This is a genomic window from Ensifer sp. (assembly GCF_031989085.1).
In the GTDB taxonomy this organism is placed as follows: domain Bacteria; phylum Pseudomonadota; class Alphaproteobacteria; order Rhizobiales; family Rhizobiaceae; genus Ensifer.
Window position 1 is genome coordinate 1462516 of sequence record NZ_DALZXU010000001.1, and the last position, 228395, is coordinate 1690910.

The 228395-nt window shown below is 61.5% G+C and carries 216 protein-coding genes and 9 tRNA genes (2 of these 225 only partly in view); 146 read left to right on the plus strand and 79 right to left on the minus strand.

What is annotated here, in order from left to right; translation table 11 throughout:
* Positions 1 to 54, plus strand: the 3' end of a protein-coding gene (locus tag RTP54_RS07120; RefSeq protein WP_312361688.1) for a DMT family transporter. Its footprint begins 891 nt before the window's first position; only the last 54 of its 945 coding nucleotides appear in the window; the start codon falls outside the window, past its left edge; the stop codon is at positions 52 to 54.
* 19 nt (positions 55 to 73) lie between these two features.
* On the opposite strand, the gene lipB is transcribed toward RTP54_RS07120, so the two are convergent.
* Positions 74 to 793: a lipoyl(octanoyl) transferase LipB gene (lipB, locus tag RTP54_RS07125; protein WP_312361689.1), complete on the minus strand. Its 720-nt coding sequence runs from the start codon at positions 791 to 793 to the stop codon at positions 74 to 76.
* Positions 794 to 987: 194 nt separating this feature from the next.
* Here lipB and RTP54_RS07130 point away from each other — a divergent pair.
* From RTP54_RS07130 to RTP54_RS07140, 3 genes are all read left to right on the plus strand, one after another.
* Positions 988 to 1072 (plus strand) — tRNA-Leu (locus tag RTP54_RS07130).
* 161 nt (positions 1073 to 1233) lie between these two features.
* Positions 1234 to 1318: transfer RNA gene (locus RTP54_RS07135), tRNA-Leu, on the plus strand.
* 175 nt (positions 1319 to 1493) lie between these two features.
* Positions 1494 to 2051 carry an AAA family ATPase gene (locus RTP54_RS07140; protein ID WP_312361690.1) on the plus strand — a complete coding sequence of 186 codons (558 nt, stop codon included), beginning with the start codon at positions 1494 to 1496 and terminating at the stop codon, positions 2049 to 2051.
* Positions 2052 to 2072: 21 nt separating this feature from the next.
* Here the strand turns inward: RTP54_RS07140 and RTP54_RS07145 are convergent, their stop codons facing one another.
* The 4 genes from RTP54_RS07145 to RTP54_RS07160 form a co-directional block, all read right to left on the minus strand.
* Positions 2073 to 2840, minus strand: coding sequence for an adenylate/guanylate cyclase domain-containing protein (locus RTP54_RS07145; RefSeq protein WP_312361691.1), 768 nt, complete (start codon positions 2838 to 2840; stop codon positions 2073 to 2075).
* Between the two features lie 304 nt (positions 2841 to 3144).
* On the minus strand, positions 3145 to 3615 hold the full coding sequence (locus RTP54_RS07150) for a hypothetical protein (RefSeq protein WP_312361692.1): 471 nt from the start codon (positions 3613 to 3615) through the stop codon (positions 3145 to 3147).
* 41 nt (positions 3616 to 3656) lie between these two features.
* Entirely contained in the window at positions 3657 to 3920 is a 264-nt protein-coding gene (locus RTP54_RS07155) for a hypothetical protein (protein ID WP_312361693.1), read from the minus strand.
* 106 nt (positions 3921 to 4026) lie between these two features.
* Positions 4027 to 4536, minus strand: coding sequence for a peptide deformylase (locus tag RTP54_RS07160; RefSeq protein WP_312361694.1), 510 nt, complete (start codon positions 4534 to 4536; stop codon positions 4027 to 4029).
* Positions 4537 to 4822: 286 nt separating this feature from the next.
* Here RTP54_RS07160 and mgtE point away from each other — a divergent pair, with 286 nt between their 5' ends.
* Together mgtE and RTP54_RS07170 are read left to right on the plus strand one after the other, a co-directional pair.
* Complete coding sequence (gene mgtE / locus RTP54_RS07165; protein WP_112809877.1) at positions 4823 to 6244, plus strand: magnesium transporter; 1422 nt, start codon at positions 4823 to 4825, stop codon at positions 6242 to 6244.
* A 70-nt stretch (positions 6245 to 6314) separates the two neighbouring features.
* On the plus strand, positions 6315 to 6701 hold the full coding sequence (locus RTP54_RS07170; RefSeq protein ID WP_025426710.1) for a MerR family transcriptional regulator: 387 nt from the start codon (positions 6315 to 6317) through the stop codon (positions 6699 to 6701).
* A 74-nt stretch (positions 6702 to 6775) separates the two neighbouring features.
* On the opposite strand, the gene RTP54_RS07175 is transcribed toward RTP54_RS07170, so the two are convergent.
* The 3 genes from RTP54_RS07175 to RTP54_RS07185 form a co-directional block, all read right to left on the minus strand.
* Entirely contained in the window at positions 6776 to 7249 is a 474-nt protein-coding gene (locus RTP54_RS07175; RefSeq protein WP_112809876.1) for a methyltransferase family protein, read from the minus strand.
* 3 nt (positions 7250 to 7252) lie between these two features.
* Complete coding sequence (locus RTP54_RS07180) at positions 7253 to 8260, minus strand: DUF1624 domain-containing protein (RefSeq protein WP_312361698.1); 1008 nt, start codon at positions 8258 to 8260, stop codon at positions 7253 to 7255.
* A gap of 134 nt (positions 8261 to 8394) precedes the next feature.
* A complete protein-coding gene (locus RTP54_RS07185) occupies positions 8395 to 9087 on the minus strand; it encodes a DUF599 domain-containing protein (RefSeq protein ID WP_112809874.1) in 693 nt (230 codons plus the stop codon).
* 694 nt (positions 9088 to 9781) lie between these two features.
* Between RTP54_RS07185 and RTP54_RS07190 the strand changes: the two genes are divergently transcribed.
* Together RTP54_RS07190 and RTP54_RS07195 are read left to right on the plus strand one after the other, a co-directional pair.
* Positions 9782 to 11182 carry an L-serine ammonia-lyase gene (locus RTP54_RS07190; protein WP_312361699.1) on the plus strand — a complete coding sequence of 467 codons (1401 nt, stop codon included), beginning with the start codon at positions 9782 to 9784 and terminating at the stop codon, positions 11180 to 11182.
* 77 nt (positions 11183 to 11259) lie between these two features.
* Entirely contained in the window at positions 11260 to 11697 is a 438-nt protein-coding gene (locus RTP54_RS07195) for a DUF1489 family protein (protein ID WP_112809872.1), read from the plus strand.
* A gap of 47 nt (positions 11698 to 11744) precedes the next feature.
* On the opposite strand, the gene RTP54_RS07200 is transcribed toward RTP54_RS07195, so the two are convergent.
* The 6 genes from RTP54_RS07200 to RTP54_RS07225 all read right to left on the minus strand — a co-directional run bounded on the left by RTP54_RS07200 (position 11745) and on the right by RTP54_RS07225 (position 17504).
* Positions 11745 to 12014 carry a hypothetical protein gene (locus RTP54_RS07200; RefSeq protein ID WP_112809871.1) on the minus strand — a complete coding sequence of 90 codons (270 nt, stop codon included), beginning with the start codon at positions 12012 to 12014 and terminating at the stop codon, positions 11745 to 11747.
* A gap of 75 nt (positions 12015 to 12089) precedes the next feature.
* Entirely contained in the window at positions 12090 to 13607 is a 1518-nt protein-coding gene (locus RTP54_RS07205; RefSeq protein WP_312361700.1) for a D-alanyl-D-alanine carboxypeptidase, read from the minus strand.
* A 184-nt stretch (positions 13608 to 13791) separates the two neighbouring features.
* Entirely contained in the window at positions 13792 to 14526 is a 735-nt protein-coding gene (locus RTP54_RS07210; RefSeq protein WP_312361701.1) for a hypothetical protein, read from the minus strand.
* A 319-nt stretch (positions 14527 to 14845) separates the two neighbouring features.
* On the minus strand, positions 14846 to 15454 hold the full coding sequence (locus tag RTP54_RS07215; protein ID WP_112809868.1) for a transglutaminase-like cysteine peptidase: 609 nt from the start codon (positions 15452 to 15454) through the stop codon (positions 14846 to 14848).
* Positions 15455 to 16187: 733 nt separating this feature from the next.
* Positions 16188 to 16796 carry a PilZ domain-containing protein gene (locus tag RTP54_RS07220; RefSeq protein ID WP_312361702.1) on the minus strand — a complete coding sequence of 203 codons (609 nt, stop codon included), beginning with the start codon at positions 16794 to 16796 and terminating at the stop codon, positions 16188 to 16190.
* 111 nt (positions 16797 to 16907) lie between these two features.
* Positions 16908 to 17504, minus strand: a complete 597-nt coding sequence (locus RTP54_RS07225; RefSeq protein ID WP_312361703.1) for a PAS domain-containing protein — start codon at positions 17502 to 17504, stop codon at positions 16908 to 16910.
* A 356-nt stretch (positions 17505 to 17860) separates the two neighbouring features.
* Between RTP54_RS07225 and RTP54_RS07230 the strand changes: the two genes are divergently transcribed.
* Positions 17861 to 18592 carry a rhomboid family intramembrane serine protease gene (locus RTP54_RS07230; RefSeq protein WP_112809865.1) on the plus strand — a complete coding sequence of 244 codons (732 nt, stop codon included), beginning with the start codon at positions 17861 to 17863 and terminating at the stop codon, positions 18590 to 18592.
* A 264-nt stretch (positions 18593 to 18856) separates the two neighbouring features.
* Positions 18857 to 19285: a CBS domain-containing protein gene (locus RTP54_RS07235; protein ID WP_112809864.1), complete on the plus strand. Its 429-nt coding sequence runs from the start codon at positions 18857 to 18859 to the stop codon at positions 19283 to 19285.
* Between the two features lie 163 nt (positions 19286 to 19448).
* Here RTP54_RS07235 and RTP54_RS07240 read toward each other — a convergent pair whose 3' ends face one another.
* The 3 genes from RTP54_RS07240 to folE form a co-directional block, all read right to left on the minus strand.
* On the minus strand, positions 19449 to 20414 hold the full coding sequence (locus RTP54_RS07240; protein ID WP_112809863.1) for a patatin-like phospholipase family protein: 966 nt from the start codon (positions 20412 to 20414) through the stop codon (positions 19449 to 19451).
* Between the two features lie 408 nt (positions 20415 to 20822).
* Entirely contained in the window at positions 20823 to 21275 is a 453-nt protein-coding gene (hisI, locus tag RTP54_RS07245) for a phosphoribosyl-AMP cyclohydrolase (protein WP_312361706.1), read from the minus strand.
* A gap of 23 nt (positions 21276 to 21298) precedes the next feature.
* On the minus strand, positions 21299 to 21916 hold the full coding sequence (gene folE / locus RTP54_RS07250) for a GTP cyclohydrolase I FolE (protein ID WP_077498381.1): 618 nt from the start codon (positions 21914 to 21916) through the stop codon (positions 21299 to 21301).
* A gap of 342 nt (positions 21917 to 22258) precedes the next feature.
* Here folE and RTP54_RS07255 point away from each other — a divergent pair, with 342 nt between their 5' ends.
* The 5 genes from RTP54_RS07255 to RTP54_RS07275 all read left to right on the plus strand — a co-directional run bounded on the left by RTP54_RS07255 (position 22259) and on the right by RTP54_RS07275 (position 26765).
* Positions 22259 to 22705: an iron-sulfur cluster assembly scaffold protein gene (locus RTP54_RS07255; protein ID WP_312361708.1), complete on the plus strand. Its 447-nt coding sequence runs from the start codon at positions 22259 to 22261 to the stop codon at positions 22703 to 22705.
* Between the two features lie 3 nt (positions 22706 to 22708).
* Complete coding sequence (yidD, locus tag RTP54_RS07260; protein WP_312361709.1) at positions 22709 to 23083, plus strand: membrane protein insertion efficiency factor YidD; 375 nt, start codon at positions 22709 to 22711, stop codon at positions 23081 to 23083.
* A 96-nt stretch (positions 23084 to 23179) separates the two neighbouring features.
* On the plus strand, positions 23180 to 23719 hold the full coding sequence (locus RTP54_RS07265; RefSeq protein WP_312361711.1) for a DUF1697 domain-containing protein: 540 nt from the start codon (positions 23180 to 23182) through the stop codon (positions 23717 to 23719).
* A 128-nt stretch (positions 23720 to 23847) separates the two neighbouring features.
* Entirely contained in the window at positions 23848 to 25830 is a 1983-nt protein-coding gene (thrS, locus tag RTP54_RS07270) for a threonine--tRNA ligase (RefSeq protein ID WP_312361713.1), read from the plus strand.
* Between the two features lie 95 nt (positions 25831 to 25925).
* Positions 25926 to 26765 (plus strand): lysophospholipid acyltransferase family protein, encoded by an 840-nt coding sequence (locus RTP54_RS07275; protein WP_112816740.1) that lies wholly within the window; start codon positions 25926 to 25928, stop codon positions 26763 to 26765.
* 45 nt (positions 26766 to 26810) lie between these two features.
* Here RTP54_RS07275 and RTP54_RS07280 read toward each other — a convergent pair whose 3' ends face one another.
* On the minus strand, positions 26811 to 27815 hold the full coding sequence (locus RTP54_RS07280; protein ID WP_112816739.1) for a hypothetical protein: 1005 nt from the start codon (positions 27813 to 27815) through the stop codon (positions 26811 to 26813).
* A gap of 99 nt (positions 27816 to 27914) precedes the next feature.
* Here RTP54_RS07280 and RTP54_RS07285 point away from each other — a divergent pair, with 99 nt between their 5' ends.
* The gene (locus RTP54_RS07285; RefSeq protein WP_112809855.1) at positions 27915 to 28499 is read left to right on the plus strand and encodes a nitroreductase; all 585 of its coding nucleotides are present in this window, start codon (positions 27915 to 27917) and stop codon (positions 28497 to 28499) included.
* Positions 28499 to 29101 (plus strand): flavin reductase family protein, encoded by a 603-nt coding sequence (locus tag RTP54_RS07290; protein ID WP_312361718.1) that lies wholly within the window; start codon positions 28499 to 28501, stop codon positions 29099 to 29101. The genes RTP54_RS07285 and RTP54_RS07290 overlap by 1 nt, the downstream gene beginning before the upstream one ends.
* A gap of 16 nt (positions 29102 to 29117) precedes the next feature.
* Here the strand turns inward: RTP54_RS07290 and RTP54_RS07295 are convergent, their stop codons facing one another.
* Positions 29118 to 29822 (minus strand): aldolase, encoded by a 705-nt coding sequence (locus RTP54_RS07295; RefSeq protein WP_312361720.1) that lies wholly within the window; start codon positions 29820 to 29822, stop codon positions 29118 to 29120.
* A 73-nt stretch (positions 29823 to 29895) separates the two neighbouring features.
* On the opposite strand from RTP54_RS07295, the gene RTP54_RS07300 reads away from it, so the two are divergent.
* Positions 29896 to 31035, plus strand: a complete 1140-nt coding sequence (locus RTP54_RS07300; protein ID WP_312361722.1) for a DUF2336 domain-containing protein — start codon at positions 29896 to 29898, stop codon at positions 31033 to 31035.
* Between the two features lie 77 nt (positions 31036 to 31112).
* On the opposite strand, the gene RTP54_RS07305 is transcribed toward RTP54_RS07300, so the two are convergent.
* Positions 31113 to 31529, minus strand: coding sequence for a hypothetical protein (locus tag RTP54_RS07305; RefSeq protein ID WP_312361724.1), 417 nt, complete (start codon positions 31527 to 31529; stop codon positions 31113 to 31115).
* 301 nt (positions 31530 to 31830) lie between these two features.
* On the opposite strand from RTP54_RS07305, the gene RTP54_RS07310 reads away from it, so the two are divergent.
* Entirely contained in the window at positions 31831 to 32238 is a 408-nt protein-coding gene (locus RTP54_RS07310) for a GNAT family N-acetyltransferase (protein ID WP_409517117.1), read from the plus strand.
* Between the two features lie 76 nt (positions 32239 to 32314).
* Here the strand turns inward: RTP54_RS07310 and parE are convergent, their stop codons facing one another.
* A complete protein-coding gene (gene parE / locus RTP54_RS07315; RefSeq protein WP_312361728.1) occupies positions 32315 to 34378 on the minus strand; it encodes a DNA topoisomerase IV subunit B in 2064 nt (687 codons plus the stop codon).
* 211 nt (positions 34379 to 34589) lie between these two features.
* Between parE and RTP54_RS07320 the strand changes: the two genes are divergently transcribed.
* The 6 genes from RTP54_RS07320 (at position 34590) to RTP54_RS07345 (ending at position 41416) form a co-directional block, all read left to right on the plus strand.
* Positions 34590 to 35522, plus strand: a complete 933-nt coding sequence (locus RTP54_RS07320; protein WP_312361731.1) for a hypothetical protein — start codon at positions 34590 to 34592, stop codon at positions 35520 to 35522.
* A gap of 123 nt (positions 35523 to 35645) precedes the next feature.
* A complete protein-coding gene (locus tag RTP54_RS07325; protein ID WP_312361733.1) occupies positions 35646 to 37088 on the plus strand; it encodes a UbiA family prenyltransferase in 1443 nt (480 codons plus the stop codon).
* The gene (locus tag RTP54_RS07330; protein WP_312361735.1) at positions 37085 to 38407 is read left to right on the plus strand and encodes an FAD-binding oxidoreductase; all 1323 of its coding nucleotides are present in this window, start codon (positions 37085 to 37087) and stop codon (positions 38405 to 38407) included. The genes RTP54_RS07325 and RTP54_RS07330 overlap by 4 nt, the downstream gene beginning before the upstream one ends.
* Before the next feature lie 93 nt (positions 38408 to 38500).
* Positions 38501 to 38941, plus strand: a complete 441-nt coding sequence (locus RTP54_RS07335) for an EamA family transporter (protein WP_112809846.1) — start codon at positions 38501 to 38503, stop codon at positions 38939 to 38941.
* Positions 38938 to 39948 carry an NAD-dependent epimerase/dehydratase family protein gene (locus RTP54_RS07340; protein WP_112809845.1) on the plus strand — a complete coding sequence of 337 codons (1011 nt, stop codon included), beginning with the start codon at positions 38938 to 38940 and terminating at the stop codon, positions 39946 to 39948. The genes RTP54_RS07335 and RTP54_RS07340 overlap by 4 nt, the downstream gene beginning before the upstream one ends.
* A gap of 13 nt (positions 39949 to 39961) precedes the next feature.
* Entirely contained in the window at positions 39962 to 41416 is a 1455-nt protein-coding gene (locus RTP54_RS07345) for an aspartate aminotransferase family protein (protein ID WP_312361739.1), read from the plus strand.
* A 36-nt stretch (positions 41417 to 41452) separates the two neighbouring features.
* Here RTP54_RS07345 and RTP54_RS07350 read toward each other — a convergent pair whose 3' ends face one another.
* Positions 41453 to 42061 carry a YceI family protein gene (locus tag RTP54_RS07350; RefSeq protein WP_112816728.1) on the minus strand — a complete coding sequence of 203 codons (609 nt, stop codon included), beginning with the start codon at positions 42059 to 42061 and terminating at the stop codon, positions 41453 to 41455.
* 3 nt (positions 42062 to 42064) lie between these two features.
* Complete coding sequence (locus tag RTP54_RS07355; protein ID WP_312361741.1) at positions 42065 to 42673, minus strand: cytochrome b; 609 nt, start codon at positions 42671 to 42673, stop codon at positions 42065 to 42067.
* A gap of 205 nt (positions 42674 to 42878) precedes the next feature.
* Between RTP54_RS07355 and RTP54_RS07360 the strand changes: the two genes are divergently transcribed.
* Positions 42879 to 43319: a hypothetical protein gene (locus tag RTP54_RS07360; protein WP_112809841.1), complete on the plus strand. Its 441-nt coding sequence runs from the start codon at positions 42879 to 42881 to the stop codon at positions 43317 to 43319.
* A gap of 8 nt (positions 43320 to 43327) precedes the next feature.
* On the opposite strand, the gene RTP54_RS07365 is transcribed toward RTP54_RS07360, so the two are convergent.
* Positions 43328 to 43939 carry a TetR family transcriptional regulator C-terminal domain-containing protein gene (locus RTP54_RS07365; protein WP_312361743.1) on the minus strand — a complete coding sequence of 204 codons (612 nt, stop codon included), beginning with the start codon at positions 43937 to 43939 and terminating at the stop codon, positions 43328 to 43330.
* A gap of 155 nt (positions 43940 to 44094) precedes the next feature.
* On the opposite strand from RTP54_RS07365, the gene RTP54_RS07370 reads away from it, so the two are divergent.
* The 5 genes from RTP54_RS07370 (at position 44095) to RTP54_RS07390 (ending at position 49242) form a co-directional block, all read left to right on the plus strand.
* Positions 44095 to 44586 carry a GNAT family N-acetyltransferase gene (locus tag RTP54_RS07370; RefSeq protein WP_112809839.1) on the plus strand — a complete coding sequence of 164 codons (492 nt, stop codon included), beginning with the start codon at positions 44095 to 44097 and terminating at the stop codon, positions 44584 to 44586.
* 59 nt (positions 44587 to 44645) lie between these two features.
* Positions 44646 to 45959 carry a bifunctional class I SAM-dependent methyltransferase/GNAT family N-acetyltransferase gene (locus RTP54_RS07375; RefSeq protein ID WP_312361744.1) on the plus strand — a complete coding sequence of 438 codons (1314 nt, stop codon included), beginning with the start codon at positions 44646 to 44648 and terminating at the stop codon, positions 45957 to 45959.
* Between the two features lie 128 nt (positions 45960 to 46087).
* Entirely contained in the window at positions 46088 to 46858 is a 771-nt protein-coding gene (gene tpiA / locus RTP54_RS07380; RefSeq protein ID WP_312361745.1) for a triose-phosphate isomerase, read from the plus strand.
* A gap of 134 nt (positions 46859 to 46992) precedes the next feature.
* A complete protein-coding gene (gene secG, locus RTP54_RS07385) occupies positions 46993 to 47463 on the plus strand; it encodes a preprotein translocase subunit SecG (protein ID WP_112809893.1) in 471 nt (156 codons plus the stop codon).
* A 141-nt stretch (positions 47464 to 47604) separates the two neighbouring features.
* Positions 47605 to 49242 (plus strand): CTP synthase, encoded by a 1638-nt coding sequence (locus RTP54_RS07390; protein WP_162703545.1) that lies wholly within the window; start codon positions 47605 to 47607, stop codon positions 49240 to 49242.
* Positions 49243 to 49320: 78 nt separating this feature from the next.
* Here the strand turns inward: RTP54_RS07390 and RTP54_RS07395 are convergent, their stop codons facing one another.
* The 7 genes from RTP54_RS07395 to RTP54_RS07425 all read right to left on the minus strand — a co-directional run bounded on the left by RTP54_RS07395 (position 49321) and on the right by RTP54_RS07425 (position 53461).
* Entirely contained in the window at positions 49321 to 49980 is a 660-nt protein-coding gene (locus tag RTP54_RS07395; protein ID WP_312361746.1) for an SdpI family protein, read from the minus strand.
* Positions 49977 to 50246: an autorepressor SdpR family transcription factor gene (locus RTP54_RS07400; protein ID WP_312361747.1), complete on the minus strand. Its 270-nt coding sequence runs from the start codon at positions 50244 to 50246 to the stop codon at positions 49977 to 49979. Before RTP54_RS07400 ends, RTP54_RS07395 begins: the two co-directional genes overlap by 4 nt.
* A 146-nt stretch (positions 50247 to 50392) precedes the next feature.
* The gene (locus RTP54_RS07405) at positions 50393 to 51046 is read right to left on the minus strand and encodes a CDP-alcohol phosphatidyltransferase family protein (protein WP_112816722.1); all 654 of its coding nucleotides are present in this window, start codon (positions 51044 to 51046) and stop codon (positions 50393 to 50395) included.
* Positions 51043 to 51435 (minus strand): hypothetical protein, encoded by a 393-nt coding sequence (locus tag RTP54_RS07410; protein WP_112832680.1) that lies wholly within the window; start codon positions 51433 to 51435, stop codon positions 51043 to 51045. The genes RTP54_RS07405 and RTP54_RS07410 overlap by 4 nt, the downstream gene beginning before the upstream one ends.
* Entirely contained in the window at positions 51432 to 52382 is a 951-nt protein-coding gene (locus tag RTP54_RS07415) for a phosphatidate cytidylyltransferase (RefSeq protein WP_112809833.1), read from the minus strand. The genes RTP54_RS07410 and RTP54_RS07415 overlap by 4 nt, the downstream gene beginning before the upstream one ends.
* Positions 52379 to 53023: a lysophospholipid acyltransferase family protein gene (locus RTP54_RS07420; RefSeq protein ID WP_409517118.1), complete on the minus strand. Its 645-nt coding sequence runs from the start codon at positions 53021 to 53023 to the stop codon at positions 52379 to 52381. Before RTP54_RS07420 ends, RTP54_RS07415 begins: the two co-directional genes overlap by 4 nt.
* Before the next feature lie 168 nt (positions 53024 to 53191).
* The gene (locus tag RTP54_RS07425) at positions 53192 to 53461 is read right to left on the minus strand and encodes a hypothetical protein (protein WP_312361750.1); all 270 of its coding nucleotides are present in this window, start codon (positions 53459 to 53461) and stop codon (positions 53192 to 53194) included.
* 104 nt (positions 53462 to 53565) lie between these two features.
* Between RTP54_RS07425 and RTP54_RS07430 the strand changes: the two genes are divergently transcribed.
* From RTP54_RS07430 to RTP54_RS07500, 15 genes are all read left to right on the plus strand, one after another.
* The gene (locus RTP54_RS07430; RefSeq protein WP_312361751.1) at positions 53566 to 54375 is read left to right on the plus strand and encodes a class I SAM-dependent methyltransferase; all 810 of its coding nucleotides are present in this window, start codon (positions 53566 to 53568) and stop codon (positions 54373 to 54375) included.
* Positions 54376 to 54923: 548 nt separating this feature from the next.
* Entirely contained in the window at positions 54924 to 55814 is an 891-nt protein-coding gene (locus RTP54_RS07435; protein WP_312361753.1) for a VOC family protein, read from the plus strand.
* Positions 55814 to 56656 carry a 3-deoxy-8-phosphooctulonate synthase gene (gene kdsA, locus RTP54_RS07440; RefSeq protein ID WP_162703544.1) on the plus strand — a complete coding sequence of 281 codons (843 nt, stop codon included), beginning with the start codon at positions 55814 to 55816 and terminating at the stop codon, positions 56654 to 56656. The genes RTP54_RS07435 and kdsA overlap by 1 nt, the downstream gene beginning before the upstream one ends.
* 129 nt (positions 56657 to 56785) lie before the next feature.
* Positions 56786 to 58060: a phosphopyruvate hydratase gene (gene eno / locus RTP54_RS07445; protein WP_112809829.1), complete on the plus strand. Its 1275-nt coding sequence runs from the start codon at positions 56786 to 56788 to the stop codon at positions 58058 to 58060.
* Between the two features lie 142 nt (positions 58061 to 58202).
* Entirely contained in the window at positions 58203 to 58523 is a 321-nt protein-coding gene (locus RTP54_RS07450) for an FtsB family cell division protein (RefSeq protein WP_112809828.1), read from the plus strand.
* 136 nt (positions 58524 to 58659) lie between these two features.
* Positions 58660 to 59706 carry a pyruvate dehydrogenase (acetyl-transferring) E1 component subunit alpha gene (pdhA, locus tag RTP54_RS07455; protein ID WP_112809827.1) on the plus strand — a complete coding sequence of 349 codons (1047 nt, stop codon included), beginning with the start codon at positions 58660 to 58662 and terminating at the stop codon, positions 59704 to 59706.
* Between the two features lie 17 nt (positions 59707 to 59723).
* Positions 59724 to 61097, plus strand: coding sequence for a pyruvate dehydrogenase complex E1 component subunit beta (locus tag RTP54_RS07460; protein ID WP_312361755.1), 1374 nt, complete (start codon positions 59724 to 59726; stop codon positions 61095 to 61097).
* Positions 61098 to 61112: 15 nt separating this feature from the next.
* The gene (locus tag RTP54_RS07465; RefSeq protein WP_312361757.1) at positions 61113 to 62468 is read left to right on the plus strand and encodes a pyruvate dehydrogenase complex dihydrolipoamide acetyltransferase; all 1356 of its coding nucleotides are present in this window, start codon (positions 61113 to 61115) and stop codon (positions 62466 to 62468) included.
* Positions 62469 to 62535: 67 nt separating this feature from the next.
* A complete protein-coding gene (locus RTP54_RS07470; protein WP_112809824.1) occupies positions 62536 to 63177 on the plus strand; it encodes an SGNH/GDSL hydrolase family protein in 642 nt (213 codons plus the stop codon).
* 1 nt (position 63178) lies between these two features.
* Positions 63179 to 63760, plus strand: a complete 582-nt coding sequence (locus tag RTP54_RS07475) for a GNAT family N-acetyltransferase (RefSeq protein ID WP_312361760.1) — start codon at positions 63179 to 63181, stop codon at positions 63758 to 63760.
* Between the two features lie 18 nt (positions 63761 to 63778).
* A complete protein-coding gene (gene lpdA, locus RTP54_RS07480) occupies positions 63779 to 65224 on the plus strand; it encodes a dihydrolipoyl dehydrogenase (protein ID WP_312361761.1) in 1446 nt (481 codons plus the stop codon).
* Between the two features lie 74 nt (positions 65225 to 65298).
* Positions 65299 to 65550: a GlsB/YeaQ/YmgE family stress response membrane protein gene (locus RTP54_RS07485; protein ID WP_112809821.1), complete on the plus strand. Its 252-nt coding sequence runs from the start codon at positions 65299 to 65301 to the stop codon at positions 65548 to 65550.
* 135 nt (positions 65551 to 65685) lie between these two features.
* Positions 65686 to 66657, plus strand: coding sequence for a lipoyl synthase (lipA, locus tag RTP54_RS07490; protein ID WP_112809820.1), 972 nt, complete (start codon positions 65686 to 65688; stop codon positions 66655 to 66657).
* An 89-nt stretch (positions 66658 to 66746) separates the two neighbouring features.
* Entirely contained in the window at positions 66747 to 67337 is a 591-nt protein-coding gene (locus RTP54_RS07495; protein WP_112809819.1) for an AAA family ATPase, read from the plus strand.
* A gap of 9 nt (positions 67338 to 67346) precedes the next feature.
* Positions 67347 to 67796 (plus strand): type II toxin-antitoxin system RatA family toxin, encoded by a 450-nt coding sequence (locus tag RTP54_RS07500; protein WP_112809818.1) that lies wholly within the window; start codon positions 67347 to 67349, stop codon positions 67794 to 67796.
* On the opposite strand, the gene RTP54_RS07505 is transcribed toward RTP54_RS07500, so the two are convergent.
* A complete protein-coding gene (locus RTP54_RS07505) occupies positions 67784 to 68281 on the minus strand; it encodes a CinA family protein (RefSeq protein WP_112809817.1) in 498 nt (165 codons plus the stop codon). The genes RTP54_RS07500 and RTP54_RS07505 overlap by 13 nt on opposite strands.
* On the minus strand, positions 68271 to 69491 hold the full coding sequence (locus tag RTP54_RS07510; RefSeq protein WP_312361763.1) for a bifunctional 2-C-methyl-D-erythritol 4-phosphate cytidylyltransferase/2-C-methyl-D-erythritol 2,4-cyclodiphosphate synthase: 1221 nt from the start codon (positions 69489 to 69491) through the stop codon (positions 68271 to 68273). Before RTP54_RS07510 ends, RTP54_RS07505 begins: the two co-directional genes overlap by 11 nt.
* A gap of 149 nt (positions 69492 to 69640) precedes the next feature.
* Between RTP54_RS07510 and dusB the strand changes: the two genes are divergently transcribed.
* The 9 genes from dusB (at position 69641) to hflX (ending at position 81169) form a co-directional block, all read left to right on the plus strand.
* Entirely contained in the window at positions 69641 to 70669 is a 1029-nt protein-coding gene (gene dusB / locus RTP54_RS07515; protein WP_312361765.1) for a tRNA dihydrouridine synthase DusB, read from the plus strand.
* Complete coding sequence (locus tag RTP54_RS07520) at positions 70666 to 71823, plus strand: nitrogen regulation protein NR(II) (RefSeq protein ID WP_312361767.1); 1158 nt, start codon at positions 70666 to 70668, stop codon at positions 71821 to 71823. The genes dusB and RTP54_RS07520 overlap by 4 nt, the downstream gene beginning before the upstream one ends.
* A complete protein-coding gene (gene ntrC, locus RTP54_RS07525) occupies positions 71820 to 73274 on the plus strand; it encodes a nitrogen regulation protein NR(I) (RefSeq protein ID WP_112809813.1) in 1455 nt (484 codons plus the stop codon). Before RTP54_RS07520 ends, ntrC begins: the two co-directional genes overlap by 4 nt.
* 211 nt (positions 73275 to 73485) lie before the next feature.
* Positions 73486 to 75756 (plus strand): PAS domain-containing sensor histidine kinase, encoded by a 2271-nt coding sequence (locus tag RTP54_RS07530; protein ID WP_312361769.1) that lies wholly within the window; start codon positions 73486 to 73488, stop codon positions 75754 to 75756.
* Positions 75746 to 77110: a two-component system response regulator NtrX gene (ntrX, locus tag RTP54_RS07535; RefSeq protein WP_112809811.1), complete on the plus strand. Its 1365-nt coding sequence runs from the start codon at positions 75746 to 75748 to the stop codon at positions 77108 to 77110. The genes RTP54_RS07530 and ntrX overlap by 11 nt, the downstream gene beginning before the upstream one ends.
* A gap of 47 nt (positions 77111 to 77157) precedes the next feature.
* The gene (gene trkA, locus RTP54_RS07540) at positions 77158 to 78534 is read left to right on the plus strand and encodes a Trk system potassium transporter TrkA (protein ID WP_112809810.1); all 1377 of its coding nucleotides are present in this window, start codon (positions 77158 to 77160) and stop codon (positions 78532 to 78534) included.
* A 14-nt stretch (positions 78535 to 78548) separates the two neighbouring features.
* Positions 78549 to 79412, plus strand: a complete 864-nt coding sequence (locus RTP54_RS07545) for a D-amino-acid transaminase (RefSeq protein WP_112809809.1) — start codon at positions 78549 to 78551, stop codon at positions 79410 to 79412.
* A gap of 110 nt (positions 79413 to 79522) precedes the next feature.
* Positions 79523 to 79765, plus strand: coding sequence for an RNA chaperone Hfq (gene hfq / locus RTP54_RS07550; RefSeq protein WP_003535434.1), 243 nt, complete (start codon positions 79523 to 79525; stop codon positions 79763 to 79765).
* A 78-nt stretch (positions 79766 to 79843) separates the two neighbouring features.
* Entirely contained in the window at positions 79844 to 81169 is a 1326-nt protein-coding gene (hflX, locus tag RTP54_RS07555) for a GTPase HflX (RefSeq protein ID WP_112809808.1), read from the plus strand.
* Positions 81170 to 81198: 29 nt separating this feature from the next.
* Here hflX and mazG read toward each other — a convergent pair whose 3' ends face one another.
* Together mazG and RTP54_RS07565 are read right to left on the minus strand one after the other, a co-directional pair.
* Complete coding sequence (gene mazG / locus RTP54_RS07560) at positions 81199 to 82032, minus strand: nucleoside triphosphate pyrophosphohydrolase (RefSeq protein ID WP_112832672.1); 834 nt, start codon at positions 82030 to 82032, stop codon at positions 81199 to 81201.
* A gap of 3 nt (positions 82033 to 82035) precedes the next feature.
* The gene (locus RTP54_RS07565; RefSeq protein ID WP_312361774.1) at positions 82036 to 82623 is read right to left on the minus strand and encodes a nucleoside deaminase; all 588 of its coding nucleotides are present in this window, start codon (positions 82621 to 82623) and stop codon (positions 82036 to 82038) included.
* Between the two features lie 231 nt (positions 82624 to 82854).
* Here RTP54_RS07565 and cysG point away from each other — a divergent pair, with 231 nt between their 5' ends.
* The 6 genes from cysG to RTP54_RS07595 all read left to right on the plus strand — a co-directional run bounded on the left by cysG (position 82855) and on the right by RTP54_RS07595 (position 89538).
* Entirely contained in the window at positions 82855 to 84309 is a 1455-nt protein-coding gene (gene cysG / locus RTP54_RS07570; RefSeq protein ID WP_312361775.1) for a siroheme synthase CysG, read from the plus strand.
* Positions 84310 to 84319: 10 nt separating this feature from the next.
* Positions 84320 to 84634, plus strand: a complete 315-nt coding sequence (locus tag RTP54_RS07575; RefSeq protein ID WP_312361777.1) for a DUF2849 domain-containing protein — start codon at positions 84320 to 84322, stop codon at positions 84632 to 84634.
* 14 nt (positions 84635 to 84648) lie between these two features.
* Positions 84649 to 86322, plus strand: a complete 1674-nt coding sequence (locus RTP54_RS07580) for a nitrite/sulfite reductase (protein ID WP_312361778.1) — start codon at positions 84649 to 84651, stop codon at positions 86320 to 86322.
* A 17-nt stretch (positions 86323 to 86339) separates the two neighbouring features.
* Complete coding sequence (locus tag RTP54_RS07585; protein WP_112809803.1) at positions 86340 to 86840, plus strand: DUF934 domain-containing protein; 501 nt, start codon at positions 86340 to 86342, stop codon at positions 86838 to 86840.
* Positions 86841 to 86987: 147 nt separating this feature from the next.
* Positions 86988 to 87800, plus strand: coding sequence for a ferredoxin--NADP reductase (locus tag RTP54_RS07590; RefSeq protein ID WP_112809802.1), 813 nt, complete (start codon positions 86988 to 86990; stop codon positions 87798 to 87800).
* 235 nt (positions 87801 to 88035) lie between these two features.
* Positions 88036 to 89538 carry an acetyl-CoA hydrolase/transferase family protein gene (locus tag RTP54_RS07595; protein ID WP_112816705.1) on the plus strand — a complete coding sequence of 501 codons (1503 nt, stop codon included), beginning with the start codon at positions 88036 to 88038 and terminating at the stop codon, positions 89536 to 89538.
* Between the two features lie 11 nt (positions 89539 to 89549).
* Here RTP54_RS07595 and RTP54_RS07600 read toward each other — a convergent pair whose 3' ends face one another.
* A complete protein-coding gene (locus tag RTP54_RS07600; protein WP_312361782.1) occupies positions 89550 to 90167 on the minus strand; it encodes a GntR family transcriptional regulator in 618 nt (205 codons plus the stop codon).
* Positions 90168 to 90427: 260 nt separating this feature from the next.
* On the opposite strand from RTP54_RS07600, the gene RTP54_RS07605 reads away from it, so the two are divergent.
* From RTP54_RS07605 to RTP54_RS07625, 5 genes are read left to right on the plus strand one after another with little or no spacing between them, the layout of a single operon-like run.
* Complete coding sequence (locus tag RTP54_RS07605) at positions 90428 to 91681, plus strand: ferredoxin reductase family protein (protein ID WP_312361783.1); 1254 nt, start codon at positions 90428 to 90430, stop codon at positions 91679 to 91681.
* A gap of 38 nt (positions 91682 to 91719) precedes the next feature.
* Positions 91720 to 94947 (plus strand): c-type cytochrome, encoded by a 3228-nt coding sequence (locus tag RTP54_RS07610; RefSeq protein WP_312361784.1) that lies wholly within the window; start codon positions 91720 to 91722, stop codon positions 94945 to 94947.
* Between the two features lie 9 nt (positions 94948 to 94956).
* On the plus strand, positions 94957 to 95859 hold the full coding sequence (locus tag RTP54_RS07615) for an OmpA family protein (protein WP_312361785.1): 903 nt from the start codon (positions 94957 to 94959) through the stop codon (positions 95857 to 95859).
* A 3-nt stretch (positions 95860 to 95862) separates the two neighbouring features.
* On the plus strand, positions 95863 to 97416 hold the full coding sequence (locus RTP54_RS07620) for a caspase family protein (RefSeq protein WP_312361786.1): 1554 nt from the start codon (positions 95863 to 95865) through the stop codon (positions 97414 to 97416).
* Positions 97413 to 98933, plus strand: a complete 1521-nt coding sequence (locus RTP54_RS07625) for a caspase family protein (RefSeq protein WP_312361787.1) — start codon at positions 97413 to 97415, stop codon at positions 98931 to 98933. The genes RTP54_RS07620 and RTP54_RS07625 overlap by 4 nt, the downstream gene beginning before the upstream one ends.
* A 93-nt stretch (positions 98934 to 99026) precedes the next feature.
* Here RTP54_RS07625 and RTP54_RS07630 read toward each other — a convergent pair whose 3' ends face one another.
* The 4 genes from RTP54_RS07630 to RTP54_RS07645 all read right to left on the minus strand — a co-directional run bounded on the left by RTP54_RS07630 (position 99027) and on the right by RTP54_RS07645 (position 103295).
* Positions 99027 to 99803, minus strand: coding sequence for an amino acid ABC transporter ATP-binding protein (locus RTP54_RS07630; RefSeq protein ID WP_112809794.1), 777 nt, complete (start codon positions 99801 to 99803; stop codon positions 99027 to 99029).
* 14 nt (positions 99804 to 99817) lie between these two features.
* The gene (locus RTP54_RS07635) at positions 99818 to 100975 is read right to left on the minus strand and encodes an amino acid ABC transporter permease (protein ID WP_312361788.1); all 1158 of its coding nucleotides are present in this window, start codon (positions 100973 to 100975) and stop codon (positions 99818 to 99820) included.
* Between the two features lie 4 nt (positions 100976 to 100979).
* A complete protein-coding gene (locus RTP54_RS07640) occupies positions 100980 to 102176 on the minus strand; it encodes an amino acid ABC transporter permease (protein WP_112809792.1) in 1197 nt (398 codons plus the stop codon).
* Positions 102177 to 102269: 93 nt separating this feature from the next.
* Entirely contained in the window at positions 102270 to 103295 is a 1026-nt protein-coding gene (locus RTP54_RS07645; protein ID WP_112809791.1) for an amino acid ABC transporter substrate-binding protein, read from the minus strand.
* Between the two features lie 341 nt (positions 103296 to 103636).
* Here RTP54_RS07645 and RTP54_RS07650 point away from each other — a divergent pair, with 341 nt between their 5' ends.
* Positions 103637 to 104827, plus strand: a complete 1191-nt coding sequence (locus RTP54_RS07650; protein ID WP_112816698.1) for a cystathionine beta-lyase — start codon at positions 103637 to 103639, stop codon at positions 104825 to 104827.
* A gap of 5 nt (positions 104828 to 104832) precedes the next feature.
* Here the strand turns inward: RTP54_RS07650 and RTP54_RS07655 are convergent, their stop codons facing one another.
* Both RTP54_RS07655 and RTP54_RS07660 read right to left on the minus strand, forming a co-directional pair.
* Positions 104833 to 105999: an FAD-dependent monooxygenase gene (locus tag RTP54_RS07655; protein WP_312361792.1), complete on the minus strand. Its 1167-nt coding sequence runs from the start codon at positions 105997 to 105999 to the stop codon at positions 104833 to 104835.
* A gap of 9 nt (positions 106000 to 106008) precedes the next feature.
* On the minus strand, positions 106009 to 106254 hold the full coding sequence (locus RTP54_RS07660; RefSeq protein ID WP_112809889.1) for a zinc-finger domain-containing protein: 246 nt from the start codon (positions 106252 to 106254) through the stop codon (positions 106009 to 106011).
* A gap of 178 nt (positions 106255 to 106432) precedes the next feature.
* On the opposite strand from RTP54_RS07660, the gene RTP54_RS07665 reads away from it, so the two are divergent.
* From RTP54_RS07665 to RTP54_RS07710, 10 genes are all read left to right on the plus strand, one after another.
* A complete protein-coding gene (locus RTP54_RS07665; RefSeq protein WP_112809788.1) occupies positions 106433 to 107218 on the plus strand; it encodes an alpha/beta fold hydrolase in 786 nt (261 codons plus the stop codon).
* 100 nt (positions 107219 to 107318) lie between these two features.
* Positions 107319 to 108146 (plus strand): serine O-acetyltransferase, encoded by an 828-nt coding sequence (cysE, locus tag RTP54_RS07670; RefSeq protein ID WP_112809787.1) that lies wholly within the window; start codon positions 107319 to 107321, stop codon positions 108144 to 108146.
* Positions 108147 to 108246: 100 nt separating this feature from the next.
* Positions 108247 to 108450: a DUF3126 family protein gene (locus RTP54_RS07675; protein WP_003535016.1), complete on the plus strand. Its 204-nt coding sequence runs from the start codon at positions 108247 to 108249 to the stop codon at positions 108448 to 108450.
* Between the two features lie 234 nt (positions 108451 to 108684).
* Positions 108685 to 109038, plus strand: coding sequence for a phasin family protein (locus tag RTP54_RS07680; protein ID WP_025426808.1), 354 nt, complete (start codon positions 108685 to 108687; stop codon positions 109036 to 109038).
* A gap of 240 nt (positions 109039 to 109278) precedes the next feature.
* Positions 109279 to 109632, plus strand: coding sequence for an ATP-dependent Clp protease adapter ClpS (clpS, locus tag RTP54_RS07685; protein ID WP_025426809.1), 354 nt, complete (start codon positions 109279 to 109281; stop codon positions 109630 to 109632).
* 9 nt (positions 109633 to 109641) lie between these two features.
* Positions 109642 to 112161 carry an ATP-dependent Clp protease ATP-binding subunit ClpA gene (gene clpA, locus RTP54_RS07690; protein ID WP_312361837.1) on the plus strand — a complete coding sequence of 840 codons (2520 nt, stop codon included), beginning with the start codon at positions 109642 to 109644 and terminating at the stop codon, positions 112159 to 112161.
* Positions 112162 to 112244: 83 nt separating this feature from the next.
* On the plus strand, positions 112245 to 112982 hold the full coding sequence (locus RTP54_RS07695) for an AzlC family ABC transporter permease (protein WP_112809785.1): 738 nt from the start codon (positions 112245 to 112247) through the stop codon (positions 112980 to 112982).
* Positions 112979 to 113323 carry an AzlD domain-containing protein gene (locus RTP54_RS07700; RefSeq protein WP_112809784.1) on the plus strand — a complete coding sequence of 115 codons (345 nt, stop codon included), beginning with the start codon at positions 112979 to 112981 and terminating at the stop codon, positions 113321 to 113323. The genes RTP54_RS07695 and RTP54_RS07700 overlap by 4 nt, the downstream gene beginning before the upstream one ends.
* 85 nt (positions 113324 to 113408) lie before the next feature.
* Entirely contained in the window at positions 113409 to 114347 is a 939-nt protein-coding gene (locus RTP54_RS07705; RefSeq protein ID WP_312361841.1) for a phosphatase PAP2 family protein, read from the plus strand.
* 235 nt (positions 114348 to 114582) lie between these two features.
* Positions 114583 to 115542, plus strand: a complete 960-nt coding sequence (locus RTP54_RS07710; protein ID WP_312361842.1) for a phosphatase PAP2 family protein — start codon at positions 114583 to 114585, stop codon at positions 115540 to 115542.
* 6 nt (positions 115543 to 115548) lie between these two features.
* Here RTP54_RS07710 and RTP54_RS07715 read toward each other — a convergent pair whose 3' ends face one another.
* Genes RTP54_RS07715 through RTP54_RS07730 form a run of 4 tightly spaced genes read right to left on the minus strand, consistent with a single transcriptional unit; the run spans position 115549 to position 118410 of the window.
* Positions 115549 to 115968: an HIT family protein gene (locus RTP54_RS07715; protein ID WP_112809782.1), complete on the minus strand. Its 420-nt coding sequence runs from the start codon at positions 115966 to 115968 to the stop codon at positions 115549 to 115551.
* A 43-nt stretch (positions 115969 to 116011) separates the two neighbouring features.
* Entirely contained in the window at positions 116012 to 117199 is a 1188-nt protein-coding gene (locus RTP54_RS07720) for a GNAT family N-acetyltransferase (RefSeq protein WP_312361844.1), read from the minus strand.
* A gap of 4 nt (positions 117200 to 117203) precedes the next feature.
* Complete coding sequence (locus tag RTP54_RS07725) at positions 117204 to 117929, minus strand: glycerophosphodiester phosphodiesterase (protein ID WP_112816690.1); 726 nt, start codon at positions 117927 to 117929, stop codon at positions 117204 to 117206.
* A gap of 13 nt (positions 117930 to 117942) precedes the next feature.
* The gene (locus RTP54_RS07730; protein ID WP_112809779.1) at positions 117943 to 118410 is read right to left on the minus strand and encodes a RidA family protein; all 468 of its coding nucleotides are present in this window, start codon (positions 118408 to 118410) and stop codon (positions 117943 to 117945) included.
* Positions 118411 to 118555: 145 nt separating this feature from the next.
* Here RTP54_RS07730 and RTP54_RS07735 point away from each other — a divergent pair, with 145 nt between their 5' ends.
* From RTP54_RS07735 to lpxB, 14 genes are all read left to right on the plus strand, one after another.
* On the plus strand, positions 118556 to 119383 hold the full coding sequence (locus RTP54_RS07735; RefSeq protein ID WP_112809778.1) for a cell envelope integrity EipB family protein: 828 nt from the start codon (positions 118556 to 118558) through the stop codon (positions 119381 to 119383).
* 180 nt (positions 119384 to 119563) lie between these two features.
* The gene (gene rpsB, locus RTP54_RS07740; protein ID WP_112809777.1) at positions 119564 to 120331 is read left to right on the plus strand and encodes a 30S ribosomal protein S2; all 768 of its coding nucleotides are present in this window, start codon (positions 119564 to 119566) and stop codon (positions 120329 to 120331) included.
* A gap of 257 nt (positions 120332 to 120588) precedes the next feature.
* Positions 120589 to 121512, plus strand: a complete 924-nt coding sequence (gene tsf / locus RTP54_RS07745; RefSeq protein ID WP_112809776.1) for a translation elongation factor Ts — start codon at positions 120589 to 120591, stop codon at positions 121510 to 121512.
* Positions 121513 to 121703: 191 nt separating this feature from the next.
* Complete coding sequence (gene pyrH / locus RTP54_RS07750) at positions 121704 to 122426, plus strand: UMP kinase (RefSeq protein WP_053247657.1); 723 nt, start codon at positions 121704 to 121706, stop codon at positions 122424 to 122426.
* 53 nt (positions 122427 to 122479) lie between these two features.
* On the plus strand, positions 122480 to 123040 hold the full coding sequence (gene frr / locus RTP54_RS07755) for a ribosome recycling factor (RefSeq protein ID WP_112809775.1): 561 nt from the start codon (positions 122480 to 122482) through the stop codon (positions 123038 to 123040).
* A 40-nt stretch (positions 123041 to 123080) separates the two neighbouring features.
* On the plus strand, positions 123081 to 123824 hold the full coding sequence (locus RTP54_RS07760; RefSeq protein WP_112809774.1) for an isoprenyl transferase: 744 nt from the start codon (positions 123081 to 123083) through the stop codon (positions 123822 to 123824).
* Positions 123824 to 124657, plus strand: a complete 834-nt coding sequence (locus RTP54_RS07765; RefSeq protein ID WP_312361850.1) for a phosphatidate cytidylyltransferase — start codon at positions 123824 to 123826, stop codon at positions 124655 to 124657. The genes RTP54_RS07760 and RTP54_RS07765 overlap by 1 nt, the downstream gene beginning before the upstream one ends.
* A gap of 29 nt (positions 124658 to 124686) precedes the next feature.
* Positions 124687 to 125820: an RIP metalloprotease RseP gene (rseP, locus tag RTP54_RS07770; RefSeq protein WP_112816687.1), complete on the plus strand. Its 1134-nt coding sequence runs from the start codon at positions 124687 to 124689 to the stop codon at positions 125818 to 125820.
* A gap of 250 nt (positions 125821 to 126070) precedes the next feature.
* The gene (gene bamA, locus RTP54_RS07775; RefSeq protein ID WP_112809888.1) at positions 126071 to 128404 is read left to right on the plus strand and encodes an outer membrane protein assembly factor BamA; all 2334 of its coding nucleotides are present in this window, start codon (positions 126071 to 126073) and stop codon (positions 128402 to 128404) included.
* A gap of 48 nt (positions 128405 to 128452) precedes the next feature.
* Positions 128453 to 129517, plus strand: a complete 1065-nt coding sequence (lpxD, locus tag RTP54_RS07780; protein WP_112809771.1) for a UDP-3-O-(3-hydroxymyristoyl)glucosamine N-acyltransferase — start codon at positions 128453 to 128455, stop codon at positions 129515 to 129517.
* Positions 129510 to 129974, plus strand: a complete 465-nt coding sequence (gene fabZ, locus RTP54_RS07785; protein ID WP_025426827.1) for a 3-hydroxyacyl-ACP dehydratase FabZ — start codon at positions 129510 to 129512, stop codon at positions 129972 to 129974. Before lpxD ends, fabZ begins: the two co-directional genes overlap by 8 nt.
* 2 nt (positions 129975 to 129976) lie before the next feature.
* Positions 129977 to 130786: an acyl-ACP--UDP-N-acetylglucosamine O-acyltransferase gene (gene lpxA, locus RTP54_RS07790; RefSeq protein ID WP_112809770.1), complete on the plus strand. Its 810-nt coding sequence runs from the start codon at positions 129977 to 129979 to the stop codon at positions 130784 to 130786.
* Between the two features lie 5 nt (positions 130787 to 130791).
* Positions 130792 to 131679 carry an LpxI family protein gene (locus tag RTP54_RS07795; protein ID WP_312361853.1) on the plus strand — a complete coding sequence of 296 codons (888 nt, stop codon included), beginning with the start codon at positions 130792 to 130794 and terminating at the stop codon, positions 131677 to 131679.
* Complete coding sequence (gene lpxB / locus RTP54_RS07800) at positions 131676 to 132854, plus strand: lipid-A-disaccharide synthase (protein ID WP_312361854.1); 1179 nt, start codon at positions 131676 to 131678, stop codon at positions 132852 to 132854. The genes RTP54_RS07795 and lpxB overlap by 4 nt, the downstream gene beginning before the upstream one ends.
* 124 nt (positions 132855 to 132978) lie before the next feature.
* Here lpxB and gltA read toward each other — a convergent pair whose 3' ends face one another.
* Complete coding sequence (gene gltA / locus RTP54_RS07805) at positions 132979 to 134268, minus strand: citrate synthase (RefSeq protein WP_112809767.1); 1290 nt, start codon at positions 134266 to 134268, stop codon at positions 132979 to 132981.
* 316 nt (positions 134269 to 134584) lie between these two features.
* Between gltA and RTP54_RS07810 the strand changes: the two genes are divergently transcribed.
* From RTP54_RS07810 to exoR, 9 genes are all read left to right on the plus strand, one after another.
* Complete coding sequence (locus tag RTP54_RS07810) at positions 134585 to 137077, plus strand: ComEC/Rec2 family competence protein (RefSeq protein WP_312363202.1); 2493 nt, start codon at positions 134585 to 134587, stop codon at positions 137075 to 137077.
* A 159-nt stretch (positions 137078 to 137236) separates the two neighbouring features.
* A complete protein-coding gene (exbB, locus tag RTP54_RS07815; protein ID WP_312361855.1) occupies positions 137237 to 138361 on the plus strand; it encodes a tonB-system energizer ExbB in 1125 nt (374 codons plus the stop codon).
* Positions 138362 to 138364: 3 nt separating this feature from the next.
* Complete coding sequence (exbD, locus tag RTP54_RS07820; RefSeq protein ID WP_312361856.1) at positions 138365 to 138790, plus strand: TonB system transport protein ExbD; 426 nt, start codon at positions 138365 to 138367, stop codon at positions 138788 to 138790.
* A 237-nt stretch (positions 138791 to 139027) separates the two neighbouring features.
* Entirely contained in the window at positions 139028 to 139693 is a 666-nt protein-coding gene (locus tag RTP54_RS07825; RefSeq protein ID WP_312363203.1) for a protein-L-isoaspartate O-methyltransferase, read from the plus strand.
* Between the two features lie 287 nt (positions 139694 to 139980).
* Positions 139981 to 141351 carry a TolC family outer membrane protein gene (locus tag RTP54_RS07830; RefSeq protein WP_112809764.1) on the plus strand — a complete coding sequence of 457 codons (1371 nt, stop codon included), beginning with the start codon at positions 139981 to 139983 and terminating at the stop codon, positions 141349 to 141351.
* Positions 141352 to 141535: 184 nt separating this feature from the next.
* The gene (locus RTP54_RS07835) at positions 141536 to 142360 is read left to right on the plus strand and encodes a PopZ family protein (RefSeq protein WP_112816681.1); all 825 of its coding nucleotides are present in this window, start codon (positions 141536 to 141538) and stop codon (positions 142358 to 142360) included.
* A gap of 123 nt (positions 142361 to 142483) precedes the next feature.
* The gene (locus tag RTP54_RS07840) at positions 142484 to 145324 is read left to right on the plus strand and encodes a valine--tRNA ligase (protein WP_112816680.1); all 2841 of its coding nucleotides are present in this window, start codon (positions 142484 to 142486) and stop codon (positions 145322 to 145324) included.
* 453 nt (positions 145325 to 145777) lie between these two features.
* Positions 145778 to 147046 carry an OmpP1/FadL family transporter gene (locus RTP54_RS07845; RefSeq protein ID WP_112809761.1) on the plus strand — a complete coding sequence of 423 codons (1269 nt, stop codon included), beginning with the start codon at positions 145778 to 145780 and terminating at the stop codon, positions 147044 to 147046.
* Positions 147047 to 147499: 453 nt separating this feature from the next.
* Positions 147500 to 148306, plus strand: coding sequence for an exopolysaccharide production regulator ExoR (gene exoR / locus RTP54_RS07850; protein WP_112809760.1), 807 nt, complete (start codon positions 147500 to 147502; stop codon positions 148304 to 148306).
* A gap of 218 nt (positions 148307 to 148524) precedes the next feature.
* On the opposite strand, the gene xth is transcribed toward exoR, so the two are convergent.
* Complete coding sequence (gene xth / locus RTP54_RS07855) at positions 148525 to 149319, minus strand: exodeoxyribonuclease III (RefSeq protein WP_112809759.1); 795 nt, start codon at positions 149317 to 149319, stop codon at positions 148525 to 148527.
* A 206-nt stretch (positions 149320 to 149525) separates the two neighbouring features.
* Here xth and RTP54_RS07860 point away from each other — a divergent pair, with 206 nt between their 5' ends.
* Positions 149526 to 150989, plus strand: a complete 1464-nt coding sequence (locus RTP54_RS07860; protein ID WP_312361860.1) for a phospholipase D-like domain-containing protein — start codon at positions 149526 to 149528, stop codon at positions 150987 to 150989.
* A gap of 30 nt (positions 150990 to 151019) precedes the next feature.
* Here the strand turns inward: RTP54_RS07860 and erpA are convergent, their stop codons facing one another.
* Positions 151020 to 151352, minus strand: coding sequence for an iron-sulfur cluster insertion protein ErpA (erpA, locus tag RTP54_RS07865; RefSeq protein ID WP_312361861.1), 333 nt, complete (start codon positions 151350 to 151352; stop codon positions 151020 to 151022).
* Between the two features lie 213 nt (positions 151353 to 151565).
* Between erpA and RTP54_RS07870 the strand changes: the two genes are divergently transcribed.
* Together RTP54_RS07870 and argS are read left to right on the plus strand one after the other, a co-directional pair.
* The gene (locus RTP54_RS07870; RefSeq protein WP_312361863.1) at positions 151566 to 152783 is read left to right on the plus strand and encodes a deoxyguanosinetriphosphate triphosphohydrolase; all 1218 of its coding nucleotides are present in this window, start codon (positions 151566 to 151568) and stop codon (positions 152781 to 152783) included.
* A gap of 95 nt (positions 152784 to 152878) precedes the next feature.
* Positions 152879 to 154639, plus strand: a complete 1761-nt coding sequence (gene argS, locus RTP54_RS07875) for an arginine--tRNA ligase (protein ID WP_112816677.1) — start codon at positions 152879 to 152881, stop codon at positions 154637 to 154639.
* A gap of 6 nt (positions 154640 to 154645) precedes the next feature.
* Here the strand turns inward: argS and RTP54_RS07880 are convergent, their stop codons facing one another.
* Entirely contained in the window at positions 154646 to 155449 is an 804-nt protein-coding gene (locus RTP54_RS07880) for a hypothetical protein (protein ID WP_312361864.1), read from the minus strand.
* Between RTP54_RS07880 and RTP54_RS07885 the strand changes: the two genes are divergently transcribed.
* The 13 genes from RTP54_RS07885 (at position 155426) to RTP54_RS07945 (ending at position 168918) form a co-directional block, all read left to right on the plus strand.
* Positions 155426 to 157654 carry an SPOR domain-containing protein gene (locus RTP54_RS07885; protein ID WP_312361865.1) on the plus strand — a complete coding sequence of 743 codons (2229 nt, stop codon included), beginning with the start codon at positions 155426 to 155428 and terminating at the stop codon, positions 157652 to 157654. The genes RTP54_RS07880 and RTP54_RS07885 overlap by 24 nt on opposite strands.
* A 140-nt stretch (positions 157655 to 157794) precedes the next feature.
* Positions 157795 to 158811 (plus strand): beta-N-acetylhexosaminidase, encoded by a 1017-nt coding sequence (gene nagZ / locus RTP54_RS07890; RefSeq protein WP_312361866.1) that lies wholly within the window; start codon positions 157795 to 157797, stop codon positions 158809 to 158811.
* A gap of 85 nt (positions 158812 to 158896) precedes the next feature.
* Complete coding sequence (locus RTP54_RS07895; protein ID WP_312361867.1) at positions 158897 to 159715, plus strand: ScpA family protein; 819 nt, start codon at positions 158897 to 158899, stop codon at positions 159713 to 159715.
* Positions 159708 to 160436 (plus strand): SMC-Scp complex subunit ScpB, encoded by a 729-nt coding sequence (scpB, locus tag RTP54_RS07900; RefSeq protein WP_112816674.1) that lies wholly within the window; start codon positions 159708 to 159710, stop codon positions 160434 to 160436. The genes RTP54_RS07895 and scpB overlap by 8 nt, the downstream gene beginning before the upstream one ends.
* An 88-nt stretch (positions 160437 to 160524) precedes the next feature.
* A complete protein-coding gene (locus tag RTP54_RS07905) occupies positions 160525 to 161637 on the plus strand; it encodes an ABC transporter ATP-binding protein (RefSeq protein WP_312361868.1) in 1113 nt (370 codons plus the stop codon).
* Positions 161638 to 161731: 94 nt separating this feature from the next.
* On the plus strand, positions 161732 to 161938 hold the full coding sequence (locus RTP54_RS07910) for a twin-arginine translocase TatA/TatE family subunit (protein ID WP_025426854.1): 207 nt from the start codon (positions 161732 to 161734) through the stop codon (positions 161936 to 161938).
* Between the two features lie 74 nt (positions 161939 to 162012).
* Positions 162013 to 162696 carry a Sec-independent protein translocase protein TatB gene (gene tatB, locus RTP54_RS07915; protein WP_312361871.1) on the plus strand — a complete coding sequence of 228 codons (684 nt, stop codon included), beginning with the start codon at positions 162013 to 162015 and terminating at the stop codon, positions 162694 to 162696.
* Positions 162693 to 163535: a twin-arginine translocase subunit TatC gene (gene tatC / locus RTP54_RS07920; protein WP_112832663.1), complete on the plus strand. Its 843-nt coding sequence runs from the start codon at positions 162693 to 162695 to the stop codon at positions 163533 to 163535. Before tatB ends, tatC begins: the two co-directional genes overlap by 4 nt.
* 47 nt (positions 163536 to 163582) lie before the next feature.
* Positions 163583 to 164866: a serine--tRNA ligase gene (serS, locus tag RTP54_RS07925; protein ID WP_312361873.1), complete on the plus strand. Its 1284-nt coding sequence runs from the start codon at positions 163583 to 163585 to the stop codon at positions 164864 to 164866.
* 16 nt (positions 164867 to 164882) lie between these two features.
* Positions 164883 to 165653 (plus strand): 5'/3'-nucleotidase SurE, encoded by a 771-nt coding sequence (gene surE, locus RTP54_RS07930; protein WP_312361875.1) that lies wholly within the window; start codon positions 164883 to 164885, stop codon positions 165651 to 165653.
* Positions 165650 to 166303 carry a protein-L-isoaspartate(D-aspartate) O-methyltransferase gene (locus tag RTP54_RS07935; RefSeq protein ID WP_112809745.1) on the plus strand — a complete coding sequence of 218 codons (654 nt, stop codon included), beginning with the start codon at positions 165650 to 165652 and terminating at the stop codon, positions 166301 to 166303. The genes surE and RTP54_RS07935 overlap by 4 nt, the downstream gene beginning before the upstream one ends.
* A gap of 255 nt (positions 166304 to 166558) precedes the next feature.
* Positions 166559 to 167203 (plus strand): biotin biosynthesis protein BioC, encoded by a 645-nt coding sequence (locus tag RTP54_RS07940; RefSeq protein ID WP_312361877.1) that lies wholly within the window; start codon positions 166559 to 166561, stop codon positions 167201 to 167203.
* A gap of 152 nt (positions 167204 to 167355) precedes the next feature.
* Positions 167356 to 168918, plus strand: a complete 1563-nt coding sequence (locus RTP54_RS07945) for a peptidoglycan DD-metalloendopeptidase family protein (protein WP_312361878.1) — start codon at positions 167356 to 167358, stop codon at positions 168916 to 168918.
* A 23-nt stretch (positions 168919 to 168941) separates the two neighbouring features.
* Here the strand turns inward: RTP54_RS07945 and RTP54_RS07950 are convergent, their stop codons facing one another.
* A complete protein-coding gene (locus RTP54_RS07950; RefSeq protein WP_112809742.1) occupies positions 168942 to 169811 on the minus strand; it encodes an ATP-binding protein in 870 nt (289 codons plus the stop codon).
* Between the two features lie 239 nt (positions 169812 to 170050).
* Here RTP54_RS07950 and yajC point away from each other — a divergent pair, with 239 nt between their 5' ends.
* The 5 genes from yajC to RTP54_RS07975 all read left to right on the plus strand — a co-directional run bounded on the left by yajC (position 170051) and on the right by RTP54_RS07975 (position 174841).
* Positions 170051 to 170386, plus strand: a complete 336-nt coding sequence (gene yajC / locus RTP54_RS07955; protein WP_112809741.1) for a preprotein translocase subunit YajC — start codon at positions 170051 to 170053, stop codon at positions 170384 to 170386.
* Positions 170387 to 170436: 50 nt separating this feature from the next.
* The gene (secDF, locus tag RTP54_RS07960) at positions 170437 to 173007 is read left to right on the plus strand and encodes a protein translocase subunit SecDF (protein WP_312361879.1); all 2571 of its coding nucleotides are present in this window, start codon (positions 170437 to 170439) and stop codon (positions 173005 to 173007) included.
* 1 nt (position 173008) lies between these two features.
* Positions 173009 to 173395: an Mth938-like domain-containing protein gene (locus RTP54_RS07965; RefSeq protein ID WP_112809739.1), complete on the plus strand. Its 387-nt coding sequence runs from the start codon at positions 173009 to 173011 to the stop codon at positions 173393 to 173395.
* A 21-nt stretch (positions 173396 to 173416) separates the two neighbouring features.
* A complete protein-coding gene (locus tag RTP54_RS07970; protein ID WP_112809738.1) occupies positions 173417 to 174259 on the plus strand; it encodes a phytoene/squalene synthase family protein in 843 nt (280 codons plus the stop codon).
* Positions 174260 to 174373: 114 nt separating this feature from the next.
* A complete protein-coding gene (locus RTP54_RS07975) occupies positions 174374 to 174841 on the plus strand; it encodes a hypothetical protein (protein ID WP_112809737.1) in 468 nt (155 codons plus the stop codon).
* A gap of 218 nt (positions 174842 to 175059) precedes the next feature.
* On the opposite strand, the gene trmFO is transcribed toward RTP54_RS07975, so the two are convergent.
* The 3 genes from trmFO to RTP54_RS07990 form a co-directional block, all read right to left on the minus strand.
* The gene (gene trmFO / locus RTP54_RS07980) at positions 175060 to 176472 is read right to left on the minus strand and encodes a methylenetetrahydrofolate--tRNA-(uracil(54)-C(5))-methyltransferase (FADH(2)-oxidizing) TrmFO (protein WP_112809736.1); all 1413 of its coding nucleotides are present in this window, start codon (positions 176470 to 176472) and stop codon (positions 175060 to 175062) included.
* A 110-nt stretch (positions 176473 to 176582) separates the two neighbouring features.
* Complete coding sequence (locus RTP54_RS31060) at positions 176583 to 176726, minus strand: DUF1127 domain-containing protein (RefSeq protein ID WP_065781539.1); 144 nt, start codon at positions 176724 to 176726, stop codon at positions 176583 to 176585.
* Positions 176727 to 177155: 429 nt separating this feature from the next.
* Positions 177156 to 177299, minus strand: coding sequence for a DUF1127 domain-containing protein (locus RTP54_RS07990; protein WP_065376908.1), 144 nt, complete (start codon positions 177297 to 177299; stop codon positions 177156 to 177158).
* Positions 177300 to 178234: 935 nt separating this feature from the next.
* Here RTP54_RS07990 and RTP54_RS07995 point away from each other — a divergent pair.
* The 4 genes from RTP54_RS07995 (at position 178235) to tig (ending at position 181854) form a co-directional block, all read left to right on the plus strand.
* A complete protein-coding gene (locus RTP54_RS07995; RefSeq protein WP_112809735.1) occupies positions 178235 to 179344 on the plus strand; it encodes a DUF2157 domain-containing protein in 1110 nt (369 codons plus the stop codon).
* Positions 179341 to 179934: a GDYXXLXY domain-containing protein gene (locus RTP54_RS08000; RefSeq protein ID WP_312361882.1), complete on the plus strand. Its 594-nt coding sequence runs from the start codon at positions 179341 to 179343 to the stop codon at positions 179932 to 179934. The genes RTP54_RS07995 and RTP54_RS08000 overlap by 4 nt, the downstream gene beginning before the upstream one ends.
* A 176-nt stretch (positions 179935 to 180110) precedes the next feature.
* Positions 180111 to 180195: transfer RNA gene (locus RTP54_RS08005), tRNA-Leu, on the plus strand.
* 180 nt (positions 180196 to 180375) lie between these two features.
* Positions 180376 to 181854, plus strand: a complete 1479-nt coding sequence (gene tig / locus RTP54_RS08010) for a trigger factor (protein WP_312361883.1) — start codon at positions 180376 to 180378, stop codon at positions 181852 to 181854.
* 101 nt (positions 181855 to 181955) lie between these two features.
* Here the strand turns inward: tig and RTP54_RS08015 are convergent, their stop codons facing one another.
* Entirely contained in the window at positions 181956 to 182765 is an 810-nt protein-coding gene (locus tag RTP54_RS08015; protein WP_312361885.1) for an endonuclease/exonuclease/phosphatase family protein, read from the minus strand.
* 184 nt (positions 182766 to 182949) lie between these two features.
* Entirely contained in the window at positions 182950 to 184356 is a 1407-nt protein-coding gene (sthA, locus tag RTP54_RS08020; RefSeq protein ID WP_112809731.1) for a Si-specific NAD(P)(+) transhydrogenase, read from the minus strand.
* 200 nt (positions 184357 to 184556) lie between these two features.
* On the opposite strand from sthA, the gene RTP54_RS08025 reads away from it, so the two are divergent.
* Positions 184557 to 185597, plus strand: a complete 1041-nt coding sequence (locus tag RTP54_RS08025; RefSeq protein ID WP_112809730.1) for a magnesium and cobalt transport protein CorA — start codon at positions 184557 to 184559, stop codon at positions 185595 to 185597.
* A gap of 15 nt (positions 185598 to 185612) precedes the next feature.
* On the opposite strand, the gene radC is transcribed toward RTP54_RS08025, so the two are convergent.
* From radC to phaC, 4 genes are all read right to left on the minus strand, one after another.
* Positions 185613 to 186404, minus strand: a complete 792-nt coding sequence (radC, locus tag RTP54_RS08030; protein ID WP_312361888.1) for a RadC family protein — start codon at positions 186402 to 186404, stop codon at positions 185613 to 185615.
* A complete protein-coding gene (gene map / locus RTP54_RS08035; protein ID WP_112809728.1) occupies positions 186401 to 187240 on the minus strand; it encodes a type I methionyl aminopeptidase in 840 nt (279 codons plus the stop codon). The genes radC and map overlap by 4 nt, the downstream gene beginning before the upstream one ends.
* 204 nt (positions 187241 to 187444) lie before the next feature.
* Complete coding sequence (gene sfsA, locus RTP54_RS08040; protein ID WP_312361891.1) at positions 187445 to 188176, minus strand: DNA/RNA nuclease SfsA; 732 nt, start codon at positions 188174 to 188176, stop codon at positions 187445 to 187447.
* Between the two features lie 32 nt (positions 188177 to 188208).
* Positions 188209 to 190059, minus strand: a complete 1851-nt coding sequence (gene phaC, locus RTP54_RS08045) for a poly(3-hydroxyalkanoate) polymerase subunit PhaC (protein WP_312361892.1) — start codon at positions 190057 to 190059, stop codon at positions 188209 to 188211.
* A 109-nt stretch (positions 190060 to 190168) separates the two neighbouring features.
* On the opposite strand from phaC, the gene RTP54_RS08050 reads away from it, so the two are divergent.
* The 4 genes from RTP54_RS08050 (at position 190169) to recJ (ending at position 195156) form a co-directional block, all read left to right on the plus strand.
* A complete protein-coding gene (locus RTP54_RS08050) occupies positions 190169 to 190477 on the plus strand; it encodes an SHOCT domain-containing protein (protein ID WP_112809885.1) in 309 nt (102 codons plus the stop codon).
* Between the two features lie 124 nt (positions 190478 to 190601).
* On the plus strand, positions 190602 to 191819 hold the full coding sequence (locus RTP54_RS08055) for an LL-diaminopimelate aminotransferase (RefSeq protein WP_077498242.1): 1218 nt from the start codon (positions 190602 to 190604) through the stop codon (positions 191817 to 191819).
* Positions 191820 to 191903: 84 nt separating this feature from the next.
* A complete protein-coding gene (locus RTP54_RS08060; protein ID WP_312361893.1) occupies positions 191904 to 193226 on the plus strand; it encodes a homoserine dehydrogenase in 1323 nt (440 codons plus the stop codon).
* A 127-nt stretch (positions 193227 to 193353) separates the two neighbouring features.
* Entirely contained in the window at positions 193354 to 195156 is a 1803-nt protein-coding gene (gene recJ / locus RTP54_RS08065; protein WP_312361895.1) for a single-stranded-DNA-specific exonuclease RecJ, read from the plus strand.
* A 174-nt stretch (positions 195157 to 195330) separates the two neighbouring features.
* Here the strand turns inward: recJ and RTP54_RS08070 are convergent.
* From RTP54_RS08070 to RTP54_RS08090, 5 genes are all read right to left on the minus strand, one after another.
* Positions 195331 to 195405 (minus strand) — tRNA-Glu (locus RTP54_RS08070).
* 197 nt (positions 195406 to 195602) lie between these two features.
* A tRNA-Glu gene (locus tag RTP54_RS08075) sits at positions 195603 to 195677 on the minus strand.
* A gap of 208 nt (positions 195678 to 195885) precedes the next feature.
* Positions 195886 to 195960: transfer RNA gene (locus tag RTP54_RS08080), tRNA-Glu, on the minus strand.
* 136 nt (positions 195961 to 196096) lie between these two features.
* Positions 196097 to 197470: a YcbK family protein gene (locus RTP54_RS08085; RefSeq protein WP_312361896.1), complete on the minus strand. Its 1374-nt coding sequence runs from the start codon at positions 197468 to 197470 to the stop codon at positions 196097 to 196099.
* A gap of 403 nt (positions 197471 to 197873) precedes the next feature.
* On the minus strand, positions 197874 to 198314 hold the full coding sequence (locus RTP54_RS08090; protein ID WP_112805318.1) for a VOC family protein: 441 nt from the start codon (positions 198312 to 198314) through the stop codon (positions 197874 to 197876).
* 197 nt (positions 198315 to 198511) lie between these two features.
* Between RTP54_RS08090 and RTP54_RS08095 the strand changes: the two genes are divergently transcribed.
* The 3 genes from RTP54_RS08095 (at position 198512) to RTP54_RS08105 (ending at position 200381) form a co-directional block, all read left to right on the plus strand.
* Positions 198512 to 199090: a cold-shock protein gene (locus RTP54_RS08095; protein WP_025426885.1), complete on the plus strand. Its 579-nt coding sequence runs from the start codon at positions 198512 to 198514 to the stop codon at positions 199088 to 199090.
* The gene (locus tag RTP54_RS08100; protein WP_312361901.1) at positions 199090 to 199572 is read left to right on the plus strand and encodes a DUF192 domain-containing protein; all 483 of its coding nucleotides are present in this window, start codon (positions 199090 to 199092) and stop codon (positions 199570 to 199572) included. Before RTP54_RS08095 ends, RTP54_RS08100 begins: the two co-directional genes overlap by 1 nt.
* A 161-nt stretch (positions 199573 to 199733) precedes the next feature.
* Positions 199734 to 200381 carry an outer membrane protein gene (locus RTP54_RS08105; RefSeq protein ID WP_112816653.1) on the plus strand — a complete coding sequence of 216 codons (648 nt, stop codon included), beginning with the start codon at positions 199734 to 199736 and terminating at the stop codon, positions 200379 to 200381.
* Positions 200382 to 200488: 107 nt separating this feature from the next.
* On the opposite strand, the gene RTP54_RS08110 is transcribed toward RTP54_RS08105, so the two are convergent.
* From RTP54_RS08110 to RTP54_RS08140, 7 genes are all read right to left on the minus strand, one after another.
* Entirely contained in the window at positions 200489 to 201115 is a 627-nt protein-coding gene (locus RTP54_RS08110) for a DUF1062 domain-containing protein (RefSeq protein WP_312361902.1), read from the minus strand.
* 400 nt (positions 201116 to 201515) lie between these two features.
* The gene (locus RTP54_RS08115; protein ID WP_312361904.1) at positions 201516 to 202589 is read right to left on the minus strand and encodes a D-alanine--D-alanine ligase family protein; all 1074 of its coding nucleotides are present in this window, start codon (positions 202587 to 202589) and stop codon (positions 201516 to 201518) included.
* Between the two features lie 180 nt (positions 202590 to 202769).
* The gene (locus RTP54_RS08120; RefSeq protein WP_312361906.1) at positions 202770 to 203363 is read right to left on the minus strand and encodes a histidine phosphatase family protein; all 594 of its coding nucleotides are present in this window, start codon (positions 203361 to 203363) and stop codon (positions 202770 to 202772) included.
* Between the two features lie 258 nt (positions 203364 to 203621).
* A complete protein-coding gene (locus tag RTP54_RS08125) occupies positions 203622 to 204638 on the minus strand; it encodes a glycosyltransferase family 10 domain-containing protein (RefSeq protein WP_312361907.1) in 1017 nt (338 codons plus the stop codon).
* Positions 204639 to 205942: 1304 nt separating this feature from the next.
* Positions 205943 to 206019 (minus strand) — tRNA-Arg (locus RTP54_RS08130).
* 43 nt (positions 206020 to 206062) lie between these two features.
* Positions 206063 to 206368 carry an ETC complex I subunit gene (locus RTP54_RS08135; RefSeq protein ID WP_025426983.1) on the minus strand — a complete coding sequence of 102 codons (306 nt, stop codon included), beginning with the start codon at positions 206366 to 206368 and terminating at the stop codon, positions 206063 to 206065.
* A gap of 490 nt (positions 206369 to 206858) precedes the next feature.
* Positions 206859 to 206935 (minus strand) — tRNA-Pro (locus RTP54_RS08140).
* A gap of 217 nt (positions 206936 to 207152) precedes the next feature.
* Here RTP54_RS08140 and RTP54_RS08145 point away from each other — a divergent pair.
* Together RTP54_RS08145 and RTP54_RS08150 are read left to right on the plus strand one after the other, a co-directional pair.
* The gene (locus tag RTP54_RS08145; protein ID WP_312361909.1) at positions 207153 to 208331 is read left to right on the plus strand and encodes a GGDEF domain-containing protein; all 1179 of its coding nucleotides are present in this window, start codon (positions 207153 to 207155) and stop codon (positions 208329 to 208331) included.
* Between the two features lie 245 nt (positions 208332 to 208576).
* Positions 208577 to 209581 carry a GlxA family transcriptional regulator gene (locus RTP54_RS08150; RefSeq protein WP_312361910.1) on the plus strand — a complete coding sequence of 335 codons (1005 nt, stop codon included), beginning with the start codon at positions 208577 to 208579 and terminating at the stop codon, positions 209579 to 209581.
* 3 nt (positions 209582 to 209584) lie between these two features.
* Here the strand turns inward: RTP54_RS08150 and RTP54_RS08155 are convergent.
* Positions 209585 to 209660, minus strand: a tRNA-Lys gene (locus RTP54_RS08155).
* 191 nt (positions 209661 to 209851) lie between these two features.
* On the opposite strand from RTP54_RS08155, the gene RTP54_RS08160 reads away from it, so the two are divergent.
* Positions 209852 to 210598: a cytochrome c biogenesis CcdA family protein gene (locus RTP54_RS08160; RefSeq protein ID WP_112816656.1), complete on the plus strand. Its 747-nt coding sequence runs from the start codon at positions 209852 to 209854 to the stop codon at positions 210596 to 210598.
* A 179-nt stretch (positions 210599 to 210777) separates the two neighbouring features.
* Positions 210778 to 211740 carry an AEC family transporter gene (locus tag RTP54_RS08165; protein WP_312361911.1) on the plus strand — a complete coding sequence of 321 codons (963 nt, stop codon included), beginning with the start codon at positions 210778 to 210780 and terminating at the stop codon, positions 211738 to 211740.
* Here the strand turns inward: RTP54_RS08165 and RTP54_RS08170 are convergent.
* Positions 211708 to 212919, minus strand: coding sequence for a UbiH/UbiF family hydroxylase (locus RTP54_RS08170; protein ID WP_312361912.1), 1212 nt, complete (start codon positions 212917 to 212919; stop codon positions 211708 to 211710). The genes RTP54_RS08165 and RTP54_RS08170 overlap by 33 nt on opposite strands.
* 277 nt (positions 212920 to 213196) lie before the next feature.
* Between RTP54_RS08170 and pcsA the strand changes: the two genes are divergently transcribed.
* The 8 genes from pcsA to RTP54_RS08210 all read left to right on the plus strand — a co-directional run bounded on the left by pcsA (position 213197) and on the right by RTP54_RS08210 (position 222201).
* Positions 213197 to 213922, plus strand: coding sequence for a phosphatidylcholine synthase (pcsA, locus tag RTP54_RS08175; RefSeq protein ID WP_112805241.1), 726 nt, complete (start codon positions 213197 to 213199; stop codon positions 213920 to 213922).
* A 10-nt stretch (positions 213923 to 213932) separates the two neighbouring features.
* Positions 213933 to 214910 carry a quinone oxidoreductase gene (locus RTP54_RS08180; protein WP_312361913.1) on the plus strand — a complete coding sequence of 326 codons (978 nt, stop codon included), beginning with the start codon at positions 213933 to 213935 and terminating at the stop codon, positions 214908 to 214910.
* 49 nt (positions 214911 to 214959) lie between these two features.
* On the plus strand, positions 214960 to 216534 hold the full coding sequence (locus RTP54_RS08185; RefSeq protein ID WP_312361914.1) for an ABC transporter ATP-binding protein: 1575 nt from the start codon (positions 214960 to 214962) through the stop codon (positions 216532 to 216534).
* Positions 216524 to 217618 (plus strand): ABC transporter permease, encoded by a 1095-nt coding sequence (locus tag RTP54_RS08190; RefSeq protein ID WP_112816644.1) that lies wholly within the window; start codon positions 216524 to 216526, stop codon positions 217616 to 217618. The genes RTP54_RS08185 and RTP54_RS08190 overlap by 11 nt, the downstream gene beginning before the upstream one ends.
* Positions 217618 to 218538, plus strand: coding sequence for an ABC transporter permease (locus tag RTP54_RS08195; RefSeq protein WP_112805233.1), 921 nt, complete (start codon positions 217618 to 217620; stop codon positions 218536 to 218538). The genes RTP54_RS08190 and RTP54_RS08195 overlap by 1 nt, the downstream gene beginning before the upstream one ends.
* Before the next feature lie 47 nt (positions 218539 to 218585).
* Positions 218586 to 219656: a BMP family ABC transporter substrate-binding protein gene (locus RTP54_RS08200; RefSeq protein WP_112816643.1), complete on the plus strand. Its 1071-nt coding sequence runs from the start codon at positions 218586 to 218588 to the stop codon at positions 219654 to 219656.
* 329 nt (positions 219657 to 219985) lie between these two features.
* A complete protein-coding gene (locus RTP54_RS08205; protein ID WP_112805229.1) occupies positions 219986 to 220732 on the plus strand; it encodes a FadR/GntR family transcriptional regulator in 747 nt (248 codons plus the stop codon).
* Between the two features lie 176 nt (positions 220733 to 220908).
* A complete protein-coding gene (locus tag RTP54_RS08210) occupies positions 220909 to 222201 on the plus strand; it encodes a hemolysin family protein (protein WP_312361919.1) in 1293 nt (430 codons plus the stop codon).
* 288 nt (positions 222202 to 222489) lie between these two features.
* On the opposite strand, the gene glp is transcribed toward RTP54_RS08210, so the two are convergent.
* The 5 genes from glp to RTP54_RS08235 are packed head-to-tail and all read right to left on the minus strand — an operon-like array spanning position 222490 to position 227954.
* Positions 222490 to 223701: a gephyrin-like molybdotransferase Glp gene (gene glp / locus RTP54_RS08215; protein ID WP_312361920.1), complete on the minus strand. Its 1212-nt coding sequence runs from the start codon at positions 223699 to 223701 to the stop codon at positions 222490 to 222492.
* Between the two features lie 6 nt (positions 223702 to 223707).
* Positions 223708 to 224196: a cyclic pyranopterin monophosphate synthase MoaC gene (gene moaC, locus RTP54_RS08220; RefSeq protein ID WP_312361921.1), complete on the minus strand. Its 489-nt coding sequence runs from the start codon at positions 224194 to 224196 to the stop codon at positions 223708 to 223710.
* Positions 224196 to 225011: an indole-3-glycerol phosphate synthase TrpC gene (gene trpC / locus RTP54_RS08225; protein WP_112805221.1), complete on the minus strand. Its 816-nt coding sequence runs from the start codon at positions 225009 to 225011 to the stop codon at positions 224196 to 224198. Before trpC ends, moaC begins: the two co-directional genes overlap by 1 nt.
* A 15-nt stretch (positions 225012 to 225026) precedes the next feature.
* Complete coding sequence (gene trpD, locus RTP54_RS08230) at positions 225027 to 226040, minus strand: anthranilate phosphoribosyltransferase (RefSeq protein ID WP_112816639.1); 1014 nt, start codon at positions 226038 to 226040, stop codon at positions 225027 to 225029.
* 21 nt (positions 226041 to 226061) lie between these two features.
* A complete protein-coding gene (locus tag RTP54_RS08235; protein ID WP_312361922.1) occupies positions 226062 to 227954 on the minus strand; it encodes a SurA N-terminal domain-containing protein in 1893 nt (630 codons plus the stop codon).
* Between the two features lie 372 nt (positions 227955 to 228326).
* On the opposite strand from RTP54_RS08235, the gene RTP54_RS08240 reads away from it, so the two are divergent.
* Positions 228327 to 228395, plus strand: the 5' portion of a protein-coding gene (locus RTP54_RS08240) for a Na/Pi cotransporter family protein (protein WP_312361923.1). The gene runs 1578 nt beyond the window's last position; only the first 69 of its 1647 coding nucleotides appear in the window; its start codon is at positions 228327 to 228329; its stop codon lies beyond the right edge, outside the window.

Consider the following 228395-nt stretch of genomic DNA (forward strand, 5'->3'; position numbering starts at 1 on the left):
TTCATGATCTGGCGGGAGCGTCAGGCGGGTGAGTGCGTCAGCGAAGCGCCCTGATTCCCTCACAGCGGTGCGCTCAGGCCTCGTCGTTGCGGGTCGGACCGAACACGGTCTCGAATGCTTCGCGCAGGCGCATGTCCACATCCGGCACCATGACCGGCAGGCCGAGGTCGACGAGGCTGGTCACGCCATAGCCGCGGATGCCGCAAGGCACGATGCCGCCGAAATGATCGAGATCCGGGTCGACGTTGAGCGAGAAGCCGTGAAAGCTCACCCAGCGACGAAGGCGGATGCCGATCGCCGCGATCTTGTCTTCGGCCGGCGATCCGTCGGGAAGCGATGGCTTCTCCGGCCGGCGCACCCAGACGCCGACGCGATCTTCCCGGCGTTCGCCCTTCACGTTCATCGAACAGAGCGTCGAGATGATGACGCTTTCGAGTGCGGCGACGAAGGCGCGCACATCCTGCTTTCGGCGTTTGAGATCCAGCATGACGTAGACGACCCGCTGGCCGGGACCGTGATAGGTGTATTCGCCACCGCGGCCGGTCGCAAACACCGGGAAGCGATCGGGCATGACCAGGTCGGCTGCGTCGGCGCTGGTGCCCGCAGTATAAAGTGGCGGATGCTCCACCAGCCAGACAAGTTCGTCGGCGGTGCCGGCTGCAATGGCCGCCGCTTCACGCTCCATTGTCTCGATTGCCTGTGGATAATCGACGAGGTGAGGGGCGATCCGCCACCGAACCGGGTGTGATTCTGGCGGGGCAAACATGTCCTGGGTCAGATTTTCGCGCTGCATTTCCGTCTGCATTCCTATTTTGACGCTCTGTACATGGGGCGGCACACGACAAGAGTCCAGCGTTTGCAGGGTGTCGCTAGGAGCCTGTTGAAATAGTTTCTTTTCGCGTCAAATTTCTGTCGCCTTGCCCTTGTGCACCCCAGGGGCTTTTGCTACATGCAGCCCCGCCGGAGCAATTCGGCGCCTACCACGATGCGGTCGTGGCGGAATTGGTAGACGCGCAGCGTTGAGGTCGCTGTGGGGCAACCCGTGGAAGTTCGAGTCTTCTCGACCGCACCAAAGAAAACCTGCTTCGGCAGGTTTTTTTGTTTTTATCCTTATAGTTAGCTTCGAGCGCGTCGCGGTCTGTCGTTATGGCGCTTTGCGTTTCTTGCCCTTGTGTACCTCAGGGGCTTTTGCTACATGCAGCCGCGCCGGAGCAATTCGGTGCCTACCACGATGCGGTCGTGGCGGAATTGGTAGACGCGCAGCGTTGAGGTCGCTGTGGGGCAACCCGTGGAAGTTCGAGTCTTCTCGACCGCACCAAAGAAAACCTGCTTCGGCAGGTTTTTTTGTTTTTATCCATATAGTTGCCTCTGGAAGAGCGTTACCTGCGGGTGATGCGCGCTTCCCTGATCGCGCCTTTCGGGCAAGCGCTCACCTTGCCAACGCCCCCCGGCTTGGGCAATTTCCACATGTCCAATTGGATGATCGAGGTGATATGGAGCTTTTGCTGATCACGGGGCCGGCAGGCGTGGGAAAATCCACGCTATCATGGGAGCTGAGCGCGCAACTCGCCGCGGCAAACGTCGCCCATGCTGTGGTCGAAAGCGACGAACTCGACCGGGTGTTCCCAAAGCCCACCTTGGATGAACTGGATCGAATCCAGCCGGGGACTGTCGATGTGAGCAGCCTCAACCTCGCCGCCATCTGGTCGGTCTACCGGAGGCTGGGGCATTCGCGGCTGATCATGTCCGGCGTGATGATGCATCATCGCCACGATCGTCGGTGGATCCTTGCGGCCATACCAGACGCCCAAATCACCGTTGTCCGCCTGAGGGCGAGCGAAACAGCCCTGTTCGAACGTCTGGCGCAACGCGAGATCGGTGCGGGCGCAAAGGCGCAGGCGGAACGATCGCTTCATCAGGCGCGCCGCATGGCCGCCGAGGATACCGACGGCCTGATCGTCGTGCCGACCGACGGCAAGCGCCCGTCGGAGTTGGTGGAAAACAACCTCGCCGGGATCGGCTGGCTGCCTGCCCATGTGCAGCCGGGTTAACCGGTTCTCTGCCGCCAAGGCTCAATTCACCCTGAGGACGTTGGCGCGCACAGTGTGCTCGATGCCTTTCAGCGAAAGCAGGCGAGCTTCCGCGTCACCCAGAATTTCCGGCACTTGGTCGGCGGTCTCCGCCGACACAAGGATCTCGCCGGCAGCTGCCTGGGATTCGAGCCGCGCTGCCAGATTGACGGTGCCGCCGATCGCGGTGAAGTCACTGCGGAAGCTCGAGAATTCGCCAACCTCCACATCTCCGCTGTGGATGCCGATGCCCACGCCGAGTGTATGATCGGCCACGCCATCTTCGCCCAGTTTTGCCCCCAGAGCGCTTGCGTGAGCGCGCTGCATGTCCATCGCTGCGCTGACGGCCGCGCGTGCATGGTCCTTTATCGCGATCGGAAAATTGAAAATCGCCATCAGCCCATCGCCCATCTGCTTGTTGACGATGCCGTCATGTGCCCAGACAGCCTGAGCGCAGCGATCCTGGAACAGGCTGACGATGTCGCTGAGTTCAAGCGCCCCGATTCGTCCCGACAGCTGCGTGAACCCGCGCATGTCGGCAAACAGGATGGTGGCTCGGGTGGTGATGTGGCGCTGCTTCTTGACGTAGCGAAAGGAGCGCTCGCAGATCGTGCAGATGTTCGGGTTCATCTTGCTGCGTGTAATCCCGAAGGCGCGAAAGGGCAGGGCCAGTGCACCGCGGATCGGGATTGGCACACGCATCTGATCCCAGCAACCCCGACAGATGCTGGCGCCGTGTTGGGTTGGCACGAGGGATGTGGCTGTCGTCATGCCCTGCAATCCCGTCCGGCGGGCGAGACCCTATTGTCGCGCGCCGGCAATTGTCCAACAATCGGGCGCTGTTGGCAACGCATGGGATGGGCCGAACGATAGTGCAAACTGTGTATCGCCGGGCTCCCGATTGTCGAGAGGGAAGCCGCTCACCGACCTGAGGCCTGCAGCCGCTCGCATCGCAACGATGTAGGGCAATTGTCGATCAACGTCAGATCCATCCACAGCACAGGCAATGCGCCTCACCGGCCCGTGCGAACGCGCACGCGCTGTTCAGACAGAAAATTGCGCTGCCAGGCGGCGATTACTTCACGGTTCCGTCCGGTGAGACCTGCTGCGTCGGCACACCGACGCCAGAGCCTGCGACCGGATCGATATCTTTCGGTGCCGATACGCGACCCTGCTTGCCCTCAATGCTGCCGGTCTGTTCCGGCGACGGCTGCGGGTCGACCTGATCGACGGCCGTTGTGCGCTCCGTATCATTGCGCCCGCCCCAGATTTCCGCGCCACCCCAGGCCAGCAATGTCAGAAACAATCCGGCGCCGAGAATAGCCAGCACACGCACCCCAAGAGACCCCTGGCGGCTTTCGTTCGCCGAGAAATGGTGCCGGTCCGCATCATGGGTTTCCGAGATGGGATCGCCGCGTTCATCCACAACCTTGTTCATTGGATGACCTCCGTTGTTGTCTTCATCATAAACGGGGTTTGATCTGCAATGTTCCGTCGTTTGACGTGGTGGTCCGCGGGATAGCAAAAAGCCGAAGCGCTGCCGCACAGGCGCTCCGGCTTTCCTATCACTGTCGTCGCAAGCGGTGTTCAGTTTGGCGGCCAGGTATCGACCACGTCGCGGCGCACAAGCTTGTAGGTGTGGTCCGGTTGGACTTCGTAGGCTTCCGAGACCATGGCGCCTTCGTGCCGGAAGCGATTCTGGATCATCGTTCCCGGCGCTGCGATCGTCTTTCGGGTGGCGCCGGTTTCGCCATAGGTGAGGCTGCCCGGCAGCGGTTCAAGGTTGGGCGTCGTGCTGCTGCACCCTGAAAGCGCGAGAAGGGCGATGATGGCGACATGTGTCGGTCTCATGAAGTTTTCCTTGTTTGCAAACCTGCGTTCGAATTTCATTCGCTGCGCGATAGCGAGGTCGGGCGGCTCTGGAGGTTGATCCTGAGGCGCATGACCGCCAGCCGGTTCAGTCTCGCGCTGCTTCTCGCCATACCTTTTCGAATTTCTTGACGGCGCGATCGCGCTTCAGGCGCGACAGGCGCTGCGTCCAGAAGATGCCGTCGAGCTGGTCGATCTCGTGCTGAAGGCACACCGCCATCAAACCTTCGGCATCCTCCTCGACGGTGGTGCCGTCGAGCGTCTGGTAGCGAACGCGGATGGTGGCCGGGCGCTCGACCTCTTCAGAGATCCCGGGCATCGAAACGCTGCCCTCCGCGTGCCTGATCATCTCATTCGAACGGGAAAGGATCACCGGATTGACGAAGATGCGCACCCCGCTTTCCCGGTCGAGCTCGATCACCGTCAGCCGTTGCAACACGCCGATATGCGGCGCGGTGATGCCGATGCCCGGGGCGGCGCGCATTGTATCGAGAAGGTCGTCTGCAAGGGCCTGCAGGGCATCGTCGAACCGGTCGATCGGATCGGTCCGTCGGCTCAGCACAGGATCGGGAAAACGAACAATGGGTCGGATCGCCATCTGAAGCTCCTCGGCTGCGGCCGCATAGTGCTATCCGATCGCGCCGATGATGTCGACTGTGGGGGGATATCTGCGTTTCCCATGTATTTGCAACAGCTTGAATAAATCTGTTGCCACATCGCCGATGCGGGTGTCTGCGATGTGGACCTTGGCAAATCTTTGCGCTAGCAGGGCTGTAAGGCCCAATTCCCCGAAGAAAATGGGTCACACTACACCGTCAGTGATGTACGCTTTCCCAGGCCGCACTGGCCACCGGAAGGTTGGCAATCGTTTCGAGGGCGCGCTCATGAGCAATACCGGCGACGACGACCGCGGTTCCGACGATATCCCCGCCTATGACGGGGCCGACATCTATGCAGACGATGGCTCGGTGCGGTCCGATTTCCTGATGCATGTCGGCGCAGCCGTCGCCGACCGCGATACGATTTATCTGCGCCAGCACGTGGCCGGCTTGCACGCGTCGGAAATGGGCGACCTGCTCGAGGCGATCCAGCCGGATCAGCGACTGGCACTCGTCTCGCTGCTCGGCAAGGATTTCGACCTGTCGTCGCTGACCGAGGTCGATGAGGCGATCCGTCTCGACATCGTTGAACATTTGCCCAACGAGCAGATCGCCGAGGCGCTCGGCGAGATGGATTCGGACGACGCGGTCTACATCCTGGAGGATCTCGACCAGGAGGATCAGGACGAGATCCTGGCGAAATTGCCTTTTACCGAACGCGTCCGCTTACGCCGTTCGCTCGATTACCCCGAAAGCACAGCCGGCCGCCGCATGCAGACGGAGTTTGTCGCGGTGCCGCCCTTCTGGACCATTGGCCAGACGATCGACTACCTGCGCGAGGACGCCGAGCTTCCCGAAAGCTTCACGCAGATCTTCGTTATCGACCCGACGTTCAAGCTCGTGGGCGCGGTGGATCTCGACCAGGTGCTGCGCTCCAAGCGCTCCGTCAAGGTCGACGCCATCATGCGCGATACCAGCCATGCCATCCCAGCCGAAATGGACCAGGAAGAGGCGGCGCAACTCTTCGAACAATATGACCTTCTTTCCGCAGCCGTGGTCGACGATAACGGCCGGCTGGTCGGGGTGCTGACCATCGACGATGTCGTCGACGTCATCCAGGAGGAAGCGGAGGAAGACCTGCTGCGTCTGAGCGGCGTCGGCGACGAAGAGTTGTCGGACTCCGTCGCGGAAGCGTCCCGTTCACGCGTGCCGTGGCTGTTCATCAATTCGATGACGGCGTGCATCTCCGCCTCGGTCATCGGCATTTTCGACGCGACGATCCAGCAGATCGTCGCACTCGCCATTCTGATGCCGATCGTTGCGGGAATGGGGGGCAATGCCGGTTCGCAGACGATGACCGTGACCGTGCGGGCGCTTGCGACCCGCGGCCTCGATATTCACAACGCGCCGCGAATCATCCGGCGCGAAGCGGGCGTCGGCCTGCTCAACGGCATGATCTTCGGCACGCTGATCGGTCTCTTGGCCGGCCTCTGGTTTCAGGATCCGAATATCGGCGGGATCATCGCCACTGCGATGCTCATCAACATGATGGCCGCAGCCCTTGCCGGCATCATGGTTCCCTTGCTTCTGGAACGTTTTGGCGCAGATCCCGCGGTGTCGTCGGCCGTCTTCGTGACGGCGATTACCGACATTACCGGCTTCTCCAGCTTTCTCGGCATTGCCACCTGGTGGTTCCACGTTACCTGATGCCATCGGTTGTTTGACTTTTACGTCAAGGTCAACGATAGTGACTGTCAAGAAATCATGGAATGGCAGCGTGAATAAGTACTATAGCATTACCGAATTGACGCGGGAATTCGGGATCTCGACCCGGACGCTGCGGTTTTATGAGGACGAGGGCCTCATCCACCCGGAGCGTCGCGGTCGAACCCGGATGTTTCGGCCCGCCGACCGCCGCCTGATCCAGGAAATTCTCCGGGGCCGGCGCATCGGCTTCACCATCGCCGAGATCCGCGAAATCATCCAGGTCTACAAGGATCCGCCAGGCGAACTCGGCCAGCTGCAATTGCTGATGAGCCGTGTCGAGGCCAAGCGCGAAGAGTTGCGCCAGAAGCGCAAGGACATCGAGGACACGCTGACTGAACTCGACAATGTCGAGGAGGCGTGCCTGACGCGTCTCGCCGAGATCGGCGTCGGCACCTGACGCTGTTTAAGCACAGGCAAGGATTGAGAAAGGCGGCTTGGCCGCCTTTTTTGTTGCCGTCTTCTAGACGGCGATCAGATCCAGCGGCTCGTGTGCCGGCAATAGCGCTCGAACTCGAAGCCGAAGCGCGATAGCAGGTGCCGCTCCTCGTTGCGGACGGCAAGGATGGTGGTCAAAATGACTGCGGCAACAGCCATGATGAAGAACCATGGATTGAGCGCGATGAGGCCGAAGCCGATCATCATCAGCGTGTAGCCAAGGTAGATCGGGTTGCGGGTAAAGCGGAACGGCCCGTAGGTCACGAGGCAGGTGGCGCATCGATAAGGCATCACTGCCGTATGCCTGTCCAGGAGCGTCTTGACCGCCCAAAGATCGAGCCAGATGGCGGCCGTGACCAGAACGCCTCCTGAAATCCAGGGGAACCAGCCATGGCTATGCGCGACGGGAATGGGCGAGTGGCGCGCCAGCAGCACGGCTGCAAGCGTGGCGGCGGCGTAGAGCAGGGCCGGCCATGGGAAACTCAGCGGCTTGGCACGGTAGGCATTCATGTCCTAGTCCCCTGGTTGCACGTCCATTGTGCATTGGCCGGCGATTCGCGCAATGCGTTCATCCGTGTTCACGTTGATCTTTCCGCTGTTCAGATCGTCGAACAGGTTCTGTTGCACCAGACGGTCGAGCGTGCAGCCGCAGAAGGCGTCGCACGGCACGGCGGGATTGCCACGGCTGCAGGCCTCCACGCAGTTGGTCCTGTAGGCTTGCTTTGGATCCGGCAGTGTCGGCGGTGAGATCAGCGAGAAGAGATAGACCAGTCCGATGAGCAGCGGCTGGTGGAGGAGGTATATGGCCAGACTGTGACGGCCGCCGAAGACGAGCGCCTTCGTCCACAGGCGTGTCTTTCCGTCTCCATCCGGACGCCGTGAAAGCGCCGCGACAAGCCGGTTGTGCAGCAGTTTCGCGGTGCCGAGACCAAGCAGGAAGGGCGCGAGCCAGGGCAGCAGGGGCACATAGTCGTTCGATCGCGGGATCGTTTCGGAAAGGCCGACCCACCATAGTGCAGGCATGTCGAAAACGGCCGAGCGCAGATATAGCGGAGCGGCGAAGGCGGCGGCGGCGGCGATGAACGAGACGATCGCCGGAAGCGGCAGGAACAGAAGGCCGACCAGGCTGGCCGCTGCAATCGAATGCAGGATCCCGAAGAAGATGAACGTGTTCGGGAAGGCGAACCAGGTGGCGACACTGATCAATGCGGCCGCGCCGGCGATCTTGGCGAAGCGACGCAGGAAGGCGTCGAAACGAACCTTCGGGCGTTGTCCGAGCACGAGGCTGTAGCCGGCGAGAAACAGGAAGCTGCTGGCGATCAGCCGGGCAAACATCTTCCACCCACCGGTTCCGGCGGTTCCGGCTGCAACGTAGCCGAAGAACTCCAGATCCCAGACGAAATGGTAAAGTGCCATGGCGACGAGTGCCAGGCCGCGCAGCACATCGATGAAGACGAGCCGGCGACGGGTGCCTGTCGTGGGCTGCGGTTCAGCGGTCGAGGTGATGTTGGTATCGGACATGGTGTTCGCCATCCTGTTGGCGCGAATGAGACTGGCAGATCAGGCTTGCGCCAGACCGGCCTTGATTTCGCTGGAAGCGCGAGTGCTGCGCCGAGCCTCGCTCATCAAAAGAGGAGGGGGCGTCGCAGTGGCCGTTATCGGGCGCTGTCTTCCAGAAGCGCTGCCCGTGCCTCGGAAAAAAACTGCCGTCGGGTCAGAACGAAGATGACGAAGATTGTCAGGCCGACGAAGGCATAGGGGCTGATGAACCAGCCGAGGTAGCCGATCGACAGGAAGATTGCCCTGAGGCCGGCATTGAAGTGCTTGGCTGCAAGGACGTTCATGCGCACGGCCCGCTCGGCCGCAACCTCTGCACCGTGCCGGTCGCGGACCATGTCCGCCGTCATCGGGATGCCGCCCATGAGAATGGAGCAGTAGTTGAACAGGCGATAGGACCAGCCGAACTTGAAGAACGAATAGCCGAACAGGCAGGTCAGCCCGGCGACCTTCAGCTCGAAGGCGGTTCGCCCGCCGTGAAAGACATAGGGCATGTCGGCGAAAATCATCTGCGCCTGCTCGGTTGCACCCAGGAGCGCAAAACACCCGCCGAGCGCGAAGATCGTCGTCGAGGCGAAGAACGCCGTGCCGGCCTGCAGCCCGGCAATGATCTGCGTGTCGATCATCTTCAGGTCGCGGTTGAGCGAATTGCGAATCCACCGGCCGCGATGTTCGTTCATCAGCCGCGTGAGACTGATGCGTTTGAAGCCGCGAGTCCCGTCGGTCGCCCAGCTGAAGCCCGCCCAAAGCAGGATGAACACGAAAAGTGCTATGTAATCTTCGAAGGTCATACACGTGTTTTTGGCATGGCTTTTGGAAATTGCAAGGTCGCGGCACCTGTGAAGAATCGGGCCTACATCAACTAGTGTGATGAAAATGCGGCGAAATTTCTTGCTACAAAAAGCGCTGAACGTCAGCGTTTGCAGCATCGGGCAGTCGGCCGAAATGGGTCTGACACCTTTCTGCCATATTTGACCGTTGCGTCTTTACACTTTCTTCAGTATGGAATGCGCCATGCACGGGCCCTTGATGTGTGGCCCGCAGCCGTTGAGAGTTTTTCGGAGACATCATGGACAACACAATACAGAAGTCTTGCTGGGGCGTGACTGCTCGCGCCGTGGCCGGTTTCGCTGGCGTTCTTGTTCTTGCTTATCTTTTCGGCGGCCTTTGATACCAAAAGTCCTCTGATTGACAGCGCGGCTTCCCGGAAGCCGCGCTGTTTTGATTCAGGCCGATGTTTCGACAGTTGATCGGCCGCCGGTTTGCCTCCTGCCAGCGCAATGTCGCAGCAACGGGATCGGATGTCGGTCGATCACCTGATCGACTGGCATAGGATGGCTTAGGGTTTGATCCTATATCTCTCAATGAGACGACGGCTTCGGTCCTAAGCAGAGATCGAGGTTGGTTTCGATCGCGCAATCATGCATATGTCGGCATCCGGCAATGGGCCGGGCGGCAGATGTTCAGGCTCCGGGCAGGCAATCCATGTTTCTATCCGTCTTTGACGTTTTCAAGATCGGTATTGGTCCTTCAAGTTCGCATACGATGGGCCCGATGTCGGCCGCCAACCGCTTCCTTGAACTTATCCTGTCGGACGAATGGCCCAGGCCGTCGCACGCGGCGGTCGCCGCCATCAAGGTCAGCCTGCACGGCTCGCTTGCCCATACGGGTATTGGTCATGGTTCGGGCAGGGCCGTGGTGCTTGGCCTTGTCGGCGAACGTCCCGATCGCGTCGATCCGGATCGCATGGATGCACTGATCGACGAGGTCGAGCGCACCGGTCGCATCACGCCGCCGGGACATACCTCTTACGAATTCCAGCCGAAGACCGATCTTGTCTTCGACAAGAAGGTGCCTTTGCCCGGCCATGCCAACGGCATGTCCTTTTCGGCCTTCGACAAGGACGGCCGTCTTCTGCTCAAGCGCATCTACTACTCGATCGGCGGCGGCTTTGTGGTGACCGACACAGAACTCGAGGCCATGCGCGCTTCGAAGAACAAGCCCGCCGGCGTCAAGGTGCCGTTTCCCTTCAGCAGCGCTGTCGAAATGCTGGAGATGGCCGCACGCTCCGGTCTGACCATCGCGCAGATGAAGCGCGCCAACGAAGAATGCACCATGTCGCCCGACGAACTGAATGACGGGCTGGATCGCATCTGGGGTGCCATGAGCACCTGCATCGACCGTGGTCTCAGCCAGGACGGCATCATGCCGGGGGGGCTGAAGGTGCGCCGGCGTGCCCGCTCCATTCACGACAAGCTGCAGGAAGAATGGCGCTCCAACAAGATCAACCCGTTGCTCGCCAACGACTGGCTGAGCGTCTACGCCATGGCGGTCAACGAGGAAAATGCCGCCGGCGGGCGCGTTGTCACGTCGCCGACCAATGGTGCTGCCGGTGTCGTTCCGGCGACCATCCGCTACTACATGCATTTCCATGACGATGCCGACCAGGAAGGCGTGCGCGACTATCTGCTGACCGCAGCTGCAATCGGCGGCATCATCAAGCACAACGCCTCGATTTCGGGCGCCGAAGTCGGCTGTCAGGGCGAGGTCGGCTCGGCCTCGGCAATGGCTGCCGCCGGTCTCGCCGCCGTGATGGGCGGCTCGCCGGAGCAGATCGAAAACGCCGCGGAAATTGCGCTGGAGCACCACCTCGGCATGACCTGCGACCCCGTGGCCGGACTGGTGCAGGTGCCGTGCATCGAGCGCAACGCGCTGGGTGCCGTCAAGGCCGTCACTGCGGCGTCACTGGCGCTCAAGGGCGACGGACAGCATTTCGTGCCGCTCGACGCCTGCATCGAGACCATGCGCCAGACCGGCGTCGACATGAACGAGAAATACAAGGAAACCTCGACCGGCGGCTTGGCGGTCAACGTCGTCGAATGTTGAGCGTCACGTGCGTGATTGTTGATGACATCGCGCAATTCGCTTGACCATGACGGCCGGACGGGTGTTCAAAAACAGCCATGTCACTGCATCTCATAAAGCTCTGCGTCGGAGCGGAATCGATCGAGGACCTGCGCGAATGGGTTTCGCGCAAGGCCCTGACGGCGATTGCCGCCGGACTTGAACCGCATTCGTTTCACACGACACGCATGGTCCCCAAACGGGTCGAAGAATTGCTCGAGGGTGGCTCGCTCTATTGGGTCATCAAGGGTCAGGTCCAGGCGCGCCAGTCGCTGATCGGTATCGAGACATTCACCGACGGTGAGGGGATCGGCCGCTGCAATCTGCTGCTCGGGCCTGAAGTCATCGAGACCGAGCTACAGCCGCGCCGGGCTTTCCAGGGCTGGCGCTATCTGAAAACCGACGAGGCGCCACGGGACCTGGCATCCTTGTCCGGCGGTGGGGCGGAGATGCCGCTCGAATTGCGCCGCGAACTTGCCGAGCTCGGCCTGCTCTGATCAGACGAAAAAGGCGGCCTAAGCCGCCTTTCAAACCATGTTTCCCGTCAGACGATACGCATCTTCAAGGGGTGCCGACGACCCGGTGCCGTCACGTGAAGATGGATGCCCGCGCGGGGCTGCGTCGAACGCCAGGCTCTTGCGCCGTGTGTCAGCAGCATCCCGACCAGGTCCTTGGTCTTCGCCTTCGGGCGGTTGAGACCGAGATCGGCAATGCGCATCGCCGCTTCATGCAGCGGATGCAGATTGATGCGCGACGGTTTGGCCCGCCGCCCGGGCAAGGGAGTGACACCCGGAACATTCTCGTTCATTGCCATAACTAACCTCGTACGCTTTACAAAACCGAGGAGGGTGGCCGGACAAACAAATCGGCCACCGAAACTAGATGCCGATTACTGCTGGGCAGCCCAGCAGGAAATGCCTTTCTTCTTCAACGTCTTGCAGGCATTGATCGCCGCGTTCTGGTCATCGAAGCCGCCGAAGCGGGCACGGTAGACCTGCGCGCCGCCGTTGCTGAACGCAACGGTAAAGGGTGTTGCCTTGCTCAGCGCCTTGCCGCCCTTGTCCTTGGCGTTGCCGAGCAGCGTCATGGCCTGATCCTTGTCCGGCGTCGCGCCGATCTGGATGACCCAACCCTGCGGTTGGGGAATAGGCTGCGCTTCGGCTTCGGCCGCGACCGGTTCGCGCTTGGGAACCGAATTGGTGACCTGGGCATCGACCATGGCGGCACCGACGGGCTGGCGCGACAGCTTGATGCTCTGGGCATCGAGCGTATTGGGAACGATCTTCGCCGACAGGACCGGGTTGTCCGAGGTGCGCTTGGTGCCTGCATAGGCCATTTGCACGCTGTTGGTGCTTTCGCCATCGTAACGCACCGCCGGGACCGGTCCGGTGTTGGGCAGGTCAAGACCCGCAGCGGCTGCAACCGGGCTTGCGACCGGCGTTTCCGTAACCTGCGCGACGGCGACCGGCTCTTCAGCAACCGCTGCAACCGGCGTGGGTGCCGTCTGGGCGATCAGGTTGCCACCGCCGCGGCGCGATGCGGCCGGCATGTATTTTGCCACGAGACGGCGCATCTGGGCGTCGCGACTGCCACCGGATGTTCCGCCCATGACGACGGCCACGATGCTGCGACCGTCGAGCTGCGCGGAGGTGACGAGATTGAAGCCCGAGGCGCGGGTATAGCCGGTCTTGATGCCATCGACGCCGCGAACGTTGCCGAGCAGGCGGTTGTGATTGCCGATCGTCTGCTTGCCGAAGCGGAAGCTGCGCGTCGAGAAATAATCGTAGTACTGCGGAAAATGCTGGCGCAGTGCCAGGCCAAGACGGGCCTGGTCGCGTGCCGTGGTGCGCTGTTCCGTGTTGGGCAGGCCGTTGGCGTTGCGATAGGTGGTGCGCGTCATGCCGAGCGCACGTGCCTTGTTGGTCATCATGCGGGCAAAACGCTGCTCCGAGCCACCCAGCAATTCGCCAAGCGCCGTCGAGGCGTCGTTGGCAGAGCGGGTGACGAGCGACAGGATCGCCTGTTCTACGGTGATCGACTGTCCGGCGCGAACGCCAAGTTTCGATGGCGGTTCCGCGGAGGCGTTCTTGGAGAAGGGAACGGGTGTCGACTTGCTGATCCGGCCGGCTTCAAGCGCCTCGAACGCCAGATAAAGCGTCATCATCTTGGTCAGCGAGGCGGGGTAGCGCAACTCGTCGGCATCCTCGCCGTAGAGAACCTTGCCGGTTTTCGCGTCGACGACGATGCCCGAGTATTTCGGGTTGGCCAACGCGGGTGCTGCGAAGGCAACCGATGCGACGGCGCCAGCAAGGACGATCCGTCCGACCATCTTTGAAAAGGCGCCGAACGGGCGTTTCGCGAGATCAAGAAAACCTGATTGGGACACTACGCTACTCTTCATTCTCATGTCATGGGTGTTGTCCGGACGCCGCCTCCGGGAACGACCGTTCCTGAGACAGTACCGGCATAGCGTTACCAATCGGTTTATGATGAATGATTGGTTTCCGGGATCGGACGCATTTGTACAAAGACGACACCGGTGCAGCAAAACGATGCGGCGGACACGCCAGCACCACACCACTTGGACGAAATCAGGGCACGAGGCGGCTTTTCACGAAGACTTGCACAGCATTGTCGATTTCGCGCCACTGCGGCAGCAGATTGCGCGAGAAACGGTAGAGCACGACCAGGTCCTTCCCGGCGTGAACGTCGCGCTGGCAATCCGCACTTGTGGAGACTTCGTTGCTGGCCTGCGCCAGGCACCGCACGACATAGGGTGGCTCTCCGTCGCGTTCCGCCGTCAGAAAGATTTCTCCGGCATAGCTCGATGTCGCCTTGACGCCATGGCGTGTCAGGCCGTCGGCACCCACGCTTGCCGAGCCGTCAAAGACCTGAGTGTAGATGGGGTCGAGGCGACCGGACATGTCGCGCGACATCGTGCTCTGGGAGATCTGCAGAAAGATCAGGCCTTCGGGGCGGCTGACGTCGTTGAAGAAGTGCCTGTTGTCGTCGCTATAGCCTTCGAGTGCCGGCCAGGTCAGGTAGAGATCGACCCGTTCTGAGATCGATGTCGCCCGCTGGTTTTCGAAGCGGATGACGTTGGCAGGAAGGCGCAGGTGATCCTGGCCGACGAAGATGTCGTAGACCGTCAGGCTCGACGTATGGCCGGCGAGGGCGAGCTTTTCGCCGAACCACCGGCCTGACAGGGACAGAGCCGCGGTGATGGCGGCGAGCAGGACCACGGCCGCGGCAATTCTTGTGACGAAGCGTCCTGAAAGAAGTGGGCTGTACTCCGGCTCCGAATTCCCGTTGGAAGAGGTGCTCATCGATGGGCGTCCCGTCGCGGCGTGCGCGCGACCTCTCGTGGTTCAGGCACTTCGCCGGCCGGAAGCGCCAATTGCGTGCTGGCAAGAATTACAGTCTCGACGCTGGTCGAAGATGGTTAATTTTAGATGAAATCGTCGCGTCCCTGCCGCCGGGCGAGCCTTATGCCGGCGAGGAGAGCGGACGACAACGAAAAAGGCCGGCTCCGAGGGACAACGGAACCGGCCAGGGCCTGGTCTGAAACGGGGATGGAACTGACCGAAGCCCGGAAAGATGCAAGTGGCGCGGGCAATCACCCGGGCGCGCCACCGTTTGCGCGGGTTACTGCGTCCGGACGCTGCCGACGGCGACGGTGCGGCCATCCTGCAGCTTGACCCAGCGGCCGGCATGTTCGGTCGATTGGCGCTTCAGATAGGTGTATTCGGTGTCAGACCACAGCAGCACCTTGTTGCGCATGTTGTCGAGAATGAAGTCGCCGCGATCTGTGCGCACAGTCAGTACCGCGTGGCCGTCGCCGTTCGGCTGAAGTACGACGGTGATCAACAGGTCGGAGGCGGAAAAGCCGCTCTCGATGAGCTTGCGGCGCTTCAGGAGCACGTAGTCCTCGCAGTCGCCGACGTTATCAGGGTAGGACCATTTTTCTTCGACGCCGTGGATTTCCATGTCGGTCATCGGCGTTACCGCCTGATTGACGTCGAAGTTGACCTCGAGAATTTTCTGCCAGCCCTCGCGTGTCAGGACCATCGGGCCGCGATCGGCGCCGTTCGAGCGGCACTCGCTCGGATTGATCTTGCAGAATTCATAATGGCCGATCGGCGGATTGGTTGAGCCGGTTACGGTCATGTTCGCCGGAAGGGCCTGGGCAGTTGTGATCAGGCTGCCGGTGAAAACTGCGGCGACAGCGATCATCTTGGTGATTGTCTTGAGCATGATTGTCTCCCCGTTGTGGTTTGACAATGGCACGGACATTTTTATCGCTCGCGAATATGCGAGGTAAAACAAAGTACAAATACGGGACGTATAAGAATAAAATAAGAATAGACTTTTAGATGTATTTGAATTGAATTTGATTCAAATTTTATTGAATTTCCCGGGAGACCGATCGGGCGGGTGAAATCTGTTAAGCAACCAACCGCTTGTGTTGACGGATTTTTTCGCAGGAGCGTTGCGCGGCGGGTGTGCCGGAGCGCAGGTGCGCGGCCATGATGACGGGCGCCCGGCGGTCAAAAAATCCCGCCCTATATTCGTCGCGATGCTTGATCAGGAAGCGAAATCAACGCGAAGAGCGAGAATGAGGCGAAAAAATATTTGAAAAAGTTGTTCCAGAAAATTTGCATCGACGCGCCGGCTGTCCTGAAATGGAGCAGGGGGTGTGCAAACTGGCGGCAAAACTGGAGGGTGCTTCAGTCCGATCGTCGATAGCGTCGAGCTTGAGGGGCTCTGTGCGCAGGGAAGGGCATGTCGCGTGTTGCCGGGTCTCGGAATTTGCAAGAGGGTGGCCGCGCTGACGGCGCCTGGGTATTCTGGTCGCAATGCGGTCGAAGTGCCGACAGTGGTCGCTGAGGGTGCTATCGATTCAGACGAAAAGACAGAAACGCTTCATGTCGCTGTGTTTGCGCATTTCCTGGCGGGGTGCCGCTTGGCGCTTTTCCTGGCAAGGCTTTTAGAGAAATTCCGTCAGAGCTTCGCGGGACTGGACGCCCGAGAACTCGATGGCGACGCCTTCCTGAAAATGGCGGACGATCTTGCCCTTCATGTTGCCGAGGCGGATGTACGTGCCGATCGGCGGACGATTTTCAATGTCGACGGCGGCACCAGACATCGAAAGGTCGATGATGCGGCAGGGGTACTTTGCGCCAGTATCGAGCGTCAGCTCGGTCAAAGTCTTGCGCGGTGCGAGACGATCGTGGCGGCGGTCTTCCGGCAGGCCGAGTTCGTGCTTGTTGGCGATCCAGGTCAACTGTGCCGCCAGCTTCTCGCGCTTGCGTTCCGTTGCGTTCAACTGGATGACGAAGGCGTTCTCGGAAAGGCGGGCCACAGTACCTTCGAGACGACCGACGTGATCGATATAGGCGATGATGCGCTCGCCCGCACGCGGGCGAGCCGGCGACGACAGAAGAACGTCGCCCGGCGACATGTCGACGGCGGTGCAGTCATACTCTTCGTGGTTGGCAAGCATCAGTCGCCCGGTGAGGTTCACCGAAACGCGCTGGAATGCGCCTTCTTGGTGTGGCTTCGGCCCGGTATTTTGCGCTTGTTGAAACGAGAACATGATCACTCTGCATCGACGTAACTTGGCACGCGAAAGCATAGTGTGTTCCGGTTAATAGAATGTTCGCCCTGCGGTTGGTGCTAGGGTCGAGCCGCTCGCCGGCACGCCATGTCAGGCGTCCCTGCCTCCCTCGAACACCCGAAGGTGCTGCACCCGCCGGATTTCCGGCGAAATTGTCTCGTCCATGACTGGTTCATTCAGGAAGACGGCGGTCCGGTCCGGGTCGAGCACGCGCAGGCCTGTGACATCCAGTCCGCTGACGGCGGTGGCGTGGAGCCAATAGGGCCGCGACAGAGGTGCGAGCGCGCCGAGGATCCGGTCGCTGCGGCCTTCGCTGGAGGCGAGGGGAAGCATGAGAAGCTCGGTCTCGATATCTCTGCCGTCCTCCGTCCTCCCGGTGGCGGACAGCATCACGGGCACGTGTTGCGTCATCACCTGCCGGCCGATCTGCAGCAATCGGCCAGCCTGCGTTCCGAACCAGAGCGTGGCAAACTGTTCGCCGCGCAAATCGCAATCGAACAGTGCGCAGACATGGGTGCCGGCAAGGCGGAATTTTATGCCGCCGAAGTGGTCGCGCTCCAGGATGAAGAGCTCGGGAAGCAGGGTGCGAAGGGCCGATGGTTCGATCTCGCTGCGGCACGGGAGCTCGCGTTCGCCGCGAATGAAGTTCCAGTACTGGAACAACTGCATCGATGTGTTGCTGCGCATGGTGTCCTACATTCCATTTCTGCGGCCATTTGTGTCGATCCGACACAGATCCTGCCGCTCAGTCCGGTTGTTCCGTTGACGGAGCGAATTCCGTGCCACCCGAAAATTAAGGTTAACAAAGGGTTTCGATTGCGTCGGCTGCACCGGGCTGGCACTAGATCGGTCATCACTTCACGAAGGTTTGCCTTCGGCACAGAACTTGAGCTCGGTGTATTGAGGGCTCACCGGCCGTTCAGTTTTTACTGGACGGTCTTTTTTTGTTTGCTTATGGCTGGGCGCGCTGTCCGGCTATGAGCAATTTGCCGGCCCACCGGGTCGGATCGAAACGGATAAGCGGACGGAAGAGAGCAGCAACCATGGAAAGAGATCAGGCAGCGACGCCACCGGAGGCGGAGCGGGAAGGCGCGGCCCCTCGCATGCGTGAGCCGGCATTCAACCTGCCGGCCGGATTGACATGCATCCTGCTGTTTCTCGTCGCTATCCATGCGCTGCGCACCTACGTCTTTTCCGACAGTCTCGATCAGGAAATCATCCTGAATTTCGCCTTCCTGCCGGCACGCTACGATCATCCGCTGGCCGAACAGAGCCTCGCCTGGCTCTGGAGCCCGGTCACCTATTCGTTCCTGCACGGCAGCTGGGAACACCTGATCTTCAATATCTTCTGGATGGTTGCCTTCGGCGCGCCGGTGGTCCGTCGCATCGGCATGGCGCGGCTGGCTGTCTTCTGGGCGCTTTCGGCGGCAGCGGCCGTAGCGCTGCACACCGTTTTTCACTGGGGCGAGATGATTGTCGTCGTCGGCGCATCAGGCGTCGTTTCGGGCTTCATGGGCGCCGCGGCGCGTTTCGTGTTTTCGCCGAGCGGGCGCATCAGTCGGCAGTTTGCCCATCTCAACCGGCGGCTTTCCGTCACCGAGGCGCTCTCCAACCGCTCCGTCGTCGTCTTCAGCGGCATCTGGTTCCTGACGAATTTTCTTGTCGGCTTCGGCATGTTCACGGCGGGTGCGGCAGGCAGTGTCGCCTGGGAAGCGCATATCGGCGGTTTCATCTTCGGCTTCCTCCTGTTCGCGATGTTCGATCCGAGGGACTGATAGCGCATCGATCCTGTTGCCATTGGCGTCAGGGTGCTTGATTTCCCCGGGGCGCTGGCGCACCATTTGAAACGGCCGCTTTCGTTCGATGACGACGCGGTCCGTGAAGGCCGGGTGCCTGAAGGCTGGTGGTGTCGCTGAGGAGCGGCGCCGCGGTATTCAGGCATCGGAAGGGGTATGGGTTCCGCCGCCCGACTGTGCCGCACACGACAGGCTGGAATCGTCTCCGCCGACCCGGCGTCGCCGCAACGGGGAGAAGTACGCATGTCAGTAAAAGCGATACTCAATGAAAAGGGCCGCAATGTCGTGACCGTCGGCCCGCGCATGACGGTTCAAGAGGCTGCGGTCCTTCTGCGTGACAACCATATCGGCGCGGTCATCATCCTTGCTGCGGATGATCATATTGCCGGCATCCTGACCGAGCGCGACATCGTCGCCGCAATCGCAAAACACGGCGCAGCCTGTCTGGACAAACCCGTCTCGGCCGTCATGTGGCAAAACGTCTATTGCTGCACGGAGGATATGTCCGTCGATACGCTGATGGAAATGATGAGCAAGTTGCGCGCCCGTCATCTCCCGGTCGAAACCAACGGACACCTGGTCGGCATCATCTCGATCGGCGACGTGATCAAGCATCACATTCGCGCCATGGAGCAAGAGGCCGAGCACATCAAGGCCTATATCGCAGGCTAGGGGAGAGGGCGGTGCTCCGCCCTTTTTTGATACGCCGACAGCGCGAATGCGGAAAGGCGCGGCAAGCGCCGCATGTCGCCCAGCGCGATCGACCGGCCGGCGGCCGCGTGACTGGTCCAGGAGCACGAGGCAGGTTGCGGAAAACCTCGCCTCGAACCGGCGATCAGCGCACCAGCACTTCCTGCATCCGGCGGATTTCCACCAGCCTTGCTTTCGCTTCCTGATAGCCGCGATCAATCGCCTCGCCGGCACGGTGGAATTCCGACAGCCCGATATCGTTGAGTTTCGGGTGGAGCGCCAGATCCGGAGGATCTCCGGCAAGGCGTGCCCGCGAGATGCGATCCTGAATGATGTTGAAGGCCTGAACCATGACGCTGGTCATGCCCATGCGCGACGAGTGGCGCGTTGGTTCGTTGATGGGTGGCGTATCCTGGCTCTCGATGCCGGCACTGTGCTTGACCACGGCCGAGCGGCCATAAAGATCGTAGTTGAGATTGACGGCAACGACGAGCTGCTGCTCGTGGGCGCGGCAGACCGAAACCGGAACGGGATTGACCAATGCGCCGTCCATCAATGTTCGGCCATTGGCCTTGATCGGCTCGAAGATGCCGGGAAGGGCGTAGGATGCACGAATGGCGGTGATCAGCGAGCCCTTTTCCAGCCAGACTTCGTGACCGCTATGGACTTCGGTTGCAACGGCAACAAACGGCCGGTCAAGGCCCTCGATGCTGAGGCCCTGGAGATGTTCCTGCATGCGCTTGGTCAGGCGCAGACCGCCGAACAGGCCGCCGCCGCCGATGGCAAAATCCAGCAGGCCGGCGATGCGCCGTACCGTCAGCGAGCGGGCGAAGGCTTCGAGCTCGTCGAGCTTGCCAGCGAGATAGCAGCCGCCGACCAGCGCCCCGATCGACGTGCCGGCAATCATCCCGACTTCGATCCCTTCCTCGTCGAGCGCTCTGAGCACGCCGATATGGGCCCAACCGCGCGCAGCGCCGCCGCCAAGGGCGATGGCGATCTTCGGCGGCCGGGGCGGTACGGCGGGTTCAACTGGCGGTGTCGAGAGTGAGGGCCCACCGGGATCGGTCAGGTCGGCAATCTGGCTGCTACGCGTAAAAGTCCAGTTCAACATCCGGCACCTCCAACACCGCCGAATACCTGGCAGCGCAACACGACCTTCAGTCTGCGCGAAGGGCGTCCTGGCGCTCCATGCATTGACTCAAACTTCCGAAGACCAGATTCGATCCTGGAACCACGCAATAAATTTTTGAGCGCTCATGTCTGGAGGAAAACCCGCCAAGCCGGCGCTGGTGCCGGCCTTGTCCTTGTCATCGCTGAAAGACTGGCACCGTTCTTCAGATTACCATCGATCCCGGCGCTTGCGCGCGACAGGGTCGATAAACATTCGCTACAGTTTGCAACACTGCTCGGCCTGTGGCCGTTCCCCGTGGAAACTGTATCCTTTGCGTAGGATTAGGCGCTCACGGGGTTACCAAAACATAAATGCAGTATGCACCCGCTCCAAAAAGGCGCGCAATGCTTAATTTTTGTCGTAGACCTCGGTGGGGTCGAAATGCCTGTGATCGTCGGTGATCGTCACCGTCGCGCGGCCGTCGTTCGTGCCGACGGTGCGATAGAAGCAGGAGCGGCGGCCGGTGTGGCAGGTCGCATCGTGGCCCGCGACCGACACCTTCAGCCAGATCGCATCCTGGTCGCAATCGGTGCGCATTTCCTGGACTGTCTGCAGGTTGCCGGAGCTTTCGCCCTTCTTCCAGAGGCTCTTGCGCGAGCGGCTGTAATAGTGGGCGACCCCGGTTTCGATTGTCAGCGCCAGCGCTTCGGCGTTCATGTGCGCGACCATCAGCAGTTCGCCGTCGCGCGCATCGGTGACGACGGCGGTGATCAGGCCCTTTTCATCGAAGCGGGGCGTGAAGGCCGGACCGTTTTCCAGCTCGGCCTTTTTGGAGGAGGGGGTCTCGAAGGTCAGCGTCATCGAAGGCTCCGTTGGTCGGAGCCTTACTTGAAGCCCCTGAGCATGGTCATGAAACGGGCCTGCTCGGCCGGTTCCGTCTGGAACGTACCCGTAAATGTGGTGGTCAGCGTTGTCGAGCCTTGCTTCTGAACGCCGCGCATCGCCATGCACATATGCTCCGCCTCGATCATGACCGCGACGCCGCGTGGCGCCAGCGTTTCGTCGATCGAACGGGCGATCTGCGCCGTCATCGATTCCTGGGTCTGCAGCCGGCGGCCGTAGATGTCGACGACGCGAGCGATCTTCGAAAGACCAAGGACACGGCCGTTCGGCAGATAGGCGACATGGGCCTTGCCGATGATCGGCACCATATGGTGTTCGCAATGGGAGTAGAACGGAATGTCCTTGACCAGCACCATGTCGTCGTAGCCGGCAACCTCCTCGAAGGTCCGGCCGAGAACGTCCTCGGCTGCAAGATCATAGCCGCTGAAAAGCTCGCGGTAGGACTTGGCGACACGCGCTGGCGTGTCCAGCAGGCCTTCGCGGCTCGGATCGTCACCGGCCCAGCGCAAGAGCACGCGCACTGCGTCCTCGGCTTCCTTCTGCGTCGGTCGGTCGCTCGCATTGTCGAGCACGGGGAAATTCTTCACTATGGCGTCCATAATGGCCTCTTTGCGCAATACGGGGATTGCTTGACGTTTTATCTTTCGGACAACTCGCCACTGGCCATTCGCCTAACCCTGCAGGCTTGGGTTCCGTCGGCGGGCTCCGGGGCTTTCTGGTCCTTGCTTAGCAGTGCAATGGACCGTCCGGCACGGTTTCCCAAACAACAGGCGACATTTGATCCTCTTGCGGAACTGTCGCCCCAACACGACATAGCATATAGTATGGTGCCATAGAGATGAAAGAGGCGGAGGAGACTGCGTCGTGCTTTTTTCCTGTCTACAGGAGAAAATCATGCGCCGATCACCCAAAACCGCGAAAAATGAGCCGGATCGCGTCACATGATGGATGACATCTACAACAACAGAATTCTCGACTTCGCCGGCAATATTCCGTGCATCGGGACGCTCGAGAATGCCGACGCGGAAGCCGTGGCGCATTCGAAGCTCTGCGGATCCAAGGTGCGGATCTGGCTGAAGATGGACGGCGACGTGGTCACTGACTTTGCCCATGACGTCAAGGCGTGCGCCCTTGGGCAGGCATCGTCCTCGATCATGGCGCGCCATGTCGTCGGCGCCCATGCCGCGGAAATTCGCCAGGCCCGCGACGAGATGCTGGCGATGCTGAAAGCCGACGGCGAAGGCCCCGCGGGCCGTTTCGAGGACATGCGGTTCTTGAAGCCGGTGAAGGACTATCGCGCCCGCCACGCTTCTACCATGCTCACCTTCGATGCCGTTGTCGATGCGATCGGCCAGGTCGAGGCCAGACGACTGGCGGCGGCCGTCTGAGCCATGTGCCGGGATCCGCATTGCGAGCATTCGGCAGCGACCGGCCCGGCGCACGTCAACAGGGGCCGTAATTGGTCCGGCCCGTTCGCCAAGACGCCCGGGCGGCTCTTCGGCATGGCCCTCATCCGCGCCTATCAATTGACGCTGTCCAGCTTGATCGGCAACGCCTGCCGGCATCTGCCGACCTGCTCGGAGTATGGCTATGAGGCTGTCGCACGTCACGGTCTTTGGGCCGGCGGCTGGATGACCCTTTTTCGCGTTGCGCGTTGCGGGCCGGGCGGCACCCATGGCTTCGACCCGGTGCCGGAACATCGTGACGCCAGGCAACGCTGGTTCGCGCCCTGGCGCTACTGGCAACCAAGGCGAAAGGACGGATGAGCGCAATGAAGATGCCGACGGCGAATTGCCGTCTGCGGCTCTCGCCAGTTTCCGGTGCTTTACGCAGCAACACCCAGATCGGCGGAAATCGTTGACATGAACACCTATGTCGCCCTGCTCTACAGCATCGTGCTCGGCAAGGGGCGTCGGGTGGTCATGAGTGACCTCAGGGGCATGGCCGAGCGCCTCGGCCACCGTTCGCCTCGCACGCTTGTTGCGACCGGCAACCTCCTGTTCGATACGGGCAAAGCCACGGTCGGGGACCTTGAGCTGGCGCTCGAGACGGCATTTGCCGAAACCTTCGGCCGTCATGTCGACATCATCGTGCGCCCCGGCGCCGACTGGCAGCGATTGGCTGTGGCCAATCCGTTTCAGGCGGAAGGCGAGGAGGACGGCGCTCGCGTCCATGTCCGCGTAATGCGCGAGCCGCTGCCCGCGACGGTGCCTGCCGACTTCGATCGCTATTGCACCGCCGGCGAGCGGCTGGCGGTGGTTGATGGCGATCTCTGGGTTCACTTCACCGGCCAGGCAAGCGAATCGAAATTGCTCGGCGCGTTGACGAAAAAACGCCTCGGGGTCGGCACGTTCCGCAACTGGAACACGGTGAAAGGCCTTGCCGCGATGCTCGGCACCTGATTGGCGCTTGCCTTTACTCCGCCTCGAAAAACCTCTATCAGGCCTGCGTCAAATAGCCGGCCCAAGCCGGTCAATCATACCACACCATACCACCCGCATTCGTTGGCGGGACTGGATAGGAGATCATGATGTCGAATCCCGTTTCCCTTACATTTCCTGATGGCTCCGTCCGCGAATATGCCCCGGGCACGACCGGGCGCGACGTCGCCGAGTCGATTTCGAAGTCGCTGGCCAAGAAGGCCGTCGCCATTGCGCTCGACGGCGAGCTGCGCGACCTGTCCGACAAGATCGCCGACGGCCGCATCGAGATCGTCACGCGCGACGACAAGCGCTCGCTTGAGCTGATCCGCCACGATGCGGCACACGTGATGGCCGAAGCGGTGCAGGAGCTGTGGCCCGGTACGCAGGTGACCATCGGCCCGGTGATCGACAATGGCTTCTATTACGACTTCGCCAAGAACGAGCCGTTCACGCCCGACGATCTGCCGCTGATCGAGAAGCGGATGAAGGAGATCATTGCGCGCAACAAGCCGTTTACCCGGGAAGTCTGGTCGCGCGAAAAAGCACGCCAGGTGTTCGCCGACAAGGGCGAGGCCTACAAGGTCGAGCTCGTCGATGCGATCCCGGAAGGCCAGGATCTGAAGATCTACTACCAGGGCGACTGGTTCGACCTCTGCCGCGGCCCGCATCTGGCGTCCACCGGCCAGATCGGCACGGCCTTCAAGCTGATGAAGGTTGCCGGGGCCTACTGGCGCGGCGACAGCAACAACCCGATGCTGACGCGCATCTATGGAACGGCCTGGCATACGCAGGAAGAACTCGACCAGTACTTGCACATCCTGGCCGAAGCGGAAAAGCGCGACCACCGTCGCCTCGGCCGCGAGATGGACCTCTTCCACTTCCAGGAGGAAGGTCCGGGTGTCGTCTTCTGGCATGGCAAGGGTTGGCGTCTGTTCCAGACGCTGACGGCCTATATGCGCCGTCGACTTGCCAACACCTACCAGGAAGTGAACGCGCCGCAGGTGCTCGACAAGTCGCTCTGGGAAACCTCCGGCCACTGGGGCTGGTACCGCGACAACATGTTCAAGGTCACGGTCGCGGGCGATGACACCGACGACGAGCGCGTCTTCGCGCTGAAGCCGATGAACTGCCCGGGTCATATCCAGATCTTCAAGCACGGCCTGAAGTCCTATCGCGAGCTGCCGGTGCGGCTGGCGGAGTTCGGCAACGTCCATCGCTACGAGCCGTCTGGCGCATTGCACGGGCTGATGCGCGTGCGCGGTTTCACCCAGGACGACGCGCACGTCTTCTGCACCGATGAGCAGATGGCGGCCGAGTGCCTGCGTATCAACGATCTGATCCTGTCGGTCTACGAGGACTTCGGCTTCAAGGAAGTTGTAGTCAAGCTGTCGACCCGTCCTGAAAAGCGCGTCGGTTCCGACGAGCTGTGGGATCGTGCCGAAAGCGTCATGACCGACGTGCTGAAGACGATCGAGGCGCAGTCCGAGGGCCGCATCAAGACCGGCATCCTGCCGGGCGAAGGCGCCTTCTACGGCCCGAAGTTCGAGTACACGCTGAAGGACGCCATCGGTCGCGAATGGCAGTGCGGCACGACGCAGGTCGATTTCAACCTGCCGGAACGCTTTGGCGCATTCTACATCGACAAGGATTCGGAAAAGCGTCAGCCGGTGATGATCCACCGCGCGATCTGCGGCTCGATGGAACGCTTCCTCGGCATTCTCATCGAGAACTTCGCCGGCCACATGCCGCTGTGGATCTCGCCGTTGCAGGTGGTCGTTGCGACGATTACCTCGGAAGCCGACGACTACGGTCGCGAGGTCGCCGAGCTGCTGCGTGACGCCGGGTTGACGGTCGAGACCGACTTCCGCAACGAGAAGATCAACTACAAGGTCCGCGAGCATTCGGTGACCAAGGTTCCGGTCATCGTCGTTTGCGGCAAGCGCGAAGCGGAAGAGCGGTCGGTCAACATCCGCCGTCTCGGCTCGCAGGCCCAGACGGCCATGTCGCTCGATGAGGCGATTGCATCGCTCTCGGCCGAGGCGACCGCGCCCGATCTTCAGCGCAAGGCCGAAAAGAAAGCCCGGGGTTAACACCCCGGGACCTTCGCTCTGTCAGTAAACTGTCATATTAGCGGATTATCCGGATACCTGAGCGCCTCGCTGGAGGCCATCCATCGGAGACTTCCGTGCAGTTCAAAGAGCTGTCCTACGCTAATGAAAACGACCGGCGCCTGAAGCGCTGGTTCATCCGCTCCATGGAGGGCTTGGCGGGTCGCAACCGATACGCCAAGCTCTATGCGCGCTGGAGAACCGACATCGTCGGCAAGAGCGACCGGATCTTCGGCGAGATGCTGCAGCTGATCGACGTGCGCCTCAGGCTCCAGGGTGAATGGCCGCCGCGCAACTTGCCGGACACGCCTCTGGTCATCGTCGCAAATCATCCCTTCGGTATTGGCGACGGTATCGCCGTTCTCGCGCTCGCCGAGCAGCTCGGCCGGCCCTTTCGGGTGTTGATCAACAACGAGCTGTTGAAGGTGCCGGAGATGGCGCCCTATTCGCTGCCGGTGTCGTTCGAGGAAACGAAGGAAGCGCTGGCGCTCAACATGGCGACGCGCCATGAGGCTTTGCGTCTGCTGAAGGAGGGCGTGACGATCGTGATCTTTCCCGCCGGCGGCGTGGCAACGGCGCGCTCGGTATGGGGCAGGGCCGAGGATCTGCCCTGGAAGATCTTCCCGGCCAAGCTGATCCAGGCCGCACGCGCCAGCGTCATCCCGATCTTTTTCGAGGGGCAGAACGGCCGCATATTCCATCTGGCCAGCAAGGTGTCGCTGACACTTCGGATCTCGCTGCTGATCCGCGAGTTCCGCAGGCTGTCAGGGACCACGATCGCGGCGCGCATCGGCCATGTTCTGAGCTGGGACGAGCTTCGCGCGCACGCGGACCGCAAGGATCTGCTCGGCCGTATCTATGAGGCCGTGTTTTCGATGGCGCCGCCCCGCCGGCGTTTTCTGAAACGCGCTGGTTGACGTCGCGTCAGGCTCCTGTCGCCGGGGCAGCTCCCGATTGCCGTATCAGTCCTGGGCTTCCGCTGCCGCGTCTGGGCTTGCGGCTGCACCGCCATTGGTCAGCAGCACTTCGATATCGGTGTTGACGCCGGCCTTCACCGTGAAGTCGCGCTGGTAGATCTTGTTCTTGTTTCGCGCCACGGCCGTATAGTTGCCTTCGAGAAGAACGAGTGTCGGAAACGCGCCTTCTTCCTGGTCGACGATGTCGCCGGCGGAGGTGAGGATCGACCAGCCGGTGTCGGCGATGGCTTCACCGCCGGCCTCGGAGACCAGCTTCAGTGTCAGTTTCGCGGCCTTGTGCTGGATCGTCGCTTCGGTCAGCTTGCCGGCTTCCACCTGGATGTCGGCGGTAATCACTGCATTGGTGGTGCCGTAGTTCGAGCTGACATGGTAGGTGCCGGCGCCGAGGCGCAGCACGGTGCTTGGTTTTACATCGGCGGCAATCAGCGCCCGCTCGCCGTCGCTCTGTGTCTCGGACGAATAGATCGAGAAGCTGAGTTCGCCGGGCGGGATACGGACATCGCTGCCGGAAACCGCGTTCAGCTTCATGCCGCCGGCATCGAGCACAAGCACCTGCTTGTCGAGGACGCCGTCCTCGGGGATGCGGATCTTGCGCGTTGCGGCGGCGCGGCCGAAGGCGACGTTGACGAAGTATTCTCCCGGCACCAGGCTGAACGCGGTCGATCCGCCTTCAGATGTCGCCAGCAGCGGCAGCTTGCCGTCGCTGCCCGGAATAGGGCTGAATACCCGCCAGGTAAGCCCCGCCTCGACCGGTTGGCCCTTGCCGGTCAGAAGGGCTTCCAGCTTCACGTCCTTCAGCGTACCGCCCTGCGTCGGGTCGGTGGTCAGCGGACTGAAGCCGGTCAGCTTCGGCATCTTGCGGGTTCCGGAGATCGACGGAAAACTCTCGAAGGCTTCGGTGGCATCCTGCGCCAGCACGCTGCCGGCGGTGATGCTTGCGAGTGCGACCGCCAAACCGGTTCTGATGAAAATACGAGGGCAGGTGCGCATGAGAGCAGTTGACTTCCTGACTGGGTGACTCCACTTGAGACGCCGGTATGGCATTTTCGTGGCTGCCGGTCGGCGGCAAAATAGTGGAATTCACCCAATATGAAAACCGAAATAAAGCTCGTTGACTATCTGGCCTCCCGCCGGTCCATCCCCGCATTCCAGATGGGCGAGCCGGGCCCCGGCAAGGCCGAAGTCGAGGAAATGCTGACGCTCGCCTCGCGCGTGCCGGATCACGGCAAGCTCGCGCCCTGGCGTTTCATCGTTTACCGCGGCGAGGAACGCGCCCGCATCAGCGGCGAACTGAAGACGATGGCGCTGGCCAAAAAGCCGGACCTGTCTGACGAAATGATCAAGGTCGAGGAAACGCGGCTGTCGCGCGCGCCCGTGGTCGTTGCAGTGGTCAGCAAGGCGGCCCCGCATTTCAAGATCCCGGAATGGGAGCAGCAGATGTCCGCCGGCGCCGTCTGCCTCAATCTGCTGATGGCGGCCAACGCGCTCGGCTACGCCTCGAATTGGCTGACCGAATGGTACGCCTTCGACGAGGCGGCCTATCCGCTGCTCGGCGTCGAGCCGGGTGAAAAGATCGCGGGCTTCATCCACATCGGCACTGCCATGGTTCCGCCCACGGAGCGTCCGCGCCCGGAACTGGCCGAGATCGTCACCTGGGTCGGAGAAGACGCCTGATGTTCTACGACACGGCCGCAAACAGGCATGGTCTGCCGCATGATCCGTTCAAGGCCATAGTCTCGCCGCGGCCGATCGGCTGGATTGGCACCCGCGCGCTCGATGGCTCGCTGAATGTCGCGCCCTATTCCTTTTTCAATGCAATCAGCGATCGCCCGAAGCTCGTGATGTTCTCATCGAGCGGCTACAAGGATTCGGTGCGCAACATCGAGGCAACCGGCGAGTTCACCGCCAGTTTCGCAAGCCTCAATCTGAGGGAGGCGATCAACAAGACCTCGATTGCCGCCCCCCATGGCGAGAGCGAGTTTCAGATCGCCGGATTGACGCCTGTCGATGGTACGCTGATCAGGGCGCCGTTCGTCGGCGAGGCCTATGCGGCACTCGAGTGCCGGATGACCGAGATGTTCCAGCCGAAGGCGCTCGATGGCGAGCCTTCGGACAACTACGTCGTCATCGGCCAGGTGGTCGGCATTCACATTCGCGACGAGGCAATCCGCGATGGTCGCTTCGACATGGCGACGGTGCGCCCGCTCGCCCGCCTTGGCTACATGGATTATTGCGACGGCGGCGATGTGTTCCAGATGGTGCGGCCGTCGCGCTGAAACGCTGGCGGTCGTATCAGTCGTCTGCGTCCAGCCATGCGGCCTGTTGCGGCATGTGGCAGACCACGGATGAAAATCCGTTGGCTCGACTGGCCGCCATGGCGATCCGGACAGCATTTTCCGTCAAGGCCGCCTGCGGCAACGTTTCGTAACAGTCAAGACTGGCTTCACGGGCACGAAGAATGGCCGCCGCGCGTCCGGCGACGATCGATGCGGGCTGGGTGACGTCCAGCCGTGTGTTCGGTGACGCGCAGCCCAATGCCGTTGCCAGGGCGTTGCCATCGAAAACGAGGCCTTCGAGACGCAAGGAGCATTCGTCCAGTGAGTGGGGCGACAGAACGCTTTCGGGCGTCGTGCCATATTCGGCAAGGATGGCAATGTGTTGCCGGCGAATGCCGGCGCTCGCCTCCGCAACACGCAACATCACGTCGAGCCTCTGCACGTCGACCCGGCCGCGGCATTCTCCAAGCATGACGCCGTCGATATGTCGGTCGAGCAGCTGCGCCAGGTCTCCCTCCGTCACCCGATCGATCGAAGCAATGCGTGCGAAGACACGGCAGGCGCCGCGCGTTGCTGTTACCAGCGCTGTCAGCGCGGCGTTGTTGGAGCCGAAGTCGACGACGATGCCACCGAATGCACCGAACCCGACTGACGTCGGCAGCAGTGCGCCGGGCCTGAGCGAAAGCAGCGGCTTCTTGGTTTTGAAGCGGTTAACGGACATGGTGAACCAATCTTAAACCTTTGCCAGCTAGGCTTCGAACATCAGGTGGCTTTGGGTGTCTAGTGGGGCGTCGGTGATCATACAAGCATTTCTTCGCTGGGTGGAAACCGCGAGAACGGGCGACCGCGCGCGCGCTGCCCGTGCTCTCGGTCGCGCCTATGTCGACGCGCAAATGAGCGGTATCGATCGCCAGGCTGCCGAAATGGCGATGACCTTCCTGCTCGACGATCCCTCGCCAAAGGTGCGTTCGGCGCTCGCCGATGTGCTCGCCCCATCCTCCGATATCCCGCGCACCATCATTCTGGGTCTTGCCGAGGATCAGCCGGAAGTCGCCTATATCGTGATCTCCCGCTCGCCGGTGCTGACCGACGACGACCTCGTCGACCTTGCGGCCCGAGGTTCCGTGGAAACGCGCGCGCTGATTGCCGCGCGCACCTTCGTCTCCCGCTCGGTTTCGGCCGCCATCGCCGAAATCGGGGGTGAGGAGGAAGTACTGATCCTGCTCGAGAATGCCGGGGCACAGCTGTCGCGTCGGTCGTTGAAACGGATGGCCGATCGTCTCGGCTCGTCCGCTACCGTTCGTGATCTCCTGCTTGATCGCCCGGATCTGCCGAGCGAGGCCCGGCATGTGCTTGTCGAAGAGGTGGGGGCCGCTCTTGCAGCCTTCGGTCTGGTGCAGATGGCGATTGGTACGACGCGGGTCGAGCGCATCACGCGCGAAGCCTGCGACGTGGCTGCCGTCGGCATGGCCGGCGCGTTGTCTGTCGCCGAGTTGCCGGGCCTCGTCGCGCACCTGCGCGAAACCGGTCGCCTGACACCGGCGTTCCTGTTGCACGCACTTGTCAGCGGTCGGGCCGAGTTCTTCTCGGCCGCCATCGTTGATCTCTCCGGTGTCACCGAGAAGCGGGTCCGCTCCATCCTGTCGAGCGGCCGCATCCATTCCATTCGTGCCCTGTTCGAAAGCGCCGGCCTCGGGCGCGACGTCAGCGAAGCTTTCGGGCAAGCCGTGCTGCTGTGGCGCAGGGACGGTATGGCGGGCACCGAACATTGCCGCGCCTCCGTCTGCGCCGCGCTGCTTGAAAGCCTGCGCAACCAGCGAACACCTTCGGCGGCGTGCAACGCCATGGCCGAAATTCTGGAGCGGCTGGCTTTCGCCGAGCACCGGCAGTCAGCCCGCGACTACGCTCAACTGGCCGCGCGCCAGGCGGCATAGCCGACACTGGCAGATCAAGGCGCTTGTCTTGAAGCCGCGCACCAAAGTCCGATGAGAGCCGGCTTCGTCTGGTCGCGTCAATTCGTGAAACGTCGCGCCACCCAGGAGTAACCATCCTCGATATAGTGAACCGGCTTGCTGACGAGAGATTTCAGCTTCTCGCGGTCGGGCACGGCACCGGACAGGAATTCTAGCGCGCGCTTGGGCAGGCCCGGCTGGGCATCGGTTGCTTGCGGCGCAGGCGTATCGGGGCGGGCAAGCGGCGCGGCCACCTCCGGCTGAGCATCCTCAGAGGCAAGACCCGGGCCGGAACTCTCGCAGACCGCAACGACCACCGGGTAGTTGGCGTTCGAGAAGCGTGGCAACTGTTGTTGCGAATCCGTGTCGCACTGCGCGATCGAGGGCCATGTCCCATCCACCGTCGAGATATATTGGCATTGGCTGACATCGTGGTCACAGCCAAGAATGGTCATGACGATCAGGGCGGCTTTCATGGTCGGGGCTATCCATCTGGATGGTGGTTGTAGGCATGTTGAGATCAACTTATGCCTGCATGATTCTTCCGAAAATAGGGCACATCCTCAACCGCGCGGAAACAATTTGTTTCGCTGCGTCACTCGGATTGATGGGGCAGGGTTGGTCCTTGCGCCATTTGGCGTATTGGTTGGCGCTGCATCGGACGCTAGCGTGTCGGCGCGTGTTTGCAAGCAGGTTGAGAGCAGAGGATATAAATTGCCAGACGTCACGATTGCCGAAGAACCACCACGTCAGCCGGAGATCCTGCGTCTGCTGGAGATGTCGGATGCCTATGCGGCTTCGCTTTACCCTGCCGAAAGCAATCATCTGGTCGATGTATCGACACTGGAGCGGCCGTCCGTGTGCTTCTTCGTCGCGCGGGTCGATGGCGCTGTCGCCGGTTGTTGTGCGCTGGTCGAGGCCTGCGATGGCACGGCGGAGATCAAGCGCATGTTCGTCGATCCGAAAGCCCGTGGCCTGAAAGTCGGCAAGCGCCTGCTGCAGACGGTCGAGCGGCACGGCGAAAGTCTCCGGCTGACCGCGATCCGCCTTGAAACCGGCATTCATCAACCGGAAGCCATCGGCCTTTACAGGAGTGCTGGATACGTCGAGCGCCCGCCCTTCGGCAGCTACAAGCCCGATCCCTTGAGCCTGTTCATGGAAAAGGCGCTGTCCACGCGCGTCTAGCCTCGTCATTCCGCTCCAGATAAAATCGCCGCCGCCCGATTGTCACTGGCAAATGGGCGGCGCGATGGTTCGTGGATCAGATGTCGAGGTTGTCGGCAAACACGGCGCGTTCCTGAATGAAGCGGAAGCGTGCATCCGCCTTGGTGCCCATCAGGCTGTCGACGGCTTCGCGGGTGCCCTCGAAATCGACGTCGTCGATCTCGACCTTCAGCAGTGTGCGGAACTTCGGATCCATCGTCGTTTCCTTGAGCTGCGCCGGCAGCATCTCGCCGAGACCCTTGAACCGACCGACTTCCACCTTGCCGCGACCGTTGAACTCGGTGCGCATCAATTCCTCTCGATGCGCGTCATCGCGGGCATAAAGCGTCTTTGAGCCCTGGCTCAGGCGATAGAGCGGTGGAACGGCGAGGTAGAGATGGCCGCCGCGGATGAGCTCCGGCATCTCCTGGTAAAAGAAGGTGATCAGCAGCGAGGCGATATGCGCACCATCGACGTCGGCGTCGGTCATGACGACGATGCGCTCATAGCGCAGGTCCTCTTCCCGGTACTTGCTGCGCGTGCCGCAGCCAAGGGCCTGGATGAGGTCGGTGATCTGCTGGTTGGCGCCGAGCTTTTCGCGTCCTGCGCTGGCGACGTTGAGGATCTTGCCGCGCAATGGCAGGATCGCCTGGTTGGCGCGGTTGCGTGCCTGCTTGGCAGAGCCGCCGGCCGAATCCCCTTCGACGATGAAAAGTTCGGCACCTTCTGCGGTGTTCTGGGAGCAATCGGCAAGCTTGCCGGGCAGGCGCAGCTTGCGAACGGCGGTCTTGCGGTTGACTTCCTTTTCCTTGCGGCGGCGGACGCGCTCGTCAGCGCGCTCGATCACCCATTCGAGCAGCTTTGCAGCCTCGGCCGGGTTGTCGGCGAGATAGTGGTCGAAGGGGTCGCGCAGGGCGTTTTCAACGATGCGCTGGGCCTCGACCGTCGCCAGCTTGTCCTTCGTCTGGCCGACGAATTCCGGTTCGCGGATAAAGACGGAAAGCATGCCCGCGGCCGAAATCATCACGTCATCGGTGGTGATGATGGCAGCGCGCTTGTTCTGCGTCAGCTCCGCGTAATTCTTCAGTCCCTTGGTGAGGGCGATGCGGAAGCCAGCTTCATGCGTCCCGCCTTCGGGTGTCGGAATGGTATTGCAATAGGAGTGGACCTGCTGGTCGCCCCCGTACCAGGTGACCGCCCATTCGAGCGAGCCGTGGCCATTCGACTTCTCCGACTTGCCGGCAAAGATCTCGCGGGTGACCGTAAATTCCTTGCCGAGGGTTGCCGCCAGGTAATCCTTCAGGCCGCCGGGGAAGTGGAACACCGCGCGATCGGGGATCTCGGAGCCTTCCTGCAGCAGCGACGGATCGCAGGACCAGCGGATTTCGACGCCGCCGAACAGATAGGCCTTCGAGCGGGCCATCCGGAACAACCGCGCCGGCTCGAAGCGGGCGTGCGGACCGAAGATCTGCGGATCGGGATGAAAGCGGACGCGGGTTCCACGCCGGTTGTGCACGTCGCCCAGTTCTTCGAGACCGCCCTGCGGGATGCCGCGCGAAAAGCGCTGCCGGTAAAGCTTGCGGTTTCTGGCAACCTCGACCTCGAGGTCATCCGACAAAGCGTTGACAACCGAGACACCGACGCCGTGCAGACCGCCTGAGGTCTCGTAGGCCTTGCCGTCGAACTTGCCGCCGGCGTGCAGGATCGTCATGACGACTTCAAGCGTCGACTTGCCGGGAAACTTCGGGTGGTTCTCGACCGGAATGCCGCGGCCGTTGTCGGTGACCGTCAGATAGCCGTCGGCGTCGAGATTGACCTCGATGAAGTTGGCGTGCCCGGCCACCGCTTCGTCCATCGAGTTGTCGATGACTTCGGCAAAGAGATGGTGCAGCGCCTTTTCGTCGGTGCCGCCGATATACATGCCCGGGCGACGTCGAACTGGCTCCAGCCCCTCCAGCACCTCGATCGCCGACGCGTCGTAATCGCCACTGTCGCTGCCTTTGGGCGCCGGGCGCGGTTCTTCACGCGGAGCCGCCGTAGGGCGCTGCACGGGCGCAGCGGCCGGCGCCACGGGCTTCGGTTGTTCGGGCATTGCGGAGAAGAGGTCGTTGCTGTCGTCCATGGGGCGTTTAGATCATTCCTGTCGTGCGGTCGTTTTCATGGCCATAGCAAGACCTCGGTCTTGTCGCCATCCCCCGCCATTCGAATCACTCGAATTGTGCCAGACTCTCGGCGATTATGCGAACAAAACGAGAATATTGGGTGCCGAATACCGAGAAATCAAAGCCTCGGCGCTGGCGTCCGTCTCCAACTGTTGCTTTGGCACCGGGCCGATGGCAAGGCTTTGCGCCAAACCAGGGAGCCCTTCGTTGTCCGTGTCCACAGCTCATTTCTGCTTTCGCCGGCTTGTCGCCGCAATCCTGGCCGTCGGCACCCTCGCAGGCGGGATCACAAGCGCTGAGGCGCAGCAGCTGAAGCCCTACAAGGACGACCTGTTTTCCTATGGCAAGGTGCTGGAGGAAAGCGATGGCGGTGACCACCGCGTCGTCGACTATCAGGAACTTCGCGATATCAACGAGCGGGACGAAATTCCGGAGCGCCGGGTCAAGCGTGCCTTCGTGTCGCTCGGCGTCAAGGGCGAGCAAGCCAACGAGACGCTCGACGTTGGCGGGCGCCCGCTCGAGGTGACCCGTGTCGGGCGGGAGCAAGGTGCGGCATTCAGCGTGATCTTCATCCATGGTCGAGGCGGAGACAGGCGGCTCGGCGCCAACGATTTTTCCTTCGGCGGCAACTTCAATCGCCTGAAGAACTTCGCGGTTGCCAATGGTGGCGTCTATTACGCGCCGAGCGTGCGCACGTTCGATAAGGCGGGTGCCGCCGATGTCGCCGGGCTCGTCAAGCTTGCGGCGGAGCGCTCTGGCGGCCGGCCGGTGGTGTTGGCCTGCGCTTCGATGGGCAGCTTTATCTGCTGGGGCGTTTCCCGTGACGCAGACGCCGTCGCTTCTCTGAGCGGCATGATGATCATGGGCGGTGCCAGCGATCCCGATTTTGCGAAAAGCGCGGCATTTGCCGCCAGGCTGCCGATGTTCTTCAGCCACGGCAGTCGGGACAGCGTCTATCCCGCCACAAGCCAGGAGGCGCTCTACAGATCCTTGAAAGGGCAGGGCTATCCGGCCCGCTTCGTGCTCTTTGAGACCGGATCGCATGGAACGCCGGTCCGCATGACGGATTGGCGCGACGCCTTGAACTGGATCGGCAGCCGATAACGCGCATTCGCTTGGCATTTGTTAACCAGACCAGCAATTTCCGGGTGTAATCCCACGCCTCGTTTCCACCTTTGAAAGTGATCGGCGCGACTATCCCCAACAAATAGGGCTGGGGTATTTTTCATGAATGCGCACATCGAAACACGGCAAATTCCGTTGTGTGTCGACCTGGATGGCACGTTGCTGGCGGCCGATACGCTTTGGGAAGGCGCTGCAATCGTCCTCTTGCGCAATCCGTTGATGGTCTTCCCGATGCTGATATGGCTGTTTCAGGGCAAGGCGCGCCTGAAGCAGGAAGTTGCAGCACGATCCGGGCGAAGGGCCGAAGACTGGCCGTATCGTCAGACCGTGCTGGACCGGTTGGCAACGGAAAAGGCAAGCGGCCGCGATATCGTGCTCGTCACCGGCGCTGCGCCCACCGTCGCCATGGACGTTGCAGCCCATGTCGGTCTTTTTTCGTCGGTCATGCATTCGTCCGATGTGCTGAACCTCACAAGCGACCGCAAGCGTGACGCCCTGGTGCAACGGTTCGGCAAAGGCCGGTTCGACTATATGGGCAACAGCGGTGATGACATTGCGGTATTCGAGGTGTCGCGCCGCGCGATCGTCGTGGCTCCTGATGCGGCGGCGGAAAAATGGCGCCGCAATCACGATGCCGAGAAGCTCGATACCGGCAAGGTAAGCGCGCTGGCCGCCCTGAAGTCGATCCGCGTCCACCAGTGGGCCAAGAACGTGCTGATCGGCGTGCCGATGATCCTCAACCACGAAGTCCTGCATCTGGATGCGCTGGTCAACGTCATCGTGGCGTTTTTCGCTTTCAGCTTTCTCGCTTCCGCCGTTTACGTCATCAACGATCTCTCCGATCTCGCCAACGACCGGCGCCACGCCAAGAAGCGCAACCGTCCGCTCGCGAGCGGTCAGATGTCGGTGCCGACGGCTTTGATCCTCGTCATCTGCCTGATCCTCGCCTCGGTCTCGCTGACGACCATGCTGCCGTTGCATTTCGCCGGCGTGCTCGCCTTTTATGCCTGCGCCACGACGGCCTACACGTTTGTGCTCAAGCGCAAGCTTCTGGTCGATGTGTTCACGCTCGCCGGCCTTTACACGACACGCATCGTCGCCGGTGCGGCCGCAACGGGCACCGAGCTTTCGTTCTGGCTGGTGTCATTCGCAATCTTCTTCTTCCTGAGCCTTGCGCTGGTGAAGCGCTACGTCGAATTGCACGAATTCGAGGACAAGGACGGTGGCGCCGTTCCCGGTCGTGGCTATCTCGCGGTCGATTTCGAAATGGTCGGGCAGGCAGGCGTCGCCTCCGCCTTCACCTCGGCTCTGGTGCTTGCGCTCTACGTGCACAGCAAGGAGCTTCAGGAGATGTATACGACCCCCTGGGCATTGTGGCCGCTTTGCCCGCTGGTGCTCTACATGTTGCTGCGCATCTGGATGCTGGCCCGCCGTGGCATGTTGCATGAAGATCCCGTCGTCTTCATCATGCGCGATTGGCGCAGCCAGTTGACGATGCTGGTCGGGGCATTGCTTATCCTCATCGGAGCGGTAGGGCCGCAATGAACATGCAAGACTACCAAAGCTGGGGCCGTCTCGACCAGCGGCCAAGGCAGGGCATTTCACCCGACGACTACGAAGATCGCATCGGCGCGATCGACCCCGGAGCCTTTCTGCCGTTTGGCAACGGTCGCAGCTATGGCGACAGTTGCCACAACGACCACGGCATGCTGATCGACAACCGTCGGCATGGACGGATCCTCGCCTTTGATCCCGGCACCGGTTTGATGACCTGCGAGGCGGGCGTGACGCTCAGCGACGCTCTCGCGCGCGCCATTCCGCACCGCTTCTTTCTGCCGGTGACGCCCGGCACGGCCTTCGTTACCGTGGGTGGAGCGCTTGCCAACGATGTGCACGGCAAGAACCACCACGCCCGCGGCACGTTCGGCAATCATGTCACCGGCTTCACGCTCTTGCGGTCCAATGGCGAACGCCTGACCTGTACGCCGCAGGAAAACGCTGAGCTCTTTGCCGCGACGATCGGCGGCATGGGACTGACCGGTCTGATCCTGAGTGTCAGTCTTCGCCTGACGAAGGTCCCGTCGCCGCATGTGCAGCAGCACGCCATCCGCTTCGACAATCTCAAGGAATATTTCGGTCTGGTCGATCGCTTCGACGAGGAACACGAATATTCCGTCGCCTGGATCGACCAGTTGGCCACGGGACGGCGCACGGGCCGCGGGCTCTTGCTTGCCGGTGACCATGCGGACGGTTCGTGTGAATTTCCCGATATGCCCAAGGGCATGAAGCTCACGGTGCCTTTTTCGCCGCCGTTCAATCTCCTCAATTTCGCAACGCTCAAGGCCTTCAACGAGTATTATTACCGCAGGCAGAAGGCGGGCGAGACTGTCGCGACGGTGCCGTGGACCTCCTATTTCTATCCGCTCGACGCCATCGGCGCGTGGAACCGGCTGTATGGTCCTAAAGGGCTCTTTCAGCATCAGAGCGTCTACCCGGCCGAGAATGCGCGGGAGATCACCGCCACGCTGATGGAGACGGCGCGGCGCGCTGGACATGCATCGTTCCTGACCGTCCTGAAGCGCTTCGGCGACGTCGCCTCGCGCGGCATCCTGTCGTTCCCGAGGCCCGGTTTTACTTTGACGCTGGACTTCGCCAATCAAGGTGAACGGACAGTAAAGCTCCTGGACCGTCTCGATGCGATCGTTATCGAGGCAGGTGGCGCGATCAATCCTTACAAGGATGCGCGCATGAGCCCACAAGTCTTTGAAAAGTCTTTCCCTTCCTGGCGTTCGCTTGAGGCGCTGCGCGATCCGGCGCTGACGTCGAACTTCTGGCGCCGCACGGCGCTGGCTTTGCCAAAATGAGAATGCAGACAATTTTATTAAATTAAATGCGCGAACTTCACGGAATATGCGTCTCTTGCGTGTAGTTCATTTCCCGGGACTGGGAGTAAAACTATGAAATATATTCCATTCATTCTCTTCACCGTGGCCACCAATGCTGCGGCGCAGTTGATGCTGAAGCAGGGCATGATGTCGCTCGGGCCGATCTCGATGACGGCAGAGACGGCGATCGTCCGCCTGTTCCAGATCGTTTTTAATCCATGGGTTTTCGCCGGTCTCGTGACCTTCGTCATCTCCATGGCATCACATTTGTACGTGCTGTCGAAGGTGGAGCTTTCCTTCGCCTATCCGTTCCTGAGCCTGGCTTATGTGGCGGTGGCGGTTTTCGCCTACTTCGTCTTTCGCGAGGACCTCAATGCCTGGCGCATCGCTGGCATCGCGCTCATTTGCGTCGGAACGGTTCTGATCGCCCAGTCGGGCATGTCATCCCATAGCGACGAAAAGCCGGCCGAAGCGGCTGGTGCAAGAACAGCAGATTTCGGGAGCAAGTCATGAGACATATCATTTTCGGCGGCGACGGTTTCGTCGGCCGGCATCTGGCGCAACGCCTCGTTCAGGACGGCGAGGACGTCGTCATCGCCGATATCGTCAAGTCCGACCTGCCACACTACGGCCGCGCCCGCTTCGTCCATTGCGACGTGACGCAAATGGGCGACGTCCTGAAGGTCGGGATCGGCCCGGACGACATGGTCTACAACATGGCGGCCAAGATGCTGTCGCCGTTGCAGATCCGCTCGAAGCGGTGGGACTTCTTCTGGCCGGTCAATTATTACGGTGCCGAGAACATCATGAAGGCGATGGGGGTGGCGAACGCCTCGCGCCTCGTCCAGTTCACCACCGACATGATCTACGGCCACACGGTGCAGTCGCCGCAGACGGAAGACCACCCGGCAAAGCCGCTCGGCGAATACGGGAAATCGAAGTGGGCGACCGAGCAGCTCGCGGCGCAATGGCGCAAGGAGGGGCTGAACATATCGATCTTCCGTCCGCGGCTGATCATCGGCCCCGGCCGTCTCGGTATTCTGGAGAAACTGTTCAAGCTGATCGACCTGAACCTGCCGGTTCCGATGATCGGTTCGGGCAAGGTGCCCTACCAGTTCATCTCGGTGTTCGATTGCGCCGAAGCCGCACGGCTCGCCTGGAAGGGCGGCGTGCCGAACGAAGCCTATAATCTGGGCTCGGACAGCCCGCCATCTGTGCGTGAGCTTCTCGGCAATCTCATCAAGCACGCCGGATCGAAATCCATCCTGCTGCCGACACCGGGCTTTGCGGTGAAGCAGACGCTGGCGCTGTTCGATCTGATCAACAAGCCGATCATGGATCCGGAGCAGTATCTGATCGCCGACGAACTGTGCGTTCGTGAAACGGGCAAGCTGAAACGCGAGCTCGGTTGGCGGCCGGAGTTCAACGACGGTGACATGCTGATCGCCGCCTATAACGAATATCGGGCCAAGAAGAGCGGCGCGGCCGTTCAACACGCTGCCGCCATCCCGGCCGAATGAGGGGGAAATGACCATGCTGGATAAACCGAACCGTACCGCCGTGCCGGCCCCGTCTCTCGACGGCGGCGTTCCGAGGCCGAACCTGATCAGCGTCGAGCAGGCGAAGGCTATGTCGATCGGCGACATCACCACGGCCTTCAAGGATCATCTCAATCCCGGCCAGTTGCACTTCATGAAGCTGCTCGGTTTTCACAAGGTGAAGATCGAAAGCGCCGAGGGCATGTTCTACACCGATCAGAACGGCCGCAAGATCCTCGATTTCTTCGGCGGCTTCGGCTCGCTGGCCTTCGGGCACAATCACCCGCGCATCCTCGAAGCGCGGCGGAAGTTCCAGGACGAGAAGCGCCACGAAATCGCGATCGCATTCATGTCGCAATATGCAGCGGCGCTCGCCAAGAACATCGCCGCCTGCTCGCCGGGAGACCTCGACATGGTGTTCCTCGGTTCGTCCGGTTCCGAGGCAATGGAGGCGGCGATCAAGCTAGCGGAGCGCGCCGCCGGCCCGAAGCGGCCGAAGGTCGTCTATGCGGAAAACTCCTTCCACGGCAAGACCAAGGGCGTGCTCGCCATTACTGACGGCCAGCTCTATCGCGCCGATTTCAAGCTCACCGACAACACGGTCCGCGTTCCCTTCGCCGATATCCAGGCTGTCGAGGATGCGTTCAGGTCCGATCCGGAGATCGGCGTCATCGTGCTGGAGACGATCCAGGGCGGCGGCGGCATCATCCAGGCGCCGGCTGAGTACTGGCAGCAACTGCGCGCACTGTGTGATCGCTACGGCGTGCTGTGGGTCGCTGACGAAGTGCAATGCGGCTATGGCCGTTCGGGTCGCTTCTACGCCTTCGAACACTATGGTGTGGTGCCCGACGTAACCGCGCTTGCCAAGTCGCTCGGTGCCGGCAAGGCGGCGGTTGGCGCGATGATTGCAAAGCGCGACGTCTACATGAAGGCCTATGGCACCTCGAAGACGGCGATGATCCACGCCATGGCAACCTTCGGCGGCATGGGCGAAGCCTGCATCACCGCGATCGAGGGCATCAACGTGCTCTACGACGAGCAGCTGATCGATCGCGCTGCCGACAGCGGCGATTATCTGCTCGAGCGCCTGCAGGCGTTGAAGGAGAAGTATCCGAAGATCATCAAGGACGTGCGCGGCAAGGGACTGATGGTCGGCCTGGAGTTCCAGGATTTCAGCCAGACCTTGCCGATGGTGCTGCGCCCTGTTGTGTCCGTGCTCGACGACAAGCTGAAGGGGTCGCTTTCCGGCTTCATCGGCGCGCTTCTTCTGCGTGACTACGACGTGCTTGTCGCCTTCACCGAGTACAATCGCAACGTCATCCGGCTGGAACCGCCGCTGATCTGCGAGCGCGCGCATGTCGACCAGTTCATCGCAGCGCTCGACGATCTCCTGGGTCGCGGCATCGTGCGCATCGTCAAGGACTTCGTCGGCAGCCAGATCGGCAGCTGAACCACAGGTCGAAATCCGATCGAAGGGCAGGGGCGCTCAGCGCTTCTGCCCTTTTATGTTCATGTCGAACTCGACGACATTCGAATAGATCGGCGTGCCGACATCCATGCCATAGGGCGCCCGGAAGATGCTGCCGCGGATCTTGAACGAGATCTGGCGGCTGTTCCAATCCGTAAGCTTGACCGAAAACTGTTCCTTGCGGGCCTTGCCGCGCGCCGTCAGCGTGCCCTCGACGGCGGCGCTGTCGGGACCCGTCTGCCTGACGCTGGTCGAGCGGAAGGTGACGGTGCGGTAGGTCGCGCTGTCGAACACGGCACTCGATTTCAGGAAGTCTTCGACGCGACTTTCGCCGGTCTCGACACTTTCGGGATAAAGCGTGAACTCGACCGACGAGCGGCCGATGTTGTTGCCGTCGATACGGAAATTGCCGGAGAATTTGCCGAAGTCGCCGACAATGCCGCCGCCGCCGACCTGCGCGACGGAGAAGTGGATCCGCGATGCGCCGGTGATGCCATAGTTGCCGGCCGCATCCGCAAGCTGCGGCGCGCTGGCAAACGCTGCGTCAGGTCCAGGGCTCGCCGCGAGCACGACGCTGATGAGTGCCAGGGCGACTGTCGGCCATGGTTTCGATTGCTGCTTCGTCATGGTTCACTTCCTCTTGGCAATGGCCTGGCCGCCCTTGACGTGTTCACCGCGTCGATACGACCTGGTGGTCAACATGCGGGCCAGCACCTCGTCACGGCGCACCAGGTGGTGATAGACCGCGGCGAGCGCATGGAGAGCGACGAGGCCAAGTGTGGCGTAGGCGAGCACGGCATGGGTCGAAGTCCAGAAATTTTCGGCGGCTTCCGATTTCGCCATCGGCAGATGCGGGATGACGAACCAGTCGAAATAGAAGCTCGGAATGTTCAGCGTCGACGTCGAGGCGACCGCCCAGCCGGCCAGGGGAACCGCGAGCGTCAGAACGATCAGAAGGACATGCGTCGTTGCCGATGCACGCCGCTCCAGCGGCGAAAGGCCAGCTGTCGGTTGCGGCTTGCGATCGAACAGATGCCAGGCGGCGCGAAGCGCTGCGAGCCCAAGTACGGTAAAGCCAAACGATTTGTGCCACTGGTAGAGCGAGAATTGCAGCGCCGGGTCCAGCGATAGCCTGCGCATGGAAAAGCCGAGCGCGATGAGACCAAGGATCAGCACGGCGATGGTCCAATGCAGGATGATCGTCACCCAGCCGAAGGTCGACTTGCCGTTTCGCAGCATGGTACGCTCCCGCGACCTCTATCCAACGTCTGCGACGTCGCGCTTGTCGCTCGGATGGGACCCACGGATCGTCGCTTTTATTCGCCGACAATACCGTAAATCTACGGAGGATTTACGTTGATGCGACCGAAAGACGTCTCATTTTCTTGTCACCAGGCTGTGAACGCCTGGCCCTTGCGAAATCCCGTCCACCGGAACATCGATCATGACAACGAACAATTCGACAAGCCAACTGGTGCCGTTTGAGGACGTCGTCATGACGCATGCCAACGCGGGTATCGCGCTCGGCGCTGAGCGCCGGTTCGAGGAATCGGTGGCTCAATGGCAATTGGCCTCACAATTGGTGGACGCGAATTTCGAGGGCGAAGATTTCTACTATTGGGTCAAGAGCGGCTATGGTGCGGCCCTTCACGATGTCGGCCGCCACCGGGAGAGCATTGCGGTTTCGAAGCTCGTTCGTGAATGGACGCTTTCGCTGCGCCAGCCGATCGCATCGTTGACCATCGCCCGAGCCTATCTGGCCCTCGGTGAGGCCGAAAATGCCCGCGGCCATATCAAGGACGTCCAGCGGTTGGTGGGGGACCGTGTGTTCGGCCTGTTCGATCGGCAGCACCTGGCCGAAATCCGCAGGGCGATTGCAACATGACCGTAAGCTCAGGAGATATCGGTTGCCGGTTGTAGTTCGACACCGAGGTCGTCGGCCACGGTCCGTATCATCAGGGCTCGCACGGCCGTTGGCGAAAGCAGCGGCACCGGCAATACGGCCATGCTGGAGAGGCCTATCCCAAGGCCGAGGATCCGCCAGGCGACCGTTTCGGCGTGTGCATGCGTCCGAAATTCACCGCCGGCTATGCCATCGGCAATGATCTCGCAAAGCAGGCGGTGCCAGCCGGACACTGCCTCCGCGTAGGCGCTGGCCAACGCTGTGTCCGCCTGGGCCGCCCGCCAGGCCTGCGCCCAGAACCACATGCCGCTGTCGCGAGCATCGTCCGTGTGGTCGCTGACGAACAGTTTGAGCGCCGCGGTCGGCGTCAGCGTCGGGCGCATCTCGATGAAGGCTTTGCGGGCTGCGGCCTCGTAGTCCAGGAAAGCCGCGCATTTGAGTTCGCTCGCCGTCTTGAAGTGATGGTGGATGATGCCGTTCGCCGCGCCCATTTCAGCAGCGACCCGCCGGGTCGTCATCGCGTCGAAGCCGTCCTTCAGCATGACGGCGCTGGCCGCAGCAATAATCGCTTCGCGCCGGGCGAGGCGGGTCATGTAAACCATATTCAGTCTCCGGTTGTAGGCGATTGACATAACATGAATTTGGGCATATGTCCAACTTGAGCGTTGGCTCAAATCGTTGGCGGACGATCTAAAACCGCGGCCGGCATTTTTGTCCCGGTCCTCGTTTTCATCTATTCGATATTTAGGGAACGCTCATGAGCGAAAATGTATTGCCGCCCGACGCCGAAATTACCTTCCGCCGGATCTCTGCCCTGACCGTCTGCGACGTGTGCGAATTGAGCGACACGTTGAGTGAAGGGCAGCGCAACATGGTTGCCGACAACGGCACCTCGATCGCCGAGGCGCATTTCTCGGAAAATGCCTGGTTCCGTGCGATCTACGCCGAGGAGACGCTGGTTGGCTTCATCATGTTGCACCAGGGCTCGGATTGGGATGACGGCATCGATTGCCCCGGCGTCTATCTCTGGCGCTTCATGATTGCTCGCCCCTTCCAGGGCAAGGGTATCGGCAAGAAGGCGATCGATCTTGTCGTGCGCGACCTCAAGGCGCGTGGCATTCGCGAACTCTACACCAGCTACGGTCTGGGCGAAGCAAGCCCGGAAGGCTTCTACAAGGGCCTGGGCTTCGTGCCCACGGGTGACAGCTACGGCGAGGAGCCGGAGGCCGTGCTTAAATTCGCGGCCTGATCGAGACATCATTGGCGGCGCTTGATAAAGCGTTGCCCAGAATACCTGACGAGAGAGACATGCAAAACGACCTTCACGAAGCCAACAGGCTTTCATGGAACGCGGCAACCGTCGCGCACAACAGCCACAAGGGCGATCAAGCCACGTTCTTCCGCAACGGCGGTTCAACGCTCTATCCGGAAGAGATCGAGTTGCTCGGCGACCTGAGCGGCCTCGATCTTCTGCATTTGCAATGCAACGCCGGCCAGGACAGTCTGAGCCTTGCACGGCTAGGTGCGAATGTAACCGGCGTCGATATTTCCGACGAGGCGATTGCCTTTGCCACGCGGCTTTCGCGAGAAAGCGGTGTAGCAGCCACCTTCGAGCGCGCCGATCTTTTTCACTGGTTCGACACGGCCAGGGCACGCGGCCTGACCTTCGATCGCGTCTTTGCCTCCTATGGCACGATATGCTGGCTGTCCGATCTCGGCCCCTGGGCCCGCGGCATTGCTTCGGTGCTGAAGCCGGGCGGGCGATTTGCCTTCATCGAGTTCCACCCGTTCGCGATGGTCTTCGATGAAAAATGGCAGCCGCGTTACGACTACGCGCCGCGAGAGCCGGTCTCGGAGCCGGGGGTCGGCGACTATGTCGCCGCATCCGGGACGGGGCTGGCCCAGGATGGCTACGAAGAGGGTGTGGTGGATTTTCGCAATCCGCATCCTTCGTTCGAGTTCAATTGGGGTATCGCCGACGTCGTTCAGGCTCTGATCGATGCAGGCCTCCGGATCGAATGCCTGAAGGAGTATCCCTATTCGAACGGCTGGGTCGGCTTCGAGGCGATGCGCGACGGCGGCAGTGGACGGATGCTGCCCCCCGAAGCCATGCCGAGCGTTCCGTTGATGTATGCGATCGCTGCGGCAAGGCCGAAATCGGCGGCGGCGGTGGCATCGCGTCGAGAAACGGTAATCCGGCCCTACCGTGCCGAGGATCGAGACCGGCTGGTCGACATCTGGCTTGCGGCCTCGCGCGTCGGGCATCCGTTTCTTGGCGAAGAACGCCTGCTCGTTCAGCTTGAGATGGTCCGAGACACCTACCTGCCGATGGCAGACAACTGGGTGGCCGAGGTCGATGGGCGTCCGGCTGGCTTCATCGGCTTGATCGACAGTTTCATCGGCGGCCTTTTCGTCGATCCGCAAATTCACGGTGCCGGCATCGGCCGCGGGCTGATCGAGCACGCCGCTGAGCGCCTCGGTCGCCTTGAGGTCAGCGTCTACGCGGACAATGGCGACGCGGTCGAATTCTACCGCCGTCGCGGATTTGTCGAGACGGGGCGTCAGGAGACGGACGATGAAGGACTGCCGTTCGCCGTGATCCACATGGCCCGCGGCGACTGATACAGCAGACGACCGGCGGGGCCATTCGCAGTGGCCCCGCCGTATTTATCCAATGCGCATGCTTTTCTTTGCCGATGGCATTTGCTAGGCCGCTTCCGGAGAAAAAGTCCTGAACCGGAGGAAAATTCATGACGCCTGACATCCGCCCGCTCGTCGCCGGAAACTGGAAGATGAACGGAACGCGCGCATCGCTCGACCAGATCAAGGCGATGGCTGAAGGGGTCAAGGGCGATCTGTCCGGCAAGGTCGAGACTTTGATCTGCCCGCCCGCGACATTGCTTTACGTGGCGACGGCGCTTTGCGACGACAGCCCGTTGATGATCGGGGCACAGGATTGCCATCCCAAACAGTCCGGCGCACACACCGGTGACGTCTCGGCCGAGATGATCGCCGATTGCTTCGGCACGCATGTGATCGTCGGCCATTCCGAGCGCCGCACGGACCACGCCGAACAGGACAGCGTCGTGCGCGCCAAGACGGACGCGGCGCATGCTTCCGACCTGATTGCCATCGTCTGCATCGGAGAAACCGGTGACGAGCGCAAGGCGGGCAAGACGCTCGACGTGCTCAAGCGTCAACTCGCCGAAAGTCTGCCCGACACGGCGACGGCGGAAAATACCGTCATTGCCTACGAGCCCGTCTGGGCGATTGGCACCGGCCTGACGCCGACCGCTTCCGACATCGAGGAGGCGCATGCCTTCATGCGCCGGGAACTGGTGTCGCGCTTCGCAGACGCAGGGGCAAAGATGCGCATCCTCTATGGCGGATCGGTCAAGCCTTCCAACGCACGCGAACTGATGGGCATCGCCAATGTCGACGGCGCGCTGATCGGTGGCGCAAGCTTGAAAGCCGAAGACTTCCTCGCCATTTATCGGGCTTATGGTGATTTGACGGCCTGATTGTCCGGCACTGGCCGGGCAGGGGGTTGGAATAGCGGACAGGTTGGTATAAAGAGGCGCGAAAATTGCGCCCCGGAAACCCCGTGTCCGCGCAAGATTTGATTCGTTTGCCCAAAGGGCAGGACTGGAAGCTGATGCAGACCGTACTACTCGTCATCTATCTCATGGTCGTCGTTGCCCTGATCGGCGTCGTTCTCATTCAGCGTTCCGAAGGCGGCGGCCTCGGCATCGGTGGCGGCTCGGGCTTCATGTCCGCACGCGGCACGGCCAATGCGCTGACCCGCACCACGGCGATCCTTGCCGCGCTGTTTTTCGTTCTGGCTCTGGCGATGGGCATCCTTGCCCGTTACGAGCCGCAGGCGACCGACATTCTCGACCGTATTCCGGGCACGAGCTCTGGCGGCGGCGTGCTCGATTCGCTCGGTGGCGGCAACACCCAGGCTCCGGCTGGCGGTGCAACCCAGCAGCCGGCGACCGGCAACGGCGCCGCAGCACCGGCTCCCGCCACCACGGGCGAAGCTCCGGCCGGCGGTGCTGCGACAACGCAGACACCCGCAGCCGGCGCAAACGGCAATACGGGATCGCAAGTTCCCAGCGGCCAATAAGGTCGCAAATCTGAAGAACCCGCCGGCGGATGGCACCATCCGCCGGTTTTGTTTTGTGTGAAAATCAGATTCCCTTCGAAGACGGAAAAATTCGGATAGACGAATTTTTCGGTGGCGGAATCGTTTGTTAAAAGGTATCCGGTGACTCCCATGGCGCGATATGTATTCATCACTGGCGGCGTGGTATCCTCCCTCGGAAAAGGCATCGCTGCGGCCGCTCTTGGAGCGTTGTTGCAGGCACGCGGCTACCGAGTGAGACTGCGCAAGCTCGACCCCTACCTCAATGTCGATCCGGGCACCATGAGCCCGACCCAGCACGGCGAGGTGTTCGTCACCGACGACGGCGCCGAGACCGATCTGGATCTCGGCCACTATGAACGCTTCACGGGGCGTTCGGCGACGAAGACCGACAACATCACCACTGGCCGGATCTACAAGAACATCATCGACAAGGAACGTCGCGGCGACTATCTCGGCGCGACCGTTCAGGTGATCCCGCACGTCACCAACGAGATCAAGAACTTCGTTACCGAAGGCAACGACGACTATGATTTCGTGCTGTGCGAGATCGGTGGCACCGTCGGCGACATCGAAGCGATGCCGTTCATGGAGGCGATCCGCCAGCTCGGCAACGATCTGCCGCGCGGCACCGCCGTCTATGTGCACCTAACGCTGATGCCCTATATTCCGGCGGCAGGCGAACTGAAGACCAAGCCGACCCAGCATTCGGTCAAGGAACTGCAGGCACTGGGTATTCACCCCGACATCCTGCTCGTGCGCGCTGACCGCGAAATTCCGGAAGCAGAGCGCCGCAAGCTGTCGCTGTTCTGCAACGTGCGCCAGTCCGCGGTCATCCAGGCGCTTGATGTCGCCTCGATCTACGACGTGCCGATCGCCTATCACAAGGAAGGCCTCGACAACGAAGTGCTCGCAGCCTTTGGCATCGAGCCCGCACCCAAGCCGCGCATGGAAGCATGGGAAGAGGTTGCCGATCGCATCCGCACGCCGGAAGGCGAAGTCACCATCGCGATCGTCGGCAAGTACACCGGCCTGAAAGACGCCTACAAGTCCCTGACCGAGGCGCTCTATCACGGCGGTATCGCCAACCGCGTCAAGGTCAAGCTCGAGTGGATCGAGTCGGAAGTCTTCGAAAAGGAAGATCCGGCGCCGTACCTGGAAAAGGTACACGGCATCCTGGTGCCCGGCGGCTTCGGCGAGCGCGGTTCCGAGGGCAAGATCAACGCGGCGCGGTTCGCCCGCGAACGCAAGGTGCCGTATTTCGGCATCTGCTTCGGCATGCAGATGGCGGTCGTCGAGGCGGCACGCAATCTCGCTGGCATCGACAAGGCGTCGTCGACCGAGTTCGGCCCCACCAAGGAGCCGGTCGTCGGCCTGATGACCGAGTGGGTGAAGGGCAACGAACTGCAGAAGCGCACCGCCTCGGGCGACCTCGGTGGAACGATGCGTCTTGGCGCCTATCGCGCGGCCCTCAAGGCCGATACCAAGATTGCCGACATCTATGGCACGACCGACATTTCGGAGCGCCATCGCCACCGCTACGAGGTCAATGTCGACTACAAGCCGCAGCTTGAAACCTGTGGCCTGGTGTTCTCCGGCATGTCGCCTGACGGCATCCTGCCCGAGACCGTCGAATACCGTGACCATCCGTGGTTCATCGGCGTGCAGTATCATCCGGAGCTGAAATCGCGTCCGCTCGATCCGCACCCGCTGTTTGCAAGCTTCGTGGAAGCGGCGCTGGAGCAGTCGCGTCTCGTCTGATCCGTTTGCGTGATCCTGAAAATAACGGCCGGTCCCTCATGACCGGCCGTTTTCGTTTCTGCGCCCGACGCTGCCCTGTTACCGACGTGACGGTCGGGCTCGCCGGCGCGAAAAGATGTAGCTGTAAAGGCTGCCAACGCCGAATGGCAGTACGAATGCGGCGATGGTCACGACGGCCAGCAGCGGCCCGGCATTGAGCATCGACGCGGCCAGCATCAGGACGGTGCCGGAAATCAGCATCAGTCGACCGGTCAGGCGATGCGTCGCCACCCAGTTGGACGGATCGGCGAGCGTCCAGGGCAGACGGAGGCCGGCAAAGCCGTTCGGTTGCGATTTTGGCATCACATTTCCGATGATGATGGAAAGTAGACCCATGGCGAATGCGATGACCCGAACCATCGATACGTCTATCCCGAGGCCGATGAGAACGATGACGGTCTGGATTGCCGTAAAGAGGGCAAGCATGCCGGTGGATGTGGCGGCGGCGACATGACGGCCGGCCTGCCGGGCGGGAGCGAAGCGGCCGGCAAGAGCCATCAACGCCAGAACGACCGTTGCACCGATGGGCGCCAGCAACAGTGCCCGGTCGCGTGGCCAGAATAAGTCAGCGTCGCCGTCGACGCCCCAGTGGACCGGTAGTTCGGTGTCGGTTGGAATCATGAGGTAGCCGGCGCATGTCGCGGCGGCAAGGAACGCGGCCAGGGGTATGACGAGGGGAGCACGCAGCACAGATGTCATGGCGATTTATCCTTGTTGCCCAGAAGCCCGCTCAAGGCTTCTTCCAGGACGGACATGTTGAGGTGATAGATCAGGCTGGTGCCACGGCGCTCCACCGCGACCAGTTCGGCATCGCGCAGCTTGTTGAAATGGACAGAAAGCGTCGGCTTGGTCAGGTCGAAATGGCTGGCGAGTTCGCCGGCGCTCATCGGCCCGCTTTTCAGCAATGCCAGGATTTGTCGCCGCACGGGGTGTGAAAGTGCTTCGAAGACGGTGTTGATCCGCATGGCCATTGTCCGTTGTCGAATCATAATTAGAAATTCATCTAATTAGAGTCAAGACGAAAGAATGTCATCTGGCGCTGCAATGCCAATGGGATGGGCGGCGGACAGAAGCGGGGACGGATAGAGGAAGGGCAGTTTGCCCAGCGGCGCTACTTGCCGGTTGCGTTGGCCTTGAGCCAGGCGGTCTGGCGCCGTGCACGCCGCAAGGCCGTAAAGGCAGCGCCGAGCGAGACGACGACGAGGGCGACGAGTATCACTTCACCATCGCCGAGCCAGAGCCCTTCAAAAGCCGACACGACCGCGGCGGCGGTGATCGCCGCCATGCGGTGCTGTTTTGCCATCGGCCCGGAAAAGTCGCTCGGCGCGCCATTGGCACGGCCGAGCTCGCGGACATAGGCCGTAAGGACGGCAAAAGCGCCTGCGGCAAAGCCGAGCGCCGGTAGGCCGATGGCATAGCCGGCGCCGACGAATATGACGAGGTCGGCGATGCGGTCGGGAAACTCGTTCCAGAAGGGGCCGTCGGGCGCGCCCTTGCCGCCCTCGACGGCCACCATGCCGTCGAAGAGATTGCAGAGAAGCCGCATCTGGCAAAACAGCGCAGCCGCGATGAAGAGCAGGGAGCGAAAGCCGTCCTGCGTCTCGCTGGTCAGCCAGAAGGCTAGGCCCGCCAATGCCGCGGCCGCCATGCTCGCCTGCGAGATCTGGTTGGGCGTGATCGCCATCCCGACGAGCCGCCGTGCGATCGCCTGCGCCCAGCGGGTGTTGCGGCTCGCAAGCGGCCTGCGGTCGCCGGTTTCTGTCATGGTTCAAGCTCCCCGCGGCTGATCGAATAGTTGTAGGCAACCGCGTAGCTGGTCGAGACCACGAGCGGCACGGCAATGGTCTTCAGGATTTCCGGCGTACCGGTCAAAGCATGGATTGCAACGAGAATGCTCGTCGAGGCAAGGCAGGCCAGAAGCGGCGGCATCCACAGCCGTGTTAAACCGCGGAAACGGCGAGAGAGCGCATCGATCGCCGATTTCAGGCAAAGCGTCAGCGCGGCCGAAAGCGCGCCCTGCACCAGGCCAGCGACAAGCGGGCGTGGCATCGGGTGGTGGCGGTTGGCAAACAGCGCCCATCCACCCATGGCCACGAACGCGAAGACAACGTGGACGACGCTGCTGCGGGCAAGGACGCGCAGGCGGCTGTTCATGTCAGCGACCACCAGTATCGCGTCAGGTGAAAGAAGATCGGTGCCGAGAACACCACCGAATCGAGCCGGTCGATCAGGCCGCCATGGCCTTCGATCAGATGTCCCCAGTCCTTGACCCCGCGATCCCGCTTGATCGCCGACATCACCAGTCCGCCGAAGAAGCCCATCATCGTAATGATGAACGACATCAGCCCTGCCTGAAACGGCGTAAACGGCGTGATCCACCAGAGCGAGGCGCCGAGCAACGTGGCGCTGGCGACGCCGCCGACGAAGCCCTCCACCGTCTTCGACGGCGAAAGCATGGGGGCGATCTTGGTGCGACCGAAGAGCTTGCCCCAGACATATTGCAACACGTCGCTCGATTGCACGACGATCACCAGGAAGGCGATCAGCAACACGTTGCGCCCCTCGTAGCCGGGGATCTGCAGTGTCAGGAGCGCCGGCACGTGCGATGCGCAGAAGACGCAGATCATCAAGGCCCATTGCACTTCGGAGATCCGCAGCAGGAAGTTCTGCGTGTCGCCGCGCAGGACCGCGATGATCGGCATCAGCAGGAAGGCATAGACGGGAATGAAAATGGCATAGATGCCGTATTCCTCCGCCCACAGCAGATAATAGTTGATCGGCAGGGCCAGGAAGAAGGCAGCAGCGATTGCCCAATGGTCGGCGCGCCGCGTGTTGATCAGCGTAATGAATTCGCGCAGCGCTGCAAACGAGCAGAACGCAAAGAGCAGCAGCACCCCGACACGTCCGGCAATGAAGGCGATGGCGATCAGGAACACCATCGCCCACCACGCCTTGATGCGGGCATTGAGGTTCTCGATGGCGCCATTCGACCCGTCGGGCGAGAGCTTGCGTTGCAGGGCGTAGCCGACGGCGGAGGCAAACAGCAGGATGCCGCCGACGCCGAGCAGCAGGGTGACCATGTCGGAAGTCGTCGTGCTCATGCGTCGTTGTCCGTCTGTGCCGGGGCGAGCGCAACGAGTGCGCCTTCGGCCCTGGCGATGAAGTCTTCCTTGCTCTCGTCCGGCTTGACCTTGAGCGGTTCGCCGAAGTTGATCGTGCAGATCAGCGGGATAGGGACGAACTCGCCCTTCGGCATCACGCGGTTGAGATTGTTGATCCAGACCGGCACGAGGGCCACGTCCGGCCGCTTGCGGGCGAGATGGTAGAGCCCGCTCTTGAAAGGCAGCAGCCTGGCTTCGGTCTGGTTGCGGGTGCCTTCGGGAAAGACGATCAGCGAGGCGCCGTCGTCGAGCGCTGCCGCCATCTGCTCCACGGGGTCGCTGGTGCGCGCCGCCGGATCGCGCTCGATCAGCACCGCATTGAAGACGTCGCGGCCAATGAACGATGTCAGCTTCGATTTCAGCCAGTACTCGGCGCTGGCGACGGGACGGGCGTGTTCGCGCAGCCAGGGCGGCAGCACCGCCCAGATCAGGATGAAATCGCCATGACTGGAGTGATTGGCGAAATAGACGCTCTGTTTCGGCGGCAGGCCCGTTTCGTGCCAGAGCGCCCGGGCGGCTGTGAGCGCGCGGGCGAACATCATGATGGCGACCGATGCGAGCTTGGCGAGTAGGGGGCGAATCATGCCGCTTCACCTCCCTGCCGGCGGAATCTGGCATGCGCGGGCGTTTCATGGGGGCGCAGCCCATATCCCGGGACTGGTGATGAAGTGCTCAAACGGTTTCCCTCAAATGCGTCTGCCCTTGTAACCTCAGGCTGCATCCGCCGACATTACGCGATTGTGTCGGCTTCACAAGCGGACGAAGGCGCTGATGAAATGGTGACGGGCGAGATGCACCGTTTCTTCGATCCCGTTCGATTTTTCATCTAGGGCCGGAAACAATGCGACGTCGCACCGCAGCCTTCGGCACGCGCTTGGCCGCAGTGCGGCGTTGACCATATGGCCAGCCGCCGCTAGTTTTCCGGCTGAAACAGAGGAGCGTCGTCCAATGCGCCAGTAATGCCCGGTGAGAACCGAATTCGCCTCAACTTCGCTTGCGAAGGGGATGGACGATGGCATTGCTTGATCCGCAACCGACGGACGGACGCTGGGGCATTTCTGCCTGCGATCTCTATTTCCCACCGTGAGCGGTCATATCTGGACATGTTTCCAAGGGACCGATTATGCAAGATACATCCACCAAGCTCGATATCATCGATCACAACCGCCAGGCCTGGGACAGGCAGGCGAGCCGGGACTGCGAATGGTCACGTCCGGTAACGCCGGGCCTGATCGCTGCTGCCCGTCAAGGACGATGGCAGGCCCGACTGACGCCCGGCGATCTGCCGCAGGGATGGCTGCCCGACATCCGCGGCAAGAGGATACTGTGCCTGGCTTCGGCCGGGGGGCAGCAGGCGCCTATACTGGCTGCGGCGGGCGCCGATGTTACCGTCTTCGACATCTCGGAAGGGCAGCTTGACCAGGACCGGCTGGTGGCGGAGCGCGAAGGCCTGTCGCTGACAGCGGTCCAGGGCGACATGCGCGACCTCTCGATCTTTGCCGACGGCACCTTCGACATCGTCTTTCATCCGATATCGAACCTTTACGTGCCGGATATCGAACCGGTCTGGCGCGAGTGCCACCGGGTGCTGAAGACCGGCGGGCGACTGCTGGCAAGTTTCTTCAATCCGGTGGTTTTCGTCGGCGATCGAGACCAGAGCTATGCCGAGCAGGGGCTCATCCGGCCGGCATATGCGCTTCCCTTTGTCGAGGCAGAGCATCTCGCTGCCGAAGCGCTGCAGGCCAAGATCGAGCGTGGCGAAGCCCTGGTGTTCGGTCATAGCCTCGCCGCGCAGATCAATGGTCAGCTCAGGGCCGGGTTCGTGCACGTTGGCTTCCACGAGGATTGGCAACCGGTGCCGCGTTTCCTGATCGATCGTTACCTGCCGACCTTTATCGCGACCTGCGCGATCAAGAGCGATCTCGGCCTTTGATGCCGGTGGTCCAGCGTCGCTTACCGGACCCTGGTCGGTGACGGATCGGGCGCAACCGCAGCAGACAGGACGCTGCGGTTGCGCTTCGGCGCCGCTTCGCGGCTGCGCGTTACGTCGTGTTACTGTTACGTACTCGCCAACCCGGTGGATTCGTTCTTTTGTGGTCTTCCACGAAACTGGAAAGGGTCAGTACGGATGCGCCACATATCTAAGTTGCTTGTGCCTTTGACGATCGTCCTGATTGGGCTTTCGGGCTGTGCTACCACGTCCTCCAGCAATACGTCCTATGCGCAGCCGCAAACGTTCGCTCCCGGTCTCGGGGCCTCGAACACGGCCAACTCCACCGCGGCACCGGGCTATTATTGACGCTCAGGCGGTTCGGCACCTGCCGGCATTCGTAGATCTGCGGCGGAGGGTGTCCGGCGCGGGCGGTTCCTGCTTGTAACCGATGTCTGGGCCCGGGCGGCCAATTGCCGCCATGCTTGCCAGCTGGCTTGCATTCCCCGGCCAAAAGTTGCAAACAGCGGCGAACCATCAGGGAACACGCCATGAGCCTCTCCAAGCGCACCACCCGCCCGCTCGATCACCTCGTGCTGCCGGTGGATACGCTGTCTCAGGCCCGCCGTCGCCTTGGCGAACTCGGCTTCACGGTCGCGGAAGATGCCCGCCATCCTTTCGGCACCGAAAACGCCTGCGTCTTTTTCTCCGACAACACCTATCTCGAGCCGCTGGCGGTTGCGTCGCGTGAGGAATGCGAGGCCGCCGCCCTGGACGGCAATGCGTTTGTTGCGCGCGACCAGGCGTTCCGATTCCGCCAGGGGGCGCAAGGGCTGTCGGCGATCGTGCTCGGCACTGAAGACGCTGCCATGGATCACATGCGGTTCCGTGCCCGAGGCATTTCCGGCGGCGACATGCTGGAATTCTCGCGCCCGATGCGGTTGCCGGATGGCCGCGAGGGGCTCGGCTCCTTCCGGCTCGCCTTTGCCGCCGACCTGCGCTCCCCGGATTTCTTCCTGTTCAGCTGCCAACGCGTGCGCGCGCTTCCGACCGACCGCGGCGCGCTCGAGCGGCACGCAAACGGCGTGCTCGGCATAGCCGAGGTCGTGCTGTCCGAAACGAACCCGACGGATTTCCAGTACCTTCTGCAAGAGGCCGTGGATGAGCGCGAGGTCGAGGCGCACTCCTTCGGCATGGACATCGAGACGACCAATGCGAAGATCTCGGTTTTGAGCGCCGCCGGCATGGAAGCCTTCTTCGGCCGCTCGGTTCGCAACGCCGAACGCGGTCTGCGTGGCCGGGCCGTGGTCTTCCGCGTCGCTGACATCGAAGTGACGCGTGCGCATTTTGCGCTGAACGATATCGAATTTTCAGAAATGGGCGGACGCCTCATTGTTCCCGAAATCGCGGGGCAAGGGGTGATCTTCGCTTTTGGAGCTTGATGATGGAAACGAATGCCAGAGTAGTCGTCGGTGACGGCGCCAACCAGGTCGCCTTTTCGCAGAAAGAGCGGCTGTCGCTGATCGCCGGCCCCTGTCAGATGGAAAGTCGCGAGCACGCCTTCATGATGGCGGGCGCGCTTGCCGAACTCTGCAAGTCGCTCGATATCGGCCTCGTCTACAAGTCGTCCTTCGACAAGGCCAACCGCACGTCGCTATCGGGCAAGCGCGGCATCGGCCTCGACACGGCGATGGAGGTCTTTGCCGACCTCAAGAAGGAATTCGGCTTCCCGGTCCTGACCGATGTCCACACGGAGGAACAGTGCGCCCTCGTCGCCGAGACGGTCGATATCCTGCAGATCCCGGCCTTCCTGTCGCGACAGACAGACCTCCTGGTGGCGGCGGCCAAGACCGGCCGCACCATCAACGTCAAGAAGGGCCAGTTCCTGGCACCCTGGGACATGAAGAACGTGCTCGCCAAGTTCACCGAGAGCGGCAACCCCAACATCCTTCTGTGCGAGCGTGGCGCATCCTTCGGCTACAACACGCTGGTGTCCGACATGCGCTCGCTGCCGATCATGGCTTCGCTCGGCGCGCCCGTCGTTTTCGACGCGACGCATTCGGTGCAGCAGCCGGGCGGGCAGGGCGGTTCTACAGGCGGCCAGCGCGAGTTCGTCGAGACGCTGTCGCGTGCGGCCGTTGCCGTCGGCATTGCGGGACTGTTCGTCGAAACCCACGAAGATCCTGACAACGCACCTTCCGATGGTCCCAACATGGTGCATCTGAAGGATATGCCGCGATTGCTCGAAAAGCTGATGGCATTCGATGCCGTTGCCAAGGGCTGAGCCAGTCTCGTGAAATTTTCATGAACCCTGATGGCGCGAACGTTTTTGCATCTTGCGCGCCATTGATATTCCCGGGCCTTCGCTTATGACAGGCCCGACCCACCACCGTCCTCAAGCAGGGAAGAGATCATGACTGCAATCATCGACATCATCGGCCGAGAAATCCTGGACAGCCGCGGCAACCCGACCGTCGAGGTCGACGTCTACCTGGAAGACGGAAGCTTTGGCCGCGCCGCCGTACCGTCGGGTGCTTCGACCGGTGCGCATGAGGCCGTCGAGCTGCGCGATGGTGGCACGCGTTACCTCGGCAAGGGCGTCGAGCGCGCCGTCGACGCCGTCAACGGCGAGATCTTCGAAGCGATCGGTGGCCTTGATGCCGAAAACCAGATCCAGATCGACAAGACTATGATCGAGCTTGATGGTACGGCCAACAAGTCGCGCCTCGGCGCCAACGCCATCCTCGGCGTGTCGCTTGCCGTCGCCAAGGCTGCCGCCGAAGCAGCCGGCCTGCCGCTCTACCGCTACGTCGGCGGCCCGAACGCACACGTCCTTCCGGTTCCGATGATGAACATCATCAACGGCGGCGCCCACGCCGACAACCCGATCGACTTCCAGGAATTCATGATCGTTCCCGTCGGCGCCGATACGCTGCGCGATGCGGTCCGCATGGGTTCGGAAGTGTTCCACACGCTGAAGAAGCAGCTCGCAGCCGACGGCCACAACACCAATGTCGGCGACGAAGGCGGCTTCGCGCCGGGTCTGGCGTCTGCTCCGGCAGCCCTCGACTTCATCATGAAGTCGATCGAGAAGGCCGGCTACAAGCCGGGCGAAGACATGTTCATCGCGCTCGATTGCGCTGCGACTGAATTCTTCAAGGACGGCAAGTACGTGCTGGAAGGCGAAGGCCGCACGCTGGAGCCGGGCGCAATGGCCGAATATCTGGCCGAACTTGCCGCGAAGTACCCGATCTTCTCGATCGAGGACGGCATGGCTGAAGACGATTGGGACGGCTGGAAGGCCGTGACCGACCTCATCGGCAACAAGTGCCAGCTGGTCGGCGACGACCTGTTCGTCACCAACTCGGCGCGTCTGCGCGACGGCATCAAGATGGGCGTTGCCAACTCGATCCTCGTCAAGGTCAATCAGATCGGCTCGCTGTCGGAAACGCTCGACGCCGTCGAGACCGCGCACAAGGCACGCTACACCGCCGTCATGTCGCACCGTTCGGGCGAGACCGAGGATGCGACGATTGCCGACCTCGCGGTTGCCACCAACTGCGGCCAGATCAAGACCGGCTCGCTTGCCCGTTCCGACCGGCTCGCAAAGTACAACCAGCTGATCCGCATCGAAGAGCAGCTTGGTCTGCAGGCCAAGTACGCAGGCCGTTCTATCCTGCGCGGCTGATAGCCTCGATCGATCGTTGAAATCTTGACCCGCTCACGGCCTCCGTGGGCGGGTTTTGCTTTATCCGAGCATTCATGGTCAACGGTCGGTTAATCAATGCCCGCTAGTCTCTTTTCCGTAATGCGTATCAGGGTGTGACGGGATGTGGACACGGCATCATAAGAAACGGAAACTGGGCCGGCTGGTGCTGCCGCTGATCGCGGTCGCCTTTCTTTCCTATTTCGGCTATCATTCCGTTCATGGCGGCTACGGCCTGAAGGCGACGGAACAATTCGATCGCCAGATCGTTGAGCGGCAGGCACGGCTGGACGAGCTCACCAAGCAGCGCACGACCCTCGAAAGAGAGGTTCAGCTGATGAGCGATGGTTCGCTGGAGCGCGACATGCTGGATGAAAAGGCACGCCTCGCGCTCAACATGTCGCGAAGCGACGAAATCGTTATTTTCCACCGCATGACGAATTAACCGAAATTCGGTTAATTGATATTTTGTAAATAAAATCAAATACTTGCGCGGAATGTGAGCCATGCAAATATGGCATTGCTGTGGCGCTTTTCTTTCCCTATGGTAACCCTCAAAGGCTAACCATTGGGAGGAATGAATGGCTCCGCGAAAAAACGCGTCCGTCTCCAGCCGTAAGACCGCAGCAAAGCCGGCCAAGAAGGACCTGAGCGGCGGCAATATCGCCGACTTCACCAAAGAAGACGAACTGAAGGCCTATCGCGAAATGCTGCTCATCCGGCGTTTCGAGGAAAAGGCCGGCCAGCTTTATGGCATGGGCTTCATCGGCGGCTTCTGTCACCTCTATATCGGCCAGGAAGCTGTCGTCGTCGGCATGCAGATGGCTTTGAAAGAAGGCGACCAGGTCATCACCGCCTACCGCGACCACGGCCACATGCTGGCCTGCGGCATGAGCGCCCGCGGCGTCATGGCCGAACTCACGGGGCGTCGCAACGGTCTTTCCAAGGGGAAGGGCGGTTCGATGCACATGTTCTCCAAGGAAAAGCACTTCTACGGCGGTCACGGCATCGTTGGTGCCCAGGTGTCGCTTGGCACCGGTCTTGCCTTTGCCAACCGCTACCGCGGCAATGACAATGTCAGCGTCGCCTACTTCGGCGACGGCGCTGCCAACCAGGGCCAGGTCTACGAAAGCTTCAACATGGCGCAGCTGTGGAAGCTTCCGGTGATCTACGTGATCGAGAACAACCGCTACGCAATGGGTACTTCGGTCACCCGCGCTTCGGCACAGACCGATTTCTCCAAGCGTGGCGTTTCCTTCGGCATTCCTGGCTTCCAGGTCGACGCCATGGACGTGCGTGCCGTCAAGGCGGCCGGCGACGAGGCGGTCGAATACTGCCGTTCCGGCAAGGGCCCGATCATCCTGGAAATGCAGACCTATCGCTACCGCGGTCACTCGATGTCCGACCCGGCGAAGTATCGCTCCAAGGACGAAGTGCAGAAGATGCGGTCGGAACACGATCCGATCGAGCAGGTGAAGGCGCGTCTGACCGAGAATGGCTGGGCGAGCGAGGACGAGCTGAAGCTGATCGACAAGGACGTCCGCGACATCGTCGCCGACAGCGCCGATTTTGCCCAGGCTGATCCGGAGCCGGATGCATCCGAGCTCTACACCGATATCCTGCTTTGATCCGGGGAGGCTCAAACATGCCAGTAGAAATTCTCATGCCCGCTCTTTCCCCGACGATGGAGGAAGGCACGCTCTCGAAATGGCTGAAGAACGAAGGCGACAAGGTCTCCTCCGGTGACGTCATTGCCGAGATCGAGACTGACAAGGCCACCATGGAAGTGGAAGCCGTCGACGAAGGCACGATCGGCAAGCTGCTGATCGCGGCCGGCACCGAGGGCGTCAAGGTCAATACGCCGATCGCGGTTCTGTTGCAGGACGGCGAAGGCGCTGGCGATATCGCTGCACCGAAGGCCGAAGCGCCGAAGGCTGCAGCAGAAGCGCCGGCCGCCGCCTCTTCTGCGCCGGCACCGGTCGCCGCCCAGCCGAAGGTCGAGGTCGCTGCCGATCCGGCCATCCCGGCCGGCACCGAGATGGTGACGATGACCGTGCGCGAAGCGCTGCGCGACGCCATGGCCGAGGAAATGCGCGCCAGCGACGACGTCTTCGTCATGGGCGAGGAAGTCGCCGAATATCAGGGCGCCTACAAGATCACGCAGGGGCTTCTGCAGGAATTCGGCGCCCGTCGCGTCATCGATACGCCGATCACCGAGCACGGCTTTGCCGGCGTCGGCGTCGGCGCTGCCATGACCGGCCTGCGCCCGATCGTCGAGTTCATGACCTTCAACTTCGCCATGCAGGCGATCGACCAGATCATCAACTCTGCCGCCAAGACGCTCTACATGTCCGGTGGCCAGATGGGCGCGCCGATCGTGTTCCGTGGCCCGAGTGGTGCTGCGGCACGCGTCGCCGCACAGCACTCGCAGTGCTATGCTGCCTGGTACAGCCACATTCCGGGCCTCAAGGTCGTCATGCCCTACACGGCAGCCGACGCCAAGGGCCTGCTGAAGGCGGCGATCCGCGATCCGAACCCGGTCATCTTCCTCGAAAACGAAATCCTCTACGGCCAGTCCTTCGAAGTGCCGAAGCTCGACGATTTCGTGCTGCCGATCGGCAAGGCGCGAATCCACAAGGTCGGCAAGGACGCGACCATCGTTTCCTTCGGCATCGGCATGACCTACGCGGTCAAGGCGGTTGCCGAGCTGGAAGCGCAGGGCATCGACGTCGAGCTGATCGACCTTCGCACCATCCGTCCGATGGATCTGCCGACGGTCATCGAATCGGTCAAGAAGACCGGTCGCCTCGTGACCGTCGAGGAAGGCTATCCGCAGTCGTCCGTCGGCACCGAAATCGCGACCCGCGTCATGCAGCAGGCCTTCGACTATCTCGATGCCCCGATCCTGACGATCGCCGGCAAGGATGTGCCGATGCCTTACGCCGCGAACCTCGAAAAGCTCGCGCTTCCGAACGTCGCAGAAGTCGTCGATGCGGTGAAAGCCGTTTGCTACAAATAAGGGGAGGGCCCTTCGATGCCTATCAACATCACAATGCCTGCCCTCTCCCCGACGATGGAAGAAGGCAATCTGGCCAAGTGGCTGGTCAAGGAAGGCGATAAGGTCAAGTCTGGCGACGTGATCGCCGAGATCGAGACCGACAAGGCGACGATGGAAGTCGAGGCCGTCGACGAAGGCACCGTTGCCAAGCTCGTCGTTCCCGCCGGCACCGAAGGCGTCAAGGTCAACGCACTGATCGCCGTTCTTGCCGCCGATGGCGAAGATGTCGCCGCGGCCGCAAAGGGCGGCAACGGTGCAGCCGCACCAGCCCCGGCGCCAGCCGAAAAGAAAGAAGAGGCCGTCGCGGCACCCGCAGCTGCGACCACTCCGACACCGGCCGCGGCTCAAGCCGCACCGGCAGCACCGCAGGCAGCCAAAGCGGACACCGGCGCGCGGGTCTTCTCGTCGCCGCTCGCCCGTCGCCTCGCCAAGGATGCCGGCATCGATCTCTCGGCAATCTCGGGCACCGGCCCGCACGGCCGCGTGATCAAGAAGGACGTCGAAACCGCTGTAGCCGGTGGCGGCGCCAAGCCGGCGGCAACACCCGCAACGGCAGGTACCGCAGCTCCCGCTGCCGCACCGCTCGCCAAGGGCATGTCGGAAGACGCCGTTCTCAAACTGTTCGAGCCGGGCTCCTACGATCTCGTGCCGCATGACGGCATGCGCAAGACGATCGCCAAGCGCCTCGTCGAATCCAAGCAGACGATCCCGCACTTCTACGTCTCGGTCGATTGCGAACTCGACGCGCTCTTGGCGCTGCGGGCCCAGCTCAATGCCGCATCCCCTGAAAAGGACGGCAAGCCGGTCTACAAGCTTTCGGTCAACGACATGGTGATCAAGGCCCTGGCGCTTGCCCTGCGCGACGTTCCGGACGCCAACGTCTCCTGGACCGACAGCAACATGGTCAAGCACAAGCACGCCGACGTCGGCGTTGCCGTGTCGATCCCGGGCGGCCTGATCACGCCGATCGTGCGCCAGGCGGAGCTGAAGAGCCTCTCTGCCATCTCCAACGAGATGAAGGACCTCGGCAAGCGCGCCAAGGACCGCAAGCTGAAGCCCGAGGAATATCAGGGCGGCACCACGGCGGTCTCCAACATGGGCATGATGGGCGTCAAGGACTTCGCCGCCGTCGTCAACCCGCCGCACGCAACGATCCTGGCGGTCGGTGCCGGCGAGGAACGCGTCGTGGTCAAGAACAAGCAGATGGTCATCGCCACTGTGATGACCGTCACGCTTTCGACCGACCATCGCTGCGTCGATGGCGCGCTCGGCGCCGAACTGCTCGGTGCCTTCAAGCGCTACATCGAAAACCCGATGGGCATGCTGGTCTGACTTGGACAGGGACCGGCCTTCGGGCCGGTCCGCTCCTTGATCGCAACGCCGAAGGCGGGTCCGGACGATGAAGACAGTTCTCTGCTACGGCGACAGTCTGACCTGGGGCTACGATGCCACGGACGGCGGCCGCCACGTGCTTGCCGATCGCTGGCCAAGCGTTCTGCAGACGGCCCTGGGCGCTCATGTTCAGGTCATCGCCGAAGGACTGAACGGCCGCACCACCGCCTATGACGATCACCTCGCCGATTGCGACCGCAACGGCGCCAAGGTGCTGCCGACCATCCTTCACAGCCATGCACCGATTGATCTGGTCATTCTGCTTCTCGGCGCCAACGATATGAAGCCGATCATTCACGGCACCGCCTTCGGCGCCGTGAAAGGCATCGAGCGTCTGGTCAATCTGGTACGCCGCCACGACTGGCCGGTCGAGAACGTGGAGGCGCCTGAGATCCTGATCGTATCGCCGCCACAGCTTTGCGAAACGGCCAATGCGGCCTTCGGTGCAATGTTCGCCGGTGGCATCGAGCAGTCGGGGTTCCTGGCGCCGCTCTATCGCGATCTTGCCGATGAGCTCGATTGCGGCTTTTTCGATGCAGGATCGGTTGCTGTCACGACGCCAGTCGATGGCGTCCATCTGGATGCGGAAAATACCCGCGCGATCGGCCGAGGTCTGGAGCCAGTCGTGCGAATGATGCTCGGTGTCTGAGATGGCCGACAGCGTCACGATCAGGCCGGCAGAGCGAAGAGAGGCCGCGGAACTCGCGGTTCTCGTCGATATCGCCTCGCAGGGGTTTGCCGCCTGGCTCTGGTATGGCGCGGTCCTCGGGGGTGCCACCGATACGGCGTTCGAGCGTGGGCGCAACAAGCTGCGCGAGGACGTCGGGCCGGGAAACTGGCGAGATGCTGTTGTTGCCGATATCGAGGACGAAATTGCCGGCGTGTCGATTGCATATGGCATTGAGGCATCGGCGGTAGCAGCCGAAGCCAAGCATGCCGTGATCGAGCCGTTGCTCGCCCTGCAGCGGCAAGTGGTCGGTCATTGGTTCATAGATAGCCTCGGCGTCTATCGTCACCGACGGGGCCACGGCATCGGGCGCAGACTGCTTGAGCATGAAATTGAACGCGCCGGCTCGGCGCCGGTGAGCCTGATCACCGAAAGCCACAATGACAGGGCGCAGGCGCTTTACATGGAAAACGGCTTCGAGGAGGCGGCTCGGGCTGAGGCAGTGCCGCTCTTCGAAGGCAGCAGAAAACACGACTGGGTGCTCTTCACCCGCAAGGTCGCTTGAGACAAAGGCAGGAAACACATGGCTGAGAATTACGACGTCATCGTCATCGGTTCGGGTCCGGGAGGCTACATCGCCGCCATTCGTGCGGCGCAGCTGGGTCTCAAGGCCGCGGTCGTCGAGCGCGAGCACCTGGCCGGTATCTGCTCCAACTGGGGCTGCATCCCGACCAAGGCGCTGCTGCGCTCGGCCGAAGTGCTGCATTATGCCCAGCATCCGGCCAGCTACGGCATCAAGATCGAGGGGGCTGTAACGCCCGACCTGAAGGCGATCGTCGCCCGCTCGCGCGGTATCGCCGAGCGCATGAACGGCGGCGTCGGCTTCCTGATGAAGAAGAACAAGGTCGACGTCATCTGGGGCGAAGCCAAGCTGACGAAGCCCGGCGAGATCGTGGTCGGCAAGTCGACCAAGCCGGCCGTTCAGCCGCAGGCGCCGCTGCCGAAGAACACCAAGGGCGAGGGCACCTACACCGCCAAGCACATCATCATCGCCACTGGCGCTCGTCCGCGCGCACTGCCCGGCATCGAACCCGATGGCAAGCTGATCTGGACCTATTTCGAGGCGATGAAGCCCGAAGAGATGCCGAAGTCGCTGCTGGTCATGGGCTCTGGTGCGATCGGCATCGAATTCGCTTCGTTCTACCGCACCATGGGCGTTGATGTGACCGTTGTCGAAGTCATGCCGAACGTAATGCCGGTAGAAGATGCCGAGATCTCGAACATTGCCAAGAAGCAGTTCGAAAAGCAGGGCATGAAGATCCATCTGGAAGCCAAGGTGACCAAGGTGGAGAAGGGCGCGAACTCGATCACCGCCCATGTCGAGATGAAGGACGGCAAGATCGAGAAGATCACTGCCGACCGCATGATCTCGGCCGTCGGCGTCCAGGGCAATATCGAGAATCTCGGACTCGAGACGCTTGGGATCAAGACCGACCGCGGCTGCATCGTCATCGACGGCTACGGCAAGACCAATGTGGCCGGCGTCTATGCGATCGGCGATGTCGCCGGCCCGCCGATGCTTGCCCACAAGGCCGAGCATGAGGCCGTCATCTGCGTCGAGAAGATCGCGGGTCTGCCGAACGTGCACCCCATGGACAAGCTGAAGATCCCGGGCTGCACCTATTGCCACCCGCAGGTCGCCTCCGTTGGTCTGACGGAAGCCAAGGCGAAGGCCGAAGGTCGCGAGATCCGCGTCGGTCGCTTCCCCTTCGTTGCCAACGGCAAGGCGATCGCGCTTGGCGAAGACCAGGGTTTGGTCAAGACGATCTTCGACAAGAAGACCGGCGAACTGCTCGGCGCGCACATGGTTGGCGCTGAGGTCACCGAACTGATCCAGGGCTTCGTCGTTGCCATGAACCTGGAGACGACCGAAGAAGACCTGATGCACACGATCTTCCCGCACCCGACGATCTCGGAGACGATGAAGGAAAGCGTGCTTGACGCCTATGGACGTGCGCTGAACGCCTAATCCAAAAGGCTGACGCCGGAACTTTTTGGCGCGATCCGGCATTGAGGACTTGTCCTCAATGAACGGAGATTACCATGAGCTTGAACGGCGTCGGCATTCTGGCTGCGATCATCATCGGCGGGTTGGCCGGATGGCTCGCGGAGAGGTTCATGAACAGCGATATGGGTCTGTTCATGAACATAGCGCTCGGCATCATCGGTGCGGTGGTGCTGAATTTCATTCTGGCAGCCTTCGGCATGGCCTTTGCCGGCTGGCTCGCCTATCTGGTCATCGGCTTCATCGGCGCCTGCCTGCTGATTGCCGCCGGCCGCGCTGTCAAGCGATAGCGCCAGACGCTTCCCGTGCGAGCGGTCTGGCCGTCGAGCAAAAAGGTGACCTGACATTTGCCGTCGGGCCATCTATATAGATCGAAAATGGGCCTGCCGGCACGACGCCGGGCCCGCCGCGACGAGGAAGACAGTATGGTAACGGTGTTCGATGCCGTCTCTGAACGGGCGCAACGCGTCCGCCACCCGGAAAAGGCCCACAAGCCCGATACCGAAATGCTGCGCAAGCCGGAGTGGATCCGCGTCAAGGCGCCGACCTCGAAGGGCTACCAGGAAACGCGCGAGCTGGTGCGCTCGCACAAGCTGGTTACGGTCTGTGAAGAAGCCGGCTGCCCCAACATCGGCGAGTGCTGGGACAAGAAGCACGCCACCTTCATGATCATGGGCGAAATCTGTACCCGCGCCTGCGCCTTCTGCAATGTCTCGACAGGCAAGCCGAATGCGCTCGACATGGCGGAGCCCGAGAACGTCGCCAAGGCCGTCAAGCAGATGGGCCTTTCTCACGTCGTCATCACCTCCGTCGACCGCGACGATCTGCCGGATGGTGGCGCCGAACATTTCGAGAAGGTGATCTGGGCGATCCGCGCCGCTTCGCCGCAGACCACCATCGAAATCCTGACGCCGGACTTCCTGAAGAAGCCTGGCGCATTGGAGCGCGTGGTCGCCGCCAAGCCCGACGTCTTCAACCACAACATGGAAACCGTTCCGGGCAACTATCTGACCGTTCGTCCGGGTGCGCGCTACTTCCACTCCATCCGCCTGCTGCAGCGGGTGAAGGAACTGGACCCGACGATGTTCACCAAGTCCGGCATCATGGTCGGCCTCGGCGAGGAGCGCAACGAAGTGCTGCAGCTGATGGACGACCTGAGGACCGCGGACGTCGACTTCATAACCATCGGCCAGTACCTGCAGCCGACCCGCAAGCACCACAAGGTCGAGAAGTTCGTGACGCCTGAGGAATTCAAGTCCTACGAGACGGTCGCCTATACCAAGGGCTTCCTGATGGTGGCTTCGAGCCCGTTGACCCGCTCTTCGCACCATGCCGGCGACGACTTTGCCCGCCTGCGTGCAGCGCGCGAAAAGAAGCTCGCAGCTGCGGCCGGGTAGGGCGTCAGGACATTTCGAAACAACAGGAACTCCGGCCTTGGCGCCGGAGTTTCTTTTTATCGTTCTTCCCGTATCGGCCGGGTTCACCCATGGATCAGTCGTCAAAACCCGCTGTCGTGAATTATGTCGACGATGCCGCCGGCGTAGATCACATACGCAACGCGCGACGCATTCTCGTCGTCGGATGTTCGGGTGGCGGTAAGTCGACGCTTTCGCAGAAGCTCGCGCGGCATTTCGACCTGACCTACATCTCGATCGATCGCGATATCCTGTGGCTGCCCGGCTGGCGTCAGCGCGATCGGGCCGAGCAACGCCAGCGCATCGCCGAGAGGATTGCCGCCGATCGCTGGGTCATGGACGGGACCGGTCCGTCTACCTTCGATCTGCGCGTGCCGAGAAGCGATGTGGTGATCTGGGTGCGGATGCCGCGGCTTCTGTGCGTATGGGGCGTTCTCACCCGCTGGCTGAAGTATTTCGGCCGCACCCGCCCAGAGATGGCGCCGGGCTGTATCGAGAAGGTCGATCGGGAGTTTCTCGAGTTCATCTGGACATTCGAGCAGAATTTCTCTCCGCGTATCGTCGCTGGTCTCGCCGAGCATGGCCCTGAGGTGCCGGTTCTACAGTTGAAATCGCGGCGCCAGATGTCGCAGCTTCTTGATCTTCTCGGTCTGCCCGCTTAACTCCCCTCTATGCCGCAATTCGAAACAAACCACATCGTCAAGCACACGGCCGATCAGATGTTCGATCTCGTCGCCGATGTCGAACAGTATCCGCAGTTCCTGCCGCTTTGCGAGGCGCTCGCCGTGCGCTCGCGCAAGGAAAGGGACGGCAAGGTTCTGCTGCTCGCCGACATGACCGTCGGCTACAAGGCGATCCGCGAGACCTTTACGACGCAGGTGCTGCTCAACAGGGCCGAGCGCGTGATCGAGGTCAAATACATCGACGGCCCGTTCAAATATCTCGACAATCGCTGGCGTTTCGAGCCGGCGGGCGAGGGGCAATCGTCGGTGCATTTCTTCATCGACTACGAGTTCAAGAGCCGCATCCTCGGGGCCCTGATGGGGTCGATGTTCGACCGCGCCTTCCGCATGTTTTCCGACGCGTTCGAAAAGCGGGCCGACAAGATCTACGCCGTCTGAGCGACTTCGCTCAGCATCTCCAGCGCCGTCCGGATGGTGGCCAGCCGCACTTCATCGCGGCCGATATCGCCGTAGCGCATCTCCCGGTGGAGGGCGGCGCCGTTGCGGCCCGTAGCCGAAAGATGCACCAGTCCAACAGGCTTTTCCGCGGATCCGCCGCCCGGTCCGGCAACACCGGTGACGGCGACGGCAAAATTGGCCTCTGAGCGCGATACCGCGCCCCGTGCCATTTCGATCGCCGTCTGCCTTGAGACGGCGCCATGCGCGGCAAGCGTTGCCGGGTCGACGCCGAGCATCTGCACCTTGGCGTCGTTGGAATAGGTGACGAAACCGCGGTCGACGACCGCCGACGATCCGGCAATTTCCGTCAACGCACCGGCAATCAGCCCGCCGGTGCAGGATTCGGCCGTTGCCACCTTGAGGCCGCGCGCGCTGAAATCGGCAATGATCCTCGCCGCCGCGGCCCGGATATCGTCAGGCCACATGGTCTGTGTCCTTCGGCATATAGACAACGGTTGCCGTTGCGATGGCGGCGATGCCTTCATCGCGACCGACAAAGCCGAGCCTTTCGTTCGTCGTCGCCTTGACCGAGCAGCGGTCGAGATCGATGCCGAGCATGTCGGCGAGGTTTTCGCGCATGGCCTGGCGGTGTGGCCCCACCTTCGGCGCTTCGGCAATTAGCGAGACGTCGGCATTGGTGATCGTACCACCGCGTTGACGAACGATATTGGCCGCATGTTCGAGGAAGATGCGCGATGGCGCCCCCTTCCACTGCGGATCGGATGGCGGAAAATGGTCGCCGATATCGCCGGCGCCACAGGTGGCAAGCAGCGCGTCGGTAAGCGCATGCAGGGCGACATCGGCGTCCGAATGGCCGGAGAGCTTTTTGGTATGCGGGATCAGGATGCCGCAAAGCGTCACGCCATCGCCTTCGACCAGTTGGTGCACATCATAGCCGTTGCCGGTGCGCACATCCGGAATGAGGTGGCGCTTGAGTTTTTCGTCGGCCATGGCGATGTCCCTTTTCAGTGTAAGCTTGACGTTGTCCACCGTGCCTTCAACGAGTTTGACCGGGATGCCCGCCCATTCGGCGATCGAGGCGTCGTCGGTAAAATCCGTCCGTCCGCTGCCGGCTGCGGCCCGGTGGGCGTCAAGGATGGTCTTGAGGTCGAAAGTCTGCGGCGTCTGTGCCGCGTGAAGATGGTTGCGTGAAACGGTCTGGCTCACCATGCCGGCGGCATCGGCGCGCTTCAGCGTGTCGGACACCGCAATCGCCGGCAGCACGGCGCGCGCGCCATTTGCAAGGGCGTCAGCGCAGCGCGACAACAGCGCGTGGTCGGCAAACGGGCGCACGGCATCATGGATCATCACGTAGCGTGAGCCCGTTGCAGCTACGGCTTTGAGGCCTGCCAGGACCGATTGTTGCCGGGTTGCGCCGCCGTGGACCACGATCAGCGCGCGCGCCGGCGATCGTTTGCGCGCCGACTCCAGCAGTTCCTCGTCATCGGGGTGGATCACGACGACGATCGGTCCGGCCCCTGGCCATGTCGCGAAAGTGTCAAGCGTATGGGCGATAACGGGCTTGTCGCCGATGGTGCGGTACTGTTTCGGCCCCTCGGCCGACTGCCCCGCGCGTTCGCCGCGCCCTGCTGCGACGATCACAATGCCGCAGGAAAGCTGTTCTTCAGGCTGCATCTTCTGTATGTGGTCCCGGATTTCGCCAATCTTCGCCGTGATGTACCGCGAAGGTCCGTGCTTTGCCAGCCGAACAGGGAAATTTGCCCGAGGCTTCGAAATCGCTTGGCAAGCCAAATAACAATGTCTAAAAATAGTGCAAGAACAACATGTGCCTGAAAGATATGCATTTGCCAGCTCCGGCCCTGTCATCACCGCTTCGGATCGGGAATATCGAAATCCGCAACCGGGTTGCGCTCGCCCCGATGTCTGGCGTTACCGACCTGCCATTCCGCACTCTGGCCTGGCGCTACGGTGCGGGCTTCGTCGTGACGGAAATGGTCGCCAGCCGCGAGCTGGTCGGCAATGCGTCGGAATCCTGGGCAAGGCTGAAGAATTCCGGCATCAAGCCACACATCGTCCAGCTGGCCGGGCGCGAAGCCCACTGGATGGCCGAGGCGGCCAAGATCGCCGCCGCCAACGGCGCTGACATTATCGACATCAACATGGGCTGCCCGGCAAAGAAGGTGACGGGCGGCTACTCCGGCTCCGCCCTGATGCGTGATCCCGACCACGCCCTGTCGTTGGTCGAGGCGACCGTCAACGCGGTCGATGTGCCGGTCACCTTGAAGATGCGGCTCGGCTGGGACGAGAACACGATCAACGCGCCGCTGATTGCCAGGAGGGCGCAGGAGGCCGGCGTCCAGGCGATAACCGTGCATGGCCGCACCCGCATGCAGTTCTACACCGGCAAGGCCGATTGGGACGCGATCCGCGCCGTGCGCGACGTTGTGACGGTGCCGCTGGTCGCCAACGGCGACGTCGATACGGTCGCGGATGCGCAGGAAATCCTCAGGCGCTCGGGCGCCGATGCTGTCATGGCAGGACGGTCCTCGCAGGGCCGTCCCTGGCACGTCGGCGTTCTCGCCGGTGCTGCCCGCCATCCTGATCAGGCGGAGATCGCCGACATTTTCGTGGAGCACTACGAGATGATGCTCGAATTCTACGGTGCCGATACGGGCCTGAGGCATGCGCGCAAGCATGTCGGCTGGTATCTCGAGCGCTTCGCACCCGATCTCACTGGGTCGGAGAAGGGCGCGATCCTGACTTCGACCGAGCCGAAATCCGTCGCCGCGCGCGCCTCGGATGCCATTCGCAGTTCGCATGCGACCATCTCGCGCGAAGGGATCGCCGCATGACCGAAAAGCCGAATGTTCAGGAAGCCACGTCGGCTGCAAGCGGCTTGTCGATGGCCGTGCTCAACGCCATCCAGAACCCTGTGATCCTTGTCGATCAGAACGGTCTCGTCGCCTTTGCCAACTGGGAAGCCGAATCTTTCTTCGGCGCCAGCGCCAATCATCTGGCGCGCCACGACATCAGCGCCTTCATCCCGTTCGGCAGCCCGCTTCTGACGCTGATCGAGCAGGTGCGCGAGCGCAAGGCGCCGGTCAACGAGTATCGTGTCGATCTGAGTTCGCCTCGGCTCGGCGCCGACAAGCTCGTCGATCTCTATGTCGCGCCCGTCGTGTCGGAGCCGGGCTCCGTCGTTGTCGTCTTCCAGGAGCGATCGATGGCCGACAAGATCGACCGGCAGCTGACCCATCGCGCGGCTGCACGTTCGGTCACCGGTCTTGCCTCCATGCTGGCGCACGAGATCAAGAACCCGCTTTCTGGCATTCGCGGCGCGGCACAGTTGCTGGAAACATCCGCCAACGATGAGGATCGGGCGCTGACGCGACTGATCTGCGACGAGACCGACCGGATCGTTTCTCTCGTCGACCGGATGGAAGTGTTTTCCGACGAGCGGCCGGTTGATCGCGTTCCGCTCAACATTCACTCGGTGCTCGATCACGTGAAGGCGATCGCGAGGGCCGGTTTCGCACGCCGGATCAAGATGACGGAGAATTACGATCCGTCGCTGCCTTCGGTCTTTGCCAACCGCGATCAACTGGTGCAGGTCTTTCTCAATCTCATCAAGAATGCAGCGGAAGCGATCGGTGACCGGCCGGAAGGCGAGATCATGCTGACGACCGCCTACAGACCCGGCATCCGCCTGTCGGTCGCCGGCACACGCGAGAAAATCTCGTTGCCGCTCGAATTCTGCGTGCACGACAACGGTCCGGGCGTTCCTTCCGACCTGCTGCCGCATCTGTTCGATCCGTTCATTACCACCAAGACCAACGGTTCGGGTCTTGGGCTGGCTCTGGTTGCCAAGATCATCGGCGGTCACGGCGGCATCGTCGAATGCGACAGCCAGCAGAACCGCACGACTTTCCGCGTCCTCATGCCGGCCTCCAAGGGGCAGGCGGCGGATGAAGACGATATGCCTGTGACAAAAGGAAATATTGCATGACGGGTGCCACCATCCTCGTCGCGGATGACGACGCAGCCATTCGCACCGTGCTCAATCAGGCGCTGAGCCGCGCCGGCTACGACGTTCGCATCACGTCGAACGCGGCAACGCTCTGGCGCTGGATTTCCGCCGGCGACGGTGACCTCGTGGTCACTGACGTGGTGATGCCCGACGAGAATGCGTTCGACCTTTTGCCGCGCATCAAGAAGGCGCGCCCGGACCTGCCGGTTCTGGTCATGAGCGCGCAGAACACCTTCATGACCGCGATCAAGGCATCGGAGAAGGGCGCCTACGACTATCTGCCGAAGCCGTTCGATCTGACCGAGCTGATCGGCATCATCGGTCGGGCCCTGGCCGAGCCGAAGCGCCGTCCGGCGAAGATCGATGACGATTCTCAGGATGGCATGCCGCTTGTCGGCCGCTCCGCGGCAATGCAGGAGATCTACCGGGTGCTTGCCCGGCTGATGCAGACCGACCTGACGCTGATGATCACCGGTGAATCCGGCACCGGCAAGGAACTGGTGGCGCGCGCGTTGCACGACTACGGCAAGCGCCGCAACGGTCCCTTCGTTGCCATCAACATGGCGGCGATCCCGCGCGACCTGATCGAATCGGAACTGTTTGGCCATGAGAAGGGCGCTTTCACCGGCGCGCAGACCCGTTCGACCGGCCGTTTCGAGCAGGCCGAAGGCGGCACGCTCTTCCTCGACGAGATCGGTGACATGCCGATGGACGCGCAGACGCGGTTGCTGCGCGTGCTGCAGCAGGGCGAGTACACGACAGTTGGCGGTCGCACGCCGATCCGCTCCGATGTGCGCATCGTGGCTGCAACCAACAAGGACCTGAAGCAGTCGATCAATCAGGGCCTCTTCCGCGAGGATCTTTACTACCGACTGAACGTGGTGCCGCTGCGTCTGCCGCCGCTGCGCGACCGCGCCGAAGACATTCCGGATCTCGTACGCCATTTCGTCCAGCAGGCCGAAAAGGAGGGGCTGGACGTCAAGCGTTTCGACCAGGAAGCGCTGGAGCTGATGAAGGCCCACCCCTGGCCCGGCAACGTGCGCGAGCTCGAAAACCTCGTGCGTCGCCTGACGGCGCTTTATCCGCAGGATGTCATCACCCGGGAAATCATCGAAAACGAGCTGCGGTCCGAAATCCCCGACAGTCCCATTGAAAAGACGCAAGTCCGCAATGGGTCTCTCTCGATCTCCCAGGCCGTCGAGGAAAACATGCGGCAGTACTTTGCCGGCTTCGGCGATGCGCTGCCGCCGAGCGGCCTCTATGAGCGCGTGCTGGCCGAGATGGAGTATCCGCTGATCCTCGCAGCACTGACGGCGACCCGGGGAAATCAGATCAAGGCCGCCGATCTGCTCGGGCTCAACCGCAATACGCTGCGCAAGAAGATCCGCGAGCTCGGCGTTTCGGTCTATCGCAGCTCACGCACGGCTTGACTTGGTCGCCACCACCGTTGCATTTTCGCCACAATGCGTTGCTTGAACGTGTTATGACCGCCGAATCGAGCGGTGTTGCGCTGCTTTGCCCTGCCTTGGTGCTGTGGCGCATGCGCAACAACCCCGATGGATGGTCCGGTCAATACCTTGACCCGGAATGTGAGTGAGAATTGCCGTTGCCGAAGGGCGACGGCCGGGGGAACATTTCTATATGGTGGACGCAATGGCCTTGCCACTGGGCACAGATGATGGACTGGCGGCACACGACCGCCGCGCGTCCTTCGCCCTGCCGGGCCTCATGCTGGCGATCGGCGCGCTCATCTGTGCAACGCTGTCTCTGCTGGTCCTGCTCGGTTTGACGCCGATCCGGCTCGAGCGCAACGTCTTCATTGCCTGTGCGGCGATCAACGGCGTGTTCGTGGTCGGGCTGATCTATCTCATCGTTCGCGAAATTCTGAGGCTGCTGCGCGCGCGCAGCAAGGGGCGCGCTGCAGCCCGGTTGCACGTGCGTATCGTCGCGCTGTTTTCGATTGTCGCGATCACGCCCGCCATCCTGGTGGCGATCTTCGCCAGCATCACTCTCGATGTCGGTCTCGACCGCTGGTTCTCGTTGCGCACGCAGGCGATCGTGCGCTCGTCGATCAGCGTGGCTCAAGCCTACGTGCTGGAGAATGCCAGCTATCTTCAGGGCCAGACCGTGTCGATGGCAAACGACCTTGAGCGCAACAGGCAACTCTACAGCCTCGATCGCACCGGCTTTACCGAACTGATGACGCGCCAGGCGAGAGGCCGCGGCATGCTCGGCGCGTTTCTTGTGCGCGCCGATGGCAGCGCCATTCTTCAGGCGAACATCTCAACCGAAAAGCCGCTGCCGGCCATTCCGCCGGATGCACTGAAGAGCACGGTCTCCGGCCAGCCGACATTGATCCCGCCGGGGATCACCAATCTCGTCGGGGCGGTGATCCCGCTCGACGACATTCCCGGCACCTATCTCTACACCGTGCGCAACGTCGATCCGGAAGTGATGCGGTCGCTGCGGCTGATGGAAGAAAACACCGCCGAGTACAAGACGCTGGAGGCCGGCCGCGCCTTTACGCAGATCGCCTTCGGCGTGCTCTACATCGGCTTTGCCCTGATCGTGCTGCTTGCGGCGATCTGGACCGCGATCGCGGTCGCCGACCGTATCGTCCGGCCGATCCGCCAGTTGATCGGTGCTGCCGACAGCGTTGCCGCTGGCAATCTCGACGTCGTGGTGCCGGTGCGTGCCGTCGACGGCGACGTCGGCAACCTGTCGCGCACATTCAACAAGATGGTCTCCGAGATCCGAACCCAGCAGGAGCAGATCCTCGAGGCCAAGGACGAGGTCGATCATCGCAGGCGCTTCATCGAGGCAGTGCTTTCGGGTGTCACTGCCGCCGTCATCGGCGTCGGCCGCGATCGCCAGATCACCATCGCCAACTCTTCTTCGGAGGAGTTCCTGAAAAAGACCGCGCCGGATCTTCTCGGGGCGGATCTGCGCGTCGTTGCGCCGGAAATCGAGGAAGTGCTGGTCGAGGCGGAAAGCCGCTACCGCAACAACTTCCGCAAGCAGATCAACATCATGCGCGGCGGAACCGAGCGCACGCTCAACATCCAGGTGACGCGCGAAGAAGGTGGCGAGGCAAACGAATCCTACGTCATCACCATCGACGACATCACCGACCTGGTGATCGCGCAGCGCTCTACCGCCTGGGCCGACGTCGCGCGCCGTATCGCACATGAGATCAAGAACCCGCTGACCCCGATCCAGCTCTCCGCCGAGCGTCTGAAACGTCGCTACGGCAAGCAGATCGATCAGGAGGATCGGGTGGTTTTCGACCAGTGCACCGATACGATCGTTCGGCAGGTCGAGGATATCGGCCGGATGGTTGACGAGTTCTCGGCCTTCGCCCGCATGCCCAAGCCGACAAAGGAGAAGGCGGATCTGCGCGCCATCCTGAAGGACGCGGTGTTCCTGCGCGAAATGGGCAACAACCATATCCACTTCCAGCGCGACTTCGGCGATGAGCCGCTCGAAGGCATGTTCGATGGCCGCATGCTCGGCCAGGCCTTCGGCAACATCGTCAAGAATGCGGTGGAGTCGATCGAGGCGGTGCCCACGGACGCGGTCCGTGGCGAGCCGAAAGTGCTGGTGCGCGCCCATCGCGACGAAACGACCGGCCGGTTCATCGTCGATGTCGTCGACAACGGCAAGGGCCTGCCGACCGAGAACCGGCACAGAATATTGGAACCGTATATGACGATGCGCGAGAAGGGCACGGGCCTTGGTCTGGCAATCGTCAAGAAGATCATTGAGGACCATGGCGGACAACTGGAATTGCACGACGCACCGACCGATTTCGATGGCGGCGCCGGCGCAATGATCCGCGTGATCCTGCCGGCCGCCGGAGAAGCCGGGGGCGAAGACACTTTGAAGGGTAAGGGTACAAGCGATGGCCGCTGACATTCTGGTAGTGGACGATGAGGAAGACATCCGTGAGATCGTCTCCGGCATCCTGTCCGACGAAGGGCACGAGACCCGCACGGCTTTCGACAGCGACAGCGCGCTGGCGGCCATCAGCGACCGCGTCCCGCGGCTCGTCTTTCTCGACATCTGGATGCAGGGCAGCCGTCTCGATGGCCTGGCCTTGCTCGACGAGATCAAGTCGCGCCATCCGGACCTGCCCGTCGTGATGATTTCAGGTCACGGCAACATCGAAACGGCGGTCAACGCCATCAAGCGCGGGGCCTATGATTTCATCGAGAAGCCGTTCAAGGCCGATCGGTTGATCCTGATCGCCGAGCGCGCGCTGGAAAACTCCAAGCTGAAGCGCGAAGTTTCGGAGCTGAAGAAGAAGTCGGGCGATCCGGTCGAGCTGATCGGCACGTCGGTTGCCGTATCGCAGCTCCGCCAGACGGTGGAAAAGGTCGCGCCGACCAACAGCCGCATCATGATCCAGGGACCATCGGGCTCCGGCAAGGAGCTGGTGGCCCGCATGATCCACCGCAAGTCGACACGTTCGACCGGTCCGTTCGTCGCCTTGAATGCAGCGGCGATCACGCCCGACCGGATGGAGATCGCGCTCTTCGGCACAGAGGGAACGCCTGGCCAGCCACGCCGCACCGGCGCGCTCGAAGAGGCGCATGGGGGTATCCTCTATCTCGACGAAGTCGGCGAGATGCCGCGCGAGACCCAGAACAAGATCCTGCGCGTGCTCGTCGATCAGCAGTTCGAGCGCGTCGGCGGCACCAAGCGCGTCAAGGTCGACGTTCGCATCATCTCGTCGACCGCCTACAACCTTGAGAACATGATTTCGGAAAGCCTGTTCCGCGAGGATCTCTACCATCGTCTGGCGGTCATCCCCGTGCGGGTGCCGGCGCTGGCCGAGCGCCGCGAGGATATTCCTTTCCTCGTCGACATGTTCATGCGCCAGGTCAGCGAGCAGGCCGGTATCCGTCCGCGCAAGATCGGCGACGATGCGCTTGCCGTGCTGCAGGCCCACGACTGGCCAGGCAACATTCGCCAGCTGCGCAACAATATCGAACGGTTGATGATCCTGGCGCGCAGCGATGGCCCGGATACGCCGATTTCGGCCGATATGCTGCCGACCGAGGTTGGCGATACCTTGCCGAAGATCTCGGCGCAGGGCGATCAGCACATCATGACGCTGCCGCTGCGCGAGGCTCGCGAAATGTTCGAGCGCGATTATCTGATCGCACAGATCAACCGATTCGGCGGCAACATTTCGCGTACTGCCGAATTCGTCGGCATGGAGCGGTCGGCGCTTCACCGCAAGCTGAAGTCGCTCGGCGTTTGACGGTCAATTCCTTCCGGCCAGCGGCCGCCCTTGAGTGAAAGAACGACATGAAGGTCATCATTTGCGGTGCGGGGCAGGTCGGCTACGGCATCGCGGAACGGCTGGCTCAGGAAGACAATGACGTGTCGGTGATCGACACGTCGGCGGCGCTGATTGCCAACATTACCGAAAGCCTCGATGTGCGCGGCTATGTCGGCCACGGCGCTCATCCTGATGTGCTGGCCAAGGCCGGTGCCGATCAGGCCGACATGCTGATCGCGGTGACGTTGTTCGACGAGGTCAACATCGTTGCCTGCGAGGTGGCGCACGCGATCTTCAACGTGCCGACCAAGGTGGCCCGCATCCGCGCGCAGAACTATCTGGCTCCGGAATATGCCAACCTGTTTTCCCGCGAGAACGTGCCGATCGACGTGACCATTTCGCCGGAAGTCGAGGTTGGCCGGATGGTGTTGCGGCGCATTTCATTCCCGGGCGCGACGGATGTGGTGCGCTTTGCCGACGATCGGATTGCGATGGTGGCGATCGAGTGCATGGAAGACTGCCCTGTCGTCGATACGCCGCTGCAGCAGCTGAGCGAGCTGTTCCCCGATCTGCAAGCGACCGTCACCGGGATCTTCCGCAACGGCAAGCTGATCGTGCCGCATTCGTCGGATCAATTGCGGACCGGAGACCTCGCCTATGTCGTCTGCGATCGGGACCACGCCCGCCGGACGCTTGCACTTTTCGGTCACGAGGAGCAGGAGGCGCGCCGCATCGTCATTCTCGGCGGCGGCAATATCGGCTACTTCGTCGCCAAGGCGATCGAGGAAAACCAGCCGCGTACCCGCGTCAAGCTGATCGAAAGCGACCGTGATCGCGCTGTGATGATGGCCGACAAACTCAGCAACACCGTCGTTCTCAACGGTTCGGCCATGGAACAGCGTATCCTGATGCAGGCCGACGTCCAGGATGCTGATCTGGTGGTGGCGCTCACCAACAACGACCAGATCAATATCCTCGGCAGCATGATGGCCAAGCGTCTGGGGGCGAAATCGACGCTCGTGCTGATCAATGAGCCGTCCTATCAGGATTTCGCCGGAACCGCCGGGGTCGATGCCTATATCAATCCTCGCGCGGTGACGATTTCGCGCGTGCTGCAGCACGTGCGCAAGGGGCGCATTCGCTCCGTCTATGCCGTCCAGAAGGGGACGGCCGAAGTGATTGAAGCCGAAGCGCTTGAAACGTCGCCGCTGGTCGGCAAGGCCTTACGGGAGCTGGATCTTCCCGATGGCATTCGCATCGGCGCGCTTTACCGGGACAAGACGTTCATCCGCCCGCACGGCGACACCAAGATCAAGGCCAGGGATCGCGTGGTGCTCTTTGCTGCGGCTGACGCCGTGCGCCACGTCGAGCAACTCTTCCGCGTCAGTATCCAGTTTTTCTAGGGTCAACAATTGCCATGCCGAGAATTGCCTATGTCAACGGCGCCTACGTGGCGCACGCAGATGCAGCCGTTCATATCGAGGATCGCGGCTATCAGTTCGCGGACGGAGTCTACGAGGTCTGCGAGATCCGACATGGCTTCATCGTCGATCTCAGCCGTCACCTCGATCGCCTCGGCCGCTCCCTGAGCGAGCTTCGCATCGACTGGCCGATGAGCCGGGCGGCGCTGATCCACGTCATACGCGAGGTGTTGCGGCGTAACCGGGTGCGAAACGGCCTGTTCTACATGCAGGTGACGCGCGGCAGCGCACGTCGCGACCATGTGTTTCCACACAAGGATACCGTTCCGACAATCGTCGTGACGGCCAAGCGGACCGATCCAGCGGCAATCGCGCGAAAGAATGCCGAGGGCATCGCGGCGATCACCGTTCCCGAGAACCGCTGGGATCGCGTCGATATCAAGTCGGTGGGTCTGCTGCCGAACGTGCTGGCCCGCCAGAAGGCCAAGGAGGAGGGTGCCCACGAGGCGATCTTCATCGATCCCGACGGCACCGTGAAGGAAGGTGCGGCAACCAATGTCTGGATCGTCGATCGCGATGGTGTCTTGCGCACGCGTCCGGCCGATCACGGCATTCTCAAGGGTATCACCCGCACGACCCTGATGGATGTTGCAGGCCCCCTCGGCATCAGGATCGAGGAGCGGGCCTTCAGCGTCGATGACATGCTGGCCGCGCGCGAGGTCTTCATCACTGCGGCGACGAGCATCTGTTTTCCGGTCGTTTCCATCGACGGCAAACCGATCGGCAACGGTCATCCGGGAAGCATAGCACAGAATATTCGTGAAGCCTTTTTCGACGTTGCGGAAAAGACATTGATTTGATACCAAACTGACAGAGGCGCCGGGGAAGGGTACTTGGGACGCCTCTGATTGAAAAAAATAGACAAAATTCACCGGCGCGCGACGCCGGCAAATAAGAAAGAATCGGCGCGATGGCGGAACGTTCTCAGAACCTGCAGGATCTTTTTCTCAATACGGTCCGCAAACAGAAGATTTCTCTGACAATTTTTCTTATCAACGGCGTCAAATTGACGGGCGTCGTCACGTCTTTTGACAATTTCTGTGTATTGTTGCGCCGCGATGGTCACTCGCAGCTCGTCTACAAGCACGCGATCTCGACCATCATGCCCGGCCAGCCGCTGCAGATGTTCGAGAACGAAGAAGCCGCATCCTGACGGGACGTAAGGCACATTACCAAACGGGATTCAAAGTCGTCGTCGATCATTCCGGAGCTTGAAACGCTCCGCGACGACATGCGCGCTGTCGTCATCGTGCCGGTTCTGAAGAAGACCGGCCGGCAGTCGGCGGAAACTCTTTCTGCAACCAGCACCCGCACCGACGAAAGTCGGCTGGAGGAGGCAGCGGGCCTGGCCCGCGCGATCGACCTCAACGTCGTTCACGGTGCCATCGTCTCGGTGGCGCAACCAAAGCCGGGTACGCTGCTCGGCACCGGCAAGATCGAGGAGATCGGTCATATCCTCGTCGAACAGGATGCCGGTCTGGTCATTGTCGACCACCCGTTGACGCCAGTGCAGCAGCGCAACCTGGAAAAGGAGTGGAACGCCAAGGTCATCGACCGGACGGGCCTGATTCTTGAAATCTTCGGGCGCCGCGCTTCCACCAAGGAAGGCACGCTGCAGGTCGATCTCGCGCATCTCAACTATCAGAAGGGCCGGCTCGTCAGAAGCTGGACCCACCTCGAGCGCCAGCGCGGCGGTGGCGGCTTCATGGGCGGCCCGGGCGAAACCCAGATCGAGGCGGACCGGCGCTTGCTGCAGGACCGCATCGTCAAGCTCGAGCGCGAGCTGGAGCAGGTTCGCCGGACGCGACAGCTGCATCGCTCCAAGCGAAAGAAGGTTCCGCATCCGATCGTTGCGCTTGTCGGCTACACCAATGCCGGCAAGTCGACACTGTTCAACAGGATGACAGGTGCAGGCGTACTCGCCGAAGACATGCTGTTTGCGACGCTTGATCCGACGCTGCGGCGCCTGAAGCTGCCGCACGGCCGCATGGTGATCCTGTCCGACACGGTCGGGTTCATTTCCGACCTGCCGACGCATCTGGTTGCTGCTTTCCGCGCCACTCTTGAAGAAGTGCTTGAAGCCGACCTGATCCTGCATGTGCGCGATCTCTCCGATCCGGACAATGCGGCGCAGGCAAGCGACGTGCTGCGCATTCTCGCCGATCTCGGTATCGACGAGAAGGAAGCAGCAGCCCGGCTTGTCGAGGTCTGGAACAAGATCGACCGCCTCGAACCGGAAGCGCGCGAAGCCTTGACGAACAAGGCGGCCAGCTCCGAAAATACCGTTGCGGTTTCGGCCGTTACGGGTGAGGGCGTCGATGGGTTGCTGGCCGAGATCGGCCGCAGGCTCTCCGGTGTCCTGACCGAATGCACCGTCGTTCTCGGTGTCGACCAGCTGCAGCTTCTGCCCTGGGTCTACGAGCACGCCATCGTTGACGGCCGCGAAGATCTTGAGGACGGCACGGTCAGCCTCGATCTGCGTCTTACCGAAAACGAGGCCGTTGAGCTGGAACGCCGGCTCGGCAACGGACCGAAGCCTGCTGCACCAGACTGGTAAGTGCACTTGCCTGAGGCGCGCTTGACGCCTCAGGTCAGCTGCCGTTCGATCGCCTTGGCGGCCTGCCACAGGTCTTCCATGCGTTCCAGGGTCGCCGCTTCTAGCGTCTCGCCCTGAGCATGCAGCTCATTCTCGATATGGGCAAAGCGCCGACGGAACTTGGTATTGGTGCCGCGCAGCGCCATTTCCGGATCGGCGCCGACATGGCGGCCGATGTTTACCATCGCGAAGATCAGATCGCCGAGTTCATCGGCCACCTTCGCTTGGTCTTTTTCGCGCAGCGCCTCGCGCAATTCGCCAATTTCCTCCTCGATCTTGTCGAGAATCGGCTCCGGTTCGGACCAGTCGAACCCCACCTTGGCGGCGCGCTCCTGAAGCTTGAGCGCCTCGACAAGGGCCGGAAAGCTGCGTTGGATCGACCCCAGATGGCTGGCCGCGCCGTCTGCGGACAGGCCGCGGTCGGTGCGTCGCGCCTGACGCTCGGCTTTCTCCGCCTGCTTGATCTTGTCCCACTGGTTCTTGACGGCCTCCGGCGTGTCTGCGTCCGAGCGGGCAAAGACATGCGGGTGGCGCCGGATCATCTTGCGCGTCACCGCCTCGACGACATCGCCGAAGGCGAATTCGCCAGCTTCTTCGGCCATGCGCGCGTGAAACACCACCTGTAGCAGAAGGTCGCCCAGCTCGTCGCAAAGGTCATGCATGTCGCCGCGCTCGATCGCATCGGCAACTTCGTAGGCTTCCTCGATCGTGTAGGGCTTGATCGTCTCGAACGTCTGCACGACGTCCCATGGGCAACCGGTTTCCGGCTGGCGTAGCGCCTCCATGATGGCAAGGAGGCCTTTGATGTCGCGTGATGGTTCCATGGCTCAGTTCAACGGTATGGCGTTATCGTTTTTGCCCGACTGGTAGCTGTCGGACAGGCGCTGATAGCGATCGCGGATGCGTGCGTCCTGGACAGCAAGTTTCTGCTGCGTTGCCTCGTCCAGATCCTTGGCGAGCGCCGCGATCGAAGAGGACGTCCAGAAGGCATTGTTCTGCGCATAACCGCCCGGTTCAAGCAGGAAAACTTCCTTCAGGATTTTCAGGTCGTGCGGGATGGAGAAGCTGTCGCGCGAATCTTCGTGGCTGAAGAAATAGTAGAAATTATCAAAGCCCGCCCAGGTGATCGCCGAAAGGCACATCGAGCAGGGTTCGTGCGTGGACAGGAAGATCAGGTCGCGTGTATCCGGCTTCTGCGCCATCTCGTAGAAGCGCTTGAGCGTATGCACTTCGCCGTGCCAGAGCGGGTTTTCGGTCTCGTTGTTGGTCTCTGCCAGAACGAGCGAAAGATCCGATTTGTCGAGGATCGCGGCGCCGAACACCTTGTTGCCTGCTGCGACGCCCTTTTCGGTGAGCGGCAGGATGTCCCGCTCGATCACGTCCAGCAGTCGTCCGGCCAGTTCGGGTTGTGCCATGTCTTCGGTCTCCGCCAGATCTTTTGCGGCATTTAACGGAGGATGACCCTTGCGCGCAATGGCCAGCGGCAGTGTCACCGGCCAGTAGTTCCGGAGATATTTGCTCAAAATGCCGCATGACCGAGCAAAACAATACGGGACCTGAAAGCCATTGAAATTTCTGTTTCTTCAATTGCCCCGTGCGATGCTGGATATTCAGCGGAGCCTGTAGAAGGAACAGATTGCAAGACTATGCCGCAGCAGCTCTCCGTCTTCCCCGCATTCTTTCGCGTCTCACAAAAGCGCGTTGCCGTGTTCGGCAATGGCGACGAGGCCTTTGCGAAGGTGCGCCTGCTGCTCAACACCGAAGCCCAGATCGCCGTCCATGCCGACGCGCCGGAGGCTGACTTCGCAGAGTTCCTGCGCGAGAGGGCAATCGAAACCGTTCGTGCACCCTTCGCTCCGCAGCAACTCGAAGGCGCGATCCTCGTTTTCGCTGCGACCGGCGATGCGGCGGAAGATCAAAAAATCGTCATCGCCGCGCGCGCGCAGAAGATCCCGGCAAACGCCGTCGATCAGCCTGACTATTGCGATTTCTTTACCCCGGCGCTGGTCAATCGCGCTCCGGTCGCGGTTGCCATCGGCACCGAAGGTGCCGGCCCGGTGCTCGCCCAGATGATCCGGGCGCAGATCGATCAGTTGTTGTCGCCGTCGCTCGGGTTGGTCGCGTCGCTTGCGGCAGGTTACCGCGATGCGGTCGATCGGCTCGTGCCGCGTGGTGTCGCACGCCGCCTCTTCTGGCGCCGTTTCTTCCAGGGGCCGGTTGCCGACAAGATCGCACTTGGCGATGTCGCGGCGGCGCGCCGCGAAGCGTCTCGTTTGCTCGATACCGCGCAGGCTGCTTCCGGCCATGTCTGGCTCGTCGGAGCCGGGCCAGGTGCCGAAGATCTGCTGACGCTGCGCGCGCAGCGGGTGATGATGGAGGCCGATGCGATCGTCTACGACGCGCTGGTGCCTCAGGCGATTGTCGATATGGGCCGCCGCGACGCGGAAAGGCTCTCCGTCGGCAAGCGCAAGGGTTGCCACACGAAGTCACAGGATGAGATCAACCAGTTGCTGGTGAAGCTCGCAAGCGAGGGCAAGCGCGTCGTTCGCCTGAAGTCCGGCGACCCGCTCGTCTATGGCCGCGCCGGCGAGGAAATGGCGGCGCTGCGCGACGCAGATATCACTTACGAAATCGTGCCCGGGATCACGTCCGCTTTTGCCGCGGCGGCGGATTTCGAGCTTCCGTTGACCCTGCGCGGCGTCGCTTCGTCGCTGGTGTTTACCACTGGTCATGATCTGGCGGGCGAAGTGTTGCCGGACTGGGCGCGGCTTGCGGTTTCCGGCGCGACCATCGCCGTCTACATGGGGCGCACGGTCGCGGCCTCCGTCGCCGGCCGCCTGATGCAGGCGGGCTTGCCCGCTGAAACCACCGTCGCTGTGATCGAAAACGCCAGCCGCGCCGACCGCCGGCTGCTGCATGGTACACTCAAGGATCTGCCCGACCTCGAAGGTCGCACAGAGCTTTCGGGCCCGGTCATGGTGATCATCGGCGACGCTGTTGCCGGCGCGAATTTTGCGCGCTCCGAACCGCTGGTCGCCGGCAAGCGCACGCCAACACAGATCGAAGCTGCCGCTGAGCGCAGCGAACAGATTGCGAACTAAGGGAAACGTCATGGTGAACAAGGTTTTGACGGCAAATCGGCTCTCGGATGGCATATCCGTCTGGCTGGATGCCTCGGGCAACTGGGTCGAACAGCTCCAGCAGGCCTTCATTGCCCGCCATGCCGAGGCGGTTACCGCGCTCGAAGAGACGGGCAAGCTGGCCTTTGAAGACAACAAGGTCGTCGACGCCAACGTCGTCGACGTCGAGGAAGTCAATGGTACCTTGCGGCCGCTGCGCATGCGCGAGCGCATTCGCGCCGAGGGACCCTCGATCCCCTATGCCGCCGGATACAATGGCCTTGCCGGCCCGAACTTTGCTGCCTGAGGAAACGATACGACATGTACCGCTACGATGAATTCGATCACGCCTTCGTTTCCTCGCGCGTCGACCAGTTCCGCGATCAGGTCGAGCGCCGCCTGAGTGGCGAACTGGCCGAGGATGCCTTCAAGCCGCTACGCCTGATGAATGGCGTCTATCTGCAACTGCACGCCTATATGCTGCGCGTCGCCATTCCCTATGGCACGCTGTCGAGCCGCCAGATGCGCATGCTTGCTCATATCGCCCGCAAATACGATCGCGGCTATGGTCACTTCACCACCCGCCAGAACATCCAGTACAACTGGCCGCGCCTGTCCGACACGCCGGATATCCTCGACGAGCTGGCCGCCGTCGAGATGCATGCACTGCAGACATCGGGCAATTGCATTCGCAACGTGACGGCCGATCATTTCGCCGGTGCTGCGGCCGATGAAGTTGCCGATCCAAGACCTTACGCCGAAATCCTCAGGCAGTGGTCGAGCGTTCATCCGGAATTCTCGTTCCTGCCGCGCAAGTTCAAGATCGCCGTTACCGGCGCCGAGCGCGACCGTGCCGCGATCCAGGTCCATGATATCGGTCTGCACCTGAAGAAGGACGAGAATGGCCGCATCGGCTTTGCCGTTTATGTTGGCGGCGGACAGGGCCGCACGCCGATGATTGCCAAGAAGATCCGCGACTTCCTGCCGGAAGAGGACCTTCTGTCCTACACCACGGCGATCATGCGCGTGTACAACCTCCATGGTCGGCGCGACAACAAATACAAGGCGCGCATCAAGATCCTTGTGCATGAAACCGGCGCGGAAGAGCTTTCCCGTCAGGTCGAGGTCGAATTTGCAGCGCTCAAGGATACCGAGCTGAAGCTGCCGGACGCCGACATCAAGGCAATTTCCACCTATTTCGCACCGCCGGCTCTGGAAGCCCGTGCCGAGGGTTGGGAAAGCCTGGCGCGCTGGAAGAAGACCGATCCGGAGTTTTCCCGCTGGGTTCACCAGAACGTGCAGCCACACAAGCACCCGGACTACGGCATGGTGACGATCTCGCTGAAGCCGATCGGCGGCATTCCGGGGGATGCGACCGATGCGCAGATGGACGCGGTCGCCGATATCGCCGAGGAATATGCCTTCGACGAGATCCGCGTCAGCCATGAACAGAACCTGATCCTGCCGCATGTGGCGCTCGCCGATCTGGAGCCGATCTATCGCGCGCTCGTGGTTGCCGGTCTGGCAACCGCCAATGCCGGGCTGATCACCGACATCATTGCCTGTCCCGGGCTCGACTACTGCGCGCTTGCAAATGCGCGTTCCATCCCGGTGGCGCAGGAGATCTCGACCCGTTTTGGCGCGCCGGAGCGCCAGGCCGAGATCGGCGAGCTGAAGATCAAGATTTCCGGCTGCATCAATGCCTGCGGCCACCATCATGTCGGCCATATCGGTTTGCTCGGCGTCGAGAAGAAGGGGGCGGAACTCTACCAGATCACGCTCGGCGGCTCCGGCGATGAGAACACGTCGATCGGCGAGATCATCGGTCGTGGCTTCGAGCCGGAAAAGGTAACCGACGCGATCGAGACAATCGTCGATACCTATCTCGGGCTGCGAAACGACCAATCGGAGACGTTCCTTGCGGCGTACCGTCGGGTCGGCCCGCAACCTTTCAAGGACGCGCTCTACGGCGGCAGCGCACAGGAAGCCGCCTGAGGGGCGAAGGAACGGACATGACAAAAATCTGGAAGGAAACCGGCTTCGTGAGCGATGATCCCTGGATCATCGAAAACGAGGAGACCAAGGCCGGCTCGAACGAAAAGGCCGTCCTCGGGCTTGAGGCGTTTCTCGCCAAGGTCGCTGAGACGGACGAGGCGGGCCTCGGCGTGGTCGTCGCTCCGGCCGATGACGTGACCAAACTGCAGCCCTATCTCGACCGCATCGCGCTGATCGCGGTTGCATTTCCGGCCTTCAACGACGGGCGCGCGTTCAGCCACGCGTCGCTTGTGCGCGCAAGGCTTGGTTTTGCCGGCGAGGTGCGGGCGGTCGGAGATGTGTTGATCGACCAGATCCCTTTGATGCTGCGGTGTGGCATCGACAGTTTCGCGGTCACCAACGGCACGGCGCTTAAACGTTTGACGGAAGGCCGGTTGCCAGGTATCGCCAATCACTATCAGCCGACCGCAAAGCCCTCGGCCGACGCCAGGTCCTATAGCTGGCGGCGTGTTTCTTGATGGTCGTGTTGACCGCGACAGTGTGAAGCACGCCGAATTGCGCGAAAGCGACTATATTTGGAAGGGAATTCCTTCCCGTCGAGCGCGGCTTGGAATATCCGCGTATTGTTGATAGACAGGGTCATCATTTACAGGACTGTAGCCACGATGAATGCTCCGGCAAAAACGGAAGATTTCGCGATCCAGGCACCGGCAGGTGTCTTCGTCGAGACGGTGACCAGCGTCACCCACTACACGGATCGGCTCTTCCGCTTCCGCATGACCCGCCCCGCGGAATTCCGCTTCCGCTCCGGCGAGTTTGCGATGATTGGCCTGATGGTCGGCGACAAGCCGGTCTACCGCGCCTATTCGATCGCAAGCCCGGCCTGGGACGAAGAACTCGAGTTCTTCTCGATCAAGGTTCCCGATGGCCCGCTGACGTCGCACCTGCAGGCGATCAAGCCCGGCGACAAGGTGCTGATGCGCAAAAAGCCGACCGGCACGCTGGTGCTGGATGCGCTTGTGCCCGGACGCCGCCTGTACATGTTCTCGACCGGGACAGGCATCGCGCCCTTTGCCAGCCTGATCCGCGATCCCGAGACCTATGAGAAGTTCGAGGAAGTCATCCTCACCCACACCTGCCGCGATGTCGCCGAGCTGAAATACGGCTTCGATCTCGTGGACGAGATCCGCAACCACGAATTCCTGAACGAGATCGTCGGCGACAAGCTTCGTCACTATGCGACCGTGACGCGCGAGGAATACCCGTTCAAGGGCCGCGTGACCGACCTGATGGTCAACGGCAAGTTCTTTGCCGACCTCGGCCTGCCGCCGCTCGACCCGGCGATCGACCGCGGCATGATCTGCGGCTCGACCGCGATGCTGAAGGATACCAAGGAAATCCTGGAGGCCGCCGGTCTGACGGAAGGTTCCAACAGCAAGCCGGCCGAGTTCGTGATCGAGCGTGCCTTCGTCGGCTAACTGCCGAAGAACGAAATATTATAGCGGTCCTTCCAAAGGCGCATCGTCGGATGCGCCTTTTTCGCATCTGTGCGACAGTCGCTCGCAAGGGCGACGTACCGGGAGCCCGGCGCAGGCACTATCGTTCCCCGGCATTTTGACATGTCGCTCGGCCGCAAACGCGCGGAGCGAGCGCACCAGGAAAGCGTCCAGGCCGGCCTGTGCCGGCGACGAGGGGCGTTGCAGGGAGTGGCTGATGAGCCTTGATACCAGAATTCGCCGCAAGTCGTTGCATGACCGGATCGTTTCACCGGATGAGGCGGCCAAGCTGATCAAGGACGGCATGACGATCGGCATGAGCGGCTTTACCAAGGCCGGCGACGCGAAAGCCGTACCGCTCGCGATGGCGCAACGGGCGGCCAGCGAGAAATTCCGCATCACATTGATGACCGGGGCATCGCTTGGCCACGACATCGACAAGATGCTGACGGAGGCGGGTGTCCTCGCACGGCGGTTGCCGTTCCAGTCCGATCCCGTTCTGCGCGCTGCCATCAATCGCGGCGAGGTCATGTTCATCGACCAGCATCTCTCCGAAACGGTCGAGCAGCTTCGCACCGGGCAGATCAGCCCGATCGATTACGCGGTCGTCGAGGCGGTGGCGATTACCGAGGACGGCGGCATCGTGCCCTCGACGTCGGTCGGCAATTCCGCAAGCTTCGCGATCCTTGCCAAAAAGGTGATCGTTGAGCTCAATCTCAGCCACAGTCCGGAACTGGAAGGGCTGCACGACATCTACATTCCGGCAAAACGGCCGTCGCGCACGCCGATCCCGGTCGTTTCCTGCGACAGTCGCGTCGGCTCGCCCTATATCCCCATCGATCCCGAAAAGATCGCCGCAATCGTCATCACCGAAAAGCAGGACAGCGCCGCGCGCATCTCGCCCCCGGATGCCGAAACCAGTGCGATCGCCGGTCATCTCATCGGCTTTCTATCCGACGAAGTGCGCAAGGGCAGGCTCGACATGACGCTGAACCCGCTGCAGGCGGGGATCGGCGTCATCGCCAATTCAGTCCTGAGCGGACTTGCCGACAGCCCGTTCCATGATCTGCGCATGTATAGCGAGGTGTTGCAGGACAGCACGTTCGAACTCTTCGAAGCCGGCAAGCTGAGCTTTGCCTCGGCAGCATCGATGACGCTCAGCAGCGCCTGGGCCGACCGTGTCTTCCGCAATATCGCCGCCTACAAGGACAAGGTCATCCTGCGGCCCCAGGAGGTCAGCAACCATCCGGAAATCATCCGACGCCTGGGCGTTATCGGCATCAACACCGCGCTCGAGTTCGATATCTACGGCAACGTCAACTCGACCCATGTCGGCGGCACCGACATGATGAACGGCATCGGCGGCTCCGGCGACTTTGCCCGCAACGCCTTCCTGTCGATCTTTGTCGCCAAATCGGTCGCCAAGGGCGGCGCCATCTCTTCGGTCGTGCCAATGGTGGCCCATGTGGATCACACCGAGCATGACGTCGATATTCTGGTGACGGAGCATGGTCTCGCCGACCTGCGTGGGCTTGCGCCGCGCGAGCGCGCGCCGATCATCATCCGCAACTGTTGCCATCCGGCCTATCGCGAGCTGTTGGCGGATTACTTCAAGCGCGCGGTTGCAACGCGGGCGGGACAGACGCCGCATATCCTCGAGGAAGCCTTCGATTGGCACGTGCGCAGGCTGAAGACGGGTAGCATGTTGCCTGACGCCTGACGCCTGACGCTCTAGTCCTGCTCCAGATAGGTCATCAGCGATGACATTGCCGCCCCCGCGCCCCCGGCGTCGGCGCGGGCGATGGCATTGATCACGGTGACATGGCGCTCGACCGACCCGCGCATCCGCTCGACCGAAGCGCTGGCAAACCAGATGCGTCGAGCATGCGTCTGCAACGGGGCAAGGGCTGCCGTCAGGAACCTGTTGGGGCAGGCTTCTTCCATCAGTTCGTCGAAGGCCTTGTCTGCCACGAGGAAGCGTTCGAGATCATCCGCATCGGCGCATTGGCCCATCTCGGCGGCGCAGTCTTCCATGGCGCGCCGTTGATCGGTGTCGGCATGTTCCGCCACCAGAGCGGCGGCCAGCGGCTCCAGCCTTTGCCGGGTCTGCATCAGATGCACCCGATCCTCCGGCCCGATCGTCGTAATCTGCAGGCCGACACGCGGCAGTACCTCTATCAACTCCTGCCAGGCGAGCTTCTGGATCGCCTCGCGCACCGGCGTGCGGCCGTGGCCGGCAAGCTCGATCAGCTGTTTTTCCGTCAGAAGCATGCCAGGCGCGAGCTTCAACGTCACGATCAGTCGCTCAAGGGCGAGATAGGCGAGGTGGGCCTGGGAGTGGACCGGCATGGGCAACTCGTCGTTTCTGATATATCAGAGCGTGCCATAATTTCGGTTCCGTGGCAAATGAAGCGATGGCCACTAATCAGGAAGGATTACCGTCCGCAGGTCGATAGCCTGAAATCGGTAAAAGCTCCAGATTTCAAGGGCATGAATAAAATCGAACCGTCGACCGTTCCGGACTTGAAGGGTGTTGACGAAGCCGAGGCGGCTTGTCAGTCTCCTCTAAAAAGGACGTCGAACATCGACGCTGAGGGGCTTGGGCTAAGGTGGGTGCGTTTCTGGTCTGGTCGCTGATCGTGTTCGCGGGACTGCTTGCCGTCCCGGCGGTCAGCCATACCAACGCACCGACAACGTTTTCGCTCATGTCTTCCTCGATGGCCTTCGTCGGCATGGCGATCGCGCAGTTCATGGCGGCGCGCCCGCCAGTGATCGAACCGCTGTTCGGCGGGCTCGACCGCATCTATCACCTTCACCGCCGGATCGGCATCTGCGTGCTCGTGCTCATCCTCGTCCATTATTTCCTGACGCCTGATTTCAAGGGGCTATCGTTTCCGAGCGGCCTGAACCAACTCGCGGCGTCTGCCGGAAAATATGCCTTCTACGCCCTGGTGGCGCTGCTTGTCCTGAGCCTCGTAAAGATCATCCCGAAGACCAGGATCGAGATACCCTACCACCTGTGGCGCTACACCCATCGCTTCATCGGTCTGCTCTTCGTCCTTGTCGCGTTCCACCAGATGTTCATCAAGCGCCCCTATGACAGCACGGCGTTGCTGGCGATCTATCTCAACGCATTTGCCGCGCTCGGGATGCTCAGCTACGCCTACACCCAGCTTTTGCCTTGGCTGAGGACGCGCCGATACGAGGTGTGCGAGGTCGTCAGGCATGAGGGCGCGACGATGATTGCCGCGCGCCCGAAGCGGCGGGCGCTGCGGGCCAAACCGGGTCAGTTCGGCTTCCTTCGCGTCTTGAAGACGGGTCTGCGCGAGCCGCATCCCTTCACCATCGCCGGCATCGACGGCGATGGCACGGTGCGGTTCGCCATCAAACCGCTCGGCGATTATACCCAGGCGCTGCGCGACGCTGTCGCCGTCGGCGACGAGCTGAAGCTCGAGGGGGGATATGGCCGGTTCAATCACCGCCGAGGGGCAAGCAAGCAGATCTGGCTTGCGGGCGGCATTGGCGTGACGCCATTTCTCGCCATGGCCCGGCACCTGAAAGGTGACGAGGGCCAGGACATCCACATGGTCTATTGCGTGCGCGACCGAAAGGAAGCGATCGGCCTTGATACGTTCGAGGCCCAGGCGGAAAAGCTCGGAAACTTCAGCTTCGTGCTGCACGATTCGGCGATAGACGGACGGCTTGACGCGGCCAAGCTGGCGGCGGGCAGCCTCATTGATCCGGCTGAGGCCGACCTTTGGTTCTGCGGACCGCCGCCGCTTCGGGAAGCGATCGTCAAGGGTTTGAAAGAGCTTGGAAAAAAGCCGCGTCGCGTCGAGTTTGAACAGTTTCAGTTTCGATAGCAGTTTATTGTCAATTTTTGGATTGAGGGAGTACGGCCATGCGCAGTCTGCGTGAAATGCGAGCAAGCGTCTCCAGAGGCGCCGGCATCCGCAAGAGCCATGCCCTGGCGCTCGGTGCCGGCCTCATCGTCGCCATGCTCTGTCCCTCCACCGCATCGGCGCGCGACGCCTTCGCCGACGACGCCTTCGCGACCTACAAGCCCAATGTCGAGAACGGCAAGTACATGTTCAACGCCGCCGGCTGTGGCGCCTGCCACGGTTCCGGCGATCAAACCGAACTTTTGTCCGGCGGGATGGAGATGAACACGGCGATCGGCACGTTCTATGCGCCGAACATTTCGCCGCATGCCAACGGCATCGGCGGCTGGAGCAACGCCCAGTTTCTGAACGCCGTGATGGTCGGGCTCGATCGCGACGGCAACAATCTCTATCCGGTCATGCCCTACACCTCCTACGGTGGGATGAAGCCCGAGGACGTGCTCGACATCAAGGCCTATGTCGAGACGCTGCCGCAGGCGGATGCCGCCTCGAAGGAACACGAGATCGCTTTTCCGTTTAGTCGACAAACGACAATAACCTTCTGGAAACGCAGCAATTTCACCGTTCCTGCCTATCAGCCGCGCGAAGAGACGCAGATGGAGCGCGGTCGCTATCTGGTCGAAAACGTCGGCGGCTGCGGCGATTGCCACACACCGCGCACGACCACCTATGGGCTCGACCTGGAACGCGCCTATCAGGGGGAAAAAGGGCTGACCGGTGCGGTCGCACCCGATATCGGCAAAGCGAAGATGGCAGGTCTTGCCACGCCTGACGTTTTCACCAGCGGCCTGATCGACGAAGGCAAGAAGCTATCCGGTGCTCCGATCAGCGATCCCGTCATGCGGCGGATCGCCAAGGGGCTCTCCGTTCTCGACGACGACGATCGGCGCGCGATCTACGCGTTTCTGGCCGATCGCGAAGTCAAGGCACCGGCTCCTGTGGCCCAGTCGGTCACGGCGGTCTGCAAGGAGGCCACGGCATCGACGGCGCTTTCCGGCGACAATGCCGCGCTGGTACAGCAGGCAGATACGTTCATCGGTAAATACTGCCGCAATTGCCACGGGCCAGGCGAAAGCTCTCAAGGCAGCTATCCCGCAGGTGAGCTGACGTCGATTGCTGCCGATGCCAATTTCGTCACGCCGGGCAATGCTTCGAAATCGCGCCTCTTCACCTCGGTCACCAGCGGCCGCATGCCGCTTGGCAAGCGCCCGACAGACACTGAGGTCAAGGTGCTCGAAGACTGGATCAATTCGCTGAACGACAAGGACCTGCCGCAGGCGGCGGCCGCCAAGCCCGATCGATCCCGCCCAATCCTTACCTACGATGCGTTCGTCGCGCTGGCGCTCAAGGACATCTCGAAGGTGAGCGCGCTCGATCGGCCGTACATGCGCTACTTCTCCTATCGCGACCAGTACAACGGCATGATGGGCTGCGAAGACGACGCCACGTTCATGAAGCGCATGGATGTGCTGGCGGGTGGCTTCAAGAAGCTGCTCAATTCTCTCTCCTATGGCCCGACACTTGCGCTGCCGGCGGAGGTGGATGGCACCAACGGCCTGCTGGTGCGGGTCGATCTGCGCGACCTGCAATGGGATAGCGCCGACTATGATTTCCTCGCCAAGCGCTACTTCTATGGCGTCGATCCGAAGAGCGTTCCGTCGCTTCAGGCGCTCGCGACCGAGACGGGCACGCCGCTGCCGATCATGCGGATCGACTGGTTCATGAGCAACGGCGCGCGGCCCGAGATCTACAACCGGCTGATGAGGCTGCCGACACAGATCCACGAACTGGAAACCCGCTTCAAGATCGACGTCGACGACAACATCAGGCGCCGCAACGTCCTGCGCGCCGGCTTTGCCGATGGCTCCTCCGGTGTATCGGATCACAACCGCATGCTCGAGCGGCACGACATGCCCTTCGGCGGCTACTACTGGAAATCCTACGATTTCGCTGGCGATGCCGGCAAACAGGTACTGAAACGTTTTCCCCATGGGCCCAAGGCATTGGGCGCGCTCGATGCCGGCCTGGTGCCGTTCGAGCACGATGGCGGCGAGATGATCTTCTCGCTGCCCAACGGTCTGCAGGGCTATTATCTGTCGACGGCGGCCGGCAAGCAGCTCGACGTCGGCCCGACGACCATCGTTTCGTTCCGCCAGCGGCCGATCGGCAAAGGGGTGGAAATCATCAACGCCCGCTCGTGCTTCGATTGCCATGCGGACGGCATTCTGTCGAAGCGCGATCAGTTGCGCGAGCATATCGCTACGTCGACACTGTTCAGCAAGGATCAGCAGGACGTGCTTCTGGCGATGTATGTGAAGCAGGAGGAACTGGACGAGGCCTATCGCAAGGATCGTGAACGCTTCGTCGATGCGCTGCAGAAGCTCGGCGCCACCGAGGCGACACCGGACGGCGGACTGCAGAGCAAGCACGCCCCCGGCGACGCCGAAATCGTCACCTATTTCGCCGACAAGTATGAAGACGAGCTCGACTTCGACGCCTTGGCGGCTGAGTTCGACATGACGCCACAGCAGTTTTCCGAAGCGGTCAAGCGGGTGAGCGATGTCGACGTGCTGCGCCTCGGGCTCGATTGGGTCACGACGCTGGAAGCTGGCGGCACGGTGCCGCGCAACGAGGTCGAGCAGCAATATGCCCTGTTGCTGCAGCCTCTCGTCCAGCGCCGCCCGCTCGACACTGCCGCCATCCATGTTGCCGGCGCCGAGCCGCAACCGGAACAGATGCCGCAATCCGTGGCCGCGGCCGTACCGGACTATCGAAAACAGGAGGTGGCGGGTGAGGGCAAGCTCGAGCTTGCCCTGAAGGTGCCGACGACCACGGCGAAGGTCGGCGACCAGCTCTCCTTCGAACTTACCGCCAACCAGGCCTGTGAGCTGCAGATCCTTTATGTGGAAGAGAACGGCAATGTCGAAGTCATCCCTGACGAGATGATCGGCAACACCACGCTGCAGCCCGGTGAAAGCCGACTGATCCCGCAGCCCGGCACCGGCACGTTGACCTTTGATACGGCCGCGCCCGCAGAGACGATGCTGGCCTTCTGCCGGGTCGGAGGGCTGGCGGATCAAAAGCTGACGGTGGAAAAGGCACGCCAATATGTCGCCGCATCAAAACTGCCGCCGACGCGTGGACTGGCAGTCAATCTCGCCAAGAAGGCGCAGGCCGACAAGGGGGCCAGCAGTGTGCAGATGGTCACTTTCGAGATCAAGGATTGACCGCCATCCATGAGAAACCACGCAAGACGACTGATCTTCGCTTCTGCGCTCCTGTTGCCGCTCGCCCATCCCGCCAGCGCCTGCGACGCGCTGGTCAGGGCTTCGCACGCACTCAATGCGGGCGATGAAGCAGGTGCCCGGGGGGCTGCCACGGCCGAGCGCGTGAAAGGGTGCACGAACACCGAAGCGGCGCTGACACGGCGGGTCGCGGCCCTCGCGACCTTCAATCGCATCGCCAACGCGGTCGGGAACGGCGCAAGGCTGGATACGTTCGAGACCGAGCTTCGATCCGTGCGCGACGACGTCGGCGGGCCATGGCAGATTCTTGACGCACTCGGCGACATCGAGCGTCAACGCAAGAATTACGAAAGTGCTGCGGCGCTGTACCAGCAAGCGCTGGAGGATGCCGCCAACGAGGAACTGACACCGGAATGGATGGCGCCGGACAAGGCCTATATCCTGCGCCTGGATCGGCTCGCCTCAGAGATGCGTCTCGCATCGGCCAAGCCTGTGAAACTCACCATGCGTGGTGCCTGCAAGTTTTCCTATCGCGGTATCGCGATCCGGAAGAAGGCGACACCGGTTCGTTATGTCTTCGGAACGGCAGAGTTCACGCCGGAAGGTTTGCAATCGGCAAGGGATCTGTTCGAGTGCCTGAAATCGGCAAAGCCGGAAGCGATCACTTTGATCGGCCACACCGATCCGGTCGGTAGCCCCGAAGCCAACCAGAAACTGTCGCTGGCACGGGCACAGGCGCTTGCGCACTATCTCGTCGACGCCGGCTACAAGGGCACCTGGACGACCGTTGGCAAGGGTGAGGAGGAGCCGTTCAGGCCGGATGACCCTAGTGCCTACGACGAGGCGATGCTGCACCAACTGGATCGCCGCGTCGAAGTTGATGTGGAGAAGTAAGTCGTGCTGCGCAAGGCTCTGATTTCATGTGTCTTCTTCGGATTGTCTGGCCTGCCAGCAGTGGCCGCAACTTCGGCGCTTGTCGTCGGTATCGACATCTATCCGCATGAAGTGAGCCTCGATGGCGCCGTCAAGGATGCGCGCGACGTTTCCCGGGCTCTGAAGGCGGCAGACGTCGAAACGGTCCGCGAATTCGTCAACGAGCAGGCGACCAAGAGCGCGATCCGCGCCGCCTGGCTTGAACTTGTCGGCACTGCCACCAAAGGTGATACGATCATCTTCACATACGCAGGCCACGGCGCCCAGATGCCCGAGCTTGTCGCCGGCAGCGAAGCGGACGGGCTGGACGAGTTTCTCGAGTTGCCGGGTTTCGATCGCAGCCGGCCCGGGGAGACGGCAAAGGAAATCATCGTCGATAACGAACTCAATGCCTGGTTTGCCGAGGCGGAGGCCAAGGGCATTCAGGTGCTTTTCGTTTCCGACAGTTGCTATTCCGGCGGGATGAACCGGTCGATCTCCGGCAAGACGCGGCTCGCGCCAACGGTACGGGCGCAGCTGCCGCCGCCATCGGACGAGGCGGTTTCCGGAGCGGCGGTCAAGGATGCGGATCTTTCGCAAGTGACGATCCTTGCGGCGTCGCTTGAGAGCCAGCCGACGCCCGAGGTGGTGATCGACGGGGAGCCGCGCGGTGCGCTCAGCTGGAGCTTTGCCCGCGCACTCGAGGGCGCTGCCGATCGCGATGGCGACGGCATGATCTCTCGGGTCGAACTGGAGGACTACGTCTTTTCCAACGTCAAGCTCCAGTCAGAGGCGCTGCAGGTACCGAACTTCACCCCGCAGGTGCCGCGATCAGACCGAGAGATCGTCCTGTCACTGCCCAGAAGCGCAACGCTTGCTTCGGCCAACGGTATCGCAACATCAGCACGAACGTCGAAACTGAAGCCGGCCCGGGACATGGGTTGGACGGGCAAGCTGGCCCTCAGCGTCGATGGCCAGGCGCCGAAGCTGGAGAATGTCGGCGGCAGCGGCGTTCCCTATCGGTGGGATGCTGCCAGCGGCACGTTCTATACGCCGAACGGCGATGTTGCCGGCGAACATGTTGCCGCCGACATGGTCCAGGGCGTCGTCGACAAGTTCATCCTGCTCGATTTCCTGAAGGCGCTCGCTGCGCAGAAGCCCGGCAAGGTCTCGCTGACGCCGGTCAAGGACATCTATTCCGCTGGCGACAGGCTGAATTTCGACGCGCCCCAGTCCGGCTACGCCAACATGCTGGTCTTCAACCTGGCAAACACCGGCGACGTGCAACTGCTTGATGTCCAGATCGCAGGTTCTGGAAGCCATGTGTTCAGGCTTCGAGATTTGGAGGTGGTCAAACCTTTCGGTGCCGACCATCTGGTCGTTGTCTCGACCAATGCTCCTGTCGACGCGGTGGCGGCGGTGCTTGCGACCCCCGGTGTCGATGCATCCGAATTCCTGCGTCTTCTGGAGGAGCGGCTTGATGGCACCGATAGCACTGTCGCCATCCAGCCGCTTTATACCCGGGAGCGCGGTCAATGAGCGTCCGCATCGGAGCCTGGCTGTCACTGTTGCCGCTTCTCGCGTCGGGTGTCGGTTTGCCGGCATTTGCCGCCGACCGGGCGTTGCTGATCGGCATCGGGACCTATGAGAACCTGCCGCCCCAACTGTTCCTGCACGGGCCGAAAAATGACCTCGTCGCGATGGAAGCGCTGCTGGCCGGGACGATGGGCTTCGATCACTCTGCGATCCGGGTGCTGAAGGACGATCAGGCGACACGCTCGGCCATTTTGTCCTCGATTGAAGAATGGCTGGTGGCGGGCACTGCGCCCGGGGGCCGCGCCTATCTCTATTACTCCGGCCACGGCCTTCAGGTGACGGACCACGACGGCGATGAAGACGATGGCATGGACGAGGCGTTGGCGCCTTTCGATCTGGTCGCCGGCAGCAAGGATTGGGACGGCGCCATCACCGACGATGAACTCGACGCCATCCTCGAGCGCTTGAAGGGCAGGGCCGTCACCCTGGTGATCGACGCCTGCCATTCGGGCACGATTTCGCGCTCGCTGTCGGGGGATGTTTCCGCCGGGATCGACGGCGCGCGCTTCCTTCCGCGCCCCGAGGCAAAACCGGTGGAGCAGGCGCTCACGCGCGGGCTGCGGATCGACCTCGGTGTGGTCGATAGACCCAAACGCGTCGCCGAGAGCGGCATCGTCGCCTGGAGTGCAAGTGCATCCTATCAGATCGCTTGGGACGATGTTCGCCTGCCGCTCGAAAGCCGTCACGGGGTCTTCACCGAAGCCTATATCGCAGGGCAGATGGGCACGACGGCGGATGCAAACGGCAATGGTCTCACCAGCAACGCCGAGCTTCTCGAATATGTCCGGGCACAGTCGGCCGCCTATTGCGCCTCGCAGGCAAAATGCGACACGCTCGACCCGCAACTGGAGACCAAGGCGCAGTTTCTGGGCGCCAGTGCGGTTGCGCCGACGCAGACGGTCAATGAAGCCAAGGCACGCTATCGACCTGTTGGCTCCGATGAAGCAACGCCCACACGCTATCAGGCCTCCGATGCCGTCGATGCGGTCGGCGATATCGTCGGCAGGGCCGACAGCGGCGACGTGGTCGTCAGCATCGACCACGCGACGCCGATGAAGCCAGGCGACGTGTTCAAGGTGACGGTGACGAGCAAGGTTGCCGGTAGCCTCATCCTGCTGGACGTCAGCGCGACCGGGATGGCAACTCAGATCTTTCCGAACGAATTTGCCCGCAAGATTACACCGCTTGCCGCCAATGTGCCTTTGACGCTGCCGGACGAATATTACGGCTTTGATTTCGAAGCGTCGGGCAAAGGCGAGAGCGCATTCGTTGCGCTCGTGGTCAGCGATGCCGTCGATCTCACCGATGTCGCGCCGAGCACGCGGGGCCTGAAGATCGAACTTGCCGCACGTGAGACCTTGAGCGAGATCGTCGCGCGTCTGCAGAAAACCTGGACAGAAGGTCTGGACAGGCGCGGTATCCGCTGGTCGGTCGGTACCTTGCGCTATCACGTGGAGTGAACTGTCCGCGCTGGCGGCACAAAAAAGCCCGCCTGAACGGCGGGCTCTTCATGTTCGAGGTTCAGACCGGATCGATACCGGTCTTTAAACGCATTAGTGCAGGATCTGGCTGAGAAAGAGCTTGGTGCGCTCATGCTGCGGATTGTCGAAGAATTCCGCAGGCGAATTCTGTTCGACGATCTGGCCCTGGTCCATGAAGATCACGCGGTTGGCGACCTGGCGCGCAAAGCCCATTTCGTGGGTGACGCACAGCATGGTCATGCCTTCTTCGGCAAGGCCGACCATGGTGTCGAGCACTTCCTTGACCATTTCCGGGTCGAGAGCCGATGTCGGCTCATCGAAGAGCAGGATCTTTGGCTTCATGCACAGCGAGCGGGCAATGGCCACGCGCTGCTGCTGACCGCCCGAAAGCTGGCCCGGATACTTGTTGGCCTGCTCGGGGATCTTGACGCGCTTCAGGAAGTGCATCGCGATCTCTTCCGCCTGCTTCTTCGGCATCTTGCGAACCCAGATCGGGGCGAGCGTGCAGTTTTCCAGGATCGTCAGATGCGGGAAGAGGTTGAAGTGCTGGAACACCATGCCGACTTCGCGGCGCACTTCATCGATCTTCTTCAGGTCGTTGGTGAGCTCGATGCCATCGACGACGATCTTGCCCTTCTGGTGCTCTTCCAGCCGGTTGATGCAGCGGATCATCGTCGATTTGCCGGAGCCCGACGGGCCGGCGATGACGATGCGCTCGCCCTTCATGACCTTCAGGTTGATGTCACGGAGAACGTGAAAGTCTCCGTACCATTTGTTCATTCCCGTGATTTCGACCGCAACGTCGGTTGCCGATACGGTCATCTTGGAAGCAGTGGCTGCGTTGGCCATGCGATCTCCCCCTCTTATCGTTTATGGCTCGTGTCCAGCACGCGTTCCATGAAGCCTGAATAGCGCGACATACCGAAGCAGAAAAGCCAGAATATGAAGCCTGCGAAAATTAGCCCGGAGATCGGTGTGACGGCCGACGCCCAGTTGGCATCCGAGAAGTTCAGCCGGACGATGCCGAGCAGATCGAACATGCCGATGATCGAGACCAGCGACGTGTCCTTGAACAGTCCGATGAAGGTGTTGACGATGCCGGGGATGACGAGTTTCAGCGCCTGCGGCAGTACGATCAGGTTCATCTTCTGCCAGAAGCTGAGGCCGAGCGAATCGGCCCCTTCATACTGCCCCTTGCCGATCGCCTGCAGACCGCCGCGCACTACCTCCGCCATGTAGGCGGATGCGAAGAGCGACACGCCGATCAGCGCCCGCAAGAACTTGTCGAAAGTCACCCCCTGCGGCAGGAACAGCGGCAGCATGACGCTCGCCATGAACAGAACGGTGATCAGGGGAATGCCGCGCACGATTTCGATGAACACAGTGCAGAGCATCTTGATCACCGGCATGGTCGATCGTCGTCCGAGCGCAAGCAGGATGCCGAGCGGAAGCGATACGGCGATACCAACGAAGGACAGCACCAGCGTCACCATCAGGCCGCCCCACAGTGGCGTCTCGACGAACGGCAGTCCGAACCAGCCGCCCGGCAGAAGGATAAGGGCGAGGATAGGCAGCACGACGAGAAGCAGGACCGCGTTGAGGTTCTTGTAGGGAACCTTCGGGATCAGCATCGGTGTCAGGAACAGGACGAACAGGATGCCGACAAGGGCCGGCCGCCAGCGCTCGTCGATCGGATAGCGGCCGAATAGGAACTGGTCGAACTTGGCATTGACAAAGGCCCAGCAGGCGCCGCTCCAGCCGTCCGGCTGCGAGCCTCCTTGAGCGACTGTCGCGCAGACCCCACGACCACCACCTGTCCAGGCGGCATCGATGAACAGCCACTGGACCGCCGGTGGAATGAGCCAGGCAAGCACGAGCAGGCTGATTATGGTCAGTGCCGCGTCTTTCGGCGTCGCAAACAGGTTCTTGCGAAGCCAGTAGGCAATGCCAGCCGTCTGTATCGGGGCGGGTGCAGCCTCGATCATCGAGGTGCGGACGAAATTTCCCTGGTGTGTGTTCATGATCTTATCTCTCCACCAGAGCCATGCGGGCATTGAACCAGTTCATGAGCAGCGACGTCGTCAGGCTCAGCGAAAGATAGACGATGATCCAGATGGTGACGACTTCGATCGCCTGGCCGGTCTGGTTGAGGATCGTTCCCCCGACGGCCACCAGATCGGCGTAGCCGATGGCGATTGCCAGCGACGAGTTTTTCGTCAGGTTCAGATACTGGCTGGTGAGTGGCGGGATGATGATGCGCATCGCCTGCGGCACGACGACGAGCCGGGTCGTCAGGCCTGGACGGACGCCGAGGGCGTGTGCTGCTTCGGACTGTCCCTTCGACACGCCGCGGATACCGGCCCGAACGATTTCGGCGATGAAGGCCGCGGTGTAGAACGAAAGTGCCAGGAACAGCGACAGGAATTCCGGTCCGATGACCGAGCCGCCGGTGAGGTTGAATTTGCCAGCGACGGGTATGTCGAACGTAATCGGCCACCCTGTTGCCAAGAGAGCGAGAAGCGGCAGGCCGATGAGGAGGCCGAGCACGGTCCACAGCAACGGAAAGCGTTGCCCGGTTGCCTCCTGCTTCTTGCGCGCATGGCGGGCCATGAAGAAGCTGGCGATCACAGCGATCACAAAAGCATAGAAGACATATTGCGATCCGTCGCCGAATACCGGTTTTGGAAAGGCGATGCCACGGTTGTTGAGGAAGATATTAAAGGGCAGGGCAGCCGATTCGCGCGGCTGCGGAAGCACGGCGAGGACGCCGCTGTACCAGAAGAAGATGACTAGCAGTGGCGGGATGTTGCGGAACACCTCGACATAGGCGAGCGACAGCTTCGCGATCAGCCAATTGTGCGAGAGCCGCCCGATGCCGACGATGAAACCGATGATCGTGGCGGTGATGATGCCGGTGACTGCGACAAGCAGTGTATTAAAGAAGCCGACGAAGAGAGCCCGTCCATAGGTGGAATCGCTGGTATAGGCGATCAGGGACTGTCCGACGTCAAAACCGGCGCGGCCGTTCAGGAAGCCGTAGCCGGACGCGATGTTCGCGCGTTTGAGGTTTTCGATCGTGTTATCCGCTATCCAGTAGACGACGGCAACGAGAATAGCGACCGTCACGACCTGATAGAATATGCCACGGACTTGCGGGTCGTTGATGATCGAGCCTGAAGGTTTGCTCTTCGGCTCAGGCGTAGTTGTGACGCCAATCGTCATGCAATGCCTCTTTCCCCTTGTCACCCTTTTGGGTGTTTTTATCGTTGGGATGGGGAAGCGGCGGACCGCTTCCCCCTGTCGTGTCAGGTCGCGTTAGCGGACCGGAGGAGCGTACTGGATGCCGCCCTTGTTCCACAGGGCGTTGAGGCCGCGCTCGATCTTCAGCGGGCTGCCGGCGCCAATGTTACGGTCGAAGACTTCGCCGTAGTTGCCGACTGCCTTGATGATGTTGACGGCCCACTCGTTGGTGAGGCCGAGGTCGGTGCCGATCTTGCTGTCAGCTTCGACGCCGAGGAAGCGCTGAACGTCCGGGTTGGTGGACTTCTTCATCTCTTCCACGTTTGCCTGCGTCACGCCGAACTCTTCGGCCTGGATCAGGGCGTAGTGAACCCAGCTGACGATGTCGAACCACTGGTCATCACCCTGGCGAACGGCCGGACCAAGCGGCTCCTTCGAGATGATTTCCGGCAGGATCATGTGATCGTCGGGCTTGGACAGCGTCAGGCGCAGCGAGTAGAGGCCGGACTGGTCGGTGGTGTAGACGTCGCAACGACCGGCGTCATAGGCGGCGTTCACTTCCTCTAGCTTTTCGAAGACCACCGGGTTGTACTGCAGGTTGTTGGCCTTGAAGTAGTCGGCGAGATTGAGCTCGGTGGTGGTGCCGGTCTGCACGCAGACGGCAGCGCCGGAGAGTTCGAGCGCCGACTTCACGTTCAGGCCCTTGCGGACCATGAAGCCCTGGCCGTCATAGTAGTTGACCGGGCGGAAGTTGAAGCCGAGAGCGGTGTCGCGGTTGATTGTCCAGGTGGTGTTGCGGGCGAGAACGTCCACTTCGCCCGATTGCAGCGCCGGGAAGCGTTCCTTGGCCGACGTCGGCGAGTACTTCACCTTGCTGCCATCCGCGAAGATCGCGGCGGCGATCGCCTTGCAATAGTCTACGTCGAAGCCGCTCCAGTTGCCCGAGGCATCCGGGGCCGCGAAGCCGGCAAGGCCGGTGTTCACGCCGCATTGGACGAAGCCCTTTGCTTTCACGTCGTCGAGTGTGCCAGCCGAAGCCGAATGCGCGCCAATCCCCATGACAGCAGCGCCAACCAGAGCTGTCAGAATTCTTCTTGCCATTTTTAAGAACCTTTTTCTGTTGTCGTTCGTTCCCGTCTGCAACAGCGCGTCTCCCTGCGCGTGCAGCCTCCGCCACCCTCATGGCGCGAGTGCAACCTATCTCATGCTCAAAATCCATGGGGGTCAAGAGAGCTTGCCGATTTTCTGGACTTGCGTGTGAAAAACCTCAAACAAGCCAGAAGTTTAGGCAACTTTTGCAGGAAACAGGCAATCATTGAGCGAAAATTCGTCAATTCTCGCTTCCAAGGACCTTAAACCGCCTATCCGGGATTTTGCCACTTGACCCCGGTTGTGACGCGTTCGAAGAGTTCTGCATCGGTTTTTCAACATCGGAATTTGCAATGGCAGACAGCGGCAATGTGAACGGCAAGATGGGGATCAACACCCGGCTCGCCCATACCGGAAACAAACCCTCCGACTATTTCGGTTTCGTCAATCCGCCGGTCGTGCGGGCGTCCACAGTTCTGTTCCCGAACGCCAGGACGATGGAGACGCGCGACCAGAAATACACCTACGGCACCCGCGGCACGCCCACGACAGATGCGCTCTGCGATGCGATCAACGAGCTCGAGGGGGCTGCAGGCACGATCCTCGTTCCCTCGGGCCTCGCTGCGGTCACCGTGCCGTTTCTGGCCTATCTGTCGGCTGGCGACCACGCGCTCATCGTCGATTCAGTCTATTTCCCGACGCGTCATTTCTGCGACACGATGCTGAAGCGCCTCGGCGTCACCGTAGACTATTACGATCCGATGATCGGTGCGGCGATCGAAAGCCTCATTCGGCCGAACACGCGGCTGGTCCACACGGAAGCGCCGGGCTCCAATACCTTCGAGATGCAGGATATTCGCGCAATAGCCGACGTGGCGCATCGCCACGGCTGTATCGTCACCATGGACAATACCTGGGCAACGCCGGTGTATTTCAAGCCGCTCGACCATGGCGTCGACGTGTCGATCCATGCCGCGACCAAGTACCCGTCGGGCCATTCCGACCTGCTGTTCGGCACCGTTTCGGCCAACGCGGCGCATTGGCCGGCGCTGACGGAGGCGATGGTGACACTCGGCATCTGCGTTTCGCCTGACGACAGCTACCAGATCCTGCGCGGCCTGCGCACCATGGGCGTGCGCCTCGAGCGGCACCAGGAAAGCGCGTTGTCGCTCGCCACCTGGCTTGAAGGCCGTGACGAGGTTGCCCGCGTCTTGCATCCGGCACTGCCGAGCTTTCCGGGCCATGACCTCTGGAAGCGCGATTTCACCGGTGCGAGCGGCATCTTTTCATTCGTGCTCAAGGCGGAGAGCCCTGACCGTTTCAAGGTGAAGGCGCACGCTTTCCTCGACGCGCTGTCGCTGTTCGGGCTCGGGTATTCCTGGGGCGGCTTCGAAAGCCTGGCGCTTCACGTCGGCCTTTCGGATCGCAAGGTGGCGGTGGCGCCGACCGAAGGCCCGGTGCTGCGCCTGCAGATCGGCCTTGAGGACGTCGCCGACATTCGCCGGGACATCGAAGCCGGCCTTGCTGCGGCAAGGGCGGTCTGACCGACTTACCGTGCGGGAGCGCCGTAGCCGTAGAGCCAATCGAAGTCGGCTGCGAGCGCTTCCGGACCTTTCATCGACAGGATGACGTTGCGTCCAATCCGCAGCGGTCCACGGGCGTGATAGGCAAAACGGTTGAAGGCGGCCCGCCTGCGCACCTGCGCGATGCGCGGACGGCGTCCGGTTTCGAAAACTCGCAAGGCCAGCGTGATGTCGTTGGTATCCGCCAGGCACGTTGCAAGCGCCGACGCATCCTCGATCGCCATTGCGGCGCCTTGCGCCGCGAAGGGTGTCATGGCGTGGGCGGCATCTCCGATCAGAACGGTCTTTGCGCCATCCTGCCAAGCCCCGTCGCTCACCGTGCACAGCGGCCAGTAGCTCGGCGAGTCGGCATTTTTCAACAGCGTCCGCAGTCCATGGTTCCAGGCGGAAAAGGCGGCGAGATAGTCGTGGCGCCTCACGTCCGCATCCTTGCCGACCCAGACGCTGTCGGTTTCCTTGCCCTCGATGATCGCAACCAGATTGAAGCCGTCGATCTCGCGCAGCGGGTAGGCGACCAGATGCGCCCTCGATCCGAGAAAGGCAGAAACGCGATCCGGCTGCAGTAGGCCGGCGGCGGCATGGCGCGTGACGGTCATGCGCCAGGCGACGTTGCCCGAAAACTGTACGCGGCCGGCGCCTGGAACGGTATTGCGCAGCCGCGACCAGATGCCATCAGCGCCGACGATCAGCGTTGGCGTGCGCCCGGTGATGGCGGCGATTGCCCGCTGCGGATCTCCGTCGATCCGGTGTCCGAGGTGCAGGCGGCATCTCGGCTCGGCTTCAACGGCGGCAAGCAAGATGCGTTGAAGGCTCGCCCGATGAAGCACGCCATAGGGCGCATGCCAGCGGTCACGGGCAAAACGCCCCGAAGCGACGCTGGCAAGCGGGCGCAGGGACATGCCGTCGGCAAGCGTGATTGCGTCCGGTTCGGTCCAAACAGCTTCAAGCGCGCCCAGCAGGCCGAGTTCGGCGAGGATGCGCGATGCATTCGGGGAGATCTGAAGCCCGGCGCCGATCTCGGTCAGAAGGGCTGCCTGCTCGATGATGTCGACCTCGAAGCCGCGACGCGTCAGGCATAATGCCGCCGTCAGCCCGCCGACACCGGCGCCGACGATCGCGATCGTCTTCGACATCGGCGGAAATCAGGCTGCCTGGAAGGTGAAGAGACAGCCCGGCGGGTTGGTTTCGGTCGCCTTCAGCTTCGGATTGTAGCGGTAGAGCGTCGAACAATAGGAGCAGACCTTTTCGTGGTCGTCGCCCATGTCGATGAAGATGTGCGGATGGTCGTAGGGAACCGACGCGCCGGTGCACATGAATTCCTTGACGCCGATCTCGATTGCCTGGTGTCCGCCGTCATTCTGGAAATGCGGGATGCTGTGGCCGGCCATGTCATGCTCCGATGTATGCAAGTCTTTGAGGGTCGAATTTGCCGGCACCATAGTGAGCTTTGTCGGAAATGTGTAGCGGCAAACACGCCGCACCTGTGGTTTTTGCCGGCTCGGGGTTTCCCTCCAAAGGGTGACAAATTAGGTTGCGCCAAATCGATGCGCCTCAAGGACTGGAAGAATGGATCTCACCCCGCCGCCGTTTTCGCACTTCACCCATGAAGGGCTGGATATCGCCTTCTTCGACGAGGGCGATCCTGCGGGCGCGCCGGTCCTGCTCATTCACGGCTTTGCCTCGAGCGCCAATGTCAACTGGGTTTTCCCCGGCTGGCTGAAGACGCTTGGCGACGCCGGCTACCGGGTGATCGCGCTCGACAACCGCGGCCACGGCAAAAGCGCAAAGCCGTATGATCCCGCCCTCTACCATCCTCAGCAGATGGCAGGCGACGCCGCCGCCCTGCTGACCCATCTCGGTATCGCCGAGGCGCATGTCATGGGCTATTCGATGGGTGCCCGCGTTTCCGCGTTCCTGGCGCTGGCCCATCCCGATCGCGTGCGCTCGCTGGTGTTCGGCGGCCTCGGCATCGGCATGGTCACCGGCGTCGGCGACTGGGATCCGATCGCCGACGCATTGACGGCGCCCTCGCTCGAAGTTGTGACGCATGCGCGTGGCCGCATGTTCCGCGCCTTTGCCGACCAGACGAAGAGCGATCGCCAGGCGCTCGCCGCCTGCATCTCGACCTCGCGCGACCTGCTGACGCCCGAGGATATGGGGCGGATCGACATTCCGACGCTGATCGGCGTCGGCACCAAGGACGACATCGCCGGCTCGCCACAGGAACTGGCAGCGCTGATGCCGCATGCCCGCGCGCTTGATATTCCCGGCAGAGACCATATGCTTGCCGTCGGCGACCGGGTCTTCAAGAAGGCGGTCCTCGAATTCCTCGAGGAGGTCGGGCGAGCTTAGGCGGGGCTACGACCTTCGGTCGAACTGGTATCAGGCCATTTATGTCCTGCCGAATTTCCCCTATATTGATGGCATAGACCGATTGAGAAGGAGTGCGACGATGGTCGCGACGACCGAACTTCGTCAGACGGAAACCCTCAAGGTGATGGATCCGATCTGGAGCAGCCTGCGCGAGGAGGCCCGGCTTGCCGCCGAGCAGGACCCGATGCTGGCCGCGTTCCTCTATTCCACCGTCGTCAACCAGCACTCCCTGGAAGAAAGCGTCGTCTACCGCATCTGCGAGCGCCTCGATCATCCTGATCTGCAGGCAAACCTCTTGCGCCAGACGTTTGCCGAGATGCTCGAGGACTGGCCGGAATGGGGCACGATCCTGCGTGTCGACATCCAGGCTTTCTATGATCGTGACCCGGCCTGCACCCGCTTCCTCGAGCCGGTACTGTATTTCAAGGGCTTTCATGCCATCCAGACGCACCGTCTCGCCCATTGGCTCCTGAAGCGCGGGCGGCGGGATTTCGCCTTCTATCTGCAAAGCAGGGCATCGAGCGTCTACCAGACGGACATTAATCCGGCCGCCCGCATCGGCCGTGGCATCTTCCTCGATCACGCCACCGGCCTGGTCGTCGGTGAGACCGCGGTCATCGGCGACAATGTCTCGATCCTGCATGGTGTCACGCTTGGCGGCACCGGCAAGGAAGGCAGCGACCGTCATCCGAAGATCGCCGACGGCGTGCTGATCGGCGCTGGCGCCAAGATCCTCGGCAATATTCACATCGGCCATTGCTCGCGCATCGCCGCCGGTTCTGTGGTGCTTAAGCCGGTGCCGCCCAAATCGACGGTTGCCGGCGTTCCGGCCAAGGTCGTCGGCGAAGCTGGATGTTCCGAGCCTTCGCGCCAGATGGACCAGATCCTGTCGAGCTTCGAAATCTGAACCATCGGGAACCGGTGCGTAGCCGCTTTCGAGGGGTTTACACCCGCCAACGCAGCGTGCGAGAAGCGCCGCACATCAAAAACGGCTACGGAGAAGACATTTGAAGCCCGAAGAAATCCGCAAGCTTGAAGCCTACCTCAAGCGCACGTTCAACCAGTCGATGGTGGTCAAGGCTCGCCCGAAGAAGGATGAGTCGGCTGAAGTCTATCTCGGTGACGAATTCCTCGGCGTCGTCTTCCGCGACGAAGAGGACGGCGAACTGTCCTACAATTTCTCCATGGCGATCCTCGACATCGACCTCTAAGTCGCCGATCGACGGATTTACAGAATGACCCGGTGGCGAGCGATCGCGCCGGGTTTTTCTATGCTTTCGTGTTTTTCCGGGTGGAAATGCGATGAAAATCGCGTGTTCGCACTGCATTTTCATCAAGGTGTTGCAAGTATTGCATTTTATTGCATTGCACGCTCGGCTTGACTTTTTGTGCAGTGCACATAAACTGAAGCCTCCAGATCAGGCCGTCACTCAAGGAGACACCGGATGTTCAACTTCGATGATGCAAACAAGAAAAGCAAAGAAGCCATAGACGTGGCTGTGAAGAGCTATTCCGCCTGGACCAAGGGCCTTCAGGCCATTGCGACCGAGGCTGCCGATTTCTCCAAGAAATCCTTTGAAGACAGCGTTGCGCATGTGGAGAAGCTCTCCAGCGTCAAGAGCGTCGAGACGGCTTTCGAACTGCAGACCAACTTCCTGAAGTCGAGCTATGAGGGCTTCTTTGCTGAGGCGACGAAGATCGGCGAAATGTACGCCGACCTCGCCAAGGACGCCTACAAGCCCTACGAAGCGCCGGTCGCCAAGGCGACTGCAGCGGTCAAGGCTGCCGCTGCGGCGTAACGCAACGGATCATTGCCGTCATTGGAAGGCCGGTCGCCGATACAGCGACCGGCCTTTTTGCTGTTTTCAACACTTCGCGGTGGATCGAAGAAAGTTGATCAATCTTATGCCTGTCCGTGCGATTATGATTGCAGTGCGTTGGTTCGGTCTTAAAATCTGGAAACGAACCATTAGATAAAGGGCAAGCACGCTGCGGCCACCTCAGATGGATCCGCGGCTTGTACTAAGGAAAAGACACGAATGATCGCCATGCCGGTCCGGATGCAGCAAGGAAGCGACGACGAAGGAGGCGGCAGCAATCGCAGCACCTCCGTCATCACGCGCACCAAGCCGAAGACCAAGAAGCCGAGTTTGTATCGCGTTCTGCTTTTGAATGACGATTACACGCCAATGGAGTTTGTCATCCACATTCTGGAGCGCTTCTTTCAGAAGAATCCGGAAGAGGCGACTCGCATCATGCTCCACGTCCACAATCACGGTGTGGGCGAGTGCGGCGTCTTTACGTATGAAGTCGCCGAGACGAAGGTGACACAGGTGATGGACTTCGCCCGCCAGCATCAGCATCCGTTGCAATGCGTCATGGAAAAGAAATGAGGAACTAACGTGCCAACATTTTCGCCCAGCCTCGAAAAGGCGCTGCACCAGGCACTGACTTTTGCCAACGAGCGCCACCACGAATATGCGACGCTCGAGCATCTGCTTCTGGCATTGATAGACGATGCCGATGCGGCGGCCGTGATGGGTGCGTGCAACGTCAATCTCGAGACGTTGCGCAAGACCGTGACAGACTATGTCGACAACGAACTGTCGAACCTGATCACCGGTTACGACGAGGATTCCAAGCCGACTGCCGGCTTCCAGCGGGTCATCCAGAGGGCCGTCATTCACGTCCAGTCTTCGGGGCGCGAGGAAGTGACGGGCGCAAATGTTCTCGTTGCCATCTTCGCCGAGCGCGAAAGCCATGCTGCCTACTTCCTGCAGGAGCAGGAGATGACGCGCTACGACGCCGTCAACTTCATCTCCCACGGTATCGGCAAGCGGCCCGGAAGCTCCGAGGCACGTCCCGTGCGCGGCAACGACGAGCATGAAGCCGAACAGAAGCCCCAGCGGGAAAACGAAGAGGCGAGCGCCAAGAAGCAGCAGGACGCGCTGACGGCTTACTGCGTCAACCTCAACGAAAAGGCGAAGTCGGGCAAGATCGATCCGCTGATCGGCCGCCACGCCGAAGTCAACCGGACGATCCAGGTTCTCTGCCGCCGTTCGAAGAACAATCCGCTCTATGTTGGTGACCCCGGCGTCGGCAAGACGGCGATTGCCGAAGGCCTGGCCAAGCGCATCATCGAGAAGAAGGTGCCGGAAGCGCTCCAGGACGCGACCATCTTCTCGCTCGACATGGGCACGCTTCTGGCCGGCACGCGCTATCGCGGCGACTTCGAGGAGCGCCTGAAGCAGGTCGTCAAGGAACTCGAGGACTATCCGGGTGCTGTGCTGTTCATCGATGAAATCCACACCGTCATTGGCGCCGGCGCCACGTCGGGTGGTGCGATGGATGCATCAAACCTGCTGAAGCCCGCACTCTCGTCGGGCGCGATCCGCTGCATCGGCTCGACGACCTACAAGGAGTACCGCCAGTTCTTCGAGAAGGACCGCGCCCTGGTGCGTCGCTTCCAGAAGATCGACGTCAACGAGCCGACGATCGCCGATACCATCGAGATCATGAAGGGGCTGAAGCCCTACTTCGAGGATTATCACCACCTGAAGTACTCGAATGAGGCGATCAAGGCTGCCGTCGAGCTTTCGGCCCGCTACATCAACGACCGCAAGCTCCCGGACAAGGCGATCGACGTGATCGACGAATCCGGCGCGGCACAGATGCTGCTGCCGGTCAGCAAGCGTCGCAAGCTGATCACCGAGCGCGAGATCGAAGCCACCATCGCGACGATGGCCCGCATTCCGCCGAAGACCGTCTCCAAGGACGACGAAGCGGTGCTGGCCAATCTGGAGAAGGAACTGCGCTCAGTCGTCTATGGCCAGGATCTGGCGATCGAGGCGCTTGCCTCGTCGATCAAGCTGGCTCGAGCCGGCCTGCGCGAGCCGAACAAGCCGATCGGTTGCTATGTCTTCTCGGGCCCGACGGGTGTCGGCAAGACCGAGGTCGCCAAGCAACTGGCAACGTCGCTCGGTGTCGAGCTTCTGCGTTTCGACATGTCGGAATACATGGAGCGCCACACCGTATCGCGGCTGCTGGGTGCACCTCCCGGCTATGTCGGCTTCGATCAGGGCGGTCTTCTGACCGATGGCGTCGACCAGCATCCGCATTGCGTGCTGCTGCTCGATGAAATCGAAAAGGCTCATCCGGACCTGTTCAACATCCTGCTGCAGGTCATGGATCATGGCTCGCTGACGGATCACAACGGCAAGAAGATCGACTTCCGCAACGTCATCCTGATCATGACGACCAATGCGGGTGCGTCGGAAATGGCACGGGCCGCTATCGGCTTCGGGTCTTCCAAGCGCACCGGTGAAGACGAGGAAGCGCTGAACCGCCTGTTCACGCCCGAGTTTCGCAATCGTCTCGATGCGGTCATCCCGTTCGCATCGCTGCCGACTCCGGTCATCCATCAGGTGGTGCAGAAGTTCGTCATGCAGCTGGAAACCCAGCTGGCCGAACGCAACGTCACCTTCGATCTGGCCCCCGATGCCATCGCCTGGCTTGCGGAGAAGGGCTATGACGAGAAGATGGGCGCGCGTCCGCTTGCGCGCGTCATTCAGGAGCACATCAAGAAGCCGCTCGCAGACGAAATTCTGTTCGGCAAGTTGAAGAAGGGTGGTGTTCTCAGGGTGACGATCGGCACGCGGCCGGACGGAACCAGGGGACTTCTGCTCGATGCCGTGCAGGAGACCGCGCCGATCAAGCCGAAGGCCGAAGTAACGCGCCCGGCGATGAAGAGCGCCAAGCCGAAGAAGGCCGAGGAAAAGGAAGCGGTCGGCGCCGAGCCTGCACCGAAAGCCAAGCCGAAGAAGGCGACAGCCAAGGCTTCGTCCGAGCCGGACGCCAAGGACGCCAGCGCCGCCAGCCCACGCAAGGGCAAGACGGTGCCGAAGGTGCCTCGCAAGAAGTAATCGCATCGCAATCGATGCCCTGCGCTGCCGGATGGGAACATCCGGCAGCGTTTTTCTGAATGAAAAGAACTCCGGAACGACTGATGAAGAGTGATGAAAACGACCAGTCTTCGGTCGTCTGGTTCCTGACCGGGATGCGTGGCCTGTTCAGCCTTCCCGCCTTTATTCTGATGCTGTCCTTCGTCGGCTTTTGTTCGCTGACGGCGCAGGCGGGAATTCCGCCGGAACAGGTCGTCTTCATGACCGGCATGGTCTGGGCGCTTCCGGCCAAGGTGATCCTCGTCAGCTCTATGATGAGTGGCGCAAGCCTGGCCGCCGCCTTCCTTGCCGTTTCGCTGTCATCCGTCCGGTTGATGCCGATGGTTGCCGCCCTCATTCCTGAATTGCGCACGTCGAAGACGCCGACATGGCTCTTGCTGTTTCTGTCGCATTTCGTGGCGATTACCGCCTGGGTGTTTGCGATGGAAAAGGTACAGGCGGTGCCGCGCGACAGGCGCGTCGCCTTCTTCGCCGGCTTCGGCATTACGCTTGTTGTCGCCAACATGGTGCTGGTCGGGGTCGTCTATCACTTCGTCGCCGATTTCCCGCCGATCGTGGCGGGTTGCCTGTTCTTCCTGACACCAATCTATTTCCTGGCGTCGATCTGGCACTCGGCGCGCCATCCGGTCGTTCATATCGCGCTGCTCATCGGCCTGGTCGCCGGTCCGTTGTTCTATTGGCTGATGCCCGAATTCGACATCCTGCTTGCCGGCGTCGGCGGCGGGACACTCGCCTGGGCGCTGGAGCGGTTCTGGCGCCGTCGTCGGGAGATCGGCGCATGACCTGGCAGGATGGCTGGTGGGCCTACGCTTTTATCGCGATCGCTGGCTGGCTCGCGACGGACATCTGGCGCTGGCTGGGCGTAATCGCCGGCAACCGCCTGCGCGATGATTCCGAGGCGCTGAACTGGGTGAGGGCGGTGGCGACCGCGCTCGTGGCCGCCGTCATCGCCAAGCTCGTTCTCTATCCGACCGGCGTGCTCGAGCAGTCGCCGCTCTGGCTGCGCCTGGGCGCGGTCGCGATCGGTGCGTCGGCGTTCTTCCTGCTCGGCCGCAAGCCGGCTATTGGCATAGCGACGACCATCGCAGCCCTGGCTGCGGGCCTTTGGTGGCTCGGCTTCTAGCCTCTACTTTCGCGTGAAGCTGCCTCACTTAGCCGATTGTTAAACGGAAGTTGGTAGACAAGACGCTCCTTGCGCGCGGATCGTCATGACGTTTTTACCTGCCGAAAAATTGTGCCTATCGATTGTCGTGTTGCTGGCGATCATCGACGGATCTCTGATCGCGCTCTGGGGCGTGTCGGTCGATGCCGCGGGATATGCGCCACTGATCGGCATTGGTGTGGGGACAATCCTTGTCGGTCAGTTCTATCGCGTGATCCGAAAGGACGAGCGTTTGGCCTTGGCGGCAATCGCGGTCGGCATCTTTGTTCTGTTCACGCTCACCGGTTCAATCTTGAATTACCTGCTGCTCCCGATCCAGTTCCCTGTTATCGACGGGGCCCTGTCACGTGCGGACGCAATGTTGGGCTTTTCCTGGCCGAGCTTGATCCATTGGGTAGCAGACTTTCCGTCGTTTTCGGCTGTCCTGAACTTCGTCTACTTCACGTCGTTGCCGCAGATGATGATTGTCATCTTGGTGCTTAGCTTCGTCGGGGACGACCGCGCATTGCATCGATTTCTCGTCACGGGGCTTTTGGGCGCTTTGCTGGCGATGTTGTTCTGGACGTTCTGGCCGTCCTTTGGAACGAGTGCATACTACGTTTTGCCCGAAGAGATCGTGCAACGCGCCCAATTGGCCGTGACCCCGGCATACGGTGCCGAGCTGAAGCGCCTCGCGCAGGATGGCGTGGCGTTTCTATCGCCTCGTGATACCCTCGGACTGATAGCATTCCCATCATTCCACACGGTGATGGCATGTATGTCTGTCTGGTTCATGACGCGGTCTGCTGTCTTGCTTGTCCCGACGCTCCTGCTCAACATTCTGATGGTTCCGGCAATCATCATTCACGGTGGACACCATCTCGTCGATGTTTTCGGTGGTGCGCTCGCCTTTGCGCTTGCTTTTGCCCTTTCGGGCGTCCTTCTGCGTTCGCTTGATGCCGGGTCGATGACGAGGCCTTCGGCATCGGAACTCAGGGTTCGCTAGAGAACCGTAAGGAACGCATTCCGGGTTTCGGGGCAGCGTAGGCCGGAAATCGCCGATCTATGAATACTGGCAAGCGGCGATTGTTCGCGGTAGCGCTGCGCGTTCTGAGCTCGAATTGGGCCCGGTTTCGACTGATCGCCGCCCCGTTGTCCGGTACTCGTGAAATCATGTTCACTTAATTATAATATTATTAATTGCGGATTCGTATGCTTATGCAGAATGATCCGAGATATTGATGATGGGTTTTCTTCCGGCTGAAGCTGTTTTGGTAAGAGTCGTTGCTACTCTTGCCTTGATCGATATATTTCTCCTGTACATCAAGGGCATAAGCGTCGATGTGTTCGGATACATGCTTGTGGTGTCCATAGGCATATTTATGGTTGCCTTGGGACGGTACTATCGGGATGTGCGCGGAGAGAGAAATATTGCCCTGTCGGTCATTGCGTCTGGCGTCTTCATTCTTTTTACTATCGTCGCGTCTCTCTTCAATTACATGTTCTTGCCCATTGCATTCGCGCCGATCGATGAGCTGCTATTCCGATTTGACGCTGTACTTGGGTATGATTGGCCGCGTTTGGTCGCGTGGGCCGCCGACCACCGGTGGGTCGGCGTGCTGTCGAACCTGGTCTACTTCACGTCGCTTCCCCAGTTGCTCTGCGTCATCCTTGTGCTCGGCTTCTCGGGACAGGAGCGGGCGCTTCACCGCTTCTTGCTGACGGGCGTCTTCGGCGCACTCCTGTCCATCGGTTTCTGGATCTTCTTTCCGACGTTTGGCGCCAAAGCGTATTATACGTTGCCGCAGTCAATTCTGGATGCGATCCCGCTCGCGGTCGACCCGGCTTACGGGCACGAACTGGTCCGGCTCGGGCGTGAAGGCGTCAGCTATGTGAGCCCGCGCAACATCCTGGGTCTGATCGGCTTTCCGTCGTATCACATTGTCATGGCCTGCATGTCGGTCTGCTTCGTTCCGCGCCAGCGGATGATATTTCCTGTCGTGCTGACGTTGAACGTGTTGATGTTGCCAACCGTCCTGATCCAGGGCGGTCACCATCTCAGCGACATCCTGGGCGGTATTGCGACCTTCGGGGTGGCGCTGGGGCTAGCTAAGGCAACAATTCGGCGGCTGCGACATGCCGAGATGGCAGAGGCGCACGCGCCGGGAACCCTTGCGGACTTGGGCGCGCGCGCAGAGTAATCGAATCTAAAGCGCCTGCCGCACCTTCTCGGCGTTGGCAGCCAGCACCGCGCCGTCTTCCATCGTGCCCGAATGCGGCTTCAGCGGGACGCCGTCATGTCGCGGAATGACGTGGAAGTGCAGGTGAAAGACGGACTGGCCGGCCGGCGCCTCGTTGAACTGCATGATCGTCACGCCGTCGGCGTCGAAAGCTTCCTTGGCGGCGACGGCAATTTTCTGGACGGCGGTAATGAGAGACGGCAGGCTCGCCGGGTCCGCGTCCAGGAGGTTGCGCGAAGGCGCTTTGGGCACGACGAGCATGTGGCCTTCGGCCTGCGGCATCACATCCATGAACGCGATCGTGGCATCGTCTTCATAGACCCGGTGCGACGGGATCTCGCCTCGCAGGATCTTCGCGAAGATGTTGTTGGTGTCGTAGGCGCTCATAGTTTTTCCTCGTTGACTGTATGCGGCGAAGGCGGCGAGCGGTTCAATCGTCCTGACGCTCACCTTTGCGGAAAGGTCCGTGTTCGGCAAGAAACGTCGCGGTTTCCTCCACGTCCCTGCGCTCGCGCACCAGGTAGTCCGATACGGCACGGGCAAGGCCGGAGTGGCTGATATAGTGGGCGGAATGGGTGGTGACCGGCATGTATCCGCGGGCGAGCTTGTGCTCGCCCTGGGCCCCGGCCTCGACCCGCTTGAGGCCCTTGGCGATCGCGAAGTCGATCGCCTGGTGATAGCAGACCTCGAAGTGCAGGAAGGGATGCTCTTCGATGCAGCCCCAGTGGCGGCCATAAAGCGCATCGCCACCGATGAAATTGATGGCGCCGGCAATGTAGCGGCCGTTGCGTCGCGCCATGATCAGCACGATGTCATCTGCCATGCGTTCGCCGATCAGCGAGTAGAAGGCGCGGGTGAGGTAGGGGCGCCCCCACTTGCGGCTGCCCGTGTCCATGTAGAATGCGAAGAACTGGTCCCAGATCGCTTCCGTCAGGTCGCTGCCGGTCAGCCAGTCGATGGTGATGCCATGTTCGAGCGCCGCGCGGCGCTCTTTTTTCAACGCCTTGCGCTTTCTGGACACCAGCGTTTCCAGGAAGTCGTCATGCGAACGATAGCCCTCGTTGAGGAAATGGAACTGCTGGTCGGTGCGGTGCAGGAAGCCGGCCTGCTCGAATACAGGTACTTCCGCCTCGGGCACGAAAGTCACGTGCGCGGAAGAGGCGTCGTGCCGTCGCGCCAGCTCCTTCAGCCCTGCCGCAAGCCCGTCCTGGACCGGTGAGCCGTCGCCGCCCGAGACCGTCAGGAGCCTTGGTCCGGTTGCGGGCGTGAAGGGAACGGACCCCTGAAGTTTGGGGTAGTAGCGGCCGCCGGCGCGCTCGAATGCATCCGCCCAGCCATGGTCGAAGACATATTCGCCCTGGCTGTGGTTCTTGAGGTAGCAGACGAGCGCCCCGAGAAGTTCTCCGCCAGCGCCCTCCATCAGCAGATGCTGCCCCAGCCAGCCGGTCTTGGCGGTGGCCGAGCCGGACGCTTCCAGCGCCGAAAGATAGGCGTGCGAGACGAACGGGTTGTAGACCGCGCCGTCCCGTCCCTTTGCCGCGCCGGAAAGCATGTTCCAGCGTGCGGCCGGTATCTCGGCGAAGGATTGCTCTATGCGGATGGTGACGGCGTCGGACATGAGCTCAGGAAATCAATGCCTCCCGCGGGTCGAACCCCTCGAACGTCATCTGGTCGGCATGGGCATAGGTGTATTCCTCAGCCTGCCTGTCGCGAACCGTCCAGGTGATGATCGTCCGGCCAAGCGTGCGCTCCTTGGTGATGAACGAGTTCGGCAGATGGCCGTAGTGATAGGAGATGAAGTCGAGACCGAGCTGCATGGCTTCTTCGTGCACGAAGAAAGTCTCCGGCCGGGCACCCTCGGCGGTCAGTCCGAGCGGGTAGGGCGCGTCGAGCGCCTTAAGGTCCTTGAGCAGCCAATGGTCGAAGCTCATCAGGGCGACATGACCCTTGTAGTCTTCGAGCGTTTCAAGCACGGCGGCGGCAAAGCCTTCGTCGTCGCCCTTGCGCCCCTTGAGCTCAATGACGAGCGGCACGCGCCCTTTGACGAGCCGCAGCATCTGCGACAGCGTCGGCACCTTGTCCTTCGTTCCGCCAATGGCCATCAGGCCGAGCTCGCCGGCTGTTCGTGCGCGCACGTCGCCCTTGATGCCGCACAAGCGCTCGGTGTCGTCGTCATGAAAGACGACCGGCACGCTGTCGGCGGTGTATTGCAGGTCGCATTCGATGGCGAAGCCGGCGTCGGCAGCCCGGGAAAACGCTGAAAGCGTGTTTTCCCAGACCTGCTTGTTCATGTCGTGATAGCCGCGATGGGCGATCGGCTGAGCCTTCAGCCAGGAAAGATCCGTCATGCCCGGCACCCGATCACGCGATCTCGATCACCGCGTCGATCTCGACAGCGGCGTTGAAGGGCAGGGCAGCCATGCCGACGGCAGCGCGCGCATGCTTGCCGGCTTCGCCAAGTACGTTGGCGAGCAGGTTGGAGGCGCCGTTGATGACCAGATGCTGTTCGATGAATTCCGGGGTCGAGGCAACGAAGCCGTTGATCTTGACCAGCCGACGGATGCGGCCGAGATCGCCGCCGAGCGCAGCCTTGGCTTGCGCGAGGATGTTGATCGCGCAGAGTTCTGCGGCGCGCTGCGCGCCGGCAACGTCGACGTCCTTGCCGACATGGCCGGTCACGGCAATCTTTCCGCCTTCCATCGGCAGCTGACCGGAGATGTAGAGCATCGAGCCGCTGATGACGTAGGGCACATAGTTTGCCGCCGGGGCTGCAGCCTGGGGAAGGGTGACGCCGAGGTCCTTCAGGCGCGTTTCGATCTCTGCGGACATGGAAAGCTCCGTTGTTGTCTTTTGTGTTAAAATCCGGCATTCAGGCCGGATCGCGGCGTCGCGACGGCATTTAGACGTGGTGTCGCCTCGCTTCTGCCGAAAGCTTGTTTATAGCATTGCCGGCGAGTCCAACAGGAGGAAACGGATGTTTCGTAAAGGCTTCGGTCGCGCAAGTCTGGGCAGCGCCTGCCTCGCTGCGATGATGGTTTCTGGCGCAGGCACAGCAAGCGCGAGTGTCCTCGTTCCGCATCGCGCCGTCTACGATCTCGAACTCAAGGACGCGTCGGACCGCTCTGGCATTTCTGGCATGTACGGCCGGATGGTCTATGAGTTCAACGGCTCGGCCTGCGAAGGCTATACGGTGAGTTTCCGCTTCGTCACGCAGGTCAACACCGGCGAAGAGACGCGTATGACGGACCAGCAGACGACCACCTACGAGGATATGAAGTCCGGCAACTTCCGCTTCCTGACCCGTTCCTTCACCGACGAGAAGCTCGACAAGGAAGTGCGCGGCACGGCCCATGACGACAAGACCGGTGTCAAGGTCGAGCTGACCGCGCCGGACAAGCGCGAGGTCGAACTGGCCGCGAGCCGTTTCCCGACCGAGCACATGGTCGAGGTCATCGACCGCGCCAAGAAGGGCGAAAGCCTGTTCGAGGCCCGGATCTTCGATGGCTCCGATTCGGGCGACAAGACGCTGATCACCTCGACCTTCGTCGGCAAGTCGCGCAAGCCGACAGCCGACGAGCCGGATGCAGGCAAGGCAGGCAAGCTGGGGACCGAAAATTACTGGCCGGTCACCATCTCCTATTTCAACGACGACAAGAGCGGCGACGCGCTGCCGATCTACCGTATGTCGTTCAAACTCTACGAAAACGGCATCACGCGCGACCTGACGATGGATTACGGCGACTTCGTTCTGAGCGGCAAGCTTGCCGATCTGGAAGTCTTCAAGCCGGAAGAATGCAAGTAGTCGATTTGACAAAAAGAGACTTCAAGTCTTGATTTGTCGGGCAGTTGCCGTTAAGGGGCTGCCCATTCCACACGTGAGGCATGGGATGTTCCGGGAGAAATCCGGATCGTTCCGCCGGTGGGTTTTTCGAAAGAAAAGCTCGACGCCTCGCGGAGGTTCAACCGGAAAAGGAGAAAAGGCATGGCATTGCCTGATTTTAGCATGCGTCAGCTTCTGGAAGCTGGCATTCACTTCGGTCACCAGACACACCGCTGGAACCCGAAGATGAAGCCGTACATCTTCGGCGATCGTAACAACGTTCACATCATCGACCTCGCACAGACCGTTCCGATGCTCTCGCGCGCCCTTCAGGTCGTTAGCGACACCGTCGCCAACGGCGGCCGCGTCCTGTTCGTCGGCACCAAGCGCCAGGCTTCGGAAATCATCGCTGACGCTGCCAAGCGCTCGGCTCAGTACTACGTCAACGCCCGCTGGCTCGGCGGCATGATGACCAACTGGAAGACGATTTCGAACTCGATCCAGCGTCTGCGCAAGCTCGACGAAATCCTCGCTTCGGACGCCTCCGGCTTCACGAAGAAGGAACGTCTGAACCTTGAGCGCGAGCGCGAAAAGCTCAACCGCGCTCTCGGCGGTATCCGCGATATGGGCGGCACACCGGACCTGATGTTCATCATCGACACCAACAAGGAATCGATCGCAATCGACGAAGCCAAGCGTCTTGGCATCCCGGTTGTTGCCGTTATCGACTCCAACTGCGATCCGGACCAGATCGACTACCCGATCCCGGGTAACGACGACGCTTCGCGTGCGATCGCTCTCTACTGCGATCTCATTGCTCGTGCAGCCATCGACGGCATCGCTCGTCAGCAGGGCGCATCGGGCCGCGATCTCGGCGCATCGGCAGACGCTATGATCGAGCCGGCGCTCGACGAAGCCTCCGAGGCCTGATTCGGACGGCGCGGCGGGCCATAACCGCCGCACCAATCTACTATCGGGGCGAGGCCGTTTGTGATGAAAAGTCTGAACGGCCTTGTTCTTTTCAGCGAGGGATGAAGCGGCTTGGGCCGGCGATCCGCGCCCCGGATAAGACTGCGGTGCGTGCGTTCATCACAGTGTCACAGACGCAAGCCATTCCCCTGCCACACCTCCTGGTGCCGCGCCATGTGCAGGCAGCGTGCCAGCCAAACAGATAAAGAGGCAATAAGATGAGTGTAACTGCAGCAATGGTGAAGGAACTGCGCGAAAAGACCGGCGCAGGCATGATGGACTGCAAGAAGGCGCTCGCCGAAACGAACGGCGACATGGAAGCTGCGATCGACTGGCTGCGTGCCAAGGGCATCGCCAAGGCCGACAAGAAGTCCGGCCGCACGGCTGCTGAAGGCCTCATCGGTATTGTCAGCGGCGGCGTGAAGGCCGTTGTCGTCGAAATCAACTCCGAGACCGACTTCGTTGCTCGCAACGAAGCCTTCCAGGAACTCGTTCGCGGCGTTGCCAACGTTGCGCTCGGCACCGACGGTTCGGTCGAAGCCATTGCCAACGCCAACTACCCGGCGACCGGCAAGTCGGTCGATGAGACCATCAAGGACGCGATCGCCACCATCGGCGAAAACATGACCCTTCGCCGCGCAGCCCTGCTCGAGGTCGAAGACGGCGTCGTTGCCACCTATATCCACAACGCTGCCGGCGACGGCATCGGCAAGCTCGGCGTTCTCGTCGCGCTGAAGTCGGTTGGCGACAAGGAAGTTCTGTTCTCGGTCGGCCGCCAGGTCGCCATGCACATTGCTGCCACCAACCCGCTCGCGATCCGCGCCGACGAAGTCGACGCCGCTGTCGCCGAGCGCGAGCGCAACGTGTTCATCGAACAATCGCGCGCCTCGGGCAAGCCGGACAACATCATCGAAAAGATGGTCGAAGGCCGCATGCGCAAGTTCTTCGAAGAAGTCGCCCTGCTGTCGCAGGCCTTCGTCATGAACCCGGAAATCACCGTAGGCCAGGCCGTCAAGGATGCTGAAAAGCTCGCTGGCGCTCCGATCGAAGTGACCGGCATGGCCCGTCTTCTGCTCGGCGAAGGCGTCGAGAAGGAAGAATCCGATTTCGCAGCCGAAGTTGCGGCTGTCGCCAAGGGCTGATTTTTTCACCCTTGTTTGGAAAACCTTGGGGCATCGCGTGACAACGCGGTGCCCTTCGTGTATCCGGCTTCGTCAATGCGCCGGACCCGCCGGAAAATGCTCCGCAGCGGTTGAAACCGGGTAGCGCAATATGTCCTTATACGCAGCGCGCCATTTTGTGCGCAGGCGTAACGATCTGTTCAGGAGCGATGATGCCGGCCGAGCCAATCTACAAGCGTGTTCTACTCAAAGCCTCCGGTGAAGCCCTGATGGGCAGCCAGGGCTTCGGAATCGACGTGGCGGTCGCAGACCGCATCGCCGCAGACATCGCCGAAGCGCGCGCCATGGGCGTCGAAGTGGGCGTCGTCGTTGGCGGCGGCAACATCTTCCGCGGCGTCGCCGTTGCCTCCAAGGGCGGCGACCGGGTGACCGGCGACCACATGGGCATGCTGGCGACTGTCATCAATGCGCTGGCGCTGGCGACGTCGCTGCGCAAGCTCGACATCGACACGGTGGTGCTGTCGGCCATCGCGATGCCGGAGATCTGCGAAAGCTTCTCGCAGCGCGCCACCCTCTACCATCTCTCTCTCGGGCGCGTGGTGATCTTTGCGGGCGGCACCGGCAATCCGTTCTTCACGACCGATTCTGCGGCGGCCTTGCGGGCTGCCGAAATGGGCGCGCAAGCCATCTTCAAGGGCACCCAGGTCGACGGCATCTACTCCGCGGATCCGAAGAAGGACCCGACGGCGACACGCTTCGACCGCCTGACACACAGCGCCGTGCTCGAGAAGGGCCTTGCGGTGATGGACGTGGCGGCTGTGGCGCTGGCGCGCGAGAACGCAATTCCGATCGTGGTCTTCTCCATCCACGAGAAGGGCGGTTTTGCCGAGATATTGACCGGCGGTGGCCGCGCCACCATCGTTACCGACAACTGACAGCTGCAAGACGGCCATCGGCCGATGAAAAGACAGAACGGGAGTTTCCAGCCATGAGTGAAGGTGTAGACCTGAAGGAACTGAAGCGTCGCATGGACGGCGCGATCTCCGCATTCAAGAGCGACATCGCATCGCTGCGCACCGGCCGCGCGTCGGCGAATGTTCTCGATCCGGTGACCGTTGAGGCCTACGGCTCGCGTGTCCCGCTCAATCAGGTGGCAAACATCACCGTGCCGGAACCCCGCATGCTGTCCGTCTCGGTCTGGGACAAGCAGATGGTCGGTGCCGTCGATCGCGGCATCCGCGAATCGAACCTGGGCCTCAACCCGATCATCGACGGCCAAAACCTGCGCATTCCGCTGCCGGAGCTCAACGAAGAGCGCCGCAAGTCGCTCGTCAAGGTGGCGCACGATTACGCCGAGAAGGCCAAGGTCGCCGTCCGTCACGTTCGCCGTGATGGCATGGATGACCTGAAAAAAGCCGAAAAGGATGGCGACATCGGGCAGGATATCAGCCGTTCTCAGTCCGAGCGGGTGCAAAAGATGACCGATGAAACGATTTCCGATATCGACCGCTTGCTCGTCGATAAGGAAAAGGAAATCATGCAGGTCTGATCTGCTCCTGATCTTTTGAGTCTCCTTTCGCGGACGCCTTATGCAAAATCTCATCCCGATCACCGTTCCGGAACACGTTGCCATCATCATGGATGGCAACGGGCGCTGGGCGAATGCGCGCGGTCTGCCGCGCACGATGGGACACCGCAAGGGTGTTGAAGCGGTTCGCGACGCGGTAAAGACGGCGGCCGAGGCAGGGATACGCTATCTCACGCTCTTCGCCTTCTCTTCCGAAAACTGGAACAGGCCGCAGGCCGAGGTGACCGATCTGATGGGCCTGCTCAAGGCCTTCATTCGCCGGGATCTTGCCGATCTGCACCGTGAGAACGTTCGCATCCGCATCATCGGGGAACGATCGAACCTGCGCGGTGACATCTTGCCGCTCCTGATCGAGGCCGAGGAGACGACGAGCGCGAATACCGGCATCACGCTGGTGATCGCGTTCAACTATGGTGCGCGCGACGAGCTGACGCGCGCCATGCGCCGGCTGGCAACCGAGGTTGCCGAAGGCCGGCTGCAGCCCGAAGACATTACGCCGGAGCGCATTGCAAGCACGCTCGATACGGCCGGCATTCCCGATCCGGATCTCATTCTTCGCACCAGCGGTGAAGAGAGGCTTTCAAATTTCCTTCTGTGGCAGGGCGCCTATTCGGAGCTTCTGTTCGTGCCAGAGCTTTGGCCGGACTTCACGCGTGAGACATTTCTGTCTGCGCTCGAGAAATTCGCCTGCCGCGAGCGTCGCTTCGGCGGGCTGGCGCAGCCGACGTTAGCGGTTGGTTCCTAATGCAGACAGAACTCAAGCTTCGCATCGCTTCGGGAGTGGTGCTCGCGGCGGTCGCCCTTGCTGCGACCTGGTTCGGCGGCTTGGCATTCCAACTGCTCTCGGTCCTGATCGCCTTGCTCGTCTATTATGAATGGTCGACGATCACCGGTCTTGCGGAGCGGGATTTTCAGGGCAGCGCCTTTGGCTGGCTGTCGCAGGCCATCATCGCGGCCCTCATTCTTTTCGGAAACATCGGCTACAGCCTGCCAGCCCTGTTCGCAGCCGTCGTCGGCGCAGTGCTTTGGGTGTCGCTCAAGAAAGGCAGCTGGTGGTTGCCGGGCGGCATCGTTTACGCGGGCTTGACCGGCATTTCCCTTGCGGCCCTGCGCGGGGTCGATCACCCCGGTCTGATCGCGACCCTGTTCGTCTTCGCCGTCGTCTGGGGAACGGATATTCTCGCCTATTTCGTCGGCCGTGCTATCGGTGGACCCAAGCTTGCGCCGAAGATATCGCCCGGCAAGACCTGGTCTGGCGCCATCGGCGGGGCGATATCCGGTGTCTTGGCCGGTACTGCTGTCTATATGGCCTTTTTTCCGCTGCAGGATCTGCGTGTGCCGGCGGTGGCGCTCATTCTGTCGGTCGCGAGCCAGGTCGGAGACCTGTTCGAATCCTTCATAAAACGCCGCTTCGGCGTCAAGGATTCGAGCCATCTCATTCCTGGTCATGGCGGTGTCATGGACCGCGTCGATGGATTGGTGTTTGCCTGTATCGCCACGCTGGTGCTGGTCCTGATACAATATGTCGTCAGCGAGGGGCGCCAGTTCGCCTTCGGCTCGGTCTTGCTCGGCCTATGATGCCGGCGGCAGGCCCTTAAGGAAAGTTCATGACATATCTGCTTGATGCCCTGCAATTCGTCACCGGCTACATCGTTCCCTTCCTTCTGGTGCTGACCCTCCTGGTTTTCGTGCACGAGATGGGACACTATCTCGTCGGGCGCTGGTCTGGCATTCGCATCCTGGCTTTCGCTGTCGGTTTCGGACCGGAATTGATCGGGTGGACCGACAAGCACGGCACGCGGTGGAAGTTCTGCGCGATACCGCTCGGCGGCTACGTGAAGTTCTACGGCGACGAGGATGCCGCCAGCACGCCGGACTACAAGCGTCTGGAGGCCATCTCTCCCGAAGACCGCTCGCACACGTTCCTGGGCGCCAAGCTCTGGAAGCGCGCAGCGACGGTTGCGGCGGGCCCGATTGCCAACTTCATTCTTGCTATTGCCATTTTCGCTGTCCTCTTTGCCGTTTACGGACGCTCGGTCGCCGATCCCGTCGTGGCGCAGGTCAAGGAAAACAGCGCCGCCGCGAAGGCAGGCATTCTTCCGCGCGACCGGCTGGTTGCGATCGACGGGAACCCGGTCACGACGTTCGACGATGTCCGCCGCTATGTCAGCGTGCGTCCGGAGCTCGAAATCGAGATTCGGATCGAGCGCGACGGGGCGTTCCTCGACCTGCCCATGGTGCCCGAGCGGACCGAGATTGCCGACCAATTCGGCAACAAGATGGAAATCGGGATCATCGGTATCGTCACCGATCAGGACGCCGGCAATTTCCGCGTGGTGACCTACGGCCCGATCGAGGCCATCGGGCAGGGTGCCGTGCAAAGCTGGCACATCGTCACCGGGACTTTCGATTATCTGGCCAACCTCGTGACCGGCCGGATGAAGGCCGATCAGCTTGGCGGCCCCATCCGTGTCGCACAGGCGTCGGGTCAAATGGCGACGCTTGGTGTGGCCGCCGTGCTGCAACTGGCGGCGGTCCTGTCAGTTTCCATAGGATTGCTTAACCTCATGCCCGTTCCGGTGCTTGATGGCGGCCACCTGATGTTCTATGCGGTTGAGGCCTTGCGCGGAAAGCCGGTTGGTCCGGCTGCGCAGGATATCGCATACCGGATCGGTTTCGCCATGGTGCTGATGCTGATGGTTTTTGCGACATGGAACGACATTTCGATGTTCTTCGGCTAGCGTTCGGCCGCGGGGCGTTTGTGGGGAACGACGACGGATACTGTGAACGATTGGATTTCAATGGCTTGTTCGGCAAGGATTTGTTTACGATAACTCGAATCTGTAGTGGCCGTTAAGCCACGGTTCGAATTGAAGTAAACAGAAATTAACGAGCTGACTTGCTTGTATGGGAAAAGCGGGTAAAACGGCAACCGTGACCGGAGTCGGCACGAAATTGCCGCGCGACGTTGGGAAAAGGTAAGATTTGAACATGAAAGCTGGTTCAAGGTTTTTGAACGCGGTGTCTGCGTTTGCGCTGTCCACGAGCATTGTGGTTTCCGGCGCTGGTGTTGGATTGCTCGCAGGCGCTTCCGTCGCAGAGGCCGCCACCATCAGTCGTGTTGAAGTTCGCGGTGCCACGCGCGTCAGCGCCGAGACGGTCCGTGCGAACATCACGATTGTTCCGGGTAAGAGCTTCAGCAACGCCGACATCGACGCTTCGGTGAAGCGTCTGTACGCAACCGGCTATTTCTCTGATGTCAGCATCAATGTTGCCGGCGGCACGCTCGTCGTTACCGTCAACGAGAATCAGCTGATCAATCAGGTCGTTTTCAACGGCAACCGCAAGATCAAGGACGACAAGCTGCAGGGCATCGTTCGCTCGCAGCCGCTCGGCCCCTACAGCGAAGCAACGGTCGAGACCGATATCCAGTCGATCCGCGACGCCTATGCGGCGATCGGTCGTAGCGACATCACCGTGACCACGCAGGTCGTGCCGATCGCGGAAGGCCGCGTGAACCTCGCCTTCGTCATCGCCGAAGGTGAGCGCACCAAGATTTCGCAGATCAACTTTGTCGGCAACGAAGCCTACAGCGACGGTCGTCTGCAGTCGGTCATCGCGACCAAGGAATCGGGTATCTTCTCGTTCCTGACCCGCAAGGACGTCTACAATCCGGACAAGCTGCGTGCCGATGAAGAGTTGCTGCGTCAGTTCTACTACAACCGCGGTTACGCCGACTTCCAGGTCGTGTCCTCCGAATCGACACTCAACGAAGCGACCAACGAGTACACGGTGACCATCACCGTCGAAGAAGGTCCGCGCTACGACTTCGGCGCGGTGACCGTCGAATCGACCGTCGAGGGCGTGGATGCCGAAGCGCTGAAGGGCGTCGTTCTCAGCCGTGAAGGCTCGGTCTACAAGGCCAAGGACATTCAGGAAACGATGAGCGAGATTTCGAAGCGCGTCGCTTCGGCTGGCTACCCGTTTGCTCGCGTTACGCCCCGTGGCAACCGCGACCTCGGCAATCATACGATCGCCGTCGACTACCTCGTCGACCAGGGCGAGCGCGCCTATGTCGAGCGCATCGAAATTCGCGGCAACACCCGCACCCGTGACTACGTCATCCGTCGCGAGTTCGACATGGGCGAAGGCGATGCCTTCAACCAGGAAATGGTTGCTCGCGCCAAGCGCCGCCTCGAAGCTCTCGGCTATTTCTCGGCTGTCAACATCTCGACGGCGCCGGGTAGCGCTGCCGACCGCGTCGTCGTCATCGTCGACGTGCAGGACCAGTCGACCGGCTCGTTCGGTATCGGCGCCGGTTACTCGGCCGGCAGCGGCGGCGGGTTCCTCGTCGAAGCGTCGATCGAAGAAAAGAACTTCCTCGGTCGTGGCCAGTACATTCGTGTCGCGGCAGGTCGTGGCGACGAAAGCCGGACCTACAACGTCTCGTTCACGGAGCCGTACTTCCTTGGTTATCGTCTGGCCGCAGGCTTCGACGTCTTCAAGAACGAAAACGACTTCGACGATGACAACTACAGCTATGAAGACCAGGGCTTCAGCCTTCGCGTAGCCGCGCCGATCACTGAGAACCTGTCGACGACGTTGCGCTACAACTTCACGCAGTTCGACTACAGCGGCAATGTCGCTGAACTGTCGTCGCCTTACGTTCGCGCTGTCGAGGGTGGAAACTGGGTTCGTTCGTCGGTATCGCAGTCGATCACCTACAACACGCTCGATGACGCTCAGCTGCCGCATGACGGCATTCTGGCGACATTCACGCACGAGTTCGCCGGCCTCGGTGGCGATTCCGACTTCTACAAGATGACCGGTAAGGCCAAGTGGTACTACACGGTCAACGATGAAGCGGACATCATCACCTCGCTGAGCGGTGGTGCAGGCCATATCTTCGAAACCGGCAGCGACCTGCAGGTCTTCGACCAGTTCCAGCTGGGCAGCAGCGATATTCGCGGCTTCGAGCGTAACGGTGTCGGTCCGCGCGATCAGAGAACCGGTGACGCCCTTGGTGGCACCACGTACTTCACGGCTTCGGCCGAGGCGACGTTCCCGCTTCCGGGCATCCCGCGTGACAGCGGCTTCCGCGGTGCGGTCTTCGCAGACGCCGGTACGCTCTACAGCAGCAAGGTTGCGATGCTGCCGTCCGAGACGGTGCAGGGCAACAACTCGTCGCTGCGTGCGTCGGTTGGTCTCGGCCTGATCTGGGCTTCGCCGTTCGGTCCGCTGCGTGTCGACTACGCATGGCCGATTGCGAAGGAAGATTTCGACAAGGTGCAGAACCTGAAGTTCGGCATTTCCTCGTCGTTCTGATAAAGAAGCAGTCCAGAACTGCCGAAAGTTGATTGTTCTGGAGTGTCCATGGAACAGAACTGGTTTTTTCCGCCCCATCACGGGATTCGCCTGGGTGACCTGGCCAATCAGATTGGGGCGGAGCTGACGGATGGCGCGGTAGCAGACCGCGCTATTCATGCTGTCGCTCCCGTCAACCGGGCCAAGGCCGGCGACGTCTGCTACATGCTCTCGCGCAAGTACCGCGCCGAGTTGGATACCTGCCAGGCCTCCGCGATCATCTGCGACAAGACCATTGCTTCGCTCGTCCCGGCTCACATTCCCGTTCTCCTGACGTCGCGCCCGCACACGGCATTTGCGCTGGCGGGCACGCTGCTGCACGAGGTGGCAATGCGCCCGGCGCGCAACACCAGCCTCGATGGGATCTCGCCTGCAGCCTTCATCGACCCGACTGCGCGCCTTGAAGAGGGCGTGGAAGTCGAGCCTATGGCCGTGGTCGGCGCGGGCGCGGAGATCGGTGGCGGCACGAGGATCGCTGCAGGCGCCGTGATCGGCCCGGGCGTTCGCATCGGTCGCGACTGCACGATTGCAGCGGGTGCAAGCGTTCTCTGCGCGCTCGTCGGCAACAACGTCATCATTCACCCGGGCGCCAGGATCGGCCAGGACGGGTTTGGCTACGCGCCGGGTCCCAAGGGTGGAATGATCAAGATCGTCCAGGTCGGACGCGTCATCATCCAGGATCATGTCGAGATTGGCGCGAATACGACGATCGATCGCGGCACGATGGACGACACTGTCATCGGTGAAGGTACGAAAATCGACAATCTCGTCCAGATCGGGCACAACGTCCGCATCGGCCGCTACTGTGGCATCGTCAGCCAGGTCGGCATCGCCGGCAGCACCAGGATTGGTGATGGCGTGATGATCGGCGGCGGCAGTGGGGTCAATGGTCACATCACCGTTGGCGATGGCGTACAGATTGCCGCGATGAGCGGCGTAGCAAGCGATGTGCCTGCGGGCGAACGCTACGGTGGTATTCCTGCGCGCCCCATGCGCGATTTCCTGCGCGATGTCGCCGAAATGGCCTTGCGCGCAAGTGACAGACAGAAAAAGAAGGGTGGCACGAATGAGTGAGGCGGCAACGGTTCTGGGTACGGCGGATATTCAGGAGATCCTGAAGCTCCTTCCGCATCGCTATCCCTTCCTGCTCGTCGACCGGATCATCGAGATCGACGGCGACAATTCAGCGATCGGCATCAAGAACGTTTCGGCAAATGAGCCGCACTTCACCGGCCATTTTCCGGAAAAGCCGATCATGCCTGGCGTGCTTCTGATCGAGGGCATGGCTCAGACCGCGGGCGCCATCTGCGCGCGCAAGACCGCTTCCGGTACGAACCTCGTCTACTTCATGACGATCGACAATGCCCGCTTCCGCAAGCCGGTGGTTCCGGGCGATCGCGTCGAATTCCATGTCGTGAAGCAGAAGCAGCGCGGCAATATCTGGAAGTTTCACTGCGACGCAAAAGTTGACGGGCAACTTGTCGCCGAAGCTGATATCGGCGCGATGATTGTCAGCACGGAAGACGCTTGAACATGATTGCAGCAACAGCGAAGATCCATCCGTCCTCGATCATCGAAGACGGAGCGGTCATTGGCGAGAACGTAACGATCGGCCCGTTTTGCTATATCGGGCCGAAAGTGGTTCTTGGCGACGATATGGAACTGAAGAGCCATGTTGTCGTCGATGGGCGCACGACGATCGGCAAGGGCTCCAAGATTTTCCCGAACGCCGTCATCGGCGGAGATTCGCAAAGCGTGCATCACAGCACCGTCGACGCCATTCTGCAGATCGGCGAAAACTGCACGATCCGCGAAGGCGTGACGATGAATGCCGGCACCGTCGAATACGGTGGCGCGACGATCGTCGGCGACAACAATCTGTTCCTGGCCTATTCGCACGTTGCCCATGATTGCCGTCTCGGCAACAACATCATCATGTCGAACAACGTGCTGCTGGCTGGCCACGTAACGATCGGGGATCGGGCGATCCTGGGTGGCGGCTGCGCCGTGCACCAGTTTACCCGAATCGGTCGGCAGGCGTTCATCGGCGGTCTCTCCGCGGTCAGCTACGACGTCATTCCCTACGGCATGCTCAACGGCAATCCGGGCGTCCTGAGCGGCCTTAACGTGGTGGGCATGACGCGTGCAGGCATCGAGCGTGCAACGATCCACGTGGTTCGCCGCGCCTACAAGCAGATCTTCGAAGGGCCGGCCTCGGTTCGCGCCAACGCTGCCGCCATTCGTGCCGATTATGCCGACTGCGCGCCGGTTATGGAAATCCTCGATTTCATCGCTGCCGAAAGCGACAGGGCCTTGTCTTCGCCAAGCCGCGGCAAGGCTTGAGCGTGATGACCGCCCCGGCAAGCCGCGCAGCAACTGGCAGCCGGCTTGCAATCATCGCCGGTGGCGGAGCGCTGCCGCATCATGTCGCCGAGGCCGTTCGCGCGCGTGGCGAAGATCCTTTCATAATCGCGCTTTCGCGCGAGGCCGAAGAGAGCGACTGGATCGGTTTTGATCACGCCGTTCTCCATATTGGTGATTTCTCCGGCATCAGCCGTACTTTCAAGGATGAAGGCATCGATCGCGTCGTGCTGTCGGGATGGGTCCGCCGCAGGCCCGAGTGGCGCGACATTCGCCCGACTCTGAAAACGCTTGCGCGGGTACCGGCTGTCTTGAGGACCCTGGTGTCCGGCGGCGACGACGCGGTCTTGCGCATGGCGATGCAACTCATCGAGGCAAGCGGAGCGCACGTGATCGGCGTACACGAAGTTGTCCCGAACCTTCTGGCTGATCCGGGACCGATTGGCGCTTATGCACCTTCCGACGACGACAGGCGTGATGTGGAGGCCGGTATCGCGGCCGCCAACGCGCTTGGTCAGCTGGATGTAGGGCAGGGCGCAATCGCCGTTGGCGGCCGCGTGGTGGCGCTTGAGGGCGCCGAGGGCACGGATGCCATGCTGGAACGCGTCGCGGCCCTGAAGGCTGAAGGACGTGTCTCTGCGCGTCGACGCGGCGTGTTGGTCAAGCTCTGCAAGCCCGGGCAGGACCTGCGGGCGGATCTGCCGTCGATTGGGCCGTCGACCGTGGCAGGCGCCCTTGCTGCGGGGCTCGCTGGAATTGCGATCGAAGCCGGCCGTGCTCTGGTGCTCGAGCGGGCCGAAGTGGTCGAGGCCGCCAATCGCGCGGGATTGTTTGTCATCGGTGTCGAGCGCGGCGAACGTCGGGAAAAGGCATGAGCGGACAAGGCTACAAGCTGGCGGTGATTGCCGGCGAAGTTTCGGGCGATCTGCTCGGCGCGGATCTGGTGCGGGCACTGCGTAGCCAATGCGACGGCGATCTCGCGCTTGTGGGTGTCGGTGGCGACGGTCTGGAGGCCGAAGGTCTGAAGTCGCTGTTCGATTATTCTGAACTGTCGATCATGGGCTTTTCTCAGGTGCTTGCACGGCTGCCCAAGCTCATCATGCGCATTCGCCAGACCGCAAATGCCATTATCGCTGCCCGCCCCGATGCGCTGCTGATCATCGATAGTCCTGACTTCACCCATCGCGTCGCGCGCCGTGTGCGTGCGGCACTGCCGGGCCTGCCCGTCATCAATTATGTCTGCCCCAGCGTGTGGGCCTGGAAGCCGGAGCGGGCGCCGCGCATGCGCGGCTATGTCGATCATGTGCTTGCTGTGTTGCCGTTCGAGCCCGAGACCATGCGCAAGCTCGAGGGGCCGCCGACGACCTATATCGGCCACCGGCTCGCCTCGGATGCCAATGTTCTTGCGGTACGCGCCAGCCGGCGGCAGAGACTGAATGCGGACAATGCCGGCCCGGTTGCCACCTGCCTGCTTCTACCGGGATCGCGCGCCAGCGAGATCGGGCGATTGCTGCCCATCTTCGGGCAGATGGCCGGGGAGCTTGCCGCGCGACATCCCGGTGTGCGTTTCTTGCTGCCCACCGTTCCGCGTCAGGAAAAGTTGGTGCGCGAGATAACGGCGGACTGGGCTGTTCAGCCGGAGATTTCGACCGGTGCATCGGAGAAGTGGGCGGCGTTCGACAAGGCGGATGCTGCGATCGCGGCATCGGGAACTGTCATTCTCGAACTCGCGCTTGCCGGTGTGCCCGTCGTTTCCACCTACGATGCCGACTGGCTCGTGCGGTTGCTGCACAGCCGCATCCGCATCTGGAGCGGCGCACTTCCCAATCTGATCGCCGATTTCCCGATCGTGCCGGAATACTTCAACCAGAGCATCCGGCCGGGCGCCTTGACCCGCTGGGTCGAGCGGCTGTCGGCCGAGACCGCCCAGCGCGCATCCATGCTCGACGGCTACGCGCTCGTACAGGAACGCATGGCAACGGGCCGACCGCCCGGTGAAATGGGCGCAGAGATCGTCCTCTCCTATTTGCAAGCCAAGAAGTCTCGCTAGAGACGTTCAACCAATTTCGACGCCGCCGTCACCGCGCTACCAGATGTGGCAGGCAATGGTCCGGTGTCTGAATGAAAAAAGCCCGGTCATTTCTGACCGGGCTTTTTCGTGTTACGTCGAAGGCTTAGCGCTTCGAAACCGGCACGTAGTCGCGCTGCGGAGCGCCGACATAGAGCTGGCGCGGGCGGCCGATGCGCTGTTCCGGATCTTCGATCATCTCGTTCCACTGGGCGATCCAGCCGACGGTGCGCGCAAGCGCGAACAGCACGGTGAACATGGTCGTGGGGAAGCCCAGCGCCTTCAGCGTGATGCCGGAGTAGAAGTCGATGTTCGGGTAGAGCTTCTTCTCGATGAAGTATTCGTCGGTGAGCGCGATGCGCTCGAGCTCCATTGCCACTTCCAGAAGCGGATCGTCCTTGTGGCCGAGTTCTGCGAGCACTTCATGCGTGGTCTTCTGCATGATCTTGGCGCGCGGATCGTAGTTCTTGTACACGCGGTGACCGAAGCCCATCAGGCGGAACGGATCGTTCTTGTCCTTTGCCCGGGCGATGAATTCCGGAATGCGGTCCACCGAACCGATTTCAGCGAGCATGTTGAGCGCCGCTTCGTTGGCGCCGCCGTGGGCGGGACCCCAGAGGCAGGCGATGCCGGCTGCAATGCAGGCAAACGGATTGGCGCCGGAAGAGCCCGCGAGACGCACGGTCGAGGTCGAGGCGTTCTGCTCGTGGTCGGCGTGCAGGATGAAGATGCGGTCCATGGCGCGCGACAGCACCGGGTTGACCACATATTCCTCGCACGGAACTGCAAAGCACATGCGCAGGAAGTTCGAAGCGTAGTCGAGGTCGTTCTTCGGGTAAACGAAGGGCTGACCGATATGGTACTTGTAGGCCATCGCGGCGATGGTCGGCATCTTGGCGATCATGCGCAGCGACGCGACCATGCGCTGGTGCGGATCGGTGATGTCGGTCGAGTCGTGATAGAAGGCCGAAAGCGCGCCGACGCAGCCGCACATGACGGCCATCGGGTGCGCGTCGCGGCGGAAACCGGTGAAGAAGCGCGACATCTGCTCGTGCACCATGGTGTGGTGCGTCACGCGGTAGTCGAAATCGGCCTTCTGCGCCTTCGTCGGCAGTTCGCCGTAAAGCAGGAGATAGCAGACTTCCAGGAAGTCGCCATGTTCAGCCAGCTGCTCGATCGGATAGCCGCGGTGCAGGAGCACGCCTTCGTCGCCATCGATATAGGTGATCTTGGATTCGCACGACGCCGTCGACGTAAAGCCCGGGTCGTAGGTGAACATCTTGGTCTGCTTGTAGAGCGAACCGATATCGACCACATCAGGACCGATGGACCCCGATCGCACCGGTAGCTCCGCCGATTTTCCATCGAGTGTTACGACCGCGCTTTTTTCTGTCATGGGGACCCTCCGTCTTATGGCAACGTGGCATAGAGATATGCCACGAAAATGAACGTTGCGAAGTTGCTATATGATTTATTTTCGGCTGCCAAGCTGTACGAAAGGCAAATTGTGCGATGCGAAAATGTGCATATGGCGACGCAATAATCGCACGTTAAGACAATATGGCCAACGGGATCAATGACCATCAGGACGATGGTGGGGGACCATTCCATATAGGATTGCCGCTTTTTTCGGCACATAACGTTCTGGTTGCCGACAGGCGCCGTTGGTTGCATCATGGACGGCGATCGTCCTTATGGAGAAGTGCCGTTTGATGAGCGAGATCGAAGCACGGCCTTCGACGGAGGACGCGGTTCGTGTCGCTGCCATATTACCCGCTTCGGTTTTGGCCGACGATGTCCGTGCAACGCCCGGGAATACGCGCCGCAGCACCATTTTGCCTTTCCTGAAGTCTTTGCACGCCGCCACACGCAGGCGCTTTCGGCCCGCGGTTATTGCCCGATCTTTTCGGGCCGCCGTCGAGGAAGAGACGGCGTTCGGCCATGGATTGGTGCTCGCTCCGGTGTTCTTGTCCGCCGGCGTGCTGACCTGGCTGTCGTTGCCTTATGACGTCGGAATCGACAAACTTGCACTGCTGCTTTGCATTTTCGGAATAGCCGCGGCGCTGTCGAGCGTCCGGGCGCGAACCTTACGCGCGCCGATGATTGCCGCCTCGCTGTTTATTGCCGGGATGATGCTCGTGGCGATCGAAACAGCGCGTGTCGACACCATTGTGCTCGATGGACCGGTAACCACGACCGTGCGCGGCACGGTCCTTTCACGCGAGAAGAACGACCGCCAGCACTGGCGCTACGGCATCCTCGTCGAGCAGACTGCCGAGCCGAGATTGCGACGGGCGCCGCGCAAGGTGATGGTCCTGTCGCGCAGCCCACATGCGCCGCTCGCAATCGGCGCCGCGATCGAGGGTAGGGCGCGCATTTCGCCGCCGTCCGGCCCGGCGCTACCGGGTCTCAATGACTTCGCATTCGATTCCTTCTATCGGCAGATCGGCGCGGTTGGCTATTTCTATGGCGCGCCCGACAGCGCGCCCGTCAACCCTGCGGCGGCGGATGACCGCTCGCTTTGGGCCGAGGTCGCGGAACGATTAGCTGCAACGCGCGAGCATGTGGGCGAACGGATCCGCACGGTGATCGGCGGCGACACCGGCGCGCTCGCCGCAGCTCTGGTGACGGCGGAAGAGAGAGCCATCGGTCGCGACACGGTCGAAATGCTGCGGCAGTCGGGCCTGGCGCATGTGTTGGCGATTTCCGGCCTCAACATGGTGCTGGCGGCAGGCACATTCCTGATCGGTGCGCGAACCATCTTGAGCGCGGTGCCAGGATTGGCGCAGCGCGTCGCGGTCAAGAAGATAGCCGCGGCCGGCGCGCTGGCGATGGTTTTTCTCTACATTCTGATTTCCGGTGGCGCCGTGTCTGCCGTGCGGGCGTGGATCATGATTTCGATCATGCTGGTGGCAGTGTTTTTCGATCGTATGTCGATCAGCCTGCGCAACATCGCCCTGGCGGCCATCGTCATCATCGTGGTGACGCCGTCGGCGGTTGCCGGCCCGGGGTTTCAGATGTCGTTCGCCGCGACCGTGGCGCTGGTTGCCGGCTATGCGCGCTGGCGTGAGCGGACAGCAGCGAATGGGCCGGCAGTCGACGGACGATCGTGGGGCAGGCGGCTCGTGACTGGCTTTATCGTCGGCGTGGTCGCGACCTCGCTGATCGGCGGCCTGGCGACATCAGTCTATTCTGCCGCCTATTTCCATCGTCTGCCGGCCTACGGGTTGCTGGCCAATATTCTGGCGGCGCCACTGATCAGCATCGTGATCATGCCTTTCGGCCTGTTTTCGATGATGCTGATGCCTTTGGGTCTGGAACAATACCCGCTCGCCGTCATGGCATGGGGGCTGGACGGCATGCTGGTGATCGCGCGCTTCGTGACTTCACTGGACGGCGAGGTCTTGACCGGTCGTATCGCCCCTGCAGCGTTCCTGCTCATAGCCTTTGGCGGGATCATCCTCTGCGTCTTGCGGACCTGGCTGGCGGCATTTGGTGGCGTGGTCCTGCTCTCGGGCGTGTTCTGCCTGGTGTTTGCGGACAGGCAACAGCTGTCCATCGTCGTGTCCGAAGATGGACGGCTGGTCGGTCTTGTCACCAACGCAGCCATCGCGACGAACAGGGCGCGCCCCTCCGATTTTCTCTTCTCGCAATGGCAGCGCGCTCTGGCGATTGAAGGTCACGTCGCTCCGGTCGCACCGGCGACGCCGCTTGCCGACGACCTTTATCTTGAGCCGGAGAGCGGATCGGGCAAGACGCCATTGAAGATCGTCGACGCGCAAAAGGCCGCCGCCATCCGAAAGGATATCGTCGCGGCGCTTGCGGGCTCTGCGCCCGATGTCTTTTCCTGTCGCGACAAGCAATGGTGCGTCGCCCGAAGCGGTGTCGGCTGGACCGTTGCCTTCGTCGAGAATCCGGCCCTGTTCGAGGTCCTTTGCGACCAGGCCGACCTGATGATCGTGCCGGGGAGCTTTAACGGGAGGACCTGCCCGTCCGGGCAGGCGCGGATCGTGAGCGGGGGCGGGTTGCGGCTGACCGGCGCGATCGAGATTTTTGCGGAGCCGGTTGCGGGTCAGAAGCGAGCGAGGATGCGGTTCGAGCCGTCGTTCGCCTCGCTTGCACGCCCCTGGGAGCGACACCGCGCCTATGACTGGCGAACCGGGCGCTTTCTCGACGGCCCGGCGGCGACTGGCCTTCAGGACTGATTTTCTGGCGTGAAATTATTCTTGATTTATATACTCCACAAATCCTTGTCTTTCGGTCATAGTTTGTCGTAAAGAGCGGCCGATACACGTTGAGGTGGCTCGGATTTCAGCTGCCTGTGATTTTTGTGACGACGAAACGCACCCGGACGCGAGGACAAGATGCCTAACCGAACCCGATCGAAGCTGAATTTATTGGCGGCAGCGACTTTGGTGCTGGCATGTGGTGTTTCCTCGACGTCTGCTTTCGGCCAGGCCACCTCGACCGAGACGGCGACACCCGTTATCGACCAGCCCCAGAACGCCGCACCCGCAGCAACACCACCGGCGAGCGCTGTTGAAGGTGAGCAGCCCGCCACGTCGCAGCCTTCGGTCGCTCAGCCGCTTGTTCAAGCGCAGCCAGTGGCGAGTGGAGTTACGGTTCCCGGTGCAGAGCCTGGTGCACAGACGCCGTCCGCATCCACCGAGACACCTGCTGCTGTCGAGACGCCTGCAGCCGAAGCCGTCGAAGCGCCGCTGGAACTGTCGGCCAACCCGGTCCTGCCACACGATCTCTCGCCGATGGGCATGTTCCTGGCCGCAGACATGGTGGTCAAGGCGGTGATGATCGGACTGGCGCTTGCGTCGGTCATCACCTGGGCGATCTTCGTGGTCAAGACATTGGAGCTCTTTGCGGCAAAAGCCCGCCTTGGGCGCGCCGTGCGCCAGCTTTCGGCTGCAAACGGGCTGAGCGAACTCAAGTCCACTTTCGACGGCAAGTCGGGGCCCGCGGCCGAAATGGTTGCGGCGGCCATCGATGAAATGGTGCGCTCGGAGGCCGTGCTCGATCACGCCCCGGCCGCGGGTCTCAAGGAGCGTGTCGCATCGCTGCTGACGCGCATCGAGGTTCGCGCCGGCAAGCGCATGACCAGCGGCACGGGCATCCTCGCTTCGATCGGCTCTGTCGGCCCGTTTGTCGGCCTGTTCGGGACTGTCTGGGGCATCATGAATTCGTTTATCGGCATCAGCAAGGCGCAGACGACCAACCTCGCCATCGTTGCGCCGGGTATCGCCGAAGCGCTGCTCGCCACCGCGATCGGTCTCGTCGCCGCCATTCCGGCTGTCATCATCTACAACTATTTTGCCCGCTCGGTCGGTGGCTACAAGGTGGTTCTTGCCGATGCTGCCGCGGCGGTGGAGCGTCTTGTCAGCCGTGATCTCGATCATCGTCTCGTGCGCAAGGCGCAGCCGCGCCGTCAGGAAGGCTTTGCCCATCCTGCTGAAGCGTCCATCGCAAGGATCGGGTGAGGCATGGCCGGTAAAGTTAGCGACAGCGGCGGCGATCTCGACGAAAACAGCGAGATCAACGTAACCCCTTTCATCGATGTCATGCTTGTCTTGCTGATCATCTTCATGGTCGCCGCGCCGCTGGCGACGGTGGACATGAAGGTCGACCTGCCGCAATCGGTCTCGAAGCCGACGCCGCGTGACGACAAGCCTGTCTTCGTGACGCTGAATGCCGACCTCGGTCTGGCGATCGGCAACGAGGAAACGGCCCGCGAAGAATTCGCAGCCGAGCTGCAACGCCTGACGGATGGCAACACCGAGACCCGCGTCTTGCTGCGCGCCGACAAGGCGGTCGACTACGGTGAACTGATGACAGTGATGAACCTCATCCAGAACGCCGGCTATACCAAGATCGCCCTCGTCGGGCTGGAGGGCGCGCCTGGCCGCTGAGCCGGGCGTTTGCTCGCCTGCCGGCAGGCGAGCATGCCTGCTGCGCCGAACCGGCGACGCAATCGCCGGTTCCGCCTTTTCCTCCCCCCTTTTTCCGCTGCAAGATGTCGCTGTCGCTTGAAACCGGCGGGGCGGCGATTTATGAGCTTATGCAAAGGTTGCGCACTGGCAGCCAAAAGGCGATTGCGTGGTTTTCGGAGATACCGGCCGCGCTCATCCGGATACGAGGGCAGTATGATGAATTTCGAAGCGGCGCGCACCAAGATGGTGGACAACCAGATCCGGACCACGGATGTCACGTCCCACGCCGTCCTGTCCGCTTTCCTTTCCGTGCCGCGCGAAGAGTTCGTGCCTGCCCGGATGCGGGAGCTTGCCTATATCGATGCCGACATCGAGCTTGACGGTACGAAGGGCGCCGGTCCGCGCTACCTGATGGAACCGTCGCCGCTCGCCAAGCTGCTGCAACTCGCCGAAATCTCGAAATCGGACGTCGTGCTGGAGATCGGTTGTGGTGCCGGCTATGCCTCCGCACTGCTTTCGCTGATTGCCGGCTCTGTCGTGGCACTCGAGAGCGATGAAGCGCTTGCTGCAACGGCCACCGAAACTCTGGCGCGTCTGGGATATGACAATGTTGCGGTCGTCACCGGCGATCTTGGCAAGGGCTACGCTGCCGAGGCGCCTTACGACGTCATCTTCATTTCCGGTTCGGTCGAGGTTCTTCCTTCGGCCCTGTTTGAGCAGCTGCGCGACGGCGGCCGTCTGATTGCCGTCGAAGGCTTCGGTAATGCTTCGCGTGCTAAGCTGTACGTGCATGAGAATGGGAAGACGTCCGAAAGGGCTGATTTCAACACTGCGGTCAAGCCGCTGCCCGGCTTCCGCCGCGAGGCGACTTTTGTTTTTTGAGGTGCCACTTATTGAGGTATCTCAACATTTAATTGTGCTGCTAAAATAGCAATGTTGCCAATTGGCAACGAACCACCTGTTTCTTTTTGAAATGATCGTGCGCAGTATCGGTGTACAGTTGTGATCGGGCCGATTCCGGGTTTCAAAGAGTGCTGAGGTAGTGATTTGCTCACCGGTGGGCGGTGTGGGCGCTTCATCGCCGAATTTAGGGCGGCTCGATTTCGATCCCGGAATGGTGCCGCAGGAAATGGTGGGCTGGCTTTGCCGCCCCGATCGGAGAGGGAAGTATGGTGTCGATTGTCCGCAAAGCAGCCTTTTGGGCTGCGATCTCGACGAGTGTACTGCTTGCACCGCAGGCCGTGCTGGCGGAGACGATCTTCGGCGCAATGGCCAATGCCTATGCAAATAATCCGGATTTGAACGCTGCGCGCGCTGGCCTTCGGGCGACCGACGAAGGTGTTCCGATTGCAAAGTCCGGATTTCGCCCGCAGGTTTCAGCATTTGCAAACGGAACGCTTACAAACACGGACAACGCGGTCGTCGGAACCCGTGACTTTCACCAGGGACAGATCGGGGTCTCCATAACCCAGATGGTGTTCGACGGCTTCCAGACGCTGAACAATGTTCGCGCTGCCGAATCGAATGTGTTTGCCAACCGCGAATCGCTGCGGGCAAACGAGATCCAGATTCTGCTGGCCGCGGCCACGTCCTACGCCAATATCGCGCGCGACCAGCAGATCGTTACGATCCGCCGGCAGAACATCGCCTTCCTCAAGGAACAGCTGAACGCGTCCCAGGCCCGTCTTGACGTGGGTGAAGGCACACGTACCGACGTCAGCCTTGCCGAGGCATCGCTTGCCAACGCCCAGTCGTTGCTGATCAGCGCCATCGCCCAGCTGAAGCAGAGCGAGGCAGTTTACGTCCAGATCGTCGGCGTTGCGCCGAAGGGGATCAAGCAGCCGGCTCCGGCATCCAAGGGGCTTCCGCGCTCGCTCGATCAGGCGGTTGCCCTAGGTTTGCGTCAGCACCCGACCATTCTTGCCGCGCAGTATAACGTCGACACGGCCGGCTACCAGGTGAAGTCGGCTGAAGGCACGATGTTGCCGGGCGTTTCGCTTCAGGGTCAGGTCGGACGCACAACCGGTAACGCGGGCGACGGCATCGACAGCGATGCGGCCAGCATCACCGCGCGCTTGACCGTTCCGATCTATCAGGGCGGCGCAGAATACGGCCAGATCCGTCGCGCCAAGGAAACCCTGGGCCAGCAGCGCATCCTCGTCGATTCGCAGCGCGCCGCGGTCCAGCAGAACGTCGTGACCGCCTACGCCCAGATGGAAGCGGCAATCGCACGTATCGGCGCGAACAAGACGCAGATCTCGGCTGCCAACATGGCGCTCGCTGGCGTCATCGAAGAGCGCAAGGTCGGCCAGCGCACCACCCTCGACGTTCTCGATTCGCAGCAGACCGTGCTGAATGCGCAGGAGCAGCTTGCCATCGCCCAGCGTGACGCGGTCGTCGCAAGTTACGGCTTGCTCGCCACAACCGCTGTTCTCGGCGTCAAAAGCCAGGGCTTGCAGGTTGCCGAGTACCGTGCCGAAGAGCACTATGAAGCCGTCAAGGACAAGTGGTTCGGACTTCGAACCGTCGACGGACGCTGATCAAAGAAAACGCCTCGGGAAACCGGGGCGTTTCTGCTTCTGCCGGCCAAAACAAATCTGTGCAACAATCCAAGTGTCTGATTCGCGGCGTATGTTTCGTGCGCGAACTCACTTAAGGTTTGTCTGCAATCGGCACATGCGTCGTTTCGGGACACATGCTCGGCCGCGTCAAACGGGGATAGAAATGGCACAGCTCAATGTCGCGCGCGAACCTTCGATGGATGAGATTCTCGCATCCATTCGCAAGATCATCGAGAGCAACGAGCCGGGGCAGGTCGATTTCTCGGCGCACGACCACTACGATAACGACAGTTCCGATGAGATCGAACTGACGATCGACAGCGAAATCGAGGCTGCCGCGTTCGGCCGGCGGGATGAGGCAGTCGAGGCGCCGAAGCCCGCGACGCCATCGCCGGAGATCGAAGTGGCCGTCATCCCGTCCGAGCCGCCGGCAAATATGGCGCAGCCGCCGCTGTCGCTCGCCGATGTTGCCGCCCGTGTCAGGGCCGCTTCCGAGCGCCACACGATGACCTATTCGGCCAAGGACGTGGTCAGCGATGCGCCGGTGCGCAGCGTGCAGGACAGCCCGGTGATCACCTCGCGCATGGCGGCCGTCTCCGCACCGCCGGCGCCGGCCGATCGCCTCGCAGTCGGCCTCGTCCAGGCGCCGGTCAATCACGGTGTGGCAACCGAAGTCGAGCGGGTAAACGCAAGCGAGCCCGTAAGCGTCGCCGTCTCCGTCGGGGCGGTGGCTGTGATTGCCGAAGAACCGGTTGCCGAGAAGGCTGCGCCCGCCATCGTCTCGCCCGAAGTTGGTCGCCAGGTCGCGCAGTCCTTCGACAGTCTTGCCCAGGCGGTCGATCTCAGCACGCGGCGGTCGTTCGACGAAATTGCTGAGGAGATGCTGCGCCCGATGCTGCAAGAGTGGTTGGACGACAACCTGCCGACCTTGGTCGAGCGGCTCGTGCGCGAGGAAATCGAACGCGTCGCGCGCGGCCCCCGACGCTAGGATCTGAACCGTTTCGATACGGGAGGCCGCGGAACCGTCGCGGCCTTTTTGCGTTCGTGTTGACTTGCACCGGTCCTTCCGGTTTACAAGACACAGACATCAATCTCCAAAATTGGCTTCAAAATGCTTGATAAGACCTACGATTCTGCAACCGTCGACCCGCGTATCGCCAAGAAGTGGGACGAAGAAAACGCGTTTCGTGCAGGTGCGGGAGCAAAGCCCGGTGCCGACAGCTTCTGTATCGTGATCCCGCCGCCGAACGTGACGGGCTCGCTGCACATGGGCCATGCGCTGAACAACACGCTGCAGGACGTGCTGGTGCGGTTCGAGCGCATGCGCGGCAAGGACGTGCTGTGGCAGCCCGGCATGGATCATGCCGGCATCGCCACGCAGATGGTGGTCGAGCGCAAGCTGATGGAGCAGCAGCAGCACCGCCGCCAGATGGGCCGTGAAGCCTTCATCGAAAAGGTCTGGGAGTGGAAGGCCGAATCCGGCGGGTTGATCTTCAACCAGCTGAAGCGGCTCGGCGCCTCCTGTGACTGGTCGCGCGAGCGCTTCACCATGGACGATGGCCTGTCGGAGGCTGTCCTTGAAGTGTTTGTTTCCCTCTACAAGGAGGGCCTGATCTACAAGGACAAGCGTCTGGTCAATTGGGATCCGAAGCTGCTGACAGCGATTTCCGATCTCGAGGTCGAGCAGCACGAGATCAACGGAAACCTGTGGTACCTGCGCTATCCGCTGGAACCGGGCGTCACCTATCAGCATCCTGTCGCCTTCGACGAGGACGGTAAGGCGACGGAGTGGGAAACGCGCAACTATCTGGTCGTTGCCACCACGCGCCCGGAGACGATGCTTGGTGACAGCGGCATCGCGGTCAACCCGGAAGACGAGCGCTACAAGCCGCTGATCGGCAAGCACGTCATTCTGCCGATCGTCGGTCGCCGCATCCCGGTCGTCGGCGACGACTATGCCGATCCGACCGCCGGAACGGGCGCCGTCAAGATTACGCCGGCCCACGACTTCAACGACTTCGACGTCGGCAAGCGCGCGGGCCTTGCCGCCATCAACATCCTGACGATCGAAGGCCGCATTACCATCAAGGACAACGAGGAGTTCCTCGAGGGCCTCAGCGATCCTGCCGCCCTTCATGGCGCCTGGGACGAGCTTGAGGGCAAGGATCGCTTCGAGGCGCGCAAGATCATCGTGAGGATCTTCGAGGAAGCCGGCCTGCTCGACAAGATCGAGCCGCACAAGCACATGGTCCCGCATGGCGATCGTGGCGGCGTGCCGATTGAACCGCGCCTGACGGAGCAATGGTACGTCGATGCGAAGACGCTGGCCAAGCCCGCGATCGCGTCGGTCAAGGAAGGCCGCACCAACTTCGTTCCGAAGAACTGGGAAAAGACCTATTACGAGTGGATGGAGAACATCCAGCCGTGGTGCGTCTCGCGCCAGCTGTGGTGGGGGCATCAGATCCCGGCCTGGTATGGTCCCGATGGCCAGGTCTTCGTAGAGAAGACCGAGGAAGAGGCGTTGCACGCCGCGATCCAGCATTATCTCGCGCACGAAGGCCCGATGAAGGCCTATGTCGAGGACCTGCTTGAAAACTTCAAGCCGGGCGAGATCCTGACCCGCGACGAGGACGTGCTCGACACCTGGTTCTCCTCGGCCCTCTGGCCGTTCTCGACGCTCGGCTGGCCGAACGAGACCCCGGAACTCGAAAAATACTACCAGACCGATGTCCTGGTGACCGGCTTCGATATCATCTTCTTCTGGGTCGCCCGGATGATGATGATGGGCTTGCACTTCATGAAGGATGCCGACGGCACGCCGGTCGAGCCGTTCCATACCGTTTACGTCCATGCGCTCGTTCGCGACAAGAACGGCCAGAAGATGTCGAAGTCGAAGGGCAACGTCATCGACCCGCTGGAGCTGATGGACGAATACGGCGCTGACGCCCTGCGCTTCACGCTGGCGATCATGGCTGCCCAGGGGCGCGACGTGAAGCTCGACACGGCCCGCATTGCCGGTTACCGCAATTTCGGCACCAAGCTCTGGAACGCAACGCGCTTCGCCCAGATGAATGGCGTCACCAATAGCGATGGCTTCATTCCCGAGGCGTCGTCGCTGACGATCAATCGCTGGATCCTGACCGAGCTGTCGCGCACGATCCGCGACGTGACCGAGGCACTGGAAGGCTTCCGCTTCAACGAGGCTGCCGGCAGTCTTTATCGCTTCGTCTGGAACCAGTTCTGCGACTGGTATCTCGAGCTGCTGAAGCCTGTCTTCGGCGGTGAGGACGAGGCGGCGAAACGCGAATCCCAGGCCTGCGTGGCCTATGTCCTGGACGAGATCTACAAGCTGCTGCATCCGTTCATGCCGTTCATGACCGAGGAGCTCTGGGATCAGACGGCAGGCGAGGGACGCGAGCGCGCTGGCCTTCTCTGCCACGCGGAATGGCCGTCTGCTTCCTATGCGGACGATGGCGCGGCCGACGAGATCAACTGGTTGATCGATCTGGTCTCGGGCATCCGTTCCGTCCGCTCCGAAATGAACGTCCCGCCGGCAGCGACCGCGCCGCTCATCGTCGTTGCAGCGAACGCGCTGACGCGCGAGCGGCTTGAGCGCCACGCCTCGGCAATCGGTCGCCTGGCGCGCGTCGAGCATATCGATCATGCGGCGGTGGCGCCGCGCGGTAGCGCCCAGCTCGTCGTTGCTGAAGCCACATTCTGCTTGCCGCTCGGCAACCTGATCGACCTTACGGCCGAGAAGGCGCGTCTGGAAAAGGCGATCTCGAAGGTCGATGTCGAGCGGGAGCGTATTCTCGGCAAGCTCGCCAACGAGAAGTTCATCGCAAACGCAAAGCCCGAACTGGTCGAGGCCGAGCGCGAGCGCCTGGCCGAGTTGGATGTGCAAAAGGGCTCGCTCGGTGTCGCCCTGGCGCGTGTCGCAGAAGCCGGCTGAGCCCGCGCAACGCGCTTGTTTACCTATCGTCCGCGGCGGAAACGCCGCGGATTTTTCCTTTTTGGGAATGCGCTTTGCCTTGCCGCGAAGCCGATTCGCGCCTTGCCGTCGGCGGCTTTCTGTCGCGCCTGCTAGGCTCGCGCCGTTGTGCTTTCAAACCCCCAAATGCGGTTTTTGGTGCAAAAAGGAATGTTGTTGTCGTTGGGTAACACTTTCGGATTAGGTTGGGATCTCATCCTAACATTAGCGGAAAAATCTATGATTGGCGCAAAATCGTTCCAGATTATCCGCATTGTGTCCAAATGATGAGAAACTTACGTAAATTTTGCGGCGCCGGTGTGCGCGGCCTCCCCAGAATGCGCCATTTGAGATTTCACACGATCGTGAGAATACTTTGGCCACGGGCGACGTGAGGTGGATTGTCGCAGATTGAAATGCAGGGGGAGGAGCTTGATGGCTCATGAGAATTTGAAGCGGGGCGTCCTGACATTGGCGGCCGGAATTCTGGTTGCATCGGCGGCGCACGCTGGCGGTCTCGAACGCGGCGGTTACAATATCGACCTGCTGTTCGATCCGTCCGACTACGCTGTCGAGGCGACGACGACCTATGTCAATCCGCAGCGCGAATTGAAGAACGTCAGAGATACGGATACCACATCGGCTGTTCCGTTGCCCGGAACGACCCCCGGCCTAACGGGCGGCGGCAATCTCAATTCCAGGCCGAACTCTGTCGGTGAAACCGAGAGCTATTGGGTGCCGCGCGTCGGCATCAAGGCACGCTTCGGCGATGACATCGACTGTATGGCTGATTACTCGCAGCCCTGGGGCGCGCACACGAAGCCGGGCCTCAACTGGGCCGGCGCAAACAGCAACATCGAGACGAAGGTCAAGAGCGACAATTACGCGGCGACCTGCTCCTACAAATTCGACATGGGCCAGGGTCAGTTTCGTCTGATTGGCGGCGTGTTCTACCAGGAAGTGGGTGGCTTCAAGGAACGGCTCGTTCAGGACTTTACCGGCTCTGGCGTACCGTTCAGCGGTATCGGCCGACTGGACCTTCAGGGCGACGGTTGGGGATGGCGCGCTGGCGTCGGCTACGAAATTCCCGAATATGCCGTGCGCGCGAGCCTCGTCTACAACAGCGCCGTGGATCTCGACAATCTTGCCGGTACGATCGACCTGCGCAATGCGCGTGGTCCGGCACCAGTGAATTTCTACGGCGTGACCGGTTTCGCTTCGATGCCCGATTCGCTGGAGCTCAAGGTTCAATCCGGTATCGCGCCCGGCTGGGTGGCATTCGGTTCGGTGAAGTGGACCGATTGGAGCCAGTTGCAGGTTCTCAAGTTCTGCCCGTCATCCGGCGGTACGGTTGCGCAGCCTTGCACGTCGCTTGACCTGCTCTATCGCGATGGCTGGACGATCTCGGGTGGCGTCGGCCACAAGTTCAACGACCAGTGGAGCGGCGCCGTCAGCCTTACCTGGGATCGCGGAACGAGCCATGGCTATGGCACGCAGTCCGATACCTGGTCGCTGGGAACTGGCGTTGCCTATGCCCCGACCAAGAACGTCGAGTTCCGTCTGGCGGGCGCCGTCGGCATCCTGACGAGCGGTAGCTCCGGTCCGGTCAACTTCGGTGGCCAGGTTATCGGCGGCGATGTTTCTTACGATTATGGCAATGATTTCTTCGGTGCCATCTCGACTGCAGTCAAGATAAAGTTCTGATCTTTCATCGATCAGGAAGCTGAAGGCCCGGTTCAACCCGGGCCTTTCTTTTGTCCTGTCGACATCTGTTGGTGGTTGTTTCGATGCGCGCCAATGTGACGATTCAGCAACACATTTCATGCTAGAGTTTGCTAGGGTTGGACTCGAGGCGAGTATGTCCATTTCCCGCCACAAACAGGGAGCAGCGATGTTGGGGACGAACATGCAACTTGATGATCGAGCCTGCAATGTTCGTTTCGAAACGAAGTCATGTGTCGCCGACAGCGTATTGCCGCACTTCTGCGAAAATAGGTCTGTATGGCTACACGGAATGGAGTTTCATCCTGGACTTGGTGAGCCGATTTTCTCGGCGGTTTCGGTGGACAATTGAATGGCGAAGGGCTGTTCAGGCGTTTGTGTTTGCAGCGGTGATGAGTTCGGCGTGGCCGGCTGGAACGGAAGAATTAGACTGTGATGCTTGCGGGTGAACTGAAGTCTCTGAAGGTTGCGATGCTCGGCGTGTCGCTGGTGTTCGGCGGTGCGACGGCCGATCCGGCGCGTGCCTTTGATCCGGGCACCGGCGTCAGCAAGGAATCCGGTCCGTTCGCCCTGTTCAAATTCGGCTTCTCCGCCTACAAGAGCGGCCGCAAGGACGAGGCGGTCGAAGCCTATCGCTACGCCGCCGAAAAGGGACATACCGGCTCCCGCTGGGCCCTGGCCAACATGTATGCCTATGGCGATGGCGTCGCCGAGAACGACCTCGAAGCCTTCAAGATTTACAGCGAGATCGCCCAGCAGGGTGTCGAGCCCGGCTCGGAAGACACGGGCTACTTCGTCAACGCGCTCATCTCGCTTGCCGGCTACTATCGCCGCGGTATTCCCGACAGCCCGGTCAAATCGGACATGTCGCAGGCACGCCAGCTCTATTTCCAAGCGGCCTCGACCTTTGGCGTATCCGAGGCACAGTTTCAGTTGGCGCGCATGCTGCTTTCGGGTGAGGGCGGCAACGTCAACGTTCAGCAGGCGAAGAAGTGGTTGAACCGCGCCCGCAAGAATGGTCATGCCGGCGCCATGGGCGTTTTCGGCAACGTCATTTTCCAGGAAGGCCAGACCATCCGCGGCCTCGCCTATATGACGGCGGCCCTCGACCAGTGTTTGCCCAAGGATCGTCCGTGGCTGCAGTCGATGCAGGAACAGGCATTCTCGCTTGCCACGGAAGACGATCGCCGCAAGGCCATCACCCTGTCGCAGAACATGCACGCGCAGGGCGACGACGACTAACGCACATGCGGGAACGGCGCAAAGCGGTTCCTCCCAGGCTTGCGTGGAACGAACGCGATTGCGTGTCCCTGTCGTTCCTTTGAATCCCAAAATGCCGACGCCCTGCTGTGGTCGCGCAAACAATTCGTCTCTCGCTATCCGTCACACCGTCTTTGCGGAAAATAACCACGTGCGTTTCCGGACTGCGCTCTGACCGCTGCCCGGGCGCTGGGTCCGCTTCAAAGCGGACGTTCGAAGTTGAAATAGCCAGCGACCGGTACGTGGTCGGACGGTTTTTCCCAGGCGCGCACATGTTTTTCAATCGAGGTCGAAACCAGCCGGTCCGCGGCTTCTGGCGAAAGCATCAGGTGATCGATGCGTATGCCGAAATTCTTCGGCCAGCATCCGGCCTGATAATCCCAGAATGAATAGAGCGGGACCTCGTCCGTCGTCGAGCGGACTGCGTCGGTCAGACCGAGATTGCGCAACTGGCGGAAGGCGCGACGGGTCTCGGGAAGAAACAGCGCATCGTTCTGCCACACCTTGACGTCCCAGCAATCGTGCGCCTCGGGGATGACATTGTAGTCGCCGGCAAGGATCAACGGCTCCTCAAGGTCCAGCCGCCGTTTTGCGTAGGCTGAGAGGCGTTCCATCCAGCGCAGCTTGTAGGGATACTTCTCGCTGTCGACCGGATTGCCGTTGGGCAGATAAAGCGAGCAGACTCGGATGACGCCACCGGAAACGGAGAACACGCCCTCTATGAAGCGTGCCTGTTCGTCCGCGTCGTCGCCGGGCAAGCCGCGATTGACTTCATCCGGTTTAAGCTTCGACAGCAGTGCAACGCCGTTGAAGCCTTTCTGGCCGTGCGTTTCGACGTGATAGCCGAGGGCCTCGATTTCCAGGCGCGGAAAGTTTTCGTCGACGGATTTGATCTCCTGCAGGCAGGCGATGTCCGGGTTCGATTCCTGCAACCACGACAGCAGGCTGTCGATGCGCGCCTTGACGCCATTGATGTTCCAGGTGGCAATCTTCATGGCTCGAAAAGCCCTTCCATCTCAGTGAATCCGCTCGGACCATTTCTTCTACCGGCTTCGGATTCTTTTGACAAATCCGCGACCTGCGGAGATTTGATCGAGACGTGGCCGGCACAGCCATGACGGGCGGTTCTTTTACCGTGGCGGCTGCGTGCGCGCGCTGGTTGCGAATTGATTCCACCCCGGTGCAGGCTATAGTCCGGCACATGATCGACCTCATCCAGAACTACTGGCCGCATTTTCTCGTCTTCCTGTCTTTTGTCCTCGGCGTGCCGGCGGCGATCCATGCTGCCATGACCAAGGACGATGTTCGTGCCGCTGCGGGCTGGGTGGGCGTCGTGCTTCTGTCGCCCATCGTTGGAGCGCTCGTCTACGCCATTGCCGGCATCAACCGCATCCGACGTTCCTCCATCGGCATGCAACGTTCGCTGCTGCCTGGCCGCGGTCCCGATCAGTTCGGACGCTTCGATGTGTCCGATGGGGAGATCGGCACCCGCTTTGGTCAGCGATTCGCGTCGATGAAGATCCTCGGTGATCGTGTTTCGCGGCACGCGATGTCCACAGGCAACGGCATAACGATGCTGGAGGGCGGAGATGCCGCCTATGCCGCAATGCTGCATGAGATCGCCAATGCCCGCCGCAGTATCCTGCTCGAGAGCTACATTTTTGATCGGGATGCGCTCGGCCTGCGCTTCGCCGACGCGCTGATCGCGGCGCGCGGGCGAGGGGTCGAGGTGCGGGTGCTGATCGATGCGGTCGGGGCACGCTACTCGGTGCCGAGCATCGTCGGCCACCTGAAGGCTGCAGGTGTGCCGACGGCCGTCTTCAACGGCAACATCATCATGGGGCTCAGATTGCCCTACGCCAACCTGCGCACGCACCGCAAGATCCTGGTGGTCGACGGCAGCGTCGCCTTTGCCGGCGGCATGAACATCCGCGCCGGGTTCACCACCGAAATCGCCGGCGCCGAGGCGTCCTCCGACACGCATTTCCGTATTGTCGGCCCGGTCGTTGCCGATGTGTTCCAGGTTTCGGCCGAAGACTGGCAGTTTTCGACGGGTGAACGCCTGTCGGATAAGACGTGGGCGATCGAGCCGATTGCACGGCCATCCAAAGCTGCGGGTATGCTGATCCGCGCGGTGCCCTCGGGTCCGGACAAGACCAACGAAACCAACCACAAGATGCTGATGGGTGCATTCTCGGTCGCGCGCAAGAACATCCGGCTGATGTCGCCGTATTTTCTGCCGGACCGTGAGTTGATCAGCGCGCTTGTCACGGCCGCGCGCCGAGGCGTCGAGGTTGATATCGTCGTGCCCGCGGTCAACAATCTGCTGCTGGTCGATCGTGCGATGACGGCGCAGTTCGATCAGGTGCTGAAGGGGCATTGCCGGGTCTGGCGCGCCAAGGGCGCCTTCAACCACTCGAAACTGCTCGCCGTCGACGAACGTTGGGCATATGTCGGATCGACGAACATCGACCCGCGATCGTTGCGTCTCAACTTCGAGTTCGATCTCGAGGTGCTTGACGATGTCTTCGCGCGCGGCGTCAGCAACCGTATCGCGGCGATCGTTGCCGAAGCGCGCGAGGTGACGCTGAAGGATTTGAATGCACAACCGCTGGCCGCAAGGCTAATGAACCGCCTGCTCTGGCTCGGCTCACCTTACCTCTAGGTCGCCCGGCGGGCCGAGCGTGCCGTCTGGTCACATCGAAAAACTCGTTCCGCATCCGCAGCTTGCGACGGCGTTCGGATTCTTTATCTGAAAGGACTGGCCGAGCAGGTTGTCGATGAAGTCGATCTCAGAGCCACCCATATAGACGAGCGAGAGGCTGTCGATCAGGACCTTGGCATTGTCCTTCTCCAGCACGAGGTCGTCGTCATTGGCGTCGTCGACCAGATCGAATTTATAGGAAAAGCCTGAACAGCCGCCACCCTCGACGGAAACGCGCATGGCATTCTTGTGCCCGTCAGAGCGCAGGATCGTGGCGATCCGCCTGGCCGCCGCGTCGGAAAGGGTCACTGTTTCCTGTGTCATATTTGCCTCCTGCCGGGGTCAAGAACCGGAGAGATTCGTCTTCTTTGCGGATCCGCAACGGCCTGGTGGTGACATGTCTTTCAACGATGAGCGCCAAACCATTGCTTTGACTTCAGGAATCGGTCGATGCTTGCTGACCGCTTTCCCGTAGCTTTCACTATAGGTATGAAGGCTTGAATGTCCCGTCAATGGGACGACCCATGCAGGTGTGCGATGACGTTGGACAAAAATGCGCTCGGCTTCGGTTACGGTGAACATGCGCTGTTCGCGTCGAACCCCTGGGCGACGCGCGGCAGGCTCTACCCGGAAGCGACAAGCCCGACGCGATCCGACTTTCAACGCGACCGCGACCGGATCGTGCACACGACGGCTTTTCGCCGGCTGAAACACAAGACCCAGGTCTTCATCGCTGCCGACGGCGATCATTACCGTACCCGGCTGACGCATACGATCGAGGTGGCGCAGATTGCCCGTGCTCTGGCGAGAGCGCTGAAGCTCGACGAGGACCTTGCCGAAGGCGTAGCGCTCGTGCACGATTTCGGCCACACGCCGTTCGGGCATACGGGCGAGGACGCGCTGCACGATATGCTCAAGCCCTATGGCGGCTTCGACCACAATGCACAGTCGCTGCGCATCGTCACCAAGCTCGAGCGGCGCTATGCCGAGTTCGATGGGCTCAACCTGACGTGGGAGAGCCTGGAGGGACTGGTCAAGCACAACGGACCGCTTCTGACGCCCGACGGGCAGGGTACGCACGGTCCGGTGCCGCAACCCATCCTCGATTATTGCGCCATTCACGACCTCGAGCTCGCAAGCTTTGCGAGCCTGGAGGCGCAGGTTGCCGCGATTGCCGACGACATTGCCTATAACACACACGATATCGACGATGGCCTGAGGTCGGGATTCCTGACCTTCGAGATGCTGGAAGATGTGCCGTTCCTCGCCCGCCTGATGCGCGAGGTCAGCGATCGTTATCCGGGGCTTGAGGCAAGCCGCTTCACCCACGAGATCATGCGACGCCAGATCACGGCGATGGTCGAGGATGTGATCGCGGTCGCACAGGCGCGCCTCGCCGATATCAGGCCGGAAAGCGCGATGGATGTCAGGCACGCCGGCAAGGTCATCGCGACGTTTTCGCACGAGATGAGCGAGACCGACCGCCAGATCAAACGACTGCTGATGACGCGGATCTATCGCCATCCGGAAGTCATGCGGGTGCGCGAAGGTGCCGCGTCGATCGTCTGTGATCTCTACCGGGCCTTCATGGCCGACCCGTTGCTGATGCGCGAGCACTACTGGATCGACCAGATCCCCGGGATGGCAGAGCCGGCCCGGGCGCGCCATGTGGGCGATTATCTGGCAGGCATGACGGATACCTTTGCCGTCAGTGTTCACCGGCGTTTGTTTGACCATACGCCCGATTTGCGGTAGGGACGCCGCGCCCGGAGGCTTTTGGTTCAAACGAGCCGAGCCTCCTTTTGAGTTTTGCACCGACCATATTTTGTCGGGAAAAGCGGACGGAACAGATGAATCTCTTCACGGACTTCGAAGCAAGAATTAAGGACATTCTCGAAACGATTGATAGCGTTCGAGAAAAGCGATCCGAGCTTGACTTCAGCCGTATCAATGTCGAGCCGCCACGCGATCCCAGCCACGGCGATGTCGCGACCAATGCCGCGATGGTGCTCGCCAAGCCGCTGGGCATGAACCCGCGCGCGCTCGCCGATCTGATCGTCGATAAGCTGAGGCAGGACCCTGAAGTCACGGATGTTTCCGTGGCCGGACCCGGCTTCATCAATGTGCGGCTTTCGGTTTCCTATTGGCAAAAGCTTCTGACCGCGATGGTTCGCGCCGGCACGGACTACGGCCGCAGCACGACCGGTGCTGGTCGCAAGGTCAATGTCGAATACGTGTCGGCCAACCCGACCGGCCCGATGCATGTCGGCCATTGCCGCGGCGCCGTCGTCGGTGACGCGCTCGCGAACTTGCTGAGCTTCGCCGGCTACGATGTGACCAAGGAATACTACATCAACGACGCCGGTTCGCAGATCGATGTGCTGGCTCGGTCGGTCTTCCTTCGCTACCGCCAGGCGCTCGGCGAGGAGATCGGCGAAATCCCTTCGGGCCTATATCCCGGTGATTATCTCGTACCCGTTGGCGAAGCGCTCGCCGACGAGTTCGGCACGAGCCTGCGGTTGATGCCCGACGACAAGTGGATGCCGCTCGTCAAGGAACGCACCATCGACGCGATGATGGTGATGATCCGCGAGGATCTTGCCGCGCTCAACGTTACCCATGACGTCTTCTTCTCGGAGCGGACCCTGCACGCCAATGGCGCCGCCCAGATCCGAACCGCCATCAACGACCTTACGTTCAAGGGGCATGTCTACAAGGGCACGTTGCCGCCGCCGAAGGGACAGTTGCCGGAGGATTGGGAAGATCGCGAGCAGACGCTTTTCCGTTCGACGGAAGTCGGCGACGATATCGATCGGCCTTTGATCAAGTCGGATGGAAGCTATACCTACTTTGCCGCCGACGTTGCTTACTTCAAGGACAAGTTCGACCGCGGCTTCCATGAGATGATCTACGTGCTCGGCGCCGATCATGGCGGTTACGTCAAGCGCCTGGAAGCCCTGGCACGGGCCGTGTCCGGAGGCGCATCGAAGCTCACCGTGCTGCTTTGCCAGCTCGTCAAGCTCTACCGTGACGGTGAGCCGGTGAAGATGTCCAAGCGCTCGGGCGATTTCGTGACGCTGCGCGAGGTCGTCGACGAAGTCGGAAGCGACTCGGTCCGCTTCATGATGATTTATCGGAAGAGCTCGGAGCCGTTGGACTTCGATTTCGCCAAGGTGACAGAACAGTCCAAGGATAACCCGGTCTTCTACGTGCAATACGCGCATGCGCGTTGCAGCTCGGTATTCCGCCAGGCTGCCGATGCGTTCCCGGATCTTGATCTGTCTACGGTCGATCTTGCCGGTGCCATCAATGGCGCGATCGTTGATCCGGCAGAGCTGCAACTGGTCGCCAAGCTTGCAGAATATCCGCGTGTCGTCGAGGCAGCTGCGCTGGCGCAGGAGCCGCATCGCATCGCGTTTTACCTGTACGATCTGGCTGCTGCCTTCCATGGACACTGGAACAAAGGTAAAGAGAATCCGGAATTACGTTTTGTTAACGATAAAAATAGAGAATTAAGTACTGCCAGACTCGGGCTGGTGCATGCTGTCGCTTCCGTACTGAAGTCGGGCCTGTCCATTACAGGCACCTCCGCACCGGAAGAAATGCGATAAGTATTGTCACCATTTTCCCACAATGCACTGGCAAGTGAATGCAGGCAATTGTGAGTGGAGAGCATGGCAGACAAACAATTCGCACGAAGCGGGCCGGCTGAATTCGATGTATTGGCAGACGATGATCCGTTGGCCGAACTCGCCCGGATCGTCGGCTACGATGCACGGCCGGCTGTCCAGCAGTTGCAGGAATTGCAACGCCACCAGGAAGCCGTCCGTCAGGATCCGGCCTTCGACCTCGAGGAAGAGCTTCTTCGCGAGTTCGATACCTACGACGCGCCGCGCGCGGTCGATGTTCAGCCAGACAACCGTCCGGCTGAACAGGCTGTTGCGCCGGCAGAAGAAGTAGCGACGCAGCTCGAGCCCGTGCCCGAGTTTGCGCCGGTCGAGTTCGCCGTAGCCGAATCGGCGCCGGTAGAAGACTTGCCGGCGATCGAACCGGCATATGAGCCAATCGAGCAGGCATGGCCTGAGGCGGCTGCCGACGAGGTTGATCGCCACCACGCCGAAGTCGCCGCGGTTTCGGAGATCGCTTCTTTTGAAGCCGATTTCGGTCCCGCCGCCGATGTCGCTGCCCAGGATTTTGCGTCTCACGAGGTCGAGCCGTCGTTCGACCTCGAGCGTGAACTCGAGCTGTCGCTCGGTGATGTCGACCTGTCGCCAACCGCCGAGATTTCGCTGGCTGAACCGCAAAGCGTGGCACACGAAGAGTGGCATGCCCCGGTCGCCGACATTGCGTTCGACGTTCCAGAGTTTGCAGGCGAAGGCGCCGCGCAACAGGCAGCATTGCCGGTTGAGCCCGTTTTCCATGCGGCCCCGGTTGCCGAAGCCAGCAACGCCTACGCGTCGCATGATGCTTATGCCTATGAGCCGGCGGTGATCGAAGCGGCCGCACCTGTTGCGATGGAGCCGGCGACCGACAACGGCGTCGATCAGCTTCTGGCCGATATCGAGCGGTATCCGGTGCCTGCTGCGACCGGGCTGGTCGCTGCAGCGGTGCATGCCCATCCGGCCGTTCATGCGCGGGTCGAACCCGTTGCGGCACCTGTCGCTCCGGTCAGGAAGAGCCCTTATCCGTTCACGCCGACGTTCAGCCGGGCAACCCCTGTGGCGTCAGCCTCGGGCGTCGGCCAGCAACGCGCCTTCGCCGGGCCGATCGTTTCGTCGCTCCCTGCAGCCGCGGCACCCGCCGTTGCAGTTGCAGCGCCGGCAGTGGTCCCCGTAGCCGAGCCTGCTCGCGCAGCGATCGAACCGGAGAACGAGCCAAGCTTTGACATCGAGAACTTCGAAATGGAGCTCTCCGATGTGGCGATGGAGCTGGAGCTTCCGGATTTCGATGCGTCTGAAGATATGGCCGCTGCCGTGCAGCAGCCGGCCTTGCCCGTCGCCGAGCCGGCGCCGGTCCCGATGCAGCGGGAAGAACCCTATCATGCGCCACAGGTCGCAGCGGCGCCCATCGAATTCGATGAGCCGCCTGTCGAAAGCGCATTGCCTTTCGACCCCTCGATGATCGCCGAAGCCGATACCGGGGTAGCACCGATCGCCGATATGGATGTGCCGCAACTGCCGGTTATCGAAACGGAAAAGCCGGCTGCCTATCCTGCCGACTATGATCTTGATATCGACGCGGAAATGGCTCAGCTCTTCGGCACGCCGGCACCGATCACCCGGGAAACGCAAGCTCGCCCGGGCGAGTCCCGCGAAGCGGCACGCGCTGCGGCGCCGGCCGCGAAGCCTGCCATGTCGCACGGCGCCGCGCCGATGGATGATTTCGACGAGTTCGAAAAGGCGATGGAAGAAGATTTCCGCCGTTCGATGGTCGAGCGCCAGAATGCGCCGCGGGAAGCTGAGCGCGTCCAGCCCATGTCGGGCCAGGCCGATGCCAACGGCTACAACGAGTACGGCTCCGGCCGTCGCTCGCAGCGTGGGATGCTGCTGGCCGCCAGCGTTGCCGGCGTCATCATTCTCGGTGGAGCGGGCGTTTATGCCTGGATGGGTGGCAGCGATGCCGCATCGTCCGCCGAAGGGCCGAAGATCATTCTCGCCGACAAGTCGCCGGTGAAGGTCGTGCCCGAAGAAAAGGGCGGCAAGACCGTGCCGAACCAGGACAAGGCGGTCTATGACCGGGTCGCGGGTGCTCAGGGCACCGGTCCCCGTCAGGAGGCACTGGTCTCGTCGACCGAGGAACCGATGGACGTCGTGCAGCGCACGCTGACACCGGAGAACCTGCCGAACGATAGCAGCGATGAGGTCGAACTGGGTGCAGCGTCGCCTGCCGCTGACGATGAAGTCGCTCGCCTTCTACCGGATGACGGCGCTACCGCGCCGGCGGAAGAAGACAAGGCCCCCGCAGTGGCGCCGCGAAAAGTTCGCACGATGATCGTCAAGCCGGACGGCACGCTTGTCGCCCGCGAAGAGCCGGTCGCCGCACCTGCGACTGAAGTTGCCGGCAATGCGCAATCGGTTCCGGCAACGGCAGCTGGTCAAGCGGCTTCGTCGGGCATCGAGGGACAGGCAACGGCCACCGGCGCCGGCTCCGACCTGCGCGCCGCAGGCGAGGCGACGGCGAGCGCAGACCAGGTTGCGCTTGCTGCTGCAAGCAATGCCACCGTCAACTCGGCTGGCCAGCAAGCGCCGCTGCCGCAGACCCGTCCGGCGGCCGAACAACCGACCACCGTTGCTGCAGCCGCCACCGCGCGTCCGGCGGAAGCGCAAGCTGCCGCGAGCGCCGCTGCGGACACTCAGCAGGTTTCGACTGCTTCGGTGCCGGCAGGTTCCTACTTCATCCAGGTGGCGTCGTTGCCGTCCGAGGCTGAGGCGCAGAAGTCCTACAACAGCCTGTCGAACAAGTTCGGCAGCGTCATCGGTGGTCGCGGCGTCGATATCCGCAAGGCGGAGATCGCCGGCAAGGGTACCTACTATCGCGTCCGCATCCCGGCGGGCTCGCGCGAAGAGGCCAATGCCCTTTGCTCGCGCTACAAGGGTGCCGGCGGCAGCTGCCTCGTGACCAAGTAGTCAGGCGGCGACAGTCATACAAAAAGGGCGCGGCAGAAATGCCGCGCCCTTTCCCGTTTCGGCGCCAGTCGTCTGTGCATGAAGCACACCGGGAATTTTTCTCGCTTCGCTGTCGGCAGACGGCGCACTATGCTTTTGGGATGAGCGAATCAAAAGCATTTATCTCCGGCTGCAAGGGTCTTTCTCTTTCGAGCGAAGAGCGCAGCTTCTTTGGTGACGAGCGTCCCTGGGGTTTCATCCTTTTCGGCCGCAACATTGGCGAGGAACAGCAGATTTCCGATCTGGTCGCGGCCCTGCGCGACAGTATCGGCAATCCAGCCGCACCCGTGCTGATCGACCAGGAGGGCGGGCGCGTCCAGCGTATCCGGCCCCCGCTCGTTCAGCAGTATCCGAATGGCGCCGCCATCGGCGAAATCTACCGCCGGGACGCCGAGGGCGGCCTGCGGGCGGCCTGGCTGATGGGACGGTTGCATGCGTTCGACCTGATGCGCTTCGGCATCACGGTCGATTGCCTGCCGGTGCTGGACGTTCCGGTTCCCGGCAGTCACGATGTCATCGGCAATCGCGCCTATGGGCACGATCCGCAGAGTGTGACGGCGATCGGCCGCGCCATGGCGGAAGGCTTGAAGAGCGGCGGCATGCTGCCGGTGATGAAGCATATGCCCGGCCATGGCCGCACCTTCGTTGATTCGCACCACAATCTGCCCGTGGTCAGCGACACGTTCGACGTGCTTGCCCAGAGCGACTTCCTTCCCTTCATCGCGATGAAGGATGAAGTCATGGCGATGTCGGCACACATGGTTTTCACCGCGATCGATCCGGAAAATCCGGCAACGACGTCCGCCAAGGTGGTCCGTGAGATCATCCGCGGTCATATCGGCTTCGATGGATTGCTGATGTCGGACGATGTGTCGATGAATGCGCTGGCCGGTGACATGACCACGCGCGCGCGCAACATCATCGATGCCGGGCTTGATCTCGTCTTGCATTGTCATGGCATAATGGACGAGATGAAAGCTGTCGCGGATGTGGTGCCGGTTCTGGCCGGCGAGGCACTGCGCAGGGCAAGGGCGGCCGAGGCGGCGTTCCGCGCGCCCGACGACGGGAATGAGCAGGAACTGCGGGCAGAATTCAACGGGCTGTTCGCGACGGCTTGAAGACGGGTACCGACGGCGGCAAGGGAATTGAGCGTTCGTGAGCAACGGCAGCGACAAACAGGGTAGGTCCGGGGCGAAAGCGCCGATGGATCCCCTGTGGCAGGACGAGACCGCGGAGCGCGGCCTGCACGAGGAAGCGCTCGTCATCGACATCGCCGGCTTTGAGGGGCCGCTCGATCTGCTTTTGCATCTTGCCCGTAGCCAGCGTGTCGACCTTGCCCGCATTTCGGTATTGGCCCTGGCCGAGCAATACATCGCTTTCGTTGAGCGTGCGCGCAGCATCCGCATCGAACTGGCGGCCGACTATCTGGTGATGGCGGCCTGGCTTGCCTATCTGAAATCGCGCCTGCTCATTCCGCAGCAGGCAAAGGATGACGGCCCTTCGGGTGAGGAAATGGCTTCGGCGCTGGCATTCCGGCTGAAGCGGCTCGAGGCCATGCGCGAGGCGGCGACCCGGTTGATCAACCGGAACCGTCTCGGGCGCGATGTCTTCGTGCGCGGCGCGCCGGAGCACATCGTCACTGAGCGCAAGTCGGACTACGACGCTTCGCTGTACGATCTCCTGACCGCCTATGCGAGCCTGCGCCAGCGGAAGGCGATCACCCAGGTGACGATCGAGAAGCGCCATGTCTGGTCGCTGTCCGATGCGCGCCTGATCCTGGCGCGCATCGTCGGCCAGCTCGATGACTGGACAGCGCTTGATCATTTCCTTCTGCGCTACATGACGAGCCCGAAGGAGCGGGCGACGGCCATCGCCAGTTCCTTTGCCGCTTCGCTGGAAATGGTGCGCGAGGGACGGCTGGAGATTCGCCAGGAGGAAGCATTCGCGCCGATTTACCTGAGACGAGGCCCAAACCCGATCGATGCGGCGACACTCGCCGATATGGAGGCCTCCCGTGGCTGAGCCGCAAAAATATCTGCCGGGCGTCGAAGACGAGGCAGGCGACAACGACGGCCCACGGCACGATCCGCGCATGGAGCAGGAAGCCGAGCGGATTGCCGAAGCGCTGGTCTTCGCCTCCGCCCAGCCAGTCTCGGAGACCTACATTGCTAGCCGCCTGCCGGGCAACGCCGACGTGCCGCGCATCATGGCGAGATTGAAGGCACTTTATGCCAGCCGCGGCGTCAATCTGGTACAGGTGGCCGATCACTGGGCCTTCCGCACTGCTGCTGACCTGTCCTTCGTCGTGCAAACGGACGAACAGGAGGTTCGCAAGCTCTCGCGTGCCGCACTCGAGGTCCTGGCGATCATCGCCTACCACCAGCCGGTCACGCGTGCCGAGATCGAGGACATACGTGGCGTTCAGACATCGAAAGGCACGCTTGACGTGCTGATGGAAGCGGGCTGGGTTCGGTTCCGTGGTCGCCGGCGCACGCCGGGACGCCCCGTCACGTTCGGAACGACGCGCGATTTCCTCGACCACTTCGGCCTGGAGGAGTTGCGCGATCTGCCCGGTATCGAAGAGTTGAAGGGGGCAGGGCTTCTCTCGGGTCGCGTTCCGTCCAACCTGCATATTCCGGTTCCCGTCGGCGAGGACGATCTGGCGGAAAACGAGGATCCGATCACCCAACTCGATCTGGAAGAGCTGGGGCTCTTGACTCCGAAGGGCGAAGAGGCCGATTAAAAAACCTGATTGGGGATCTCGGCTTTCTCCGTCGAGCCTGCACCCGGCTTGGTCGCCGCGGTGCCACCGGTGTCAAGGAATACGCAGCATGGTTTCAGATCCGCAGGACGGGCCCGTCATGGCAACGCGACGGACGGCGGGTGTATCGTTCGCTGCGAGCCTGACTTTCGAGGATATTCACCACAGCTACCATTCCAAGGAAACGATCAAGGGCGTCAGTCTGGCGGCGAAGGCCGGCGAAGTCCTCTGCCTGCTTGGCCCTTCCGGTTCCGGCAAGACGACGCTCCTGCGCATCGCCGCCGGCATCGAGATGCAGAGCGCCGGTCGCCTCCTGCTCAACGGCCAGGAGATTTCCGGACCGTCCGTCTTCCTTCCGCCGGAAAAACGCGGCGTCGGACTGATGTTTCAGGACTTTGCCCTGTTTCCACACATGACCATTCGCGACAATGTTCGCTTCGGTCTGACAGCTCTTCCCAAGAAGGAAGCGTTGATCCAGGCCGATACGGCGTTGGAACGGGTCGGCCTGTCGCACTACGCCGATCGTTATCCCCATGTCCTTTCGGGCGGCGAGCAGCAGCGCGTGGCTCTCGCCCGCGCGCTTGCCCCGCGGCCTGCGGTTCTGTTGATGGACGAACCCTTCTCCGGCCTCGACTCGAGGCTAAAGGATTCGATACGGGCCGATACGCTGGCGATCCTGCGCGAGACGCGGGCGACTGCGATCGTCGTCACGCATGATGCCGAGGAGGCGATGCGCATGGCTGACCGTATCGCCCTTCTCAAGGATGGGCGCCTGGTTCAGGTGGGCACCGCCGACGAGCTCTATCGCCGGCCCCGGGACCTTTTTGCAGCGGGTTTCTTCTCGGAAATCAACGTGTTCGACGCAAGAGTTAGCAATGGCCGAGTAGATACGCCGCTGGGCGGGGTGGATGCCGGCGCGTATCGCGACGGGCAGCGTCTTTCGGTGGCGGTCAGGCTTTCTGGCCTCCATGTCGGCGAGGACGAGGGCGACATACAGGCGCGAATCGTCTCGCGCCGCTTCATCGGCGTCGTCGAACTGCTGGAGCTTGCCGTGCCGGGCTGTGACGCAACCGTGCGCGCGCGCATCCGGGCGGACCAATTGCCGCAAGGATTGCGTGATGTCATGCTTTCCGTTAACGAGCGAGATATATTGCTGTTTGAAAAAGACGTTCCAACACCTTAGGGTCTGGGGCGAAAACAGGTGCTGCTGGTGGAGCGCCTGAAAATTGACACGCGAATAGAGCCTAAATCGGGGAAGGCTCAGAGGGAGAATACGCATGGGTTCCTTTAGTATCTGGCACTGGCTGATCGTTCTGGTCGTAGTGCTGCTGTTGTTCGGTCGCGGCAAGATTCCGGAATTGATGGGCGACGTTGCCAAGGGCATCAAGAGCTTCAAGAAGGGCATGAACGACGACGACGTCGCTTCGGCCGACAAGCCGCTGGACGGCAAGACTGTCGATCACAAGTCTGACGAAGTTCGCTAGAGATCGAGCACCGATAGGGCCAGGCTGGGATTTCGTCCCGGCTGGCCGCATCACGGGTTTGCAGGACATATCGCATGCTTGATATCGGCTGGACCGAGCTAGTCGTCATTGCCATCGTACTCATCATCGTCGTCGGACCGAAGGACTTGCCGCCGATGTTGCGGGCCTTTGGCCGCATGACGTCGAAGCTGCGTGGCATGGCGTCGGACTTCCGTCAGCAATTCGACGAGGCGTTGCGTGAGGCAGACCTCGAGGATGTTCGCAAGACCATCAGCGATGCGCAGAGCCTCAACCCGGCAAATGCGCTCCGCGAGGCGATGAACCCGCTGCGCCAGATCGGCGATGAAATCAAATCCGACCTTCAGAAGGCCGCATCGCCGGATAAGCCCGCCGTTGCGGCTTCGCCAGAGCCGAGTGCTGTGGCGGCGGTCCCTGCGAGTGCTCCTGTGGCCGCCGCGACGGAGGCAAAGCCGGCAGACACTGTCGCTGCGGCCGCGATCGGTTCGGCCGGCCGGCAGATGCAGCGTGCCGGGACGCCCGAGCCTGTAGCAAAGCTGAAGCGCACAGTGAAGGCGAAGGCAGACGCAGCACCTGCACCGAAGAAGGCATCGGCCTCGAAGGTGGCGCCAGTGGAAACAGTGCCCGCGAAGGCCGCGAAAAAGCCCGCCGTCAAGAAGCCCGCCAAGGCCGCGGTCGAAGCACCGAACGAAAAGCCCCAAAAGACACGCGCGACAACGCGCAAGAAAGGTGACGCATGAGCGGCGATATCGAGGACCGGCCGCAGCCGCTGATCGAGCATCTGATCGAGCTCAGGAAGCGGCTGATGTGGGCCGTCGGCGCGTTCTTCATCGCCTTTCTCGTCTGCTTCTATTTTGCCAAGGGTCTGTTCAACCTGTTGGTCCTGCCGTTCAAATGGGCCGTTGCCTGGGCGGGCATGGACCAACGCAGTGTCGAGCTGATCTATACGGCGCCACAGGAATTCTTCTTCACCCAGATCAAGGTGGCGATGTTCGGCGCCCTGGTGATCGCCTTTCCTGTCATCGCGTCGCAGATCTACAAGTTCGTTGCTCCCGGCCTCTACAAGAACGAGCGCGCGGCCTTCCTGCCGTTCCTGATCGCTTCGCCGCTTCTGTTCCTGCTTGGCGGCGCGCTGGTCTATTTCTTCTTCACGCCGATGGTCATGTGGTTCTTCCTGGCGATGGAGCAGGGCGCTGACGAGGGCCACGTGGCGATCCAGCTTCTGCCGAAGGTTTCTGAATATCTCAGCCTGATCATGTCGTTGGTCTTTGCGTTCGGCCTCGTGTTCCAGCTGCCGGTGATCACAACGCTTCTGGCGCGTGTGGGCTTCGTGACCGCCCAGGGCCTTGCCGAAAAGCGCAAATATGCGATCGTGATCGCCTTCGTCGTCGCCGCCGTACTGACGCCGCCGGACCCGGTATCCCAGATCGGCCTTGCACTGCCGGCCATCCTTCTCTACGAAATTTCGATCCATATGGCGCGACTCGTCGAAAGACGACGGGCAGCGGATGCGCAACAGCGCGAAGCCGCCCAGTCGCACGAAGAAACTTCCGAAGAGGTTGGCCCCGCACAGGGCTGAGCATTCGACGGTTCCGCGCCGTGACCTGACAAACGCGTGGAACGACAATGCTTGATATCAAATGGATCCGTGAGAATGCCGATGTGCTGGACGCCGCCCTGGCCAAGCGGGGCGCGGAACCATCGTCCGCGTCGCTGATCGCCATCGACGAACGTCGCCGAACGATCCTTCAGTCGCTGCAGGACATGCAGTCGCGACGCAATGCCGCCTCGAAGGATATCGGCGCCGCGATGGCGCAGAAGAACACCGAGCTTGCGGAAAAGCTGAAGGCCGAAGTGGCCGAGCTTAAGAACTCGATGCCGGCGCTTGAGGACGAGAGCCGGCAGGTCGAGGCACAGATGAACGACGCCCTGTCGCGCCTGCCGAACGTACCGCTCGACGACGTCCCCGTCGGTTCGGACGAATCCGGCAACGTCGTGACACGCATCATCGGCGCCAAGCCCACCTGGAACCATCAGCCGCGCGAGCATTTCGAAGTCGGCGAGGCGCTGGGCCTGATGGATTTTGAAGGCGCTGCTCGCATCGCCGGATCGCGCTTTACCATCCTGAAGGGGCAGCTCGCCCGGCTCGAGCGCGCGCTTGGCCAGTTCATGCTCGACCTGCACACGCAGGAGCACGGCTACATCGAAGTCCAGCCACCGCTCCTGGTGCGCGACGACGCGATGTACGGCACAGGACAGCTTCCGAAATTTGCCGAAGACCTGTTCCGCACCACCGATGATCGCTGGCTGATCCCGACGGCCGAAGTGCCGCTGACCAACATCGTGCGCGAGCAGATTCTCGAAGGAGAGAAACTGCCGCTTCGCTTTACCGCCCTTACGCCGTCCTTCCGTTCGGAAGCCGGATCCTCGGGGCGCGACACGCGCGGCATGCTGCGCCAGCACCAGTTCAACAAGGTCGAACTGGTTTCGATCACCGATGCGGAGACATCCGTCGCCGAGCACGAGCGCATGACGGCCTGTGCCGAAGAAGTGCTGAAGCGTCTGGGGCTGCACTACCGCGTGATGACACTGTGCACCGGCGATATGGGCTTCGGCGCCCGCAAGACCTACGACCTCGAGGTCTGGCTGCCGGGGCAGGATACCTATCGCGAAATCTCGTCCTGCTCGGTCTGCGGCGATTTCCAGGCGCGACGCATGAATGCGCGTTACCGCAACAAGGACGACAAGGGTACCAAGTTCGTGCATTCGCTGAACGGTTCCGGCGTCGCCGTCGGTCGGGCGCTGATTGCCGTCATCGAGAACTACCTCAACGCCGACGGTTCAATCTCGGTGCCGGATGCCTTGCTGCCCTATATGGGCGGCCAGACGCGTATCGAAAAAGCAGCCTGACGGGGAAGAAGTCGCAATGCGGATCCTGCTGACAAACGACGATGGCATCCATGCCGAAGGCCTCGCGGTCCTCGAGCGGATTGCAAGAACGATTTCCGATGACGTCTGGGTGGTGGCACCAGAGGCTGATCAGAGCGGGCTTGCCCATTCGCTGACGCTGTCGGAACCGTTGCGTCTGCGCCAGATTTCCGAAAAGCGCTTTGCGCTCCGCGGCACGCCGACCGATTGCGTTATCATGGGGGTGCGAAAGGTCCTGGACCGCAAGCCGGACCTGGTGCTCTCCGGCGTCAACATCGGCGCGAACATGGCCGACGACGTCACCTATTCCGGCACCGTCGCCGGCGCAATGGAAGGAACGCTGCAAGGCATCCGTTCGATGGCGTTGAGCCAGGCCTACAGCCATGTCGTCGGCGAGGCGGTTGCCTGGGACGTCGTCGAACGGCATGCTCCGGCTTTGATCCGAAATCTTCTGACAGTCGATCTGCCGGATGGGACGCTGCTCAATCTCAATTTCCCGAAGTGCTCGGCAGACGCCGTCGCCGGCACCGAAGTGACTTCGCAAGGCAAGCTCGATTTCGGACTGACGATCGATGAACGCTCCGATGGTCGCGGGTTTCCCTATTTCTGGCTGCGGTTCGGTGAACGCTTCGGCGATTTCCGCGCCGGGACCGATATCCACGCGCTGCGCGAAAACCGCATCTCGGTGACGCCGCTCAAGCTCGACCTGACCGATTACGCCGTACAGGGCCGCCTCGTGCGGGCCTTGAACGAAGGGGCCGTCGATTGAGCGGACGTGTTTCGGAACAGGAAGGCTTTGCGGCAATGGTGCTTAGGCTTCGTGCCGAAGGCATCAACAACCAGAGCCTTCTGAACGCTGTCGAGCAGACGCAACGCGGCCATTTCGCGCCGCCGCAATTCCAGGCAGAGGCCTATTCCCAGCGAACGATCCCGCTCGATTGCGGCTCGTTCATGGAGGGCTATGATTTTGTCGTGCGGTTGCTGCATTGCCTCAATCTAAAGTCCGGTCAGCGTATTCTGGAGGTCGGCACGGGCAGCGGCTTTACCGCCGCGGTGATGGGGCGCATCGCCGAACGCGTCCTGACGATCGATCGCTATCAGACGCTCGTTTCGACGGCGCAGAAGAACCTGGAGAAATCCGGCGTGCGCAACGTCATCGTCCGCCATGCCGACGGCAGTGCCGGTGTGCCAGGCGAGGGTACCTTCGACCGCATCCTGATAACGGCCGCCTTCAACAGCTTGCCGCGCATGTTCTCAGATCATCTGGTTTCAGGCGGCACGCTGGTCGTTCCGATCATGATGAGCGAAACCCATTGTCGCGTCGTGCGTGTCAGCCGCACGGGCAGCCGCTTCGACCGTGAAGATCTGTTCGACGCGCCTTACCTTCCGATCGTTCCGCAACTGGCGTCTTACCTTTAGGCCGAGTTTTCTCGGACGGGGCCACTCGCAAGGGCTTTGCCCTCAAGAGGGCGTCGTCCCGTTGCACCCGTGCGACAGCGTTCCGCGGAATGCCTCCGCGAGTTGCCAATGGTTAACGGGTTCCTAATTTCTCCAGTTTCGCGCAAGCTTCACGCCATAGGCCTGTGGCTGCACGAAAGGCTTGGCCTTGCGAGTCGCTGAATATCCACGCGGTTCGGAAAGGTTGTCTGTTCGTGTTGTTGACGGAGACGGCATATGCAGATCGCAAACAGGGTAGTGACCGCGACATCGGGCGATGGGCTGGGCAACCTTGCCGGTCGTGCGGCGGGACAATCCGGCGCAGGCGGCAAGGACGAAAGTGCTGCCCAGGCGATGCAGGCGACCTTTTTCGATCCGACGCCGCGCATCTCGCTTTCCGCCGATGCGCTGCTCTATCTCGGCCAAAACAGAAAATCCTCCGATGGGCAGCCTGCTTTGACGCGGGACGAGTGGAACAATCGCTTGTCGCCTCAGTTGGCGCTCAGGGAGTACCAGGCCTTCGGCAAGTTCCTCGAGACCGGCGACCACCGCGGATACTATAAGGGCTTCATCGACTATTATGACGGCCTTCGGTCGGAGGACCAGAACAGCCTGCGCTATTTCGGGACAAGAGAGGCTGCCGTCGCCGGGCTGCGCTCCCTCGAATACGATCACGCAAGCGGTCTCGACAGCGAGGCGACCTTCCAGACGCTGGTCAGCGTGTTGCTTGAAGAGGACAAGACCGCACAGTCCGAAGCACCTGTCTCGCCGCTGGGACGTCAGATATTTGCCTGGGACGTGACGAGCATCAGCTATGAGGAAGAGCCGACCGAGCGGCGCGGCGTCTCGGAAATTGAACGCCTTTATTCCGAACTGTTTTAGGAGCCAGATGCGCCGGTTGGCGCGCTTTCGCGCCGCCCTATGGTTAGCATTCTGTCAAACTAACCCTTTGATGGTGCCGACCTTAACCGTGCGGTAACTCTAATACGCTTTAATCATCCCACATCGAGTAGCGTTCGGAGTGGGTAAGCGTCATGCGTCAGTTTGTATCTCCCAAGGTTGGAAAGTCCACGATCCGCCTATGTGCAGCAGTCCTTTTGGCAGGTGTTGCCACAGGCTGCAGCTCCGACGCCAGCCGTTTCGACGGCTTGTTCTCAAGGTCGGACACGCTGACCACCAACTCCATCCAGCGAAACACGACCCCGGTGCCGCGCGGCGATGTCGACAACGGCCAGATGGCTGTCGTCGCGCCAGCCGACGCGCGCAACTCGGCGCTCGGTCAGCCCTATCCTTCGGCAAACGGCGCCTATGATCCGGTCAATACGGCATCGACGCCGATGTCGAGTGCACGTGCCGCCTCGACGCCGATGAACGTTCAGCGCTCGACGCTCGCCGATCCGACGACGGCCGCTGCCCGCCGGACCGACCCGCAACCGTTCCCGGCCGCGCGCCAGGTCGAGCAGGCATCGGCCGCAAGCCGGCAGGCCTTGCCTGCTGCTGCAGCCAGCGGCGAAGTCGCGAGCAAGAGCGGCTGGACGACCCAGAACGCGCCGTCGATCATGGTTCGCCAGGGTGACAGCGTTTCCGTCCTGTCGAAGCGTTTCGGGGTGCCTGAGAAGGAGATCCTGAAGGCCAATGGGTTGAAGACCGCAGGACAGGTGGAGCCGGGCCAGCGTCTCGTCATTCCGACCTTCGGCGTTGCAAGCAGCGCGGCAAGGGCCGCGGCGACCAACACGATTACCGACCTTGATGGCGGCAAGCGCCAGCCTTCGCCGCTGCCTGCCGATCAGCGCGATGTCGCGATCCTGCCTGGACAGGCTCAGTCGCGCGACAAGAGCGAAAACAAGTCCGATGTGGCTGCCGGCAAGACTGCCGCGACGGGTGAGGGCGGCTCTGCCGGCTCCTATACCGTCAAGCCGGGCGATAGCCTTAACCGCATTGCCAAGGCGACCGGCGTTTCGGTCGATGCGCTCAAGCAGGCCAATGGCCTGACGGCTGAATCGATCCGCGTTGGACAGACTTTGAAGCTGCCGGGTGCCGGTGCTGGTGCGACCGACCAGGTCAAGACCGCGTCAGTTCCGAGCAAGAAGGCCGAAGGTCAGGTCGCCTCGCTCGACAAGAGCAAGCCTGCCGAATACCAGCCCCCCGTGGCCAAGCAGAGTGTGTCGGAAGTCGCCAGCAAGACGGCGGATGTCGACGAGGAATCGCCGAAGTCCACGGGCATCAGCAAGTATCGCTGGCCGGTGCGCGGTGCGGTTGTTGCCGGCTACGGCGCCAACGTCGATGGCAATCGCAACGACGGCATCAACATCTCCGTTCCCGAGGGTACGCCGATCAAGGCAGCCGAAAACGGTGTGGTCATCTATTCCGGTAGCAGCCTGAAGGAACTTGGCAACGCCGTCCTCATCCGCCACGACGACGGCACGGTGACCGTCTACGGCAATGCTTCCGAGCTGAAGGTGCAACGCGGCCAGAAGGTGCAGCGCGGCCAGACGCTCGCAGCATCAGGCATGACCGGTCGTGCCAGCCAGCCTCAGGTTCACTTCGAAGTGCGCAAGAACGCAAGCGCCGTGAACCCGGCAACCTTCCTCGAATAGGCCGATATCACCGCTGGTCGATATCAGCCTTCCAGCCGGTGGCGCAGGCGACCGGCCAGATCCTGAATGAATTGCCAGGCGACGCGGCCGGACCTTGCGCCCCGCGTCGTCGACCATTCCAGCGCATCGGCGTGCAGCGTCTCCTTGTCGACTTTCAGCCCATAGTGACCGGCATAACCGTCGATCATCGCCAGATAATCGTCCTGGCTGCACTTGTGGAATCCGAGCCACAGGCCGAAGCGATCCGACAGCGACACCTTCTCTTCCACCGCTTCCGACGGGTTGATGGCGGTCGACTGTTCGTTTTCCATCATATGGCGCGGCAGAAGGTGGCGCCGGTTCGATGTTGCATAGAGCAGGACATTGCTCGGCCGTCCCTCGACGCCGCCATCGAGCACAGCCTTCAATGACTTGTACGACGTATCGTCATGGTCAAAGGAAAGATCGTCGCAGAAGACGATCACCGGCGTTGGCGCCGATTTCAGGATCTCCATCAAGGCCGGCAGGGTGGCAATATCCTCGCGGTGAACTTCCACGAGCTTGATTGCTACGCCCGTATCGCGGGCGACCTGGGCATGGACGGACTTCACCAGCGAGGATTTTCCCATGCCGCGCGCGCCCCACAGCAGCACATTGTTTGCCGGGTAACCTTCCGCGAAACGCAGCGTGTTGTCGACAAGGATGTCGCGCACGTGATCGACGCCGGTGATGAGGGACAATTCGATGCGGTTCGGTCGCTTGACCGGTTGCAGATGATGGCTGGCCGGCGCCCAGACAAAACACTCGGCGGCATCCCAGTCGTTGGCAGCGGCAGCAGGGCCGGCGATGCGCTCGAGCGCTGCGGAAAGCTTCTGCATTTCCTTGATGAGAACGTCGATCCTGGTTTCACTCATCGGTCCATCTCCGCTTGCTGAATCAGTCACTTGGCTTTGCTTAAACCGGGTAGCACGCAGGTTTGCGCTGGAAAAGGCCGCAGCGGGCGGGAGAGGGGGTTCTCCTCTTGCGGAAATTGTGTCAGAGGCACTGCATCGGATACGGGTGCCATCGCTTTGCAATGCGGCTGCGCGCCCTTATATTCCGGCCGATTTGGCGCGGAGAAACCGTCGCATATTTTGAACTCAAGGAGTGATCGATGTTCATTACCGAAGCTTTTGCGCAGACAGCTGGCGCGCCGTCGACCGGCGGCGCCGACATCCTGATGTCCATTCTGCCTTTCCTGCTGATCTTTGTAGTCATGTATTTCCTGATCATTCGCCCGCAGCGCGCGCAGATGAAGCGCCGCGAAGAGCTGCTGAAGAACATCCGTCGCAGCGACCAGGTCGTGATCGGTGGCGGCATCCTCGGCAAGGTGACGAAGGTCATCGACGACAGCGAGCTGGAAGTGGAAATTGCTGAAGGCGTCAAGATCCGCGTCGCGCGCGCCGGCGTTTCGGAAGTTCGCGTCAAGGGCGAACCCGTAAAGGAATAACCGAAGTCCAGCCACAACCGGAAGCGTCCGGGAAACGGAGCGTTTGAGGCATGTCCAATCTGAAGCCGTTGAAGAGCGCTCTTGTTTGGCTGGCAGTCCTTTTGGGTGTCGCGTTTGCGATGCCGAATTTCCTGACGAAGGAACAGGCCGGCGCGATGCCGTCCTGGCTTCCGCACCGTCAGGTCACTCTGGGTCTCGACCTGCAGGGTGGTTCGCACTTCATGTTGCAGGCTGCGCGCGACGATATCGTCGCCGAACGGCTTGAAACCGTGACAAACGATGTCGGCAAAGCCCTGCGCGATGCCGACATCGCTTATATCGGCCTGTCGGGCGAAGGCCAGCGGATTTCGCTCAGGGTTCGCGACCGTGCGAAATTGCCCGCCGCGCGCGCAGCACTCGCGCCCTTGCTGGTGCCGGTCGAAACCGGTGGACTGGTCAACGACGAAGTTTCGGAACTGGCCTTCGACAGTGCTGAAGAGGATGATCTGATCCGGCTTCGCCTGAGCGATGAAGGCATCGACTACCGCCTGTCTCAGGCTTTGGGCCAGGCGGCCGGTGTCGTTCAGCGCAGGATCGCGGAAGTCGGAGTGGCGGATCCGTTGATCCAGCGTCGTGGCGACGATCGGTTGATCGTTCAAGTGCCCGGTCTCGCTGATCCGCAGCGGCTGAAGGATCTGCTCAGCCAGCGCGCCCGTGTTTCATTCCATTTGCAGAACGATGCCGTACCCGTGCAGCAGGCCATCGATGCGCAGCCCCCGGCCGGCAACGAAGTGCTCTACTCCTTCGACGATCCGCCGATCCCCTATCTGGTCGAAAAGACGCCGCTCCTGTCGGGCGAAGATTTCATCGGGGCTCAGCCGCAGATGGACGCAGAAGGCGGCGCGGCCTCGGTTGCCATCAAACTGTCTCCGGCGGCGACCGGGCGTATGGCTGCACTGCAGGCGAAAGGTGCTGGCCAGAAGGTGGCGATCGTTCTGGACGATCAGGTCGTTGCAACGGCGGCGCTGAGCGACACCATCAAGGGTGATACCGCGATCATTGCCGCCGATCTGCCGGAGGAAGGAGCTGGCGATCTTGCCGCTCTCGTCAGAACCGGACCTTTGCCGGCGACTTTGACCGTGGTCGAGGAGCGGACCGTCGGGCCTGGCGTCGGCGACGATGCGATCGGTGATGGCCTGAAGGCCGGCTTCATTGCCGCCGTCGCCGTCGCTGCATCCATGATCTTCTTCTACGGCGTCTTCGGCATCTTCGCCGTTGCGGCGCTCGCCGTGAACCTCATTCTGATCATCGCCGCGCTGTCGCTCACCGGTGCCACGCTGACACTGCCGGGCATTGCCGCGATCATCCTGACGATCGGCGTTGCTGTCGATTCCAACGTGTTGATCTACGAGCGCATCCGCGAGGAAGCGCGCACGGGGCAACCGCTGGTCCAGTCGGTCAACAAGGGGTTTGCGCGTGCCTTCACCAGCCTCTTCGATGCCAATCTGACGATGCTGATTGCAGGTGCGATTCTCTTTTATCTCGGCTCCGGCTCCGTGCGCGGCTTTGCCGTCACGCTCGCGATCGGCAGCGTCACGACGCTGTTTACCGCCTATACGGTGACGCGGAGGATCGCCAAGGCCTGGCTTCGCGGCTGGAAGGCGCAGCATCTGCCGAAGGGCATTCGAACCGGTCGCTTCAGCGATCTCGACATCCGCTTCATGGCGATCCGCAACCCGATCTTCATCGTGATGGCGGCGCTATCGATCGCCTCCGTCGTCCTGCTCTCCAGCCTCGGCCTCAATCTCGGGGTCGATTTCAAGGGCGGGTCGATCATCGAGCTCGAGAGCAGGGCAGGCAACGTCGATATCGCCGATCTGCGCGTGCGCCTCGACGAGCTGAACCTTGGCGAGGTGCAGGTGCAGCATCTGGGGTCCGGCAGAGGCGTTCTGGTGCGCGTCCCCTCGCAGGAGGCCGGCGACAACGCCGAGCAAACTGCGGTCGGTGTCATCAGGGCCGAACTGAGCGATGAATATGATTTCAAGCGCGTCGAGGTCGTCGGCCCGGTTGTCTCGGGCGAACTGACGCGCGCGGGCACCATCGGCCTTGCCGTCTCCTTTGCCGCGATCCTGCTCTACGTCTGGCTTCGCTTCGAGTGGCGCTTTGCCGTTGGGGCCATCATCGCGACCCTGCATGACGTGCTGCTGACGATCGGCTTCCTCGTCATCACCGGCATAGAGTTCAACCTCGGCAGCATCGCCGCCTTCCTGACCATCATCGGTTACTCCCTCAACGACACTGTCGTCATCTATGATCGCATCCGCGAGAACCTCAGCCGTTACAAGAAGATGCCGCTTTCGGTTCTGATCGACGCTTCGATCAATCAGACGCTGTCACGCACCATCCTGACGGCGCTGACGACGGTGCTGGCGCTTTCGGCGCTCTACTTCTTCGGTAGTGGTCTTATTCGCTCTTTCAGCGTGACGCTCTTGTTTGGCGTCGTCGTCGGCACGATCTCTTCCATCTACATCGCAGGTCCGATCCTCATCCTCTTCCGCAAGCGGACGGACCATTTCCAGGGCGGCGAGCACATCTCCGGCCCGGGCGCCGGGACGGCGCAAACGGCAAAGGGTTCTGTCTGAAATGCCAAGGGGTATCGAAATCCGCGAAGCGCACTTTCCGGGACGCGCCCCGATTGATGCCTATGGCAATGGCGGCTTCCGTTTTGCCGACATGTCGCACCGCGGTTCCGTCCTGATGCTGCCTTCGGGCGTCTATGCATGGGACGTGGCGGAAGGGGATCCGCTGTTGCCGGAAAAATTCCAGCGTGTTCTGGATGAGGCGCGGGATATCGAAGTGCTGCTGGTCGGCACCGGCCGCGACATTCGCCCGCTGCCGGCAGATCTGAAGACCGCTTTGCGGGCCGTCAACATCTCGTCCGACCCGATGAGCACCGGCGCTGCCGTCAGAACCTACAACGTGATGCTGGCCGAAGCGCGCGCGGTTGCCGTCGCGCTGATTGCCGTCTGATCGCGGCCAGGGAAAACGTCCGTGCAAGACACCGATAGCCAGATCCTGACCGACCTCAGGGATACGGATCGTGACCGTTACCTCGCCTGCCTGCTCGCGCCGGTCGAAAGCCAGCCGTCGCTCGCAGCGCTCTATGCCTTCAACGCCGAACTCGCCCGCATTCGCGAACTGGTGCATGAGCCGATTCCCGGCGAGATCCGCATGCAGTGGTGGCGGGAACTGTTGGAGAACGAGGAGGCGACCGGCGAGGGACACCCGCTCGCACGCGCTTTGCTCGAGTGCATTCGCAAGCACCGCCTGCCGGTCTCCGTGTTCCAGAACATGATCGACGCCAGAATCTTCGATCTCTACGATGACCCGATGGAAGACAGGGCGGCGTTCGAAGGTTACGCCGGGGAAACGGCATCGGCGCTCATTCAGCTTTCCTCGCTCGTGCTCGATCCGAAAAACGCGGCAACGTCCGCGGAAGCCGCCGGTCACGCTGGCGTCGCCCAGACGGTCGCCGGCCTGTTGTTGCTGTTGCCGCAACACTGCCGACGCGGGCAGGTGTATCTACCGGCCGAGCTGCTCAGGGCAACCGGGCTTGACCGCGAGACGCTTCTCGCCGGACAGGATCTGGAAGCGATCGGGCGGGCGATACGGGCCTTCACCGGCTACGGCCGCGACCACCTGGCAAAGGCGCGCGCCCGAATCTCGACGATTTCGGCCGATAACTTTGCGGCGTTCATTCCGCTGGCACTGGTCGAGCCCGTCTTCGATCGCGCTGACGCCGTCGGTGCAGACCTGTTGCGCAAGCCGATAAGGCCAGCGCAATGGCGGCGGCAATGGTGGATGTGGCGGGCGAACAGGCGCAAGCGGTTCTAGACAGGGCGCACATTCCGTCGAGGCGGTGTCGCGCGTTTGGTCAAATTGGCGCAAGGCTCGCACCTTATAGACGTGAGCCTATCGCTTCCTGCCCATTGAAGGGGTGCCCGTCCGATGCTCTGGCTGCTTTTCATCATCATCGCCATTCTCGCTGGCGCGTTCTACATGTGGATGAATGCGCGCAACGAGCGCGACTGGGACAATCCCGATGCCGGTTCGGCCATGGTCGACTTCGGGCGCGCCTTTCCCGATGAGGCGATTCGTGCGCTGCATTCGACGGCAGACCGCAAGGCGATTTTCCTGAGGCTGCACGACGGCAAGGCCGGTTTCATTCAGTCACACGGCACACATCATGTTTGCCACGTCATTCAACCTGGCAAGGTGCGCGTCAACAGCTCTGAAAGCGGACGTGGGCTGATCGTGCATTTCCCGGACTTCGCGTATCTCGACAATGCATTCGAGTTTCAGAATGCGGGCGAGGCTGCCGAGGTTTCGCTGTGGCTGCTGGGAAGCTTCAGCCCGAAATCGGAATTCAATACCGATGGGGCCGACCTGCCATCACCGGCACAAGCAAGCGAATAGCGGAGGCTGCCCGGCAGCAAGTGCCGCAGCAATGCCGGCGCTGATGGTGGGCTATCGAAATGAGAGACCTGCAAACCGGAGGTGATCGGTATTGCAGGTCTAAACCTTGGCTCTCCGCCTGGGCGCTTCTGGCTCCGGCGAAGGCGCAGAGATGCGTCATCTCCTTGTCTCCGCGCTGTCCTGACGGAAAGCCGCGTTGCGGCTCTCCTGGGCGAGCGTCAGCCGTTCAGCCAGGCGGCGCAGTCGTTGAGCGCGCGCGCCGCCGTCAACTGCTTCTTTGCCGCTGCCTTTTCCTTGCCTCGGAAACGCTTGACGCCTTCAGGCTTGGTGATGGCGCCCGGATCGAGCGGCGGGAACAGCCCGAAATTGACGTTCATCGGCTGGAATGAGCGCTTGCCCGGCTCGTCGTCGGAAACGATGTGGCCGCCGGTGATATGGTTGAGCAGCGCGCCGAACGCAGTCGTTGCCGGAGGCGCGGTCAAGGCTTGCCCCTTGCGTTCGGCGGCGGCGAAGCGACCGGCCAGCAAGCCGATGCTGGCGCTCTCCACATAGCCCTCGCAGCCGGTAATCTGGCCGGCAAAGCGCAGGCCTGGCCGCGATTTCAACGTCAGCGTTCCATCGAGCAGCGTGGGCGAGTTGATATAGGTGTTGCGGTGTAGGCCGCCGAGACGTGCGAACTCGGCGTTCTCCAGGCCCGGTATCATCCGGAACACTTCCGCCTGCGCGCCATACTTCAGCTTGGTCTGGAATCCGACCATGTTGTAAAGCGTGCCAAGCGCGTTATCCTGGCGCAGCTGGACGACGGCATAGGCCTTGACCGTCGGATTGTGGGCGTTCGTCAGCCCCATGGGCTTCATCGGCCCATAGCGCAGGGTCTCGCGGCCACGCTCCGCCATCACTTCGATCGGCAGGCAGCCATCGAAATAGGGTGTACCTTCCCATTCCTTGAAGCCGGTCTTGTCGCCGGCCACCAGCGCGTCGATGAAAGCGTGGTACTGCTCCTCGTTCATCGGGCAGTTGATATAGTCCTTGCCGGTGCCGCCGGGGCCAACCTTGTCGTAACGCGACTGGTACCAGCAAATGTCCATGTCGATCGTCTCGGTGTAGACGATCGGCGCGATGGCGTCGAAGAAGGCCAATGCATCGGCGCCGGTTTCCGCGCGGATCGATTCGGCAAGGTCAGGGGCGGTCAGCGGGCCGGTGGCAATCACCGCCAGGTCCCACTCCCTGGGCGGCAGGCCTCGAACTTCCTCCCGAACGACCGAAATCAGCGGGTGGGCGGCAATTGCCGCGGTAACGGCGTCGGAGAAACCGTCGCGATCGACGGCAAGCGCGCTGCCGGCCGGAACCTGGTTGGCATCGGCCGCCTTCATGATCAGCGAGCCGGCAAGGCGCATTTCGGCATGGAGCACGCCGACGGCGTTGCTGGTCGCGTCGTCGGAGCGGAACGAGTTGGAACAGACGAGTTCGGCAAGGCCGTCGGTCTTGTGTGCATCGGTGCCGCGGACGCCGCGCATCTCGTGCAGAATGACGGGAACGCCAGCCTCGGCGATCTGCCAGGCAGCTTCGGACCCGGCAAGTCCGCCGCCGATGACATGGATGGGAGAATGGGAAGAGGTGTCTTTGCTCATGGCCGGCTTCCTACCATGCTCGCCCCGTCGTTCCAACTGTCGTTGCTATCGCAGCAAACGAAAACGGCGCCTGAAAGGCGCCGTCTTGGAAGTCTGGTCTCGCGATCCGATTAACGGAAGGAGCGCGATGCAATGTTGCGGATATCGTAGCGGGTGATGCCGATATCGTTGAGAGCGTGGTTCGACAGGTTGCCGAGCTCGCTGACGGTGCGGCGGTAGTTGATCCAGCTTTTTGCGATGCGAATCGGGTTCATGGTCTTTTCCTCAAGATCGGTTTGTCGCGACAGCCATCTGTCTGCGTCGTTGAGGTTCTTATACGCTTGTCTAATTAGAAGGTGGAGTGCAAAGAAAATGCAGCTGCTATGCATTTGTGCAGTGCATCGCTGCATTGCTGGGCAAGATTTGCGTCCGCTCGAAAATGCGCCATCACTTAAAGAATGATTAAAACTCGATCCGGCGCGTTAAGGTGTTGTAATTGTGCCGCTTATTCCGAGAGCCTTGATGCTCGCTCCGCAATGTTCGTGGCGGCATTCATGGCTGCAGCCAGTCAAGCGTGATTGCTGGCGGCTTTCGCAACTGCGAAGAGGTGGCGCTGGGTAAGCGGAAACGAAAAACGCCCCCCGGGCATGACCCGGAGGGCGTCGGTAATGTCCGGCGCGCTGCGCGAAGCAGCGCTCCTGGAATTACTTGATGGCCTGACGTGCAACGTAGGGAATGTCGCCGCGGCCGATGCCGAGGTCGCTCAGTTCCCGGTCGCTCATGCGGCCGAGTTCGTTGCAGGTCTGACGATACTTGCGCCAATTGTTGAAAGAGCGTGCGAGGTTCATGATCCTATCCTTTCTAGGGTCGTGTGCCAGCGCTTATCTCTTGGCTGGCCGTCATCTGATGGCTGGAATATAATCGATTTGAGCAAAACTTACAGAGACAATGCTGCATCGCACCCATGCAGAAGGTGCAAGCCTCTCGGCAGCCGTGAGCCGACGCCGGTTCGGCCATGATGTCGATGCGGGTGCGGCAGGATTGCGAACCTTGAGGAGAAGCTCAGTGCCAGAATCAAACAACGCCCGCTGGGGGAGGAGATCCAGCGAGCGTCGTTTTGTTCTGATCGGCAACTGGGAGGAGGAGTGCTGCCGATCCAAATCGAGGGGCGCTGGGAGGAGGAGTGCGCCGCCCCGATCGATGAGTTCAAGATAGTTTAGTCTGCTGATTTTGTGTAGATCAAATGCTTCATGGCACGTATGCGTTTTGCGCATGGCTTGACGCGCGGATGTCAAGAACATGCGCAAACTTTGTGCAGATGCTTCGATCGGTCGAAATGCATGAAACGGGAGGGCAGAAACGAATAACGCCCGCTGGGGGAGGAGGTCCAGCGAGCGTCATTGAAGGTGATTGGCAACTGGGAGGAGGAGTGTTGCCAATCGTATCGGAGGGGCGCTGGGAGGAGGAGTGCGCCGCTCCGAATTCCATCGAACTTTCGTCCGGGTCTTTCCCGGGATCCGGGGCGGCTGACCATCGCCGCTGGCGTCCGCTTGGCTGTCTGCCGTCGTTCGCCTCTGATGATTTGAATATAGGGTCTTTAAATCGATTTGTGCAGTGCAATATCTGCATGGAAGATATGCGCATCGCGCAAGCCATCGGAGCCGGGAGGAGAACCTGGGAACGCAACCGATCGAACGGTTGTGTTTTTCCGCCTTTGCATGATTAGGTGGGCGTCTCGACCCGGGCCTTGCGTTGGCCGGTCGTCGCAGGAAAGTGGGGCAGCATGTATCGCGGTCGTCTCGAAAGGGATTTCAAGCATTGGGTTGGCATGGGTCTGCTGCCGGAGGCGTCCGCGCGGCAGATGCTTGCGGAGTATGACGGTCGCGAATCCACGTTTCGGGCAGGGCGCGTGCTTCTCGTCCTGGCTGCCCTGCTGCTGTCCGCCTCGATCCTGTTGCTGGTGGCTGCCAATTGGGAGGCGCTTCCCCGACTTGCGCGCCTCGTTGGCATCGTAGCCTTGATATGGGGCTTTCATTTTGCCGGGGCCATGTTCACCGCGCGCGGCAACGGCGGCCTTGCGGCGGCCGCCCTGGTGCTGGCGGCGATGTCGTTCGGAGCCGGCATCGCGCTTGTCGGCCAGATGTATCATCTCTCCGGGGATGCAGCCGACGCGATCCTGCTATGGATCGCCGGCGCATGTGTGACCGCGCTCGCATTTCGGTCGGGCGCCGTCACGGCGCTGTGTGGCGGGCTGGCCTGGGCCTATTTCCTGACATTGCTTTCGGAGGGCGGCATTGGCGATATCGTTGAGTGGCGGACCTGGATCGTGCCGGCCCTCGCCGTCCTCGTCGTTGCTCTGGTGCGCGTAACGGATGCCGGTCGCGCCCGCCACCTCGCTTATCTCCTGGTAATGGGGTGGCTCATCTCTCTCTATATCGAAAACTCGTCGCTTGCATTTGCCGGTGCTTTGGCAGGCGGGGGGAGCCTGGCTTTCCTCGCCGCGGCGATGCCCGGCTCGCCCCTTCGCCCCATCGCGCTTGAAGCCGGTTCGGCGCCGGCATTCTATTCGTTCAGCCTCGCGCTCATCGGTTTCTCGGTGCTGCAGTTCGAGGCGGTCGGCCTGTTTACCGAAGTGGCAGCCGGCGCGGCCGTGCTGATCGTGGCCGTTGTCGGGATCACGCTTGCCGGCGCCCAAAACGGCGCCGTGCGCTATCTCGGCTATGCCGCCTTTGCCGGCGAACTTCTCTATCTCGCCTTCGAGACGCTCGGTTCTATGCTCGGAACCTCAGGGTTCTTCCTGATTTCGGGGCTTCTGGTGGCTGCGATCGCCTGGCTGGTCATCCGAATCGAGGGGCGATTGATGCGCACGCGCAGCGAGGAGGTTTCGCCATGAGTGGCCTGTCGCCAAAACGCCGTTGGCTGCCGCCGTTGATTGCCGCACTGATTGCAGCGGTGCTTCAAACCGCAGCACTGGGCTACATGGTCGAAAGCCGGGCCTCGATCCTGCGCAGCGGCAAGGAGGTATTGCTGAAGACCGTGCCGGTCGATCCACGAGATCTGCTGCGTGGCGATTATGTGATCCTGAGCTATGACATTTCCAGGCTGCCGCCGGAGCTGTTCAAAAGCGGTTTGCCTACAGTCGTGCAGGAGGCAACGGTCTTTGTGCGCCTCGCGCCGCAACCGGACGGCTTCTGGGCGGCCTCTGAAGCTTCCTTCCAGCCGCTCGCGCCGGCGGACGGCACCGTCATTCTGCAATCGCAACCCTTCACCTATTATCCCCAGTCGAGTGAAAGCCCGACGTCCGTCGACGTCGCCTATGGCATCGAGCGCTTCTACGTGCCGGAAGGCGAGGGCCGGGTGCTGGAGCAGGCCCGAAACGCCGAGGCGCTTTCGGTGAGCGTTCGCATCAATGATGCCGGGCGCGCACAGATCCGCCAGATCGCCGTCGCGGGCGCGCCCGTTTATGAAGAGCCACTCTATTGAGCGCTTAGGATCGATCTGCCGTGGGTAACTGTATTTTCCCTTTGATCCCGCGAAAACGAGTGATATAGAGACGCCGCGCTCGGGAAAGCCCTGAACCTCAGCATGCCCTTTGTATCCGCGGTGTTTCCGTTGGTTGGTCTTGCGGGAATACGCTCAGTCGGTGCGATTGTCTGAACGCGGGTATGGTGAAATTGGTAGACACGCCAGATTTAGGTTCTGGTGCCGCAAGGCGTGGGAGTTCAAGTCTCTCTACCCGCACCAGGACAATGATCGCGCCAAAAAGTCCGGATTCTGCAATGATGAAGGGGGCTGGAGTGCCATTTTGCTTGCAAAACGGTTACGGAACTGCGTAAAGCCACTCCCGGCAAATGGATCGGCTCACGTGCTCGCCAGACCTTTCAAAGGGGAAGAGCACAGTCAACGTGAAATGAAGGTTTGAACATGCAGGTTATCGAAACGCTCGCTCAAGGGCTGAAGCGCGAACTCAAGGTCGTTATCCCGGCCAAGGACATGGAAGCTCGGATGAACGAGCGCCTGGCCGAAGTGAAGGACCGTGTAAAGATCAACGGCTTCCGTCCGGGCAAGGTGCCGTTCGCGCATCTCAAGAAGGTCTACGGCAAGTCGATCATGGCAGATCTCGTCAACGAGATCGTTCGTGAAAAGCCGACCGAGATCCTTTCGGGCCGTGGCGAGAAGTCGGCGACCCAGCCGGAAATCGCGATGACCGAGGACGAGTCCGAAGCCGACAAGATCCTGAACGCCGAGGCTGACCTCGAGTTCACCGTCGCTTACGAAATCATCCCGGCGATCGAACTCAAGGACGTCAGCGGCATCAAGGTGACGCGCGAAGTCGTCGAGATCGCCGAAGACGAAGTCAGCGAGCAGATCCTGAAGATCGCTGAAAGCGCTCGCTCCTACGAATCGAAGAAGGGCAAGGCTGCCAACGGCGACCGCGTCACCATCGACTACCTCGGCAAGGTTGACGGCGAAGCCTTCGACGGCGGCAAGGACGAAGACGCAGAGCTGGTTCTCGGCTCCAACCGCTTCATCCCGGGCTTCGAAGAGCAGCTCGTCGGCGTCAAGGCTGGCGACGAAAAGACCATCACCGTGACGTTCCCGGCCGATTACCCGGCAGCGAACCTCGCCGGCAAGGAAGCCACCTTCGACATCACCGTCAAGGATGTCGCTTCCGCCCAGGACATCGAAATCAACGACGAACTGGCCACCAAGCTCGGTCTCGAATCGGCTGACAAGCTGAAGGAAATCGTTCGCGGCCAGATCGAGAGCCAGTACGGCAACCTGACCCGCCAGAAGGTGAAGCGTCAGATCCTCGACCAGCTGGACGAACTCTACCAGTTCGACACGCCGGAGCGCCTCGTCGAAGCCGAATTCGAAAACATCTGGCGCCAGATCAACACCGACCTGCAGCAGGCCGGCAAGACCTTCGCTGACGAAGAAACCACCGAAGAAGAAGCCCGCGCCGAGTACCGCAAGCTCGCCGAGCGTCGCGTTCGCCTCGGTCTCGTTCTCTCGGAAATCGGCGAAAAGGCCGGCGTCCAGGTCAGCGACGACGAACTGCAGCGTTCGCTGTTCGAGCAGCTGCGCCAGTTCCCGGGCCAGGAAAAGCAGATCCTCGACTACTTCAAGAACACCCCTGGTGCTGCCGCTTCGCTGCGCGCTCCGCTGTTCGAAGAAAAGGTCGTCGATCACCTGCTTTCCGAGATCTCGGTAACCGACAAGACGGTTTCCAAGGAAGAGCTGACGGCTGACGACGAAGAAGCCGAAGGCACCGCTGCCAAGAAGGCTCCGGCCAAGAAGAAGGCCGCTGCCAAGGCTGAGGCTGCTGAAGGCGAAGAAGCCGCAGCTCCGAAGAAGAAGGCTCCGGCCAAGAAGAAGGCCGCTGACGACAGCGCCGAGTAATCGTTTCTTCGATTGCCTGACATTCAGAGGCCCTGCCGTTTTGCGGCAGGGCCTTTTCCATTCTGCAGATAGCTGCGCGCGGGCGGTGGCGACGCGGTTTGCTAACGGAGATCCAGCAGCAGGGCCCGGTGATCCGAGACCTCAGGCTGTTCGACCACGTCGAAACCAACGACCTCGACATCTGGCGTCGCCAGCATGTAGTCGGCGAAGCGCCCCGGCTTCCCGTAATACGACGTGCGCGTATCTGTGTGGCCGCGACCGGTGACGAGATCGGCAAGGCCGAGCGCGCCGAGAACGTCGAAGGTGGCACTATCGGGCAGAAGATTGAGATCGCCGCAGACTACCAGCTTTTCATTGCCGGGCCAGATGCCGCCGATCAGTCGGACCAGGGTGTCCGCCTGCGCCTGGCGTTCTGGCGTGTCGCCCTTGCCATTCTCCGTCCGCAGGCCGTGCATTTGTGCGATTGTGATGGAACATCCGCTTTCATAGTCGACAAGACGGAGGCAATGGGCGTTCCGCGGTCGCGGATGGTCGCCCCAGCCATCAGGTGAAAACGCTCCGTGGACGAAGCCGAGTGCCTGGCCGATGACCGGTAAGGATTTGCGCACGAACGTCGCCAGTCCGAATTCGGCATGAACCATGCCGTCGCCATCGTGAAGCTCGCCTCTCGACGTCGGAAAGAAGGAGCCGTCGTGATCAGGAAGGGCGGCCCGAATTTCGTCGAAAAGGTTGGCACGCTGCGGGAGTTCGACGTCGCGGTCGCGGTAAAGCAGCCAGTCGGACGTCGTCTCCGGTGATCGCACGACTTCCTGCAGGCACAGAACGTCTGCGTTTGCTTCCACAAGATACGGGATCAGCGGCGCATGCAGCTTGCCGCCCCAGACATTAAGGGAAAGGATACGAAGGGCCATGATCAAAGCTCGCCGGGACAGGCCGCCGGAAGATGCGCTGCGCCCTCCGGCAGTGCGTGAAAACAAGATGCAGCGCCATGGCCTGATGACGTGGTCAAGCGTGCGGCCCTGAGGAAATCAGGACCGCAAAGCTAGCTGATTCGCGGTGCCTTGTTCGAGATCGGAAGGGGAGCCTCGTCGAAATTCATGCAGCCGGCTTGATCTCGCCCATGCGGTTCCAGGCGTCGAGGCCGGCGATCTTGTAGGCCTCGGCAAGCGTCGGGTAATTGAAGGTGTTCTCGACGAAGTACTCGACCGTTCCCTTCAGGTTGAGGACCGCCTGGCCGATGTGAACCAGCTCCGTCGCGCCTTCGCCGATGATGTGCACGCCGAGCAGGCGGCGCGTCTTCAAGGAGAAGATCATCTTCAACAACCCCGAATCGAGGCCCATGATGTGGCCACGCGAGGTCTCGCGGAACCGCGCCATGCCGCATTCATAGGGAATGCCGCGTTCCTTGACCTCTTCCTCCGACAGTCCGCAGGTGGAGATTTCGGGAACCGCGTAAATGCCGTAGGGGAAGTACTTCTGCGGCTCCATGGCGATCGCGCCGACGGCGACACGTGCCGCGATGCGGCCCTGTTCCATCGATGTCGAGGCGAGGCTCGGGAACCCGACCACGTCGCCGGCGGCATAGATGTTCGGCACCGAGGTCTGGAAGGTTTCGGGATTGACCTTGAGGCGACCGCGGCTGTCGGCTTCGAGCCCGGCGGCCGAGAGGTTGAGCGTGTCGGTCGCCCCCATGCGCCCCGCGGCAAACAGCACCATGTCCGTCGTGATCCGGCGGCCATTGTCGAGTGTCAGCAACACCTTACCGTTGTCGAGTCGTTCGACCTTGTCGGCCTTCTGGCCGAGATGCAGCTTCATGTTGCGGTCACGCAACTGGTAGATGAAATCCTCGACGATCTCCTTGTCGATGAAGTCGAGCATCGTGGTCTTGGGGTCGATGACCGTTACCTGCGTGTCGAGTGCGCTGAAGATCGTCGCATACTCGATGCCGACGACGCCGGCACCGATGACCACGAGCGAGCGTGGCAGTTCAGAGATATCGAGTAACTCGTCGCTGTCGAGAACGGTCTTGCCGTCGAAGGGCATGTAATCAGGGCGGAAGGGCTTGGTGCCGACGGCCAGCATGATGCTGGTGCCTGAAACGAGCAACGTCTCGCCGTCGTCCTTGACGACTTCGAGCGTGGTCGGATCGACGAAGCTCGCCTTGCCGCGCATCTGCTGCACGCGGTTGCGGGAAAACTGATGTTCGAGGACTTCGACTTCGTGGTTGAGTGTGATGATCAGCCGCTGGCGCAGGTCGTCGGCGCTGATCTCTTCCTTGACGCGGTAGGAGCGACCGTAAAATCCGCGTTCGCGCCAGCCTGAGAGGTTGAGCGCCGTCTCGCGCAATGTCTTCGAAGGAATTGTGCCCGTATGCACGGAAACGCCGCCGACGCGTTTGCCCTGTTCGATGACGAGAACCTTCTTGCCGAGCTTGGCGGCCTGGATGGCGCCGCGGCGGCCGGCGGGTCCGCTTCCGACGACGATGAGATCGAACTGGTTCATGGCAATTCCGTCAAAAAGGGAGAATCGTTGTGCGATGCGAAAAGTGTCGCCCGCATGCGTCTATACCGTCAATCGCACAGTTTGATGAAGTGGTTTTCGAGTTTGAAACCTGCTGCGTGCGAATATCAGTAAATACGCGTATGCTTGGCGGTCCAATGGCATGCCGGTCCATGAATTCATGCGCGTATGGGAGGACTTCTATGGCGCTGGACCTGACGAACGAACGCTCGGCCAATTCGCGCTTTGGACAGGCGCCGCATGCCGAAGAGCGGCAGGGGGTGATCGCCGCGGCCGTTTACGAAAACGGCGTGCGCATCCAGGACATTCACGTCGAGGATGCCAGCAAATGGCGAGACCGGCCGGGCGCCGTCATCTGGATCGGTCTTCATGAACCGGACGCTGCCCTGTTGCGGCAGGTGCAGCACGCGTTCGATCTGCATGACCTTGCGATCGAGGACGCCTGCAAGGCGCACCAGCGCCCGAAGCTGGAGATTTATGGCGATTCGGTTTTCGTGGTCGCCCGCACTGCCCACATGGTCGGAGACGAAATCGCCTTCGGCGAAACGCACCTCTTTGTCGGCCGCGGCTATGTCGTCTCGGTTCGCCACGGGCCGTCGACCTCCTACATGGCCGTGCGGCAGCGTTGCGAGGCGTCGCCGGCCGCCCTTGCCCATGGTGAGAACTACATTCTCTACTCGATCCTCGATTTCATCGTCGACAACTACATGCCGGTGATCGAGGCCATTCACGAGGAGGTCGAGCGGCTCGAGGATCGCCTCTTGCGTCAGCGGCTGGAGAAAACGGACATAGAGCGGCTCTACCTGCTCAGGCGCAACCTGCTCAGGCTGCGCAATGCCGCGGTGCCGCTGGTCGACGTTTGTCGGCGTCACGAGCATATCGATCTGCCCGGTATGGAAGCGGCGCTGCAGCCGCTGTTTCGGGATGTCACCGACCATGTTCGTCGGGTACAGGAAGATATCGATGCCTTGCGGGAGGTCCTGGCCTTCACGTTCGAGGCAAGCCTGATGATCGGGCAATCGGAGCAGACGGAGATTTCGCGCAAACTTGCGTCGTGGGCGGCGATCCTGGCGGTGCCGACGGCCATCGCCGGGATCTACGGCATGAACTTCGACGATATGCCCGAGCTGAAATTCCGCTACGGCTACTTCGTCGTGCTTGCGGTAATCATCGGGCTCTGTGCAACGCTCTATCGCTTCTTCCGCCGCGCCAGGTGGCTTTGAGGCCCAAACTGCTGTTTAGAACAGGCGCAGGCTTTTCATGCTGACATGGCCGTCCTTGCCGATGATGATGTGATCGTGCACGGCGATGCCGAGCGGCTTGGCCGTCTCGACAATCTGCTTGGTCATGTCGATGTCAGCCCGTGACGGTGTCGGATCTCCGGAGGGATGATTATGTGCTAAGACCAGTGCCGTTGCCGACAGCTCGAGTGCCCGCTTGACGACCTCGCGTGGGTAGACCGGCGTGTGGTCGATGGTGCCGGTCTGCTGGACCTCGTCTGCGATCAGCGTGTTGCGCTTGTCGAGGAACAGGATGCGGAACTGCTCCTTGGTCTCGTAGGCCATAGCCGCATGGCAATATTCGACGACTGCCGACCAGGAGGACAGCACGTGTTTCTTGCGCAGCTCGCTCTTCAGCGTCCGGTGGCCGATCGTCGAGACGAGCTTCAGGTCGAGAGCGACCGTCTCGCCAATCCCCTTAACCTCCTGCAGCAGCGCGAGTGGCGCGCCGAACACGCCGGCGAGCGTGCCGAAGCGCGCAAGCAGCGCCTTGGCGATCGGCTTTGTATCCTTGCGCGGGATCAGCCGGAACAGCAGCATTTCGAGAATTTCATAGTCGGCAAGCGCGCCATCTCCGTGCTCGCGATATCGGGTGCGAAGCCGGTCACGGTGACCGAGATAATGCGCCTCTTCGGTCGCCGGGCTTGCGCCGGGCAGGGGCGTGTCCTGCGACGGCAGATCGTTGAAAAGCGACCGCTCATCCGCCGGCTGCGTTCTGTCGGCTGCGGATAAGCGGTCGTTTTTCTTCATGCGGCGCCCATGGAGCTCATGCTCGGCTTGAACAGGCCGGCCGGCGACAGGGTGAAAATCTCGCAACCGTCGGCGGTCACGCCGACTGTGTGCTCATACTGCGCCGAAAGAGAGCGGTCACGTGTGACGGCCGTCCAGCCATCAGCCAGAACCTTCACATGCGGCCTGCCGAGATTGATCATCGGCTCGATGGTGAAGATCATGCCTTCGCGCAGTTCCGGGCCCTCGTTGGCGCGGCCGTAATGCAAGATGTTGGGCGCATCGTGGAACAGACGACCAACGCCGTGTCCGCAGAAATCGCGCACGACCGAGCAGCGTTCGGCTTCGGCATAGACCTGGATCGCTTCGCCGATCGCACCGGTGCGCGCGCCGGGGCGCACGGCAGCAATGCCGCGCATAAGGCAGTCATGCGTCACATCGAGCAGGCGTTCGGCAGCGCGTTTGATTTCGCCGACCGGGTACATGCGGCTGGAATCGCCGTGCCAGCCGTCGATCACATAGGTAACGTCGATGTTGACGATATCGCCGTCGCGAAGCGGCTTGTCGTTGGGGATGCCATGGCAGACAACATGGTTGATCGAGGTGCACGACGATTTGGTGTAGCCGCGATAGTTCAGCGTCGCCGGAAGCGCGCCGTTGTCCATGCCGAATTCAAAGACGAAGCGATCGATCTCCTCGGTCGTCACGCCCGGCCGGACCCGCGACACCAGCTCGTCCAGGCAACGCGCCGTCACCTGACAGGCCTTGCGCATGCCCTCGAACCCTTCCGGTCCGTAGAGCCGGATGACGCCGGTGTTCTTGTAGGGCGCAGACCCCGCCTCGATGTAAGTCACCATTCCAGAACTTTCAGTTGTTTCCTGTCACATTTCATAATGCAGCAGGGGCGGCCTCGTCCACTACCGTTGGCTACGAGGCGCCGATATAGCAGGGAGCATTTCGCCCCTCGCTGCTCTGGCGCTCGATCGGCAAGCCTAACGCGGAACAACGGCCGCGGCTATCTGCAGAATGTTGCCGATGGGATCAGCGGGTAAAGCGCTTGCTCAAGCCGGATTGCCAAGTGCGGCGTTTTCCGCCTCATCGACTGGGATCAGTCCTGTCGGTGCGATCTCCGTCGGCGATATCAGGCATTTGACAGCATAGGCCTCGACGCCGCGCGCCATGGCGCGATCGAAGGCCGCGGCATAGGCAGGGTCGTAGTCCCGGCAGATTTTCAGGCTGTCGCAGTCGTTTCGCTGAATGAGATAGATCATGATCGCCCGATGCCCGGCTTCGACCATGTCTCCCAACTCCTCCAGGTGTTTGGCGCCGCGTGTCGTCGGACTGTCGGGAAACTCGGCGACACCGTGCGTCCGGCTGAAGTGAACATTTTTCACCTCGACATAGGCAAGCCCGCGTCCCGGGTCGCTAAGCAACATGTCTATGCGCGAATTGCGCCCGTATCTCCGTTCTCGCTCGAGTGTCTCATAGAGATGCAGGTCCGAGACGAGCCCCATGCGAATGGCCTCTTCCGCCAGGCGATTGGGAAGGCCGGTGTTGATGCCGACGAGCGTGTCGTCCGCCTCGACGATTTCGAGCATCTGCCGGTACTTGCGCGTCGGGCTGTCATGCTCAGACATCCAGATGCGCGAGCCCGGCGTCGTCAGTCCACGCATCGAGCCGGTGTTGGGGCATGAGCCGGTTAAAGCCGTGCCATCCGACAGGGTCGCATCAAACAGGAAGCGCTTGTAACGCTGCACCAGCGTTGCGGGCACGAGGGGACGGTCGAAGATCACGGTAAGGTCTATGCTTTCGTCAGGTGCGGGCGTCAGGCGCGGGCGCGCACGTAGGAGCCGGGTGCTTCTTCCAGCGTGTTGAGCTTGCCGCCGGGCTTGCGCGCCGGCACCCGCTTCTTGTCGAGCGTCTCGATCCACTGATGCCAGTGCGGCCACCAAGAGCCAGGGGTTTCCTTGGCGCTCTTCACCCAGTCGTCGAATTCGCCCTTGGGCGGGCCGCCGGTCCAGAACTGGTATTTGCCCTTGTCGGGCGGGTTGACGACGCCGGCGATATGGCCGGATCCGGACAGCACGTAAGTGACCTTGCCACCGAAGGCGGCGGAGCCGATGAAAACGGAGCGCGGCGGGGCGATGTGATCTTCCTTGGTCGCCAGGTTGTAGATCGGGATCTTGACGTCGCCGAGCGACACCTGTTTGCCGGCCAGCATCATCTCGCCCTTCGACAGCCGGTTTTCGAGATAGCAGTTGCGCAGGTAGAACGAGTGGTTGGCCGCCGGCATCCGGGTCGAATCGGAGTTCCAGTAGAGCAGGTCGAAGGGCAGGGGCTCCTGGCCCTTGAGGTAGTTGTTGACGAAGTAGGGCCAGATCAGTTCCGAGGCGCGCAGCATGTTGAACGCGGTCGCCATCTTCGAGCCGTCGAGATAGCCGGAAGCTTGCATGCCCACTTCCATCTGGCTGATCTGGTCCTCGTCGACGAAAACCTTGAGATCGCCGGCATGGGTGAAATCCACCTGGGTGGTAAACAGCGTCGCCGAGCGGATGCGATCGTCGCCCTCGGCGGCATGAAGGGCGAGCGTTGCCGCCAGCAGCGTGCCGCCGACGCAATAGCCGATGGCGTTGACCTCGCGCTCACCGGTCGCCTGTTCGACGGTGTCGAGCGCAAAGCCGATGCCTTCGCGCGCATAGGATTCCCAATCCTTGGCCGCGTGCCGCTCGTCCGGGTTGACCCAGGAGATCACGAAGACCGTGTGCCCCTGATCGACTGCCCATTTGATGAAGGATTTCTGCGGATTGAGGTCGAGCACGTAGAACTTGTTGATCCAGGGCGGGCAGATCAAAAGCGGACGCTTGAGCACCGTTTCCGTGGAAGCTTCGTACTGGATCACCTGGCAGACATCGCTCTGGGCGATGACCTTGCCGGGCGTGATGGCGATGTTCTCGCCGATCGCGAATTTGCTGGTATCAGTCTGGCGCATCTTCAGGTCGCCGCGGCCTGCGACCACATCCTCCGCAAACATCTGCATGCCCTTGACGAGATTGGCGCCACTGGTCGCGACCGTCTCCCGGTAGAGCTGAGGATTGGTGGTGATGAAATTGGTCGGCGAAAGCGCGCTCGATATCTGGCGGACGTAGAAGGCAGCCTTGTGTTTGGTGTGGTCATCGAGGCCCTCGGCATCGCGCACCATCTTGTCGGCCCAGTCGGAGGTGATGAAATACGCCTGGCGGACGAAATCGAAGAAGGGGTTCTTGACCCAGTCCTCGTCGGTAAAGCGTTTGTCGGCGCGCAGCGGAGCGGCGGTATCGTTGGCGGCGGGGTCGCCGGACATGCGGTTGAGGCTGCGCGACCACATCTCGAAGAAACTGCCCATCAGATGGGTCTGCGCTTCGAGCGTGCGGCGCGGGTCGGATAGCCAGTACTCCGAAACCCTGGAGAGCGTCTTGACCATGTCGGTGACGGGTTCGGCAAAGACGTCGGATTTCTCGCCGGTTTCACGCGGTGCAAGCCAGGCGGAGGCGGCCTTGCCAAGCTGTTCCATCGCACGGGCGAGGTTCACCGCGAGGCCCTCGGGATCCTTGACGATGTAGGGTTCAACGGACTTCGGGTCGAAGCCAGCAAAGCCGTCCTTGCCGGCCTGGCCTTCGGCGTTCCTGTCTGCTGTCACCCGGTTTCCTCCACAGCATCTTGTTTGTTTTGTATTTTTACATTCTGCCCGAAAATGATTACAAGGGCTAGCGCATCGTCGCGCCACGAAAACAGAGGTCTTTGCCAGTATGCTCGCCGTCGGAAAACAGCGCTCCATCACCTGGGTTGCCGGGATCATTCTCCTCGGCACGCTCGCGGGCTGCAACACCCAGAAGACCCCGTTCGAAAACTATCCCTCCGTATACGGTCAAAAGCCCGCCGCGACGCAGCAGATGACCAATGAAGAAGCCGCCGACATGCAGGCGCGACTGTCCTCTCTCGGGGCCGCGCGCAAATCCGGTTCCATCTCTGAAGCGGAGTATCAGCGCCGCATGAAGGAAATGCGTGCGCTCGCCGAAGGTCACGGCTCCGACACGCTGAAACAGATCACGAATTAGCGCTTGCGTTTCGGGTGATTTGGACGCAAAGCGTTCAATGGCCGCAGTGACGGCCGTTCACCAAAGCGCATGTTTTCGCGACGGCCAACCGCTGGCGGAGACGTGCGCCAAACGAGGTTTGGAGATGGAAGAGTTTCACAAAGTCCGGCGTTTGCCGCCTTATGTTTTCGAACAGGTCAACCGTTTGAAAGCTAGCGCGCGAGCGGCCGGTGCTGACATCATCGACCTCGGCATGGGCAATCCGGATCTTCCCACTCCACAGTCGATTGTCGACAAGCTCTGCGAGGCCGTTCAGGACCCGCGCACGCATCGTTATTCGTCGTCGAAGGGCATTCCCGGGCTGCGTCGTGCCCAGGCCGCCTATTACGCCCGTCGCTTCGGCGTCAAGTTGAACCCGGATACGCAGGTCGTCGCCACCCTTGGCTCCAAGGAAGGTTTCGCCAATATGGCGCAGGCGATCACCGCACCCGGCGACGTGATCCTGTGCCCCAATCCGACCTATCCGATCCATGCCTTCGGCTTCCTGATGGCAGGCGGCGTGATCCGTTCGATCTCGGTCGAACCGGACGAGAGCTTCTTCGGGCCGCTCGAGCGGGCCGTCAGGCACTCGATCCCGAAACCGCTCGCGCTGATCCTCAACTATCCGTCGAACCCGACGGCGCAGGTCGCAACGCTCGACTTCTACAAGGACGTGATCGCATTCGCAAAGAAGCACGACATCATCGTGCTTTCGGATCTGGCTTACTCCGAGATTTACTTCAACGACGCGCCGCCGCCGTCGGTCCTGGAAGTTCCGGGTGCGATCGACTGCACGGTCGAATTCACCTCGATGTCGAAGACGTTCTCGATGCCCGGCTGGCGCATGGGGTTTGCCGTCGGCAACGAGCGGCTGATCGCGGCATTGACGCGGGTCAAGTCCTATCTCGACTATGGCGCGTTCACGCCGATCCAGGTTGCAGCCACCCAGGCACTCAACGGCGACGGCAGCGACATCGCCGAAGTCCGCAACATCTACAAGCGCCGTCGCGACGTGATGGTCGAAAGCTTTGGCAAGGCCGGCTTCGACGTGCCGCCGCCGGCGGCCACGATGTTTGCCTGGGCGAAGATCCCGGAGAAGTTCCGCCATCTTGGCTCGCTCGAATTCTCCAAGCTGCTGGTCGAAAAAGCGGATGTCGCCGTAGCGCCCGGTATCGGCTTCGGTGAGCAGGGAGACGACTACGTGCGCCTCGCGCTTGTCGAGAACGAGCACCGGATCAGGCAGGCGGCCCGCAACATCAAGAAGTTCCTGTCCACGGCTGACGAGACGATGCACAACGTCATCTCGCTCAACGCGCACCGGTAAAAGACGGGGGCGTGCCAGGCGCGCGCCCCTACCGCAACGGCCCCGCCGTTCTGGCGGGCTGGCCTCACATGTTAGGAATTGGCTATGGCAGATGCCCTCAAAATTGGCATTGCGGGCTTGGGTACTGTCGGTGCCTCGCTCGTGCGGATCCTCCAGGAACGTCACGAGATGCTGGCAACGACATGCGGCAGGGCAATCGAAATTACAGCCGTAACGGCACGTGACCGGACGAAGGATCGCGGTGTCGATCTTTCCGGGGCTTCCTGGTTCGACGATGCCGTTTCGCTCGCTGCCAATGCCGATATCGACGTGTTCATCGAATTGATGGGCGGTGCCGGCGATCCGTCCTATTCCGCAGTGAAGACGGCGCTCGGCCGCGGCATCCATGTCGTCACCGCCAACAAGGCGTTGCTGGCAGCGCATGGCATCGAGCTTGCGGCCGTTGCCGAGGAAAAGGGCGCTCTGCTCAATTACGAAGCGGCCGTTGCCGGTGGCATTCCGGTCATCAAGGCGCTGCGCGAGTCCATGACCGGCAACACGATTTCGCGCGTCTACGGCATCATGAACGGCACCTGCAACTACATCCTGACCAAGATGGAAAAGGAAGGTCTGTCGTTCGAGGCCTGCCTGAAGGAGGCCCAGCGGCTCGGCTATGCCGAGGCCGACCCGGCTTTCGATATCGAAGGCAACGACACGGCCCACAAGCTGTCGATCCTGACGAGCCTTGCTTTCGGCACAGCGATCGCAGCCGACGACATCTATCTGGAAGGCATCACCAACATCTCCATCGACGATATCAATGCGGCGGCCGATCTCGGCTACCGCATCAAGCTTCTCGGCGTCGCCCAGCGCACGGAAAGCGGTATCGAGCAGCGCGTGCATCCGACGATGGTTCCCTATGATTCGGTGATCGCCCAGGTCGACGGCGTCACCAATGCGGTGGCGATCGAATCCGATATTCTCGGCGAATTGCTGATGGTCGGTCCCGGTGCCGGCGGCAACGCGACGGCATCCGCCGTCCTTGGCGATGTCGCTGATATCGCCAAGAGCCGTCCCGGTGCCCAGCACGTGCCGGCGTTCGGCCGTCCGACAAATGCGCTGCTGCCCTATACGCGTTCGCAGATCCAGAGCCATGAGGGCGGCTACTTCATCCGCCTGAAGGTCGTCGACCGTACCGGCGTCTTTGCCAGCATTGCGTCGCGCATGGCGGAAAACGGGATCTCGCTGGAATCGATCATGCAGCATTCCAAGCATCCGAAGGAATCCGACGAGCCGCAGACGATCATCCTGGTCACCCACGCGACCGCCGAACATTCGGTGCGCGATGCGATCGTGGCGATCAAGAGCGAAGGCTACCTGGTCGGCGAACCGCAGGTGATCCGTATCGAACGGCCCAAGGCAGCCTGATTCCTGGCGTAAATCTGTTGAGAAAGGGCCCCATCGACCGCAGGCGTCGATGGGGCTTTTTTCATGGCGGGTTTTGCTGGCGCGCATCGTTCGCTAAGAACAAGACGAGTATGGGCAGGTGGGCAGCATGGAAGAACCGGTAGATCCGATACAGCGCGCATTTCTTGGCGTGGAGCAGTCGATCAGCGCTCAGCGCTGGGTGTCGCGTCTCGATCAGGCCGGTCAGAACCGGGCGCTGGCGATCAGCCAGGTGCACGGCTATTCCGACCTGATCGGCCGCGTGCTGGCCGGGCGCGGCGTTCCGCTTGATGATGCCGCAACCTTCCTCGACCCGACGTTGCGCGCGCTGATGCCCGACCCGGACACGTTGACCGATTGCCGCAAGGCGGCGGAGCGCCTCTCGTTGGCGATCTCCCGGCGCGAGAAGGTGGTGGTCTTCGGCGACTATGACGTCGACGGTGCCTCTTCATCGGCGCTGATGGCGCGCTTCCTTGGGCATTTCGGGCTTGAGGCCGAGATCTACATCCCAGACCGGATATTCGAAGGCTATGGCCCCAATCCGCAGGCAATCGAGCAACTGATCGACAACGGGGCGAAGCTGATCGTCACCGTCGACTGCGGCTCGACCAGCCATGATTCGCTGGCCGTTGCAGCAGAGCGCGGTATCGATGTCGTCGTCATCGACCATCACCAGGTCGGCGCAACGCTGCCGCCCTGCCATGCGCTCGTCAACCCCAACCGCGAAGACGATCTCTCGGGGCAGGGGCACCTTTGCGCTGCCGGCGTCGTCTATCTCGTTCTCGTCAACGCGGTGCGCGTTCTTCGCGCCAGCGGCGACAAACGCGTCGCTTCCTTCGATCTGCTGGCACAACTGGATCTCGTTGCGCTCGCAACCGTTTGTGACGTGGTGCCGTTGAAGGGGCTCAATCGCGCCTATGTCGTCAAGGGTCTGATTGCTGCGCGGCACATGGGCAATGTTGGCCTGGCGGCCTTGCTGCGCAAGGCGGCCATCGGCGGCCCGGTGACGCCCTATCATCTCGGCTTCCTCGTTGGCCCGCGCATCAATGCCGGTGGGCGGATCGGCGACGCGGCGCTCGGCAGCCGGCTGCTGACGATGGAGGACGGTGCTGCAGCAGAAACGATCGCAGCACGGCTCGACGAGTTGAACCGCGAGCGACAGGCAATGGAAGCCGCCATGCTTGCCGAGGCGGAAGCGGAGGTGCTCGCGGAGTACGGAACGGGCGAGGGTGCCTCGGTGATCGTAACGGCGCGGGAAAACTGGCACCCGGGTATCGTCGGACTGATTGCGGCAAGAATCAAAGAAAAGTTTCGCCGGCCGACCTTCGCAATCGCGTTTGATCCGAATGGGCGAGGCACGGGGTCGGGGCGCTCGATCGCCGGTTTCGACATGGGAAAGATGGTTCGCGCCGCCGTCGATGGCGGCCTGCTGGTGAAGGGTGGTGGCCATGCCATGGCGGCGGGCCTCACGGTCGAGCGGACGAACCTTGGCCGCTTGCGCCAATTTTTCGAGGAGAAGGCCGAGGCGGCCGTGCGCGATCTCGTCGCGGTGCAGACGCTGAAGGTCGATGGAGCGCTTGGCGCCTCCGGCGCAACATTGGAGCTCATCGATCTTCTGGAGCAGGCAGGCCCCTATGGCTCCGCCCATCCGCAGCCCGTCTTTGCCTTTCCGGCGCATCGGCTGCGCGACTGTCGCCAGGTCGGTGCCAACCATATCAAGGTAACGCTGGAAGGCCAGGATGGCGGCCGCCTCGACGGTATCGCCTTTCGGGCCGTGGAAACGCCGCTCGGCGATTTCCTGTTTGCCAGCCGCGGCGCGTCGATCCACGTTGCCGGCTCGATTTCGGCTGATCTCTGGCAAGGCCAGCGCCGCGTCCAGTTGCGCGTCAGCGACGCTGCCAAGGCATTTTAATCGGCGGGCCCGCCTGTTGAAGGCGTGGGGCCCGCAGTGCAGCCCTAGATGAAATCGAGACGGACGTTCTTGTTAGGCGACCGGATCCACACCGCTCATCGCGCCGGGCGGAACATGGCAAGACGCGCGCAGAAGGGCTGCTAGAACATCAAAAATGTCTCTGGAGGGTCACAGTGGCACGCCCTAGGGGAGTCGAACCCCTCTTCCCAGAATGAAAATCTGGTGTCCTAACCGATAGACGAAGGGCGCACTTGCTGTGTGGGCGTCTTATAGTCAGCACTCTTTCCGGCCGCAAGCCCCAATCTCCGGAATTTCGAAGTTTTTCCATGAAAAGTTTCGGATAAATCAAAGGCTAAGAATGCTGCGTTCATCTTCGAATCGAAGATGGAAACGCGCCTGCGATCTCGCCAAGTCGATACCGGATATGGTGGGGAGGAGGATCACAGTGGCACGCCCTAGGGGAGTCGAACCCCTCTTCCCAGAATGAAAATCTGGTGTCCTAACCGATAGACGAAGGGCGCACTTGCTGTGTGGCCGCCTTATAGTCAGCGCCTTGGCAGACTGCAAGCGCTAATCTGAAAATTCGCGCGCTTTTCCTGTGAAAAGAATCTGGAAAACGTCAGCCGATCTATTCACTAAGGGACGGAGCGTGTTGCGGGCATTGCGGCAGTCAGTCGACGTGAAGCTGCACGTGCGAGCGAAATATTCAGAGAAAAGGGAGGATCACAGTGGCACGCCCTAGGGGAGTCGAACCCCTCTTCCCAGAATGAAAATCTGGTGTCCTAACCGATAGACGAAGGGCGCACTTGCTGTGTGGGCGTCTTATAATCAGGCGATTTGATAACCGCAAGCGGCAATTTTCATTTTTCTGTAAAAAATGCAAAGCCCGGGCAAAACGCTTGGATCCTGTGGATTACTCCATGGAAACAAGGGCTTGGTCTCAGCCCTTGTTGCGGCGGCAACGCCAGTTCCAGTCGCGCTGGGTGCCGATATCGATATGAACCGATTCCGTATGGCAGTAGGTGCCGACACCACCGCGCCCAGGAACGCTGCGCAGGAAATCGGCGAGCTCCCACTTGCTGACGCCCTGGACCTGGATATCGGCGGCTTCGCAACGGGTGTGCAGGGACTGCTTGGAGCGGTTGACCTTGATCGGACGCAGCCCCGACGTGACCATGACCTTTTTGCCGTAATGCGTCTCGACCTGCTTCAGCATCTGCATCAATTCGGGCTTGAAGCATCCGGCATCCACCTTTTCGGTCTGCAGGATCAGTCCGCTGGGTGCCAGGCGGGCAAGGCCGGAAAGCGAAGCGACTTGCACCGGTGCATCCTCTTCGTCAGCAGCATGGTCTTCATGGGCAACGCTGAACAGCGGGCTCATTTTGACCCCGGGCAGGCTGCTATAGGCGAGCGAGGCCATCTGCGGCTGGCTGGCATTGCTTGTTGTGATCGTCTTCTTCTCGGCGGGCTGTGCCGCGCGCGCCGTGGCCTGTTGCTGCTTTTCCTTGCGCTTTCCGGCAAAGAGGCTCGCGAGCGTCCAGGTCTTTGAACTTTCGTCATCGCTCTGGCTGGACTTGTCGTCCGGCACGGCTGCGGCGACTTCAGCGTCCTGCGGTTCAGACAGCGCCTGTTCCGTGGCCTGTACCGGCTGCAGTACCCGCGAGGTTTTGCCGCCAAGGGCGGCCTGGGCACTCAAGGGCAGCGGCACCGAGGCGGGAAGGGTGGCGCTTTCGGGGGCAGCATAGGCCATGACCGCGGTTTCCGGAGGAGCCGTCTGGGTCTCGTTCTGTGCGCCCTGTTGGGGTTGGACAATCGGCTGTGGCTGCGGTTGAAGCTGTGCCGGGCGCGTCCCGAAGAGGCTGTTCGTCGTCGCGTTCATGGTCGGCTGGGCGCCGCCCGTTGCCGGGATCGAACCTGTCGCCTGCGGTTGTGCGCCGGTGGTCCCTGCCTGCGCGCCGGCTGCAGGCGCCTGACCGAAGATGCTGGAGGAAGCCGCACGCAGGCCCGTGCTTTGCATCGCGAGCGGTCCACCCTGCTGTGTGGGATCCTGACCCGGCGCAAGGGTGCCGCTGGTCTGTGCCGTCTGCGGATTGCTGCCGACCGCCGAAACCTGGGCGTCGCGAACGGTCGCGCCGGCCGCAGCCGAATCGGCGACTTCAACGGGTTGCTGCGCCTGCTCGGCGGTCAAGGCGTTGGCCGCCTCGTTGTCGGCGACCGCGGAGACGCAACCGCTCAAGGCGAGCATTGAGACGGATATCACGGCGGCGCGGCTGAACGACGACAGCAGCGCCCTCTTGGTTTCCCGATGTTGCAACGTCCAATCCCCGCTCTCCGTGCATGACCGGTGAGATCGTCACCTTTTCACGCATTAAGTCTCAGTTCCGAAACATCGCTCAGAACAAACAAGCACGAATTTCGCGCGGCAGGCCGAAAGGATCACCGCGGGAAGGATTAGGCCAATTACTGTCAGGGAATATCACCACGAGACATCGCGGATTAGACCCCGTATCAACGTTTCGCGCGGAAAGTTACTGAACGATACGTGATTTGTAAACTGGCGCTAACCTTGGAGCCCGCATGCGCCCAGCATGCGAAGGCCCGGTGTCGGTGCCGGGCCCCGGATCATTCATCATTTCGAGGGATCCGCGACCAGACTGTGCCAAGCCGGAATTCCCGGCGACAGACCTCAATCATCGGCGGTCAGAGTTGCGCGAGGCTTACCAGGCGCCGGTGTTGGCCATGGAGGCCCAGGGCTCCTGGGCGGGCAGGTTAGCGCCCTTCTGCAGGATCTCGATCGAGATACCGTCCGGCGAGCGCACGAAAGCCATGTGGCCATCGCGTGGCGGGCGGTTGATCGTCACGCCATTGTCCATGAGATTCTGGCAGAATCCATAGATGTCATCCACCTCATAGGCCAGGTGCCCAAAGTTGCGCCCACCGGTATAGTCCTCGCTATCCCAATTGTAGGTCAGTTCCAGGCACGGCGAGAGCTCACCCTTGGCCCGGTCAAGATCTCCGGGAGCAGCCAGGAAAACGAGCGTGAAACGGCCTTTTTCGTTCTCGTAGCGGCGAATTTCGCTGAGGCCGAAAAGCGTACAGTAGAACCTCAAGGCCTCGTCCAGATTTTTGACGCGAACCATCGTGTGCAGATAACGCATTGCCATGTCCCTGTTTCGAATAAGATGGCGTATACTTAGCTGCCGGCAAGCCAGAGGCAAGGCTGCGTCCCTAGATTAGGTCTTGGCCAAATTACGCCGGGGGTCTTGCGCATCAGCGGCGGGACGATGTTATTCTGGTCAATAAGAATCAGTTAACCGTAGTCGGTAGTCGCGCGTAAACGAGGGGCTGGGAGAGAATGGCGGATAGGACATCTTCAAAAGACGTCATGCACGATGACGATTTTGGCAGCGACGCCCTCGACCTCGTCGAAATCACCGGCGTGATCAAATGGTTCGATGTCGCCAAGGGCTTCGGCTTCATCGTGCCCGACAATGGCATGCAGGACGTGCTGGTGCATGTGACCTGCCTTAGGCGCGACGGCTACCAGACTGTGCTCGAAGGGGCTCGTGTCGTCGCTCTGATCCAGAAGCGCGATCGCGGTTATCAGGCCTTCCGTATCCTTTCGATGGACCAGTCGACGGCCATTCATCCCTCGCAACTGCCGCCGATCAGGACCCATGTGCAGGTCACGCCGACGAGCGGCCTCGAGCGCGTGCTTGTCAAGTGGTTCAACCGGACCAAGGGGTTCGGCTTCCTGACCCGCGGCGAGGGGACGGAGGATATCTTCGTCCACATGGAAACGCTGCGCCGGTTCGGCCTGACCGAATTGCGCCCCGGCCAAGTGGTTCTGGTGCGCTTCGGCGATGGCGAGAAGGGGCTGATGGCCGCCGAGATCCATCCGGACGGCCCGACGCCGACGAGCCGTTCGCACTGATGTCGATGGCCAGGACCTTGACTGCGAGAAGCGCCGCCACGGCGCTTTTTTTGTTGGCGCTGCTGTTCTGCGCGGTGGCATTCGCGGAGGTGCAGTTCACCACCGATCGCATGCGCGTGGTGACGGCCGACAACAAGGTACACGAATTGACCGTGGAGCTTGCAGTCGATTCGGCGCAGCGCGAACAGGGCCTGATGTTTCGCCGCTCGATGGCGGCTGACCATGGCATGCTGTTCGATTTCGGCGAAACCCGCCGGGTGATGATGTGGATGAAGAATACCCATCTGGCACTCGACATGCTGTTTGCCGACAAGAGCGGCATCGTTCGCACCGTCCATCAGGACGCGGTTCCTTTTTCGGAAGCGATCATCGATTCGAAAGAACCAGTGGCATTCGTGCTGGAACTCAATGCCGGAACGGTCAAGCGCCTCGGCATCAAGCCCGGCGATCGGCTGGAAGGCGCCCGTATCGGCGGCAACTGAGCGCTCCGCGCGATGGTCTCTTTCGTCCCCGCTGATTTGATCGGTCCAAGCAGGCTATTTGGAACGCGCGCATCATTATTCTTGCGCCGCAGGGGGCCTTTTCGGCAGACGCGCCCTATATAAGTTGTTAATCTTTGTTCGGACCAACAGGAGCATCTGAGATGATCAGGCATGTGCTTGTTGCATTGATCGCCACGGCAGCGCTAGCGCCGGCGGCATTGGCCGCCGATTTGACCGAAAACCTTGAGCCGGCACCCCTGGTGGAGGCTGCGCCGACCTTCGTGTGGACGGGTGGATATGTCGGCCTGCAAGGCGGCGGCGGCTGGCTCAATGGCGATTTCAGTACGCCGGGTGCAAGCGCTTCCAAGGATTTCAATGGTGGCCTCCTTGGTGCCTTCGCCGGCTTCAACTACCAGCACGACGATTGGGTTTACGGCATCGAGGGCGACGTCAGCTACAACTGGAACGACAAGACGTTCGATATTTTCGGCACCTCGCCCGAGGTTGGCACTGACGTGTCCGGTTCCGTGCGCGGCCGTGTCGGCTATGTCGTCAACGACAAGGCGCTTGTCTATGCGACCGGTGGCTGGGCGATTACGCGCGGTTTTGTCGATGTGCCTGGGGCATCCAAGGAAAAAGAAACCTTTAATGGCTGGACCATTGGCGCCGGCGTCGATTACGCCTTTACCGACAGTCTGTTTGGCCGGGCCGAGTATCGCTACAACGATTATGGCGACAAGGATATTGGCGGCGCCAACGTCGATTTCGACCAGCATCAGTTCACCGTTGGCATCGGCGTGAAGTTCTAGGCGCGATCGCGACGACAACAGAAAGGGCTCCGATGGAATCGAAGCCCTTTCTGTTGTCGTCGTTCGCCCGTTGACACTTTCGATAGCATCGAGAGCGGATCCCGCCGTTACGGCCCCGCGCGGGTGAGGATGGCGTTGCGGTCGGCTTCGTCGGCAAGGTCGATGACGACGCGCATTTGATCCTTGAGCGCGCGTTGCAACGCGTTTCTGCCGGGCGGTATTGCGGCGACACGGCCTGCGTCTGCAAGGGTGGCGACGCGGCTGCGCGACAGGCCGAGCTCCGCCGACAGCAGACGCTCCGTTCTGAGCGAGGTTTTCACCGCCAGGTCGAAGAGGATCTCGAGGCGTATTGGCGATCCGGCCGCCGGTTGCAGGATCGCTTTTCGCAGATGAACGTCTGGGAACTCTTCGACTTGCCCCGCGTGCCGGCGCAAGCCATCGATATCGAAGGCCACTTTCTCGATAAAGATCTCATCGTTGTTTTGCAGCGCGCAAAGGTCGGCCGGATCGATGTCGCCGACATGGCGACGCTCGAAGATCGGACGGTTCCAGGTGTTGTCGCAATCGCTGCAGCGATAGATCAGCCAGGCATCCAGCCGTCGGCCGTTGGCATTGAGCCTCGTCTTGCCGCTCGGAACGAACGCGCGTGTCGTTCGGCAGCGATTGCAAGCGATGAGGGCCCGAGGTGCGATCCTGGGCACGATGGTCCATTGGACCAGGAGTGTATGAGACATGTCGTCTGGTTCTTCCGATTGGAAGTCCATCGAGACGACGGTTGGAGCACCCGTTCAGGGGACGCGGTCTGGCAGCGTTTCGGTAAGGTTCGATCCGCACGACTGTTCATGCGGCGACGGGTCGGCAATGCCATTCCGGTCTCGAACCGTCACCTCGACAGACGCGCAAATTCGCGTCCCGACAGCGACGATGGCTATCGGGTGTACGGGGTGAAACTAGCGAGACCGGGGCTTATAATGGCAAAGCAGAACTCCAGAAAAAGACAGCGAAACGTGCTGCGACACACTCTTAGCTGAATCCGTCTGCTACGGGAAGTAGCATTATGTATCGGAGATCGCGCTTTCCGATTTGCAAAGAGGCCGTAAAGAACGCGCGATTGGCGTGAACAGCCTTTAGCGCCTAGAGGCTTCGGCTGGCTCTCGCCAATCCGTGTTCGATCAACAGGCCGACGAGGTCAGGGTAGGGCACGCCGCTTGCAGCCATGGCTTTCGGATACATGCTGATATCGGTGAAGCCCGGCATGGTGTTGACCTCGTTGATCACGACGCTCATGTCCGAACGGACGAAGAAGTCGACGCGCGCGAGCCCTTCGCAACCAAGCGCGATGAAGGCCTGCGCGGCCATGTCCCGCAGGCGCTGCGTGACCTCCTGCGGCAAATCTGCCGGGACGCTGATGGCTGCGCCATCCTCGTCGATGTATTTCGCCTCATAGGTGTAGAAACCGTGGCTGGCGTTGGCTGCAATCTCGCCGGGAACGGAAACCGTCAGGCTTCCATCCGGCCGTTCGAGCACGGCGCATTCGATTTCCCGCGCCTTGACGAATTCCTCGATCAGAACCTTGCTGTCGAACTTGAAGCCTTCGTCGAGCGCGTCCTGCAACTCCGCGGCCGTTCGCGCCTTGCTGACCCCGACCGATGACCCCTGCCGCGCCGGTTTGACGAACACCGGAAGTCCGAGTGCGGCGCTGACGTCGTCGAAGTGCGAGCGTTGATCGGACTTGACCGTGATGGAGCGGGCAACTGGCAGCCCGGCCTCGCGCAGCAGTCGCTTGGCCATGTCCTTGTCGATGGCGGTTGCCGATCCCAGGATGCCGCAGCCGACCAACGGGATATTGCATGCCCGCGCCAACCCTTGCATCGACCCGTCTTCACCAAACAACCCATGCAGGACCGGAAACAGGATATCGATTGCCGGCGGATCAACGGCGCCTTGGGCGACATCGAAGGCAATCAGACGGCCGCGCCCGCCCGGCACCAGGCAGACTTTCGTGCCCGCATAGGCAATGTCGGCAGGCAGGACGCCTTGAACCGCTTCGATCAACAGCCATTGGCCGCTCCGGTCGATGAGAATCGGCACGGTCTCGTATGTGCGCGGGTCGATGGCGCCAAGAACGTTGCGCGCCGAAAGAATGGAAACCTCATGCTCGGAGGATTGGCCTCCGAAGAGTACGCCGACGCGCAATCTCGTGGTCATTTAAGGTCCTTTCTGTCGGGGGGGAATCAATCTGCGGGTTCCGTTGTACCCGAGCAATTGCAACCGAATTGAGGTGCGGGACCGCCATCGTCTCCCGTTTTCGAACTCGGGGCGCAGGCGGAATAGCGCTGCGCCTCCAAAGGCACGATTGCGGCCGTGGGCCATGGTGCGCGGCGACCGCTAACTCAAAACGTCTGCTGTCGAGGCGCTGACGAGGATGAATTCGCCGCTGCGCAGATGATAGAAGCCGTCCTGGGGTACGGGCAGCTCCAGCATTTCTCGCCTGGCGAGACCGGAATAGACGCCGCGTATCAATCGACCAAACAGGCCGTGGGAGATCGCGATGGTTGGCAAATGCGTGTCGGCAAGCCAGGCCCTTGCCCGGGCGCACGCCGCATCGAAGCTTTCGCCGTCTGGAGACCTGAAATACCAGTCAAATGCGTCCGCGTCATCGAGCATTCCGGGAAATTCATTGTCGATCTCGAACTTCGTCATACCATCCCAAGTGCCGGCCGAAACCTCCGCCAGCCGTGGCTCTTCGCGGGCGATCTGGGGAATCACCCGCCTGATGCGTTCGGCCGTCTGGCGCGCACGACCCAAGGGGCTGACGTCGATCCCAAATGCTTGCCGGCTCGTTGAAATCTCGCTCAGGAGGAGGTCGGCGACGGTGTCGGCTTGTTCGATACCGCGCTCCGTCAGCGGAGAATCAAGGCGACCCTGGAAGCGGTGCAAGGTGTTCCACACGGTTTCTCCGTGGCGAAGCAGGTAAATCAATCGTATTGCCCCATTCGCTCACGCTCCTGAAATTCGCCGCTGACGATGGCACGTGGCGTTCGATTCGCCGAGGCGATCCGGCGGATTACCTTTGCCATCGTCGGCAACGTCTTAAAAGAATTGGCCCCTGCGGAAGGGGCCGAGTGGAGCGACAGTTGAGATGGGGGACGGAGCATAAACGCGCTTTCTGCGTATTGGTTCCGTGACTCGACAGGATCTAGGGCGCGCTAGTCGGAGCAGTTAAGGTGGTTTTGTGGCTCAAGCGGTCCGAAACAGTCCGGCCCTCAGCAAATTGAAAATGCCCCCTGAAGTATACCTCTTATACGCCTCACTCTGCAGAAAGCGTTGACCAGCATCCACGTAGCGTTGCCATTGCGGTTCGTTGACACCTTGTATGAAGTCGAGGAGATCCGCGTCCGAAGGGAAATTTCTCCGGTCGATAAAGGCGTCCGCAGGGATCCGGTCCTCAATGTCGGGAGCGCCCCAATAGACGGGTACACAGCCGGCGCGAAGCGCATCGAAGACCTTTTCGGTGACGTATCCGCGGGGGCTCCGGGCGTTTTCGTAGCACAAATTAAAACGATAGTTTGACATAACAGACTGCTTATCGTCGACCATCCCTCGCCAGGATTTGTAATCCTGTGACCATCCACGGCCGTAGTGGTCAATTTCGCTCAAGCAGTTAGCCTCGAAGAACTTTATCGTTCTGATCCGGGCAGTATAAAGCTCGTCTGGATGGGCAGACGTTTTGTTTGCAGAAAAATTGCAAATGAGTTTTCGCTGCTCAAACGGAACAAGCCCTGTTAGGGCCTTAAAATCCGGTTGCGGATACACGAACTCTGAGTACGGCAACCCTTCGCTAAACAGATCCTGATCCCATGTGAATACGACACTGAAGTGTTTGTGCACATCTTTGTCGTAGTTAAACTCAGCAACCACTTTCGGTTCGTAGAGGATAACCGCCAAATTATCAGCTAAACCTGCCTTGAGGCACCTTTGATAAAACGTTCGACGTGATGTGAAGCCTCTCACGTACCGTTTGACGCGTCGCCGCAAATTCGTGGGCCTGAAATCCTCAGGGACGTTCTGAAAAATGATCCAACGAACATCTTCCAATCGACCGCGGTATGATGACGGAGTGTAGAGTTCGAATCCTATCTCGCGAAAATGCGACTGAATTGAATGCCATACGTCATCTTCTTTCCCGGCAACGCCAGGGGCACTAAAGATGTTTTCCATATTGGTCTGCTGGGGGTCGTAGATAATAGCCTGCATTAGAAATCCACGTCTGAGATACAGAAGATTTCTATTTGGAATCTTGGGTTTAAGCAATCCCTTCGAGGCGGCGATCTGTTGAGGTACACGTCCCGCGTGTGGAAATCAACTGTGGGAGAGGGGCTGGCCGGTGGATGTTCGCAACAGCAATCGGCGGCGGAGTTGAAGCTTAGGTGCAGCGAGACGCACGCTTCGATCGCTTCGCCCGTACCTCGCATGGCAACTGAAACTCTCCCGCCAGATCCCCAATGTGTTCTGTTGCGCTCCGCTCTGTGCGCCAGGATACGCGCCCTTGCTTTACCGCGGCTAGTCCAGCGCATGGCTGTTCGCGATCACGTTGACGCCGTCGGCGCGATCGCGCACACCAACTACGCGCGCCCCGTACCGGCTTAGTTCGACCGACTCACAACGGCTGGGCCTGGCTGCTGCCAGGTGACGATCGACCGCAAAGTCCGCTTCGCGTCCGCATCCGTATGAATCGCCGTCGGCGCATAGTTGCCGCTTTCGCGCGCGTTGATGCCGTCGAGCCACACCCGCGCCTTCTCTATTTAGGTCGCATCGTCATCAACTACGGCGGCACGGCTCGTAAGCGGCGCCGAAGCGTTGGCCGCTGGCCAGACATAGACACAGCGAAAAGGACGGTAACTCACCTGGTCAAAGCAACGTTGCCTCCGACGCGTCCGATGACGCCTTGTTCGTCACCTGAACAGTTTTGAGTTGTCGGAGGTGGTTTCTCCTTGTCCGGGGGGGGGGGGGCTTCCCGGAGCGTTTTTCTTGTTCGGGTTTAAATTGGCGACCGCATGGCGGATTGAAGTCAAGATTTCCTGGCAGGAGGTCTCTCGACCTTGTGTTCGAGGTAGTACCAGTTGGGTGCCGCGCGCCGTGAGTAAAGCCGAGGCTTTCCCACTCGCTGCAGCCCGCATGCTTGCAGCGATGCAAGACTATGCCGCCTTCAGCCTTTTCTGTTGGAGCCAGCTTCGCGGCGCATTCTGTTGGACTTTTCAGCGGCTGAGGTCTGCAAATGGTCTCATTGGGGCGAGAGTCGACACCCTGATGTTGGGAAGCGGCTGAAGAGCGGGGCCAGATAGAAAGCCCAAGCCAATAAAAGTTGTGACACAAATGACTCAACCAGTATGCGCCAAGGTGACCAAGCGCTTGTCCGCAAAGTATACCGCGAACACTCTACGTGATTTTTCCGGGACTATTCAGGTTGTTTCTGGGAATTGGTGCCCAAACGTCCCGGTATTGGCTGTATTAATCGTCAGATGATTTTCGGAAATGTGAATAATTCTAAGGGAGATAGATGGCGACCCCTGCAGGATTCGAACCTGCGACAACCTGCTTAGAAGGCAGGTGCTCTATCCAACTGAGCTAAGGGGCCGTTGCGGGCGGAGCCCGTATGAAAAAGGAACGGCTCGAGAACCTCAATGGGTCCAGGGTTGCATCCGGCTGAAACGAAAATTGTCCGGGTAGGACACGGTCTTGCGCGTTGCCTCCTTGGGGGCGATCACGCGGTATTCGATGCCATTGCGCTCGGCATAGGCAATGGCCTGCTCTGCGCTTTCGAACGTCAGTCGCAACTGCTGCAGCGTGTCGCCCGAGCTGGTATAGCCCATGATCGGATCGATGGTCCGCGGCTTTTCCTGATCGAACTCCAGCAGCCACAGGTTCGTCTTGGCTTTGCCAGACTGCATGGCGGTCTTTGCTGGGCGGTAGATCTTTGCGGACATGGTCTCGAACGGCTCCGTAAAATTTCACTGCCGGGGCATATACCCGCCCCGGCACGTGTCTTCCCATAGCGCAGAATGATTTAAAACGGAATGACTTTGCTGCGGTTAAATATGGCTATTCGCCGCTATTGTGTTCGTGGTGGACAAGGGCAGGCGCGAGACGGCCTTTTCAGTCTCCGTGTTTTCCCCGGAGAGTATGAATGTGCGTTTGGACAAGCAGAGGCGGGCCGGTCGCGATATCCAGCTGGCTCCATCGCGCGGGCGAGTGCCTTTTCGGCCACCGTCTGAATATTATTGCCGCGCAATCGCGTTGGCGATCTGGGTGATTGGCCAGTTGGGCGGGGAAATGTCTGCTGATTCCCGGGTGAAGCCAGCATCAGGACCAGCCTGCGCTCACGTAGGGATCCTCGCTTCGCCGACATCGCTCCCACAGTGGAGGGCGTGTTCTAGTTGACTAGTGCCAAAGTTGCAGCGATTTCAGGGATTTAGTTGGTCGGAGTGGAGAGATTCGAACTCCCGACCCTCTGGTCCCAAACCAGATGCGCTACCAGACTGCGCTACACTCCGTGCCAACGGCGCCGGAGATACACGCTTCACCCACGCCCTGCAACATGAAATTTCAATCAGATCGGATCAAGGGGCAGGATGTCCACCGTTCGTCCCCTGCGCGCCACGCCAAAAGCTCATGGTTTCGGCCATTTGCGTCGATTTCTCATTTTCATTTAGTAATCCCTAAACTCCATGCGATAGAGCGCGGGGACCGACACCCATCCGATCTGGACCGATGACCGCCCAACTCGACCTCGCAACAGTGTTGCTGCTTCACAAGTCGTCGTTTCTTGTCGGCGCGCTGTGCTTTCTCTATCTGCGCTGGCAATCGCCGCTGAACGAGGGGCTCGGCATTCTGGCGGTCGGGTTTCTTTCTCTCGCTCTAGCTTCGACGCTTGCGGGCTACGGCGAACAGAAGCTGTTACCCGCTTATTTATGGACGCTTTCAAGCTTTACCATCGGCCTTTGTGGATATGCGCTGTTCTGGATCGGCCTGCGTCGGTTGAGCGGCCAGCGGCGGCGGCGTGCCGACTGGCTTGCGCTCGCCATTCCTGCGACCGGTGCGGTCGTCGGTCTGATCACCCATTTCCACGTCGTCAACTACGCCCGCGCAACGGCCTTCAACACGGCTGCCTTCCTGTTCCTCGCCGCATCCGCCTTTGCCGTTTTGGCGGACCGCAAGGGCGAACCCCTGCCGGTCAGGGCAATTTTTGCTGCATCGCTCGCCCTTGGCGCCGCCCTTTGCCTTGCCGTGGTTGTTGGGCTGCTCAAGCCAGACATGCTGCCGGTCACGACGACCTACGCCTTCTTCCTGCTGATCATCAGCCATTTTGCCATTGCGCTCTTTGCGCTGGTGCTGGTCAAGGAGAGGGCGGAGGCAGCGCTGCGCCGGACGGCGGATACGGACATGCTGACCGGCGTCGGCAACCGCCGGTGGTTTCTGTCGCGGCTGCCGCGCTCGGGCTGGAAGGGCGATGCTCTCGTGGTCCTGGACCTTGATTTCTTCAAGCGCATCAATGATCGCTTCGGCCACCAGGCGGGCGACCAGGCATTGACCGCCTTTGCCGGGATGGTCCGCGCAAACCTGCGCCCCACCGATTGTTTCGCCCGGCTTGGCGGCGAGGAATTCGGGCTCTACCTTCCGAAAACGAACGAGACACAGGCACTGGCGATCGCCGAACGCCTGCGCCGCGCCACCGAGCAACTGGACGTCCGTTTCGACGGTCAGCGTATTGCCCTCAGTGTCAGTGTTGGCGTCGCCTTCGGTCAGGACATGGCGAGCAACTGGGAAGCGCTTTTCAGCATGGCGGATACCGCTCTCTATCAGGCAAAACACGCAGGCCGAAACTGCGTTGTCGCGCACACGCTATCGTCGCAGATCGAAGCTGAAGGTGCGATCGCGCAGGCAGGTTGAGGCGGTATTGGGCGTAGGATCTGGGGCTTTGCAGCGCCGACAGTCGTCCGGTTTGTGCTGACCCGTTAAAAAAAACGGGCCGGCGGAGTTTGATCCGACCGGCCCGTTCCGGCAATCTCGCGGAAAGGGGAACGTCTCTGCGCGGGGCTGCAGCGCCGCGCGAAGGGAGATCGATTGCCACCTGATAATGCCTGAATGCGGGCCGCCCAATTGACATTTTGCGCCAGAAATTTGACATTTCTCGCATGGATGGTGCCGTGAAAACGCAATCTTCGATCGATGTCGTGGTGGTCGTGCTGCCGGAATCTTCGATCATGTCGTTGGCCTCGGTCCTCGATCCGATGCGCGCGACCAACCGGGTCTCGGGTCGGCAGATCTTTCGCTGGCGGCTGTTGTCTGCGGATGGTGATCCGGTCACGCTGACATGCGGAATTCAGATCGCCTGCGACGGCAAATTCGCATTGGCGCTAGAGGGCGATGTTCTGCTGGTGATCGGAGGCTTCAATCTCGATCGGCATGTCGGGCGCAAGTTCATCGCGACGCTGCAGGAATGCGCCCGTCACTTCGGCGTCGTGGCCGGGATCGAATCCGGTTGCTGGTTGCTCGGGCGCAGCGGCCTTCTCAACGGCCGCAAGGCGACAGCCCATTGGGAAGAGCTTGAGGATTTCAGCCAGGCATTCCCTGCATTGACCGTGCTCGGCGATCGCTTCGTCGTCGATGGAAAATTCTGGACCTCGGGCGGTGCGTCGCCGACCTTCGACATGATGCTGCACCTCATCACGCAACGCTGCGGCTCGGCGCTCGCGCTCGATGTCGCCAGCATCTTCGTTTACGACCAGACCCATAGCGCGGCCGATGTCCAGCCTGTGGTCTCGCTCGGGCAGATCGAAACCCGTGATCCCGGCCTGGCGCAGGCGATCCGCCTGATGGAGCGGACGCTGGAGCGGCCGATGACGGTATCGGCACTTGCGCGCCGGCTGTCCGTATCGCGGCGTAAACTCGAGTCCCTGTTTGCAAAGGGTCTTTCGACCAGCCCCGGCGCTTATTATCTTCGCCTGCGTCTGCAGGTCGCCCATCGCCTGGTGCGCGATTCGGGCAGCCCCATCCGCGAGATCGCCCTTCGCTGCGGTTTCGACAGCCTCTCGGCCTTTTCGCGGGCTTATGGCCGGGAATATGGAACGAGCCCGCTGAAGATGCGAGGCAGGCATCGCGGCGCGGTCGTGACATCGGATGAAGGTGAGGGGATCTGAAGGTGGTGAGCGCGCAGGGATTCGAACCCTGGACCTACTGATTAAAAGTCAGTTGCTCTACCGGCTGAGCTACGCGCTCCCTGGCCGCGGCCGTGAAGCCCGGCGGAAGTGGCCGGACATATGCACTTGAGCTTCCCGCCGGTCAACCCAAAAATTACGGGCGATGTGAAGAAACCGTGCATGGCGCAATGATCGCCAAAAGGTGATTGGCCTCCTTGGGGCCGTGCGGCTAAGGAATGGCGCAAATACCGCATGCCGGAGTTCTTGCCGTTGTCGATTGCCGATATCTCGATCTGGACCGCCATTCTCGCTGGCGCTCTGTCCTTCCTTTCGCCCTGCGTCCTGCCGCTCGTGCCGCCCTATCTCTGCTACATGGCTGGCGTATCGGTCGACCAGTTCAAGAGCGGCGAGGCGGTGTCGGCGCGCAGCACACGGCGCGCTGTATTGCCGGCGGCTCTGCTGTTCACGCTCGGCTTTGCGACCGTGTTCGTGTCCCTGGGGGCCGGCGCATCGTCGATCGGGCTGCTGCTGCGCCAGCACATGGATCTGCTGTCGCGTGTCGGCGGCGTCATCATCATCATCATGGGCCTGCATTTTCTTGGTGTTTTCAAGATCGGCCTTCTGGCGCGCGAGGCGCGTTTTCAAAGCGGTGGCAAACCGGCGACGCTGTCGGGCGCCTATATCATGGGCCTTGCGTTCGCCTTCGGCTGGACGCCCTGCATTGGTCCGGTGCTCGGAACGATCCTCGGGGTGGCCGCCGCGCGTGACACGGTTTCGGATGGCGCAATGCTGCTGGCCGTCTATTCGCTCGGCCTCGCCATCCCCTTCTGGATCGCCGCCGGCTTCTCGGGCGCGTTCATGCGGTTTCTGCTGCGTTTCCGTCGCCACCTCGGCCTTGTGGAAAAGCTGATGGGTGCGCTGCTGGTGCTCGCCGGCCTTGCCTTCCTCTTCGGCTTCATCAGCTCCGTTGCCATCTGGTTCCAGCAGACGTTCCCGATCCTGATGAAAATCGGCTGACCGGCACCGCGCATGCCGGTTGCGGCGCGAGCTATGGGAATCGCTCGCGTTGATGCTATTGGGTTGCCGAGGCCCGATCGTACAGCCGTGCGGAAGTTGCGCTCGAACGGCGACGGTGCCCGGGCTCTGGGCGGGGCATGTGCCGTTCAACCTGTGACGTGACATGACCGGGGAGTGGCATGACGGAAATTGCTGGGCTTGTTCTGCCGTTCTTCGGGCTGATCATTCTCGGTTATCTCACGGCTCGCTTCGTCGAACATCCCGGCGAGGCGATGGGTTGGCTCAACACCTTCATCATCTACCTTGCCCTGCCGGCTTTGTTCTTCAAGCTGGTGTCGCGAACGCCGATCGAAGAGCTGACACGCGCTGACTTCATCCTGACCAGCGTCGGCGCCACCTATCTCGTCTTTTCGCTGATCTTCGTCGTAGGTCTTTATGTGCGCCGCAATACCATCGGTGAGGCGACGATCCAGGGCTTTGCGGCGGCCTATGGCAATATCGGTTACATGGGGCCGGGCCTCGCGCTGCTTGCGCTGGGCGACGCGGCGGCGGTGCCGGTGGCGCTGATCTTCTGCTTCGAGAATGCGGCGCACTTCACGGTGGCGCCGGCAATGATGGCGTTGTCGGGCGGGCGAAAGGAAAACCCGGCGGTGCTAGCCTTCGGCATTGCCCGCAAGATCATCCTGCACCCGTTCATCCTGTCGACCCTTGCCGGGGTGGTCGCGGCCTTCTTTGCTGTCCAGCCGCCTTTGCCGGTGCAGCGCCTGATCGATTATCTGGCGCAGGCAGCCGCCCCTTGCGCGCTGTTTGCCATGGGCGTGACGCTGGCACTCAGGCCGATCAAGCGCATCCCGGTCGAGATCGGCTACATTGTGCCTGCCAAGTTGATCCTGCACCCGCTGCTGGTGTTCATGGCGCTCAGCCTGACCGGCAATTACGATCCGGTCTGGGTTCAGACGGCGGTGCTGCTGGCGGCGCTGCCGACGGCGACGAATGTCTTCGTGATCGGCCACCAATATGGCGTGTGGCAGGAGCGCGCCTCGGCGACGATCCTGATCACCACGCTGCTTTCGGTCGCGACCGTGACAGGGCTGCTTTACCTGATCCGCTCAGGCGCTCTTCCGGCCGATCTTTTCCCGTAAACCGTCCTTCAGCGCGTGAAAGGCGCTGCCGGGGTGCACGCCTTCGCGCATCAGCAGGCTGCGCAGCGGTCCGGCTGCCGAAAGGATGTGCAGGCCAACGGCTCGCAGCGCCTGAACCGGCAGGAAGCCCGAAAGCAGCGATCGGTTCAAGAGGTCGACGCTCGCCGTGCGGCTGAGAATGTCCGGACGACGGCGGCTGTCGAAGCGGTCGCCGATATCGGCTGGAAGGCTGCCGCCCGACGGTGCACCGATGAGATCGACTAGCGTCATCGCGTCGCGAAGGCTGAGGTTGAGTCCCTGGGCGCCGATCGGTGGAAAGGCATGCGCGGCTTCGCCGACGAGCGTCACCCGGCCCTTGCCGAAACGGTGGGCGCTCATGCCCGAAAGCGGAAACGACTGTGGGCGAGCTTCGACCGTCACCTTGCCGAGAATCGATTGCATACGGTCTTCGACGGCGCGCGACAGTGTTTCGAGATCGAGCGCGAGCGTTGCCGCCGCATCTTCGGGCTTGCGAACCCAGACGAGGCTCGAGCGGTTGCCGGGCAGGGGCACCTGGGTGAAGGGGCCGCTCTCGGTATGAAATTCGGTCGACGTATCCTGGTGAGGGAGCTCATGCGCGAAGTTGAGGACGACCGCGCTCTGCGGATAGGACCAGTTGCTGACGGCGATCTTGGCCGCCTCACGCACCGGTGAGCGCCGACCATCGGCACCGACGACCAGATCAGCCGTGATGTCGGTTCCGTCATCGAGCGTGATTCGCACCCGGTCGTCACCGATATCGAAACCGACTGCCGACATCGCCATGCGATCGAGCGTTTCCGTCTCGCCGGCTCGCTGCCGCAGGATGTCGAGGAAGGGGGCGTTGGGAATATTGTAGCCGAAAGCCGTAAGGCCGACTTCCGAGGCGCGAAAATTCACCGTCGGTGCCCGCAGCAGGCGGTTGGTTCCATCCAGGATGCGCATGGTCGACAAAGGCGCCGTCAATGGCTCGACTTGTTCCCACAGCCCCAGCTTCTTCAGATAGTCGATCGACTGGTCCATCAAGGCAGTGGTTCGGCCATCGGTTGATTGAGGTTCCGGTCCGATCAGCGCGACGCGGTAGCCGCTGTCGGCAAGCGCGATTGCTGCCAGAGAACCCGCAAGGCCCGCGCCGACGACGGCGATATCGTGATGATCCATGATCAGGGAACCCTTTTGCTCGCGCCGTCAGGCGCCTGCTCTTTCTTCTCGAGCTTACTTCTAGTCCTCGACAGGCGCGAAATAAATGGGTTGAATCAGCGCAGAAGCGTTTTGAAAGTGTCCACAGGACAATCCGCGCCGATCAAAGTCCCGCTTGAATTTTGCTGGCGATGCGTTGCAAAGGGTGCATATTACGCGCAATGCGCCGCCACAGCGGTTGAGGCAGGGTTAGAGGCTCTGTCTGGGGAAATGCAGAAGGGATAGGCGGCGTCCGCAGATGAAGTTTTTCAACTACAAACGTGTCCCTTACGCCGAGATTCGCGCCTTCTCCGTGCATATATTGACTGCATCAGGATCTTTCCTCGCTTTTCTCGGCGTTGTTGCCGCGGCCGAGCACCGTTTTGTCGATATGTTCTGGTGGCTTGGCCTCGCGCTTCTGGTGGATGGCATCGACGGTCCGATCGCTCGCAAGGTCCGGGTCAAGGAAGTGCTGCCGAACTGGTCGGGCGACACGCTCGACAACGTCATCGATTATGTCACCTACGTCCTGTTGCCGGCCTTTGCGCTCTATCAGAGCGGCATGATCGGAGAACCCTGGTCGTTCGTGGCGGCGGGCGCGATCGTGGTCTCGAGCGCGATCTACTATGCCGACATGGGCATGAAGACCGACGAGTACTTCTTCTCGGGCTTTCCCGTCGTCTGGAACATGGTGGTCTTTACGCTGTTCGTCATCCAGGCGAGCGAGCTGACCGCCTCGATCGTCGTTTTCGTCTCGGTGGTGCTGACATTCCTGCCGATCAATTTCCTGCATCCGGTGCGCGTCCAGCGGCTTCGGGTGCTCAACCTCGGCGTCTTCTTCCTTTGGTCGGCGCTCAGCATGTATGCGCTGCTCTTGCATTTCAACACGCCGGCCTGGGTGGTGACGGGTGTTCTTGCAACGGGCATCTATCTCTATGTGATCGGTTTCGTCCTGCAGATCTTCCCAAAGCTCGGCCGGACCTAGGAGCTCTTCGATGGCACAGGCAATTGTCGTTCGCGAACTCGGTGGACCTGAGGTCCTGAAGTTGGAGGGCGTGACGCTCTCGCCGCCTGGGCCGGGCGAGGTGCAGATCCGCCAGGTGGCCGTCGGGCTGAATTTCATCGACGTCTATTTCCGTACCGGCCTCTATAAGTCGGCCTCTGGCCTGCCTTTTGTTCCGGGAAAGGAAGGGGCGGGGATCGTGACTGCCGTCGGCGACTGCGTCAGCCTCTTCGGCGTCGGTGACCGGGTTGCCTATGCGTCGTCGGATGGCGCCTATGCCAGCGAGCGGAATGTCGAGGCATCGCAACTGGTCAAGGTTCCCGATGGCATATCGCTCGAGACAGCCGCAGCGATGATGCTGAAGGGCATGACGGCGCAATACCTGCTCAACCAGACATTCCAGGCCGGCCCGGACACGACGCTGCTCTTCCATGCGGCGGCCGGCGGAGTCGGGCTGATTGCGGGTCAATGGGCAAAAGCGCTCGGTGCAACCGTGATCGGTACGGCCGGCTCGCAGGAAAAGATCGATCTGGCGCTCGCCCATGGCTACGATCACGTCATCAACTATCGCACCGACGATTTCGTCGCACGGGTGAAGGAACTGACCGACGGGAAGGGTGTCGATGTCGTCTACGATTCGGTCGGCAAGGACACCTATCCCGCCTCGCTTGATTGCCTGAAAGCGCGTGGTCTCTGGGTAAGCTTCGGCAATTCGTCCGGACCGGTCGATGCCTTCAGCATCGGCATCCTGGCGCAGAAGGGATCGTTGTTTGCCACTCGGCCGACACTCTTCGGTTATGTGGCGACGCGGCCTGCGCTTGAAGCGTGTGCAAACTCCCTCTTTGATATTGTGCAAAGCAACAAAGTGCGTATCAATATAAATCAGACTTATCCGCTTGCCGACGCCGGTCGCGCGCACACGGATCTGGAAACAAGAAAAACGAGTGGAACAACACTGCTGATTCCTTGATCGAGGCCTTAAGGCGGACGGGGATCGACAGAGGGGAAAAGAGGGCAGCGTGCCTGTTGAGGGAGCCAACGCGAACAGTCCTTTGCTGGCTGTGAGCAACCTGACGAAATTGTTCGGCTCGTTTGCAGCCTGCAATGACATCAACCTGCAGATAGACGAGGGCGAGATTCACGCCCTTCTCGGCGAAAACGGTGCCGGAAAATCGACGCTGGTGAAGATGCTGTTCGGCGTTCTGGCGCCAACGGCGGGCGAGATCGTCTGGCAGGGACGCAGCGTGCGCATCGCCAGCCCGGCTGCAGCCCGCAAGCTCGGCATCGGCATGGTCTTTCAGCATTTTTCGCTGTTCGAAGCCTTGACCGTCGCCGAGAATATCGCCCTGTCGATGGACAGCAACATCTCGCTCGCAAGGGTCGCCGAAGAGGCCTCGCGGCTGTCGCATGCCTATGGCCTGCCGCTCGACCCGAAGGCGCATGTGGCCGATCTCTCGGTTGGCGAGCGCCAGCGGATCGAGATCGTGCGCGCGCTTCTGCAGAACCCGCGCCTCATCATCCTCGACGAGCCAACCTCGGTGCTGACGCCGCAGGAGGCAGACCGGCTGTTCGAGACGCTGAACAAGCTGAAGGCAGAGGGACGCTCGGTCCTCTACATCAGCCATCGGCTGGAAGAGGTGCAGCGCATCTGTGACCGCGCGACAGTGCTTCGGCATGGAAAGGTCACGGGCGCCTGCGACCCCAGGGCCGAAACGCCGGCGTCTCTTGCGCGCATGATGGTGGGTAGCGATGTGGCCGCGGTCACCGCCGAAGGCACCAGCACCAAGGGCGACGTGCAACTGGAGGCGCGGCATCTGTCCGTTTCCGCGCGCACGCCGTTTGCCGTCTCGCTGAAGAACATCTGTCTCAAGGTGCGTGCAGGCGAAGTGCTGGCGATCGCCGGCGTCGCCGGCAACGGCCAGGGCGAACTTTTCGACGCACTGTCGGGCGAATATCCGGTCGCCGACGACGCCGCGGTCCAGATTCGGCAAAAGCCTGTCGGCAACCGGAACATCAACGCCCGTCGCCTGATGGGCGCCGGTTTCGTTCCGGAAGAGCGCCACGGCCACGCCGCCGTTTCGGCGATGCCCCTGTCGGACAATCTCGTGCTCGCCCGAAGCCGCTCCGATGCCAAGGCCTTCCTCGGCGCCGGCTTCCTCAACGTCATCCGCCGCGACGCAGTGATGACGGCGACGAAACGAATTTCCGAAGCGATGGACGTGCGCAAGAGTGGGGAAGACCCGCCGGCCGGGTCGCTCTCGGGCGGCAATCTGCAAAAATTCATCGTCGGTCGCGAACTGGACAGGCAACCGGCCGTTCTGGTCGTCAACCAGCCGACCTGGGGCGTGGACGCGGGTGCGGCAAGCCGCATCCGGCAGGCGCTTGTCGACCTCGCCAAGGCGGGCTCCGCGGTTCTGGTGATCAGCCAGGATCTGGACGAGATCTTCGAGGTCGCAACCGAGATTGCCGTAATCAGCGAAGGGAAGCTTTCCGATCCCTATCCGGCGCGCGAACTCTCGCGCGAAAAGATCGGCCTGCTGATGGGCGGCATGTACGGCAAGACGGAAGGCACGGGGGCTGTGCATGCGCATTGAACTGGAAAAGCGCGCCAAGGTTTCGGCGTTGTTCTCGATCCTGTCGCCGTTCATCGCCTTCCTGCTGACGATCATTTTCGGCGGCATCATGTTCGCGCTGCTCGGCAAGAACCCGGTCACGGCGCTCTACAGCTTCTTCGTCGAGCCGCTGAGCGAGGTCTGGTCGCTGCACGAACTGGCGATCAAGGCGGCACCGCTCATCCTGATCGCGGTCGGCCTGTCCGTCTGTTTCCGGTCGAACAACTGGAACATCGGCGCGGAAGGTCAATTCATCATGGGTGCGATCGCCGGCTCGATCCTGCCGGTGGTGTTTTACGACTGGCAGTCGCCTTTGGTGCTGCCGCTGATGATGCTGATGGGCATGCTCGGCGGTGCGCTGTTCGCTGCCATTCCCGCCTTTCTCAAGGCGCATATGAACACCAACGAGATCCTGACGAGCCTGATGCTGGTCTATGTTGCCCAGCTGTTTCTCGACTGGCTCGTGCGCGGCCCCTGGCGCAATCCCGGGGGCATGAACTTTCCCGAGACGCGCACATTTGCGGCAGACGCGATCCTGCCGGAGCTGATCGCCTCGGGTCGGACCCACTGGGGTTTTGCCTTCGCCATCATCGCGGCGATCCTCGTCTGGTTCATGATGCGCTACACGCTGAAGGGCTTCGAGATTTCCGTTCTCGGCCAGTCAGAGCGGGCAGGGCGCTTTGCCGGCTTCTCGTCGCGGCGGATGATCTGGTTTTCGATGCTGCTGTCGGGCGCGCTTGCCGGTCTTGCCGGTATTTCCGAAGTCAGCGGCGCGATCCAGCAACTGCGTCCGGTGATCTCGCCCGGCTATGGTTTCACGGCGATCATCGTGGCGTTTCTCGGCCGGCTCAATCCGCTCGGCATCATTGCTGCAGGTCTCGTTCTGGCGCTGACCTATCTCGGCGGCGAAGCGGCGCAGCTGTCGCTCGGCGTGTCGGACAAGGTCACGCGGGTCTTCCAGGGCCTGCTCCTGTTCTTCGTGCTCTCCTGCGACACGCTCATTCATTACCGTATCCGGCTCGTCTGGTACCGGTTCACGTCATCAGATCTGGACGGGAGCCGCTGATGGGTATCGTCGAAGCCATATTGCTGAGCGTCATCACGGCGGCGACACCGCTCGTCCTTGCCGCTCTCGGTGAACTGGTCACGGAACGCTCGGGCGTGCTCAATCTGGGCGTCGAGGGCATGATGGTGATGGGCGCCGTTTGCGCCTTCGTCGCGACGCAGGTGACCGGCTCGCCCTATCTCGGCATTCTGGCAGGCATTGCCTGCGGCGCCGTGTTCTCCCAGCTCTTCGCGTTCCTCACCTTGACGCTCGTCGCCAACCAGGTGGCGACCGGCCTGGCGCTGACGCTGCTTGGCCTTGGCGTTTCCGGCATGCTCGGCGAGAGTTTCCTCGGCATGCAGGGCATCAAGCTGCAGCCGATCGCCATACCGGTGCTCGCCGACATTCCGGTCGTGGGGCCGCTGCTCTTCCGTCAGGACATCATCTTCTATCTGTCGATTGCGCTCGTCGCCGGCGTTCACTGGTTCCTGTTCAGGAGCCGGGCAGGGCTGAAGCTGCGTGCGGTTGGCGACAGCCACGCGTCAGCGCATGCCCTCGGCGTCAACGTCATCAGGACGCGCTATCTCGCCGTGATGTTCGGCGGTGCCTGTGCGGGCCTGGCGGGCGCGCAGCTGTCGCTGGTCTACACGCCGCAATGGGTGGAGAACATGTCGGCCGGGCGTGGCTGGATCGCGCTTGCGCTCGTGGTGTTTTCGTCCTGGCGCCCGTGGCGTCTCGTCGCCGGCGGTTACCTGTTCGGTGCCGTTTCCATCAGCCAGCTTCATGCGCAGGCCTTCGGCATCGGCATTCCCTCGCAGTTCCTTTCGTCGCTTCCCTATCTCGCCACGATCGTCGTTCTCATTCTCATTTCACATAACCGGCGCACGACACTGATCAACACGCCGGCATCGCTCGGTAAGCCGTTTGTGCCGGATCGGTGACATAACAATCCAGACGGACGTTTCTCAAACCGACAGAGGTCAAGAAAATGAAAAAACTACTGCTCGCTCTTGCAAGTACGGCGGCCGTCATCGGCTTTGCCAGTGGCGCTGCCGCCCAGGAAAAGGCGAAGGTCTGCTTCGTCTATGTCGGTTCCAAGACCGATGGCGGCTGGACACAGGCACACGATATCGGCCGTCTCGAGCTGGAAAAGGCGCTCGGTGACAAGATCGAGACTCAGTTCCTCGAAAGCGTTCCGGAAGGTCCGGATGCCGAGCGTGCGATCGAACGCCTGGCCCGTTCCGGCTGCGGCCTGATCTACACGACGTCCTTCGGCTTCATGGATGCGACGATCAAGATCGCCCAGAAGTTCCCGGACGTGAAGTTCGAACATGCGACGGGTTACAAGACTGCGCCGAACGTGGCGACCTATAACAGCCGCTTTTACGAAGGCCGCTACATCCAGGGCGTGATCGCCGCCAAGATGTCCGAGAAGGGCGTTGCAGGTTACATCGCTTCCTTCCCGATCCCGGAAGTGGTGATGGGCATCAACGCCTTTGTCATCGGCGCGCGCTCGGTCAACCCGGACTTCAAGATCAAGGTCGTATGGGCCAACACCTGGTTCGACCCGGGCAAGGAAGCCGACGCCGCCAAGGCTCTCGTCGACCAGGGTGTCGACATCCTGACGCAGCACACCGACACGACGGCGCCGATGCAGGTTGCATCTGAGCGCGGCATCAAGGCCTTTGGCCAGGCCTCGGACATGATTGCCGCCGGCCCGAAGACCCAGCTGACCGCGATCGTCGACACCTGGGGCGCCTACTACATCAAGCGTACCCAGGCTTTCCTCGACGGCAAGTGGGAAACCACGTCGAGCTGGGATGGCCTGAAGGACGGCATCCTGACGATGGCGCCATACACCAACATGCCTGACGATGTGAAGAAGCTGGCCGAGGACGCCGAAGCCAAGATCAAGTCGGGCGAACTGAAGCCGTTCACCGGTCCGCTGAAGAAGCAGGATGGCAGCGAGTGGCTGGCAGCCGGCGCGTCGTCGGATGACGGCACGCTGCTCGGCATGAACTTCTACGTCGAAGGCGTCGACGACCAGCTGCCGAAGTAAGCGCGGCAGAGCAACGAAATAGAATGCAAACCCCGCCGTTGAGGCGGGGTTTGTCTTTGTTGCCATGCGGCAGAGGGGACGCGCGGCAAAAGGTCTACAACCGCAAACTGGTGACGTTTTTCGTGCTGGTGGCGATGCAATCAATGGTCGTGCACCCCGGTCTCAACACTAGTGCAGCACGGCTGTATTTCGTGTAATGCTCTGTGGAATCGGTTGGTCTTCAGACGATCCTTCGCCCAGTTCGTGGGGATTGGGGGATTGGGGAGCAACCGTGTGGTGTGGCGCCGCATCTGGCGCTGGCAGGCAAGGGAGTGCCTGGAGGAGGTGGGTTGAACAGGAGCTTGCTGGAGACTGTCCTTTCCGGGACGCGGAAGCGCACCAGTCATGCGCATGTGGTCGACCAGCTCGGCAAGGCGATCGTATCAGGCGAGTTTCCGGTCGGGTCGATCCTGCCCGGCGATCCGGAGCTGGCAGCGCGCTTCAAGGTGTCGCGCACGGTTCTTCGCGAAGCGATGAAAACGCTTGCCGCCAAGGGGCTCGTCGTTCCGCGCGCGCGCATCGGCACGCGCGTGACGCCCAGAAACGACTGGAACCTCTTCGACAACGATATTCTCACCTGGCATTTCGAATGCGGCGTGGACGAAGTCTTCCTCTACCATTTGAGCGAGGTCCGCCTGGCCTTCGAGCCACATGCGGCAGCACTGGCGGCAAGGAATGCCTCCGACGCCGAAATCAGCCGAATGATGCGGCTCGCCGTCGCCATGGGTGAGGCCGGCCACACGGCTGAAAGCCTTGCCTATGCCGACTTGAAATTCCATCTGTCGATCGCCGAGGCCTCGGGTAATCCATTCATGCGCACCGTCGGCGGGCTGATCGAGGCAGCACTTGTCGGCATCTTCAAGCTGAGTTCTCCGGTCGAGGAGAAGGGCGGCGTCGACGAAGTCGCCCGCAATCACATCCGGATCGTGGAGGAAATTGGCCGCCGCGATGAAGCCGGCGCCCGCGCCGCGATGGAAAACGTCATCAAGATCGGACGCGAACGCGTGCGCGGAGCACTTCGATCGAGCGAACAGTGATGAACGCGCCATCGAAATCTGCTGTCTGATCCCGGAATTTCCTCGCGAATTACGGGTGCGGCGCAATTGGTGACGCGGATTTCGAGACTTGTGCTTGCTCGGATCGCCCGCTGGCCTTATCTGGTGAACGGTCGCTCTCAATTGGGTGACTTTTCGTCAACGGTGACTTGGAGACCATGTCCGAATTTTTTGTCATTTTCGCCCTGCTTTTGATCAACGCATTTTTTGCTCTCTCGGAAATGGCAATCGTCTCGGCAAGCAAGCCATTGCTTCGCCAGATGGCAAAACAGGGAAACCTCCGCGCCGATGCGGCATTGAAGCTGGCGGAGGACCCCGGCAAGTTTCTCTCCACCGTGCAGGTGGGCATCACATTGGTCGGCACGCTCGCCGGCGCCTATGGTGGCGCAACGATCGCTGCAAAATTCGCTCCGTTCTTCGACACCATTGCGTGGATCAACCCCTATGGTCATACCGTGGCCGTGGCGATCGTGGTCACGCTGATCACCTTCCTGTCGGTTGTCATCGGTGAGTTGATCCCCAAGCAGCTGGCGCTGAAGAATTCGGAAGGCTTCGCGATGTTCGTCGCTCGGCCAATGACGCTGCTGTCGCGCATCGTCGCACCGATCGTCTACCTTTTCGAGACATCCGCCGCACTGATGATGCGTCTGCTCGGCATCCGTCCCGATGATCCGGACCATGTCACCGAAGAGGAAGTCCACGCGATCATGGCCGAAGGCGTCGAGAGCGGCGCGATCGAGAAATCGGAGCATGAAATGCTTCGCCGCATCATCCGCCTCGGTGACCGCAACGTGAAGTCGATCATGACGCACCGCACGGAGATGAGCTTCATCGACATCAACGACAGCCTGGAGACCATCGGCGAGAAGATCCGCCAGTATGGCCATTCGCGCTACCCGGTTGTCGACGGCCCGAGCGGCGATGTGCTTGGTGCGGTTCTGGCAAAGGAAATCCTCAACGCGCCGACGTCGGCGCCGTTCGACGTGCGCAAATATGTGCGCGAGATCCACACCCTGCCGGAAACGGCCTCGTGCCTGAAGGCGCTTGATGCCTTCAAGTCGTCGAGCATCAATATGGCGATGATTGTCGACGAGTATGGAAGCACGGAAGGCATCATCACCATCGCCGATATTCTCGAGGCGATCGTCGGCGTCCTGCCGTCGAACTACGACGATCTCGAGCACGCGCTGATCCGCCAGCGCGAGGATGGCACCTATCTCGTCGACGGGCGCACGCCGATTGATGAGATCCATCTGACCATCGGGATCGAAGGCATCGATGCCGACGGAAACTTCGAAACGATCGCGGGCTTTCTGGTCCAGCAGTTGCGCAAGACGCCGGAGGAGGGCGACATTGCGATTGCCCATGGCTACCGTTTCGAGGTGATCGACATGGATTCCCGCCGTATCGACAAGATCCTCGTCAGCCGCTGCGAGAACACCGCCGCCTGATGCTCCAAAGACCACGCGGCGCCCGCCCGGGCGCCGCCCGTCGGCCGCTTGCCCGAGAGGGCATCGGCGAACGAAAACGTCTCACCTTCGATCGGGATGGTGCTGAAAAAGCAAAAGGTCGGGCAATACCCGACCTTTCCTTCAAATCATCACGGCGCCTGCTAGTACATCCGTAGTCATTCGCCTTGAGCGATGATTGAATAACTACCTTACTAAAGGGTTACTGTGTCGGGCATATGACAATGCGCCTGGAAATATTCTTTCCGTCCGCAGGCTAGGCCCGTGATATTACCGGAGCCGAACGATCTGACACGGCGCGCCGGCGGGCGCCTCCAAGGCATTCGGTGCGCGCACGATCAGGCAATCGGACTGCGCAAACACCTTCATCATCGATGAGTCCTGCCGCCCGAACGGGTGGGCGACGAGCGAGCCGTCGGCATTGATCGAGAGGCGAGCGCGCACATAGTCCTGGCGCTTGTCGTTGGCGGGGAGTGGGTCTGCCACCAGAGCCGTGGAGAGGCGCTGCCGATCCGGCAGGCGTGCCAGCTTGCGCACGAGCGGCTCAAGGAACAGAAGCGAGCACACGAGGCTCGAGACCGGATTGCCAGGAAGGCCGAGGACAGCCATGTCGCCAAGCTGTCCGACGATCAGCGGTTTTCCCGGACGCATCGCGATCCGCCAGAAATCGAGTGTCATGCCGCTTGCAAGCAATGTCGATTGCACCAGGTCATGGTCGCCGACCGACGCGCCACCGAGGGTTACGAGCACGTCGGCTTCCGCATGCCTTGCTCGCTCGACGGCGGCCGAAATGACCGCTGCATCGTCCGCGACGATGCCGAGGTCCAGGATATCGGCGCCGTTGTCACGGGCAATGGCTGCGACGCCGAAACTATTCGACGCGATGATCTGATCGGGACCGGGCGTGCTGCCGGGCGTCAGCAGTTCGTCGCCTGTCGCGACGATTGCGACCTTGGGTTTGCGGAAGACCGGAAGGCTGCCATGGTTCATGCCGGCGGCGACGGTCAGGCGGCCCGCATCGAGTACATCGCCGGCGCGCAGAATGATCTCGCCGGCCGCAAAATCCTGTCCCGACAAGCGGATGTGCCGCCCTTTGCCGGGTGAAAAGGTGGTGCGGATGCGGCCGTCGGGGAGCTTTTCGGTGTCTTCCTGGATAATCACCGTGTCGGCGCCCGCGGGAAGCGGGGCGCCGGTAAAGATGCGAACGGCCTGTCCCGGCTCAAGCTTGCCACCAAAGCCATGCCCGGCTGCGGACTGGCCGATGACCTTGAGCTCGGCACCGATGGCGCTGACGTCCGCATGACGAACCGCATAGCCGTCCATCGCGGAATTGTCGAAAGCGGGGTGCGTGACGTTTGCAATGAGATCCTGCGCCAGCACGCGTCCGAGGCCGTCATGCAGGGCCACCTGATCCATTTCCCGCGAAGGTCGGGCGCTGCCGAGGATCCGGTTGAGGGCGTCTTCGACGGAAAGCAGCGACATCGTTGGTCAGTCCCCCTGGCGCTGGTAATCGCCCGAGCGCCCGCCCGATTTGCTGACAAGCTGGATGCCGCCGATTTCCATGTCCCGGTCGGCTGCCTTCGCCATGTCGTAGATGGTCAGGCATGCGATGCTGACGGCCGTCAGCGCTTCCATCTCGACGCCTGTCCTGCCGGTCAGCTTGGCGAGCGCTTCCACGCGCAGGCCCGGCAATGCAGGGTCGGGCGTGATGTCGACCGATACCTTGGTCAGCATCAGTGGGTGACAAAGCGGGATGAGGCTCGATGTCTGCTTGGCGGCCATGATGCCGGCGAGCCGAGCCGTGCCGATGACGTCACCTTTCTTGGCGTCGCCCTCGAGGATCAGCGCAAGCGTTTCCGGGCGCATGCGCACGTGGCCCTCGGCGGTTGCGATGCGGACAGTTTCGGACTTGTCGCCGACGTCCACCATGTTCGCTTCGCCGGTCTTGTCGAGGTGCGTGAGCGTGGCCTTGCCCATCACGCGGCCGCCACAGCGCTTTCGGAACCGGTCAGGAGCGCGCGCGTTGCCGTCTCGACGTCGCTCTTGCGCATCAGGCTCTCGCCAACGAGGAAGGTGGTGATCCCGCATTTTTCCAGGCGCTGGCAATCGGCATGGGTGAAGATGCCGCTCTCGCCGACCAGCAGCCGATCGGACGGAACCATGGATGCCAGCTGTTCGGAAACGGCAAGATCGACGTCGAACGTCCTCAGATTGCGATTGTTGATGCCGACCAGCGGCGACGTCAGCCTGAGGGCGCGCTCCATCTCCTCGGCGTCGTGCACCTCGATGAGCACATCCATGCCGAGCGAGAGGGCGGATTCTTCCAGGCGCCGGGCGTCATCGTCGCTGAGAGAAGCCATGATCAGCAGGATGCAATCCGCGCCCCAGGCGCGGGCTTCGAGCACCTGGTAGGTGTCGAACATGAAGTCCTTGCGCAAGGCCGGCAACGCGCAGGCAGCGCGCGCGGCCTCGAGGAAAGCCGGAGCGCCCTGAAAGCTTGGCCCGTCCGTCAGAACGGAAAGACAGGCAGCGCCCCCAGCCTCGTAGGCGCTTGCAAGCGCCGGCGGGTCGAAATCAGGACGGATCAGGCCCTTCGACGGGCTGGCCTTCTTGATCTCGGCGATGAGGCCGAACCGACCCTGCTGCTGGCGCGCGGCCAGGGCCGCATGAAAGCCGCGCGGAGCGGATTGGTCCGCGATGCGGGCCTTCAGTTCCTCGATCGAGGTCTGCGATTTTGCCGCCGCGATCTCGTCACGCTTGTAGGCTTCGATCTTGCGCAGGATGTCGGTCATGGTCTTTTCCTAATCTCAACCAGCGTTCGAAACGCTGATAAGGCGCTGCAACGCCGACTTGGCGCCACCGCTGGCGAGCGATTGGCGCGCGAGCGCCATGCCTTCGCCGAGGTTGGCGGCCTTGCCGGCAATCATCAGCGATGCGGCCGCATTGGCAAGCGAAATGTCCCTGTAGGCGTTTTCGGCACCGTCGAGCACGGCCTGGAGCGCCACGGCATTGTGGGCGCCGTCGCCGCCCTTCAGGGCATCGAGGGTGACCTGCTGCAGGCCGAAATCGTCAGGCGTCAGGGTGAAGGTGCTGATCTTGCCGTTGTCGAGGGCTGCAACCTGCGTCGTGCCGGTCGTGGTAATCTCGTCGAGGCCTTCGCCGTGCACGACCCAGACATTCTGCGAACCGAGATCGCGCAGCACTTGGGCCAGCGGCTCGACCCATTGCGGCGCATAGACGCCGACGAGCTGACGCTTGACGCCGGCGGGATTCGAGAGAGGTCCAAGCAGGTTGAAGATCGTGCGGGTGCCGAGTTCGACGCGCGTCGGTCCGACATGGCGCATGGCCGAGTGATGCTGCTGGGCGAACATGAAGCCGACACCGGCCTCGCTGATGCAGCGAGAGATCGCTTCAGGGCCGATATCGAGCTTGACGCCGAGGCAGGACAGCGCGTCCGCCGTGCCGGATTTCGAGCTGAGCGCCCGATTGCCATGCTTGGCGACCGGCACTCCGGCGCCGGCAACGATGAGCGAGGCGAGCGTCGAAATGTTGTAGGTGCCGGCGCCGTCGCCGCCGGTTCCAACGATGTCGACCGCATCGGCGGGTGCGTCGACGGGCAGCATGCGGGCGCGCATCGCGGCGACTGCGCCGACAATCTCGTCGACGGTTTCTCCGCGTACCCGCAGCGCCATCAGGAAGCCGCCGATCTGCGACGGCGTTGCCGCACCCGACATGATGATCTCGAAAGCCGCTCGCGCGTCCTCGCGGTTGAGTGCCTCGCCGGCGGCGACTTTGGCGACAAACGGTTTCAGATCACTCATCGGTTATTTTTTCCTTGCCGCTTATCTCGTTGCCAAAGCCGTTTCGGCAAGGGTCTGGTTGATCGACACGCCGTAGGCCGACTGCAGCGTCGAAACCATCTGCTCGAGAATGTCGTCGCCGCTGGCGCGTGCCATCGCCTGGATCTGGCGGCTGTCGTCTTCGAGCGCGTCGGTCGGGCCGTTGTTCTCGATCGCGGTCACCCGCAGCAGGACCTGACCGTCGCCGCCGATGCCGGCCGCGTTGGTCACGAGGCCATCTGGGCCGTTGAACGCGGCAACGACAGCAGCTGGGCTCAGTGCAGCGTCCGACGTCGAACGCGTCAGTCCTGCCTTCGTCTCGACGGCAAGTCCAAGCTCGGTTGCGATATCGGCGAGCGTCGCGCCCTTTTCGATCCGCTGCTTCAGCTCGGCGGCCTTCGCCGCAAGGGCGGTCCGCTGTTGTTCCGCGGTCCAGTCCGCCGCCACTTCGTCTCGCGCTTCATCCAGCGTGCGGTCACGTGACGGAACCACCTCGTCGAGGTCGAACCAGACATAGCCGTCACGGCCGATGTTGACCGGCAGCGTCTCGTCGCCCATCTGGGTCTTGAACACCTCCTGCAGAAGCGCATTCGGCTCGGGCAGGCCGGCAACGTCATCGCCGTTCATGTCCTTGCCGGTCGCGTCGATCCCGTCGACGCTTGCCACCTTCAGCTTCAGTGTCTCTGCGATGTCCTTCAGCGAGGCTCCCGAAGCGCGTTCGTCCTCGATCTTGTCGTGAAGACCGATGATTTCGTTCTGCGCGTTGGAAAGGGCAATCTCCTTGCGCAGTTCTTCCTTGACGTCGTCGAAGCTGCGAACTGTTTCCGGGCGAATGTTCGTTGCGCGCAGGATCACCGGTCCGAAGGAGCCGTCGACGACGGGCGACGTGCCGCCATTGGCGGCAATCGCGAAGGCAGCATCGCCGAGCTTGGCGTCGGGAACGTTGGCAGGCGTGAAGTCACCGAGCAGGACGTCGGCCGGTGTCTTGCCTTCGGCCTTGACGAGGTCGTCAAACGACGTGCCGGCTGCCAGCTTTGCTGCCGCTGCGTCGGCTGCCTCACGCGACGTGAAGGCGAGCTGCTCGATCGTGCGTATCGCTTCGGTGCGGAAATGGTCCTTGCGGCGATCGTAGTCGGCGCGAACGTCCTGATCGACCACGGTCGACGGGTCGGCGAGATCTTCGGGTGCCAGCTTCAGATAGGTGATCTTGCGGTATTCCGGAGCGCGATAGTTTGCCTTGCGGCTGTCGTACCAGGGCGCAAGAACGTCGTCGCCGGGCGCCTTTGCCGGGTCGATATTGGCGTTCGACAGCAGGATGTAGTCGATCGTGCGCTTCTCATGGCGATAGGCACCGATCGCGTCGGTGAGGACCTTCGGCGCGACGTAGCCGTCGGAAAGGGCGTCAACGATCTGCGAGCGAACGGCGACCTGGCTGCGGTTGTTGATGTAGTCCTGCTCGCGAAGGCCGGAGTTGCGCAGCACGCTCGAGAAGGTCAGGCGGTCGAACTGGCCGTTGACGCTGTGGAAGGCCGGGTCTTCGGCGATGAGCTTGGCCAGCCGGTCTTCGGAAAGGCCAAGGTTCATGTCGCCGGCCAGTTGATCGAGCGCGGCACCTGCGACGAGCTGCGAATAGACCTGCTGCTCGATGCCGAAAGCCTTTGCCTGCTGTAGCGTCAGGCGGGTGCCGAGCTGCCGGGAAACAAGCGCCACCTGGCGTTCATAGGCGAGCCGGAAGTCCGGAGCCTTGACCTTGACGTCCCCGACGACGATCACGGCATCCGACTGGTTGGCGATCATCGATGTCGAAGCGCCCCACACCATGAAAGACAGCACGAGAATGACGAGCAGGCCTTTGACGACCCAGGTCTGGGCGGCTTTTCTCAGGAATTCGAGCATGGGGGCAGAAACCTCTTTGCAGTGCGGTGGCTGTTGGCCAAACGAGTTCGTTCCTTAGAACAAACGAAACAGGAAATGAAGGGCGCAATGCCGCAAATTGCGCTCCGCCCGAAGATCGCCTTTAGATCGCGCAGTTCGCAAAGGCTCCGGAACGTCGGTTGTCGTCGTCCAGGCGATATCCCACAGCGCCGATCCCGCCAAACGGTAAGGCGCTGGCGGCAAAATTCATGTCGGATTTGTTAGCCGGCAACAGAAATTTGCGTGTCAGAGTGACTATTTCGGGCCTTCCGGATTGAGATCGAAATCGGTTCGGACCTATGCTTCCGTCTGTAGGGCGGGGTGATTCATATGGGCCCCGTGGGAAGAGATGCCATGCAATCGACAATCGTGATGCTCAACCTGTTCGGAGCCGTGGCGTTACTGCTGTTCGGCCTGTCTCTG

Bases quoted from the DNA above. Each gene is read 5' to 3' on its own strand.
- RTP54_RS07565 (WP_312361774.1), bottom strand. From the start codon at position 82,623: ATGGCACAACCCGAACTGGCCGGACGACTGCTGGACGTGATCGAGCGG.
- trmFO (WP_112809736.1), bottom strand. From the start codon at position 176,472: ATGAGCAAAGACACCTCTTCCCATTCTCCCATCCATGTCATCGGCGGC.
- rpsB (WP_112809777.1), top strand. From the start codon at position 119,564: ATGGCATTGCCTGATTTTAGCATGCGTCAGCTTCTGGAAGCTGGCATT.
- RTP54_RS07160 (WP_312361694.1), bottom strand. From the start codon at position 4,536: ATGGCGATCCGACCCATTGTTCGTTTTCCCGATCCTGTGCTGAGCCGA.
- RTP54_RS08050 (WP_112809885.1), top strand. From the start codon at position 190,169: ATGCTCGCCGTCGGAAAACAGCGCTCCATCACCTGGGTTGCCGGGATC.
- RTP54_RS07880 (WP_312361864.1), bottom strand. From the start codon at position 155,449: ATGGAAAACGGGCTCAACCGGCAATGCTGCCTGTTGCGCGGCGCCTTC.
- nagZ (WP_312361866.1), top strand. From the start codon at position 157,795: ATGAGCGAATCAAAAGCATTTATCTCCGGCTGCAAGGGTCTTTCTCTT.
- RTP54_RS07145 (WP_312361691.1), bottom strand. From the start codon at position 2,840: ATGACGACAGCCACATCCCTCGTGCCAACCCAACACGGCGCCAGCATC.
- RTP54_RS07905 (WP_312361868.1), top strand. From the start codon at position 160,525: ATGGTTTCAGATCCGCAGGACGGGCCCGTCATGGCAACGCGACGGACG.
- ntrX (WP_112809811.1), top strand. From the start codon at position 75,746: ATGGCCGCTGACATTCTGGTAGTGGACGATGAGGAAGACATCCGTGAG.
- argS (WP_112816677.1), top strand. From the start codon at position 152,879: ATGAATCTCTTCACGGACTTCGAAGCAAGAATTAAGGACATTCTCGAA.
- RTP54_RS08200 (WP_112816643.1), top strand. From the start codon at position 218,586: ATGAAAAAACTACTGCTCGCTCTTGCAAGTACGGCGGCCGTCATCGGC.
- RTP54_RS07610 (WP_312361784.1), top strand. From the start codon at position 91,720: ATGCGCAGTCTGCGTGAAATGCGAGCAAGCGTCTCCAGAGGCGCCGGC.
- RTP54_RS07830 (WP_112809764.1), top strand. From the start codon at position 139,981: ATGGTGTCGATTGTCCGCAAAGCAGCCTTTTGGGCTGCGATCTCGACG.
- RTP54_RS08195 (WP_112805233.1), top strand. From the start codon at position 217,618: ATGGGTATCGTCGAAGCCATATTGCTGAGCGTCATCACGGCGGCGACA.
- RTP54_RS07500 (WP_112809818.1), top strand. From the start codon at position 67,347: ATGCCGCAATTCGAAACAAACCACATCGTCAAGCACACGGCCGATCAG.
- RTP54_RS07240 (WP_112809863.1), bottom strand. From the start codon at position 20,414: ATGTTGAACTGGACTTTTACGCGTAGCAGCCAGATTGCCGACCTGACC.
- RTP54_RS07195 (WP_112809872.1), top strand. From the start codon at position 11,260: ATGTCACTGCATCTCATAAAGCTCTGCGTCGGAGCGGAATCGATCGAG.
- RTP54_RS07895 (WP_312361867.1), top strand. From the start codon at position 158,897: ATGGATCCCCTGTGGCAGGACGAGACCGCGGAGCGCGGCCTGCACGAG.
- RTP54_RS31060 (WP_065781539.1), bottom strand. From the start codon at position 176,726: ATGAACCCGATTCGCATCGCAAAAAGCTGGATCAACTACCGCCGCACC.
- serS (WP_312361873.1), top strand. From the start codon at position 163,583: ATGCTTGATATCAAATGGATCCGTGAGAATGCCGATGTGCTGGACGCC.
- RTP54_RS07345 (WP_312361739.1), top strand. From the start codon at position 39,962: ATGCTGGATAAACCGAACCGTACCGCCGTGCCGGCCCCGTCTCTCGAC.
- RTP54_RS08100 (WP_312361901.1), top strand. From the start codon at position 199,090: ATGTCGATGGCCAGGACCTTGACTGCGAGAAGCGCCGCCACGGCGCTT.
- RTP54_RS07695 (WP_112809785.1), top strand. From the start codon at position 112,245: ATGAAGAGTGATGAAAACGACCAGTCTTCGGTCGTCTGGTTCCTGACC.
- RTP54_RS07635 (WP_312361788.1), bottom strand. From the start codon at position 100,975: ATGAACACACACCAGGGAAATTTCGTCCGCACCTCGATGATCGAGGCT.
- clpS (WP_025426809.1), top strand. From the start codon at position 109,279: ATGATCGCCATGCCGGTCCGGATGCAGCAAGGAAGCGACGACGAAGGA.
- tig (WP_312361883.1), top strand. From the start codon at position 180,376: ATGCAGGTTATCGAAACGCTCGCTCAAGGGCTGAAGCGCGAACTCAAG.
- RTP54_RS07730 (WP_112809779.1), bottom strand. From the start codon at position 118,410: ATGTCCGCAGAGATCGAAACGCGCCTGAAGGACCTCGGCGTCACCCTT.
- RTP54_RS07310 (WP_409517117.1), top strand. From the start codon at position 31,831: ATGTCGGATGCCTATGCGGCTTCGCTTTACCCTGCCGAAAGCAATCAT.
- cysG (WP_312361775.1), top strand. From the start codon at position 82,855: ATGCCGCAGCAGCTCTCCGTCTTCCCCGCATTCTTTCGCGTCTCACAA.
- RTP54_RS07760 (WP_112809774.1), top strand. From the start codon at position 123,081: ATGCAAAATCTCATCCCGATCACCGTTCCGGAACACGTTGCCATCATC.
- fabZ (WP_025426827.1), top strand. From the start codon at position 129,510: ATGAGTGAGGCGGCAACGGTTCTGGGTACGGCGGATATTCAGGAGATC.
- RTP54_RS07175 (WP_112809876.1), bottom strand. From the start codon at position 7,249: ATGAATGCCTACCGTGCCAAGCCGCTGAGTTTCCCATGGCCGGCCCTG.
- ntrC (WP_112809813.1), top strand. From the start codon at position 71,820: ATGACGGGTGCCACCATCCTCGTCGCGGATGACGACGCAGCCATTCGC.
- RTP54_RS07720 (WP_312361844.1), bottom strand. From the start codon at position 117,199: ATGTCCGACGCCGTCACCATCCGCATAGAGCAATCCTTCGCCGAGATA.
- RTP54_RS07285 (WP_112809855.1), top strand. From the start codon at position 27,915: ATGAAAACCGAAATAAAGCTCGTTGACTATCTGGCCTCCCGCCGGTCC.
- RTP54_RS07975 (WP_112809737.1), top strand. From the start codon at position 174,374: ATGCTCTGGCTGCTTTTCATCATCATCGCCATTCTCGCTGGCGCGTTC.
- dusB (WP_312361765.1), top strand. From the start codon at position 69,641: ATGTGCCTGAAAGATATGCATTTGCCAGCTCCGGCCCTGTCATCACCG.
- RTP54_RS07210 (WP_312361701.1), bottom strand. From the start codon at position 14,526: ATGAGCACCTCTTCCAACGGGAATTCGGAGCCGGAGTACAGCCCACTT.
- RTP54_RS07650 (WP_112816698.1), top strand. From the start codon at position 103,637: ATGGCAGACAGCGGCAATGTGAACGGCAAGATGGGGATCAACACCCGG.
- exbB (WP_312361855.1), top strand. From the start codon at position 137,237: ATGCCTAACCGAACCCGATCGAAGCTGAATTTATTGGCGGCAGCGACT.
- RTP54_RS07410 (WP_112832680.1), bottom strand. From the start codon at position 51,435: ATGAACAGCCGCCTGCGCGTCCTTGCCCGCAGCAGCGTCGTCCACGTT.
- map (WP_112809728.1), bottom strand. From the start codon at position 187,240: ATGGTGACTTACATCGAGGCGGGGTCTGCGCCCTACAAGAACACCGGC.
- exoR (WP_112809760.1), top strand. From the start codon at position 147,500: ATGCTTGCGGGTGAACTGAAGTCTCTGAAGGTTGCGATGCTCGGCGTG.
- RTP54_RS07335 (WP_112809846.1), top strand. From the start codon at position 38,501: ATGAAATATATTCCATTCATTCTCTTCACCGTGGCCACCAATGCTGCG.
- RTP54_RS08165 (WP_312361911.1), top strand. From the start codon at position 210,778: ATGACGGAAATTGCTGGGCTTGTTCTGCCGTTCTTCGGGCTGATCATT.
- RTP54_RS07725 (WP_112816690.1), bottom strand. From the start codon at position 117,929: ATGACGGATCTTTCCTGGCTGAAGGCTCAGCCGATCGCCCATCGCGGC.
- glp (WP_312361920.1), bottom strand. From the start codon at position 223,701: ATGTCGCTGCTTTCCGTCGAAGACGCCCTCAACCGGATCCTCGGCAGC.
- RTP54_RS07600 (WP_312361782.1), bottom strand. From the start codon at position 90,167: ATGCCGGTCCACTCCCAGGCCCACCTCGCCTATCTCGCCCTTGAGCGA.
- trkA (WP_112809810.1), top strand. From the start codon at position 77,158: ATGAAGGTCATCATTTGCGGTGCGGGGCAGGTCGGCTACGGCATCGCG.
- RTP54_RS07180 (WP_312361698.1), bottom strand. From the start codon at position 8,260: ATGTCCGATACCAACATCACCTCGACCGCTGAACCGCAGCCCACGACA.
- pyrH (WP_053247657.1), top strand. From the start codon at position 121,704: ATGCCGGCCGAGCCAATCTACAAGCGTGTTCTACTCAAAGCCTCCGGT.
- mazG (WP_112832672.1), bottom strand. From the start codon at position 82,032: ATGGAACCATCACGCGACATCAAAGGCCTCCTTGCCATCATGGAGGCG.
- moaC (WP_312361921.1), bottom strand. From the start codon at position 224,196: ATGGGCAAGGCCACGCTCACGCACCTCGACAAGACCGGCGAAGCGAAC.
- RTP54_RS07475 (WP_312361760.1), top strand. From the start codon at position 63,179: ATGGCCGACAGCGTCACGATCAGGCCGGCAGAGCGAAGAGAGGCCGCG.
- surE (WP_312361875.1), top strand. From the start codon at position 164,883: ATGCGGATCCTGCTGACAAACGACGATGGCATCCATGCCGAAGGCCTC.
- RTP54_RS07350 (WP_112816728.1), bottom strand. From the start codon at position 42,061: ATGACGAAGCAGCAATCGAAACCATGGCCGACAGTCGCCCTGGCACTC.
- RTP54_RS07640 (WP_112809792.1), bottom strand. From the start codon at position 102,176: ATGACGATTGGCGTCACAACTACGCCTGAGCCGAAGAGCAAACCTTCA.
- tatC (WP_112832663.1), top strand. From the start codon at position 162,693: ATGAGCGGCGATATCGAGGACCGGCCGCAGCCGCTGATCGAGCATCTG.
- xth (WP_112809759.1), bottom strand. From the start codon at position 149,319: ATGAAGATTGCCACCTGGAACATCAATGGCGTCAAGGCGCGCATCGAC.
- RTP54_RS07765 (WP_312361850.1), top strand. From the start codon at position 123,824: ATGCAGACAGAACTCAAGCTTCGCATCGCTTCGGGAGTGGTGCTCGCG.
- RTP54_RS07840 (WP_112816680.1), top strand. From the start codon at position 142,484: ATGCTTGATAAGACCTACGATTCTGCAACCGTCGACCCGCGTATCGCC.
- RTP54_RS08145 (WP_312361909.1), top strand. From the start codon at position 207,153: ATGACCGCCCAACTCGACCTCGCAACAGTGTTGCTGCTTCACAAGTCG.
- RTP54_RS07530 (WP_312361769.1), top strand. From the start codon at position 73,486: ATGGTGGACGCAATGGCCTTGCCACTGGGCACAGATGATGGACTGGCG.
- RTP54_RS07370 (WP_112809839.1), top strand. From the start codon at position 44,095: ATGAGCGAAAATGTATTGCCGCCCGACGCCGAAATTACCTTCCGCCGG.
- RTP54_RS07655 (WP_312361792.1), bottom strand. From the start codon at position 105,999: ATGTCGAAGACGATCGCGATCGTCGGCGCCGGTGTCGGCGGGCTGACG.
- RTP54_RS08150 (WP_312361910.1), top strand. From the start codon at position 208,577: ATGGATGGTGCCGTGAAAACGCAATCTTCGATCGATGTCGTGGTGGTC.
- RTP54_RS08210 (WP_312361919.1), top strand. From the start codon at position 220,909: ATGTCCGAATTTTTTGTCATTTTCGCCCTGCTTTTGATCAACGCATTT.
- RTP54_RS07330 (WP_312361735.1), top strand. From the start codon at position 37,085: ATGAACATGCAAGACTACCAAAGCTGGGGCCGTCTCGACCAGCGGCCA.
- lipA (WP_112809820.1), top strand. From the start codon at position 65,686: ATGGTAACGGTGTTCGATGCCGTCTCTGAACGGGCGCAACGCGTCCGC.
- RTP54_RS07910 (WP_025426854.1), top strand. From the start codon at position 161,732: ATGGGTTCCTTTAGTATCTGGCACTGGCTGATCGTTCTGGTCGTAGTG.
- RTP54_RS07665 (WP_112809788.1), top strand. From the start codon at position 106,433: ATGGATCTCACCCCGCCGCCGTTTTCGCACTTCACCCATGAAGGGCTG.
- RTP54_RS07470 (WP_112809824.1), top strand. From the start codon at position 62,536: ATGAAGACAGTTCTCTGCTACGGCGACAGTCTGACCTGGGGCTACGAT.
- RTP54_RS07265 (WP_312361711.1), top strand. From the start codon at position 23,180: ATGAACACCTATGTCGCCCTGCTCTACAGCATCGTGCTCGGCAAGGGG.
- RTP54_RS07825 (WP_312363203.1), top strand. From the start codon at position 139,028: ATGAATTTCGAAGCGGCGCGCACCAAGATGGTGGACAACCAGATCCGG.
- RTP54_RS07215 (WP_112809868.1), bottom strand. From the start codon at position 15,454: ATGCTCAAGACAATCACCAAGATGATCGCTGTCGCCGCAGTTTTCACC.
- RTP54_RS07485 (WP_112809821.1), top strand. From the start codon at position 65,299: ATGAGCTTGAACGGCGTCGGCATTCTGGCTGCGATCATCATCGGCGGG.
- RTP54_RS07290 (WP_312361718.1), top strand. From the start codon at position 28,499: ATGTTCTACGACACGGCCGCAAACAGGCATGGTCTGCCGCATGATCCG.
- RTP54_RS07505 (WP_112809817.1), bottom strand. From the start codon at position 68,281: ATGTGGCCTGACGATATCCGGGCCGCGGCGGCGAGGATCATTGCCGAT.
- hfq (WP_003535434.1), top strand. From the start codon at position 79,523: ATGGCGGAACGTTCTCAGAACCTGCAGGATCTTTTTCTCAATACGGTC.
- RTP54_RS07590 (WP_112809802.1), top strand. From the start codon at position 86,988: ATGAATGCTCCGGCAAAAACGGAAGATTTCGCGATCCAGGCACCGGCA.
- RTP54_RS07365 (WP_312361743.1), bottom strand. From the start codon at position 43,939: ATGGTTTACATGACCCGCCTCGCCCGGCGCGAAGCGATTATTGCTGCG.
- RTP54_RS07710 (WP_312361842.1), top strand. From the start codon at position 114,583: ATGATGGGTTTTCTTCCGGCTGAAGCTGTTTTGGTAAGAGTCGTTGCT.
- RTP54_RS07705 (WP_312361841.1), top strand. From the start codon at position 113,409: ATGACGTTTTTACCTGCCGAAAAATTGTGCCTATCGATTGTCGTGTTG.
- RTP54_RS07280 (WP_112816739.1), bottom strand. From the start codon at position 27,815: ATGCGCACCTGCCCTCGTATTTTCATCAGAACCGGTTTGGCGGTCGCA.
- bamA (WP_112809888.1), top strand. From the start codon at position 126,071: ATGAAAGCTGGTTCAAGGTTTTTGAACGCGGTGTCTGCGTTTGCGCTG.
- tsf (WP_112809776.1), top strand. From the start codon at position 120,589: ATGAGTGTAACTGCAGCAATGGTGAAGGAACTGCGCGAAAAGACCGGC.
- RTP54_RS07595 (WP_112816705.1), top strand. From the start codon at position 88,036: ATGAGCCTTGATACCAGAATTCGCCGCAAGTCGTTGCATGACCGGATC.
- RTP54_RS07340 (WP_112809845.1), top strand. From the start codon at position 38,938: ATGAGACATATCATTTTCGGCGGCGACGGTTTCGTCGGCCGGCATCTG.
- RTP54_RS07205 (WP_312361700.1), bottom strand. From the start codon at position 13,607: ATGAGAATGAAGAGTAGCGTAGTGTCCCAATCAGGTTTTCTTGATCTC.
- eno (WP_112809829.1), top strand. From the start codon at position 56,786: ATGACTGCAATCATCGACATCATCGGCCGAGAAATCCTGGACAGCCGC.
- secDF (WP_312361879.1), top strand. From the start codon at position 170,437: ATGTCCAATCTGAAGCCGTTGAAGAGCGCTCTTGTTTGGCTGGCAGTC.
- RTP54_RS07225 (WP_312361703.1), bottom strand. From the start codon at position 17,504: ATGCGCAGCAACACATCGATGCAGTTGTTCCAGTACTGGAACTTCATT.
- RTP54_RS07235 (WP_112809864.1), top strand. From the start codon at position 18,857: ATGTCAGTAAAAGCGATACTCAATGAAAAGGGCCGCAATGTCGTGACC.
- RTP54_RS07495 (WP_112809819.1), top strand. From the start codon at position 66,747: ATGGATCAGTCGTCAAAACCCGCTGTCGTGAATTATGTCGACGATGCC.
- RTP54_RS07190 (WP_312361699.1), top strand. From the start codon at position 9,782: ATGTTTCTATCCGTCTTTGACGTTTTCAAGATCGGTATTGGTCCTTCA.
- RTP54_RS07835 (WP_112816681.1), top strand. From the start codon at position 141,536: ATGGCACAGCTCAATGTCGCGCGCGAACCTTCGATGGATGAGATTCTC.
- RTP54_RS07990 (WP_065376908.1), bottom strand. From the start codon at position 177,299: ATGAACCTCGCACGCTCTTTCAACAATTGGCGCAAGTATCGTCAGACC.
- lpxD (WP_112809771.1), top strand. From the start codon at position 128,453: ATGGAACAGAACTGGTTTTTTCCGCCCCATCACGGGATTCGCCTGGGT.
- RTP54_RS07230 (WP_112809865.1), top strand. From the start codon at position 17,861: ATGGAAAGAGATCAGGCAGCGACGCCACCGGAGGCGGAGCGGGAAGGC.
- RTP54_RS07220 (WP_312361702.1), bottom strand. From the start codon at position 16,796: ATGTTCTCGTTTCAACAAGCGCAAAATACCGGGCCGAAGCCACACCAA.
- rseP (WP_112816687.1), top strand. From the start codon at position 124,687: ATGACATATCTGCTTGATGCCCTGCAATTCGTCACCGGCTACATCGTT.
- trpC (WP_112805221.1), bottom strand. From the start codon at position 225,011: ATGACCGACATCCTGCGCAAGATCGAAGCCTACAAGCGTGACGAGATC.
- gltA (WP_112809767.1), bottom strand. From the start codon at position 134,268: ATGACAGAAAAAAGCGCGGTCGTAACACTCGATGGAAAATCGGCGGAG.
- RTP54_RS07735 (WP_112809778.1), top strand. From the start codon at position 118,556: ATGTTTCGTAAAGGCTTCGGTCGCGCAAGTCTGGGCAGCGCCTGCCTC.
- RTP54_RS07460 (WP_312361755.1), top strand. From the start codon at position 59,724: ATGCCAGTAGAAATTCTCATGCCCGCTCTTTCCCCGACGATGGAGGAA.
- RTP54_RS07645 (WP_112809791.1), bottom strand. From the start codon at position 103,295: ATGGCAAGAAGAATTCTGACAGCTCTGGTTGGCGCTGCTGTCATGGGG.
- RTP54_RS07510 (WP_312361763.1), bottom strand. From the start codon at position 69,491: ATGCAGCCTGAAGAACAGCTTTCCTGCGGCATTGTGATCGTCGCAGCA.
- RTP54_RS08170 (WP_312361912.1), bottom strand. From the start codon at position 212,919: ATGGATCATCACGATATCGCCGTCGTCGGCGCGGGCCTTGCGGGTTCT.
- RTP54_RS07520 (WP_312361767.1), top strand. From the start codon at position 70,666: ATGACCGAAAAGCCGAATGTTCAGGAAGCCACGTCGGCTGCAAGCGGC.
- trpD (WP_112816639.1), bottom strand. From the start codon at position 226,040: ATGAGTGATCTGAAACCGTTTGTCGCCAAAGTCGCCGCCGGCGAGGCA.
- yidD (WP_312361709.1), top strand. From the start codon at position 22,709: ATGTGCCGGGATCCGCATTGCGAGCATTCGGCAGCGACCGGCCCGGCG.
- RTP54_RS08015 (WP_312361885.1), bottom strand. From the start codon at position 182,765: ATGGCCCTTCGTATCCTTTCCCTTAATGTCTGGGGCGGCAAGCTGCAT.
- RTP54_RS07615 (WP_312361785.1), top strand. From the start codon at position 94,957: ATGAGAAACCACGCAAGACGACTGATCTTCGCTTCTGCGCTCCTGTTG.
- RTP54_RS07945 (WP_312361878.1), top strand. From the start codon at position 167,356: ATGCGTCAGTTTGTATCTCCCAAGGTTGGAAAGTCCACGATCCGCCTA.
- RTP54_RS07140 (WP_312361690.1), top strand. From the start codon at position 1,494: ATGGAGCTTTTGCTGATCACGGGGCCGGCAGGCGTGGGAAAATCCACG.
- RTP54_RS07185 (WP_112809874.1), bottom strand. From the start codon at position 9,087: ATGACCTTCGAAGATTACATAGCACTTTTCGTGTTCATCCTGCTTTGG.
- RTP54_RS08180 (WP_312361913.1), top strand. From the start codon at position 213,933: ATGGCACAGGCAATTGTCGTTCGCGAACTCGGTGGACCTGAGGTCCTG.
- RTP54_RS07155 (WP_312361693.1), bottom strand. From the start codon at position 3,920: ATGAGACCGACACATGTCGCCATCATCGCCCTTCTCGCGCTTTCAGGG.
- RTP54_RS07435 (WP_312361753.1), top strand. From the start codon at position 54,924: ATGAGCCTCTCCAAGCGCACCACCCGCCCGCTCGATCACCTCGTGCTG.
- lpxA (WP_112809770.1), top strand. From the start codon at position 129,977: ATGATTGCAGCAACAGCGAAGATCCATCCGTCCTCGATCATCGAAGAC.
- thrS (WP_312361713.1), top strand. From the start codon at position 23,848: ATGTCGAATCCCGTTTCCCTTACATTTCCTGATGGCTCCGTCCGCGAA.
- RTP54_RS07950 (WP_112809742.1), bottom strand. From the start codon at position 169,811: ATGAGTGAAACCAGGATCGACGTTCTCATCAAGGAAATGCAGAAGCTT.
- RTP54_RS07995 (WP_112809735.1), top strand. From the start codon at position 178,235: ATGTATCGCGGTCGTCTCGAAAGGGATTTCAAGCATTGGGTTGGCATG.
- RTP54_RS08135 (WP_025426983.1), bottom strand. From the start codon at position 206,368: ATGTCCGCAAAGATCTACCGCCCAGCAAAGACCGCCATGCAGTCTGGC.
- RTP54_RS07580 (WP_312361778.1), top strand. From the start codon at position 84,649: ATGTACCGCTACGATGAATTCGATCACGCCTTCGTTTCCTCGCGCGTC.
- RTP54_RS08025 (WP_112809730.1), top strand. From the start codon at position 184,557: ATGGCGCTGGACCTGACGAACGAACGCTCGGCCAATTCGCGCTTTGGA.
- RTP54_RS07965 (WP_112809739.1), top strand. From the start codon at position 173,009: ATGCCAAGGGGTATCGAAATCCGCGAAGCGCACTTTCCGGGACGCGCC.
- yajC (WP_112809741.1), top strand. From the start codon at position 170,051: ATGTTCATTACCGAAGCTTTTGCGCAGACAGCTGGCGCGCCGTCGACC.
- lpdA (WP_312361761.1), top strand. From the start codon at position 63,779: ATGGCTGAGAATTACGACGTCATCGTCATCGGTTCGGGTCCGGGAGGC.
- RTP54_RS07415 (WP_112809833.1), bottom strand. From the start codon at position 52,382: ATGAGCACGACGACTTCCGACATGGTCACCCTGCTGCTCGGCGTCGGC.
- folE (WP_077498381.1), bottom strand. From the start codon at position 21,916: ATGGACGCCATAGTGAAGAATTTCCCCGTGCTCGACAATGCGAGCGAC.
- RTP54_RS07405 (WP_112816722.1), bottom strand. From the start codon at position 51,046: ATGACAGAAACCGGCGACCGCAGGCCGCTTGCGAGCCGCAACACCCGC.
- RTP54_RS07450 (WP_112809828.1), top strand. From the start codon at position 58,203: ATGTGGACACGGCATCATAAGAAACGGAAACTGGGCCGGCTGGTGCTG.
- RTP54_RS07575 (WP_312361777.1), top strand. From the start codon at position 84,320: ATGGTGAACAAGGTTTTGACGGCAAATCGGCTCTCGGATGGCATATCC.
- RTP54_RS07295 (WP_312361720.1), bottom strand. From the start codon at position 29,822: ATGTCCGTTAACCGCTTCAAAACCAAGAAGCCGCTGCTTTCGCTCAGG.
- frr (WP_112809775.1), top strand. From the start codon at position 122,480: ATGAGTGAAGGTGTAGACCTGAAGGAACTGAAGCGTCGCATGGACGGC.
- RTP54_RS08060 (WP_312361893.1), top strand. From the start codon at position 191,904: ATGGCAGATGCCCTCAAAATTGGCATTGCGGGCTTGGGTACTGTCGGT.
- lipB (WP_312361689.1), bottom strand. From the start codon at position 793: ATGCAGCGCGAAAATCTGACCCAGGACATGTTTGCCCCGCCAGAATCA.
- RTP54_RS07940 (WP_312361877.1), top strand. From the start codon at position 166,559: ATGCAGATCGCAAACAGGGTAGTGACCGCGACATCGGGCGATGGGCTG.
- RTP54_RS07375 (WP_312361744.1), top strand. From the start codon at position 44,646: ATGCAAAACGACCTTCACGAAGCCAACAGGCTTTCATGGAACGCGGCA.
- RTP54_RS07680 (WP_025426808.1), top strand. From the start codon at position 108,685: ATGTTCAACTTCGATGATGCAAACAAGAAAAGCAAAGAAGCCATAGAC.
- hisI (WP_312361706.1), bottom strand. From the start codon at position 21,275: ATGACGCTGACCTTCGAGACCCCCTCCTCCAAAAAGGCCGAGCTGGAA.
- pcsA (WP_112805241.1), top strand. From the start codon at position 213,197: ATGAAGTTTTTCAACTACAAACGTGTCCCTTACGCCGAGATTCGCGCC.
- secG (WP_112809893.1), top strand. From the start codon at position 46,993: ATGCAGACCGTACTACTCGTCATCTATCTCATGGTCGTCGTTGCCCTG.
- RTP54_RS07870 (WP_312361863.1), top strand. From the start codon at position 151,566: ATGACGTTGGACAAAAATGCGCTCGGCTTCGGTTACGGTGAACATGCG.
- RTP54_RS07430 (WP_312361751.1), top strand. From the start codon at position 53,566: ATGCAAGATACATCCACCAAGCTCGATATCATCGATCACAACCGCCAG.
- kdsA (WP_162703544.1), top strand. From the start codon at position 55,814: ATGATGGAAACGAATGCCAGAGTAGTCGTCGGTGACGGCGCCAACCAG.
- RTP54_RS07425 (WP_312361750.1), bottom strand. From the start codon at position 53,461: ATGCCATCGTCCATCCCCTTCGCAAGCGAAGTTGAGGCGAATTCGGTT.
- radC (WP_312361888.1), bottom strand. From the start codon at position 186,404: ATGAAGAAAAACGACCGCTTATCCGCAGCCGACAGAACGCAGCCGGCG.
- sthA (WP_112809731.1), bottom strand. From the start codon at position 184,356: ATGAACCAGTTCGATCTCATCGTCGTCGGAAGCGGACCCGCCGGCCGC.
- RTP54_RS08110 (WP_312361902.1), bottom strand. From the start codon at position 201,115: ATGTCTCATACACTCCTGGTCCAATGGACCATCGTGCCCAGGATCGCA.
- RTP54_RS08095 (WP_025426885.1), top strand. From the start codon at position 198,512: ATGGCGGATAGGACATCTTCAAAAGACGTCATGCACGATGACGATTTT.
- tpiA (WP_312361745.1), top strand. From the start codon at position 46,088: ATGACGCCTGACATCCGCCCGCTCGTCGCCGGAAACTGGAAGATGAAC.
- RTP54_RS07395 (WP_312361746.1), bottom strand. From the start codon at position 49,980: ATGACATCTGTGCTGCGTGCTCCCCTCGTCATACCCCTGGCCGCGTTC.
- RTP54_RS08090 (WP_112805318.1), bottom strand. From the start codon at position 198,314: ATGCGTTATCTGCACACGATGGTTCGCGTCAAAAATCTGGACGAGGCC.
- tatB (WP_312361871.1), top strand. From the start codon at position 162,013: ATGCTTGATATCGGCTGGACCGAGCTAGTCGTCATTGCCATCGTACTC.
- RTP54_RS07320 (WP_312361731.1), top strand. From the start codon at position 34,590: ATGGCAAGGCTTTGCGCCAAACCAGGGAGCCCTTCGTTGTCCGTGTCC.
- RTP54_RS07810 (WP_312363202.1), top strand. From the start codon at position 134,585: ATGAGCGAGATCGAAGCACGGCCTTCGACGGAGGACGCGGTTCGTGTC.
- RTP54_RS07325 (WP_312361733.1), top strand. From the start codon at position 35,646: ATGAATGCGCACATCGAAACACGGCAAATTCCGTTGTGTGTCGACCTG.
- RTP54_RS07630 (WP_112809794.1), bottom strand. From the start codon at position 99,803: ATGGCCAACGCAGCCACTGCTTCCAAGATGACCGTATCGGCAACCGAC.
- RTP54_RS07200 (WP_112809871.1), bottom strand. From the start codon at position 12,014: ATGGCAATGAACGAGAATGTTCCGGGTGTCACTCCCTTGCCCGGGCGG.
- RTP54_RS07465 (WP_312361757.1), top strand. From the start codon at position 61,113: ATGCCTATCAACATCACAATGCCTGCCCTCTCCCCGACGATGGAAGAA.
- RTP54_RS08055 (WP_077498242.1), top strand. From the start codon at position 190,602: ATGGAAGAGTTTCACAAAGTCCGGCGTTTGCCGCCTTATGTTTTCGAA.
- RTP54_RS07700 (WP_112809784.1), top strand. From the start codon at position 112,979: ATGACCTGGCAGGATGGCTGGTGGGCCTACGCTTTTATCGCGATCGCT.
- RTP54_RS08115 (WP_312361904.1), bottom strand. From the start codon at position 202,589: ATGACCACGAGATTGCGCGTCGGCGTACTCTTCGGAGGCCAATCCTCC.
- RTP54_RS08235 (WP_312361922.1), bottom strand. From the start codon at position 227,954: ATGCTCGAATTCCTGAGAAAAGCCGCCCAGACCTGGGTCGTCAAAGGC.
- parE (WP_312361728.1), bottom strand. From the start codon at position 34,378: ATGGACGACAGCAACGACCTCTTCTCCGCAATGCCCGAACAACCGAAG.
- RTP54_RS08000 (WP_312361882.1), top strand. From the start codon at position 179,341: ATGAGTGGCCTGTCGCCAAAACGCCGTTGGCTGCCGCCGTTGATTGCC.
- RTP54_RS07860 (WP_312361860.1), top strand. From the start codon at position 149,526: ATGATCGACCTCATCCAGAACTACTGGCCGCATTTTCTCGTCTTCCTG.
- RTP54_RS08190 (WP_112816644.1), top strand. From the start codon at position 216,524: ATGCGCATTGAACTGGAAAAGCGCGCCAAGGTTTCGGCGTTGTTCTCG.
- RTP54_RS07585 (WP_112809803.1), top strand. From the start codon at position 86,340: ATGACAAAAATCTGGAAGGAAACCGGCTTCGTGAGCGATGATCCCTGG.
- lpxB (WP_312361854.1), top strand. From the start codon at position 131,676: ATGAGCGGACAAGGCTACAAGCTGGCGGTGATTGCCGGCGAAGTTTCG.
- RTP54_RS07795 (WP_312361853.1), top strand. From the start codon at position 130,792: ATGACCGCCCCGGCAAGCCGCGCAGCAACTGGCAGCCGGCTTGCAATC.
- erpA (WP_312361861.1), bottom strand. From the start codon at position 151,352: ATGACACAGGAAACAGTGACCCTTTCCGACGCGGCGGCCAGGCGGATC.
- hflX (WP_112809808.1), top strand. From the start codon at position 79,844: ATGCGCGCTGTCGTCATCGTGCCGGTTCTGAAGAAGACCGGCCGGCAG.
- RTP54_RS08125 (WP_312361907.1), bottom strand. From the start codon at position 204,638: ATGCAGGCTATTATCTACGACCCCCAGCAGACCAATATGGAAAACATC.
- pdhA (WP_112809827.1), top strand. From the start codon at position 58,660: ATGGCTCCGCGAAAAAACGCGTCCGTCTCCAGCCGTAAGACCGCAGCA.
- RTP54_RS07545 (WP_112809809.1), top strand. From the start codon at position 78,549: ATGCCGAGAATTGCCTATGTCAACGGCGCCTACGTGGCGCACGCAGAT.
- RTP54_RS07845 (WP_112809761.1), top strand. From the start codon at position 145,778: ATGGCTCATGAGAATTTGAAGCGGGGCGTCCTGACATTGGCGGCCGGA.
- RTP54_RS07625 (WP_312361787.1), top strand. From the start codon at position 97,413: ATGAGCGTCCGCATCGGAGCCTGGCTGTCACTGTTGCCGCTTCTCGCG.
- RTP54_RS07360 (WP_112809841.1), top strand. From the start codon at position 42,879: ATGACAACGAACAATTCGACAAGCCAACTGGTGCCGTTTGAGGACGTC.
- recJ (WP_312361895.1), top strand. From the start codon at position 193,354: ATGGAAGAACCGGTAGATCCGATACAGCGCGCATTTCTTGGCGTGGAG.
- RTP54_RS07660 (WP_112809889.1), bottom strand. From the start codon at position 106,254: ATGGCCGGCCACAGCATCCCGCATTTCCAGAATGACGGCGGACACCAG.
- RTP54_RS07255 (WP_312361708.1), top strand. From the start codon at position 22,259: ATGATGGATGACATCTACAACAACAGAATTCTCGACTTCGCCGGCAAT.
- mgtE (WP_112809877.1), top strand. From the start codon at position 4,823: ATGAGCAATACCGGCGACGACGACCGCGGTTCCGACGATATCCCCGCC.
- RTP54_RS08105 (WP_112816653.1), top strand. From the start codon at position 199,734: ATGATCAGGCATGTGCTTGTTGCATTGATCGCCACGGCAGCGCTAGCG.
- cysE (WP_112809787.1), top strand. From the start codon at position 107,319: ATGGTCGCGACGACCGAACTTCGTCAGACGGAAACCCTCAAGGTGATG.
- RTP54_RS07305 (WP_312361724.1), bottom strand. From the start codon at position 31,529: ATGAAAGCCGCCCTGATCGTCATGACCATTCTTGGCTGTGACCACGAT.
- RTP54_RS07715 (WP_112809782.1), bottom strand. From the start codon at position 115,968: ATGAGCGCCTACGACACCAACAACATCTTCGCGAAGATCCTGCGAGGC.
- RTP54_RS07355 (WP_312361741.1), bottom strand. From the start codon at position 42,673: ATGCTGCGAAACGGCAAGTCGACCTTCGGCTGGGTGACGATCATCCTG.
- RTP54_RS07400 (WP_312361747.1), bottom strand. From the start codon at position 50,246: ATGCGGATCAACACCGTCTTCGAAGCACTTTCACACCCCGTGCGGCGA.
- exbD (WP_312361856.1), top strand. From the start codon at position 138,365: ATGGCCGGTAAAGTTAGCGACAGCGGCGGCGATCTCGACGAAAACAGC.